The organism is Microbacterium sp. LRZ72 (assembly GCF_033792225.1).
In the GTDB taxonomy this organism is placed as follows: Bacteria; Actinomycetota; Actinomycetes; order Actinomycetales; family Microbacteriaceae; genus Microbacterium.
The window spans coordinates 284,469-511,909 of sequence record NZ_JANGEX010000001.1 but is presented as its reverse complement, the minus strand read 5'-3'; the positions used below and the strand labels follow the sequence as shown (position 1 = coordinate 511,909).

218 protein-coding genes, 9 tRNA genes and 1 pseudogene (1 of these 228 only partly in view) are annotated in these 227,441 nt (G+C 69.2%); 156 read left to right on the top strand and 72 right to left on the bottom strand.

Translation table 11 applies throughout. The annotated features are described in order from the left end of the window. The first annotated feature begins 58 nt into the window (after positions 1-58). Genes M4I32_RS02480 through M4I32_RS02470 form a run of 3 tightly spaced genes read left to right on the top strand, consistent with a single transcriptional unit; the run spans position 59 to position 2,677 of the window. A complete protein-coding gene (locus M4I32_RS02480) occupies positions 59-841 on the top strand; it encodes a CoA transferase subunit A (RefSeq protein WP_319032897.1) in 783 nt (260 codons plus the stop codon). 1 nt (position 842) lies between these two features. After that, a complete protein-coding gene (locus M4I32_RS02475) occupies positions 843-1,499 on the top strand; it encodes a CoA transferase subunit B (protein WP_319032896.1) in 657 nt (218 codons plus the stop codon). Then, positions 1,496-2,677 carry an acetyl-CoA C-acetyltransferase gene (locus M4I32_RS02470; RefSeq protein WP_319032895.1) on the top strand — a complete coding sequence of 394 codons (1,182 nt, stop codon included), beginning with the start codon at positions 1,496-1,498 and terminating at the stop codon, positions 2,675-2,677. Before M4I32_RS02475 ends, M4I32_RS02470 begins: the two co-directional genes overlap by 4 nt. Positions 2,678-2,756: 79 nt before the next feature. Here M4I32_RS02470 and M4I32_RS02465 read toward each other — a convergent pair whose 3' ends face one another. Beyond that, positions 2,757-3,014 (bottom strand): hypothetical protein, encoded by a 258-nt coding sequence (locus M4I32_RS02465; protein WP_319032894.1) that lies wholly within the window; start codon positions 3,012-3,014, stop codon positions 2,757-2,759. Between the two features lie 81 nt (positions 3,015-3,095). Between M4I32_RS02465 and M4I32_RS02460 the strand changes: the two genes are divergently transcribed. From M4I32_RS02460 to serA, 9 genes are all read left to right on the top strand, one after another. Further along, complete coding sequence (locus tag M4I32_RS02460) at positions 3,096-4,619, top strand: alpha,alpha-trehalose-phosphate synthase (UDP-forming) (RefSeq protein WP_413466771.1); 1,524 nt, start codon at positions 3,096-3,098, stop codon at positions 4,617-4,619. After that, complete coding sequence (locus M4I32_RS02455; RefSeq protein WP_319032892.1) at positions 4,616-5,461, top strand: trehalose-phosphatase; 846 nt, start codon at positions 4,616-4,618, stop codon at positions 5,459-5,461. The genes M4I32_RS02460 and M4I32_RS02455 overlap by 4 nt, the downstream gene beginning before the upstream one ends. A gap of 10 nt (positions 5,462-5,471) precedes the next feature. Beyond that, the gene (gene ilvD / locus M4I32_RS02450; protein ID WP_319032891.1) at positions 5,472-7,208 is read left to right on the top strand and encodes a dihydroxy-acid dehydratase; all 1,737 of its coding nucleotides are present in this window, start codon (positions 5,472-5,474) and stop codon (positions 7,206-7,208) included. Positions 7,209-7,300: 92 nt separating this feature from the next. Beyond that, positions 7,301-9,100, top strand: a complete 1,800-nt coding sequence (locus tag M4I32_RS02445; protein ID WP_319032890.1) for an acetolactate synthase large subunit — start codon at positions 7,301-7,303, stop codon at positions 9,098-9,100. A gap of 2 nt (positions 9,101-9,102) precedes the next feature. Further along, positions 9,103-9,612 (top strand): acetolactate synthase small subunit, encoded by a 510-nt coding sequence (gene ilvN / locus M4I32_RS02440; protein WP_319032889.1) that lies wholly within the window; start codon positions 9,103-9,105, stop codon positions 9,610-9,612. Positions 9,613-9,705: 93 nt separating this feature from the next. Next, on the top strand, positions 9,706-10,731 hold the full coding sequence (gene ilvC, locus M4I32_RS02435) for a ketol-acid reductoisomerase (RefSeq protein ID WP_319032888.1): 1,026 nt from the start codon (positions 9,706-9,708) through the stop codon (positions 10,729-10,731). A gap of 132 nt (positions 10,732-10,863) precedes the next feature. Then, the gene (locus tag M4I32_RS02430; RefSeq protein WP_319032887.1) at positions 10,864-11,406 is read left to right on the top strand and encodes a DNA polymerase III subunit gamma/tau; all 543 of its coding nucleotides are present in this window, start codon (positions 10,864-10,866) and stop codon (positions 11,404-11,406) included. Beyond that, the gene (locus tag M4I32_RS02425) at positions 11,403-11,768 is read left to right on the top strand and encodes a bacitracin resistance protein (RefSeq protein ID WP_319032886.1); all 366 of its coding nucleotides are present in this window, start codon (positions 11,403-11,405) and stop codon (positions 11,766-11,768) included. The genes M4I32_RS02430 and M4I32_RS02425 overlap by 4 nt, the downstream gene beginning before the upstream one ends. A 135-nt stretch (positions 11,769-11,903) precedes the next feature. Beyond that, positions 11,904-13,508: a phosphoglycerate dehydrogenase gene (serA, locus tag M4I32_RS02420; protein WP_319032885.1), complete on the top strand. Its 1,605-nt coding sequence runs from the start codon at positions 11,904-11,906 to the stop codon at positions 13,506-13,508. 3 nt (positions 13,509-13,511) lie between these two features. Here serA and M4I32_RS02415 read toward each other — a convergent pair whose 3' ends face one another. After that, positions 13,512-14,057 (bottom strand): TetR/AcrR family transcriptional regulator, encoded by a 546-nt coding sequence (locus tag M4I32_RS02415; protein WP_319032884.1) that lies wholly within the window; start codon positions 14,055-14,057, stop codon positions 13,512-13,514. Positions 14,058-14,143: 86 nt separating this feature from the next. Between M4I32_RS02415 and M4I32_RS02410 the strand changes: the two genes are divergently transcribed. From M4I32_RS02410 to M4I32_RS02380, 7 genes are all read left to right on the top strand, one after another. After that, complete coding sequence (locus M4I32_RS02410) at positions 14,144-15,736, top strand: MFS transporter (protein WP_319032883.1); 1,593 nt, start codon at positions 14,144-14,146, stop codon at positions 15,734-15,736. Continuing rightward, positions 15,699-16,745 carry a 3-isopropylmalate dehydrogenase gene (locus M4I32_RS02405; protein WP_319032882.1) on the top strand — a complete coding sequence of 349 codons (1,047 nt, stop codon included), beginning with the start codon at positions 15,699-15,701 and terminating at the stop codon, positions 16,743-16,745. The genes M4I32_RS02410 and M4I32_RS02405 overlap by 38 nt, the downstream gene beginning before the upstream one ends. A 50-nt stretch (positions 16,746-16,795) precedes the next feature. Continuing rightward, positions 16,796-17,896: a branched-chain amino acid aminotransferase gene (locus tag M4I32_RS02400; RefSeq protein ID WP_319032881.1), complete on the top strand. Its 1,101-nt coding sequence runs from the start codon at positions 16,796-16,798 to the stop codon at positions 17,894-17,896. 9 nt (positions 17,897-17,905) lie between these two features. Then, positions 17,906-18,670 (top strand): fumarylacetoacetate hydrolase family protein, encoded by a 765-nt coding sequence (locus M4I32_RS02395; protein WP_319032880.1) that lies wholly within the window; start codon positions 17,906-17,908, stop codon positions 18,668-18,670. 10 nt (positions 18,671-18,680) lie between these two features. Further along, positions 18,681-19,934 carry an MFS transporter gene (locus M4I32_RS02390; RefSeq protein WP_319032879.1) on the top strand — a complete coding sequence of 418 codons (1,254 nt, stop codon included), beginning with the start codon at positions 18,681-18,683 and terminating at the stop codon, positions 19,932-19,934. Positions 19,935-20,099: 165 nt separating this feature from the next. Continuing rightward, a complete protein-coding gene (gene gltX, locus M4I32_RS02385) occupies positions 20,100-21,623 on the top strand; it encodes a glutamate--tRNA ligase (protein ID WP_319032878.1) in 1,524 nt (507 codons plus the stop codon). A gap of 69 nt (positions 21,624-21,692) precedes the next feature. After that, a tRNA-Gln gene (locus M4I32_RS02380) sits at positions 21,693-21,767 on the top strand. Between the two features lie 652 nt (positions 21,768-22,419). Here the strand turns inward: M4I32_RS02380 and M4I32_RS15185 are convergent. From M4I32_RS15185 to M4I32_RS02350, 6 genes and pseudogenes are all read right to left on the bottom strand, one after another. Continuing rightward, positions 22,420-23,454 (bottom strand): annotated as a pseudogene (locus M4I32_RS15185) (recombinase family protein); the annotation flags it as partial. 266 nt (positions 23,455-23,720) lie between these two features. Next, entirely contained in the window at positions 23,721-23,861 is a 141-nt protein-coding gene (locus tag M4I32_RS02370) for a hypothetical protein (RefSeq protein ID WP_319032876.1), read from the bottom strand. Between the two features lie 55 nt (positions 23,862-23,916). Beyond that, on the bottom strand, positions 23,917-24,729 hold the full coding sequence (locus M4I32_RS02365) for a hypothetical protein (protein WP_319032875.1): 813 nt from the start codon (positions 24,727-24,729) through the stop codon (positions 23,917-23,919). After that, on the bottom strand, positions 24,726-25,028 hold the full coding sequence (locus M4I32_RS02360; RefSeq protein ID WP_319032874.1) for a hypothetical protein: 303 nt from the start codon (positions 25,026-25,028) through the stop codon (positions 24,726-24,728). Before M4I32_RS02360 ends, M4I32_RS02365 begins: the two co-directional genes overlap by 4 nt. Continuing rightward, positions 25,025-25,873, bottom strand: coding sequence for a replication-relaxation family protein (locus tag M4I32_RS02355; RefSeq protein ID WP_319032873.1), 849 nt, complete (start codon positions 25,871-25,873; stop codon positions 25,025-25,027). Before M4I32_RS02355 ends, M4I32_RS02360 begins: the two co-directional genes overlap by 4 nt. Positions 25,874-26,060: 187 nt before the next feature. Continuing rightward, the gene (locus M4I32_RS02350) at positions 26,061-27,476 is read right to left on the bottom strand and encodes a type IV secretory system conjugative DNA transfer family protein (protein ID WP_319032872.1); all 1,416 of its coding nucleotides are present in this window, start codon (positions 27,474-27,476) and stop codon (positions 26,061-26,063) included. Positions 27,477-27,524: 48 nt separating this feature from the next. On the opposite strand from M4I32_RS02350, the gene M4I32_RS02345 reads away from it, so the two are divergent. After that, the gene (locus tag M4I32_RS02345; RefSeq protein ID WP_319032871.1) at positions 27,525-27,968 is read left to right on the top strand and encodes a hypothetical protein; all 444 of its coding nucleotides are present in this window, start codon (positions 27,525-27,527) and stop codon (positions 27,966-27,968) included. Positions 27,969-28,553: 585 nt separating this feature from the next. Here M4I32_RS02345 and M4I32_RS02340 read toward each other — a convergent pair. The 4 genes from M4I32_RS02340 to M4I32_RS02325 all read right to left on the bottom strand — a co-directional run bounded on the left by M4I32_RS02340 (position 28,554) and on the right by M4I32_RS02325 (position 30,260). Beyond that, positions 28,554-28,754, bottom strand: coding sequence for a hypothetical protein (locus tag M4I32_RS02340; RefSeq protein WP_319032870.1), 201 nt, complete (start codon positions 28,752-28,754; stop codon positions 28,554-28,556). A 3-nt stretch (positions 28,755-28,757) separates the two neighbouring features. Beyond that, positions 28,758-29,414, bottom strand: coding sequence for an MT-A70 family methyltransferase (locus tag M4I32_RS02335; protein ID WP_319032869.1), 657 nt, complete (start codon positions 29,412-29,414; stop codon positions 28,758-28,760). A 250-nt stretch (positions 29,415-29,664) separates the two neighbouring features. Next, a complete protein-coding gene (locus tag M4I32_RS02330; RefSeq protein ID WP_319032868.1) occupies positions 29,665-29,949 on the bottom strand; it encodes a hypothetical protein in 285 nt (94 codons plus the stop codon). Further along, positions 29,946-30,260 (bottom strand): hypothetical protein, encoded by a 315-nt coding sequence (locus M4I32_RS02325; protein WP_319032867.1) that lies wholly within the window; start codon positions 30,258-30,260, stop codon positions 29,946-29,948. Before M4I32_RS02325 ends, M4I32_RS02330 begins: the two co-directional genes overlap by 4 nt. Before the next feature lie 15 nt (positions 30,261-30,275). On the opposite strand from M4I32_RS02325, the gene M4I32_RS02320 reads away from it, so the two are divergent. Beyond that, the gene (locus M4I32_RS02320; RefSeq protein ID WP_319032866.1) at positions 30,276-31,505 is read left to right on the top strand and encodes a hypothetical protein; all 1,230 of its coding nucleotides are present in this window, start codon (positions 30,276-30,278) and stop codon (positions 31,503-31,505) included. A 100-nt stretch (positions 31,506-31,605) separates the two neighbouring features. Then, the gene (locus tag M4I32_RS02315) at positions 31,606-32,622 is read left to right on the top strand and encodes a prepilin-type N-terminal cleavage/methylation domain-containing protein (protein WP_319032865.1); all 1,017 of its coding nucleotides are present in this window, start codon (positions 31,606-31,608) and stop codon (positions 32,620-32,622) included. Between the two features lie 295 nt (positions 32,623-32,917). Here the strand turns inward: M4I32_RS02315 and M4I32_RS02310 are convergent, their stop codons facing one another. Continuing rightward, a complete protein-coding gene (locus tag M4I32_RS02310) occupies positions 32,918-33,499 on the bottom strand; it encodes a hypothetical protein (protein ID WP_319032864.1) in 582 nt (193 codons plus the stop codon). Positions 33,500-33,638: 139 nt separating this feature from the next. Here M4I32_RS02310 and M4I32_RS02305 point away from each other — a divergent pair, with 139 nt between their 5' ends. The 7 genes from M4I32_RS02305 to M4I32_RS02275 all read left to right on the top strand — a co-directional run bounded on the left by M4I32_RS02305 (position 33,639) and on the right by M4I32_RS02275 (position 46,306). Next, complete coding sequence (locus tag M4I32_RS02305; protein ID WP_319032863.1) at positions 33,639-34,985, top strand: hypothetical protein; 1,347 nt, start codon at positions 33,639-33,641, stop codon at positions 34,983-34,985. Positions 34,986-35,145: 160 nt separating this feature from the next. Beyond that, a complete protein-coding gene (locus tag M4I32_RS02300; RefSeq protein WP_319032862.1) occupies positions 35,146-35,472 on the top strand; it encodes a hypothetical protein in 327 nt (108 codons plus the stop codon). 492 nt (positions 35,473-35,964) lie between these two features. Beyond that, positions 35,965-37,944 carry a site-specific DNA-methyltransferase gene (locus tag M4I32_RS02295; RefSeq protein WP_319032861.1) on the top strand — a complete coding sequence of 660 codons (1,980 nt, stop codon included), beginning with the start codon at positions 35,965-35,967 and terminating at the stop codon, positions 37,942-37,944. Then, entirely contained in the window at positions 37,928-40,738 is a 2,811-nt protein-coding gene (locus M4I32_RS02290; RefSeq protein WP_319032860.1) for a DEAD/DEAH box helicase family protein, read from the top strand. Before M4I32_RS02295 ends, M4I32_RS02290 begins: the two co-directional genes overlap by 17 nt. Beyond that, complete coding sequence (locus M4I32_RS02285; protein WP_319032859.1) at positions 40,735-42,705, top strand: AAA family ATPase; 1,971 nt, start codon at positions 40,735-40,737, stop codon at positions 42,703-42,705. Before M4I32_RS02290 ends, M4I32_RS02285 begins: the two co-directional genes overlap by 4 nt. Further along, positions 42,702-44,600, top strand: coding sequence for an AAA family ATPase (locus M4I32_RS02280; protein ID WP_319032858.1), 1,899 nt, complete (start codon positions 42,702-42,704; stop codon positions 44,598-44,600). Before M4I32_RS02285 ends, M4I32_RS02280 begins: the two co-directional genes overlap by 4 nt. Beyond that, positions 44,597-46,306, top strand: a complete 1,710-nt coding sequence (locus M4I32_RS02275; RefSeq protein WP_319032857.1) for an ATP-dependent helicase — start codon at positions 44,597-44,599, stop codon at positions 46,304-46,306. The genes M4I32_RS02280 and M4I32_RS02275 overlap by 4 nt, the downstream gene beginning before the upstream one ends. Here M4I32_RS02275 and M4I32_RS02270 read toward each other — a convergent pair. Together M4I32_RS02270 and M4I32_RS02265 are read right to left on the bottom strand one after the other, a co-directional pair. Further along, complete coding sequence (locus M4I32_RS02270) at positions 46,296-46,763, bottom strand: hypothetical protein (protein ID WP_319032856.1); 468 nt, start codon at positions 46,761-46,763, stop codon at positions 46,296-46,298. The genes M4I32_RS02275 and M4I32_RS02270 overlap by 11 nt on opposite strands. An 81-nt stretch (positions 46,764-46,844) precedes the next feature. After that, positions 46,845-48,233, bottom strand: a complete 1,389-nt coding sequence (locus M4I32_RS02265; protein WP_319032855.1) for a phosphatase PAP2 family protein — start codon at positions 48,231-48,233, stop codon at positions 46,845-46,847. Between the two features lie 164 nt (positions 48,234-48,397). Between M4I32_RS02265 and M4I32_RS02260 the strand changes: the two genes are divergently transcribed. From M4I32_RS02260 to M4I32_RS02245, 4 genes are all read left to right on the top strand, one after another. Further along, complete coding sequence (locus M4I32_RS02260; RefSeq protein WP_319032854.1) at positions 48,398-49,198, top strand: hypothetical protein; 801 nt, start codon at positions 48,398-48,400, stop codon at positions 49,196-49,198. 133 nt (positions 49,199-49,331) lie between these two features. Next, on the top strand, positions 49,332-50,114 hold the full coding sequence (locus tag M4I32_RS02255) for a DeoR/GlpR family DNA-binding transcription regulator (RefSeq protein ID WP_319032853.1): 783 nt from the start codon (positions 49,332-49,334) through the stop codon (positions 50,112-50,114). Then, positions 50,111-51,070: a 1-phosphofructokinase gene (locus M4I32_RS02250; protein WP_319032852.1), complete on the top strand. Its 960-nt coding sequence runs from the start codon at positions 50,111-50,113 to the stop codon at positions 51,068-51,070. Before M4I32_RS02255 ends, M4I32_RS02250 begins: the two co-directional genes overlap by 4 nt. 37 nt (positions 51,071-51,107) lie before the next feature. Next, positions 51,108-53,150 carry a fructose-specific PTS transporter subunit EIIC gene (locus M4I32_RS02245; RefSeq protein ID WP_319032851.1) on the top strand — a complete coding sequence of 681 codons (2,043 nt, stop codon included), beginning with the start codon at positions 51,108-51,110 and terminating at the stop codon, positions 53,148-53,150. Between the two features lie 69 nt (positions 53,151-53,219). On the opposite strand, the gene M4I32_RS02240 is transcribed toward M4I32_RS02245, so the two are convergent. Continuing rightward, on the bottom strand, positions 53,220-53,858 hold the full coding sequence (locus M4I32_RS02240) for an MBL fold metallo-hydrolase (RefSeq protein ID WP_319032850.1): 639 nt from the start codon (positions 53,856-53,858) through the stop codon (positions 53,220-53,222). Positions 53,859-53,965: 107 nt separating this feature from the next. On the opposite strand from M4I32_RS02240, the gene M4I32_RS02235 reads away from it, so the two are divergent. The 3 genes from M4I32_RS02235 (at position 53,966) to M4I32_RS02225 (ending at position 54,985) form a co-directional block, all read left to right on the top strand. Further along, positions 53,966-54,038: transfer RNA gene (locus M4I32_RS02235), tRNA-Glu, on the top strand. 149 nt (positions 54,039-54,187) lie between these two features. Continuing rightward, positions 54,188-54,616, top strand: a complete 429-nt coding sequence (locus M4I32_RS02230; protein WP_319032849.1) for a DUF6325 family protein — start codon at positions 54,188-54,190, stop codon at positions 54,614-54,616. 21 nt (positions 54,617-54,637) lie between these two features. Beyond that, a complete protein-coding gene (locus M4I32_RS02225) occupies positions 54,638-54,985 on the top strand; it encodes an SHOCT domain-containing protein (protein WP_319032848.1) in 348 nt (115 codons plus the stop codon). 10 nt (positions 54,986-54,995) lie between these two features. Here the strand turns inward: M4I32_RS02225 and M4I32_RS02220 are convergent, their stop codons facing one another. Both M4I32_RS02220 and M4I32_RS02215 read right to left on the bottom strand, forming a co-directional pair. Further along, complete coding sequence (locus tag M4I32_RS02220) at positions 54,996-56,117, bottom strand: DUF4349 domain-containing protein (protein WP_319032847.1); 1,122 nt, start codon at positions 56,115-56,117, stop codon at positions 54,996-54,998. Then, positions 56,114-56,656, bottom strand: a complete 543-nt coding sequence (locus tag M4I32_RS02215) for an RNA polymerase sigma factor (protein WP_319032846.1) — start codon at positions 56,654-56,656, stop codon at positions 56,114-56,116. The genes M4I32_RS02220 and M4I32_RS02215 overlap by 4 nt, the downstream gene beginning before the upstream one ends. 344 nt (positions 56,657-57,000) lie before the next feature. On the opposite strand from M4I32_RS02215, the gene M4I32_RS02210 reads away from it, so the two are divergent. The 7 genes from M4I32_RS02210 (at position 57,001) to M4I32_RS02180 (ending at position 64,586) form a co-directional block, all read left to right on the top strand. After that, a complete protein-coding gene (locus M4I32_RS02210) occupies positions 57,001-58,086 on the top strand; it encodes a TerC family protein (protein WP_319032845.1) in 1,086 nt (361 codons plus the stop codon). Between the two features lie 175 nt (positions 58,087-58,261). Continuing rightward, positions 58,262-59,719 carry a 3-isopropylmalate dehydratase large subunit gene (gene leuC / locus M4I32_RS02205; protein ID WP_319032844.1) on the top strand — a complete coding sequence of 486 codons (1,458 nt, stop codon included), beginning with the start codon at positions 58,262-58,264 and terminating at the stop codon, positions 59,717-59,719. A 2-nt stretch (positions 59,720-59,721) separates the two neighbouring features. Further along, positions 59,722-60,333: a 3-isopropylmalate dehydratase small subunit gene (gene leuD / locus M4I32_RS02200; RefSeq protein WP_319032843.1), complete on the top strand. Its 612-nt coding sequence runs from the start codon at positions 59,722-59,724 to the stop codon at positions 60,331-60,333. A 10-nt stretch (positions 60,334-60,343) separates the two neighbouring features. Then, complete coding sequence (gene murA / locus M4I32_RS02195; RefSeq protein ID WP_319032842.1) at positions 60,344-61,711, top strand: UDP-N-acetylglucosamine 1-carboxyvinyltransferase; 1,368 nt, start codon at positions 60,344-60,346, stop codon at positions 61,709-61,711. Next, entirely contained in the window at positions 61,708-62,481 is a 774-nt protein-coding gene (locus tag M4I32_RS02190; RefSeq protein WP_319032841.1) for a lysophospholipid acyltransferase family protein, read from the top strand. The genes murA and M4I32_RS02190 overlap by 4 nt, the downstream gene beginning before the upstream one ends. Next, positions 62,471-63,604, top strand: a complete 1,134-nt coding sequence (locus M4I32_RS02185) for an NAD(P)H-dependent glycerol-3-phosphate dehydrogenase (protein WP_319032840.1) — start codon at positions 62,471-62,473, stop codon at positions 63,602-63,604. Before M4I32_RS02190 ends, M4I32_RS02185 begins: the two co-directional genes overlap by 11 nt. Continuing rightward, positions 63,504-64,586, top strand: coding sequence for a D-alanine--D-alanine ligase family protein (locus M4I32_RS02180; RefSeq protein WP_319032839.1), 1,083 nt, complete (start codon positions 63,504-63,506; stop codon positions 64,584-64,586). The genes M4I32_RS02185 and M4I32_RS02180 overlap by 101 nt, the downstream gene beginning before the upstream one ends. Before the next feature lie 7 nt (positions 64,587-64,593). Here the strand turns inward: M4I32_RS02180 and M4I32_RS02175 are convergent, their stop codons facing one another. After that, positions 64,594-65,085: a DUF3515 family protein gene (locus tag M4I32_RS02175; RefSeq protein WP_319032838.1), complete on the bottom strand. Its 492-nt coding sequence runs from the start codon at positions 65,083-65,085 to the stop codon at positions 64,594-64,596. 22 nt (positions 65,086-65,107) lie between these two features. On the opposite strand from M4I32_RS02175, the gene thiL reads away from it, so the two are divergent. Then, positions 65,108-66,127: a thiamine-phosphate kinase gene (gene thiL, locus M4I32_RS02170; protein WP_319032837.1), complete on the top strand. Its 1,020-nt coding sequence runs from the start codon at positions 65,108-65,110 to the stop codon at positions 66,125-66,127. Between the two features lie 3 nt (positions 66,128-66,130). On the opposite strand, the gene rsmD is transcribed toward thiL, so the two are convergent. Then, entirely contained in the window at positions 66,131-66,697 is a 567-nt protein-coding gene (rsmD, locus tag M4I32_RS02165; RefSeq protein ID WP_319032836.1) for a 16S rRNA (guanine(966)-N(2))-methyltransferase RsmD, read from the bottom strand. A 68-nt stretch (positions 66,698-66,765) separates the two neighbouring features. Here rsmD and M4I32_RS02160 point away from each other — a divergent pair, with 68 nt between their 5' ends. From M4I32_RS02160 to mutM, 6 genes are all read left to right on the top strand, one after another. Beyond that, a complete protein-coding gene (locus M4I32_RS02160; protein WP_319032835.1) occupies positions 66,766-68,934 on the top strand; it encodes an ATP-dependent DNA helicase RecG in 2,169 nt (722 codons plus the stop codon). Between the two features lie 53 nt (positions 68,935-68,987). Beyond that, positions 68,988-69,485 (top strand): pantetheine-phosphate adenylyltransferase, encoded by a 498-nt coding sequence (coaD, locus tag M4I32_RS02155; RefSeq protein ID WP_319032834.1) that lies wholly within the window; start codon positions 68,988-68,990, stop codon positions 69,483-69,485. Positions 69,486-69,583: 98 nt separating this feature from the next. Beyond that, positions 69,584-70,057 (top strand): DUF177 domain-containing protein, encoded by a 474-nt coding sequence (locus M4I32_RS02150; protein ID WP_319032915.1) that lies wholly within the window; start codon positions 69,584-69,586, stop codon positions 70,055-70,057. 25 nt (positions 70,058-70,082) lie between these two features. Then, a complete protein-coding gene (gene rpmF, locus M4I32_RS02145) occupies positions 70,083-70,292 on the top strand; it encodes a 50S ribosomal protein L32 (RefSeq protein WP_172989695.1) in 210 nt (69 codons plus the stop codon). A 15-nt stretch (positions 70,293-70,307) separates the two neighbouring features. Then, positions 70,308-71,000 carry a ribonuclease III gene (gene rnc / locus M4I32_RS02140; RefSeq protein WP_319032833.1) on the top strand — a complete coding sequence of 231 codons (693 nt, stop codon included), beginning with the start codon at positions 70,308-70,310 and terminating at the stop codon, positions 70,998-71,000. Then, a complete protein-coding gene (gene mutM, locus M4I32_RS02135; protein WP_319032832.1) occupies positions 70,993-71,916 on the top strand; it encodes a bifunctional DNA-formamidopyrimidine glycosylase/DNA-(apurinic or apyrimidinic site) lyase in 924 nt (307 codons plus the stop codon). Before rnc ends, mutM begins: the two co-directional genes overlap by 8 nt. Positions 71,917-71,923: 7 nt before the next feature. Here the strand turns inward: mutM and mgtE are convergent, their stop codons facing one another. The 3 genes from mgtE to M4I32_RS02120 form a co-directional block, all read right to left on the bottom strand. Next, positions 71,924-73,246: a magnesium transporter gene (gene mgtE / locus M4I32_RS02130; protein ID WP_319032831.1), complete on the bottom strand. Its 1,323-nt coding sequence runs from the start codon at positions 73,244-73,246 to the stop codon at positions 71,924-71,926. Between the two features lie 124 nt (positions 73,247-73,370). Next, the gene (locus tag M4I32_RS02125; RefSeq protein ID WP_319032830.1) at positions 73,371-73,883 is read right to left on the bottom strand and encodes a GNAT family N-acetyltransferase; all 513 of its coding nucleotides are present in this window, start codon (positions 73,881-73,883) and stop codon (positions 73,371-73,373) included. 12 nt (positions 73,884-73,895) lie between these two features. Continuing rightward, complete coding sequence (locus M4I32_RS02120) at positions 73,896-75,008, bottom strand: GNAT family N-acetyltransferase (protein WP_319032829.1); 1,113 nt, start codon at positions 75,006-75,008, stop codon at positions 73,896-73,898. A 166-nt stretch (positions 75,009-75,174) separates the two neighbouring features. On the opposite strand from M4I32_RS02120, the gene smc reads away from it, so the two are divergent. From smc to M4I32_RS02105, 3 genes are all read left to right on the top strand, one after another. Further along, complete coding sequence (smc, locus tag M4I32_RS02115; protein ID WP_319032828.1) at positions 75,175-78,741, top strand: chromosome segregation protein SMC; 3,567 nt, start codon at positions 75,175-75,177, stop codon at positions 78,739-78,741. Positions 78,742-78,751: 10 nt separating this feature from the next. Further along, positions 78,752-79,624: a signal recognition particle-docking protein FtsY gene (ftsY, locus tag M4I32_RS02110; protein ID WP_319032827.1), complete on the top strand. Its 873-nt coding sequence runs from the start codon at positions 78,752-78,754 to the stop codon at positions 79,622-79,624. 96 nt (positions 79,625-79,720) lie between these two features. Beyond that, positions 79,721-80,224, top strand: a complete 504-nt coding sequence (locus M4I32_RS02105; protein WP_319032826.1) for a DUF2004 domain-containing protein — start codon at positions 79,721-79,723, stop codon at positions 80,222-80,224. Positions 80,225-80,286: 62 nt separating this feature from the next. On the opposite strand, the gene lipA is transcribed toward M4I32_RS02105, so the two are convergent. Further along, positions 80,287-81,276, bottom strand: a complete 990-nt coding sequence (lipA, locus tag M4I32_RS02100; RefSeq protein ID WP_319032825.1) for a lipoyl synthase — start codon at positions 81,274-81,276, stop codon at positions 80,287-80,289. 76 nt (positions 81,277-81,352) lie between these two features. Then, on the bottom strand, positions 81,353-82,003 hold the full coding sequence (gene lipB / locus M4I32_RS02095) for a lipoyl(octanoyl) transferase LipB (protein WP_319032824.1): 651 nt from the start codon (positions 82,001-82,003) through the stop codon (positions 81,353-81,355). Positions 82,004-82,101: 98 nt separating this feature from the next. Here lipB and M4I32_RS02090 point away from each other — a divergent pair, with 98 nt between their 5' ends. Further along, complete coding sequence (locus tag M4I32_RS02090) at positions 82,102-82,674, top strand: TetR family transcriptional regulator (protein WP_319032823.1); 573 nt, start codon at positions 82,102-82,104, stop codon at positions 82,672-82,674. Between the two features lie 42 nt (positions 82,675-82,716). Beyond that, a complete protein-coding gene (gene ffh / locus M4I32_RS02085) occupies positions 82,717-84,276 on the top strand; it encodes a signal recognition particle protein (protein WP_319032822.1) in 1,560 nt (519 codons plus the stop codon). 44 nt (positions 84,277-84,320) lie between these two features. Here ffh and M4I32_RS02080 read toward each other — a convergent pair whose 3' ends face one another. Genes M4I32_RS02080 through M4I32_RS02070 form a run of 3 tightly spaced genes read right to left on the bottom strand, consistent with a single transcriptional unit; the run spans position 84,321 to position 86,213 of the window. Further along, positions 84,321-85,511, bottom strand: a complete 1,191-nt coding sequence (locus M4I32_RS02080) for a glutamate--cysteine ligase (RefSeq protein ID WP_319032821.1) — start codon at positions 85,509-85,511, stop codon at positions 84,321-84,323. A 34-nt stretch (positions 85,512-85,545) separates the two neighbouring features. Further along, entirely contained in the window at positions 85,546-85,866 is a 321-nt protein-coding gene (locus tag M4I32_RS02075; RefSeq protein ID WP_319032820.1) for a multidrug efflux SMR transporter, read from the bottom strand. Beyond that, a complete protein-coding gene (locus M4I32_RS02070; RefSeq protein ID WP_319032819.1) occupies positions 85,866-86,213 on the bottom strand; it encodes a DMT family transporter in 348 nt (115 codons plus the stop codon). The genes M4I32_RS02075 and M4I32_RS02070 overlap by 1 nt, the downstream gene beginning before the upstream one ends. Positions 86,214-86,485: 272 nt before the next feature. On the opposite strand from M4I32_RS02070, the gene rpsP reads away from it, so the two are divergent. Genes rpsP through pyk form a run of 5 tightly spaced genes read left to right on the top strand, consistent with a single transcriptional unit; the run spans position 86,486 to position 89,923 of the window. Further along, on the top strand, positions 86,486-86,902 hold the full coding sequence (gene rpsP, locus M4I32_RS02065; protein WP_319032818.1) for a 30S ribosomal protein S16: 417 nt from the start codon (positions 86,486-86,488) through the stop codon (positions 86,900-86,902). Positions 86,903-86,906: 4 nt separating this feature from the next. After that, positions 86,907-87,137, top strand: a complete 231-nt coding sequence (locus M4I32_RS02060) for an RNA-binding protein (RefSeq protein WP_319032817.1) — start codon at positions 86,907-86,909, stop codon at positions 87,135-87,137. After that, the gene (rimM, locus tag M4I32_RS02055; RefSeq protein WP_319032816.1) at positions 87,121-87,735 is read left to right on the top strand and encodes a ribosome maturation factor RimM; all 615 of its coding nucleotides are present in this window, start codon (positions 87,121-87,123) and stop codon (positions 87,733-87,735) included. Before M4I32_RS02060 ends, rimM begins: the two co-directional genes overlap by 17 nt. 30 nt (positions 87,736-87,765) lie before the next feature. After that, entirely contained in the window at positions 87,766-88,443 is a 678-nt protein-coding gene (gene trmD, locus M4I32_RS02050) for a tRNA (guanosine(37)-N1)-methyltransferase TrmD (RefSeq protein ID WP_319032815.1), read from the top strand. 37 nt (positions 88,444-88,480) lie between these two features. Beyond that, the gene (pyk, locus tag M4I32_RS02045) at positions 88,481-89,923 is read left to right on the top strand and encodes a pyruvate kinase (protein ID WP_319032814.1); all 1,443 of its coding nucleotides are present in this window, start codon (positions 88,481-88,483) and stop codon (positions 89,921-89,923) included. 18 nt (positions 89,924-89,941) lie between these two features. On the opposite strand, the gene M4I32_RS02040 is transcribed toward pyk, so the two are convergent. The 3 genes from M4I32_RS02040 to map form a co-directional block, all read right to left on the bottom strand. Next, a complete protein-coding gene (locus M4I32_RS02040; protein ID WP_319032813.1) occupies positions 89,942-90,232 on the bottom strand; it encodes an HNH endonuclease signature motif containing protein in 291 nt (96 codons plus the stop codon). 241 nt (positions 90,233-90,473) lie between these two features. Further along, positions 90,474-91,922 (bottom strand): HNH endonuclease signature motif containing protein, encoded by a 1,449-nt coding sequence (locus tag M4I32_RS02035; RefSeq protein WP_319032812.1) that lies wholly within the window; start codon positions 91,920-91,922, stop codon positions 90,474-90,476. Between the two features lie 201 nt (positions 91,923-92,123). Then, positions 92,124-92,906, bottom strand: a complete 783-nt coding sequence (gene map, locus M4I32_RS02030) for a type I methionyl aminopeptidase (RefSeq protein ID WP_319032811.1) — start codon at positions 92,904-92,906, stop codon at positions 92,124-92,126. A 64-nt stretch (positions 92,907-92,970) separates the two neighbouring features. On the opposite strand from map, the gene M4I32_RS02025 reads away from it, so the two are divergent. From M4I32_RS02025 to M4I32_RS01980, 10 genes are all read left to right on the top strand, one after another. Then, a complete protein-coding gene (locus M4I32_RS02025; protein ID WP_319032810.1) occupies positions 92,971-93,486 on the top strand; it encodes an MFS transporter permease in 516 nt (171 codons plus the stop codon). 168 nt (positions 93,487-93,654) lie between these two features. Continuing rightward, positions 93,655-94,002 carry a 50S ribosomal protein L19 gene (gene rplS, locus M4I32_RS02020; RefSeq protein WP_319032809.1) on the top strand — a complete coding sequence of 116 codons (348 nt, stop codon included), beginning with the start codon at positions 93,655-93,657 and terminating at the stop codon, positions 94,000-94,002. A 146-nt stretch (positions 94,003-94,148) separates the two neighbouring features. Next, positions 94,149-94,892, top strand: a complete 744-nt coding sequence (gene lepB, locus M4I32_RS02015) for a signal peptidase I (protein WP_319032808.1) — start codon at positions 94,149-94,151, stop codon at positions 94,890-94,892. Next, positions 94,889-95,545 carry a ribonuclease HII gene (locus M4I32_RS02010; RefSeq protein ID WP_319032807.1) on the top strand — a complete coding sequence of 219 codons (657 nt, stop codon included), beginning with the start codon at positions 94,889-94,891 and terminating at the stop codon, positions 95,543-95,545. The genes lepB and M4I32_RS02010 overlap by 4 nt, the downstream gene beginning before the upstream one ends. 79 nt (positions 95,546-95,624) lie before the next feature. Then, the gene (locus M4I32_RS02005) at positions 95,625-95,951 is read left to right on the top strand and encodes a DUF2469 family protein (protein WP_319032806.1); all 327 of its coding nucleotides are present in this window, start codon (positions 95,625-95,627) and stop codon (positions 95,949-95,951) included. A gap of 137 nt (positions 95,952-96,088) precedes the next feature. Then, positions 96,089-96,451: a YraN family protein gene (locus M4I32_RS02000; RefSeq protein WP_319032805.1), complete on the top strand. Its 363-nt coding sequence runs from the start codon at positions 96,089-96,091 to the stop codon at positions 96,449-96,451. Beyond that, positions 96,448-97,974, top strand: coding sequence for a YifB family Mg chelatase-like AAA ATPase (locus tag M4I32_RS01995; RefSeq protein ID WP_319032804.1), 1,527 nt, complete (start codon positions 96,448-96,450; stop codon positions 97,972-97,974). The genes M4I32_RS02000 and M4I32_RS01995 overlap by 4 nt, the downstream gene beginning before the upstream one ends. Then, positions 97,971-99,197, top strand: coding sequence for a DNA-processing protein DprA (gene dprA, locus M4I32_RS01990; protein WP_319032803.1), 1,227 nt, complete (start codon positions 97,971-97,973; stop codon positions 99,195-99,197). Before M4I32_RS01995 ends, dprA begins: the two co-directional genes overlap by 4 nt. Positions 99,198-99,212: 15 nt before the next feature. After that, on the top strand, positions 99,213-100,127 hold the full coding sequence (locus tag M4I32_RS01985; RefSeq protein ID WP_319032802.1) for a tyrosine-type recombinase/integrase: 915 nt from the start codon (positions 99,213-99,215) through the stop codon (positions 100,125-100,127). A 20-nt stretch (positions 100,128-100,147) separates the two neighbouring features. Then, on the top strand, positions 100,148-100,729 hold the full coding sequence (locus M4I32_RS01980) for a DUF3060 domain-containing protein (protein WP_319032801.1): 582 nt from the start codon (positions 100,148-100,150) through the stop codon (positions 100,727-100,729). A gap of 4 nt (positions 100,730-100,733) precedes the next feature. Here the strand turns inward: M4I32_RS01980 and M4I32_RS01975 are convergent, their stop codons facing one another. After that, positions 100,734-101,285: a M23 family metallopeptidase gene (locus M4I32_RS01975; protein ID WP_319032800.1), complete on the bottom strand. Its 552-nt coding sequence runs from the start codon at positions 101,283-101,285 to the stop codon at positions 100,734-100,736. 318 nt (positions 101,286-101,603) lie between these two features. Here M4I32_RS01975 and rpsB point away from each other — a divergent pair, with 318 nt between their 5' ends. From rpsB to M4I32_RS01930, 9 genes are all read left to right on the top strand, one after another. Further along, a complete protein-coding gene (gene rpsB, locus M4I32_RS01970) occupies positions 101,604-102,632 on the top strand; it encodes a 30S ribosomal protein S2 (protein WP_319032799.1) in 1,029 nt (342 codons plus the stop codon). A gap of 66 nt (positions 102,633-102,698) precedes the next feature. Beyond that, a complete protein-coding gene (gene tsf / locus M4I32_RS01965; protein WP_319032798.1) occupies positions 102,699-103,526 on the top strand; it encodes a translation elongation factor Ts in 828 nt (275 codons plus the stop codon). A gap of 92 nt (positions 103,527-103,618) precedes the next feature. Beyond that, positions 103,619-104,335, top strand: a complete 717-nt coding sequence (pyrH, locus tag M4I32_RS01960; RefSeq protein WP_319032797.1) for a UMP kinase — start codon at positions 103,619-103,621, stop codon at positions 104,333-104,335. 75 nt (positions 104,336-104,410) lie between these two features. Continuing rightward, entirely contained in the window at positions 104,411-104,965 is a 555-nt protein-coding gene (gene frr / locus M4I32_RS01955; RefSeq protein WP_319032796.1) for a ribosome recycling factor, read from the top strand. 11 nt (positions 104,966-104,976) lie between these two features. Continuing rightward, positions 104,977-106,002 (top strand): phosphatidate cytidylyltransferase, encoded by a 1,026-nt coding sequence (locus M4I32_RS01950; RefSeq protein WP_319032795.1) that lies wholly within the window; start codon positions 104,977-104,979, stop codon positions 106,000-106,002. Then, on the top strand, positions 105,999-106,574 hold the full coding sequence (locus tag M4I32_RS01945; RefSeq protein WP_319032794.1) for a DivIVA domain-containing protein: 576 nt from the start codon (positions 105,999-106,001) through the stop codon (positions 106,572-106,574). The genes M4I32_RS01950 and M4I32_RS01945 overlap by 4 nt, the downstream gene beginning before the upstream one ends. A gap of 140 nt (positions 106,575-106,714) precedes the next feature. After that, a complete protein-coding gene (locus M4I32_RS01940; RefSeq protein ID WP_319032793.1) occupies positions 106,715-107,407 on the top strand; it encodes a lytic transglycosylase domain-containing protein in 693 nt (230 codons plus the stop codon). Between the two features lie 5 nt (positions 107,408-107,412). Next, positions 107,413-107,697, top strand: coding sequence for a hypothetical protein (locus M4I32_RS01935; protein ID WP_319032914.1), 285 nt, complete (start codon positions 107,413-107,415; stop codon positions 107,695-107,697). 2 nt (positions 107,698-107,699) lie between these two features. After that, entirely contained in the window at positions 107,700-108,431 is a 732-nt protein-coding gene (locus tag M4I32_RS01930) for an alpha/beta hydrolase (protein WP_319032913.1), read from the top strand. On the opposite strand, the gene M4I32_RS01925 is transcribed toward M4I32_RS01930, so the two are convergent. Then, complete coding sequence (locus tag M4I32_RS01925; RefSeq protein WP_319032792.1) at positions 108,432-109,481, bottom strand: AI-2E family transporter; 1,050 nt, start codon at positions 109,479-109,481, stop codon at positions 108,432-108,434. 169 nt (positions 109,482-109,650) lie between these two features. On the opposite strand from M4I32_RS01925, the gene M4I32_RS01920 reads away from it, so the two are divergent. Continuing rightward, the gene (locus M4I32_RS01920) at positions 109,651-111,510 is read left to right on the top strand and encodes a glycosyl transferase (RefSeq protein ID WP_319032791.1); all 1,860 of its coding nucleotides are present in this window, start codon (positions 109,651-109,653) and stop codon (positions 111,508-111,510) included. After that, on the top strand, positions 111,507-112,478 hold the full coding sequence (locus M4I32_RS01915) for a tetratricopeptide repeat protein (protein WP_319032790.1): 972 nt from the start codon (positions 111,507-111,509) through the stop codon (positions 112,476-112,478). The genes M4I32_RS01920 and M4I32_RS01915 overlap by 4 nt, the downstream gene beginning before the upstream one ends. 28 nt (positions 112,479-112,506) lie before the next feature. On the opposite strand, the gene glgB is transcribed toward M4I32_RS01915, so the two are convergent. The 3 genes from glgB to glgX form a co-directional block, all read right to left on the bottom strand. Further along, positions 112,507-114,699: a 1,4-alpha-glucan branching protein GlgB gene (gene glgB / locus M4I32_RS01910; protein WP_319032789.1), complete on the bottom strand. Its 2,193-nt coding sequence runs from the start codon at positions 114,697-114,699 to the stop codon at positions 112,507-112,509. After that, the gene (locus tag M4I32_RS01905) at positions 114,696-116,780 is read right to left on the bottom strand and encodes an alpha-1,4-glucan--maltose-1-phosphate maltosyltransferase (RefSeq protein ID WP_319032788.1); all 2,085 of its coding nucleotides are present in this window, start codon (positions 116,778-116,780) and stop codon (positions 114,696-114,698) included. The genes glgB and M4I32_RS01905 overlap by 4 nt, the downstream gene beginning before the upstream one ends. Before the next feature lie 73 nt (positions 116,781-116,853). Then, complete coding sequence (glgX, locus tag M4I32_RS01900; RefSeq protein ID WP_319032787.1) at positions 116,854-118,929, bottom strand: glycogen debranching protein GlgX; 2,076 nt, start codon at positions 118,927-118,929, stop codon at positions 116,854-116,856. Positions 118,930-119,001: 72 nt separating this feature from the next. Here glgX and M4I32_RS01895 point away from each other — a divergent pair, with 72 nt between their 5' ends. The 3 genes from M4I32_RS01895 (at position 119,002) to ligA (ending at position 123,726) form a co-directional block, all read left to right on the top strand. Next, positions 119,002-120,204 (top strand): cysteine desulfurase family protein, encoded by a 1,203-nt coding sequence (locus tag M4I32_RS01895; RefSeq protein ID WP_319032786.1) that lies wholly within the window; start codon positions 119,002-119,004, stop codon positions 120,202-120,204. Between the two features lie 71 nt (positions 120,205-120,275). Next, on the top strand, positions 120,276-121,397 hold the full coding sequence (gene mnmA, locus M4I32_RS01890) for a tRNA 2-thiouridine(34) synthase MnmA (protein ID WP_319032785.1): 1,122 nt from the start codon (positions 120,276-120,278) through the stop codon (positions 121,395-121,397). A gap of 52 nt (positions 121,398-121,449) precedes the next feature. Beyond that, positions 121,450-123,726, top strand: coding sequence for an NAD-dependent DNA ligase LigA (ligA, locus tag M4I32_RS01885; RefSeq protein WP_319032784.1), 2,277 nt, complete (start codon positions 121,450-121,452; stop codon positions 123,724-123,726). On the opposite strand, the gene M4I32_RS01880 is transcribed toward ligA, so the two are convergent. After that, complete coding sequence (locus M4I32_RS01880) at positions 123,710-125,410, bottom strand: long-chain-fatty-acid--CoA ligase (protein WP_319032783.1); 1,701 nt, start codon at positions 125,408-125,410, stop codon at positions 123,710-123,712. The genes ligA and M4I32_RS01880 overlap by 17 nt on opposite strands. A 67-nt stretch (positions 125,411-125,477) precedes the next feature. Here M4I32_RS01880 and gatC point away from each other — a divergent pair, with 67 nt between their 5' ends. From gatC to M4I32_RS01850, 6 genes are read left to right on the top strand one after another with little or no spacing between them, the layout of a single operon-like run. Further along, positions 125,478-125,777: an Asp-tRNA(Asn)/Glu-tRNA(Gln) amidotransferase subunit GatC gene (gene gatC, locus M4I32_RS01875; protein ID WP_319032782.1), complete on the top strand. Its 300-nt coding sequence runs from the start codon at positions 125,478-125,480 to the stop codon at positions 125,775-125,777. Between the two features lie 14 nt (positions 125,778-125,791). Beyond that, entirely contained in the window at positions 125,792-127,294 is a 1,503-nt protein-coding gene (gatA, locus tag M4I32_RS01870; RefSeq protein WP_413466770.1) for an Asp-tRNA(Asn)/Glu-tRNA(Gln) amidotransferase subunit GatA, read from the top strand. Next, positions 127,294-128,793: an Asp-tRNA(Asn)/Glu-tRNA(Gln) amidotransferase subunit GatB gene (gatB, locus tag M4I32_RS01865; RefSeq protein ID WP_319032780.1), complete on the top strand. Its 1,500-nt coding sequence runs from the start codon at positions 127,294-127,296 to the stop codon at positions 128,791-128,793. Before gatA ends, gatB begins: the two co-directional genes overlap by 1 nt. A gap of 47 nt (positions 128,794-128,840) precedes the next feature. After that, on the top strand, positions 128,841-130,103 hold the full coding sequence (gene dinB / locus M4I32_RS01860) for a DNA polymerase IV (protein ID WP_319032779.1): 1,263 nt from the start codon (positions 128,841-128,843) through the stop codon (positions 130,101-130,103). Positions 130,104-130,162: 59 nt separating this feature from the next. Next, positions 130,163-130,483 carry a hypothetical protein gene (locus tag M4I32_RS01855; RefSeq protein ID WP_319032778.1) on the top strand — a complete coding sequence of 107 codons (321 nt, stop codon included), beginning with the start codon at positions 130,163-130,165 and terminating at the stop codon, positions 130,481-130,483. After that, entirely contained in the window at positions 130,458-131,057 is a 600-nt protein-coding gene (locus tag M4I32_RS01850; RefSeq protein WP_319032777.1) for a hypothetical protein, read from the top strand. Before M4I32_RS01855 ends, M4I32_RS01850 begins: the two co-directional genes overlap by 26 nt. Before the next feature lie 13 nt (positions 131,058-131,070). Here the strand turns inward: M4I32_RS01850 and M4I32_RS01845 are convergent, their stop codons facing one another. From M4I32_RS01845 to M4I32_RS01820, 6 genes are all read right to left on the bottom strand, one after another. After that, the gene (locus M4I32_RS01845) at positions 131,071-131,562 is read right to left on the bottom strand and encodes a DUF2017 family protein (protein ID WP_319032776.1); all 492 of its coding nucleotides are present in this window, start codon (positions 131,560-131,562) and stop codon (positions 131,071-131,073) included. Then, a complete protein-coding gene (gene clpS / locus M4I32_RS01840; protein ID WP_319032775.1) occupies positions 131,559-131,858 on the bottom strand; it encodes an ATP-dependent Clp protease adapter ClpS in 300 nt (99 codons plus the stop codon). Before clpS ends, M4I32_RS01845 begins: the two co-directional genes overlap by 4 nt. After that, positions 131,855-132,205 (bottom strand): metallopeptidase family protein, encoded by a 351-nt coding sequence (locus M4I32_RS01835; protein WP_319032774.1) that lies wholly within the window; start codon positions 132,203-132,205, stop codon positions 131,855-131,857. The genes clpS and M4I32_RS01835 overlap by 4 nt, the downstream gene beginning before the upstream one ends. Beyond that, a tRNA-His gene (locus tag M4I32_RS01830) sits at positions 132,206-132,281 on the bottom strand. 35 nt (positions 132,282-132,316) lie between these two features. Then, complete coding sequence (gene orn / locus M4I32_RS01825) at positions 132,317-132,940, bottom strand: oligoribonuclease (RefSeq protein ID WP_319032773.1); 624 nt, start codon at positions 132,938-132,940, stop codon at positions 132,317-132,319. Between the two features lie 63 nt (positions 132,941-133,003). Continuing rightward, positions 133,004-133,076 (bottom strand) — tRNA-Arg (locus M4I32_RS01820). A 92-nt stretch (positions 133,077-133,168) separates the two neighbouring features. Here M4I32_RS01820 and M4I32_RS01815 point away from each other — a divergent pair. After that, positions 133,169-133,381: a methyltransferase gene (locus tag M4I32_RS01815; protein WP_319032772.1), complete on the top strand. Its 213-nt coding sequence runs from the start codon at positions 133,169-133,171 to the stop codon at positions 133,379-133,381. Positions 133,382-133,453: 72 nt separating this feature from the next. On the opposite strand, the gene M4I32_RS01810 is transcribed toward M4I32_RS01815, so the two are convergent. Beyond that, positions 133,454-133,741, bottom strand: a complete 288-nt coding sequence (locus M4I32_RS01810; RefSeq protein WP_319032771.1) for a hypothetical protein — start codon at positions 133,739-133,741, stop codon at positions 133,454-133,456. 159 nt (positions 133,742-133,900) lie between these two features. On the opposite strand from M4I32_RS01810, the gene msrA reads away from it, so the two are divergent. The 5 genes from msrA to M4I32_RS01785 all read left to right on the top strand — a co-directional run bounded on the left by msrA (position 133,901) and on the right by M4I32_RS01785 (position 137,921). Next, entirely contained in the window at positions 133,901-134,425 is a 525-nt protein-coding gene (msrA, locus tag M4I32_RS01805; protein WP_319032770.1) for a peptide-methionine (S)-S-oxide reductase MsrA, read from the top strand. A gap of 160 nt (positions 134,426-134,585) precedes the next feature. Then, a complete protein-coding gene (gene ssb, locus M4I32_RS01800; protein ID WP_319032769.1) occupies positions 134,586-135,095 on the top strand; it encodes a single-stranded DNA-binding protein in 510 nt (169 codons plus the stop codon). Positions 135,096-135,163: 68 nt separating this feature from the next. Continuing rightward, entirely contained in the window at positions 135,164-135,670 is a 507-nt protein-coding gene (locus tag M4I32_RS01795; protein ID WP_319032768.1) for a DUF6993 domain-containing protein, read from the top strand. 63 nt (positions 135,671-135,733) lie between these two features. Then, a complete protein-coding gene (gene ettA / locus M4I32_RS01790; protein ID WP_319032767.1) occupies positions 135,734-137,416 on the top strand; it encodes an energy-dependent translational throttle protein EttA in 1,683 nt (560 codons plus the stop codon). Beyond that, on the top strand, positions 137,409-137,921 hold the full coding sequence (locus M4I32_RS01785; RefSeq protein ID WP_319032766.1) for a thioesterase family protein: 513 nt from the start codon (positions 137,409-137,411) through the stop codon (positions 137,919-137,921). Before ettA ends, M4I32_RS01785 begins: the two co-directional genes overlap by 8 nt. A gap of 24 nt (positions 137,922-137,945) precedes the next feature. Here M4I32_RS01785 and M4I32_RS01780 read toward each other — a convergent pair whose 3' ends face one another. Continuing rightward, on the bottom strand, positions 137,946-138,839 hold the full coding sequence (locus tag M4I32_RS01780; RefSeq protein WP_413466764.1) for an acyl-CoA thioesterase: 894 nt from the start codon (positions 138,837-138,839) through the stop codon (positions 137,946-137,948). Between the two features lie 69 nt (positions 138,840-138,908). Between M4I32_RS01780 and M4I32_RS01775 the strand changes: the two genes are divergently transcribed. After that, on the top strand, positions 138,909-139,556 hold the full coding sequence (locus M4I32_RS01775; protein WP_319032765.1) for a hypothetical protein: 648 nt from the start codon (positions 138,909-138,911) through the stop codon (positions 139,554-139,556). 19 nt (positions 139,557-139,575) lie between these two features. Here M4I32_RS01775 and M4I32_RS01770 read toward each other — a convergent pair whose 3' ends face one another. The 6 genes from M4I32_RS01770 to M4I32_RS01745 all read right to left on the bottom strand — a co-directional run bounded on the left by M4I32_RS01770 (position 139,576) and on the right by M4I32_RS01745 (position 146,673). Then, the gene (locus M4I32_RS01770; RefSeq protein WP_319032764.1) at positions 139,576-140,073 is read right to left on the bottom strand and encodes a globin; all 498 of its coding nucleotides are present in this window, start codon (positions 140,071-140,073) and stop codon (positions 139,576-139,578) included. A 62-nt stretch (positions 140,074-140,135) separates the two neighbouring features. Further along, positions 140,136-141,017, bottom strand: a complete 882-nt coding sequence (locus M4I32_RS01765) for an ABC transporter permease (RefSeq protein WP_319032763.1) — start codon at positions 141,015-141,017, stop codon at positions 140,136-140,138. Continuing rightward, positions 141,014-141,925 (bottom strand): ATP-binding cassette domain-containing protein, encoded by a 912-nt coding sequence (locus tag M4I32_RS01760; protein WP_319032762.1) that lies wholly within the window; start codon positions 141,923-141,925, stop codon positions 141,014-141,016. The genes M4I32_RS01765 and M4I32_RS01760 overlap by 4 nt, the downstream gene beginning before the upstream one ends. An 82-nt stretch (positions 141,926-142,007) precedes the next feature. Further along, the gene (gene pepN, locus M4I32_RS01755) at positions 142,008-144,575 is read right to left on the bottom strand and encodes an aminopeptidase N (protein WP_319032911.1); all 2,568 of its coding nucleotides are present in this window, start codon (positions 144,573-144,575) and stop codon (positions 142,008-142,010) included. A gap of 95 nt (positions 144,576-144,670) precedes the next feature. Beyond that, on the bottom strand, positions 144,671-146,311 hold the full coding sequence (locus tag M4I32_RS01750; protein WP_319032761.1) for a SulP family inorganic anion transporter: 1,641 nt from the start codon (positions 146,309-146,311) through the stop codon (positions 144,671-144,673). Continuing rightward, positions 146,308-146,673, bottom strand: a complete 366-nt coding sequence (locus tag M4I32_RS01745; protein ID WP_319032760.1) for a metalloregulator ArsR/SmtB family transcription factor — start codon at positions 146,671-146,673, stop codon at positions 146,308-146,310. The genes M4I32_RS01750 and M4I32_RS01745 overlap by 4 nt, the downstream gene beginning before the upstream one ends. Before the next feature lie 52 nt (positions 146,674-146,725). On the opposite strand from M4I32_RS01745, the gene M4I32_RS01740 reads away from it, so the two are divergent. The 4 genes from M4I32_RS01740 to M4I32_RS01725 are packed head-to-tail and all read left to right on the top strand — an operon-like array spanning position 146,726 to position 151,094. Beyond that, the gene (locus tag M4I32_RS01740; protein ID WP_319032759.1) at positions 146,726-147,919 is read left to right on the top strand and encodes a ferrochelatase; all 1,194 of its coding nucleotides are present in this window, start codon (positions 146,726-146,728) and stop codon (positions 147,917-147,919) included. A 34-nt stretch (positions 147,920-147,953) separates the two neighbouring features. Continuing rightward, positions 147,954-148,502 (top strand): ribose-5-phosphate isomerase, encoded by a 549-nt coding sequence (locus M4I32_RS01735; protein WP_319032758.1) that lies wholly within the window; start codon positions 147,954-147,956, stop codon positions 148,500-148,502. Next, positions 148,502-149,512 carry an Fpg/Nei family DNA glycosylase gene (locus M4I32_RS01730; RefSeq protein ID WP_319032757.1) on the top strand — a complete coding sequence of 337 codons (1,011 nt, stop codon included), beginning with the start codon at positions 148,502-148,504 and terminating at the stop codon, positions 149,510-149,512. Before M4I32_RS01735 ends, M4I32_RS01730 begins: the two co-directional genes overlap by 1 nt. A 55-nt stretch (positions 149,513-149,567) precedes the next feature. Next, the gene (locus M4I32_RS01725) at positions 149,568-151,094 is read left to right on the top strand and encodes an amidohydrolase (protein WP_319032756.1); all 1,527 of its coding nucleotides are present in this window, start codon (positions 149,568-149,570) and stop codon (positions 151,092-151,094) included. A 12-nt stretch (positions 151,095-151,106) separates the two neighbouring features. On the opposite strand, the gene M4I32_RS01720 is transcribed toward M4I32_RS01725, so the two are convergent. After that, positions 151,107-151,592, bottom strand: coding sequence for a DNA starvation/stationary phase protection protein (locus tag M4I32_RS01720; protein ID WP_319032755.1), 486 nt, complete (start codon positions 151,590-151,592; stop codon positions 151,107-151,109). Between the two features lie 151 nt (positions 151,593-151,743). Between M4I32_RS01720 and M4I32_RS01715 the strand changes: the two genes are divergently transcribed. The 3 genes from M4I32_RS01715 (at position 151,744) to M4I32_RS01705 (ending at position 155,310) form a co-directional block, all read left to right on the top strand. Beyond that, positions 151,744-153,897, top strand: coding sequence for an acyltransferase family protein (locus M4I32_RS01715; protein WP_319032754.1), 2,154 nt, complete (start codon positions 151,744-151,746; stop codon positions 153,895-153,897). A gap of 10 nt (positions 153,898-153,907) precedes the next feature. Next, positions 153,908-154,447, top strand: a complete 540-nt coding sequence (locus M4I32_RS01710) for a gamma carbonic anhydrase family protein (protein WP_319032753.1) — start codon at positions 153,908-153,910, stop codon at positions 154,445-154,447. Positions 154,448-154,521: 74 nt separating this feature from the next. After that, a complete protein-coding gene (locus tag M4I32_RS01705) occupies positions 154,522-155,310 on the top strand; it encodes a formate/nitrite transporter family protein (protein WP_319032752.1) in 789 nt (262 codons plus the stop codon). 50 nt (positions 155,311-155,360) lie between these two features. Here the strand turns inward: M4I32_RS01705 and cls are convergent, their stop codons facing one another. From cls to M4I32_RS01690, 3 genes are all read right to left on the bottom strand, one after another. Beyond that, positions 155,361-156,878 carry a cardiolipin synthase gene (cls, locus tag M4I32_RS01700; RefSeq protein ID WP_319032751.1) on the bottom strand — a complete coding sequence of 506 codons (1,518 nt, stop codon included), beginning with the start codon at positions 156,876-156,878 and terminating at the stop codon, positions 155,361-155,363. 54 nt (positions 156,879-156,932) lie between these two features. Further along, positions 156,933-158,366, bottom strand: a complete 1,434-nt coding sequence (locus M4I32_RS01695) for an aldehyde dehydrogenase family protein (RefSeq protein WP_319032750.1) — start codon at positions 158,364-158,366, stop codon at positions 156,933-156,935. 91 nt (positions 158,367-158,457) lie between these two features. Continuing rightward, positions 158,458-158,531 (bottom strand) — tRNA-Gly (locus M4I32_RS01690). A 172-nt stretch (positions 158,532-158,703) separates the two neighbouring features. On the opposite strand from M4I32_RS01690, the gene M4I32_RS01685 reads away from it, so the two are divergent. The 5 genes from M4I32_RS01685 (at position 158,704) to clpX (ending at position 163,147) form a co-directional block, all read left to right on the top strand. Continuing rightward, positions 158,704-158,777 (top strand) — tRNA-Pro (locus tag M4I32_RS01685). Between the two features lie 88 nt (positions 158,778-158,865). Next, positions 158,866-160,311, top strand: a complete 1,446-nt coding sequence (tig, locus tag M4I32_RS01680) for a trigger factor (RefSeq protein ID WP_319032749.1) — start codon at positions 158,866-158,868, stop codon at positions 160,309-160,311. Positions 160,312-160,458: 147 nt separating this feature from the next. Then, positions 160,459-161,046 (top strand): ATP-dependent Clp protease proteolytic subunit, encoded by a 588-nt coding sequence (locus tag M4I32_RS01675; protein ID WP_319032748.1) that lies wholly within the window; start codon positions 160,459-160,461, stop codon positions 161,044-161,046. A gap of 32 nt (positions 161,047-161,078) precedes the next feature. Further along, positions 161,079-161,765 (top strand): ATP-dependent Clp protease proteolytic subunit, encoded by a 687-nt coding sequence (locus tag M4I32_RS01670; protein ID WP_413466763.1) that lies wholly within the window; start codon positions 161,079-161,081, stop codon positions 161,763-161,765. Between the two features lie 113 nt (positions 161,766-161,878). After that, positions 161,879-163,147 (top strand): ATP-dependent Clp protease ATP-binding subunit ClpX, encoded by a 1,269-nt coding sequence (gene clpX, locus M4I32_RS01665; RefSeq protein ID WP_319032747.1) that lies wholly within the window; start codon positions 161,879-161,881, stop codon positions 163,145-163,147. 51 nt (positions 163,148-163,198) lie between these two features. Here the strand turns inward: clpX and M4I32_RS01660 are convergent, their stop codons facing one another. Continuing rightward, positions 163,199-163,441, bottom strand: a complete 243-nt coding sequence (locus M4I32_RS01660; protein WP_319032746.1) for a hypothetical protein — start codon at positions 163,439-163,441, stop codon at positions 163,199-163,201. A 1-nt stretch (position 163,442) separates the two neighbouring features. Continuing rightward, positions 163,443-166,016: a valine--tRNA ligase gene (gene valS, locus M4I32_RS01655; RefSeq protein WP_319032745.1), complete on the bottom strand. Its 2,574-nt coding sequence runs from the start codon at positions 166,014-166,016 to the stop codon at positions 163,443-163,445. Positions 166,017-166,349: 333 nt separating this feature from the next. On the opposite strand from valS, the gene M4I32_RS01650 reads away from it, so the two are divergent. From M4I32_RS01650 to ndk, 5 genes are all read left to right on the top strand, one after another. Next, positions 166,350-167,222, top strand: coding sequence for an endonuclease domain-containing protein (locus M4I32_RS01650; protein WP_319032744.1), 873 nt, complete (start codon positions 166,350-166,352; stop codon positions 167,220-167,222). Positions 167,223-167,551: 329 nt separating this feature from the next. Further along, on the top strand, positions 167,552-170,986 hold the full coding sequence (gene ileS, locus M4I32_RS01645; RefSeq protein WP_319032743.1) for an isoleucine--tRNA ligase: 3,435 nt from the start codon (positions 167,552-167,554) through the stop codon (positions 170,984-170,986). Further along, a complete protein-coding gene (locus tag M4I32_RS01640; RefSeq protein WP_319032742.1) occupies positions 170,983-172,332 on the top strand; it encodes a folylpolyglutamate synthase/dihydrofolate synthase family protein in 1,350 nt (449 codons plus the stop codon). The genes ileS and M4I32_RS01640 overlap by 4 nt, the downstream gene beginning before the upstream one ends. Next, positions 172,329-172,706: a DUF4233 domain-containing protein gene (locus tag M4I32_RS01635; RefSeq protein ID WP_319032741.1), complete on the top strand. Its 378-nt coding sequence runs from the start codon at positions 172,329-172,331 to the stop codon at positions 172,704-172,706. The genes M4I32_RS01640 and M4I32_RS01635 overlap by 4 nt, the downstream gene beginning before the upstream one ends. Before the next feature lies 1 nt (position 172,707). Next, entirely contained in the window at positions 172,708-173,124 is a 417-nt protein-coding gene (gene ndk, locus M4I32_RS01630; RefSeq protein ID WP_319032740.1) for a nucleoside-diphosphate kinase, read from the top strand. 6 nt (positions 173,125-173,130) lie between these two features. Here the strand turns inward: ndk and M4I32_RS01625 are convergent, their stop codons facing one another. Continuing rightward, the gene (locus M4I32_RS01625; RefSeq protein ID WP_319032739.1) at positions 173,131-173,733 is read right to left on the bottom strand and encodes a vitamin K epoxide reductase family protein; all 603 of its coding nucleotides are present in this window, start codon (positions 173,731-173,733) and stop codon (positions 173,131-173,133) included. A gap of 279 nt (positions 173,734-174,012) precedes the next feature. Here M4I32_RS01625 and M4I32_RS01620 point away from each other — a divergent pair, with 279 nt between their 5' ends. Further along, positions 174,013-176,496, top strand: a complete 2,484-nt coding sequence (locus M4I32_RS01620) for an Rne/Rng family ribonuclease (RefSeq protein ID WP_319032738.1) — start codon at positions 174,013-174,015, stop codon at positions 176,494-176,496. Here M4I32_RS01620 and M4I32_RS01615 read toward each other — a convergent pair whose 3' ends face one another. Beyond that, positions 176,497-176,772: a DUF4031 domain-containing protein gene (locus M4I32_RS01615; protein ID WP_319032737.1), complete on the bottom strand. Its 276-nt coding sequence runs from the start codon at positions 176,770-176,772 to the stop codon at positions 176,497-176,499. A 254-nt stretch (positions 176,773-177,026) separates the two neighbouring features. Between M4I32_RS01615 and rplU the strand changes: the two genes are divergently transcribed. The 10 genes from rplU (at position 177,027) to M4I32_RS01565 (ending at position 183,717) form a co-directional block, all read left to right on the top strand. Next, entirely contained in the window at positions 177,027-177,335 is a 309-nt protein-coding gene (gene rplU / locus M4I32_RS01610) for a 50S ribosomal protein L21 (protein ID WP_319032736.1), read from the top strand. 18 nt (positions 177,336-177,353) lie between these two features. Then, complete coding sequence (gene rpmA / locus M4I32_RS01605) at positions 177,354-177,608, top strand: 50S ribosomal protein L27 (protein WP_319032735.1); 255 nt, start codon at positions 177,354-177,356, stop codon at positions 177,606-177,608. 104 nt (positions 177,609-177,712) lie between these two features. Further along, on the top strand, positions 177,713-179,215 hold the full coding sequence (obgE, locus tag M4I32_RS01600; RefSeq protein ID WP_319032734.1) for a GTPase ObgE: 1,503 nt from the start codon (positions 177,713-177,715) through the stop codon (positions 179,213-179,215). Next, positions 179,212-180,048 carry a glutamate 5-kinase gene (gene proB / locus M4I32_RS01595; RefSeq protein WP_319032733.1) on the top strand — a complete coding sequence of 279 codons (837 nt, stop codon included), beginning with the start codon at positions 179,212-179,214 and terminating at the stop codon, positions 180,046-180,048. The genes obgE and proB overlap by 4 nt, the downstream gene beginning before the upstream one ends. A gap of 9 nt (positions 180,049-180,057) precedes the next feature. Next, positions 180,058-181,317: a glutamate-5-semialdehyde dehydrogenase gene (locus M4I32_RS01590; protein ID WP_319032732.1), complete on the top strand. Its 1,260-nt coding sequence runs from the start codon at positions 180,058-180,060 to the stop codon at positions 181,315-181,317. A gap of 45 nt (positions 181,318-181,362) precedes the next feature. Next, positions 181,363-181,587: a hypothetical protein gene (locus M4I32_RS01585; protein WP_319032731.1), complete on the top strand. Its 225-nt coding sequence runs from the start codon at positions 181,363-181,365 to the stop codon at positions 181,585-181,587. A 7-nt stretch (positions 181,588-181,594) separates the two neighbouring features. Continuing rightward, positions 181,595-182,194 (top strand): nicotinate-nucleotide adenylyltransferase, encoded by a 600-nt coding sequence (gene nadD, locus M4I32_RS01580; protein WP_319032730.1) that lies wholly within the window; start codon positions 181,595-181,597, stop codon positions 182,192-182,194. Next, complete coding sequence (locus M4I32_RS01575; RefSeq protein ID WP_319032729.1) at positions 182,191-183,189, top strand: hypothetical protein; 999 nt, start codon at positions 182,191-182,193, stop codon at positions 183,187-183,189. The genes nadD and M4I32_RS01575 overlap by 4 nt, the downstream gene beginning before the upstream one ends. Beyond that, entirely contained in the window at positions 183,186-183,563 is a 378-nt protein-coding gene (rsfS, locus tag M4I32_RS01570) for a ribosome silencing factor (protein WP_319032728.1), read from the top strand. The genes M4I32_RS01575 and rsfS overlap by 4 nt, the downstream gene beginning before the upstream one ends. Before the next feature lie 81 nt (positions 183,564-183,644). Next, positions 183,645-183,717, top strand: a tRNA-Ala gene (locus M4I32_RS01565). A gap of 194 nt (positions 183,718-183,911) precedes the next feature. On the opposite strand, the gene thpD is transcribed toward M4I32_RS01565, so the two are convergent. The 4 genes from thpD to ectA all read right to left on the bottom strand — a co-directional run bounded on the left by thpD (position 183,912) and on the right by ectA (position 187,176). Continuing rightward, complete coding sequence (thpD, locus tag M4I32_RS01560; RefSeq protein ID WP_319032727.1) at positions 183,912-184,805, bottom strand: ectoine hydroxylase; 894 nt, start codon at positions 184,803-184,805, stop codon at positions 183,912-183,914. A gap of 26 nt (positions 184,806-184,831) precedes the next feature. Beyond that, positions 184,832-185,239 (bottom strand): ectoine synthase, encoded by a 408-nt coding sequence (locus M4I32_RS01555; RefSeq protein ID WP_319032726.1) that lies wholly within the window; start codon positions 185,237-185,239, stop codon positions 184,832-184,834. Further along, positions 185,236-186,528, bottom strand: a complete 1,293-nt coding sequence (gene ectB, locus M4I32_RS01550) for a diaminobutyrate--2-oxoglutarate transaminase (protein ID WP_319032725.1) — start codon at positions 186,526-186,528, stop codon at positions 185,236-185,238. Before ectB ends, M4I32_RS01555 begins: the two co-directional genes overlap by 4 nt. 72 nt (positions 186,529-186,600) lie before the next feature. Continuing rightward, on the bottom strand, positions 186,601-187,176 hold the full coding sequence (gene ectA, locus M4I32_RS01545; protein ID WP_319032724.1) for a diaminobutyrate acetyltransferase: 576 nt from the start codon (positions 187,174-187,176) through the stop codon (positions 186,601-186,603). A 138-nt stretch (positions 187,177-187,314) separates the two neighbouring features. On the opposite strand from ectA, the gene M4I32_RS01540 reads away from it, so the two are divergent. From M4I32_RS01540 to M4I32_RS01525, 4 genes are read left to right on the top strand one after another with little or no spacing between them, the layout of a single operon-like run. Next, entirely contained in the window at positions 187,315-187,851 is a 537-nt protein-coding gene (locus M4I32_RS01540) for a hypothetical protein (RefSeq protein ID WP_319032723.1), read from the top strand. Next, the gene (locus tag M4I32_RS01535) at positions 187,848-189,374 is read left to right on the top strand and encodes a polysaccharide deacetylase family protein (RefSeq protein WP_319032722.1); all 1,527 of its coding nucleotides are present in this window, start codon (positions 187,848-187,850) and stop codon (positions 189,372-189,374) included. The genes M4I32_RS01540 and M4I32_RS01535 overlap by 4 nt, the downstream gene beginning before the upstream one ends. Positions 189,375-189,416: 42 nt before the next feature. Beyond that, positions 189,417-190,541 carry a putative zinc-binding metallopeptidase gene (locus M4I32_RS01530; RefSeq protein WP_319032721.1) on the top strand — a complete coding sequence of 375 codons (1,125 nt, stop codon included), beginning with the start codon at positions 189,417-189,419 and terminating at the stop codon, positions 190,539-190,541. 9 nt (positions 190,542-190,550) lie between these two features. Continuing rightward, positions 190,551-191,780 carry a glycoside hydrolase family 3 N-terminal domain-containing protein gene (locus tag M4I32_RS01525; RefSeq protein ID WP_319032720.1) on the top strand — a complete coding sequence of 410 codons (1,230 nt, stop codon included), beginning with the start codon at positions 190,551-190,553 and terminating at the stop codon, positions 191,778-191,780. 21 nt (positions 191,781-191,801) lie between these two features. Here M4I32_RS01525 and M4I32_RS01520 read toward each other — a convergent pair whose 3' ends face one another. The 3 genes from M4I32_RS01520 to M4I32_RS01510 are packed head-to-tail and all read right to left on the bottom strand — an operon-like array spanning position 191,802 to position 194,266. Continuing rightward, positions 191,802-192,512, bottom strand: coding sequence for an SOS response-associated peptidase (locus M4I32_RS01520; RefSeq protein ID WP_319032719.1), 711 nt, complete (start codon positions 192,510-192,512; stop codon positions 191,802-191,804). Between the two features lie 41 nt (positions 192,513-192,553). After that, positions 192,554-193,588, bottom strand: a complete 1,035-nt coding sequence (locus tag M4I32_RS01515) for an App1 family protein (RefSeq protein WP_319032718.1) — start codon at positions 193,586-193,588, stop codon at positions 192,554-192,556. 6 nt (positions 193,589-193,594) lie between these two features. After that, positions 193,595-194,266, bottom strand: a complete 672-nt coding sequence (locus tag M4I32_RS01510) for a DedA family protein (protein ID WP_319032717.1) — start codon at positions 194,264-194,266, stop codon at positions 193,595-193,597. A gap of 40 nt (positions 194,267-194,306) precedes the next feature. On the opposite strand from M4I32_RS01510, the gene pabB reads away from it, so the two are divergent. The 5 genes from pabB (at position 194,307) to holA (ending at position 202,434) form a co-directional block, all read left to right on the top strand. Beyond that, the gene (gene pabB / locus M4I32_RS01505) at positions 194,307-195,638 is read left to right on the top strand and encodes an aminodeoxychorismate synthase component I (protein WP_319032716.1); all 1,332 of its coding nucleotides are present in this window, start codon (positions 194,307-194,309) and stop codon (positions 195,636-195,638) included. Between the two features lie 73 nt (positions 195,639-195,711). Next, a complete protein-coding gene (gene leuS / locus M4I32_RS01500; protein WP_319032715.1) occupies positions 195,712-198,297 on the top strand; it encodes a leucine--tRNA ligase in 2,586 nt (861 codons plus the stop codon). 97 nt (positions 198,298-198,394) lie between these two features. Then, the gene (locus M4I32_RS01495) at positions 198,395-199,024 is read left to right on the top strand and encodes a ComEA family DNA-binding protein (protein ID WP_319032714.1); all 630 of its coding nucleotides are present in this window, start codon (positions 198,395-198,397) and stop codon (positions 199,022-199,024) included. A 2-nt stretch (positions 199,025-199,026) separates the two neighbouring features. After that, positions 199,027-201,390 (top strand): ComEC/Rec2 family competence protein, encoded by a 2,364-nt coding sequence (locus M4I32_RS01490; protein WP_319032713.1) that lies wholly within the window; start codon positions 199,027-199,029, stop codon positions 201,388-201,390. Between the two features lie 9 nt (positions 201,391-201,399). Further along, on the top strand, positions 201,400-202,434 hold the full coding sequence (gene holA / locus M4I32_RS01485; protein ID WP_319032712.1) for a DNA polymerase III subunit delta: 1,035 nt from the start codon (positions 201,400-201,402) through the stop codon (positions 202,432-202,434). Between the two features lie 57 nt (positions 202,435-202,491). On the opposite strand, the gene rpsT is transcribed toward holA, so the two are convergent. Both rpsT and M4I32_RS01475 read right to left on the bottom strand, forming a co-directional pair. After that, positions 202,492-202,752, bottom strand: coding sequence for a 30S ribosomal protein S20 (rpsT, locus tag M4I32_RS01480; protein ID WP_319032711.1), 261 nt, complete (start codon positions 202,750-202,752; stop codon positions 202,492-202,494). Positions 202,753-202,869: 117 nt separating this feature from the next. Then, a complete protein-coding gene (locus M4I32_RS01475) occupies positions 202,870-203,595 on the bottom strand; it encodes an alpha/beta hydrolase (protein ID WP_319032710.1) in 726 nt (241 codons plus the stop codon). Between the two features lie 276 nt (positions 203,596-203,871). Here M4I32_RS01475 and lepA point away from each other — a divergent pair, with 276 nt between their 5' ends. The 11 genes from lepA (at position 203,872) to era (ending at position 214,785) form a co-directional block, all read left to right on the top strand. Next, positions 203,872-205,719: a translation elongation factor 4 gene (gene lepA, locus M4I32_RS01470; protein WP_319032709.1), complete on the top strand. Its 1,848-nt coding sequence runs from the start codon at positions 203,872-203,874 to the stop codon at positions 205,717-205,719. A 10-nt stretch (positions 205,720-205,729) separates the two neighbouring features. Next, positions 205,730-206,380: a DUF1990 family protein gene (locus M4I32_RS01465; protein WP_319032708.1), complete on the top strand. Its 651-nt coding sequence runs from the start codon at positions 205,730-205,732 to the stop codon at positions 206,378-206,380. 1 nt (position 206,381) lies between these two features. Next, the gene (hemW, locus tag M4I32_RS01460) at positions 206,382-207,599 is read left to right on the top strand and encodes a radical SAM family heme chaperone HemW (protein ID WP_319032707.1); all 1,218 of its coding nucleotides are present in this window, start codon (positions 206,382-206,384) and stop codon (positions 207,597-207,599) included. Positions 207,600-207,696: 97 nt separating this feature from the next. Next, the gene (gene hrcA, locus M4I32_RS01455; RefSeq protein WP_319032706.1) at positions 207,697-208,737 is read left to right on the top strand and encodes a heat-inducible transcriptional repressor HrcA; all 1,041 of its coding nucleotides are present in this window, start codon (positions 207,697-207,699) and stop codon (positions 208,735-208,737) included. Between the two features lie 46 nt (positions 208,738-208,783). Continuing rightward, the gene (gene dnaJ, locus M4I32_RS01450; protein WP_319032909.1) at positions 208,784-209,890 is read left to right on the top strand and encodes a molecular chaperone DnaJ; all 1,107 of its coding nucleotides are present in this window, start codon (positions 208,784-208,786) and stop codon (positions 209,888-209,890) included. Then, positions 209,890-210,621: a 16S rRNA (uracil(1498)-N(3))-methyltransferase gene (locus tag M4I32_RS01445; RefSeq protein ID WP_319032705.1), complete on the top strand. Its 732-nt coding sequence runs from the start codon at positions 209,890-209,892 to the stop codon at positions 210,619-210,621. The genes dnaJ and M4I32_RS01445 overlap by 1 nt, the downstream gene beginning before the upstream one ends. A 24-nt stretch (positions 210,622-210,645) precedes the next feature. Continuing rightward, on the top strand, positions 210,646-210,996 hold the full coding sequence (locus tag M4I32_RS01440) for an HIT domain-containing protein (protein WP_319032704.1): 351 nt from the start codon (positions 210,646-210,648) through the stop codon (positions 210,994-210,996). 61 nt (positions 210,997-211,057) lie between these two features. Further along, positions 211,058-212,086 carry a PhoH family protein gene (locus M4I32_RS01435; RefSeq protein ID WP_319032908.1) on the top strand — a complete coding sequence of 343 codons (1,029 nt, stop codon included), beginning with the start codon at positions 211,058-211,060 and terminating at the stop codon, positions 212,084-212,086. Beyond that, the gene (gene ybeY / locus M4I32_RS01430; RefSeq protein ID WP_319032703.1) at positions 212,083-212,553 is read left to right on the top strand and encodes an rRNA maturation RNase YbeY; all 471 of its coding nucleotides are present in this window, start codon (positions 212,083-212,085) and stop codon (positions 212,551-212,553) included. Before M4I32_RS01435 ends, ybeY begins: the two co-directional genes overlap by 4 nt. Continuing rightward, a complete protein-coding gene (locus M4I32_RS01425; RefSeq protein WP_319032702.1) occupies positions 212,550-213,893 on the top strand; it encodes a hemolysin family protein in 1,344 nt (447 codons plus the stop codon). Before ybeY ends, M4I32_RS01425 begins: the two co-directional genes overlap by 4 nt. Next, entirely contained in the window at positions 213,886-214,785 is a 900-nt protein-coding gene (gene era, locus M4I32_RS01420) for a GTPase Era (protein WP_319032701.1), read from the top strand. Before M4I32_RS01425 ends, era begins: the two co-directional genes overlap by 8 nt. A 6-nt stretch (positions 214,786-214,791) precedes the next feature. On the opposite strand, the gene M4I32_RS01415 is transcribed toward era, so the two are convergent. Further along, positions 214,792-215,430, bottom strand: coding sequence for a hypothetical protein (locus tag M4I32_RS01415; protein ID WP_319032700.1), 639 nt, complete (start codon positions 215,428-215,430; stop codon positions 214,792-214,794). A gap of 192 nt (positions 215,431-215,622) precedes the next feature. Between M4I32_RS01415 and leuA the strand changes: the two genes are divergently transcribed. From leuA to M4I32_RS01370, 9 genes are all read left to right on the top strand, one after another. Then, positions 215,623-217,377, top strand: a complete 1,755-nt coding sequence (leuA, locus tag M4I32_RS01410) for a 2-isopropylmalate synthase (protein ID WP_319032699.1) — start codon at positions 215,623-215,625, stop codon at positions 217,375-217,377. A gap of 94 nt (positions 217,378-217,471) precedes the next feature. Then, on the top strand, positions 217,472-218,200 hold the full coding sequence (recO, locus tag M4I32_RS01405; protein WP_319032698.1) for a DNA repair protein RecO: 729 nt from the start codon (positions 217,472-217,474) through the stop codon (positions 218,198-218,200). Next, entirely contained in the window at positions 218,197-219,006 is an 810-nt protein-coding gene (locus M4I32_RS01400; RefSeq protein ID WP_319032697.1) for an isoprenyl transferase, read from the top strand. The genes recO and M4I32_RS01400 overlap by 4 nt, the downstream gene beginning before the upstream one ends. Before the next feature lie 44 nt (positions 219,007-219,050). Continuing rightward, complete coding sequence (locus tag M4I32_RS01395) at positions 219,051-219,773, top strand: DsbA family oxidoreductase (protein ID WP_319032696.1); 723 nt, start codon at positions 219,051-219,053, stop codon at positions 219,771-219,773. Positions 219,774-219,792: 19 nt separating this feature from the next. Further along, positions 219,793-220,971 (top strand): tRNA dihydrouridine synthase DusB, encoded by a 1,179-nt coding sequence (dusB, locus tag M4I32_RS01390; RefSeq protein WP_319032695.1) that lies wholly within the window; start codon positions 219,793-219,795, stop codon positions 220,969-220,971. After that, positions 220,961-222,295 (top strand): deoxyguanosinetriphosphate triphosphohydrolase, encoded by a 1,335-nt coding sequence (locus M4I32_RS01385; protein WP_319032694.1) that lies wholly within the window; start codon positions 220,961-220,963, stop codon positions 222,293-222,295. Before dusB ends, M4I32_RS01385 begins: the two co-directional genes overlap by 11 nt. Next, positions 222,295-224,169, top strand: coding sequence for a DNA primase (gene dnaG, locus M4I32_RS01380; RefSeq protein ID WP_319032693.1), 1,875 nt, complete (start codon positions 222,295-222,297; stop codon positions 224,167-224,169). The genes M4I32_RS01385 and dnaG overlap by 1 nt, the downstream gene beginning before the upstream one ends. A 38-nt stretch (positions 224,170-224,207) precedes the next feature. Then, complete coding sequence (locus M4I32_RS01375; RefSeq protein WP_319032692.1) at positions 224,208-224,999, top strand: ATP-binding cassette domain-containing protein; 792 nt, start codon at positions 224,208-224,210, stop codon at positions 224,997-224,999. Between the two features lie 71 nt (positions 225,000-225,070). Further along, a tRNA-Asn gene (locus M4I32_RS01370) sits at positions 225,071-225,146 on the top strand. Positions 225,147-225,188: 42 nt separating this feature from the next. Here the strand turns inward: M4I32_RS01370 and M4I32_RS01365 are convergent. Together M4I32_RS01365 and def are read right to left on the bottom strand one after the other, a co-directional pair. Then, positions 225,189-225,512, bottom strand: a complete 324-nt coding sequence (locus M4I32_RS01365; protein ID WP_319032691.1) for a tryptophan synthase subunit alpha — start codon at positions 225,510-225,512, stop codon at positions 225,189-225,191. Positions 225,513-225,546: 34 nt separating this feature from the next. After that, positions 225,547-226,113 (bottom strand): peptide deformylase, encoded by a 567-nt coding sequence (def, locus tag M4I32_RS01360; RefSeq protein ID WP_319032690.1) that lies wholly within the window; start codon positions 226,111-226,113, stop codon positions 225,547-225,549. A gap of 44 nt (positions 226,114-226,157) precedes the next feature. On the opposite strand from def, the gene M4I32_RS01355 reads away from it, so the two are divergent. Both M4I32_RS01355 and M4I32_RS01350 read left to right on the top strand, forming a co-directional pair. Then, positions 226,158-227,153 (top strand): DMT family transporter, encoded by a 996-nt coding sequence (locus M4I32_RS01355; protein WP_319032907.1) that lies wholly within the window; start codon positions 226,158-226,160, stop codon positions 227,151-227,153. Positions 227,154-227,186: 33 nt separating this feature from the next. Then, positions 227,187-227,260 (top strand) — tRNA-Ile (locus tag M4I32_RS01350). 91 nt (positions 227,261-227,351) lie between these two features. Here the strand turns inward: M4I32_RS01350 and M4I32_RS01345 are convergent. Then, positions 227,352-227,441, bottom strand: the end of a protein-coding gene (locus tag M4I32_RS01345; RefSeq protein WP_319032689.1) for a DUF262 domain-containing protein. 1,914 nt of this gene lie beyond the right edge of the window; 90 of the gene's 2,004 nt are visible here — the last part of the coding sequence; its start codon lies beyond the right edge, outside the window — the gene reads right to left on this strand; the stop codon is at positions 227,352-227,354.

The window sequence follows — 227,441 nt, the reverse complement described above, 5'->3', positions numbered from 1 at the left end:
CGAGGGTGGGACACGGCGCCTGCGGGCGCGGGATCGCCCCGGCACGAAGGAGTGGAACGTGATCGACAAGCAGGTCGCCAGCGCCGCGGAGGCGGTCGCCGACATCCCCGACGGGGCCACGCTCGCCGTCGGCGGATTCGGTCTCTCTGGCAATCCCATCGCACTGATCGAGGCGCTGCTCGCACAGGGGACCACCGACCTCAGTATCGTCAGCAACAACTGCGGGGTCGATGACTGGGGGCTGGGCGTGCTGCTGAACGCCAAACGCATCCGCAAGATGACCTCGTCGTACGTGGGCGAGAACAAGGAGTTCGAGCGGCAGTTCCTCTCGGGTGAACTCGAGCTCGAGCTGACCGCGCAGGGGACGCTCGCCGAGAAGCTGCGCGCCGGCGGCTCGGGCATCGCGGCGTTCTACACCCAGACCGGCGTCGGCACCCAGGTTGCCGAGGGCGGCCTGCCGCGGCGCTATGACGGGTCGGGTGGCGTCGCCGTCGCCTCGCCGAAGAAGGACGTGCGCGAGTTCACCTTCGCCGGGCAGCACCGCGAGTTCATGCTCGAAGAGGCGATCACCACCGATTACTCGCTCGTGCACGCGTTGCGCGCCGACCGGCACGGCAACCTGGTGTTCAACAAGACGGCGCGCAACTTCAACCCGCTCGCGGCCATGGCCGGGCGCGTGTGCATCGTGCAGGCCGAGGAGCTGGTCGAACCGGGCGAGATCGACCCGGACGAGGTGCATCTGCCCGGCATCTACGTGCACCGCATCGTCGAGGTGGGCACCGACATCGAGAAGCGGATCGAGCGACGCACGGTGCGCGCCGCCCGCCAAGGAGGGGAGTGAGATGGCGCTCACGAGAGATCAGATGGCCGCCCGCGCCGCCCGCGAGCTGATCGACGGGTCGTACGTCAACCTCGGGATCGGGCTGCCGACGCTCGTGCCCAACCATGTGCCCGACGACATCACCGTCGTGCTGCAGTCCGAGAACGGCATCCTGGGCGTCGGTCCCTACCCGCTCGAGGAGCGCGTCGACCCCGACCTGATCAATGCGGGCAAGGAGACCGTCACGGTGCTGCCGGGCGCGGCCTACTTCGACTCGGCCACGAGCTTCGGGATGATCCGCGGCGGCAAGATCGACGCGGCGATCCTGGGGGCGATGCAGGTCTCGGCCACGGGAGACCTGGCCAACTGGATGATCCCCGGCAAGATGGTCAAGGGCCCCGGCGGGGCGATGGATCTGGTGCACGGGGCGGCGAAGCTCATCATCCTCATGGACCACACCGCCAAGGACGGCTCGCCCAAGATCGTCGACGCGTGCTCGCTGCCGCTCACCGGCAAGGGTGTCGTCGACCGCATCATCACGGACATCGCGGTGATCGACGTCACGCCCCAGGGGCTCGTGCTGATCGAGACGGCGCCCGGGGTGAGCGTCGACGAGGTGATCGCGGCGACCGAGCCGCCGCTGAGGGTCTCCGACACGTTGCGCGAGGTGGCGGCATGACCGACGACATCGTCATCGTCGCGGCGGCCCGCACGCCCCAGGGCCGCCTGAAGGGGCAGCTCGCATCCTTCAGCGCGTCGCAGCTCGGTGCGTTCGCCATCCGGGGTGCGCTCGAGCGCGGGGGCATCGACCCGGGCGCTGTGGATGCCGTCATCCTCGGCCAGGTCCTGCCCGTCGGCAGCGGTCAGAACCCCGCGCGACAGGCGGCGCTCGGCGCCGGACTCGGCTGGAACGTGCACGCCACGGGCGTGAACAAGGTGTGCCTCTCGGGACTCACGGCCGTGATCGACGCTGTGCGCATGATCGCGACGGGCGATGCCACCGTCGTCGTCGCCGGCGGCATGGAATCGATGACCCGTGCCCCGCACCTGCTGAGGGGCTCCCGCGACGGCTGGAGCTACGGCAGCGTCGAGGTTCTCGACCACATGGCGCACGACGGCCTCACCGACGCGTACGACCGCGAGAGCATGGGGGCTTCGACCGAGCGCCACAACGGCCGGCTGGAGGTGACGCGCGAGCAGCAGGACGCTGCCGCCGCACGCTCGCACCAGCGCGCCGCCGCGGCACGCGACGCCGGTGTCTTCGACGCCGAGATCGTGCCCGTCGAGGTGCCGCAGCGCAAGGGCGACCCGGTCGTGCTGACGGCGGACGAGGGCATCCGCTCCGACACCACGCCCGAAGCCCTTGCGCGGCTGCGTCCGGCGTTCGCGCCCGACGGCTCGATCACCGCCGGCAACGCCTCGCAGATCTCCGACGGCGCGTCAGCCCTCGTGGTCACGACGCGGGCGCACGCCGACGAGCGGGGCTGGCCGGTGCTGGCGGTCGTCGGGGCGAGCGGCCAGGTGGCCGGGCCCGACAACACGCTGCACGCGCAGCCCGCCCGCGCGATCGAGCGCGCGCTGACCAAGCAGGGCATCGGCGCCGATCACCTCGACCTGGTCGAGATCAACGAGGCCTTCGCGGCCGTGCTCGTTCGCTCACAGCGGGAACTCGGGCTGAGGGACGAGATCGTGAATCCGCACGGCGGCGGCATCGCCATCGGTCACCCGATCGGAGCTTCGGGCGCGCGCCTTGTCGTGCACGCCGTACATGAGCTGGTCCGCCGCGGCGGTGGCACGGCCGCCGTCGGCCTGTGCGGGGGCGGGGGACAGGGCGAGGCGCTCCTCGTCACTCGCTGACCTTTGATCGAGAACACAGCTGTGCCCCGGTTCCGCGCAGAAACCGGGGCACAAGCTCGTTCTCGGCGGGGAAGGAGGGTCAGGCTTCGCGGCGCACGCGCTGGCGCATCAGCTTCTTCTCCTTGCCGCGCACGGGGGAGTCGTCGGGGATCGGCTTGCCCCGGGAGGCGCGGCGGGTGTCGACGATCGACCCGATCGCCAGCGCGAGGCTGATCCCCCAGCTGAGCCAGGCCAGCGCCGTGCGCCAGGTGAACTCTCCCTCACGCGCCGACCTCAGCAGGGTGACCCCGCCGGTGAACGCAGAGATGATTCCGGTTCCTAAGACGTACTTGCGCATACCAGCCAACGTACCGCGTGTCACCGCCGCGGCATCCACCCCTTGACAACCGTGCGGATGCTGCGCGCGGGGCGACGTGACATGCGGCGGCGACGCGCGCAAGCCCCGGGCGCCGACGGGTGCGCCCGATACCCTGGGGTGACCAGTGCTCCTCCCACGCCCCGAGAGGCCCCCGTGACGCCACCACCGCCGTACCTCGCAGACTTCGTCGTCGTCGCCAATCGCCTGCCCGTCGACCGCGGCGACGGCGATGAGGAGTGGCGTCGTTCGCCCGGGGGGCTGGTGACGGCTCTCGAGCCGGTCATGCGGGGCACCGACGGCGCCTGGGTAGGCTGGCCCGGCAAGCCGGACATGCAGGTGGAGCCGTTCGACTTCGACGGAACGCGGCTGGTTCCGATCACGCTGACGGCCGAAGACGTGGAGCTCTACTACGAGGGTTTCTCGAACGACACGATCTGGCCCCTGTATCACGACGTCATCGCCGCTCCCCGCTACCGCAGGCAGTGGTGGGACGCGTACGTGCGCGTCAACCGCCGCTTTGCCGAGGCGTCGGCGCACGTCGCGGCCGAGGGCGCGACCGTCTGGGTGCAGGACTATCAGCTGCAGCTGGTGCCCAAGATGCTGCGCGACCAGCGCCCCGACCTGACCATCGGCTATTTCCATCACATTCCCTTTCCCGCATACGGCCTGTACTCCCAGCTGCCGTGGCGCCGCCAGGTGCTCGAGGGACTGCTCGGTGCCGACGTGATCGGCTTTCAGCGGGTGGCGGATGCCGGCAACTTCGCCCGTGCGGTCCGGCGGCGGCTGCGGTACGACACGAAGGCATCCGGCATCACGGTGCCCACCGGGGACGGCACGAGCCGGGTGGCCTTGGCCCGGGCGTTCCCGATCTCGATCGATGCGCAGTCGTACGCCGACCTCGCCCGCGACCCCGATGTGCAGGCGCGGGCGAAGGAGATCCGCGAGGGTCTCGGCAACCCGCGCAAGATCCTGCTCGGCGTCGATCGCCTCGACTACACCAAGGGCATCCGCCACCGCATGAAGGCGTTCGGCGAGCTGCTCGAAGACGAGCACATCGACTCGTCCGATGTCACGCTCGTGCAGGTCGCCAGTCCCAGCCGCGAACGCGTCGAGGCGTACTCGCACCTGCGCGACGAGATCGAACTGACGGTCGGCCGTATCAACGGCACCTACGACACCGTCGGGCACACCGCCATCCGCTATCTGCACCACGGGTACCCGCGCGAAGAGATGGTCGCGCTGTTCCTCGCGGCCGACGTCATGCTCGTCACGGCCCTTCGTGACGGTATGAACCTCGTGGCGAAGGAGTACGTGGCCTCGCGGACGGACAATCGCGGTGTGCTGGTGCTGAGCGAGTTCGCGGGAGCGGCGGACGAGCTCGGCAGCGCCCTGCTGATCAACCCGCACGACATCGTCGGCATGAAGGAGACGATCATGCGGGCGATCGACATGCCGGGAGCCGAGCAGGGGCGGCGGATGCGGGCGCTTCGCCGCCGGGTGTTCGAGCACGACGTGAACGCCTGGTCGAAGTCGTTCCTGTCAGCCCTCGCCAAGGCCCGTGAGCGCGCGGGGGACCGCGCGTGAACGCTGAAGAGGCGCTGATGCGGCTCGCGCACACGCCGCGTCTGCTGATCGCGCTCGATTTCGATGGCACGATGGCGCCGCTCGGTGACGAGCCCATGGCGGTGCGGGCGCTCCCTGCCGCCCAGACGGCGGTGGCCGGCCTCGCACGGTTGCCCGAGACGTTCGTCGCGTTCGTGTCGGGTCGCACGCTCGCCGATCTGCGGGTCATCGCCGAGCACGACGATGCCTCGGTCGTGCATCTCGCCGGCTCGCACGGCGCCGAGTACTGGCACCCCGCGGATGCCGCCGGGCAGCACGAGGCGAGGACTTCGGCTCCGGAGGAGGACTCCGCGCCCGGTGCGGTCCTCGCGCCGCGCAATGATCCTCGTGCCGAGCCGGAGGGCGGGGCGGATGCCGCGGCCGTGCTGACCGCGGCCGAAGCGGCCGTGGCGGAGATCGACGGCGCCTGGATCGAAGACAAGGCGTACGGATTCGGGCTGCACACCCGCCTGGCCGCCCCGCAGGACGCCCGCCGCGCCCACGAGCTCGTCGACGAGATGATGAGCGAGACGGCGCCGCAGTGGCGCCGGCGCAGCGGCCGCGACATCCTCGAGTTCTCCTGGCGACACGAGGGCAAGGACGCCGCCGTCGCCGCGCTGCGAGAGAGCCTCGGCGCCACCGCCGTGCTCTTCGCGGGCGACGACGTCACCGACGAGGATGCCCTGGCGTCGCTCGGTCCCGACGATGTCGGCGTGCGGGTGGGTGCGGGCGAGACCGTCGCGTCGGTGCGGGTGGACGATCCCGCCGAGCTCGCCGAGATGCTCGCACGGCTGGCGCGGATGCGGGCCGCCGCACAGGAATAGACTTTGGGGCATGGCTTCCTCCGCTTCATCCCCCGACTCCGACCCCTCGTCCGACTCGACCGTCGACATCAAGCCGCGCAGCCGAGCCGTCACCGATGGGATCGAGGCGACGACGTCGCGTGGGATGCTTCGCGCCGTCGGCATGGGCGACGCGGACTGGGAGAAGCCGCAGATCGGCATCGCCTCGAGCTGGAACGAGATCACGCCCTGCAACCTGAGCCTCGACAGGCTGGCTCAGGGCGCGAAGGAGGGCGTGCACGGCGGCGGCGGCTACCCGCTGCAGTTCGGCACGATCTCGGTCTCGGACGGCATCTCGATGGGCCACGAGGGCATGCACTTCTCGCTCGTGTCGCGCGAGGTGATCGCCGACTCGGTCGAGACGGTCATGATGGCCGAACGGCTCGACGGCTCCGTGCTGCTGGCCGGCTGCGACAAGTCGATCCCCGGGATGCTGATGGCCAGCGCCCGCCTCGACCTCTCGAGCGTGTTCTTGTACGCCGGCTCGATCGCGCCGGGCTGGGTCAAGCTCTCGGACGGCACCGAGAAGGACATCACGATCATCGACTCCTTCGAGGGCGTGGGCGCGTGCCTGTCCGGCCGCATGAGCGAAGCCGACCTCAAGCGCATCGAGTGCTCCTTCGCCCCCGGCGAGGGCGCGTGCGGCGGCATGTACACCGCGAACACGATGGCCTCGGTGGCCGAGGCCCTCGGCCTCAGCCTGCCCGGCTCCGCCGCCCCGCCGTCGGCCGACCGCCGCCGCGACGTCTACGCGCACCGCTCGGGCGAGGCGGTCGTGAATCTGCTGCGCCAGGGCATCACGACCCGCGACATCCTCACCAAGGAGGCGTTCGAGAACGCGATCGCCCTCGCGATGGCGCTCGGCGGCTCGACCAACGTCGTGCTGCACCTGCTCGCGATCGCGCACGAGGCCGAGGTCGAGCTGAGCCTGCAGGACTTCAACCGCATCGGCGACCGCGTGCCGCACGTGGCCGACATGAAGCCGTTCGGCAACTACGTGATGAACGACGTCGACCGCCACGGCGGCATCCCCGTCGTCATGAAGGCGATGCTCGACGAGGGCCTGCTGCACGGCGACGCCCTGACCGTGACGGGCAAGACCCTGGCCGAGAACCTGCGGGATCTCGATCCGGAGCCGGTCGACGGCACCGTCATCCACCGCTTCGACGACCCGATCCACGCCACGGGCGGCCTGACGATCCTGCAGGGATCGCTCGCCCCCGAGGGTGCCGTCGTGAAGACGGCCGGCTTCGACGCGGCGCTGTTCGAGGGACCCGCGCGCGTGTTCGAGCGAGAGCGCGCCGCGATGGACGCCCTCGAGGCCGGGCACATCGGCGCCGGCGACGTGGTGGTGATCCGCTACGAGGGCCCGAAGGGCGGCCCCGGGATGCGCGAGATGCTCGCCATCACCGCCGCCATCAAGGGAGCCGGCCTCGGCAAAGATGTACTACTCTTGACGGACGGTCGATTCTCCGGCGGCACAACCGGCCTCTGCATCGGCCATATAGCACCCGAAGCGGTGGACGCTGGTCCCATCGCCTTCGTGCGCGATGGTGATCTGATACGGGTCGATATCGCGGCTCGCACTCTCGACCTACTCGTCGATGAGGCTGAGCTCAGCTCCCGCCGCTCCGGCTGGGAACCGCTGCCCCCGCGCTATACCCGAGGCGTCCTGGCCAAGTACTCCGCGCTCGTGCATTCCGCAGCCGAGGGCGCTGTCACGGGGTGAGAATCCCGCGCATCGCGCTCCCGGTCGATCCGGTCGCACGTCGACGCACGCGCGGCATCCACACCACACACGAAACATCGAGGAATCCCACCATGCCCGCCGAACCCGCAACGGCCGTGCCACGGCCCCCCGCCCGCACCGCGTCCGCGCCCGTGCTCACGGGTGCGCAAGCGGTCGTCCGCTCCTTGGAGCTGCTCGGCGTCACCGATGTGTTCGGTCTGCCCGGCGGCGCAATCCTGCCCGTCTACGACCCCCTGATGGACACCGCCGACGTGCGCCACATCCTCGTGCGCCACGAACAGGGCGCCGGGCACGCCGCGGAAGGCTACGCCGCGGCATCCGGTCGCACGGGGGTCGCGATCGCGACGTCCGGCCCCGGAGCCACGAACCTCGTCACCGCGATCGCCGACGCCCACATGGACTCGGTGCCGCTGGTCGCGATCACCGGTCAGGTCTTCAGCACGCTGATGGGCACCGACGCGTTCCAGGAGGCCGACATCGTCGGCATCACGATGCCGATCACCAAGCACTCGATCCTGGTGAAGACGGCCGATGAGATCCCCGGGGCCATCGCCGCGGCATTCGAGATCGCCGGCACGGGCCGCCCTGGACCGGTACTGGTCGACATCACGAAGGACGCACAGCAGGGCGAGGCCCCCTTCGTCTGGCCGCCCAAGATCGACCTGCCGGGATATCGCCCGGTGACCAAGGCGCACGGCAAGCAGATCCAGGCCGCAGCCCAGCTGCTCGCCGAGGCCAAGAAGCCGGTGCTCTATGTGGGCGGCGGTGTCGTGCGTGCGCGCGCGGCCGCAGAGCTGCGCCGACTGGCGGAGTCCACGGGCGCGCCCGTGGTGACGACGCTGATGGCCCGCGGCGCCTTTCCCGACTCGCACCCGCAGCACCTCGGCATGCCGGGGATGCACGGTACCGTCCCGGCCGTCCTGGCCTTGCAGGAGGCGGACCTGCTGGTGTCGCTGGGCGCCCGATTCGACGACCGCGTCACCGGCAAGGCCAGCCTTTTCGCGCCGCACGCGAAGGTGGTGCACGTCGACATCGATCCGGCCGAGATCTCCAAGATCCGCACCGCCGACGTGCCGATCGTGGGAGACCTCAAGGACGTGCTCGTCGATCTCGACACCGCGTTCCAGAGCCAGGGCACCGAGGCCGACACCGCCGAATGGTGGTCGTTCCTCGACGGACTGCGCGACGAGTTCCCGCTGGGCTACACCGAGCCCACCGACGGCCTGCTCGCCCCGCAGCACGTGATCCAGCGCATCGGAGAGCTGACCGGCCCCGAGGGCGTGTACGCCGCGGGCGTGGGTCAGCACCAGATGTGGGCGGCGCAGTTCATCAAGTACGAGCGCCCGAACGCGTGGCTCAACTCCGGCGGCGCCGGCACGATGGGATACGCGGTCCCTGCCGCGATGGGGGCCAAGGTCGCGGAGCCCGATCGCCATGTCTGGGCGATCGACGGCGACGGCTGCTTCCAGATGACCAATCAGGAGCTCGCCACCTGCGTGATCAACGAGATCCCCATCAAGGTCGCGATCATCAACAACTCCTCGCTCGGCATGGTGCGCCAGTGGCAGACGCTGTTCTACAACGGCCGCTACTCGCACACCGACCTGAACACGGGGCATGCCACCGCTCGGGTGCCCGACTTCGTCAAGCTCGCGGAGGCCTACGGGTGCCTGGCGATCCGGGTCGAGAAGCCGGAAGAGGTGGATGCCGCCATCACGCTGGCCCTCGAGACCAACGACCGTCCCGTCGTCATCGACTTCGTCGTGAGCGCCGACGCGATGGTGTGGCCGATGGTCCCGCAGGGCGTCAGCAACAGCTACGTGCAGTACGCCCGCGACCACGCCCCGGCATTCGACGAGCAGGAGGACTGAGCATGAGCAGGCACGTTCTGAGCCTCCTGGTGGAGGACAAGCCCGGGCTGCTGACGCGCGTCGCGGGGCTGTTCGCCCGTCGCGGCTTCAACATCGAGTCGCTCGCCGTCGGCGTGACCGAGGTGCCGGGTCTCTCTCGCATCACGGTCGTCGTCGACGTCGACGAGCTGCCGCTCGAACAGGTCACCAAGCAGCTGAACAAGCTGATCAACGTGATCAAGATCGTCGAGCTCGAGTCATCGGCATCCGTGCAGCGCGAACACGTGCTGGTCAAGGTGCGCGCCGACAACTCCACGCGATCCAACGTGATCGAGGTCGTGAACCTCTTCCGCGCCTCGATCGTGGACTACGCCGCCGACGCCCTCGTCATCGAGGTGACGGGCGACCGGGGCAAGGTCGACGCGTTCCTGCGCGCGATCGAGCCGTTCGGCGTTCGTGAGCTCGCGCAGTCCGGGCTTCTGGCGATCGGGCGCGGCGGCAAGAGCATCACGGAACGCGTGCTGCGCGGCTGACCCCCGACCTCGGTCGCTGCGTCTCGACTCGCTTCGCTCGCTCCCCGACCGGTAGACAGCCATCGAATCGACAAACAAGGAGAACCACACAACATGGCAGAGATCTTCTACGACGCCGACGCCGACCTCTCGCTGATCCAGGGCAAGAAGGTCGCGATCGTGGGCTACGGCTCGCAGGGCCACGCGCACGCGCAGAACCTGCGCGACTCGGGCGTCGAGGTCGTCATCGCCCTCAAGGAGGGCTCGAAGTCCATCGCCAAGGCGGAGGAGGACGGCTTCGCCGTCAAGAACGTGGCGGATGCCGCCGAGTGGGCCGACGTGATCATGATCCTCGCGCCCGACCAGCACCAGCGCTCGATCTACACCGACCACATCAAGCCTCAGCTGGCGCCCGGCAAGACCCTCGCGTTCGCGCACGGGTTCAACATCCGCTTCGGGTACATCGAGGCGCCCGAGGGGGTCGACGTGATCCTGATCGCGCCGAAGGCCCCCGGTCACACGGTGCGCCGTGAGTTCGTCGCCGGTCGCGGCATCCCCGACATCATCGCCGTCGAGCAGGACGCCTCGGGCCACGCCTGGGATCTCGCCAAGTCGTACGCCAAGGCCATCGGCGGCACGCGGGCGGGCGTCATCAAGACGACCTTCACCGAGGAGACCGAGACCGACCTCTTCGGCGAGCAGTCGGTGCTGTGCGGTGGTGTCTCCCAGCTCGTCCAGTACGGCTTCGAGACGCTGACCGAGGCCGGCTACCAGCCGCAGATCGCGTACTTCGAGGTGCTGCACGAGCTCAAGCTCATCGTCGATCTCATGTGGGAGGGCGGCATCGCCAAGCAGCGCTGGTCGGTGTCGGACACCGCAGAGTACGGCGACTACGTGTCGGGACCGCGCGTCATCGACGAGAGCGTCAAGGAGAACATGAAGGGCGTGCTCGCCGACATCCAGTCGGGTGCCTTCGCCAAGCGCTTCATCGGCGACCAGGATGCCGGCGGGCCCGAGTTCCTCGCCCTGCGCGAGAAGGCGGCGGGTCACCCCATCGAGGCCACCGGCAAGGAGCTGCGTTCGCTGTTCTCGTGGAAGCAGCAGGACGCCGACTACACCGAGGGCTCAGCCGCGCGCTGACGTCCGCACGAGACCAGCCGTCCGCACCCGGCACGGCTTCGGCCCGGCCGCCGCACCCCCGTACCCAGGGGCGCGGCGGCCGGGTCTTCTGTTTCGGCAGCGCGAGGGCGGCCACCTGGGTACGCTGAGGGAATGGCCGGACGCGATGACGATGCCCTGAGCTGGGGCGGGGACGACGACCCGACGCTGGCGTCGTCGGGGGAGCGCACGCGCGACGCACCGTCGCCCCGTGAGGACCCGGCGCTGGCCGAGGGGTGGACCGCGGTCGGCACCCCTCGCCACGCGGAGCCGCAGGCGGACACCGCCGAAGCCCCGCCCGCGACGGCGGCCGACGGCGACGAGCCCGAGCCCGAGCCCGCGGACGGGGAGGCCGCCTCCTCGGCCGGCAACGCGACGCTCATCGGCGTCGGGGTGCTCGGCGGCATCTATCTGCTCTACGCCATCGGCTGGCTCATCGGCGGGCTGCGCCTGCAGGGCCGCTACCAGGTGCTCGTGACCGACGCGATGTACCAGGGGGCGCTGTGGTTCGCGACGGCCGCGCCGCTGATCTGGTTCGGCGCGGTCCTCGTCCTGGCACGTCGCTCGGCCGGATGGGTGCGGTGGCTCGGGCTCATCGCCGGTGCGCTGCTGCTGATCCCGTGGCCCTTCATCATGATCGGAGCGGTGGGAGCATGAGCGAGACGGACGAGGCGGCGCAGACGAGGCCCGCCACACCGGTGCCGGCACTGGTGGCGATCGGCGGCCTGCTCGGGCTGCTGTACGCATACGCCCTCTGGCAGGCGATCGGCAACCTCGTCGGCGCGGCGCAGCAGGCGTCCGAGGTGGGACTGGCGCTGAACGGCCTGGGCTGGTTCCTCTGGATCTTCGCGATCCTGTTCCCGGTGATCGTCTTCGCCGCCGCCTTCGCGCTCTCGTGGAAGCGAGGCACACTCGCCTACACGCTCGCGCTGCTGATGGGACTCGGGCTCGTGGCGGTGTTCTGGCTGAACGTCGTGGCCTATACGAGCCTGAACACCACCGCCGTCCTGACCACGTGACGTCCGTCGCGACGACGCGATGCCGCGAGGTCGGAGCCGGTAGGCTCGATGAAGTCTCGCCCCCGTCCGTGTGCGGCGAAGCATCCCGCATTCCCGTCGCTCCCTGCGGCGCGCAACCCCGTGGAGGATCCCTTCGTGTCGAAACCCGTCGTCCTCATCGCCGAACAGCTCTCGCCCGCGACGATCGATGCGCTCGGACCTGACTTCGACGTGCGCGACGTCGACGGCACCGACCGTGCGGCCCTGCTGAGCGCGCTGGCCGAGGCGAACGCCGTGCTCGTGCGATCGGCGACCAAGATCGACGCCGAGGCCCTCGCGGCCGCACCGAACCTGAAGGTCGTCGCCCGTGCGGGCGTGGGGCTCGACAACGTCGACATCAAGGCGGCGACCACGGCGGGCGTGATGGTCGTGAACGCCCCCACCTCGAACATCATCTCGGCCGCCGAGCTGACCGTCGGGCACATCCTCAGCCTCGCGCGCCGCATCCCCGCCGCGCACGAATCGCTTGCGGGCGGTGAGTGGAAGCGCAGCTCGTTCACCGGCACGGAGCTGTACGAGAAGACGCTGGGTGTCGTGGGCCTGGGCCGTATCGGCGCCCTCGTGGCGGCCCGCGCGCAGGCGTTCGACATGAAGATCGTCGCGTACGACCCCTACATCACCAGCGCCCGCGCCCAGCAGCTCGGGGTGCAGCTGGTCACGCTGGACGAACTGCTGCAGCAGGCCGACTTCCTCACGATCCACATGCCCAAGACGCCGGAGACCACCGGCATGATCGGCACCGAGCAGCTGCGGTTGATGAAGCCCTCCGCGTGTGTCGTCAACGTCGCCCGGGGCGGGCTCATCGATGAGCAGGCGCTCGTCGAGGCGCTGACCTCGGGCACGATCGCCGGCGCCGGCCTGGACGTGTTCACCGCCGAACCGCCGGCTGAGGGCTCGGCTGCGGCGCAGCTGGTGGGACTGGCCAACGTCGTGGTCACGCCGCACCTGGGTGCGAGCACCGAAGAGGCGCAGGAGAAAGCGGGCGTGTCGGTCGCGCGGTCGGTGCGCCTGGCGCTGGGCGGCGAACTCGTCCCGGATGCCGTGAATGTCGCCGGTGGCGCCATCGACCCGTACGTGCGTCCCGGCATCCCGCTCGTCGAGAAGCTCGGTCAGATCTTCGCCGCACTCGCCCGCTCGCCGCTGACGAGCCTGGATGTCGAGGTGCACGGCGAGCTGCACGCCTACGACGTGAGCGTGCTCAAGCTGGCCGCGCTCAAGGGCCTGTTCACGAACATCGTCAGCGAGAGCGTGTCGTATGTGAACGCGCCGCTGCAGGCGGAGCAGCGCGGAGTCGAGGTGCGACTGCTCACGGACGACCAGTCCGAGGAGTACCGCAACGTCATCACGCTCAACGGCGCCCTCTCCGACGGCTCCCAGCTCTCGGTCTCGGGCACGCTGACGGGCACGAAGCAGATCGAGAAGCTCGTGGGCATCAACGGCTACGCGCTCGAGCTGCCGATCGAGAAGCACCACGTCGTGATGCAGTACACGGACCGGCCCGGCATCGTCGCGGTGTACGGGCAGAAGTTCGGCGAGGCGGGCATCAACATCGCGGGCATGCAGATCGCCCGTGTGGCAGCCGGAGGACAGGCGCTCTCGGTGCTCACGGTCGACTCGCCGGTCTCGGAGGAGCTGCTCGAAGAGATCAGCGCGGCCATCCACGCCGACCTGTTCTGTCAGGTGGCGATCACCGAATCCTGACTCTCAGCGCTGCGCGGCGTTCTCGACGAAGGCGATCAGCGCCGCCAGTTCCTCTCCCTCGGGCACCGGGCCGAGCACCGAGCCGATCGTGAGCGCGGCGTTGAAGTAGAGGCCGTCGCTGACGAGCAGCACCATCTGCAGCGCGGTCTCGTCGCGGGCATGCGGGCGGATCGCGTCCTCCCATGCCGTACGCAGCCCGCGAAGCGCCTCGACGGCGGCCGGGTTACCGCTCTGCGCCAGGCGCGAGACGGCGACGATGGCGCGATCGGCGGGTGAACCGGTCATCGTTGATATGCGCATGAACGCCGCGATGGGGCCCTCGGGAGCCGTGCGGATGGCCTCGGTGTCGGACAGTGCCAGGGCTCGCATGTGCTCGATGAGGGCTTCGTTGAGTGCGTCCTTCGACGCGAAATGGTAGAGCAGTCCGCCTTTGGACACCCCCGCCGTGCGTGCGGTCGCCTCCACGGTGGCGGCGCGTTCGCCGTCGGCGATGAGGAGGGCGGCGTAGGCGTCGAGGACGCTCTCGCGGGCGCGTGGGGGCCGGCTCATGCGGGGGACCGGTCCGTGACGGAATGCGGCATCCTGTTACTATACCGTCTGGACGGTTTTCTCGAACAATCGGAAGGCGGAGCAGGATGACCCGGGTCGAGCAGGGTGCGCGTGCGCACGTCGGCGAACGCGTGGGCTGGCGGGGGTGGGCCGCGCTCGCGGTGCTGATGCTGCCGGTGCTGCTCGTGTCGGTCGACAACACCGTGCTCAGCTTTGCGCTGCCGCAGATCGCCCTGCAGCTGGAGCCCACCAGCGCGCAGCAGCTGTGGATCATCGACGCCTACCCGCTCGTGCTCGCCAGCCTGCTCGTGACGATGGGCTCGCTGGGCGACCGGTTCGGCCGGCGCAGGATGCTGCTGATCGGCGCGTCCGGTTTCGGTGTCGTCTCGATCGCCGCAGCGTTCGCCCCGACCGCCGGCGTGCTGATCGCCGCCCGTGTGGGGCTGGGCCTGTTCGGCGCGATGCTGATGCCATCGACGCTCTCGCTCCTGCGCACGGTGTTCCGCGATCGCGAGCAGCGCCGTCTCGCGATCGCGATCTGGGCGTCGGGCTTCAGCGCCGGCATGGCGCTCGGCCCGATCGTGGGGGGCCTGCTGCTCGAGCACTTTCCCTGGGGTTCGGTCTTCCTGCTCGCCGTTCCGGTGCTCATTCCGCTGCTCGTGTTCGCGCCGATGCTGGTCACCGAGAGCTGCGATCCGAACCCCGGTCGCGTCGACCTGCCGAGCATCGCGCTGTCTCTCGGCACCATGGTCCCGATCGTGTTCGGGATCAAATCGCTCGCCGTCGTCGGCTTCACCGGTCCCGCGCTGCCGCTGTTCGCCGTCGGTCTCGCCGTCGGTGCGCTCTTCGTCCGCCGCCAACGGCGCACTCCCGACCCCCTGCTCGATCTCGCGCTGTTCCGGCAGGGCAACTTCAGCGGTGCCGTCATCGTCAATCTGTTGAGCGTCATCGGCCTGGTCGGGTTCCTCTACTTCGCGGCGCAGCACCTGCAGCTGATCGTGGGGCTCAGCCCCTTCGACGCCGGGCTCGCGCTGGTGCCGGGTCTGATGATGATGATCGTCGCGGGCCTCGCAGTGGTGCCCGTGGCCCGCCGCGTCTCGCCGCGTCTGCTCGTGCCCGCGGCCCTCGCACTCTCGGTCGGCGGCTACCTGCTCGTGGCGACCACGACGAGCGCCGACAGCCTCCTGCCCCTGACGCTGGCCTTCATGGTGCTGGGAACGGGCTTCGGGATCGCGCAGACGGTCTCGAACGAGCTGGTGCTCACCAGCGCGCCCTCCGACAAGACGGGGGCGGCCTCGGCCGTCTCCGAGACCGCCTACGAGCTGGGCGCCGTCCTCGGCACGTCGGTGATGGGCGGCATCCTCACCGCCATGTACCGCTTCGGTCTCGACATGCCGGCCGGGCTGCCGGCGGAGGTGCGCGGGGCGGCGAGAGAGACGCTGGCGGGCGCGATGGCCGCGGCGGACGGGCTCGGGGGACCGCTCGGCGAGGCGCTGCGCACCGCCTCGGCCCACGCCTTCGACACCGGGGTCGTCGTGACGTCGATCATCGGCGCCCTCCTGCTGGTGATCGCCGCCGTGGTCGCGGCCGCTAGCCTGGGGGGAGCAACATTCCCCGCCCCACCCCAGGAGTCGCCCCATCATGTCGCGCGTCGTCAAACTAGCCGTCATCCCGGGTGACGGAATCGGTCCCGAGGTCATCGACGAGGCGCAGAAGGTGCTGGATGCGGCGACCGCCGGCGGCGCTGTCGCCTTCGACACCACGCGGTTCGAACTCGGTGCGGGGCGCTACCTCGACACGGGCGACACGCTCACCGACGACGACCTCGACGCGGTCAAGGCCCACGACGCGATCCTGCTCGGTGCCGTCGGCGGCATGCCGGGCGACCCGCGCCTGAAGAACGCCAATATCGAGCGTGGTCTGCTCCTGAAGCTCCGGTTCGAGCTCGACCACTACGTCAACCTGCGCCCGTCGAAGCTCTACCCGTCGGTCCCGGGTCCGCTCGCGGACGCCGGATCGGTCGACTTCGTCGTCGTGCGCGAAGGAACCGAGGGCCCGTACGTGGGCAATGGTGGTTCGCTCCGCACGGGCACGGCGCACGAGGTCGCCACCGAGGTCTCGGTCAACACGGCATACGGCATCGAACGGGTCGTGCGGCACGCGTTCGACCTGGCCGAGAAGCGCTCCCGCCGGGTGACGTGGGTGCACAAGACGAACGTGCTCGTGCACGCGGGTTCCATCTGGCAGCGGGTCGTCGCCGCTGTCGCCGCCGAACACCCCGACGTCGCCGTAGACTATCTGCACGTCGACGCGGCGACGATCTTCCTGGTCACGAACCCGTCCCGTTTCGACGTCATCGTCACCGACAACCTCTTCGGCGACATCCTGACCGACCTGGCCGGTGCGATCACCGGTGGAATCGGACTCGCGGCCTCCGGGAACATCAACCCCGAGGGCGCGTTCCCGTCGATGTTCGAGCCCGTCCACGGATCGGCGCCCGACATCGCGGGCCAGCAGAAGGCCGATCCGACGGCGGCGATCCTCTCCGTGGCCCTGCTGCTCGATCACCTCGGAATGACCGAGGAGGCCGCGCGCGTGACCCGCGCCGTCGAGGCCGACATCGCGCATCGCGACGGCGGGGTGCGCTCCACGAGCGCCATCGGCGACGCGATCGCGGCCCGCCTGTAGCCTGAAACACAGGGCGCCGCGGCGCCCCACCACCGACCGGCAGGACAGACATGACCCTCATCGACCCCGACACCGGCCTCGACCCCCTCGACTTCGAGGTGACGAAGAACCTGGCCGCCGTGCCCGCGGCGCAACGCGAGGAGATCCTCGCGAATCCGGGGTTCGGGACCCGGTTCACCGACCACATGGTCGATATCTGCTGGTCGGTGCGCGGCGGCTGGCACCGTCCGCGTGTCACGCCGTACGGTCCGCTGAGCCTGGACCCGGCATCCGCGGTGCTGCACTACGGGCAGGAGGTCTTCGAGGGCATCAAGGCGTACCGTCACGCCGACGGCTCCATCCACACGTTCCGTCCCGACCAGAACGGCCGGCGCCTGCAGCGGTCGGCGCGCCGCCTGGCGCTCCCGGAGCTTCCCGTCGAGTACTTCGTGCAGTCGCTGCGCGAACTGGTCACCGTCGACAAGGACTGGGTGCCCTCGGGACCCGACCAGAGCCTGTACCTGCGCCCCTTCATGTTCGCCAAGGAGGCGTTCCTCGGTGTGCGGCCCGCGCACAAGGTGGGCTACTACGTGATCGCCTCGCCCGCCGGCTCGTACTTCACCGGCGGCGTCGACCCCGTCACCATCTGGCTGTCGGAGGACTACGCGCGCGCCGGCAAGGGCGGCACCGGTGCCGCGAAGACGGGCGGCAACTACGCTGCGTCGCTGCTGCCGCAGTCCGAGGCGTACGAGAACGAGTGCGACCAGGTCGTCTTCCTCGACGAGCACCGCAACGTCGAGGAGCTCGGCGGAATGAACATCGTCTTCGTGCACAAGGACGGCACCGTCGTCACGCCGATGTCGCCGTCGATCCTCGAGGGCATCACCCGCAACTCGATCCTGCAGCTGGCGGAGGACCGCGGTCACAAGATCGAAGGCCGGCCGGTCTCGCTCGAGGAGTGGCGCGAGGGTGTGGCCTCGGGCGACATCGTCGAGGTCTTCGCGTGCGGCACCGCCGCGGTGATCACACCCATCGGGGGCCTGAAGGGCCGGGACTTCTATGAGGAGCAGCCCGCCGGCGACCTCGCGCTCTCGCTGCGCGAGGAGCTCACCGACATCCAGTACGGCCGTCGCGAAGACAAGCACGGCTGGCTGGTGCGCCTGGACGCTTAGGCTGATCCGGTGAAGATCGTTCGGTTCAGCCACGAAGAGACCATCCGCTACGGCATCGTCGACGGGCCGGAACTGGTCGTGCTCGAGGGCGACCCGCTGTTCGCGGGCTTCGGCACGACCGGCGAGCGGGTGCGCGTCGGCGACGTGTCGCTGCTCGCGCCCGTCATCCCGCGTTCCAAGGTCGTGTGCGTCGGCAAGAACTATCACGACCACGCCGCCGAGATGGGGGGCGAGGCTCCCGCGGAGCCGCTCCTTTTCCTCAAGCCGAACACGGCCGTGATCGGCCCCGGCGACGCCATCGTGCGGCCGCCACAGTCGGAGCAGACCGACTTCGAGGGTGAGCTCGCCGTGGTGATCGGGCGGATCGCGAGGAATGTGCCCGCGGCATCCGCCCTGGATTACGTGCTCGGGTACACGCTCGGCAACGACGTCACGGCGCGGGACCTGCAGCGCTCGGATGGGCAGTGGACCCGTGCGAAGGGGTTCGACACGTTCTGTCCGCTCGGCCCGGCCATCGAGACCGACTTCGATGCAGCCACGGCGACGATCCAGACCCGCGTGAACGACGAAGTCAAGCAGAGCGCCCCGCTGACCGACATGATCCACTCGGTCGCCGACATCATCGCGTACGCGTCGGCCGTGTTCACCCTGCTGCCGGGCGATGTGATCCTGACCGGCACGCCCGCCGGGGTCGGGCCCGTCGTCGCGGGAGACGTGGTCGAGGTCGAGATCCCGGGGCTCGGCGTACTGCGCAATACCGTGCGAGACGCGTAGGGCTGCGCACATGCCCGCCGCGGTTCCCGCCGGCGCGCTGCCGGCCGACGTGTCCGCCGTGCAGCGCCGCACCGTGCTGGTGCTCGCGTCGGGCCAGGTGCTCGGCGGACTCGCCCTCGGGGCCACGATCTCGCTCGGCGCGCTGCTTGCCGCGGACATCTCGGGCGATGACGCGCTGTCGGGCCTCGCGACCGCATCGCTGACGCTCGGTTCCGCCGCCCTGGCCGTGCCGTTGGCGGCCCTGGCCCGGCGCCGCGGCCGGCGAATCTCGCTGTCTTCGGGCATGCTCATCGCGCTTCTGGGCGTCGCGGTGGTCATCGCGGCGGCATCCGTGCGGGTGTTCCCGCTGCTGCTCGTGGGGTTCGTGCTGGTCGGATCGGGCACGGCCGCCAACCTGCAGTCGCGTTTCGCCGCCGCCGATCTCGCCACGGACGCCACGCGGGGGCGGGACCTCTCTCTCGTGGTGTGGGCCACCACGATCGGCGCCGTGCTCGGCCCCAACCTGGTCGGTCCCGGCGAGGCGATCGGCGCCGCGCTGGGCATGCCCCCGCTGACCGGACCGTACGTGTTCACGATCGTCGCGCAGCTGCTCGCCATCGCGCTGTACCTGCTCGCCCTGCGCCCCGACCCGCTGGTGCTGGCGGCAAAGCTCCGGGCCGCGGTCGCCGACGACGCCGGCACGCGGACCATGACGCATCCCGACCGCCCGGCGCTGGCGCGCTTCGCGATCTTCGCGGTCGCGGCCAGTCACGGCGTCATGGTGGCCGTGATGGCCATGACGCCGGTGCATCTGCTGCATCACGGGGCGACGCTGACGGTGATCGGTCTGACGATCAGCCTGCACATCGCGGGGATGTACGCGCTGAGCCCGGTGTTCGGCGTTCTGGCCGACCGCCTGGGCCGGCAGGCCACCATCGGGATCGGTCAGGCGCTGCTGTTCGCGTCGCTGCTGACGGCCTGGCTGTGGTCGGAGGTGTCCGCCGCGGTCACGGTCTCACTCATCCTGCTCGGACTCGGCTGGAGCGCCGCGACAGTGGCCGGCTCGGCGCTGCTGACCGAGGCGACCACCGAGCCGCTGCGCACCCGCCGCCAGGGACGGAGCGACCTGACGATGAATCTCGTGGGCGCGGCGGGTGCGGTGGGCGCGGGCGTGGTGCTCGGGTGGATCGGCTACAGCGGACTCGCGCTGGTCGCGATGCTCGCGGTCGCGGCGGTGGTCGCCGGGCTCGTGCTGGTGCGGCGCCGGGCGCGGCACGCAGCCTGAGCGCGGCGTCCGTGCGCGCGGTTCCTGTGCGCCGCGGCTGCACTTTTCGGCGGGGGCTACAGGGATAGCTGGCGCCGATGCCGAGAAGTGCAGCCGCCGTGGGGGGATGCGGGAGCGCCGGGAGCGCCGGGCTCGACGGCGCGTCCCGGATAAGATGGGCCCGACATGTCTGACGCCCCCGCATCCGCTTCATACCCGACCACCACCGCCACCGGCACGGACGTGCGCGTGCGGTTCTGCCCCTCGCCCACCGGCCTGCCCCACGTCGGGCTCGTGCGCACGGCGCTGTTCAACTGGGCTTACGCGCGGCACCACGGGGGCGCACTCGTGTTCCGCATCGAAGACACCGACGCGGCCCGCGACTCGGAGGAGAGCTACGCCCAGCTGCTCGACGCTCTGCGGTGGCTGCGGATCGACTGGGACGAGGGTGTCGAGGTCGGTGGCCCGCACGGGCCGTACCGGCAGTCGCAGCGCCACGAGCTCTACCGCGGCGTGCTCGACAAGCTGATCGCTGCCGGAGCAGTGTACGAGAGCTACTCCACGGGCGAGGAGGTCGACGCGCGCAACGAGGCGAACGGCCGGGCGAAGCAGCTGGGCTACGACAACTTCGACCGCGACCTCACGGACGATCAGCGGGCGGCGTTCCGCGCCGAGGGGCGCGAGCCCGCCTGGCGACTGCGGGTCCCCGACGAGGACATGACCTACACCGACCTCGTGCGCGGCGAGGTGACTTTTCCGGCCGGGTCCTTCTCGGACTTCGTCATCGTCCGCGCCGGGGGCGTGCCGCTGTACACGTTCGTGAACCCGGTCGACGACGCGCTCATGGGCATCACCCACGTGCTGCGGGGCGAGGATCTGATGCCCTCGACCGCCCGTCAGCTCGCGCTGTACCGGGCTCTCATCGACGCCGGCGTCACGTCGTTCATCCCGCGGTTCGGGCATCTGCCGCTCGTGCTCGGCGACGGCAACAAGAAGCTGTCCAAGCGCGATCCGCGCGCCGACCTCTTTCTGCAGCGCGAAAAGGGCTTCATCCACGAGGGCCTGCTCAACTACCTCGCGCTGCTCGGCTGGTCGATCGCCCCCGACCGCGATGTGTTCTCGCTCGATGAGTTCACCGCCGCCTTCGATGTGGCAGACGTCAATCCGAACCCGGCGCGCTTCGACCAGAAGAAGGCGGAGGCGCTCAACGGCGACCACATCCGGATGCTGTCGCCCGAGGTGTTCGTCGGGCGCATCACCCCGTACCTTCAGCAGGCGGGACTGGTACAGACACCGCCCACGAGGGAGCAGGAGCGACTCATCGCCGAGGCGGCGCCGCTCATCCAGGAGCGGGTGCAGCTGCTGGGGGAGGTGCCCGGGATGCTGGGCTTTCTGTTCGCCGAGCAGGTCGAGTACGACGAAGCCGCAGTGGCGTCCCTGCCCGACACCGCGGGCGAAGTGCTCGCCGCCTGCGTCGGGGCGCTCGAGCTGGTGCCGGAGTCGGAGTTCCGTGCCGCCGCGATCCAGGACGCCCTCGCGGCTGCCCTGGTCGAGGGGCTCGGCCTCAAGCCGCGTGTCGCCTACGGACCGCCGCGCGTCGCGGTGACGGGGCGTCGTGTCTCGCCGCCGCTGTTCGAATCGATGGAGCTGCTCGGCAAGACCGAGACCATCGCGCGGCTGGGGGCGCTCGCGCGCCGGCCGACGGCCTGACGTCTCGGTTTGGCGGGCGGCTCCGCGTCGCCTAAGATGGACTATTGGCGCGGGTGGTCCTGCGCCCTGTGGGGTATGGTGTAATTGGCAACACGGCGGTTTCTGGTACCGTTGTTCTTGGTTCGAGTCCAGGTACCCCAGCCATTTCATAGTTACTCAAACCACGGACAAAAGAACTAGTTGCTGACGGTTTAGAAGAAGAGCTCCTCGCATTATCGCGAGGAGCTTTTGCTTTGCTCTGCTCGAGAGACGCCTCACTGCTGCCGCACGCCTTGCGCACGCTGGTGCTGACGACGCTACGGTCACCTCTGACGTGAATCTCCTTGTCTTCGACGGTGACGAAGAGGCGCGAGAAGAACGCAGTGAGCAGATCACGCCTGACCGCTTCGGATGCCCGCCGGTATAGCTCGCCGGGATTCTTGAGAAGGTTCAAGAAGGCGACCGCCATCTCAGCGCCATAGCGCAGGCGGTCTGTTGTGACCTCGAGCTTCTCTCCAATCGCAGCCTTCTGCAGTGCTGTCGCCTCGATACGTTCACGGATCTTCGTCATTGCCACCGAGCCTGTCGCTGCAAGCTCGATCAGCCGTTCTTCCTGGGCTTCGAGCTTGTCGTGCTGCGTTCGAAGTTGGGCCTTCACGTCTCGGTCGGCGGCGAGCAGTTCGTCGAGCGACGCCGTGACGCGCTCTTTCATCGTCTCAATGGTGTCGGCTGGGAGGCGTTCGCTGGCCACGACGGGCACGATGTGAGCCTCGATCTGCTCGACTCGGATCGCCGGTGTCGAGCAGAGCCGACGCTGTTTGGCGGCGCAGATGAGGTACTCGTACGTCCCGCCGTTGCCGGTGTTCTGGCTGTAGAGCAGGCGGCTTGTGCGCCCGGCATCGTGGCACTCACCGCAATACAGCATTCCCTTCAGGTAATGGGAGTGGACGATGTCGCGGTCGCCTTGCCGGTTGCGCTGATCCAGCACTTCCTGCACCTTCAGGAAGGTCTCCTTGGAAACGAGCGCATCGTGGCGTCCGACGTAGAGCTTGCCTTTGTACCGATTGACGCCCGTGTAGTACGGATCGCGGAGCAGCGTTGCGAGTCGGCTGTTGCTCACGGGTCGAGCGGGGCGCGACGGCGACGGCCGGGTCGTGAGGCCCTGTTCCTGCATCAGCTCCGTGAGCTGACTGATCGAGTATCGACCGGTCGCGTACTGCTCGAAAGCCCACGCTACGAGCGGCCCTCGTTCGGGGTCGACATCGATCGTGTTGACGAGGCGACCGCTGAAGTCCTTTCGGACGTTGAGGTACCCCAGCTTCGCTCGGCCGACCGAGCCGCCCTGCTCAACCTTGTGAGCCATCTTCACCTTGACGTCCTCACCGTTCATGCGGACCTGGACTTCGTTCATGACGTCGGTGATGGCTTCCATCGCGTCGGCCATGTAGCCGTCGCCGAACTCTTCCTTCGCCGAGATCAGCCGAACACCCTTCTGCAGGAGTTCGCGTTTGGTGATCGCCGCATCTGTGAAGTTTCGAAACACGCGCGAGCGCATGTAGATGACGACGTACTTCACTTCGGGGTGATCGTCGAGGTAGCGCAGCATCTTCCTGAACTCGGCGCGCTTGGAGATCGTCTGCGCGGATTGCCCGGGTTCAACGAACTCGCGGGCAACTGTGGCGTGGAGGTCTCGTACCTTGCGGAGCGTCTCGACGCGTTGCGTCGCGATGCTGTTGCCGTCCTCGTCGATGTCGGCCGCCGTGTGGAGTTGCCGGGGTGTTGAGACCCGCAAGTAGACGACCGCCTGGGCGGCGGCGGTTGCGTCCTCTGCTGGCGTGAGGCTCGGCCCCATGAGGCGTTCCAAGCCGTCAAGCGAGTTCGCACGCGCGACGTCGGTCGCGTTTTCGATGAAAGATGAGCTCATTGGTGAGATACCTCCGTTTAGGTCCTCCGGATTAACGCTCTCTTTGGCCTCGAAGTCCAGCCCTTCTCGCGCGATTGGCGGGTTTTCCTGGGCATTGCCCTGGGGTCGGCTGGAGTTGTAGAAATCTCCTCGGATGTCATCGTCTTGCATGGCGATCTCCGTCTGCGGTCGCGTCGAAAGGTCGGGTCGAAGCGTTAGGGCTCGTCCGGATCGAAATGCTCGGAGCCGCCCTGGTTCGACGTCGCCCTGGGCTCGTGGTCGTACTGCTCCTGCGCCAGCCGAAGGAGCGCCCGAGCAAGGTAGTGGGTGTCGATTTCGTCCCGCCGTTCGGGCACGACCGTGATCCGGCGCTTGCGCTGGACACCTTTCCCGCGTCGATTACCTTTCCTCCTACCTGATGAAGGCATGCAGGCGCTCCTTCCACTCGACGAGGTCGTAGATGCCCCTGAGCCGGTCGGCGAGGGGCTCGAGGTTGAACTTGAGCGCTTCGGGTTCGATGCCGTGGTCGATCGCCCACTCCGCGAGGTCGTCTTCCCACTCGACGAGCGGGCTGAGGGCGCGGAGGGCATCTTCGATGTCGATGAATGTCCCGGCGTGCATCTCGTGGAAGCGTTCCATGATGTTCTCGGCCGCCGCGTTGACGTCGGGGAGCGAGAGGAAGGCCTGGAGCGCGTCGTCACGGTCGACGTCGAGTTCTGCGAGGGTTTCCTCCAGCTCGGCGATCTCCTGGCTGGCGTGGTCGGCTGATACGTGGACGAGGAAGCGTTGCCCGCGCACGGTGAGGGTGGTCGGGACGAGGAGACGGTCGAGCGTGGGCGGCAAGTGCTCGTTCATGAAGCGGCGGTCGGTGCTGGCGTTCTCTCGGTTCACGAGGTAGGTGCCGAGCCAGTCGATGAGCTCTTTGGTGGGCGCGTCGATGTGGTCGCTGGTGTAGAGCTGCAGGTACTCGTCGCGGAGGTCTTCGTAGCGTCCTTCGCCGGTGCGTCCGAAGTCGGCCAGGTGTGAGGTACGACCGTAACCGCGACCGAGAGCGTGCGCGATGGTGCGGGCGGTGAGGTCGTCGATCTCCCGGTGTTCGTCGATGGCGGCGCTGAGGCCTTCGGCGATGTGGTCAGTGAAGCGGCCGAGGGTGACTTCGAGTCGTCGCCAGTCCATGTCGCCGGCTTCTGCGGCTGGACGTGGCTGTGGTTCGTGTTCGGTCATTGTCGGCTTTCTCCGGCGATGATGTAGCGGCCGAGCGCGTCGACCCAGGCTTCTCGTTCCCATGGGACGCGCACGTCGTTGAGTTCGCTGAGGGCGGCTTCAGCGTCGAGGAGGCCGGTGGCGGCGAATCGTTCCAGTGCGCTGCCTGCGCCGTCATGGATCGAAGCGGCGATGAGTCGGGCTAGTGACTCGTCCTGTGCTTCGGGGTCGGCGTCGATCCAGTTGTCCAGCAGGGTCTGTGTGAGCTCAGACTGGTCGATCTGGCTGGGATCGGCTGTGAGTGAGTGTGGCGTGGTCATGGGGTTCCTCCTTTCGAGGTGAGTGATGTGGTGTACGGCGCCAAGTGCTCCAGGGTGTGAGCGACAGGCGCGGTGCTGAAGAGCTCGGCCTCAAGGGCGCGCTCGGCGCGTATCGCGGCGTCGATGTGCTCGGCGCGGCGCTGGTCGGGGGCCAGCCAGACGACGGCGGGAAAGAGGCCGCGGATGCGCTCCTCGGTGCCGTCGGAGAAATACCGCTGGTAGAGCTGGCACTTTCGCACCACGGCCGGTAGGTGCTCGGTGCCGCGGTCGACTTCGACGAAGCAGTGGGTTTCGGTCGTGTTGTCGGCGGTGACGATCAGTAGATCGGGCTTGAGTCTCAGGGTGGTGGCGCCGCTTCCGGAGAAAGTGCGCCAGCAGGTCGGCTCGGTCTCGAGTTCGAGCACTTCGTAGGCACCAGCTCTTGCCTGTTCGAGCACGGTCACGGCGACGTCGGCGACGGCCAGGGTGTGTGAGATGAAGGCGTTGCCGGGTTCAGTGAACTTGCGTCGGTCGGGGTCGCCGCGGCGGGCGCGCAGGTAGCGTTCGCCGGCCGCCGCGAGCTGCCAGACGGTGGACGTCGAGCCTGGCTGGAGTCCACCGATGCGTCGAGCGAGCGAAGTGATGACGCTTCGTTCCTGGAGTCGGGTCAGCACTCTGGTGGTGGCTCGTGTCGCAGCCGAGACGGTGGCGTGGTTGCCGAGCGGGCTGGCAGCGAAGTGGAGCCGCTGAAGCTGCCGAGTCGTCAGGAGACGGAAGCGCTCCAGGTTTTCGAGGATGGCGACGTCTCGTTCGCTGAGGTGCTGCTCCAGGTCGCGGATCCGGTAGGGGTTCCATGGGGCGCTCATAGGTGCCTCCAGGCCGAACCGGCGCCCGGCTGTACCCCTGCAAAGCAGGGGGATTCCCCGGCCAATTCGGGCGGCAGAGGCCGGAAGGTGGCCGTTTGAGGGGGTGCGTGGCAGGGGCGGCTGGACGGGTGGACGGATGAGCGACGGGAATGTCGCCGCTTCTGTGAACTTTGGAGCGCTGCGCTGGTCATGAGCGCCTCGCTCTCTGTCCTCGGCTGCGTTTCGGCGCCTGGTCGACTCGGTCGCTGGCCGGTTCCTTCGGCTCTCGGTCGGTGGTGTCGCGAGCGCCGAAGGCGTCGCGGCTGGCCTGACGGATCAGCTCTGAAGCGCCAAGCGATGGCGGGGGTGGGAGTGTGCGGGCGGAGAACCAGCCGCCGGGAGCACCGTCGACCATGAGCTGGGCGTAGATCTCGTACTTGCCGAGTGACTCGAAGTCTTCCGCTGCGAGCGTGCGCGTCTGGTTGGCGAGGTCGCGGGCGTCGTCTCGGGTGAGGGCGAAGCAGATCTTCGAGCGCGCGTTCACGTCGAAGGCGCTGCGCATTGCCCGGGGGAGCTGCTCGCGAAACTGATGTGCGAGGTGCCAGGCCACGCCGTAAGAACGAGAGGTCGCCAGAGCGTCACCGATGGAGGTTGGTAGATGGAGGTAGTTCTGCACTTCATCGACGATGACTATCCCGGGGCGCGACTTCGGGTCTTTCTCGGCGGCGCGCTCGAGGGTCGCGAGCCAGATCTCGGCCACGACGAGGCTGCCGAGGAACCGGGACGCACCGCTGCCGATCAGCGATTCGTTGAGCGGGACGAGGACGGTTTTGCCCTCGCGGAAGACGTCGCGCAGCCGGAAGCGGGGTTGAGATTGTCCGAGAATCGCGACCAGGTTCTTGCGCAGAACCAGCTTGCGGAGCTTATTGAGGGGCGCGGCGATCATGGCGGCGCGCTGGCCGGGCCGGAGTTCCTCGAACTCGGCCCAGAAGGTCGCCAGCGTCGGGTCGGCGGTGACGTGCTTGGTGACGCTTTGGCGGAAGCGGGCCTCGGTGAGCAGCGTGGGTAGATCGACGAGCGTATACGGCGCACCCCGAGCAACTCCGGCTCGCGCGAGCGAGAGCAGAGACCCTTGGATCAGGTACTCGGTCCTCGGTCCCCACCCGTCCTCGAACACCGCCTGGAGCGCGGCCAGCACTCCGTCCATGGCGATGTCCGGGTCGCGGTCGCCGATGTCGAGCGGATTGAAACCGACCGGCTGCTCGTCCGCGGCGTCCAGCACGACGACGTTGCCTGCCGCGCTGGCTGGCAAGTGGTCCAGGATGGCGTCAACGAGCTGTCGCTTGGGCTCGATGACGACGCACGCTCGTCCGGCCTCGATATCGGACAGCACGAGATGCTCCAGGGCCTGAGACTTCCCCGACCCGGTGGGGCCGAGTACGACGAGGTGCTGCAAACGGTCCCTGGGAGGGAACCCGATCGGGCGGTCGGGCCCGGGCGCCGTTCCGACGGCGAAGACCGAGACATCGCTCGATACGGCCTTGGGGGCGGCGAGCCGACGCGGATGGATCGGATTGACCCCTGCGTAGTTGCGGTCACCCAACGGCCAGCCCAGCAGCGGCACCACCTCGTCGGGAGTCAGGTGCAGCCCGCTTCGCGATGGATGCGCTCGGTGCACGTGAACGGGTGGGATGCGACGGAGCTGGAGGCGGATGCCGACACTTTGAAGCGCCTGAAGGCTTCCGAACACGCTGCGAGCCAGTCGCCCGCGCCGATCCGCGTCTGGCCCCGAGACGCCGATGCGGATCGTGACGCCGATCCGAGTGTCCGCGGCATGCTCGACGAGTCGCCTGCGAGTTTCGGCGGTTGCGCGACGGCTACCGCGCCAGATCCGGTCCGCGACCGGCTGCAGCGGGTCCGCCACGGCCGTCTCGACGGGCTGCGGGTTTCGGGCCGCGCCAAGCACCACTTGAAGCACAACCTCTTCGCCTTTGCCGCGTCCGGTGACGGCCGAGAGCACCGCGGCGACCACGTCCTCCGGGGCTCGGTCCCTGAGCGGAAGCGCACTCTGCTGAGCGCTGACCCGGCCTGCCGCGTCGACGGGCTTTCGGTCTAGCGCGCCGAACGTCGCGTCGGGGAGCACTGCGCGGAGTAGTCGCTTGAAAGTGTGGACGGCTGTGGCTGCGCAGCCGAGGGTGTACTGCACGCCGTCGTCGCCTGCCCGTAGCTCGAAGGCGACTGGACGGGGCACGTCCGACGCGCTGATTCTGGTGAGCAGTTGGCTGACAGCGGTCGGCTCGATGGGCCGCGGCAGGTCGAGACGGGAGAAGACGAACGGTTCAGGCATATCCGTCCTCCCCGCGGGGCGGGCGCATGGCATCGAGCGGGAGCTGAGCCTGCGCTTCGGCTTCTCGCCGAGCGTTCGCCAGACCGTACGCCGTGAGGACACGGCCGACGCGGGGCGGCAGATCGTCGCGTCGATCGCCACGGACACGCACTCGCAATTCTCGGGGCTGCTCACGACGGCTTGGCTTCTTCGGCACGGTGGCCTCCTTTCGCATTTCTCCTTTCGCTTCTCGGCCGTCGGCAGTCGCTGGGTCCATCCCGCAAGTGGGAAGCTCGTTTATGCACGAGCCCTGGGGTTTTGTAAAGGGGTGTTGTCTATTCCGCAACGTCGCGACAGAGGTCATCGCGCTCATGCTCACCACCCCCGATCCCGTCGCCACCTCGCGTACCAGACGACGCTGCCCACCAGCGCGACCACGACTGCGATCAGCAGCAGCCAGCCCCAGAACTGCGCGAGCACCTCGACCGCCAGCCAGAGCGCGAGCACGCTCAGCAGGAGCAACAGGCAGGCGGAGAAGACGCGCATTGCGAAGGACGCTGGCTTGTCGTCGGCCATGGCTCATCCCTCCACCTCTTGAATGACCTCGCCGGTATGCGTCTCGTCTTGTCGAGCGAAATCGGAGGGCACGGGGTAGCCCCATTTCAAGAGCGACGCGTCGCTTTCGATCTCGTTCCCCCACACCCACCAGTTCGGGGCGGGCGGGCGACGTCGGGCAAACAGCTCGAGCTTGGTTGCGTCCCGCCCCGACACTCGATCGATCACCGCATAGGCCTCGTCTGGCTTGACCGAGTGGTCGAGAAGCGGCGCGAACATCCAGGTGGGTTGCGACCGGTACTTGACCGGTGCCGTGCCCCTCGTTCCGAACAGCAGGTGCTCGGTCGCGTTGCGCAGGTAGTTGCCGAGAGTGAAGCGCGGCTTGATCCAGGTCAGGGGCGATCGGACGGTGTAGCCCCATGCCTCCATGACGTCGTACCCGTCGCGGAGGGTTGCGTTGGTGACCCACAGGTAGAGGTGGCTGTTCGGCGCGCCAAGTGCGCGAACCGCGTCGCCGAGGCCCTTGACTTCCTCAAGCGACAAGAGGTCGTAGTGTTTGCCAGCGCCGCGAGCGCCCTTCTGCTGGAGATCCCAGGGCGGATCCGCGTAAATGACATCGAACGCCTCGGGGGCGTCGGTTCGTGCTGGCAGCTCGTTTGGCAGCTGCGGTGGGTTGAACATCAATTGCTCCTTTCTGACCCGACTTGCTCGGGCTGAGGGATGGGTATGAGCGGCTGGCGACGATTCGTCAACCGTCTGGTCGCTCTTTCCCCAGATGCGGCTGGACGGCCGGACGGACAGGATCGGCATCGAGCACATTGGGATGCGAGAGGTTGGTCCTGAACGCCGATGTGGAATCGACAACGGCGACCGCGACCGGACGAGAGAGCGGGGGCAGCGCGCACCCGCGCCGCCCCCACTCGGTGCCTTGCTAGTGGCGTGAGGGGAGGGTTCCGGAGGCTTGGTGTGAGGCGCGGATCATGGCGCGGCGCGCCTCGTGTGCCTCCGTACTCATGGCAGTGGCGAGACGCAGCACGGCGCCGCGAAGCTCCTCCTCCGTCGCATCGAGCTCCGCTTCGATCTGGGCGACGTTCCGGCGCTTGCCCCGCCGTCGTTGCTGCACCAGGTACTCCACTACCTCGGCACCCTTCTCCAACACGGCCGTCAGCAGCAGGAACGGCAGGCCGACCAGCGCCAAGAGTCCGAGCAACATCACGACCACCTCCTCACGGCAGCCGCCGCGCCGAGCGTGTAGCTATCGACGATCTCGCGGTAGCGGGCCTCGCCCAGCGGAGCGACCGTGATGAGGTGCTGTTCCAGCGCGGTCAGCGCCCCAACGTGCTCGAGGGCGAGGTTGGCGATGGCGGCGCGCGCCTCCTCGGTCTGCCCCGCTATGATCGCCCGAGTCTGCACTCGCTCGACCTCCCGGCGCACCTGGCGCTGGGTGCTCAGCGACATCGCCCCCATGCCGGCGCGTGAGTCGAGACGCGAACCGGAAGAGACGAGCTGACTGGATGGGTTCTGCATGTCGAACCTCCTTTCATGAACGGGATCGGCCTGCCCGGTCCCTCTGCTTCCAGCCAATCGGCCCGCCTGTCGCGGAGTCCGGACGCAGTCCGGCCGCGGGTTGGGCAATATGGGGACATGGCGGACGCATCCCGGACACCGAGCTACGACGAGCTCATAAAGGATCTGAACCGCCTCCGGGCGGACGGGCTAGGGTCGCTGCGCCGGTTGCCGGTGCCCGCGTTGACCAACGCCAGCCGTCTGGGGGAGTACTCCGCGTCGCCCGAGACCGATGCGGCCGGTGTTCGCATGCTCTTGAAGGAAGCCGTCGCCACGCTCGGTGGCGGATCCATCCAGGAGTCTGCCGAGTACCTCCTCGGCCTCTACCCCGGCACTGCGCTCTGGCCGCAAGTCGACCGGCGACGGGAAGCCGCGGAGCTCTACGGCGTTGTGCCGGATACGTTCCGCAAGGGCCACGAGCGCCGTCTGCTCGGCGAGGTGGCCGAGGCGATCCTCGTGATCTGCCAGGATGCATCCCTCCGTCGCGCCCGCCTCGAGCTACAAGAAAGGCGCCATCCCGCCGACTCCCGCCTCGCCGTGCAATGGGTCGAGAGATTCGAGGCCTACTACCGGATCTGGACACCGATCTACGCGCTGGCAGCAGACCTTGAAGCGGCGATCGAAACCTGGCGCGAGGAACCCTCAGAGACCGTGCCCTGGGCGCCGGACAGCGAGCAGCCCTACGACCGAGACCAACAAGCGCAGGGCTACGGGCGCTCCGCTCTGTTCCGGCTCGCCGAACAATGGCTCGAGATCAAGAGATTCCAGAGCCGCCACGGCGGACTCTGGCTGCTCTCCGACACCGAGGTGGAAGAGCAAGTCGCGGACGCGGTCTACCGGGTCGGCTGGCACAACGACCTCTCGGACAAAGATGAATCCTTCCTGCGGCGCCACCTCGCCGACTCCCGCCACCAAGAAGCCGGGCACTTCTGGGACGTCATCCAAGCCTTCCCCCAGGCGCGCGAGATCAACGCTCGGTGGCAACAGATGATCCTCGACGGCGTTGACTGCACGTCGGACGAAGACAAGGAACGCTCCCAGGTCTGGCTCACCATCCGCGCCTGCCACGACTACTGCGAGCTCATCGACAACGACTGGCTCCGAATCGCCGACTGGTACCGGCCTCAAACCTCGCCACGCCCACGCGTCTCCGGCGCAAGCCTCTACCAGGAGCTTCTTGACAGACGTTCGAACTCTTCAGGGTGATCGGGTCCGGGACGTCGACTCGTTCGCTGCGACGTTGTGAAAACTACGACGCATGAGCGCTTGCCAGCATCATGCTCATGGTTCATAGTCATGGGCAGTTGTGGCGCGAAGGGCATCACGCACTGGTCTCTGGTCACGTTCTGCCTCACCTCGAGACACCTGTTCAGAGGGCCTCCAGCGCCGCGGTTTCACCATCGTCGAGCTACTCATTGTCATCGTCGTCATCGCCATCCTGGCGGCCATCACGATCGTCGCGTACAACGGCATCCAGAACCAGGCGAAAGCCGCAGCCGCTCAGGCCGCCGCCAAGCAGGCGCTGACGAAGATCCAGACGTACGCCGTCCAGAACGCTGACCAGTACCCCTCCGACCTCACCGCAGCGGGACTCTCCAACTCGGGCGACACGAGCTACCAGTACCGCGTCGACAACTCAGCGAGTCCGAAGACCTTCTGTCTCACGGCTACGACTGAGGACAGAAGCTACTTCGTCTCGACGACGACGGGCCGGCCGATGGCTGGCGCATGCGACGGACACGCGGTAGATGGAGGCGCGCTGATCACGAATCTCGCAACCAATCCAAGCTTCTCCACGGGAAGCACGGGGTGGTCGGCCTACTCCTCATCAATCGGTCGAGTCACGTCGCCATGGTCAGCTGACGGCAATGGTTCGCTGCGTATCACGGCGGTCGGACAAGACTCGTTCGCGAGTACTAGCTTTCCTGCAAACGCGGGCGAGTCCTGCACGGTGACTGGCGTGATCCGAATTGAGGCTCCGCAGACCGGGTCGATGGCAGGAACCACGCAACAGCGGAGCATCTTTCTATCCTTCCTCAACGCATCCAATACCCACCTCGGGACAGGCGGCACGGATCCTGCCACGGCCATGGCGCCCAACAGTGCGGGTGTATACGAGCTACGTGCAACCGGGACCGCCCCTGTCGGCACGGAACGGCTTAGTGTACGGCTCTACAACGGCGCGACGAGTGGTAGCGTGTATTGGGACCAGATCATGGTGGCCGAGGGCGCAACTCATCACTCGTATGCCGATGGGGGCTCTCCAGGCTGGATCTGGAACGGCTCTCCGAATAACTCGACATCGACCGGACCGCTGCTGTAACCCTTCGGTCACTCCGCGTTGTCATGGGGCCGAGGTGGGGCATGCGTGCCTGTGGAGAATGTCCTTCGTGCAAGTGCTGGCCGCCCTAGGATTCCGCCATGGACGAGTTGTGCGAGGTCGTTCAGCCACACTGCCCGAACTGCGGCGTCGTCCTTCGTGACCGAGGCCCAGGCTATGGATGCGGCTCGTGCGCCGTTGCGTTCTTGCCGGTGCCGACCAATCGGTGACCTGGTCGTATCGGGACCAGCTGCGCCATACCGCGTTGATGTTCCGGCGGCGTCAGCCTTCCCGAAGCTCACCAGGCAGGCAGGCTCGTTCTCCAGACATGTTCCTCGGGCAATCCGACTCGTGGTTCTTGGGCAAGATCGCGGTACCGCGACGGGAGAAGGACAGGGACGTCTCCTTCATCGATGAGGAGCAGATCCCATCGATCTTCATATTGTGCGAACGTCGGCAAGGTGACCCGAGCACGCTCCACCGGAGCATTTCTCTTCCCTGCCGGGACGCCGGGTGCAGTGAGCCAATCCATGTGCTCTATCCATGCCGCGGCGGCTACGTGTGAGCGAGGCAAGATGAAGTTGCGCGGTGGTACGGAGAGGTCGTGCGATACCGCCACCATGACGAAGTACTCCCGCTCGTGGAGGCTGGGGCCTTGAGACTTTGGCCCGAGCGGCCAGCTGATTGTCTTCATGTCAGACCCGCGCGCGGTCTTCACCTGGACTTCGACCAAGCGGCGGCTCTCGTCGCCCGGGAGCACCGCAAGGATGTCTGTACGTTCAAGTCCGTCGCGAGTGAGGGCGGGAGCCCACCCTCTCCTTGCGAGTTCCGCGGCGACGTGGTGCTCGCCGATTGTCTTGGTCTGCTTCGTATCTGCCACGGGCTGAGGCTACATCTCACGTCTGACGCCGAATTCGCATCGTGGGATGCGCGTGCTTAGATCCGACCGCTGGCAGTAAGGCCGTGGCCAGCTCCCAAGCAGCCCGTCGTCTGTCGCCCGCGGGCGGTACGCTCCGCGCGTGGCAAAGAATCCGCAGCAGCTCAATCAGAAGCAGTTGGACGTGCTCCGGTGGATCCGGGACGGCTGCCCGGATGGCGTCTATACGGAGGGCTGGGAGCATCGGATCGTGGCTCGTGCACTGGAGCGGCGCGGCCTTTCATCCATCAGCGGGCAGGGACCATCATGGCGAGCGAGCATGACGGCCGCGGGTAGGCAATGGCTCGAAGCTCCTCCTGTTGCCGATGTCATTCCCGACGACACCGAGGGCGCCGCGTTTATCGATCGCGTGCTCGCCGCCGACGGGAAGCTCGTTATCGAGGACCCGCACGAGAGTGACCTCAAGCCTTACGAACGGCTGATTCGGCTGAGCCTGAAGTCGTCCCGACGGCCGCATGGCAAGCAGCTGGCCCTGCGCCGCGAGGGCGGCTGGACCAGTCGGCGGTGGATCATCTGCTTCGAGAACTACGCTCCGGACTACGTCGAGTCGCGTCCGGTCGCGGTGCCTGAGCGCGTCGGCAAGTACCACCCGGTCGCTCGCGCGTACCTGGACGACGTGAGCTGGCAGTACGTCTCGAAAGAGCACGTGAGTCGAGCTGCTCGAGTTCTGCATGCCTTGGCGTCAGAAGCGGAACGACGCGGGGTGAAGATTCAGCTGCCAGCACAGGTCGCTGCCAACAAGGACCGACACAAGCGTCATCCAATGAAGGGGCACCTGTGGTTCGTCACGAGCGACGGCGACTACTCGGTTGAGATCCGCGAGATCCCAGGAACGGGCGGCGCCAAGCGGGACTACTCGTACTCACCGCCCAAGGGCACCCCGACCTGGATATGGCGTCGCAACACGGAGTTCGTCAGCACCGGTCGGCTGGAACTGATCCTCGATGGACGGCGCACGCCCTACCAGGGGCAGCACTTTCGCGACGCGAAGGCGACGCGCGTTGAAGACAAGCTGGGCGACGTCTTCGCCGCTCTCGAACGATACGAGATCGAGGCCGGCTGGGCTGAGGAGCGGCGTGTCCGCGAGGGAGCGGAACGTCGGAGACGTTGGGAGGCAGCGCTCGAAAACGCAAAGCGCGAGTTTGCCTGGCAGGCGCGCTGGGATCACTTCTCACGCATGGTCGCGCAGCAAGACGATCTGAAGCGTCGACGAGTGTTCCTCGACGCCGCAGTGGCTGCTGCCGAAACGCTCGCGGGGGAGGAGCACACGGCTGTGCTCACCTACCTCGACGAGATGCACCGCGCCGTCGACAAGATCGATCCTCTCGCGGAGCCGAAGCTGATCGTTCCGGAGGTACCTACGCCCACGGAAGCGGAGCTGGCGCCGCTGATGAAGGGGTGGAGTCCGTATGGGCCAAGTGCGCGCTGAGAAGGGTGAGCGCGGTGTGGAATTCACAACGCGAGCGATCGGACGATTGACGCTCAGCCGCGATCGTTCATAATTCGGATTCCCTCGTCGTCGGTGAGCGGCTCCACGAGGCGAACCCACTCCGGGTTCGCCGGCCGCTTCCGATGAGGAGGGCTCACCTATGAGTGAGAACAATTCGGCCGAGGTGCCCGCAGTGGCACTCGGCCCGGTGCGACCGCTAGCGGTTCGCATCACAGACGGACTGCGGGCGCAGCTGGACGTTCTTGCCCAGCTGAACGACCGCAGCCTGACCGAAGAGATCCGTCTTGGCCTTGAGGCCTGGGTCGAGACCAGCAAATCCGACCCGAAGGTGCTCGAACGAGCCGAGACGGTGCGCGCCGAGATCGACCGCGAGGCAAAGACCAAGCAGGACGCGATCAAGGCCATCTTCGGCACCAGCGGCGGGACGAAAGCTCAGACGATGCGCAGCAAGGCCGCGCAGGAGTAGAGCGTCCGTCCGTCGCAATTCGCTCCCTCCCCGTTGCTTTCCGGGACGGAGCAGGGCGGTCGTCCCGGGGAGAGTGCCCAGCGCACTCTCCCCGGGCGACTGCCCACGAGCGCATCTCGTTGTCGTCCTGCGGTCTTTTGATTGGACCACCGACCGGGTTCTCGGCCGCTCACGACCACGAGAGCTGAAGTGGTGCTGGCGGAGTCCCTTACTGGTCCGACGAGACCAGTGCGATTGCAGAGGTAGAGGACGCAGTTATAGGGCCGCTGTCTCGGCTTTCCCACGCACGACTTCACGAAAAGACCAGGTTATGAGATAATTCACACACAACGTAGCGTCTGGTTCGAGCGCTTAAGCTCCCGGTCGCACGATTGGTCGTGGCACACGCGCGGCGCGGCACGGTGGCAGTGTCCGCGCCCTCAAGTAGCGTCAAACACGGCTTCGAAGAGAACATTACCCGCGTCCGTCGGGCACGAAGGAGTAACCCACAGCATGACCGCATCAGTACCCGGAGAGACGCCCAACGATAAGGATGAGCTGCTTTCGCAGTTGCGTGATCTTGTCCCCAGCGCCTTCCTTGACGGCGAGCTCAACCGGGACGCTCTGCTCGATGCTCTCGACCTCGGGGGCGGCAGTCGTGCACCGTTCACTTTCACATGGCCGGGTATCGAGACCGCCCGACAGGACGCACGGATGGCTACCTCCGCAACACTCGCTCCCGATGAGGAAGCATCGCTTGAGTGGCCCGAAGCACGCGATGTTCTTATCGAGGGCGACAACTTGCAGGTGCTCAAGCTCTTAAAGAACGGGTACTCGCGTGCAGTCAAGCTGATCTACATTGATCCGCCGTACAACACGGGGGACACGTTCACGTATAACGACGACTTCGCTGTTTCCGAGCGGCAGTACCTCGCTGAGACTGGCCAGGTCGATGAGCAAGGCAGTGCCATGACGAGCCGAATCGAGTCGGGCGGTCGGAAGCACTCTCCGTGGCTGACGATGATGTTTCCTCGGCTTACGCTGGCGCGGCACCTGCTCCGTCGCGACGGCGTGATTCTTGTGTCGATCGGCAATGACGAGGTACACCACCTACGTCTGTTATTGGATGCGGTGTTCGGTGCGGAGAACTTCATCGACCTGATCACTTGGCAGGGCGGGCGCAAGAACGACGCACGTTTCACGTCGCTCGGCCAGGACTACGTTCTCGTTTACGCCCGCGACATCGCCCACCTCCGAACCCAGGACGTTCGATGGATGGAGCGCAAGACTGGCCTGGAAGCGGTCTATTCACAGGTCGAGGCACTCCGGTTGGAATATGGACAGGACTACGTAGCGGCTTCCAAGGCACTGCGAGAGTGGTATCGAGAATTGCCGGACGGCCAGGCCGCGAAGGGCCACGCGCTCTATAAAAACATTGATGAGCGCGGCGTCTTCCGTATCGATAACATCGCCAGCCCCAATTTCCGAGAGAATCTGCTCTACGAGTACAAGGGATATCAACCGCCGAAGACCGGTTGGCGATTCGAACGTTCCACGATGGAGCGGCTTGACGGGGGTGGCTACTTGGCCTTTCCGCGCTCCAAGGACGGGCGTATTCAAGTCAAGCGATATCTGCACGAAAACGAGGAGTGGTCGCCTCCTTCGGTCATCTACCGAGATCGAAGTGCAGCGTCCGGTGCGCTCGAAAAGCTGATGGGTGCGAAAGTATTCGACGACCCGAAGAGCACCGACGTCCTCGCTCGCCTCTTCCACGCCATCACCGACGAAGGCGATCTGATCTTGGACTTTTTCGCCGGATCCGGTTCGACCGGCCAGGCGGTCTGGGAGCAGAACCCGAGGGACGGCAAGACCCGTCACTGGATCCTCGTGCAGGTGCCCGAGAGGCCCGACGCTTCCGAGGAGTCCGGCAAGAATGCACTGGCCGCTGACTACGAGACCATCTTTGAGGTCACGGCCGAACGGTTGCGCCGCGCGGCGGCGACACTGCAGGAGGACGCTCTCGACGCGGCGCAGCTCGGCTTCCGCATTTTCCGCACCCGACCGACCAATCTCATAGTTGAAAAGCCGATCATCGCGACCGCAGATCTGACCGGGCAGAGCTACCTCGCTCAGGTGCTCGACCACACCGCGGGGGAGCCGGTGATCGAGGGTGCACAGCCGATTGATGTTGCGTGGGAGGTCGCGCTCAAGGCCACAGGCACGCGGCTCGACGCCCGCGTGACCATTCACGACTTCGACGGCGTCACGGTCTACGAGTTCTCGGCGCTCGAGAAAGACGCGGCGGATGGGCGTCTGCTCGTCTCGCTTGATGCGTTCACCCTTGCCACCGCTGACACCCTTGGCCTCGCTGACGAGGACACGCTGATCCTGCGCGGCGATAAGGTCGAGGACTCCGTCACTCTGACGCTCGCGCCCCGTTTGCAGTCAAAACTGATTCTTCTGGAGCGGGTGCCTCGTGAAGTTTCGCTTTGATGATCAGCCGCACCAGTCGGCCGCCGTTTCCGCGGTAGTCGATCTCTTCGAGGGTGCGCTCATTCCGCCGAGGGATGCACTCGCAGGGCAAGCGTCGGGTGCGGATGGCCACAGGGGGTACGGCCTCGAGCGCGAGATCCTGATCGACAACTTGCGTGCGGTGACCGCGCGCGAAGCCGTCGCCGACCAGCAGACGCTCGAACTGCTTGCAGAGACTGACCTTCGCGGCACCGCCCGTGACTTCCCGAACTTCTCGGTCGAGATGGAGACCGGCACCGGCAAGACCTACGTCTATATCTCCACGGCACTGCGCCTGGCAGAGCTATACGGGCTCCGCAAGTTCGTCATTCTGGTCCACTCCATCGCCATACGCGCCGGGGTTGTCAAGACGTTTGAACAGACTGCCGAGCACTTCCGCCTCAAGTACCCCGGCGTCACATACTCCTGGGGAGTGCTCGGGGAGAACTCCGCCCTGAACGATTTCGCTGAACCGTCAGGCACCGTGCAGTTCCTGATCGCGAGCATCCAAGCGCTCGACAAGCCTGAGAAGAACACTTTGTACTCCAGCGCCGAGCAGCCGCAGCTCTGGGGAGAGACGCTCAGCGGCGTGCAGCAGATCGCAAAGGCACGCCCCGTCGTGCTGATCGATGAACCGCAGAACATGGCGACGACCCTGCGTCGTCAGGCAATCGCGACGCTTAACCCGCTGGTGGCGCTCCGCTATAGCGCAACCCACAAGGAACCGTTCAACGTCGTGCATCGGCTCGGTCCGAAGCAGGCCGCTGAGGCGGGGCTCGTGAAGCGGGTATCGGTGAAAGGCATCGTCGCCGGCGACGACGGCAAACCGTACGTGCGTATCGATCGTCTGCGCAGCGTGCGCAGGCGCCTCATGGCGGAAGCGGTCATCGACAAGGCAAACGGAACGCGCGGGCCGGTGGTGCTACAAAACGGCACCGACCTCTTCGAGGAGTCCGGGCAGCTCGCGCAGTACCAGGGGCTCGTCGTCGACAGCATCGAGCGCAAACCAGACCGCGTCGTGTTCGAGAACGGTGTCATCGTTAAGGCTGGACAAGAGACGGGCGTCGACGCCGAGGCAGTCTGGCGAGACCAGGTTCGCCACACCATTCGTACCCACCTTGCTCGTCAGGCGCAGATCGACTCGGTTGGCCGCGAAGTCAAGGTGCTCTCGCTGTTCTTTGTCGAGCGGGTCGCAGATTATGCCGGTGATGAGGCGATTCTGCCCGCCATGTTCGACGAACTCTTCCGCGAAGAATGGCGCCGCACCGGTAAGCCAGCGGAGGACATGCCCGACCCTTCCGAGCTGCGTGTCGCCTATTTCCCGTCGACCAAGACGGGGCTCCTGCGTGATACCGCGGGACGGGCCGGCGACGCCGAGTACGAAGCCCGCGCCTACCAGGAGATCATTGCCAATAAGGAACTCATCCTCGATCGCGCCAATCCGCGGGCGTTCATTTTCTCTCACTCGGCGCTGAAGGAAGGGTGGGACAACCCGAACGTCTTCCAGGTCGGCTTCCTCCGGCACACTCGCTCCGAGCTGGAGCGCCGCCAGCAGATTGGGCGCGGACTCCGTCTTCCGGTCGATCAGGAAGGTCGCCGCGTGATGGACCCGGCGATCAACCGGCTCACTCTCATCGTCGACGAGGCTTTCGCCGAGTTCCGCACTGGCCTCAACGCGGAGTACGTCGCGTCGGGCGGCGGTTCCGGGGAACCTGGTCCCGACGTCGAGAACGCAGACAACGAAGTCATTATCCGGCGCCGCCCTGCACTCTTCGATAGCCCTGAGTTCGCCGAGCTATGGAGCCGCATCCGTTACAAAGCGCGCTACCGGGTCTCGGTGGATCCGACCGCCCTCCGCGTGGTGGTCGCCGCGTCCGAGCATCTGGCCGACCTCGAATTCATCGAGCGACGTGCGAACGTGGTGCAGTCGGCTGACCTCATCTACGACGACACCGGCCAGATCGTCACTGCGGACTCCGCGGTGGCGGAAGCACGCGGCGAGCGCATCGTGATCGAAGGGCAGCGCCTCCCCGACATCGTGCAGCTCATCGAAGACCAGCTGCAATACCGCAAGTTGCCGCTGCAGCTGACGCGTCGGACACTGGCCGGCATTGTCCGTGAGATCCTCGATTTCCCTGACCGCGACTACGCGCAGCACGTGCTGGACGATCCGGATCGGTGGGCGCGGATCGTCGCGAACGCCATCCGCATCGTGACGATCGAGCAGATGGTCAGCGGCATCACCTACGAGCCGATGAACGAAGCTGCCTGGTGGGACGCCGAAGTCGTGTTCCTCGAGGCCGAACCGAAGAACCCGCCACAGCCACAGCCCGGCGATCCCGACCCGACGAGGGGTGTCGTTCCTGCGCCAGAAGGCGGCACCAATCTCTACGACCGTCTCGATTACGACAGCCACGTCGAGCGCGCCTTCGGGTCGCAGCTGGAGAACAATCGCGACCACGTCAAACTCTTCACCAAGCTGCCGCGTCGCTTCCATGTTCGGACACCTGTGGGGGAGTACTCACCCGACTGGGCCATCGTCTACGACGAAGACGGCGTCCAGCGTCTTTATCTCGTTCGCGAAACGAAGGACACACGCAATCTAGACGACCTCGAATGGGACGAGGCGATGCGCATCCGATTCGCCAAGCAGCACTTCGATGCCGCGCCGGTTGGGCCGGTCGACTATGAGTTCACGACGGACAAGGCTGGTTTGCTGGTTGAGGACGCCCGTCAAGAACGTTCAGGTACCAGTGACGATGGAGCAAGCGTATGAGACTCGTCAAGGCGATAATTAGCGGGTTTGGCCGCATTGCAGACGGCACGATCAACCTCGACAACAAGGTCATTGCAATCGTGGGCCCCAATGAAGCTGGCAAAACGACGCTGCTCAACGCGCTCGCTTTCCTAGATAACGAGGCCGCCCTTTCGCCGAGCGAGCGGTCGCGAGGTATTGACGTTCCCGACAACTCGACTGTCGTGCGCGTTCAATACATTCTCGACGATGATGACCGCGCAGCCGTCGCGCATTATGGTCTTGAGGAACCTCCGACATCGATCTGGTTGTCGCGCAAAGCCTCAGGCGAGGGGGGAGTGCGCCGTCAGGTGGTCCCAGCGCCTCGTAAGGCAGTCGTACCACTCGAGGCGGCAATCAAGACCCTTCGATCTGCACACACGAAGCGTGCGATCTCACAGTTGGCGTTCGTGCCGCCGGAGGCGGACGAGGAAGGCAACGTGCCTCCCGTAGATCCGGTGCGCGAGGCGCTGCAGCAACGCGTCGATTCCGTGTTGCGCGGCTACGTCGCGGACTCAGAAAGCGATGGCACGGTTGCGGCTACAGACAGGTGGGCGGACGAACTCCGCGCTGTGCTCGAAGAACTCAACCGATTCGGACTGGCCGAGCCGCTCGGCCCTGCGATTGGCGGAGTGTTGACGTGGATCGATCGTGAGGATCCAAGGCAGCTCGTGGCTGAGGCGCTCTACAACCGGGCGCCAAACATCCTGCTCTTCAGCGAAGCTGACCGGAACCTTGGATCGGTGCACATGCTGTCGGACGAACTTTGTGCCGACCCGCCCGCCGCTCTGGCGAACCTGGCCGGAATGGCGGAGCTTGACTTACCCGCCCTGTGGGCGACCTACTCAAGCGGTGATGAAGGTGAACGCGAGACGCTCATCGACGCCGCGAACCGGACGCTCGCGACCAAGTTTGCCAAGGCGTGGAAACAATCCGACATCACCGTCGTTCTGAAGACCGAACGTACCGCTCTTTCCATCCGAATCAAGCAGGACGGTAAGCGCATCACGCAGTTCGACGAGCGTAGCGCCGGACTCAAGATGTTCGTCGCCCTCGTCGCTTTCCTGGCGGTGAGGGATGAACATCTGCCTCCAGTCCTTCTCATCGACGAGGCAGAGACGCATCTGCACATCGATGCGCAGGCGGACTTGGTCAATGCGTTCATGACGCAGCAGCAGGCTGCCAAGATTATCTACACCACTCACTCGCCTGCTTGTCTGCCTCCTGATCTCGGGTCGAACATTCGTGCTGTCGTACCGGACCCGGCGAACGAATACCGCAGCCTGATCCAAGGTTCATTCTGGGCCGCCGCTGCAGGGTTCTCCCCGCTTCTGCTTGCGATGGGCGCGGGTGCCGCGGCCTTCTCGACGGCCCGCTACGTCGTTCTCGGCGAGGGTGCCTCTGAGATGCTCATGCTTCCCAGCCTCGTCAAGCGTGCGGTCGATGTGCCTGACCTCGAGTATCAGGTGGCGCCCGGGCTCTCCGAGGTAGCTCCAGAGATGTACCCAGAATTGGACCTGGCAGGCGCGCGAGTGGCATACCTTGTCGACGGTGACCAGGGAGGAGTCGACCGTCGCGCCGCGCTCATCGCGGGTGGGGTGCCGGAAGAGCGCATCGTGAGTTTGACGGCTCTTACCCTCGAGAACCTCCTTGAGCCTGACTCCTACTTGGGCGTCGTGGGCTTCCTACTCGCAGAGTGCAACCCTGGTGTTGACATTCCCGCGCTTCCTGCTCTTCCGGCCGTGAACGCAGACGTTTGGCCGGCCTTCCTGGACCGCTGGGCGAAACAGAAAGATCTGAAAATGCCTGGGAAACGCATCGTCGCGAGTCGGCTGGTTGAAGAAGGCCACGCAGTCCCGAGCGAGTATGGCCGACCGATTCTGAAGCGTGCGCACAATGAGCTGGAGCGTGTGCTTCGCAGCGCAGGGCGCCGCGGAAAGTCATCATGAGAGTTCGGCACCTGCGCATCCGGAACTTCCGAGGCATCGAAGACAGCGAGATTCATTTCAAGACGCACACGCTGTTGGTGGGCGGCAACAACGCCGGCAAGTCCACTATCTGTGAAGCCCTCGACCTCGTCCTCGGCCCCGAACGGCTGTACCGGCGGCCGGTAGTTGACGAGCATGACTTCTATCTAGGACGCTATGCAGATGATTCGGGCGAGCCGGTCGAGCTCCGTATTGACGTCATCTTGACCCATCTCACCCCGGAGGAACGTCGCCGGTTTGGTGATCAGCATCTTCGGCTCTGGGATGACGTCGCGAGCGACTTCATTGACGAAGACGGCAGCGGCGTCGATCGATCCAGCGAGGACGCTGTCGATTGGGCGCTCCCTGTTTGTTTCATCGGCCGTTACGACCGCGAAGAAGATGACTTCATCGGCGAGACGTTCTTCTGTAACCCCGAGCCGATCATCGATGAGACCGACCTCGACGCGCTGGCCGTGCTCGGGGCTGGCCTCGCCAAGTTCTCCAGAACGCACAAACGCCTCGCCGGCTACGTCTACCTCCGTGCGCTTCGAACCGGCTCACGCGCGCTGAGTCTTCAGCGAGGGTCACTGCTCGATACGATCCTGCAGCTCAGCGGCGATGGGGCCTCAGAAATGTGGCGGGACACCCTCGACAAGCTCACCGATCTGAATCCAGCGGTAGGCGACATTCCGCAGCTCAAGGAAGTTCGTGAGAACCTGCGCGATCGTCTCGGCCGCTTCGTCAACATGGCACCCGGCGACGACTCAGCCGCGTTCTTTGCGTCGGACCTCACGCGTCAGCATCTGCGTGAAGTAGTGCGTCTCTTCGTCGCGACGCAACCGAGCGATCACCTTGTCCCGTACGCGAAACAAGGCACTGGTTCGATCAACCTGCTGGTCTTCGCCTTGCTCACGATCATCGCGGACCTCAAGAGTACGCAGTCCGTCATCTTCGCGATGGAAGAGCCAGAGATCGCCCTACCTCCTCACACCCAGCGCCGGGTCACGCGCTACGTGCTCAAGGAGATGGGTCAGTCCATCGTCACCTCACACTCGGGTCCGGTGATCGAACAGTTCGAGCCCGAAAGTATCGTGATGCTGCACCGCGACGGTGCAAAGCTCATCGGTACGCCTATCGATCCCAACAAGGTCAAGCGGAAAACGTACCTCACCAACAAGCGGCAGTTCGCCGAGGCGGTTCTAGCGCGCGGCGTTCTCGTCGTAGAAGGATCGACAGAGGCCGTCGTGTTTCCGGCGGTCTCCGCGGTGCTTGAGCGAACCCGAACCGACTACACCCATCTCGACTTCTCTGGTATCTCGATGTTCACCGCTCCTGGCGACGGATCCATCGCGAAGTTCGGGCCGATTTTCAAAGCGCTCGGTAAGAAGACTTGGGGTGTTTGCGACAAGCCAAACGGTGCACTACCGCAGGAGGTGCTCGTTGATCGCGCCGAGTTCGACCAGTTTTGGGAGTCCGAAGCGCTGGGCATTGAGGATGTTCTGGTCCATGGCATCCCGATCGCGACGCAGCGCCGCTTCCTCGAGGACGTCTCCACGCGCGGCGACTACCCGACGACTAACCACCCCTACGACTCAACAATCGACGATGACGCAGTAGGTCCGGTCGTTCGCAAGGTGCTCAAGGCGCGCAAGGGAGAGGCCTACGCGTACGCCGCCGTGCTTATCGAGCACTGCGAGACTGAGGGGGAATTGCCCTCAGAACTTGTCGACATCTTGCTCACGATAGACGCTGCGCTCCATGGTGAACCAGAGGTCGGCTTCGACTCGGAGACGGCGGTGCCGTCTGACGATGCTGAAAATAGCGCGGCCGATGCCGACGAGGAAACTACGCCAGAGGAACCTACCGAGGCATGAGCTTCGATCTCTCCAAGCCAGCGCAGCAAGCGTTCGATCACGATGGTCGTATCATGGTGCTAGGCGGCCCGGGCTCCGGTAAGACCACCCTGTCGTTGCTCAAGACGCAGCGGCTCATCCCAACCCTGGAACCGGGGCAAAACGTTCTCTTCTTGAGTTTCTCCCGAGCGGCCGTTCGCCAGGTGCTGAATCGCACCAAAGACGTGCTCACCCGCGAGGAGCGCTCACGCATCACGGTGCAGACCTACCACGCTTTCTGCATGGACATCCTCCGCGCGCATGGTCGGCTTCTGACTGGAAGCCCGGCACGCATCCTCTTCCCTGATCGCGAGAAGGTTACGAAGGCAAACTACGAAGGTGACTGGAATAAAGAACGCGACAGGCTGGCAACCGCAGAGGGCCTGTACGCCTTCGATAACTTCGCGGGAGGCGCTGGAACGCTGCTGACGAAGGTGCCGAAGGTAGCGGAGCTGGTCGCGGATCGCTTCCCCATCATCATCCTCGACGAGTTTCAGGACACGAGCGATGCCCAGTGGCAGCTCGTTCAGGCGCTCTCGGAGCGAAGTGAGTTGGTCATACTTGCTGATCCGGACCAGAGGATCTTCGAGTATGACGACCGCGTCGATCCTGAGCGACTGAATCAAGTGCGTGAGCTACTCGCACCGGTCGAGTTCGATCTCGGCGCCGAGAATCACCGCAGTCCCGACGCCGGCATCTTGCAGTTCGCGGATGCTGTGCTTCGTCACCGTGAACTCCCCGAGACGGACGACGTCAAGGTCTTCAACGTTTGGCCCCGTCAACTGGACACTACGACGCACGTGGCCGCAATCTGGTTGTACTCCCAGCTTCGAAAAGCTGGCATCGTCAAGCCGAGCGTTGTCGTCCTTGCTCGGACCAATGCCATGGTCTCCGAGGTGTCTGGATGGTTCTCGCAGGCACACCAGTTCAAGCGCAAGGAATACGGGCCGCTGACGCACGACGTACTTTGGGATGCCGAGATCTCCGCTGCTGCGGCGCAAGTGATCGCTTCGGTGCTTGAGTGGCCAGAACCGGACTCGACGACCAACGCCGCGTCCACGCTCGACGCCATTGCCGCCTTCTTTGAAGTTAAGAGCGCTGCAGCAAACAACGGGCCAATCGTAAGTGCGATCACACTCCGAGACCGCTATCGAATGAATGCGCAGGCGCTCCGTGATGGGCGCAATGTTCGTCCCAAGGGCGCCAAGCACATCGTCGCCAGCGCAGAGGCGGGTCTCGTGTTGGTCGGCGATCCGAGGGCGGACTGGATTGCCGCGCGGAAGATCATCGAGGGCGCCGACGGACTGGATGAGATCGCGCAGGCCGTCCGGTTCGTCCGACTATTCGGGGCAACAGACGAAATAGGTGGGCGGCTCTCGGAGGAGTGGGATCGCACGGGCAGCTACGGTCGCGCGACGGACATTGTTCGCCGCACCCTAGACCAAGGCCGACTCGCGACGGAACAACGTGAGCCGCAAGGGTTCGTGCTGATGAACATGCACAAGTCGAAGGGCAAGGAGTTTGACGGCGTGGTCATCGTAGAGGGACACCACCGAAGCATGTTCTTCACGGATCGCGAAGAAGCGCCCCACCTGGCTACACGCAGACTGTTGCGAGTGGCCATCACACGAGCACGACACAAAGTCGTGATCGTCAGACCGATGGGTGCCGCGCCTTTCACCGGGTAGTCGACGACGTTGATGTTCGCCGTGGCGCGCTCGCGCGCATCGTGACGCCAGATCGGTGTAACGATCGAAGCACTGCGCCGTGCGACAAGCTGTACATCTTCTCCAGCTCGGCCATGGTTGCACCATCTTCGTACTCCGCCGCCAACGAAGTAGCCTCGTCGTCAGTCACCTGCCGCTTCGATATCTCGACGCCCTGTTCGCGCAGCATCCGCGTGAGAGCCGAGCTCGCAACATCCAGCTCGCGAGCAAGTGATCGAACACTCTCTCCCGTCCGTGCTCGCTGGACGAGCTCCTCTACTTTGGCTGCACCGAATCGCCGCGAAAGCTCATGCGGTTTATACACGGTGGGGACGCTCAAGCCCTCACCTTCGTCGCCTGGAACCGCGAGTTTGCGGAGCTCACCGGCGGTGAAAGGACACTCCCAGTGGTTTGAACAGAGGGCGGCGAGGTCAGCCATTTTCCACCCGTTGAAGCACACCGAATCCGTTGCTTCCGGGCGGGGCCTCCCGTTCCATCGCTCCCCACGGGGAGGGTCGCTCTACCTGTCGGCGGCCTTGTCGGGTATGCCGAAGGGTGCTCCGCGATCCGGCCGGAACGCACCCCAGCATGCGGCGAGCCAAGCGGCGCCGAGCACCACCCCGAACACCGTGTCGGTGGGGTAGTGCATGCCGACGTAGAGACGGGTCAGGGCGACCGCGAGCACGATGCTGACGGCGACGCCCATCCCCGTCCAGCCCGCGGGCTTGCCCGCCCAGACGCGCAGGAGCAGCGCGATCGCGCCGTAGGTGGCGACGGATGCGGCGACGTGACCCGAGGGGAACGACTCCGTGGCGGGGAGGTCCGTCAGATGTTCGACGCTCGGTCGTGCGCGCCCGACGAGTGCCTGGGAGCTCAGGAACATGGCCGTTTCGCCTATCGTCGCCGCGAGGAGGAACGCCGCGGGTGCCCATCGCCGCGTCAGGGCCGAGACGAGCGTGACGGCCGTGAGCAGCACCATGATGATGCCCGGGGTGTTGCCCAGCGGATCGACGGCGTGAGCGATGTCGGTGAGCTGCGGCGTGCGGATGCCGGCGAACCACTCGACGACGGCCGTGTCGAATCGCCGGACGCCGTCGAGCGGTCCGGTGATCAGCAGGCCGGAGGCGACGATCGCCGCACCGATGACGACGAACGCGCCGGCGAGCAGGATCGCGCTGCGCCAGCTCGAGGACAGCGGCGCATCGTGTTCCGGCGCGGGGTGCAGCTGGGCACGTTCGTCAGGGGAGAGGCCCGCCATGAGCCCGCGCCGCTGCGCGCGACGCCCGGGAAGCGGCACGTACACGAGCGTCGCCAGCGCCAGCCAGAGGATGGCGACTGCCCACGCCAACGCAAGGGAGGACAGCGGCTCGCGCCCGAAGGCGACCCCCAGGAAAGCGAGGTTCAGCATGACCGCCGCGACGATGGCCCACACGCGGCCGGCGACAGGCATGGCCGGCAGGAACACCAGCAGCAGCATCCCGAGCGTCACGGTCGCAACGAGCACCGACGCGCCCGGCTCTCCGATGGGCGACTCCGCCGAGGGTGCTGCGTCGCTCAGGGCGACGAGCGATGCACCCCAGCGCGCCACGGCGCCCAGACCCAGGGTGAGGGCGAGCGCGCCTGATCCCACGATGGTCGCGAACAGGGCCAGTCGGCGCAGGCGGCGCAGCACCAGCCACAGCGCCGCGAGGGGAAGCAGGAGCCAACCGACACGGGTGAGGATGTCGAAGAAGAAATCCAGCACCGAGGGAACGGGGAGGTCGGCTCCGAGTGACGCGGAGCCGACCGTGAAGACGTCGCGTCCGCCGACCGCGACGGCGAGCGCGCCGAGCGAGAGGCCGACGCCGAAGACGACCAGCAGCGCAGCGGCCGACCAGGTGACGAGGCGCAACGCCTCCCGCCCGGTCATCGCGGCGGCGCCGTCGTGCGCCCGCCAGTGGTCATCTCGTGATCCTCGGATTGCAGAGCCCTTCCCGACCGTCGTGCCGAGCCGTTCTGAAACTCTGCGAGCAGTGGGGGATCAGGTCAAGTCTGCCCGCCATGCGTGCGGTATGCGGGTCGATAATGGTAAGGATGGAAGATTCTCCCGCCGACGGGCGTGCCCCCGACCGTGAACTGGCGGAGCTGAGGGCGCGCGCCTACGGCCCGCAGGCCGACATCGATGGCGACCCGGACGCCCAGGAGCGTCTCGCCGTGCTGGAGGCACGTTCCCGAGACTCCCGTCGCCCGGATGCCGCTGTGGCGCGCGGTGCGCCGCGCACTTCTGTCCCTGACCACCCCGCCACCCCTCCGCCGGCTGTGCGTGAACCCGCCCCCGAACAGGAGCGCGAGCAGGAGCCCGCGGACGAGCAGGAGCTCGAGGTCGAATCCGCTCCCGACGGGTCGGCGCCGCAGCCGCCGGTCTCCCGTGCGGGGCGCGCCGTCCGCCGAGGGTGGCCGCTCGTCGTCGCGGGCATCGCGCTCCTGGCGCTGGCGGGCGTCGCCGTCAGCGCACTCGTTGCCCCGCGTCCGGACGCAGTCCTGCGGGCGGGCGACACCTCCGGTGTGTCGGTGCCGCGCTGGGAGGGCTCGACCAGCCCGATCCCCGGGCGATCGCTCGAGGATCTGGAACCGTATGGATCGCACCGGGGCATCGGGGTGTGGGGCGCGGAGGCTCAGGACGGTTCGCACTGCATCTTCGCCGCGTGGTCCCGCGAGCAGTGGACGGTCTCGTGCGCGCCGCCCCCGCTGCAGCCGGTGCTCGACCTGCAGATCTATGACGGCATGGCGATGCCCGCGGGCATGCGCGAGCTGCCGCAGGGCAGTGTGTTGAGGTTCACACGCGTCGGCGCGACGATCGAGGTCTGGGAGGCGATTCTCGACGTCGAGGCCTGATCCAACGGGTCGGGTCTGCACCGCGCCCAGCGCCGCACGCTCGCCCGGTGGCGCAGAATTCGTGTGAGATCGGGTGTTGTTTTGTCTGTGTTTACCTTGTACTCTGTGGTTACTCCTTGAGGAAGAGGTGGGCGTGTACGCAACGGAGCGACAAGAGTCGATCGGGCGAGAGCTGTCGCAGAACGGCCGCGTGTCTGTGGTCGCGCTCGCCCGGGCGTTCGGCGTGACGACCGAGACTGTGCGGCGCGACCTCGACGCCCTCGAGCGGGCAGGAGCTCTTCGACGTGTGCACGGCGGCGCGGTCAGTGCCGACCGAGGCAGCACGACCGAAACGGCCGTCGCGGAGCGGGGCGAGGTGCGCGGCGACCAGAAGACGCGCATCGCAGCCCGAGCGCTCGCGGCGATCGGGGAGGGGTTCCGCGGATCCGTGTACATCGACGCGGGCACGACGACCGCCGCACTGGCACGCAGCCTCGCGTTGCATGTCGGCGCGGCCGGCCGGGTCGACGTCGTCACGCACTCCGTGCCGATCGCGTTCGAGCTGGGTTCCCGCGCCGACATTCCGATCACCATCATCGGCGGGCGCGTGCGCGGCCTCACCGCCGCCGCCGTCGGATCCGAGACCGTGCGCGCGATCGAGCATCTGCGTCCGGACGTCGCCTTTCTCGGCACCAACGGCCTTTCCGCCGAGTTCGGCCTGAGCACCCCCGACCCCGACGAGGCCGCGGTAAAGCGGGCCATCGTGGGCGCGGCCCGCCGTGTCGTCGTCCTCGCGGACTCGAGCAAGGTGGACGACGAATTCCTCGTGCGGTTCGCGCGCATCGAAGACGTCGACGTCGTCGTCACGGATGCCGCGCTGCCGGCTGAGCTGGCCGCGGCGCTGCACGCGGCCGAGGTCGAGGTGTGGACCGCATGATCGTCACCCTGACCGCCAACCCCGCGCTGGATCGCACCATCGTGCTCGACGGCGGGCTGCTGCCGGGCGCGGTGCAGACGGCCGTGTCGCAGCGCGAGGACGCCGGGGGCAAGGGCGTCAACGTCTCCCGCGCGTGCGCGGGCGCCGGAGTGCCGACCATCGCCGTCGTGCCGCTGTCGGCCGAGGACCCCTACGCGGCCGCCCTGCGCGCGACCGGCTTGCCGACGCGCGTGGTGCCCGTCCACGGGCAGGTTCGCACGAATCTCGCCCTCACCGACGCGGAGGGCGTGACGACGAAGATCAACCTTCCCGGGGAGGCGCTGGATGTGACCGATCGCGGCGCGCTCATCGCGGCGCTCGTCGAGGCCGCGCGCGGGGCGACCTGGGTGGTCCTGGCAGGGTCGACGCCTCCCGGAGTGGGGGAGGACTTCTATGTCGACGTGATCGCGTCGTTGCGAGGTGATGCCGCGCGCGCCGGAATCGCCCCACCCCGCATCGCCGTGGACACGTCCGGTCCCGCTCTCAGCGCCGTCGTCGAGTCAGCGCATCCAGATCTCATCAAGCCCAACGACGAGGAACTCGCGCAGCTGGCCGGAGCGCGGTTCGACCCCGGTCGAGAGCTGCGCACCGAGGTCGTCCGGGTGGCCCGGGCGCTGGTGCCGGCCAAGGTGGCCGCCGCCCTCGTCACGCTCGGGGAAGACGGCGCGATCCTCGTCACGGGCGACACGCTGCTGCATGCCGCGCCGCCGCCCATCACGGTGCGCAGTACCGTCGGCGCCGGCGACAGCTCGCTCGCCGGCTATCTGCTCGCGGATGCCGCCGGGGCCGAACCCGACGAGCGACTGCGCAACGCCGTGCGGTACGGGGCGGCGGCCGCCTCCCTGCCCGGCACCCAGATCCCCACCCCCCGCGACCTGCCCTCCGGCGAGGTCGCTCTCACCCCGCTCGCCCCCTAGGCGGCGGTAGCGCACCGAAGACCAGAGGAGGTCTACCGTGTCACAGACAATCACCCCGGAGCTCGTCAGCCTCGACGAGTCACTCGGCGCCGACAAGCGTGCGGTGATCCGCGCGCTTGCTGAGCGCGTCGTCGCGCAGGGTCGCGCCGGCGATGCCGAGCAGCTCTTCGCGGATGCATGGGCGCGGGAGGAGAAGGACGAGACCGGCCTGCCGGGCGGCATCGCCATCCCGCATGCCAAGAGCGCGGCCGTCTCGCAGCCCACCCTCGCCTTCGCCCGGCTGGCTCCCGGCGTGCCGTTCGGCGCCGAGGACGGACCGGCCGACCTGGTGTTCCTGATCGCTGCGCCCGACACGGCCGCGGAGGAGCACCTGGCGGTGCTGTCCAAGCTGGCGCGCAACCTGATGGACGAGGACTTCACCGGTGCCCTCCGCGCCGCGCCGACCCCGGACGATGCCGTCGCGATCGTCCGCGCGGCGATCGGGGAGGCCGACGCCACGCCCCCGGCCGCCGAGGCGGCCGCTCCGGTCGCGGAGCCCGGCTCGGCTCCGGTGGCCGAGGAATCCGGGCACCGCCCGCGGATCGTGGCCGTGACCGCGTGCGCGACGGGTATCGCCCACACCTTCATGGCGGCCGACGCCCTGACGGCGGCGGCGAAGAAGAACGACATCGACTTCGCCGTCGAGCCGCAGGGATCGAGCGGCTATCAGGCGCTTCCCGCCGACGTGATCGCCGGCGCCGATGCCGTGATCTTCGCCGTCGACGTCGACGTGCGCGAGCCCGGCCGCTTCTCCGGAAAGCCGGTCGTGCGCACCAGCGTCAAGCGTGGCATCGATCAGCCCGATCGGCTTCTCGCCGAAGCCGTGACCGCGGCATCCGACCCCAAGGCCGAACGCGTCTCGGGTTCGGGCGCCGAGTCCACCGGGACCGCTGCAGCCGAGGAGTCCGTGGGCGCGCGCATCAAGCGATGGCTGCTGACGGGCGTGTCGTACATGATCCCGTTCGTCGCCGGTGGCGGCCTGCTGATCGCCCTCGGGTTCCTGCTCGGCGGCTACAACGTCACCGACAATGCCGGCACGGTCATCATCGAGAACTCGCTCTGGGATCTGCCCGCCGGCGGCCTGGGCCAGTATCTCGGGTCGGTCGCGTTCATGATCGGCTCGACATCGATGGGCTTCCTGGTGCCCGTCTTGGCGGGCTTCATCGCCTTCGCCATGGCCGACCGACCGGGCATCGCCCCCGGCTTCGTCGCCGGCGCGGTCGCCGTGCTCATGAGTGCGGGCTTCATCGGCGGCCTGATCGGCGGCGCGCTGGCCGGCTTCATCGCCTGGTGGCTCGGTCGGCTTCCGGCGCCCCGCTGGCTGCGTGGGCTGATGCCGGTGGTGATCATCCCGCTCGTCGGCTCGATCGTCGCCTCGGGACTGATGGTGCTGTTCCTCGGCCGTCCGATCGCGCAGCTGATGCTCGCACTCACCGATTGGCTGAACAGCCTCACCGGAGCATCGATCATCGGTCTCGGCGTCATCCTCGGCCTGATGATGTGCTTCGACCTCGGCGGCCCGGTCAACAAGGTGGCCTACACCTTCGCCACCACCGGTCTCGCGGCGGCGTCGACCAGCGACATCTTCTCCACGCCCTTCCTGATCATGGCGGCGGTGATGGCGGCCGGCATGGTGCCGCCCCTGGCCATGGCGCTGGCATCGACGGTGATGGCGCGCGGGCTGTTCAACCCGGTCGAGCGGGAGAACGGCAAGGCCGCGTGGCTGCTGGGCGCCGCCTTCATCTCCGAGGGGGCGATTCCGTTCGCCGCCGTCGATCCGCTCCGTGTCATCCCCGCCTCGATGGTGGGGGGAGCCGTGACGGGCGCCCTCAGCATGGCGTTCGGCGTGTCGTCGCTCGCTCCGCACGGGGGCATCTTCGTCTTCTTCGCGATCAACCCCATCTGGGGATTCGTCGTCGCGATCATCGCGGGGGTCGTGGCCGCCGCGCTCGTCGTGGTCGCGCTGAAGAAATGGGTGCACAAGAAGGGCGCGGTCGAAGAGGCATCGATCACGCCGGCGGGCGTCCCCGTCGCCGCCTGACGCTCGCATCTCGCAGAAGAGCGGATGCCGGATCCCGCGGGACCGGCATCCGCTCTTGTGCGTGCGGGGTCAGATGTCGAGCGCGTCCATCGGATCGAGCGGCACGAACTCGCCGCCGCCCTGTTCGGTCGCCCACTTCAGGCGCGCGCGGTGCATGTCGCGCCCGATCACGGAGAGCGTCATGTCGTGCGTGCCGAACGCCCGTCGTGGCTTGACGGCGAGCACGAAGTCCATGGCCTCGCCGATCTTGAGCCACGGGGCCCCGAGCGGGGCGGCGAGCACGGCCACGTCGATGTCCTCGGGCACCGCGTAGGAATCACCCGGGTAGTAGAGGGCGTCGTTGACGAGAACGCCGACGTTCTGGACGCGGGGCAGAGACTCGTGGATGATCTCGTGATCACCGCCGAAGAATCGCAGGGTGAACGGTCCCACGGTGACGGTGTCGCCGGGCTCGACGACGGTGATGTCGTGGTCGGATGCCGCCGCCTGCACGCCCGCGGGACCGTAGATCGGCACGTCCGGCGCAGCCCGGCGGACGCGGTCGAGCTGCTCGGGCGTCCAGTGGTCGGGATGCTCGTGTGTGAGCACCACCGCGACGACGTGCCCCATCTCGGGGAACGGCGTGCTGAAGCTGCCGGGGTCGATGATCAGGCCCTTGCCCTCGTGTTCGAGGAGCAGGGCGGCGTGCTCGTGCTTGGTCAGGCGCATGCCACGAGTCAACCGCCGACGCCGCCCGGGGGCAAGGCGGACGCAATCTGCGGCGCGGATTTGTGAGCGTCGCCGCGGGCGTGGCATACTTTAACGGTTGTCGACTCGGCCCCATCGTATAGAGGCCTAGTACGCCGCCCTCTCACGGCGGTAACGCGGGTTCGAATCCCGCTGGGGTCACAACACACGAAAGCCTCCGGTCCGCCCGGGGGCTTTCGTCGTTCCGCGGCCGCTCATCGTCCCGGAGCAGGGACGGGTGGCGAGTGGCGGCGAGCGCCCGCAGCCGACAGAATGGCCGAGGCGACCCGCGCCGATCGAGAGGATGCCGCATGTCGAGCTTCACCTACGGCCCGGTCGAGATGTATCTCGTGGGACTCGAGGGCGAACGCCCCGACCCGGGTGTTATCGACGCCTTCTCCGACCTGCTGGAGGGCGGGCTGATCCGCCTGCTGGACTTCATCCTCGTCTCGCGCACGCTCGAGGGCGAGGTCGTGGTGACAGAGGTCGAGGACGTCACGGACGAATATGGATTCGGCGACGTCGAACTCGCGGCGGTCGGCATCACGGGAGATGAGGACGTCGCCGAGATGGCCGCCCTCATCGAACCGGGTCGCGCCGCCGCCATCGTCGTCGTCGAGCTCGTCTGGGCCAAGCGTCTCGCCGAGCGGATGTCCGCCGCCGGGGGAGTGGTGCTCAGCTCCGAGCGGATCCCCGCCCCGATCGTCAACGCCCTGGTCGACACGGCCTCGGCCGGCTGACCGCAACGAAAGGATCCGCTCATGCCTATGATGCGACGCGTCGGACGCCCCGGCCTGCTCGGACTGGCGGCTCGAACGGCCGTGGTCGCCGGAACCGCGTCCGCGGTCGGCGGCGCGATGTCCGGTCGACGGGACCGCAAGGCACAGGCCGAGTATGAGCAGCAGCAGTATCAGGCGGCGCAGCAGCAGGCGCAGATCGATGCCGCGGCAGCGCAGGCGGCCGCGCAGGCGACCCCGCCGCCCGCAGCTCCGGCCGCGGCCTCCGGGGTCGACATCGTGGCGGAGCTGCAGAAGCTCGCGGCTCTCAAGGACTCGGGCGCGCTGACCGACGCCGAATTCCAGGCTGCGAAGGCACGGCTGTTGGCCTGAGGCCCGGCTCTCACGCCGGATCAGCCCGATCGGCCGGATCATCCGGCTGCCGGTGGCTTCGCCGCATCCGCCGCAGCCACCAGATCGCGCCGACCGCGATCGTGGGGACGAGCAGCCAGGGCAGGAGGAACCCGAGCCCGATCACGACGCCGTTGACGCTTGCGACCAGGGCGTCCCAGCCCGCGACCAGGCCGTCGCCGAAGCCGGTCGGATCGGCGTCGACGGGTTCGCGGGCGGGTTCCAGGTGCACGGTGAGGCTCGACATCGCCACGCGCCCCTCCAGCGACTCCAGCTGCCCGCGGTACGCCTCGAGCTCAGCCTGGCGCTCGGCGAGGGCGCTCTCGGCGGCGATCAGATCCGAGACCGACCCGCTCTGCGCCATCAGCTCCGTCAGCCGCTCGACGGATGCCTCGGCCGAGGCGACCCGCGCGCGCAGGTCGACGGCCTGATCGGTGACGTCCCGCCGCGCGAGCGTCGATGAGGTCACCTCGCCGATCCTCTCCATCCCGGTGATCGAGCCGGTCAGTGCGTCGGAGGGCACCCGCACCTGCACCCAGGCGCCGTCGGGCGGCAGCACGGTCGTGTCGCCGGTCATCACGTCGCCGGCAGAGGGATCGACGCCCTCCGAGAGGACCTGCGTGCCGTTCGCGCCGACCCGCATGCTTTCGACGTAGCCGCCGGCGCTCTCGGCCAGGGCGGCGACCTGCTCGGCCGCCTCCGAGACGTCGTCGACGCGCAGGCCCACGGTGGCCGAGGTGATCAGCTCACGCCCGCCGTCGGCGTCGGCGTCGGTACCCGGGGCCGGCTCGCCCGCCTCGTCGGGCAGGGATTCCGCGCCCCCGTCGACGGTCCCGGTTTCGCCGTCCGTCCCGTCGAAGCCACCGCTGTCGGTGACGGGCGCGACGGCGGCCTCGTCGCTGGTGCCACCGGCGAGTCCGCCCGTCACGGCGGGCCCGACGACGGCGGCGACGACGACCACACCGGCCGCCGCGGCAGCCGCCAGCCAGGCGCGTCCCCGGCGGGCACGGCGGCGGTCGCGCTCTCGCCGGATTCCCTCGAACAGACCGCGCTCCATGCGGTCGACGGCCCCGTCGGACAGCTCGGGGAGGGCGGAAGGCGTCTCAGTGCTCATGGTGTGGTCTCCGTCAGGGCGGTCCGCAAGCGTGTGCGGATGCGGGAGAGACGATTGCGCACGGCGCCATGGGCGATTCCGAGCGTCTCTGCGGCCGCCGAGTACGACAGCCCCTCGACGGCGCACAGGACGAAGATGTCGCGGTCGGTGGGCGAGAGGCCGTCGACCGCGAACGCGATGCGCTCCGCGAGGTCCGCGTCGATCACCTGCTGCTCGACATCAGAGCTCGCGGCGATCTCGGGGATCGTCGCGTCGGTCGTGTGGTCGCGGTCGCGGCGCCGGGACCGCACCTTGTTCGCGGCCTGGAACCGGCAGATGGTCGTCAGCCACGGCAGCAGCGAGTCCGAGGCGAGTTCGAACCCCCGCAGCTTGCGCCAGGCCGTCACGAAGGTCTCCTGCGCGACATCCTCCGCGTCGCCGGAATCCCCGAGCAGCCCGTATGCGATCCAGTAGACGGGACGGACGTAGGCGCGGTACAGCTCGCGGAAGGCATGCTCGCTGCCCGCCGCAGCCCGTGCCACGAGCGTCCGATCGTCCACGTCCCTCGTCCCGCCCACCGTGTTCCTGTCCGGCTCGCCATGCCACGCGGATGCTGCGCGGGAGGCCCCCGGCATCCGCCGCATCATTGTCTCTCACCCCGTGAGTGTCGGGCTGGCTCGGATCGTCTCAGGATCGCCCTGGCGGTCTCGGCGGCGCCGGACGGCATCCGCGCGGCGCACTGTCTGTGCGGCTGTAGCATTGCCCACGCGAGAGGGAGTATCCCGACAGCGCGTTCTCGTCATCACGGGCGGCGATTCCCGCCCCGGGAGCGCGCCGCGTGGTTCCGCAGGAGCACGCGGGGAGAGACTTTCGGCCGTCGCCGTACCCCTTTCGAAAGGCCTGCATGGACCTCGTCCTTCCGCTCTGGTTCGAGATCGGCTCGCTCGTCGTGCTGACCCTCATCCTCATCGGCGACCTGCTGCTCATCCTCAAGCGCCCCCACATCCCCTCGACGAGGGAATCCACGCTGTGGGTCGTGTTCTACGTCACGCTCGCCCTGATCTTCGCCGGGCTCATGTGGGTCTTCGCGGGCGGCGAGTTCGCCGGGCAGTTCATCGCCGGGTGGTTGACCGAATACAGCCTCTCGATCGACAACCTGTTCGTCTTCGTGCTGATCATGAGCCAGTTCTCGGTGCCGCGCCGGTACCAGCAGGAGGTGCTGATGGTCGGCATCATCATCGCGCTCGTGCTCCGAGGCCTCTTCATCCTCGTCGGTGCGGCCGTCATCGAGAACTTCAGCCCCATCTTCTACGTCTTCGGCGCGTTCCTCGTCTGGACGGCCTATCGCCAGGCATTTCCCGGCGGCGACCACGACTCCGACGTCAAGCAGGAGAACTTCGTCGTGCGCCTGCTGCGCCGCGTGATCGACATCAGTGACCACTACGACGGCAAGAAGATCCGCACGGTGATCGACGGCAAGAAGGTCTGGACGCCGATGGTCATCGTCTTCGTGGCGATCGGCGTGACCGACCTGCTGTTCGCCGTGGACTCGATCCCGGCGATCTTCGGGATCACGCAGAGCGCGTTCATCGTCTTCACCGCCAACATCTTCGCGCTCATGGGGCTGCGGCAGCTGTACTTCCTGCTCGGCGATCTGCTCGATCGCCTGCGCTACCTGCACTACGGCATCGCGTTCATCCTCGGCTTCATCGGGGTCAAGCTCGTGCTGCACGCGATGCACGTCAACGAGCTGCCGTTCATCAACGGGGGTGAGCACATCGAGTGGGCGCCGGAGATCTCGACGTGGATGTCGCTCGGCGTCATCATCGTCTCGATGGCGGTCGCCACGGTCGCGAGCCTCGTCGCCTCGGCCCGTGAGAACCGCGCGCGCACCGACGTCGAGGCCGCCGCGACGGTCGCAGACGAGAAGGGCACGCCGCCCCCGGTCGCGCAGCCCGACGAGTCCGAGGTCAAGCCCGACGCTCGGTGAACCATGTCGACGGGCGGCCGCCCCGCAGCGGGCCGGCGGCCGCGTCGGTGGTAATCTGGGACCGTGCGGATCGCTCGCCTTCTCCTTAGCGGCCGCGACGAGGCCTAGTCCCAGGCCTTCCTCGTCGCGGAGTTCGTTGCGGGCTTGATCCCCCTGTGAAGGAGACCGACTGAGCATGACCACCCCCGACACCGCCGCCGCCGGCGCGGCATTCGACATCCCCGAGCGGCCTCGCACCCTCGCCGAGAAGGTGTGGGAGGACCACCTCGTCGTCAAGGGCGAGGACGGACGCCCCGACCTGATCTACATCGACCTGCACCTCGTGCACGAGGTGACCAGCCCGCAGGCCTTCGACGGTCTCCGGGCCGAGGGCAGGCCGGTGCGCCGCACCGACCTGACGATCGCGACCGAGGACCACAACACCCCGACCCTCGACATCCACAAGCCGATCGCCGATCTGACCAGCCGTACCCAGATCGACACGCTGCGCCGCAACGCGGAGGAGTTCGGCGTGCGCATCCACTCGCTCGGCGACGCCGAGCAGGGGATCGTGCACGTGGTCGGCCCGCAGCTCGGGCTGACGATGCCCGGAGTCACGGTCGTCTGCGGCGACAGTCACACGTCCACGCACGGTGCCTTCGGGGCCATGGCGTTCGGCATCGGCACGAGCGAGGTCGAGCACGTGCTGGCGACCCAGACCCTGCCGCTGACACCCTTCAAGACGATGGCGATCACCGTCGAGGGCGACCTCAAGCCCGGCGTCACCGCCAAGGACATCATCCTCGCGGTGATCGCGAAGATCGGCACGAACGGCGGGCAGGGGTACGTCCTCGAGTACCGCGGCAGCGCCATCCGCGCCCTCTCGATGGAGGGGCGCATGACGATCTGCAACATGTCGATCGAGGCGGGTGCTCGCGCCGGCATGGTCGCGCCCGACGAGACCACCTTCGCCTACCTGCAGGGGCGGCCGCACGCGCCCCAGGGCGCCGATTGGGACGAGGCGGTCGCGTACTGGCGCAGCCTGCCCACCGACGAGGGGGCGGCGTTCGACGCCGAGGTCTACATCGACGCGAACGACCTCGAACCCTTCGTCACGTGGGGCACCAACCCCGGCCAGGGCGTGTCGCTGTCGGAGCGCGTGCCTGATCCGGCCTCCTTCGCCGATGAGAACGACCGCGTCGCCGCCGAGCGGGCGCTGCAGTACATGGACCTGACCCCGGGAACGCCGTTGAAGGACGTCCCCGTCGATGCGGTGTTCATGGGCTCCTGCACCAACAGCCGCATCGAGGACCTGCGCCAGTTCGCCTCGATCATCCGGGGCCGGACGAAAGCCGAGGGTGTGCGGGTCATGGTCGTGCCGGGTTCGGCACGAGTGCGCCTTGAGGCCGAGGCCGAGGGCCTGGACAAGATCATCGAGGAGTTCGGCGCCGAATGGCGCTTCGCCGGATGCTCGATGTGCCTGGGGATGAATCCCGACCAGCTCGCCCCGGGCGAGCGCTGCGCGTCGACGTCGAACCGCAACTTCGAGGGACGGCAGGGCAAGGGCGGGCGCACCCACCTCGTTTCGCCGCTCGTCGCGGCTGCGACGGCCGTGCGGGGCACGCTGTCGAGCCCGAGCGATCTGGAGGCCTGAGCATGGAGAAGTTCATCACCCACACGGGCGTCGCGGCGCCGCTCAAGCGCTCCGCGGTCGACACCGACCAGATCATCCCCGCGGTCTACCTCAAGCGCGTCACGAAGACGGGATTCGAGGACGCGCTGTTCGCCAGCTGGCGGCAGGACCCCGACTTCGTGCTGAACCAGCCGGCCTACGCCGCCGCCAGCGTGCTGGTCGCCGGTCCCGATTTCGGCACCGGATCCAGCCGGGAGCACGCCGTATGGGCACTGCGGGACTACGGTTTCAAAGCCGTGCTGAGCACGCGGTTCGCCGACATCTTCCGTGGCAACGCCGGAAAGCAGGGTCTCGTGACGGGAGTGATCTCGGAGGCGGACCTGGAGCGGATCTGGGCGGCGATCGAGGCTGAGCCGGGAACGTCGATCACGATCGACCTCGACGCGCGCGAGGCGACCGTCGCCGATATCCGGGTTCCTTTCGACATCGACGATTACACTAGGTGGCGGCTCCTGGAAGGGCTCGATGACATCGGGCTCACCCTGCGGAGTGAAGACAGAATCGCCGCCTACGAGGCGCGCCGCGAATCCTGGCGGCCCCGCACCCTTCCGGTGCTGCCCTTTCCCCAACCGTGAGGCCCACCCCATGACGACTCTCCTGAACGACACCATGCCGGCAGGCGGTCGAAAGGGAGGGACGGGGGAGACGCTCGCGATCCGCGGTGGTCGCCCGCTGAGCGGACGCGTCGAGGTGAAGGGTGCGAAGAACCTCGTCACCAAGGCGATGGTGGCGTCGCTGCTGGGTGACACCGCCAGCATCCTGCACGACGTGCCGGTGATCAGCGACGTCGCCGTCGTGCGTTCGCTGCTCGAGGTGCACGGAGTGCGCGTCGACGACGGCCATGACCAGGGCACGCTGGTGCTCGACCCGCGCGACGTCGAGTCAGCCCACATGGAGGAGATCGACGCGCACGCGGGTGCCTCGCGCATCCCGATCCTCTTCTGCGGTCCGCTGCTGCACCGGCTCGGCGAGGCGTTCATCCCCGACCTCGGCGGATGCCGCATCGGCGACCGCCCCATCGACTTCCACCTCGACGCGCTGCGCAAGTTCGGCGCCGTCGTCGAGAAGCTGCCGAGCGGCATCCGGCTGTCCGCGCCGCGGGGACTGCACGGCGCGAACATCACGCTGCCCTACCCGAGTGTCGGTGCGACCGAGCAGGTGCTGCTCACGGCCGTGCGCGCGCGCGGAGTGACGGAGCTGAAAGGCGCCGCCATCGAGCCCGAGATCATGGACCTGATCGCCGTGCTCCAGAAGATGGGCGCGATCATCTCATACGAGCCCAACCGCGTGCTGCTCATCGAGGGGGTCGACAAGCTCAGCGGCTACGAGCACCGCGCCATCTTCGACCGCAACGAGGCGGCGAGCTGGGCCAGCGCTGCGCTGGCCACCGGCGGCGAGATCTTCGTCGGGGGCGCCAAGCAGCAGGAGATGCTCACCTTCTTGAACGTCGTCCGCAAGGTCGGCGGCGACTTCGACATCCGCGAGGACGGCATCCTGTTCCGCCGGGGCGGTGACCTGCGCGCGGTGACGGTCGAGACCGACGTACATCCCGGATTCATGACCGACTGGCAGCAGCCGCTCATCGTCGCGCTCACGCAGGCGACGGGCGAGTCGATCGTGCACGAGACGGTGTACGAGAACCGCTTCGGCTTCACCGACGCGCTGGTCAAGATGGGCGCGGACATCACCGTGCACCCGCAGGGTCTGCAGGACGGTCTGCGGCGCGTGCCGCGACGCTCGCTGGAGCAGGCCGCGATCATCACGGGGCCGACCAAACTGACGGCGGCCGACATCACCGTTCCCGACCTGCGCGGCGGCTACAGCCACGTCATCGCGGCTCTCACGGCCCGCGGCGAGTCGACGGTGCGCAACGTCGGGATCATCAGCCGCGGCTACGAGAAGTTCTTCGACAAGCTCGATTCCCTCGGCGCCGACTTCGACATCGTCGGGTGACGCGCGTGGTCCGAGACAGCCCGCCGGCCAGTGAGCGAGCACGACCGAGTGTCTTCTGGCTGCTCGCGATCTTCGTCGTGCCCGTCGTCGGCCTGTTCGCCAAGATCGAGATCGAGGGGGCCGAGAAGCTCCCGAGGCGCGGCGCCTACGTGCTGGCCCCGAACCACTACACCGAGATCGACCCGCTGATCGTCGCCGTCGCCGTCTGGCGAATGGGCCGCGCGCCCCGCTTCCTCGCCAAAGAGGGCCTCTTCCGCGTGCCCGTTCTCGGCCCCGTGCTGCGTGCATGCGGGATGGTCCCCGTGGCGCGCACCTCCTCGTCCGGCGCGGGTCAGCGAACGCTGTCCGCTGCGCGAGAACTGGTCGAGAACGGCCGCGGCGTGGTCGTCTACCCCGAGGGAACGCTGACGCGGGACCCCGACATGTGGCCGATGCGGGGAAAGACGGGGGCTGTGCGTCTTGCGGCCGCCGGGGGCATTCCGGTCATCCCGATGGCGCATTGGGGCACCCAGCAGATCATGGCGCGCTACGCCAAGCGAATCAGCCTGTGGCCGCCTCGCAAGCGCGTGCGCATCGTGCTGGGCGACCCGATATCGGTGTCGGAGGTGCCGGCGAGCGGTGCGCAGCCGGCGGTGCTCGCCGCGGCAACGACGCGCGTCATGGATGCCGTCACGCACCTGCTCGAGGGTCTGCGCGGGGAGTCCGCACCGCCCCAGCGGTGGAATCCGGCGCAGCACGCGCAGGAGGAGACGGGTCGCTTTGAGTCGTAGGGCTGTCGACGCCCCCCGCGTCGCCGTGATCGGCGCCGGCAGCTGGGGCACGACTTTCGGGAAGATCCTCGCCGACGGCGGCGCGCACGTGACGATGTGGGCGCGCCGGGCCGAACTCGCGCACGAGATCGCGGAGGCCAAGCGCAACAGCCAGTACCTCCCAGGCGTCAACCTGCCGCGTTCGATCGACGCGACCCACCATCTCTCCGAGGCCCTGGACGGGGTCGATCAGGTCTACCTGTCTATCCCGAGCCAGGCGCTTCGCCAGAACCTCAAGGCGCTGCGCCCCCTGGTGACCCGCACATCCGTTCCCCTCGTCAGCCTGATGAAGGGCGTCGAACGGAGAACGGGGCTGCGGATGAGCCAGGTGATCGAGCAGGAGCTCGACTGCGATCCGACCCGCATCGCTGTCGCGTCCGGGCCCAACCTCGCGCTCGAGATCGCGCGCGAGCAGCCCACCGCCGCGGTCATCTCGTCGGTCAGCCTCGACACGGCCGACGCCGTCGCGCGCCGGGCGCGCAATCGCTACTTCCGGTCATTCGTGAACACGGATGTCACCGGCACCGAGTTCGGGGGCGTTCTGAAGAACCTGATCGCCGTCGCCATCGGCATCGTCGACGGGGTCGGCTACGGCGAGAACACCAAGGCCTCGATCATCACGCGGGGGCTCGTCGAGATGACCGACTTCGCCGTGGCCTTCGGCGCGCAGCCCGAGACGCTGCAGGGACTGGCCGGGCTGGGCGACCTGATCGCCACCTGCCAGTCGCCGCTGTCGCGCAACAACACCGCGGGCCGCCTGCTGGGCCAGGGGTACAGCTTTCAGGACGTGGTCAAGCAGATGGAGCAGACCGCCGAGGGCCTGGCCTCCGTCGCGCCGATCCTGTCGTTGGCGAAGGAGGCCGGTGTCGACATGCCGATCGTCGCGCAGGTCAAGCGCGTGCTCGATGGCACGATGGACCCTCGCGACATCGCGCCGCATCTGACGACCGACGACGACACCCCGCAGGGGGAGAGGATCCAGCATGGAGACAACGGCGGTGGCGGTGCTCTTTGGCGGTCGCTCCAGCGAGCACTCGATCAGCTCCGTCACGGCGGGTGGGGTGCTTCGGGCGATCGATCGTGACCGCTTTCGGGTGATCCCCATCGGAATCACCCGTGATGGCGCCTTCGTGCTCGAAGAAGACGACCCCGACCGGTTCGCTCTCGGCGATGATCTGCCCGAGGTGGTCGACAACGGCACCCGCGTGCTGTGGCCGGAGGGCGGCGTGGATCGCGTGCTGCGGGTTCGGCATGTCGATGGCCAGGTGGAGTCTCTGGGCACGATCGACGTCGTCCTGCCGATCCTGCATGGCCTGCACGGCGAGGACGGCACCGTGCAGGGCTTCCTCGACACCCTCGGCATCCCCTACGCGGGCGCAGGCATCATCGATTCCGCGCTGTGCATGGACAAGCACTTCATGAAGATCGCCCTGCAGGCCGCGGGCGTGCCGGTGGCGCCCGGGGTGACCGTGCGCGAGAGGACGTGGCGCACCGCGCCCGAGAGCGTCCTGGAACAGGCGCGCAGCGTCGGACTGCCCGCGTTCGTCAAGCCCGCGCGCGCGGGATCGAGCGTGGGCGTGTCGAAGGTCACCGAGCAGACGCAGCTGCCCGACGCCCTCGCCCTCGCGTTCGCGGAGGACGACAAGGTGCTCGTGGAACAGGCGATCGACGGACGCGAGATCGAGGTGGCGATCCTCGAGGGCAGCGACGGGGTCGTCCGCGCCTCGCTTCCGGGAGAGATCGTTCTCACCACCCGCGATTTCTATGACTTCGAAGGCAAGTACCTGGGCGGAGACGGTGTCGAGATCGTCTGCCCCGCCGACCTGACGCTGGGGGAGCTCAACGACCTGCGTGCTCTCGGCGTGCAGGCGTTCGAAGCCGTCGACGGACGTGGTCTCGCGCGCGTGGACTTCTTTCTCACACCCGAGGGCCTCATCGTCAACGAGCTCAACACGATGCCCGGATTCACGCCGATCTCGATGTTCCCCAAGTGCTGGATCGCCTCGGGCATGACGTACCCGGAACTCATCTCCGAACTCATCGACACCGCCGTCGCGCGGGGATGACGCGCAGTCAGCCTTCCGTCGGCGCGGGCGTCTCGGTGGTGTCGACGGGAGCAGTGCACTCGCCATCCTGAGGCAGGCGCGCCACGGCGGCCGAGAGGGCGTCCAGCACGTCGAGACTCGAGACGATCTCGTTGTCGAGGTAGAGCTCGACGGCGGGGGTCCGCCCGAAGGTCGTGAGCCGGTAGCGCGGTGCCTCGCTGTCGTCGATGATCCAGTCCACGCCACCGACGGTCTGGCACGGCAGCGTCGTCGGCGCCGGCGGTTCGACGCCGCATGCGAGGACGACGGCGACGGGGTCGCCCCACGAGGCGGTGGCCTGCGCGTTTGTCCACACCCGCGGCTGGCCCGCCACCTCCGAGGGCAGTCGCACCGTCACGTCGGCGCATTCCGGTGCATTCGCCGCCGGAGCGGGCTCCATCGACACCGTGGTGCTGCATCCGGTCACCAGCAGTGTCCCCAGCGTGACCGCGGCGGCGAGCATCCGGGGCAGAGAGGGCATCACGTCAGGCTACCGTGGGTTCATGCACCCTGCCCCGCAGCCGCCCACCACCGTCGGTGAGCTCTCGGAGGGTGAGATCCTCGAGCGCATCCTCACCCGGCTGCATCCATCCGAACCGCGGGCAGAGTACTCCGCGGATGAGGTCGGTCCCGGTGACGATGCCGCGGTCATCGACGTGCCGGGAGCGGTCGTCGCCACGACCGACACGCTCGTGCACGGACCCGATTTCCGGCTGGCCTGGTCGAGCGGCTTCGACCTCGGATGGAAGGCGGCGGCGGTCAACCTCGCGGATGTCGCCGCGATGGGGGCTCGGCCCACGGCTCTGCTCGTCGCGCTCGCCATGCCCGACGACACGCGCGTGGCGTTCGTCGAGGAGCTCGCGGATGGGCTGCGTGCGGCGTGCGAGCACCTGTCACCGGGATGCCGGGTGGTCGGGGGCGACCTGACCGTCTCGGCCACGCTGACCATCGCCGTCACGGCCCTCGGTTCGCTCGAGGGGCGGCGGCCCGTGCGCCGCAGCGGGGCGCGGCCGGGCGATGTGCTGGCACTGGCGGGCGCGGCTGGGCAGGCGGCACGTGGGCTGGAGGTGCTGTTCGACCGCTTCTCCGACGCAGAGGGGGCGACACCCATCGACATGGGTCTGCTCGATGCGGTCGACGCCGGGGCTGTGCGGGCGCAGCTGCGTCCCGTGCCGCCGATCGGGCGGGGATCGGCGGCGGCGGATGCAGGGGCGACCGCGATGATGGATGTCTCGGACGGTCTCGCGATCGACGCGGGACGGCTGGCTGCGGCATCCGGCGTGCGTCTTGAGATCGCCGGCGACGCCTTGGGGGAGCATCGCCGATGGGCCATCACGGGGGGCGAAGACCATGGCCTGCTCGCGACATTCCCGGCGGGTGCGGAGCTGCCCGGCGGCTTCCGGATCATCGGGACCGTTCACGCGCGCGATGGCGGCGCGGCGGTGCGGGTCGACGGCGAGGCGGTCAAGGGCGGCTGGGATCCCTACCGCGACTGGGACGGGCGCACCGGCGCCATCGGCTGACGATCATCCACCGGGCCGGCGCCGCACCCACCACAGGATCGTGTCGCCGTATCGCCGGTCGCGGGCGTGCACCAGCGACGACGGAAGACGCGGTGCGCTCGAGCGACGTGCTCGCTCGACGACCACGAGTGCGTCGTCGGCGAGGGTCGGCGCGAGCAGATCCAAGACGTCGGCCAGCGCGTCCTCGGTCACGTCGTACGGCGGGTCGGCGAAGACGAGGTCCCAGGGTCCGCTCGCCGCACGCAGGAAGGACCCGACGCCCATGCGATGCACGCGGGGCACCGGGGCGTGCATCGCCCGCGCGACATGGGCCGCGTTGCGCGCGGCGATGGCAGCGGCGCGCGGCGCCTTCTCGACCAGTTCTGCGCTCGAGGCACCCCGGCTGAGCGCCTCGAGTGCCAGCGCCCCCGATCCCGCATACAGATCGAGAACGCGGGCGCCGTCGACCGCGTCGGCGGCCTCGAGCGCGGCGAACAGCGACTCGCGCGCGCGGTCGCTCGTCGGACGCGTGCCGCTGTCGGGAACCTCGATCCGCAGCGACCCCGCCGCTCCCGCGATGATGCGTGTCACCCGTCCACGATAGCGAGCGATACGGCGGGGACCCTCCGCATGTCGGTGCTGTTGCCTACACTCGAACCGTGCCGTCGCTGCAGCTCGAATCCCGTCTCGACGGGGCCGTGGGGGGCAAGACCGCCGCCGCGTTCGCGCGCGCGTTCGGCATGCGCACCGTCGGCGACCTGCTCATGCACTATCCACGCCGCTACGCGCGCCGGGGCGAGCTGACGCCGATCGATTCGCTTCCGGTCGGTGAGGCGGTGACGATCGTCGCCGAGGTGCGCAGCGTCAATCAGCGCTCGATGCGACAGCGCAAGGGCTCGTTGGTCGAGGTCGTGATCGGCGACGGGCGCGGAGAGGTCGCGCTGACCTTCTTCAACCAGGCCTGGCGACTGCAGGAGCTGAGGCCCGGCCGCCGCGGCATCTTCGCGGGCAAGGTGGGGGAGTACCGGGGCGCGAAGCAGTTCGCGCACCCGCACTACGAGCTCTTCGACGACGACGATTCCGCGGCCTCGGCAGACGCCGCCGCGGCGTTCGCCCGCGCCCTGATCCCCATCTATCCGGCCACGTCCGCCGTGCCCAGCTGGCAGGTCGCCAAGGTCGTCGCGATGGTGCTGGATCTGATCGGCCCGTTCCAGGACCCGCTGCCGGAGGCGTTCCGGCAGCGCCACGGCCTGCTCGACGCGTCGGCGGCGCTGCGCGGCATCCATCGCCCCGATTCCGATGCGGACGTCGAGCGCGCGCGCCACACGCTGCGTCTGCATGAGGCGGTGATCCTGCAGACGGCGCTGCTGCAGCAGCGCGCCGATGTGCGGGCGCTGCCCGCCCGCCCGCGCCCTGCGCACGCGGACGGGCTGCTGGCCCGCTTCGACGCGATGCTGCCGTTCGAGCGCACGGCCGACCAGGTGGAGGTGGGGGAGGCGATCGCCGCGGATCTCGTCGCCGGCTGGCCGATGAACCGCCTCGTGCAGGGCGAGGTGGGTTCGGGCAAGACGCTCGTGGCGCTGCGGGCGATGCTGCAGGTCGCGGAGGGGCAGGGCCAGGCGGTGCTCATCGCGCCCACCGAGGTGCTGGCCGGGCAGCATCTTCGCTCGATCGCGCGGATGCTGGGGCCTCAGCTTGCGCCCGAGTTGATGCCGACGCTGCTGACGGGACAGCTCAGCGCCCCGGAACGCCGCAGAGCGGCCCTGCGGGTCGCTTCCGGGCAGGCGCGCATCGTGATCGGCACGCACGCTCTGCTCAGTGAGTCGACGACGTTCGCCGACCTCGGACTCGTCGTGGTGGACGAACAGCACCGCTTCGGCGTCGAGCAGCGTGAACGGCTGCGCGCCAAGGGTGAGAGCCCCCACGTGCTCGTCCTGACGGCCACGCCCATTCCGCGCACCGTGGCGATGACGGTCTTCGGCGACCTGGACGTGTCGACGATCCGCTCGTTGCCCGCGGGACGATCGCCGATCGAGTCGTTCGTGGCCCCGGTCGCCGAGAAGCCCGGTTGGTTCGCCCGGGTCTGGGACCGCGTGGAGGAGGAGATCGAGAAAGGCCATCAGGCTTTCGTGGTCTGCCCGGCGATCGACGCGGAAGCGGCCCCCGGCAAGGATGACGGCGCGGAGTCGGCACCCGCCGACGACGCCGCTCGCGCGCGATGGGGGGTCGTGCAGGCGGCCGAACTGCTGCGCCGCCACCCTGCGCTGGGCGAGCGCCGCATCCAGACGCTGCACGGCAAGATGCCGAGCGACGAGAAGGACGCCGTGATGCGCGACTTCGCCGAGGGCGGCTCCGACGTGCTCGTCGCGACGACCGTGATCGAGGTGGGCGTGGACGTGCCCAACGCCTCGACGATCGTCGTGCTCGACGCCGACCGTTTCGGCGTTTCGCAGCTGCACCAGCTGCGCGGGCGAGTGGGTCGCGGCGAAGTTCCCGGCCTGTGTCTGCTCGTCACAGAGGCCGCGCCCGGCACCCCGGCCCGTTCTCGCGTCGAGGCGGTGGCCCGCACGCTGGACGGCTTTGAACTGGCCGACGTCGATCTGGAACTGCGCGGTGAGGGGGACGTCCTCGGCGATGCCCAGTCGGGGGCGCGCTCGTCCCTGCGGCTGCTGCGCGTGGTCACCGACGCCGATCTCATCGTGACGGCCCGTGCCGAGGCAGAGGAGATCATCGCCGCGGATCCCGCGCTGCGCTCGCACCCGGGACTCGCAGCCGCGATCGAGCGGCGTCTCGATGTCGCCGAGCGGGCCGCGATGGCGAAGAACTGAGTCCGAGCGCCGGGGCTTCGCCGGCCCTCCCGCTTGAACGATAGGCTCTACGGGTGAGCAACCGGATCGCTGTGGTGCCTGGGTCCTTCGACCCGCCGACTCTCGGCCACCTGGACGTCATCCGACGCTCGGCCGAACTCTACGACACCGTGCACGTGCTCGTGGTGCACAACCCGGGAAAAGAGGCGATGCTGCCGATCGCCGAACGGCAGTCGCTGCTGGAGCAGTCGATCGCCGAGGCGGAGCTCCCCGGTGAGGTGATCGTCGCCGCATGGAGCGTGGGGCTGCTCGTCGACTACGCGCGGGACGTGAACGCGAGCGTGCTCGTGAAGGGCATCCGCTCGCAGATCGACGTCGCCTACGAGACCCCGATGGCCATCGTCAACAGGCACCTCGCGGCCGTCGAGACCGTCTTCCTGCTGCCCGACCCCGCGCACGCGCTCGTGTCCAGTTCGCTTGTGCGTCAGGTCGCCGGACTCGGAGGCGACGTGTCGCCGTACGTGCCGGCCGCGGTCGCGCGCTTTCTCGACACCGGAGCCCGCGACATCTGAGCCGGCACCCGCCGTCGCGGGTAGCATGGTCCCCCGTGAGGAATCGACTGGGACCCCTGAGCATCGGCGTGCGCGACATCGTGCGCCGCCCCGGCGAGATGCGTGAGGCGCAGATCGAGGCCACGCCCGCGGAACGATGGGGAGAGGGACTCGTCGCCGTGCAGGCGGGAGAACCGGTGCGCGTCGCCGCCCGGCTCGAGTCGGTGCACGAGGGGATCCTCGTCACCGCTGAGGTGGACACGCGCTACACGGGCGTCTGCGGTCGGTGTCTCACCGACATCGCCGCGCCGGTGGAAGTCGAGTTCCAAGAACTTTTCGCGTATCCTGGCGAAGAAGAGTCTGACTTCGAAGTTCAAGACAACCACGTGGATCTTGAAACTCCGGTCAGGGACACCATCGTCCTTTCCCTCCCGTTCCAGCCGGTCTGCAGTGAAGACTGCCCCGGACTCGATCCGGAGACGGGGGAACGGAAGGACGAGGGTTCCGGCATCCAGGAAGATGCCGACACAGATCCGCGTTGGGCGGCGCTGAGGGACGTGTCCTTCGGCGCGGACGCGGAGCCCAGAGAATAGACCTCGGAACGAAAGAAGTAGAGCCATGGCAGGTAACCCTCCGAAGCGCAAGGTCTCGCGCTCCAACACCCGCTCGCGTCGTGCGCAGTGGAAGGCCGAGGCGCCCGCGCTGGTCAAGACGGTCGAGAACGGCAAGGTCGTCTACAGCCGTCCCCACCAGGCGAAGGTCGTCACCGATTCGCAGGGCACGGAGCTGTTCCTGGAATACAAGGGCCGCAAGGTCGCGGACGCGTAACCGGACTGACCGTCCGTGACAGACGTCCCCGGGGGGAGACGGTCACTCGCCGAGACGCTCGGGGTCGACATCGATCCCGATCTTCTGTCTCTCGCCCTCACCCATCGCTCGTACGCGTACGAGGACGGCGGCTCGCCGCACAATGAGCGCCTGGAGTTCCTCGGCGACTCGGTGCTGGGGCAGGCCGTGACCGTGACGCTGTTCGCGCGCTATCCCGAGCTCGATGAGGGGGCGCTCGCGAAGCGCCGCGCGAGCCTGGTGTCGACGGTTGCGCTCGCCGAGGTCGCGCGTCGTATCGGGCTCGGTGAGCACGTTCTGCTCGGCCGCGGCGAAGAGCAGACGGGTGGCCGGGACAAGGACTCGATCCTCGCGGACACGACCGAGGCGATCATCGGTGCCGCATACCTCTCCGCGGGCCAGGATGCCGCGACAGGGCTGGTCGTCCGGCTCGTCGAACCGCTCCTCGACGACCCCGACCGCTATGGGGCGGCGACGGACCCCAAGACGAGCCTCCAGGAGCTCGCTGCGGCTCACCAGGAGTCCCCTCCGGCCTACTCCGTCGAGTCCGACGGGCCCGACCACAACCGCGTCTTCACGGCGACCGTGCGCGTCGGCGAGATCGAGGCGCGGGGCGTGGGCACGAGCAAGAAATCCGCCGAGATGGCGGCGGCGCTGAGCGCCTGGCAGGACCTCAACGAGCGTGCCTGAACTGCCCGAGGTCGAGGTCGTCCGAAACGGTCTCGCCCCGGCCGTCACCGGTGCCCTCGTCGCCGCCGTCGAGGTGCGCGACGAACGCGCCATGACCCGTCATCTGCCCGGTGCCGCGGACTTCGTGACGCGACTGCAGGGGCGCCGCATCCTCGGCGCGGCTCGGCGCGGCAAGTTCCTCTGGCTGCCGATCGCGCCCGGCCCCGCTGCGCCCGAAGAAGCGCTGCTGGCGCACCTGGGGATGAGCGGGCAGCTGCTGCTCCGTGCCGCGGGGGCCGAGGCGATGCGCCACGAACGGGTGCGTATCAGCGTGGACCATCCCCTGCACGGCGAGGTCGACGTCGTCTTCGTCGACCAGCGCACGTTCGGATCGCTGGCGGTGGATGCCCTCGTGCCGACCGCCGATGGCGCCGCTGGAGGGTGGGGCGCTCCCGACGCGCTCGTGCCGGCTCAGGCGAGGCACATCGCCCGTGACCCTCTGGATCCCGCGTTCGACGACCGCGCCTTCGCTGCTGCCCTCGCGCGGACCTCGTCCGCGGTGAAACGGGTGCTGCTGGATCAGGGGGTGGTCAGCGGCATCGGCAACATCTATGCCGATGAGGCGCTCTGGGCCGCCCGCATCCATCCGGCCGCTCCCGGCCGCTCTCTGGCGACCCGCGCCGTGGGACGACTGCTCGCCGAGACGCGTGCGGTGCTGCACAAGGCGCTGGCCGAGGGCGGGACCAGCTTCGACGCGCAGTATGTGAACGTCAACGGCCAGGCCGGCTACTTCGCGCACTCCCTGAACGTCTACGGGCGTGGGGGAGAGCCCTGCCCGCGCTGCGGCGGGGCGATCCGGCGAGAGGCGTTCATGAATCGCTCCTCCCACTACTGCCCGCGCTGTCAGCGCCGCCGGTGGAGTGCGGGCTGGGTGTGACCGCCGACTAGGAGATGCCGAGCACGTAGGTCGCGACGACGAAGTAGATGATGAGGCTTGTGGCGTCGCAGAAGGTCGAGATGAACGGCGTGCTGAAAACGGCGGGGTCGGCCCGCAGCAGACGCGCGAGCATCGGCATGCACCCGCCGACGGTCGCCGCCAGCGTGCAGATCAGCAGCAGGGTCGATCCGATGACGATGCCGAATGCCAGCCCGAACACCGCGCCGGCGAGGATGAAGCCCAGCGTGCCGAGCAGGGTGCCGAGGATCGCGCCAACCCGCACCTCGCGCCAGGCGACGGCCAGAACGTCTCGCTTGGTCGCCTCCCCCAACGCGAGCGCGCGTGTGACGGTCGTGGCGGCCTGGGACCCGGTGTTGCCCGCCGTTCCGGTCAAGAGCGGGATGAAGAGTGCAAGGGTGACCACCTGCTCGAGGGTCGCCTCGAACACGTCGAGCACCTGCACGGTCAGCAACGCCGACACGGCCAGCACGAGCAGCCACACGACGCGGGACTTCACGATTCCGAACACGGGGGTGGTCAGGTACGGGCGACCGAGGGGTTCGGATGCGCCCTGACGTGCGGCGTCCTCGTCTTCGGCCTCCTCGACAATTCGTGCGGCGTCGTCGACCGTGACGATGCCGACGATGCGGTCCTGGCTGTCGGTGACGGGCGCGGCGAGCAAGCCTGCATCGACAACCTGGCGCGCAGCCACCTCGGCGTCATCGGTGGCGCGCACCACGCGTGCCGGGACCATGATGTCCTCGACCGTCTGATCGGCAGGGCCCGTGATCAGCTCACGCAGACCGATGACGCCCAGCACCCGTCGGTGCGCGCTTGTGACGGGGAGCATGTAGACCGTTTCGGCGCCGCCGCCGCCGTGGCGTACATGGATGAGCGCGTCGTCGAGTGTGAAATGGGGCAGCAGCCGCACGAACTCCGTGCTCATGTAGCGCCCGATCGCGTTCTTCGGGTACCCGAGGATCGGTGCGGTCAGATCGCGCTCCTGCGGTGACAGACCACGCATGAGCTTTCCCGCGACGCCTGCCGGCAGCTCGTCGACGAGCTGAGCACGATCATCCGGATCGAGGTCCTCGAACACCTGTGCCACGTCTTGGTCGCGCAGGCCCTGGAACAGTTCGGTGCGCATGCCGGTGTCGAGAAGTTCGAACACCGCGAGCGCCTTGTCGCGGTGGAGGAGCCGGTACATCACGGCGCGGTCGGCAGCGTCCTCACGCTCGAGCAGCGCTGCGATCTCGGTCGCGTCACGCTCATCGAGCAGCTCGCGGACCCGTGTCAGGTCCGACTCACGCAGTGCCGCTCTGAGGGCCATGTCTCTTCCCTCGATCCGATCCATGGTGCGCATGATCGCACACCCCCGCGGCACGGAAGTGAACCCCTCCGGAGGACCGACGACGCACTCGGCCTTCCCCTCGGATGAGGGCTGCTCCGCGCACTCACTGACTGTCGACGGCGAAGGCGAGGTGGGGCATCGTGACTCCGCGGAAGCGCTTGTCGAACCTGCCGCGGACGGTCATGCCTAGACGGATCGCGACGTTCATCGATCGGATGTTGGTGTCGCGGACCTGGGCGTAGACGGTGGGGGCGCCGAGAACCCCGAAGGCGTGGTCGCGGCAGGCCGCCGCCGCTTCGGTGGCGTAGCCGCGATGCCAGTGGGCGGGGTTGAACAGATAGCCGACCTCAAGGACGTCCTCGCCGAGAATGCGCTGCCGGGTGAGGCCGCACTGACCGATCATCTCGCCGGATTCCCGCAGGATGACCGCCCACAGCCCGAATCCGTGCGCGCGGTAGCTGTCGTTCATGCGCTGCAGCCAGTCCCGAACCTCTGCGTCGCTGAACGGGCCCTCGTACGCGGCCATCGCGACCGGGTCCTGAAGGATCGCGCGCAGCGGCGCCAGGTCGCCCTCCGTCATCTCACGGAGCGCCAGCCGTGGGGTCTCGATGCGCACGTGATGATCATCTCAGGAGATCGGGAGGGCGCCGTCGGGCGGGGCGAGCCTCTTCTGCCACGCGCCCTCGTACGAGATGGCGACGAACCCGATCGCCTCGTTGATGTCGAGCATGGGGCGGTTCTCCTCGGCGTTGTAGGTGATGACGCGCGGTGAGGCCGGAGCGATCCGGCGCCAGGAGAGCAGTCCCTCGCACTTGACCAGCATCCCGAGCCGGTGTCCGCGGTGCTCCGCGAGCACCAGGGTGTCCTCCTGGAACGTCGCCCCCGTGCCGCCCGGCCCCACCACGAGTTCGTTGAAGGCGCAGAGCTCACCCGTTCGCGTGTGCTGCGCCGCAGTGACGTGCAGGGTCTGAGCGGCTTCGAGGTAGCGGGAGTCGTGACGGGCGACGCGGGCGGCATCCCATGTCTCGTCGTCGTAGTCCATCGCGCCCGACGGGGCGTCGGTGACCATGCGCGACTTCATCCACGCGTACCCGTCGACGTGGTCCGGCGGGGTGGGTGGGAACCACGACACGACGCGGTAGCCCGCGGCCGAAACGCGCGCCTCATCGCGAAGCCGCCGGATGCGCGCCCACGCGCCGTCAAGCTCGAGTGCGCTGCACCGGTCGATCTGCTCGAGTGTGTACCCGCGTCGCAGGAGGAAGCGCACGACATGATCTTCGGCCGGTACCGAGCCGAACCCCGTGCGGGCACCGAGACGGGGACCCGGCCCTTCGCGGTGTTCGGCCCAGGCCTGGAGGATGCGGCGATCGTGTCGGAGGACGACCGTCTCGAGCATCTGCGCCATGGCGTTCCCGATTCCCCGGCCCCACTCCGATCGCCGCAGTTCGACGTACCCCGAGGCGGTCCTCGACGCGGGTTCCATGGGCAGGTCGATGCCCGCGCGGCCGATGGGCATGTCGCCGTCGAGGATCAGCCACATCAGATGGTGCTCGTCCGGGTCGTCGCGCAGATGAGGCAGCAACATTTCGGCCGACATGGCGTGGTCGGCGTGGCCGGCCACCTCTTCGGCGATGAAGTTGCGCACCGCGGCGAAGGTGCGCAGGTTGGCACCGTCGGGATCGTCTGCGCGGCGGGGCAGCCGGAGGGGCCGGGCGAGGATGCCGGCCGGGAACGTGGTCATCGTGTCTCGTTCGGTGGGAGGGCAGCGGCATCATCGTGCGCCCCTGCCGGTCCGGCGTCAAGAGGGCGTGGGGGCCATCGGTCGAACGCGGGCGTTGCCTGCGGGGCGGCGCACGACGTCTCGGGTAACGTGTGCGCGTGGAGAACCGGTCCGGGAGCGTGCGACCATGCACCTGAAGAGCGTGACGCTGAGGGGCTTCAAGTCGTTCGCCCAGGCCACGACTTTCGCGCTCGAGCCCGGTGTGACCGCCATCGTCGGGCCGAACGGCTCCGGCAAATCCAACGTCGTCGACGCGCTCGCCTGGGTGATGGGTGAGCAGGGAGCCAAGACCCTGCGCGGCGGAAAGATGGAGGACGTCATCTTCGCCGGCACGTCCTCGCGCGGGCCACTCGGGCGCGCCGAGGTGCAGCTGACGATCGACAACGCCGACGGTGCGCTGCCGATCGAGTTCTCCGAGGTGGCGATCAGTCGCACGCTCTTCCGCAACGGCGCCAGCGAATACGCGATCAACGGCGAGACCTGCCGACTGCTCGACGTGCAGGAGCTGCTGAGCGACTCCGGGCTGGGGCGCGAGATGCACGTCATCGTGGGGCAGGGACGGCTCGACACGGTGCTGCAGGCCACACCGGAGGAGCGGCGCGGCTTCATCGAGGAGGCCGCCGGCATCCTGAAGCACCGACGACGCAAGGAGAAGACACTCCGCAAGCTCGAAGCGATGGAGACCAATCTGATGAGGCTGAGCGACCTCGCGGGCGAGATCCGGCGGCAGCTGAAGCCGCTCGGGCGCCAGGCCGAGATCGCCCGCGAGGCCGAGGGGATCGCCGCGACCGTGCGCGATGCCAAGGCCCGGCTGTTCGCCGACGAAGTCGTCACGCTGCGCACCGCCCTGGCCGATCATGCGCGATCGGAACAGGAACGGCACACCGAGCGGATGGCATTGCAGGACCGGCTGTCGCAGCTGCGCGAGCGGATCGTGCACCTCGAAGCCGATCGCGGCGGGGATGACGTGGATGCTGCGCGCGCGGTCGTGCATTCGCTCGAGCGGGTGCAGGAGCGTGCCCGGAGTCTGTACACCCTCGCCAACCAGCGGCTGGCGCTGCTGGGCGCCGATGAGGACGACGCACCGGCTGCGGCGGCGGTCGCGGAGACGGACATCGACGAGGCGCGCGCACGGGCCCAGCAGCTCTCGGACGGACTCGGCGAAGCGCAGGATGCGGCGGCCCGCGCTGCCCGCGCGGTGGCGCACGCCCGAGGGGAGCTGGACGCGCTCGACAGCGACATCGCCGCACAGAGCGCGCTCGTCTCCGAGCACGACATGCGGCTGACGGCGCTGCGGGGCGCGGCGGACGCATCGGCATCCGCGGTCGCGGCCATGAGGGGCGCGCTCGACAGGCAGGAGAGCGCCCTGCAGGCGGCACGGGCGCGACGCGCCGAAGCGGATGAGGCGCGCGCCGGCCTCGAGTCGGGTGCCGAGGCGGATGACCCCACCGACCACGCCGCAGAGTACGAGGCGGCGGGGCGCGAAGCATCCCAGGCCGAGGCGGAGCTGCAGCGTCTGCGGGACGAACAGCACCGTGCGGAACGTGAGGTCGAGGCGCTCACCGCGCAGACGGCCGCCCTGACGCGCGCGCTGACCGTGCGCAACGCCGCGGCCGCGCTGCTCGAGGACGACCTCGCGGGCGTGCAGGGGCTGGTCGGCGACCAGATCCAGGTGCGCGCGGGGTTCGAGGCGGCGATCGCCGCCGTGCTCGGGCCCCTCGCCGAGGGGCTCCTGGTGGCGCGCCGCGACGACGCCTACGCCGTGCTCGCGGCCGCCGCCGAGGGAAGCATGGGGTCGGTCGATGTTCTGGTGGCGGATGCCGGGCGCCCGGCCCCGGCTCTCGCCCCGATCGACGGTGTGCGTCGCGCGGTCGACGTCGTCACCGCCCCGGACGGGGTGCAGGGCTACCTCTCCCACGTCGTGGTCGCCGACGACATCGACGTGGCCCGTCGGGCGTGGCCTCAGGTCGAGCAGGCGTTCGGCCCCACCGTCACGCTCGTCACCCTGGCGGGGGAGGTGACCACCGCCCATCTGCTGCGCGGCGGCGACGGGGGCTCCCCGTCGCGGCTGGCACTGCTCGCCGAGCGTGATGCCGCGGCGCGCCGGCTCGATGAGGTACAGACGACGGCCGAGCAGTCGCGTTCGGCGGCGGGCGAGGCGGGAGCGCGGCTGACCGCCGCCCGCCGACGGGCCGAGGAGTCTCTTGCGGCGCTGCGCGAGCACGACGCGGCGCAGGCCGCCCGCGCCGAGACGGCGAACCGCATCACGGTGCGGCACGAAGCCGCCGTCGCCGAGTGCGAGCGGCTCGAGACCGGCGTGGCGCAGGCGAAAGCCGCGCTCGACGAGGCCGAGGTCGCCGACCGGCGGGCGCACGCCGAACTCGAGCACGCGCAGCAGGCGCCACGGCCGATCCTCGACGCCTCGGCGCGCGAGGCGGCCCTGGCCGAGGTCGAAACTGCCCGGGAGGCGGAGATGCGGGCCCGCCTGGACGTGGAGGCGCTGCGTGAGCGCATCCGTTCGCAGGAGGCGCGGGTGGCGGGCCTGGTGCGACAGCGCGAGACCGAGCGCCAGGCGGCGGAGGAGGCGGCGCGCCGCGCGGTGATCCGTCGCGGGCAGCGGGAGGCGGCATCCGGCGTCATCGAGCAGCTGCCACCGCTGCTGGATTCGATCGATCGCTCGCTCTCCCACGCGCGCGTCGCGCTCGGCGAGGCGGAGGCCTCTCGCACCGCCCACAACGCCGAGCTCAAGGAGCTGCGCGCGCAGGAGGGCGGGTTGCGGGAGCGTCTCGCGGCGCTGACGGAAGGGGTGCACGCGCTCGAGCTGCAGATCCATGAGCAGAAGCTGCACGTCAACGCCGTGCTCGAACGGGCCCGATCCGAACTCGGACTCGGCGAAGAGGTGCTGGTGGCGGAGTACGGGCCGGACCAGCCCGTCCCGAACCCGACGGCGGTCGATGGCGACGCGTCGCACCCGGATGCCGAGGGGCGGAGTGAGTCGGGGGAGGAGGACGCTGCCGAACCGGTCGCGTTCGACCGCGAGGGGCAGCGCCGCATTCTGCAGCAGGCGGAGCGCAAGCTCGCGCAGCTCGGGCGGGTCAATCCGCTCGCGCTCGAGGAGTTCGCCGCCCTCGAACAGCGGCATGCCTTCCTGACCGAACAGCTGGCCGATCTCACCGAGACGCGGGCCGACCTGCTCACCATCATCGGAGATCTCGACCAGCGCATGCGGGGCATCTTCGAGGCGGCGTTCGAGGACACGCGCGCGGCGTTCGCCGACGTGTTCCCCCTGCTGTTCCCCGGCGGCACGGGCAGCATCTCGCTGACCCAGCCCGACGATCTGCTGACGACGGGCATCGAGGTCTCGGTCAAACCCGCGGGCAAGAAGATCGAGCGGCTCTCGCTGCTGTCGGGCGGTGAGCGTTCGCTCGCGGCTGTGGCGCTGCTGACCGCGATCTTCAAAGCGCGACCCAGCCCGTTCTACATCCTCGACGAGGTCGAGGCGGCGCTCGACGATGCCAACCTCGGCCGGCTGCTGCGCGTCTTCGAGCAGCTGCGGGAGTCGAGCCAGCTCATCGTGATCACGCACCAGAAGCGCACGATGGAGATCGCCGACGCGCTCTACGGCGTCTCGATGCGCCAGGACGGCGTCTCGGCGGTCGTAGGGCAGCGCATCGTGGACCGCGCAGCCTCGTAGGCTGGGAGCCATGGCAGACAAACCCTGGTCGCTCGGCCGAGCGCTGCGGAACATGTTCGTCGCACCGACGATCGACGAGACCACGTGGGACGACCTCGAGACCGCGCTGATCCAGGCCGACTTCGGCCCCGCCATCACCGAGCGGATCGTCGACGAACTGCGTGAGAAGGTCGACCGGTACCGCACGACCGATCCGAAGGATCTGCAGCGGATGCTGCGCGAGACCCTCGAGGAGCACTTCGCGCGCTTCGACTCGACCCTGCGGCTGACCGAACGGCCCGCGGTGGTGCTCGTGGTCGGCGTCAACGGGGTGGGCAAGACCACGACGATCGGAAAGTTCGCCAAGTTCCTGCAGCGCTACGGGCGCAGCGTGGTGGTCGGAGCGGCCGACACGTTCCGCGCCGCGGCCGTCGAGCAGCTCGCCACGTGGGCCGAGCGAGGCGGCGCCGCCATCGTGCGGCCCCAGCACGAGGGGCAGGATCCGGCATCCGTCGCCTTCCAGACGATCGAGCACGCAAAGGCGACAGGCACCGAGATCGTGCTCGTCGACACCGCGGGGCGCCTGCACACCAAGGGCGGGCTGATGGACGAGCTCGGCAAGATCCGGCGCGTGATCGAGAAGCAGGCGCCGATCAGCGAGGTGCTGCTCGTGCTCGATGCGACGACCGGCCAGAACGGGCTCATGCAGGCGCAGGCGTTCCTCGAGCACGCCGGGGTGACCGGGTTGGTGCTGACCAAACTCGACGGCTCTGCCCGCGGAGGCTTCGTGCTCGCCGTGCAGGAGCGCACCGGCATCCCCGTGAAGCTGATCGGTCAGGGCGAGGGGATCGGCGACCTCACCGGTTTCACGCCGCACGTGTTCGCCGCCGCCCTCGTCGAGTGAGCTATCGGGGCGCTCGCACGGCGATTCCGCGCTTTCAGCGGCGTTGCCCGCGCGCCGGGCTACCCTCGAAGCGCCCGGGGGTGGTTGCATGGGGGTATGGCGATCGAGCACGACTTCTTCGGACTTCTCGAGTCCGGCCCCGACGGGTCGATCTTCTGGTCTGAGCACATCGACTTCGGAGACCAGTCCGTCACCGTCGATCTGACCGCTCCGGATCAGGAGGACGTGACCTCCGACGCGCTCGATGTCGCCGCGGCGATGGTCTCGGCGATCGAGGGCATCGACCGCCGCGCCCGCGACGCCATGCTCACCGAGGTCGACAATCGCGCCAGCGAGGTGACGGAGTACATCCTGCAGCAGCAGGAGTCGCGGGGCGAGGACGCGCTCGAGGAGATCCTCGCCGACGTCTCCGGCGACGTCGCGGTGGATGTCGTGCGGTCGCTGCAGCTGATGAGCATGACGATCCTGGCGGATGAGCTGGGCAGCGGCGACCCGTTCGCCGTGCTCGAGTACGCGCTCGATCCCGATGCGACCGACGACGTGCTGCTGGTCAACCTGGCGAGCGACGGCGCGATCCAGTCCGTCACGAGCGCGGAGTAGCCGACCGGGCGTTTCGTCTCGCTGCGCTCGCTGAACGACCGGCGGAGACGAGACGCGGCAGGTCAGACGGCCTGCGCGAAGCCCTGCTCGACGCCCTCGGCGATGTGCGCGAGGTGCGGGGGAATCTCGCGGCCCTTCGAGATCATCGACTGGGCCCAGAGCCGGCCCGCCCGGTAGGACGAGCGCACGAGGGGTCCGGCGAGCACCCCGAGGAACCCGATCCGCTCGGCTTCCTCCTTGAACTCGACGAACTCCTGCGGCTTGACCCAGCGGGCCACGGGCAGATGCCGTGGCGAAGGCCGCAGGTACTGCGTGATCGTGATGATGTCGGTGCCGGCGTCGTGCAGGTGCTGCAGGGCGTCGACGACCTCCTGGGGCTCCTCGCCCATGCCGAGGATCAGGTTGGACTTGGTGATCAGGCCGGCGGCGCGCGCCTGCGTGAGCACGTCGAGCGAGCGCTCGTAGCGGAACGCGGGACGGATCCTCTTGAAGATGCGCGGGACCGTCTCGACGTTGTGGGCGAACACCTCGGGTCGCGAGTCGAAGACCTCGGCGAGCAGCGAGGGGTTGCCGCTGAAATCGGTGGCGAGGATCTCCACACCCGTGTTCGGGTTCATCGCGTGGATTCGGCGCACCGTCTCGGCGTGCAGCCACGCGCCTTCGTCGGGCAGGTCGTCGCGCGCGACGCCGGTGACCGTGGCGTAGCGCAGGTTCATCTTCACGACGCTCTCGGCGACGCGGCGGGGCTCGTCGGTGTCGTAGTCCGCCGGCTTGCCGGTGTCGATCTGGCAGAAGTCGCAGCGGCGGGTGCACTGCGATCCACCGATCAGGAACGTCGCCTCGCGGTCTTCCCAGCACTCGAAGATGTTGGGGCAGCCGGCCTCCTGGCAGACGGTGTGCAGGTCCTCGGTCTTCACGAGCGAGTGCAGGGCCGTGTACTCGGGGCCCATCTTGGCCTTGGTCTTGATCCATTCGGGCTTTCGCTCGATGGGCGTCTCGGCGTTGCGGATCTCGAGTCGTAGCAGCTTGCGGCCTTCGGGCGCGGCGCTCATTCGTGTCCCACTTCCTGCATTTTCGTGTTGCTCGTGCTCGTGCTCGTGCTCGGCCGGCGGATGCCGCGCGATGTGCTCATGCGGCGAGCCCTGCCGGGGTGCCGGCGTGGTTCGCCGCGAAGGCGGCCGCCACCTCGTCGACGATGTCGGCGGGCGAGATGTCCGCCCCCAGGATCTCACTCAGCGTGGTGACGCCGGCATCCGCGATCCCGCAGGGGATGATCCCGCGGAAGCCCGACAGCGAGTTGTCGCAGTTCAGGGCGAAGCCGTGCATCGTCACGCCCCGCTGCACGCGGACGCCGATCGCCGCCACCTTGTCCTCCGACAGGGGGCGCCGCACCCACACGCCGCTGCGCCCGTCGACGCGATACCCGTCGATGCCTCGCTCGCGCAGCACGTCGATGAGCAGGCCCTCCAGTCGCCGCACATGGGCGACGACGTCCACCGGCTCGGTGAGGCGGAGGATGGGGTATCCGACGAGCTGGCCGGGGCCATGCCAGGTGATCTTCCCGCCGCGATCGACGTCGATCACCGGGGTGCCGTCGGTGGGCCGCTCGTGGGCCTCCGTGCGCTTGCCGGCCGTGTAGACCGCCTCGTGCTCGAGCAGCAGCAGCGTGTCGGGGTGCTCGCCCGCCACGACGTCCGCGTGGATCCGGCGCTGCAGGTCCCATCCGTCGAGGTAGGGGACGTAGTCCGGGGCGAGACCGGTCTTCTGGATCTCGAGCATGCCGCTCCTGGCGTGAGGTGGTTTCTGGATCGCGTCCAACAATACGCCCGAATGGGGCGAGCGGCACGCGCGCACCCACGCCGCTCTAGGGTGTGACCGTGACCTTGCCCCATCGCCCCGGGCGCCCCCGGGCCTCATCGCGAGACATGCTCGCCGAGGCGGCGTGCGAGCTCTTTCTCGAGAACGGATACGAGTCGACGTCCGTCGCGGACATCACGCGGCGGGCGGGAGTGAGCCGGTCCACCTTCTTCAACTACTTCTCGTCGAAGGCGGACGTGGTCTGGGGTGGCCTCGATGAGCGGATCGTCGCCCTCGAGGCGCGGCTGAGCGAGGCACCCCCGGGCGACGCCCCCGAGCACATCCGGGCCGGGATAGCGGAGCTGGCCGCCGGATTCGTGCCTGACACCCTGGCGCTCGCGCTGCTCCACGCGACCACCATGGGCTTCGCCGGCGAGCTCGAGCGCGAGGCATCCGTCCGACGTGCGCGCATCGGTCGAGCCGTGGCGCAGCGGATGCGTCGCGACGGTGCCGAGCGCCTCCGCGCCGACGTGGTGGGTGCCGCGGTGGGCGGTGGAGTGCTCGCCGCGATCGAGGTCTGGGCCCAGGCCGGCCCCGACCGCCCGGACCTGACCGGCCTGGTCGAGAGGGTGCTGGGCTTCGCGGGGCTGTGAGGCGCCGGACGGCTGCGCCGGCTCACGTAAACTTGGCTCATCATGGCTACTTTCGGCACGCTCTCGGACCGGCTCACCGACACCTTCCGCAACCTGCGCACGAAGGGCAAGCTCTCGGCGGCGGACGTCGATGCGACCGTGCGCGAGATCCGGCGAGCGCTCCTCGACGCCGACGTCGCCCTGCCGGTCGTCAAGGACTTCGCCACCACCGTGCGCGAGCGGGCGCTCGGCGATGAGGTCAACCGTGCTCTGAATCCCGCGCAGCAGGTCGTGCAGATCGTCAACGAAGAGCTCGTCGGCATCCTCGGCGGCGCGCAGCGTCGGCTGCAGTTCGCCAAGAACCCCCCGACCGTCATCATGCTCGCCGGCCTGCAGGGCTCGGGTAAGACGACCTTCGCCGGCAAGCTCGCCCGCCTTCTCGAGAAGGACGGCCACACCCCGCTCCTCGTCGCGGCGGACCTGCAGCGGCCCAACGCCGTCAACCAGCTGCAGGTGGTCGCCGAGCGCGCCGGTGCCACGATCTATGCCCCCGAGCCCGGCAACGGTGTCGGCGACCCTGTCCGGGTCGCCCGCGACGGCGTCGAGCATGCCCGCCGTCAGCAGCACGACGTCGTGATCATCGACACCGCGGGACGACTGGGCGTGGATGCCGAGCTGATGAAGCAGGCCGCCGACATCCGCCGGGCAACCCAGCCGGACGAGGTGCTCTTCGTCATCGACGCGATGATCGGTCAGGACGCGGTGAACACCGCCAAGGCGTTCCAGGAGGGCGTGGACTTCACCGGCGTCGTACTGTCGAAGCTCGACGGCGATGCGCGCGGTGGTGCGGCCCTTTCGGTGGCCTCGATCACCGGACGTCCGATCATCTACGCCTCGACCGGCGAGGGCCTCGACGATGTCGAGCCGTTCCACCCCGATCGCATGGCGAGCCGCATCCTCGATCTGGGTGACGTCCTCACCCTGATCGAACAGGCCCAGCAGGCCTTCGACGAGGACGAAGCGCGCAAGGTCGCCGAGAAGCTCTCGAAGGACCAGTTCACGCTCGAGGACTTCCTCGAGCAGATGCAGCAGCTCAAGAAGATGGGCTCCATGAAGAAGATGCTCGGCATGCTGCCGGGCATGGGCGCGATGAAGGACCAGATCGAGAACTTCGACGAGAGCGAGATCGGTCGCACCGAGGCGATCATCCGGTCCATGACGCCGGGGGAGCGGCGCAACCCCAAGTCGCTCAACGGCTCGCGGCGCCTGCGGATCGCCCGCGGCTCGGGCATGACCGTCACCGACGTGAATCAGCTCGTGCAGCGCTTCGATCAGGCCGCGAAGATGATGAAGACCGTGGCGCGGGGTGGGATGCCGCAGATGCCCGGCATGGGACCGGTGCCCGGAAGCCACGGGGGAGGAAAGCGCGGCAAGCAGCAGAAGGCCAAGAGCGGCTCGCGCTCGGGCAATCCTGCCAAGCGCGCGGCGGAGAACGCGGGGCGTGTCGACAAGCCCGCCGCGAACGGGTCGGGATTCGGCCTCGGCGCGGGTGCGGCGGGCGGCGACGCGGCGCCGAGCGAGGCCGATCTCGCCGAGATCCAGAAGATGTTCGGCAAGGGCTGACGCCGCGCCGGCTCTCGAGAGAGATTCCGGCGGCCGGAGCGAGGTCAGGCCCGCGGGTCCTCCGTGCGCGGCGAGGCCGCGAGGTGCGCGAGGTGGTCGCGCAGCGTGGGTCCGTCCCGGAACTCGCGGATGAGGTGCTGGACGACGGCGTGCAGGTCTCCGCCCGCGGCGTCCGCCGCCGCCACCTGACGCTGCGAACTGGCGCCCTGGTCGAGGATCGACGAGATGCCCGAGAACTCCCGTGAGCACTTCAGCTCCTCGGCGATCGGAGCGAGCTCGGCGACGAGGCGGCGCACGTCTCTCGCGACCGGAACCTGCGTGCCCTCGCGGTCGACGATGACGTGCGCATCGAGGCCGTACCGGGCCGCCCGCCACTTGTTCTCACGGATGAACCAGGGCTGGATCGACGGAAGCGGCTCGCCCCGGTCGTAGGCACGTGAGAAGTGCTCGACGAGCGCCTGCACGAGGGCGGCGATGGCCGCGAGCTCCGGCAGCGTCGACATCCCGTCACACGCGCGCACCTCGATCGTGCCCCACCTCGGGGCCGGGCGGATATCCCACCGCACCTCGGTCGCGTCGGCCATGACGCCGGTGCGCGACATGTCGTCGAGATAGTCCTCGAACTCGCTCCAGGTGCGCATCTGCCAGGGCAGGCCTGCGGTGGGGAGCTGCTGGAACACCAGTGCCCGGTTGGAGGCGTAGCCCGTTCGCTCGCCCGCCCAGTAGGGGCTCGATGCCGAGAGCGCCTGCAGGTGCGGCAGGTAGATCGACAGGGCGTTGATGATCGGCAGGACGCGCGTGACATCCTCGACGCCGACATGCACGTGGACGCCCCAGATCATCATGTTGCGGCCCCACCACTGGGTGCGATCGATCAACGCGTGGTACCGCGTCTTGTCGCTGACCCGCTGGTCGTACCACTGGGCGAACGGGTGGGAGCCCGCGCTCAGCAGCTCGATCCCACGCGGGTCGGTGACGCGGCGCACGGCGGCGGTCGCATCGGCGATGTCATCCACCGCCGCGGCCACCGTGTCGCCGACGCCGCTCGTGAGCTCGATCGTGTTGGTGAGCAACTCGCCGGTGACGGTGAAGCGCTCGAGACGGATGTCGTCGCCGAGCCCGTCGATCACCTCGGGGGCACGACCGACGAGGTTGCCGCTGTCGCCGTCGGCGAGCATCAGCTCCCACTCCAACCCGACGCTGGAGCGGGCGGAGGGCGCGAAGGGCACCGTCATCCGCACATCTTCCCACGCGCGCCCGCGTCGGGGGCTAGGGGGCGCCGAGTTCGATCAAGAGCACGCCGCCGACGATGGCGACGATGCCCAGCCCCATCACCCAGGTCAACGGCTCCTTGAACAGCAGGTGGGCAAGCACGGCCGTCAGCGCCACGCCGCAGGCCGCCCAGATGCCGTACGCGATCCCCACCGGCATTCCGCCGTTCAAACACTGGAAGAGCATGACGAACGCGACGACGTACGAGACTGCGACGGGCGCGATCCACACCCGTTTGCGGAACCCTTCGGATGCCCGCAACGACAAGGTCCCCGTCACCTCGAACACGATCGCCCCGGCGAGGAACACCCAGACCATCACGATCGCCCTCGCACCTGCCGGTGGTGGGCGGACGAGCCGATCTCGACGAGCAGCACCCCGCCGATCACCAGGACGATGCCGAGCGACATGACCCACGTCAGCGGGTCGCCGAACAGCACGGCGGCCAGAACAGCCGTCAGAGCGACGCCGCATGCCGCCCACACGCCGTAGACGACGCCGATCGGCGCACCGGCTCGCATGAGCAGCGAGAGACTGACGAAGGCGCCGGCGTACCCCACCACCACGAGGACGAGCCAAGCGATGTGCTCGGTGAGCAGGTGGAGCGACAGCGTCGCAGACACCTCCAGCACGATCGCTGCAGCGAGGTACAGCCAAGTCCGCATGGTCGCCTTCCGGATGACGCGCGCGTGTGAGGGCCGCGGGATGGTGGGGCGCCATTCAAACTAGCGGATGCAGGCCGAAGGGCAGGATGTGTCGTCCCGGGCCGCCACGCGGTGGGTTCGCGGCATCCCGGGGGATCTGGCAGAATAAAGGGTCGGACGTGGCACCCGACCCTCTAATCCGGTGTCGTCGTCCTCCCTCAGAGCTTCCGCCGGGTGTGCACCCCACTCTCCAGGCGATCAGTTCGACCACCTTCCACACATTCAGGAGAATCGTGGCTGTCAAGATCCGTCTCAAGCGCATGGGCAAGATCCGCGCGCCGTACTACCGCATCGTCGTCGCCGATTCGCGCACCAAGCGCGACGGCCGTGTCATCGAAGAGATCGGCAAGTACCACCCGACCGAGGAGCCCTCGTTCATCGAGGTCGACTCGGAGCGGGCGCAGTACTGGCTGAGCGTGGGCGCCCAGCCGAGCGAGCAGGTCGCCGCTCTGCTCAAGCTCACCGGCGACTGGGGCCGCTTCAAGGGTGACAAGGACGCGGTCTCGACCGTGAAGGCCCCCGAGCCGAAGCAGGCCTTCCAGGCCGACGCGGCGAAGAAGCCGGTGCTCGCGCCCAAGTCGGAGAAGAAGGCGGAGAAGCCGGCCGAGTCCGCCGCCGACGCGCCTGCCGAGACCGCAGACGCCGAGTAAGACCTTGCTCGCCGCCGCGCTCGAACACCTGGTGAAGGGCATCGTCGATCACCCCGACGAGGTCCGGATCGGCACGCACACCTCCCCGCGCGGGGAGGTGCTCGAGGTGCGTGTGCACCCCGATGATCGTGGCCGGGTGATCGGGCGCGGTGGCCGCAACGCCAAAGCCCTCCGCACGCTCGTCTCCGCCCTGGCAGACGGCCGGCGCGTGCGCGTCGATGTTGCGGACGACTGACGTGGCCGAGGGGAAGGGTGCTGGAAAGGCCCGCCCCCCGCAGGGGGCGAAGACGCAGTTGCGCGTCGGGCGCCTGGTCAAGGCCCACGGCCTGAAGGGCGCGTTGAAACTCGAGCTGTTCACCGACGACCCCGAGGGGCGCTTCACGCCCGGCGCGACCTTCACCCTGCAGGTTCCCGAGTCTTCGCCGTGGCACGGCAAACCGCTGACGGTGCGCGAGTTTCGCTGGATGAACAGTCACCCGGTCGCGTTCTTCGAGGACGTGGACGACAGGGAGGCCGCCGAGAGCCTGGTGAAGGCGATTCTGTGGATCGACGCGGATGCCGCGGCCGAACCCGCGGAGGCCGATGCCTGGTACGACCACCAACTCGTCGGCCTCGACGTCGTCCGCGACGGAGCGGTCGTGGGTGCCATCGTTCGGGTCGACCATCTGCCCGCGCAGGACCTGCTCATCGTCAACACCGGCGAGCGCGAGGTGATGGTGCCGTTCGTCGGTGCGATCGTGCCCGAGGTCGACGTGCGTGCGGGCCGCGTCACGGTGACGCCGCCGGCCGGGCTGTTCGAGGACCTCGCCGACGAGACCCCCGACGAATCCTGACGCCGGGTCCCTGCGGCCTACACTCGTCAGGTGCGCATCGACATCGTGACGATATTCCCGACGTTCTTCGATGTGCTGGACATCTCGCTGATCGGCAGAGCCCGCGGAAGCGGACTGCTTGATCTGCGGGTCCACGATCTGCGGACATGGACCCACGACCGGCACCGCACCGTCGATGACACGCCGTACGGCGGTGGCGCCGGCATGGTGATGAAGCCCGAGCCCTGGGGCGAGGCGCTCGACGAGATCCTCGCCGACGACGCGCTCCTGATCGTGCCGTCGCCCGCGGGAGAGCGGTTCTCGCAGCCGATCGCCCGAGAACTCGCCCAGGAGCGTCAGCTCGTCTTCGCGTGTGGCCGCTACGAGGGGATCGACCACAGGGTGATCGATCACTACGCCTCGCGGGGGCGGGTGCGCCTCGTGAGCCTCGGAGACTACGTGCTCAACGGCGGGGAGGTCGCCGCGATGGCCATGGTCGAAGCGGTGTCGCGTCTGATTCCGGGGGTCGTGGGCAATCCTGACAGCCTCGTCGAGGAGTCCCACGAGGATGGTCTGCTGGAGTACCCGAGCTACACCAAGCCGCCCCTCTGGCGCGGATATCCGGTGCCGCCGGTGCTTCTCAGCGGAAACCACGGCGCCATCGCGGCGTGGCGGCGCGATCAGAGCATCGAACGCACTCGCGCACATCGACCCGATCTGCTTCCGTAAGCTCGGTACCTCGACGCACACCGATAGAGGAGCCCTCATGCGCCGCGCCAAGATCGTCGCCACACTCGGACCGGCATCCTCGTCGGCCGAGACCATCGAGCAGCTGGTGCGCGCCGGGATGGACGTGGCGCGACTGAACCTCAGCCACGGTTCGCACGAGGTGCACGAGGAGGTGTACCGGCATGTGCGCAACGCCGCGGAGGCCACGGGCTGTGCCGTAGGCGTGCTCGCGGACCTGCAGGGTCCGAAGATCCGCTTCGGCAGGTTCGCGGACGGGCCGCACCTGCTGACGGAGGGGGAACGGTTCACGATCACGACCGAGGACGTGCCCGGTACCGCGCAGATGGTCTCGACGCCGTTCCAGGCGCTGCCGCACGAGGTCGAACCGGGTGACGCCATCCTCGTCGACGACGGCAAGGTGCGTCTTCGTGTCGCCGAGGTGGATGGCCCCCGGGTGCTGACCGATGTCGTCGTGGGCGGAACGGTGTCGGACAACAAGGGCATGAACCTGCCCGACCGTGCGCTGAGCGTGCCGGCGCTGACCGAGAAGGACGAGGAGGATCTGCGCTGGGCGCTGCGCCTGGGCGTCGACATCGTCGCGCTGTCGTTCGTCCGCTCCTCCAAGGACGTGCTGCCGGTGTGGCGCATCATGGCCGAGGAAGGCCGGCGCGTGCCGGTTATCGCGAAGATCGAGAAGCCGCAGGCGGTCGACGACCTGCACCAGATCGTGGACGCCTTCGACGGCGTCATGGTCGCCCGCGGTGACCTCGGGGTCGAGTTGCCGCTCGAGCAGGTGCCGATCGTGCAGAAGCGCGCGATCGAGGATGCGCGCCGCTGGGCCAAGCCGGTGATCGTCGCGACCCAGATGCTCGAGTCGATGATCACCGCCGCCGTGCCCACCCGTGCGGAGACCTCGGATGTCGCGAACGCCGTCCTCGACGGGGCGGACGCGGTGATGCTCTCGGGTGAGACGAGTGTCGGTCACGACCCCGTGGCGGTGGTGGAGACGATGGCGCGGATCGTCGCGTCGACCGAGGAGCACGGCCTGGAACGCATCCCGCCGCTGGGGACGAAACCCCGCACGCAGGGTGGTGCGCTCACGCTTGCGGCAGCGACCATCGCGGACTTCGTCGAAGCGAAGTTCGTGTGCGTCTTCAGCCAGTCCGGTGATTCCGCACGGCGAATGGCTCGCCTGCGCCACATCATCCCGCTCTTGGCATTCACCGACGTGCCGGGCACCCGATCGCGGCTGGCGCTGTCGTGGGGTGTCGAGTCGTTCCTGGTGCCGCGCGCGCCGACGACGGACGAGCTGATGGACCTCGTCGACGAGGTGCTGCTCGGCACAGAACGGGCGAGTGTCGGCGACAAGGTGATCGTGACGGCGGGTGCGCCCCCCGGCATCCCCGGGTCGACCAACAACGTGCGAGTGCATGTCGTCGGCGACGGCGCGCGGCCCGTGCCACGTCGCGGTGCCTCTTGAATCGGCAACCGCCGCCAGCTACTCGTCTTCCGCAGGCAGAAGCGCTGTCGATATCGTTGCGTGACGGACGAGGAAGGCTCGCTCGTCCAGGCTCTTTCGGCGAAGCCACGCAGTGACCTCGCCATTGTGCTTGCTCGCGTTACACGATGCGCAGGCCGGGACCACGTTCTTCAAGGTGTAACGGCCACCGCGAGAAATCGGCATGATGCAATCGCGCTGCACGGCGACATCTGTCGCCTGGCAGTACGCGCAGCCGCCCCACGCTTCGCGGAGGCCGGCCCATTGCTCGGGTGTGAGATCGTTGTCCACGCGTGCCAGCCGCTGCTTTCTGCGCTTGGCATACCGTGCGCGAGCCGCAGTCGACCTCGCAGCAGGAGGGAACTTGCGACCAGCAGGCACATGTTCACCGTACTGCGCAGGGTCGTCCCCGACAGGACCGATGCTGTGGCGTGGCCGCCGAAGTGCGCTCCCATCTCTCCGGCGGTGAGGCAGGAAGAACTCGAGCCCGTTGTCGAGTCAGCGCTGAGGAACGGCGATAACGTGCCCTGTCTCAGTGAGCGGTGATGCGGTCACGGATGCGGATGAGCGAGGACGTTGCGGGCCGCCAGCGGGAGTGGGGGTCCCACCAGGAGGGGCCGCGGATCTCGGGGATGCCGTGGGCCATCCTGATCGCCCAGCCGCTGGTGTCGAGTGTGCGGTGGTGGTGCCAGCAGAGCAGGACACCATTGTCGGTGTGGGTGGGTCCACCGCGTGCGTGTTCGTCGACGTGGTGCACTTCGCACCACGTCGACGGGACGTGGCAGCCCGGGATGAGGCAGCCGCCGTCGCGGAGGGCGATGGCGCGGCGTTGGTGGTGAGTGAAGATGCGCTCGTGACTGGTGATCGAGATGATCCGTCCGGTGTCGTCGTTCACGACCCGGGTGACGGAGCCGGTGCAGGCGGCGTGGCGGGCGGCGGCGATGGAAACGGGTTCGGGGGTGCCGTGTACGTGGGCCCAGCCGCGCCCGGTTGCCAGGTCGCTCTCACGGACGGACACGACGAGCGTGGGTGCGGCGCTGCCGAGGACGGGCAGGGTGCCGGATGCGGCCGCGGCGGTGAGGATCGTCGCAAGGGCGTCGTGCCGGCGTTGCGGGCCCGTGCGGGTTTCGGTGGGCACGGGGGACGGGGCGTCGCCGATTGCGCTCTCGTCTTCGGCGTCCGCTGCGCGGTGATCATCGGCATCGGGTGTGAAACGCGGGCCGTCGTTGCGGGGGTTGAGGATGCTGTCACAGAGCTGCTGGAATTGCCCGGCGACCTCGGGCAGCAGATTCCCGCGAATCGGGATCACCCCGTGGCGGGGACGGCCCACAGTGATTCCGCGTCGGCGGGCGATGGCCGCCTCGCGGGGCTCGGCGCCGTCGGGGTCGAGGACCAGGGACCAGACCTGCGCCATCATCCGCAGGTCCTCGCTCGTCGCCGGCGGTGCGGCGTCGGCTCCCGCACCGCGTGCCGCGTTCGCCAGCTCCTTGTCGGCGGCGGTGATCGCGTCCCGCCCGGCGCGGGGCAGTGCGCTCGCCAGGACGCCGGCGACCGCGAGGATCGCATCGAGGCCGACCGCACCATCGGCGAGTGCGGCACGCATACCCGGAAAGTCGGCCGGCAGCTTCTGCCCAGTCACCGGCGACACGCTGCACCGAGTGCTCGTCGCAGCGCGGAGAAGATCGTTCGCGCGGTGACGGCAGACACGGGTTGCGCGTTCAAGCAGCTCCGGCACCGAACCGCATCCCATGCGGGTGCTCAGCCGCTCGGACCGCATGGGCGAATCGGAGCGAGTCCGGACCTCACCGGCCGCCTCGATCAGAAGCGCCTCGGCGCTGCGGACCAAACCGGCCGCGGTCGCCGCGAGCTCCAGCAGTGCGTCGTCGTCGAGCTCGCCGATCGCACCATCGCGGAGCACCGCCCCGGCGACGTCGCGCGCAGCATCCGAGATACCCTCAAGTGCCGTGCGAGTATCGTTCATACGTTCGATTGAACACGGGGCTACCGACATTCGGGGGCCGGAAAGCGCACAACCTTCAACCTCAGGATGAGGTCATTTTCGCCGCCGCTCGTATCGGGCGTTTCGACTCGCCCCCGGCTCGCTCAACGACCGAAGAGCCTCCGGCTCGCTCAACGACCGAAGAGCCTCCGGCTCGCTCAACGGCCGGCCGCCCGACCGTGATCAGTCCACGCCCAGCCAGGAGCGGTCGGTCAGCACGATCGGGCCGTCTTCGGTGATCGCGATCGTGTGCTCGGAATGCGAGCCGCGTGAGCCGTCGCGGCTGCGCAGCGTCCACCCGTCGGGGTCGGTGACGATCTTGTCGGTCGTCGCAAGGAACCAGGGTTCCAGCGCCACGACGAGTCCCGCTCGCAGCGGGAATCCGCGGCCAGGGCGGCCGTCGTTCGCGATGTGCGGGTCGCCGTGCATTTCTCGGCCGACGCCGTGCCCGCCGAAGTCGGTGTTGATCGCGTAGCCCTCGCCGTGCGCCACCGCGGCGATCGCCGCCGAGATGTCGCCGGTGCGACTGCCCGCCTGCGCGGCGCGGATGGCGGCATCCAGCGCGCGCTCGGTCGTGTCGATCAGGCGAAGGTCCTCGTCGCGGGGAGTGCCGACGATGAACGAGATTGCCGAATCGGCGACCCAGCCGTCGATCGCGACCGCGAAGTCGAGTGTGACGAGGTCGCCATCGCGCAGCACGTAGTCGTGCGGGAGCCCGTGCAGCACAGCGTCGTTGACCGACGTGCAGATGACCTTGCCGAACGGGCTGGCGCCGAACGAGGGGTGGTAGTCGATGTAGCAGGACTCCGCACCGGCGCGGCGGATCAGCTCATGTGCGCGCGCGTCGATCTCGAGCAGGTTCGTGCCCACGGCGGTCTCGTCGCGCAGGGTCGCGAGCGTTTCGGCGACGAACCTGCCTGCCGGGCGCATCTGCTCGATCTCGGTGGGGGTGCGCAGTTCGATCATGGAGTTCCTTTCAACCCGACCCATTCTCTCTGATGCGTCCGCTGTGCGGCGTAGCATCGACGACATGTGGGTACGCAAGGCGTTCTTCGTGTGGCTGGTGCCGTCGGCATTCGTGCTGCCGCTCTGGCTCGTCGTGGGCTGGGCGGTGTTCCAGCCGAGCGCCTGGGTGTTCCTCTGGGTGCTCTTCATCGCCGTCCCGTCGGTGCTGGTCGGCCAGCTCGTCCTGACGCTGCTGATCCGAATGCGACCGGCTGTGCGCTCCGAGCGCGCCGTGTCGTGGTGGGATGCCGCGGGCATCACACTCTGGCACGGCCTCACCATCGCCGTCGGGTTCTATGCGCCGGCCTGGTTCGTGCCGGCTCTCGTCGCGGCGATCGCGGCGGGCCTTGCGCTGTTCTGGGTGAGCATCTGGCAGATTCTGCGCGACGCCCGCACGAGTGGGGAACGAATCATGCTCCGCTACGCCGCCACGAGCGGGCCGGGCGCGGATTCGGGACGGCGCGAAGATCCCGACGCGCGCGCGGCGTCCGACGTCTTCATCGTCACCGAGGGTGAACAGGATCGGCGCGAGCGCGACTGAACCGGCGGTTTGGTAGCCCACGGCTTCCGTGGCAAGATGGACCCTTGTGCCGATACCGGCTCTGCCTCAGGGGAGCCCGCGGAACCTTCTCCGGTCCGCGACGCACATCATTCACGTCATCCCAATACATGCGCGGCCGACCTGCGGCGGCCGCAGGAAGAGCAGATCATGCAGATCCTCGATGCAGTCGATGCGGCCTCGCTTCGCGACGACATTCCCGCCTTCGGGCCCGGCGACACCGTGAAGGTGCACGTCAACATCACGGAGGGCACCCGCTCCCGAATCCAGGTCTTCCAGGGCTTCGTGCTCGGGCGTTCGGGTGACGGCGTGCGCGAGACGTTCACCGTCCGCAAGATCAGCTTCCAGGTCGGCGTCGAGCGGACCTTCCCCGTGCACAGCCCGGTGATCGAACGCATCGAGGTCGTCAGCCGTGGCGACGTGCGTCGCGCGAAGCTGTACTACATGCGTGAACTGCGCGGCAAGAAGGCCAAGATCAAGGAGAAGCGCGACAACTAGCGCCCTTCCAGACGAAGGCCCCGGCACCGAACAGGTCCCGGGGCCTTCGTGCTCCTCCATGCCTGAGCGCGCAGCGCGGCCGGGACGGGGCGAATGTGCGAACCTTGTCAGGAGCGGCGAACGATCCCGGGCCGCGGAGGAAGATCGTGGATACCGCAGTGACACCAGCCGCCGAGACGCCACCCCGAAGCCGGCGGCGCGGCCTCCTCGTGCTCCTGCGCGACGTGGTCGTGATCGTGCTGGTGGCGGTGCTGGTCTCGTTCCTCGTCAAGACGTTCGTGGTCCGCTCGTTCTACATCCCCTCGGGGTCGATGGAGAACACCCTGCTGGTGGACGATCGCATCCTCGTCGACGAGATCACCCCGCGCTTCGGCGGCTACGATCGCGGTGACGTGGTGGTGTTCCGGGATCCGGGCGGGTGGCTGCCGGCGCAGGCCGAGCCGGTGCGAGCACCCCTGGTCGAGGCGGGGGAGTGGCTGCTCTCGCTCGTGGGTCTGGCGGCACCCGACAGCGACGACCATCTCATCAAGCGCATCATCGGGCTCCCGGGCGACCAGGTGGTCTGCTGCAACGCGATCGGGCAGATCACGGTGAACGGCAGCCCGGTCGATGAGTCCGCCTACCTGCGGCTGCCGACGGGTGAGACCGCGGCATCCGCCGATGCCTTCGACGTGGAGGTGCCGGACGGCAGCATCTGGGTGCTGGGTGACAACCGCTACGAGTCCCGTGACTCGCGCTACAACCAGGAACAGCCCGGCCGCGGCTTCGTGCCGTTGGACAACGTCGTCGGGCGCGCGTTCCTCATCACGTACCCCTTCGACCGACTGGGGCTGATCGACGCGCACCATGAGGCGTTCGCCGGCGTGCCGGCCGCGCAGGGGGCCGGATGACGGTGATCGAACCGCGCCTGACGCTGGAGCGCCGCCTGCTCCGCGAGCATCCGGTCGTGATCGCCTGCGACGAGGTCGGGCGCGGCGCGCTGGCGGGACCGGTCGCCGTCGGTGCCACGGTGATGGATGCCGCCCTGGTGCGGCGACACATCCCCGCGGGCTTACGCGATTCCAAGCTGATCCCCGAGGCGCGGCGTGCGGACGTCGCCGCCCGCTCGGCGCGGTGGGTGTGCGCGAGCGCGATCGGCTGGGCGAGCGCGGCCGAGGTCGACGAGCGGGGCATCATCCGGGCGCTCGGGCTCGCGGCGCTGCGCGCCCTCGCCGACCTGCGCGCGCACGGCGTCGATCCGGGGGAGGGCGTCGTCATCCTCGACGGCAACCACGACTACATCACGCCCGCCGGCGGTGAGGGGCTCGACGTGCGACCCGTGATCAAGGGCGATCGCGACTGTGCCAGCGCTGCCGCGGCATCCGTGATCGCGAAGGTCGCACGAGACAGCTTGATGACGGGGCTGCACGACGACGCGCCCGAGTACCGCTGGGCACGCAACAAGGGCTACGCGAGTGCGGAGCACCGGCTTGCGATCGCCGAGCACGGGTTGAGCCCGCACCATCGCGCCTCGTGGGCGATCGGTCCCGCGACCCTGTTCTGACATCTGCCCATGCCGCGGCCGCCCCCGGGCCGGCATCCACGACTCGTCTGCCCGCGCGCGACTCTAGGATGGAGTCACAATGGATGACGAAGTCTTCGATGACTATGACCGCGAGCTCGAGCTGGCTCTGTTCCGCGAGTACCGCGACGTGGTGTCGCAGTTCCAGTACGTGATCGAGACCGAACGACGCTTCTACCTCGCCAACGACGTCAACGTCGTACGCCGCGACACCGAGCACGACTTCTATTTCGAGCTGACGATGTCGGACGTGTGGGTGTGGGACATCTACCGCGCTGACCGGTTCGTCAAGTCGGTACGGGTGATCACGTTCAAGGACGTGAACATCGAAGAGCTCTCCCGGCGCGATTTCGAATTGCCCCAAGAGCTCTCACTCGACGGCGAGTAGCCGCTCCTCACCTTCCCTCCCCACGGCCCCCGGGTCCCTCACCTCCACGGAAGACCGGTCCCCGCCGAGGGCCGATCGTTCGACGCTGACACCGTGGATGCCGCGCGACGACAACGGTCCGCGCGGAGGGAGTCGGCGTGGCAGACAAAGATGAGCGTGGGCGCGCGGGAGAGGCGCGTGCGGCTCGCCACCTGGAGCAGGCAGGCTGGCGCGTGCTGGCACGCAACTGGCGCTGCGTGCACGGCGAGATCGACATCGTGGCCGAGCGTGGCGACGAGATCGCCATCGTCGAGGTCAAGACCCGACGCACTCGCCGGTTCGGTCATCCGCTCGAGGCGATCACGCCCCGCAAGCTGACGCGCCTGCGCTACCTGGCGATCGCCTGGGTGATGGCGAATCCCGAACGGGCATGGGGCCGGCAGGTGGCCCTGCACGCGGTCGCCATCACGGGCGACGACCCCGACACGGGCGCGCTGGAGCACCTGGAGCACCTGCAGTGACGGTCGCGCGCACATGGGGTGTGGCCCTGACGGGAGTGGACGGTGCTCTCGTCGAGATCGAAGCCGACCTCTCGAGCCAGCTCCCCGACTTCCGCCTGATCGGGCTGCCCGACAAGGCGCTGGGCGAGGCGCAGCTGCGGGTGCGCAACGCCGCCAGCAACTGCGGCATGTCGTTGCCGGCGCGGCGGATCACGGTCAACCTGTCGCCGGCGAGCCTGCCCAAGCACGGGTCGGGGTTCGACGTCGGCATCGCGGTCGCGGCACTCGCCACCGCGGGCGGGTTCTCTGCGGCATCGCTGGCGCGCACCGTGCACGTCGGTGAACTCGGCCTCGACGGCCGGCTGCGGCCCGTGCCGGGCGTTCTGCCCGCCGTGCTCGCCGCGGCGCGGGCGGGCAAGTCCTGTGCGGTCGTCCCGCACGCCAACCTCGAGGAGGCTCGTCTGGTCGCGGGCATCGAGATCCTCGGCGCCATCTCCCTCGCGGATGTCGTCCGCCACCACGGCGCAGAAGCACCGGTGCTCGATCTGCAGCCGGTGCCCGCGCCGGAGGAGATGCCCGCGCCCGAGCTGCCGCGCGAGCTCGCTGACGTCATCGGCCAGCGCGACGCCGTCGACGGTCTGATCACGGCGGCTGCCGGCGGCCACCACGTGCTGCTGAGTGGGCCCCCGGGTGCAGGAAAGACCATGCTCGCCGCTCGCCTGCCGGCGATCCTGCCCGATCTGGACGAGGACGCGGCTCTCGAGATCGCCGCTGTGCGCTCGATGTCCGGGCATGCCGTGCGCGCACTCGAGCGCATTCCGCCGTTCGAGGCGCCGCACCACTCCGCGTCGGGCGCGGCCCTGGTCGGCGGGGGCAGTCGCGTCGTACGGCCTGGAGCCATCGCCCGGGCCACGGGCGGCGTCCTCTTCCTCGACGAGGCCGGCGAATTCCCCGGCCACGTGCTGGACGCGCTCCGCCAGCCCCTCGAGCGCGGACGGATCACGATCCACCGCGCGGGGGCGGTCGCCACCTATCCGGCGCGGTTCCAGCTGGTTCTCGCGACGAACCCCTGCCCGTGCGGCGAGTACGGCGTGGCGGGAGGGACGTGCACCTGCCCTCCGCAGGCGGTGCGCCGCTATGCCGCGAAGCTCTCCGGGCCGCTGCTGGATCGCATCGACATCGAACTGCGGATGAACCGTGTCAGCGTGGCGCACCGCAGTGGGGCCTCCGAGACGGTCTCGACCGCCGATGCCCGCGCCCGTGTGCTCTCCGCACGCGCGCGGGCGGCGCAGCGGCTTCGCCACACCCCGTGGTCGCGCAACGCCGAGGTCGACGGCACCTGGCTGAGACAGGGGCCGTCCGCGATCCCTCCCGCGGCCAGACGGCCGCTCGACGCGGCCCTGCAGCGCGGAGCGCTCACCCTGCGCGGATATGACCGCGTGCTGCGTGTGGCATGGACGCTCAGCGACCTCGCCGGGAGCGACTCACCCCAGCTCACGCACATCGGCCGCGCGCTGTTCTTGAAGAAGGGAATCCCCGCATGAGTGTCATGACACGCGCCGATCTGAGCCGCTGGGACGCGCGGGCCCGACGGGATGCGCTCGGGTGGATGTGCACCGGCGATGACGATCACGTGCGGGATGCCTGGGCCCGGGCCGTCTGGACGATGCTCGCGGAACCAGGCGACGGCGTCGCCGGTCGCCTCATCGCTGAGCTCGGGGCCGACAACGCGCTCTCCCTCGTCGCTTCGGCGGCCACCGCCCCGACGCTGCCGGACGGTGACGCCTCGGCGCTGCTGCCCGCCGATATCGCGCAGGGGCTCGCACGCTGGCGACCGCGGCTGAGCGCCGACGCCGTGCGCGCGGTGTTCCACACCGGCAGGGCCGCCGGGCTCACGCTCGTCACGCCGGACGACACGGGCTGGCCGGCACGGCTGGCAGACCTGGCGGAACACGCGCCCCACGCCCTGTGGGTGAAGGGGGATGCCGCTTGGGCATCGAGCGCCGCGGCGATCGCGCTCGTCGGCGCTCGCGCAGCCACGGGCTACGGCGAGAACGTCGCGCTCGAACTGGCCTCGCAGCTGGCCGCCCATGGCGTCACCGTCGTTTCCGGCGCGGCGTTCGGCATCGACGGGGCCGCGCACCGGGCGGCCCTCCTGGCGGGAGGGGGCACCGTGGCCGTGCTGGCGGGCGGAGCGGAGAAGGCCTACCCCTCGGGCCACCGCGAGCTGCTCCGCCGCGTCGCTTCGGCGGGCGCCGTCGTCGCCGAGGTCGCCCCCGGCACCGCGCCCACCAAATGGAGGTTCCTCGCGCGCAACCGGGTGATCGCCGCCCTCTCGGATGCCGTCATCGTGGTCGAAGCCGGGTGGCGCAGCGGGTCGCTCAACACGGCCGGGCATGCCGCGTCGCTCGGGCGGCCGCTCGGCGCCGTGCCCGGTCCCGTGACCAGCGCCGCCTCCGCGGGCTGCCATCGGCTGCTGCGCGACTACGACGCGACCTGTGTCACCGGCATCGACGATGCGCTCGAGCTGATCGGCGCGCGCACGCGGTGGGGCGGCTCGGGGGCTGACGGCGGCACCGACGACCGTACGCGCGCACTCGACGCCCTGTCCGTGCGGCAGGTGCGGGACGTCAGCGAGATCGCGCGGCGCGCGGGCATGTCGGAGACGGACGCCGCGGCCGTGCTGGGTCTGCTCGAGCTGGAGGGACTCGCGGCCCGAGACATCCGCGGCTGGCGGCGCGCCGCCGCCGGCGCGAGGGCGCGGTGAACGCATGCTGGATCCGTGGAATGGCAGCGAGCGATCGACCGGTTCGTCGCGTTCGTCGCCGACGTGCGGCGACTCGCGCCTTCGACATGCCGAGGCTATGCGACCGACCTGCGCGATCTGGCGTCGGTCGCCGATGAGCTGGGCGTGCACGACATCGCGGACGTCGACCTCGAGGTGCTGCGGGAGTGGCTGTGGCGGGGGACGGAGCGGGGCCTCGCCCGCGCGACGCTCGCGCGCCGGGCCGCCTCCGCGCGCGCCTTCTTCGCGTGGGCGCACGAGAACGGACTCGTCGATCCCGACCCGAGCCTGCGGATGACGTCGCCGAAGCGGTCGAGGTCGCTGCCGCAGGTCGCTGCGGCCGCGGGTGTCGCGCGGATGCTGGACGATATGGCGGCAGCCGTCGCGGATGGAGCCGATCCGGCGATCACTCGAGAGTGGGCGGTGCTCGAGATCCTCTACGGCACCGGGATGCGCGTCGCCGAGCTGTGCGGGCTCGACCTCGGCGACCTCGACCGCGGTCGGCGCACCGCCCGCGTGCTCGGCAAGGGCGGCAAGGAGCGGGTCGTGCCCTACGGCGGGCCGACGGCGCTCGCCCTCGACGCCTACCTGGTGCGGGCCCGGCCCGCGCTCGCGGCGCGCGCACCGTCCTCGCCCGCGGCCGTGCTGCTCGGCGCCCGCGGCGCGCGCCTGACGCCGCGCGCGGTGTACGCGATCGTCTCGCGACACCTCGGCCCTGTGCTGGGCGTCGAGCACGTCGGGCCGCACGCGCTGCGCCATTCGGCGGCGACCCATCTGCTCGACGGCGGCGCCGATCTGCGCAGTGTGCAGGAGATCCTCGGCCACGCGAGCCTCGGCACGACCCAGATCTACACCCACGTGTCGACGGAGCGACTCAACGCTGCATACCGCCTCGCCCACCCGCGCGCCTGAGCAGCGCGTACGATCGCAGCATGCGCCTGCCCACCGCGCGCGCCCGAGGCGCCGCCGCCCTCTCGACCCTCGTGGCCACGGCCCTGCTGCTCACCGGGTGCCTCAGCATCGCCATTCCCGATGATGATCCCGACGTGGTCGTCACGCCCGAACCGGGCTCGCCCGCGCCGAGCCCGGACGATGCGTCGACACAGCGCGCCGAGCCCGCCGAACCCACCGACACCGTCGTGTGCGATGCATCCGGAGCCGTGATCACGGGCGAGGGCCACCGCGTGCGCGTCACCGGGACATGCGCCGTGCTCGAAGTGTCCGGAGACCGCAACCACGTCGATGCCGAAGACGCCGACGTGGACGTGCTGCAGATCGCGGGGCAGGACAACGAGATCGAGGTCGGATCGGTGCGCGCGATCACGCTCGCCGGCAACGACAACGAGGTCGATGCGCGAAGCGGCGCGGCGGCGCTGGAGCTGGCGGGCGACAACAACGAGATCGACCTGTCCGGGCGCCTCGAGGGAGGAATCGTCCGTGGCAACGACAACGAGATCGACGCAGATGGCACCGGTCCGGTGATCCAGGAGGGGCAGGACAACGACGTGGGCTGAGCCCTCACTCGAGGGGAAGCAGCACGGCACGCGGGATCCCGCCGAGCAGCGCGAGGGGATCCACGTACTCGCCGTCCAGGCGCGCCCCGAGATGCAGCAGCCCGTGCTCGGTGTGCCCACCCGTGCTGAGTGTCGCCACGACATCGCCGCGCGCGACGCGGTCACCCGCGGCGGCGAGCGGCGAGACGGGTTCCATACTCGAGACGAGGCCGGCGCCGTGGTCGATCGTCACGACGCCTCGATCCACCACCGTCCCCGCGAACGCGACGACCCCGTCGGCCGGTGCCCGCACCGTATCTCCACCGCGCGAGGCGACGTCCACCCCTCGATGCCCTGCGCCGTAGGCGTGGGGTGGCGCCTGGAACGGGCGGGCGAGCCGGTAGGGAGGTTCGACGGGCCACCCCCATCGGCCCTCGTCTGCGGCGACGCCCGACGAGATGCCGTGACTGCCGGACCGTGGGGAGGTCGTGATGGCGGCCGCGGCACCGGGCGGGGTCGCGCCCAGAGCGAGTGCGACGGCGACCGAGGCGGCGGCGACCACTCGGCGCTGTCTCATCGCCCGAGTCTGCCGCCGGCGGTCAGCACGGCCTGCTGCACAAGGCGGTGGTGGGGACGTCCGGCGTGGGCGGCGGCTGGGGGAGGACAGGAGCGTGTGCGTGGTCGCTTCGCGCTGATACACTGGGCGGGCATCCCGAATTCGGGGTGACTTCGCGTGCCCAGAGCGGAACGACATCGATCGTCCGCGGCGCCCCTCCCTTCGGTCCCGTCATGTGCGGGTGGGAACGGCGTCGGGCACCAGGCACATCCGGTCGTTCGTCCGGATGGAAACAACCGCAAACCGGCGCGTCGCGCGCCAGAACAGGAGATGGGGCCCATGGCCGTCGTCACCATTCGCCAGCTGCTCGATTCGGGCGTTCACTTCGGACACCAGACGCGTCGGTGGAATCCGAAAGTCAAGCGTTTCATCCTCACCGAGCGCAGCGGCATCCACATCATCGATCTGCAGCAGTCCCTGTCGTACATCGACAAGGCCTACGAGTTCGTCAAGGAGACCGTCGCCCACGGCGGCACGGTGCTCTTCGTCGGAACCAAGAAGCAGGCCCAGCAGGTCATCGCCGAGCAGGCGACGCGTGTGAACCAGCCCTACGTCAACCAGCGCTGGCTCGGCGGTCTGCTCACCAACTTCCAGACGGTCAGCCGGCGGCTCACCCGCATGAAGGAGCTCGAAGAGCTCGACTACGAGAACCCGGCCGACAGCGGCTTCACCAAGAAGGAGCTGCTGCTCAAGAAGCGCGAGCTCGACAAGCTGCACAAGTCGCTCGGTGGTATCCGCAACCTCACCAAGACGCCCTCGGCGATCTGGGTCGTCGACGCCAAGCGCGAGCACCTGGCCGTCGACGAGGCGAAGAAGCTCGGCATCCCGGTGATCGGGATCCTCGACACGAACGCCGACCCGGACGAGTTCCAGTACCCGATCCCCGGCAACGACGACGCGATCCGCTCGGTGAGCCTGCTCACGCGTATCGTCGCCGACGCTGCGGCCGAGGGCCTGATCCAGCGGCACCAGCCCTCCGAAGAGGCAGAGGCGGCCGAGCCGCTCGCCGACTGGGAGCGCGAACTGCTCGAAGAGGCCGGGCCCGGCCAGGTGGGCGAGTCCGAGGCCAAGCGCATCCCGGATGTCGCCGAGGCCGAGACGGTCGCCGACCAGCTCGTCGCCGACGAGCAGGCCGAAGAGGGCCAGGCCGCCACGGAATCGGAAGCCGACAAGGCCGGTGCCGCCGCGCACGACGCCGCGGTCGCTGCCGAGGAGCCGGCCGCCGAGGAGCCGGCCGCCGAGGAGCCGGCTGCCGAGGAGCCTGCAGCCGACGCCCCCACCGACTCGGACGAGACCGAGACCAAGTAGTTCGCCGGCGGGTTCCGCCGGCATCGCCACAGACAACCTGACCTACCAGAAGGAGAGCCGCGACCCATGGCAAACTTCACGATCGCCGACATCAAGGCGCTGCGCGAGCAGCTCGGTACCGGCATGGTCGACACCAAGAAGGCGCTCGAAGAGGCCGACGGCGACGTCGAGAAGGCCGTCGAGGTCCTGCGCCTGAAGGGCGCGAAGGGCAATGCCAAGCGCGCCGATCGGTCGACGAGCGAAGGCCTCGTCACCGCGCGGGAGCAGAACGGCAAGGTGACGATCATCGAGCTGGCCTGCGAGACGGACTTCGTGGCGAAGAACGACCGTTTCATCGCTCTCGCCGATAAGGTCGTGGACGCCGCGGCAGCGGCCGAAGCGGACTCGGTCGAGGCGGCCCTGGCCGCCCCTGCCGGCAACGGCACCGTCGAAGAGCTCATCTCGGGCGAGGCGGCGATCATCGGCGAGAAGGTCGAGCTGCGTCGTGCCCGCACCCTCACGGGTGATGCGCACGAGGTGTACCTGCACCGCACGAGCAAGGACCTGCCGCCCCAGATCGGTGTCGTGGTCGCCTACACGGGTGACGACGCCGAGACGGCGCGGAGCATCGCGCAGCACATCTCGTTCGCGAACCCCTCGTACCTGAGCCGGGACGATGTGCCCGAGGACGCGGTCGAGAAGGAGCGGGAGATCGTCACCGAGATCTCGCGCAACGAGGGAAAGCCCGACGCCGCGCTGCCGAAGATCGTGGAGGGGCGTGTGAACGCGTACCTCAAGCAGGTCGCCCTGCTCGACCAGGACTACGCGAAGGACAACAAGCAGTCCGTGGCCAAGGTGGCGAAGGACGCCGGCATCGAGCTGACCGACTTCGTCCGGTTCAAGGTCGGCGCCTAGCGCGACGAAGAGCCCGCATCGTTCCGACGGTGCGGGCTTTTCTTCTGCCCACTCGCCCGCCGATAGGTTGTACACGACGAGAGGAACGACACGTGACTGATGGGACTGCACGCCGACGCGTTCTGCTCAAGCTCTCCGGGGAGGCATTCGGCGGGGGGCAGCTGGGCGTCAACCCCGACGTGGTGAGTCAGATGGCTCGCGAGATCGCCGCCGCGGTCGACACCGTCGAGATCGCCGTGGTCGTCGGTGGAGGCAACTTCTTCCGCGGCGCGGAGCTGAGCCAGCGGGGGATGGATCGTGGCCGAGCCGACTACATGGGGATGCTGGGCACGGTCATGAACGCGCTCGCGCTCCAGGACTTCCTCGAACAGGCCGGTGCCGCCACCCGCGTGCAATCTGCGATCGCGATGACTCAGGTCGCTGAGCCCTACATTCCCCGGCGTGCGGAGCGGCACATGGAGAAGGGCCGCGTGGTGATCTTCGGCGCCGGCGCGGGACTGCCCTACTTCTCCACTGACACGGTCGCCGCCCAGCGCGCCCTCGAGACCAAGGCGATCGAGGTGCTGGTCGCCAAGAACGGCGTCGACGGCGTGTACACCGCCGATCCCAAGACCGATCCGACCGCGACCCGTATCGATCGCCTGACCTACAACGAGGCCTTGCTGCGCGGTTTGAAGGTCGTCGACTCCACGGCGTTCAGCCTGTGCATGGACAACAGCATGGACATGCGCGTGTTCGGCATGGAGCCGGCGGGCAACGTGACGCGCGCCCTGCGCGGCGAGCCGATCGGCACCCTGGTGACGGCCTGACCGCGGCGTGCGATCCTCGCTCAGCGCACCCGCGCCCGTAGACTGGTCCCACGCTCTACCCACAAGGAGACACCCGTGATCTCGGACGTCCTGGCGGATACCGCCACTCGCATGGACCGCGCCGTCGACGGCGCCAAAGACGACTTCGCGACCGTTCGCACCGGTCGCGCCAATCCCCAGCTGTTCCAGAAGATCCCGGTCGACTACTACGGCTCGCCGACGCCGCTCGCGCAGCTGGCGTCGCTGAACAACACCGAAGCGCGCACGATCGTGATCACGCCGTACGACAAGTCGGCACTGAAGGCGATCGAGCAGGCGATCCGGGACACGCCGAACCTCGGCGCCAACCCCACCAACGACGGCACGATCGTGCGCGTCTCCATGCCGGAGCTCACCGAGGAACGGCGCAAGGAGTACGTCAAGCTCGTGCGCACCAAGGGCGAGGACGCGAAGGTGCACGTGCGCGGCATCCGGCGCAAGGCCAAGGACGATCTCGACGCGCTGAAGAGTGATGTCGGCGAGGACGAGGTCGCGCGCGCCGAGAAGGAGCTCGATTCGATCACGAAGGCGCATGTCGACCTGATCGACGAGGCGCTCAAGCGCAAAGAAGCCGAGCTGCTCGAGGTCTGAGTGACCCGCCGATGACCGATCCCGCCGACGAAGGCTCGCGCCCGCCCGTCCCTCCGCCGCGTGCGGCGGGGCGCGACGACGACGCGCAGGAGGCCTCTGCGGCTTTTCAAGCCCACGTGCGGGCGGCGCGCGAAGAGTTCGAATCCCACGTCGCGCACGCGCGGGACCAGTTCGGCGAGGCGAACGAGCGCATCAAGCAGCGCATGGGGCGTGATCTGATCGTCGCGATCCTGATCGGCTTGGCGATCGGCGTCGTCGTGCTCGCGTCGTTGCTCTTCGTCAAGTGGGCGTTCGCCATCCTCGCGGTCGCCGTCGCCGCGCTGGGCGTGTTCGAGATGGGACGGGCTCTCGACGCCGCCGGGCGCAGGTTCGACCTCGTCCCGCAGGTCACCCTGGCGGCGGCACTCGTGGCGGGAGGCTTCCTGCTCGACGTGTGGATGCTGTGGGTGCTCGTCTTCGTCGACGTCGCGATCGTGGTGGTCTGGCGGTTGCTGGCGCAGATGATGTCGGCACACGAGCGCACCGTGGACGACATCGTCACCGACGCCCTCGCCGGCGGGTTCGTGCAGCTGTACGTGCCGTTCCTCGCCAGCCTGGCGATGGTGCTCCTCCGCGAAGACGGGGGCGAGTGGTGGGTGTTGGCGTTCCTCATCGTCGCCGTCGCCTCCGATACCGGCGCCTACGCGGCCGGCGTGGCGTTCGGCCGCACGCCGATGGCCCCCCGAATCAGCCCGAAGAAGACGTGGGAGGGCTTCGCCGGGGCCACTCTCGCAGCTCTGTCGGCTGGAGTGCTCCTCGCCTGGCTGATGCTCGGCATGCCCTGGTGGGTCGGCCTCCCGCTCGGGGCGGTCATCCTTCTCACCGCCACCGCGGGCGACCTGGGCGAATCGATGCTCAAGCGCGACCTCGGGATCAAAGACATGAGTTCGTGGCTGCCCGGCCACGGGGGTGTGCTCGATCGCCTCGACTCGATCCTGCCGTCCGCCCCCGCTGCGCTGGCGCTGTTCCTGTTGTTCTCCCCTCTGGCGGTGGCATGAGCGAGACGACCACCGAGACCGCATCCGAACCTGCCTTCCCGCTCGTGCGCGGACGGCGCCGCGGTTATCACCGGGGTGCGGTGGATGCATTCCTCGAGAACGCGCGACGCAGTTTCGAGGGGGAGGACGACGAAGCGGGTGTGACCGCCGCGGCGATCCGGTCGGTCTCGTTCCCGCTGGTCAAATCGGGGTACGAGGTGCGCGCGGTCGACGCCGCACTCGTCCGCATCGAGGATGCGTTCGCGGCCCGGGAGCGGCGGGAGGCGCTCGAGGCACATGGCGCGCAGGCCTGGGTGGAGCGGGCGCGAGACGACGCGCAGGTGATTCTCGAGCGGCTCTCGCGCGCCCGCGGACATCGGTTCGCACGCGTGGGGTGGCTGCGGTTCGGCTACCGGGTGGACGAGGTCGACATCGTGACCGACAAGCTGATCGGCTACTTCGAGCGCGGTGTATCCGTTTCGGTCGAGCAGGTGCGGGGCGTCGCCTTCCGCATGCAACGCGGCGGATACCGCGAGGAGCAGGTGGATGCCGTGCTCGATGCGGTCGTCGACGTGATGCTTGCCGTGCGCTGACAGCGCCGTTGCGGGCGAATCACCCGCGCGGGGCGTGGCGGCCCGGGGCCGCCGCCGGTAGACTCGCGACCATTGTGACTGAGGCCCGGGACATCGCCACACGGCGGACGCGCGATATCGCTGCGAGCACACCCTCTGCCGTGCCCGCCCGCCGCGGCGCGAGGCCTATCGCGTCCCGCGCGCCCCTGCAGCGGTGGTCGCGCCGCCGCAGCGTGTCGGGTGCATTCGGAGCGATCGCCGCCGCCGGCCTGCTTGCGGCCTACGTGGTCGTTCCCACCGGGGCCGCGATCGCGGAATCCGAGCCGTCCGACCAGCCGCTGACCGCGTTCGCTCTGGCGCAGGACGGCGCTCAGTCCCTCGTGGTCGACACCTCGGGCCAGTCCCGCGAAACCGGGTCTTTCGCGCGTGGCAGCTACGAGGTCTACGTCGAACCCGAGCCCGAACCCGAGCCGGTGGCGCAGCCCGTGTCGAGTGAGAGCACCGAACCGGCTGATGCCGGCGGCTGGGCCCCGCCCGCAGTGGTGCCCGATCCAGGGTCGGCACAGGGCATCGCCCAGGAGATGGTCGCTGCGCGGGGGTGGGGTCAGGCGGAATTCGACTGCCTGGTCGCGCTGTGGAACAAGGAATCGGGCTGGCGTGTGAATGCCCACAACGTCTCGAGCGGCGCCTACGGCATCCCCCAGTCGCTGCCGGGAAACAAGATGGCATCCGCCGGCGCCGACTGGCAGACCAACCCCGCGACGCAGATCACCTGGGGCCTCGGCTACATCGAGGGCCGGTACGGCGCCCCCTGCGGGGCGTGGGGGCACTCGCAATCGGTCGGCTGGTACTGAGCGCCGTGCCGCGCTCGAACAGGCGGCGCCCGGAGACGTCCGGCCACGACGGCTTCGAGCGGATGCTCGCTGGATGGAAACGTGCCGAGAGCCGGCGCGGGGTGCAGTGGACGGTGCAGCCGATGCCGGCCGGGCGCGCGGCGAAGGAGTACACCTGCCCGGGGTGCGGTGGCACGATCGGACGCTCCGTGGCGCACGTGGTCGTCTGGCGGGCGGACGGGGTGCTGGGTGACGCCGCGGATCTTGCCGGGCGCAGACATTGGCACTCGGCCTGCTGGAGGGTTGCATGAGCATGGAGATCCGCGGAGCCACCATGCTGCCGGCGCGGCGCGAAGACATCGAGCTGACGACCGTGGACGGTCTCACGCTCGTGGGTGAGCTGGCGCTACCGGCCGACCGCGACCCCGTCGCGACCCTCGTCACGCTGCACCCGCTGCCGACCGCCGGGGGGTTCATGGACTCCCACATTCTGCGCAAGGCCGCGGCGAGGCTGCCCGCGATGGCCGACTTCGCGGTGCTGCGCTTCAACACGCGGGGCACATCGTCGCCGCGCGGCACGAGCGAAGGCTCATTCGACGGTGGCCACGACGAGGCGTTCGATCTGGCGGCGGCGATGGACGTCGTGCAGGCACGACGTCTGCCGCATCCGTGGCTCGTCGGCTGGTCCTTCGGCACCGAGATCGCGCTCAAGTACGGCCGGGACCATGACATCGACGGTGCGATCCTCCTGTCACCGCCGCTTCACCGCGCGACCGAGGACGAGGTCGCCGCGTGGGCGCGCGACCCGCGCCGCCTGATCGCCCTCATCCCCGAGTTCGACGACTTCCTGCGCCCCGATGAAGCGCGTCGGCGCTTCGCCTCCGTACCGCGGATGACGTTGATCGCGGTCGAGGGAGGTCGCCATTTGTGGGTGGGGGAGACGCAGACGCGCCGCGTGCTCACCGAGATCGTGGCGGCCATCCGGCCCGCCGCGCTGCCGCTGCCCACCGCGTGGGACGGCGAGGAGGCGCCGGGGGCGGGTTGATCACCTCTCGTTCTGGCGAGGGATGACGACCTGACGATAGATGATCAGGATGCTCGCGGCGATCGGGATCGCCACGAGCGCGCCGAGCAGACCGAGCAGCGAGCCGCCGGCGAGGGCGGCGATCACCACCACCGCGCCCGGAACGGCGACCGCCCGGCTCATGATGCGCGGTGCCAGCAGGTATGCCTCCAGCTGCATGTAGATCAGATAGTAGATCGCGGCGATGATCGCCGTCGTGGGGGAGCCCAGGCCCCAACACGTGAGCACGATGATCGTGGACCCCGTCAGGGTCCCGACGAGCGGGATGATCGAGAAGAACAGCGCGATCACCGCCAGAACGGCGGTGAACGGCGCCCCGATGATCGAGAGGAAGATGAAGCTCAGGATGCCGTTGGTCAGGCCCAGGCTGAGCTGTCCCATGACGAAGTAGCCCACGGAGTCGGTGATCTGCTCGGACAGGTCGATGAAGCGCGCGCGGCGGCTGGCGGGCACGAGCTGGTAGACGGCCGCCTTGAGGTTCGGAGTCGACGCGGTGAAGTAGATCGTCAGGATCAGGACGATGAAGGCCCCGCCGAATCCGGCGAACACGGCGAGCCCGACGGTCAGGACTCCACCCGTGATCGACCCCCAGTTCTCGAGCAGCCAGTCGGTCACGCCGTCGATGGCGCCGTCGAGGAACTCGGGGCTGAGCGCGGGGAACAGCTCGAGGATGCGCACCTTGACGTCGTCGACCGTGGAGCTCTGCAGGAACTGCGTGATCGCCGTGACGAGCTGTGTGATCTGATCGATCAGGATCGGCAGCACCATCCATACGATGCCGCCGAAGGCAGCCAGGATGACGAGGATCGTGACCACGACGGCGATCCACCGCTTGACCTTGCGACGTTCGAGGAACGAGATCGCGGGCTCGAGCCCGAGCGAGAGGAACAGGGCGGTTCCGATGTAGAGCAGGATCGTCGACAGTGTCTCGACGCTCTGGATGAGGATCACACCGAGGCCGACGCCCAGCGTCGCCACGAATGCGACACGGAACGGATTCTGGAACCGCATCCGAATATTTCCCTTCACCCGCGCTCACCGCGCCCCCGTCAGGATACGGCCCCGGCCGCCTGTTGCGTCGCGCACGCGCGTGAGGCGGACATTCAGGCGTGATTCGGTACGCTGGAATGTCCGAGTTCCATGTCGGCGTCCCGAGTCGGCATGACGAGGAGGAGATCCGTTGCGTTTCGTATGGGCCGTACTGGCGTTCGTCGTCGCCGCCGTTCTGATCGGCTTCGGCATCGCTCAGCGCACCGTCTTCCTCGGGCCCGAGAACGAGCACGTCGAGGTCTCGCTCGGTGCGGATGCACGCTATGTGCTGATCGACGGAGAGGCCCTCACCAGTCGCGCGGGTCCGCAGACCGTGCGCGTCGAGGGCGAGGGTGAGATCTTCGCTGCGTACGGCCGCACCGTCGACATGACGGCATGGCTCGCGCAGACGGAATACGCGCGTGTCGTCGCGGGTGCGAACGACGAGTTGACGACCGAGGTCGTGGCTCCGGCGGAGCCGGCCGTCGATGAAGCGGATGCGGAGAACGATGCCGCAGACGAGGGTGACGCGGACGCGACCGACATCGCAGTGCCGACGTTCACGGTGGATCCGACAGGCTCAGACCTGTGGCTCGAGGAGTTCCACGACACCGACCTGCTCACGACGCGTCTGAACCTTCCGTCGGACATGAGCATGCTGCTCGCCGCTGACGGAGAGCAGGCCGCGCCGAGCGACGTGCGTGTCTCCTGGCCTATCGCCAACTCGACTCCGTGGGCGGGGCCGCTGATCGTCGTCGGCGGTGCCGTTCTGGTCTTCGGCGTCGTGCTCTACATCCTCGCGATCCGTCACGTCCGTCGCTCCCGGGGTCCCCGGCGCAAGGCGCCGCCGCCGCTGCCGCCGACCGAGCCGATCGGCACGCTGCCCGCCGGTGGCGGCACGAACGCAGGGTCCGTCACTTCCAGCTCGAGGATCCGACGCGCGCTCGGGCGCCGACGCGGCTTCGTCGTGGTGCCGGCGGCGGTGGTCACGGGCCTGCTCTTCACCGGGTGCACAGCGGAGGCGTGGCCGCAGCTCGGGGCGACGCCGACGCCGTCGCCCTCGTCGACCATCGTGGATGAGGAGTCCGCGCAGGTGCCGGCCGTCACCGAGACCCAGGCGCAGCGCATCCTGACCCGCGTGGCCGAGACGGTCGCTGAGGCCGACACCGCGGCCGATCCGGATCTCGCCGCCACACGCCTGGCAGGTCCCGCACTCGCCGAACGCGAGGCGAACTACCGCATCCGCGAGTCGGTGTCCGATCATGCGGCGCTCAGCCCGATACCGAGCGAGCCGGTCGAGATCGTGCTGCCCGAGGCGAAAGAGGGATGGCCCCGCACGGTCATGGCCGTCGTGGCCCCCGAGGGCGAGGACGCCGACGCGCCGACGATCACGGTGCTGACGCAGGAGGATCCGTGGTCGCCGTACAAGGTGACCTATCTGGCAAGCCTCGCCGCATCCGCGGAGTTCCCCGGCGGCGTCGCTCCCGCCACGATCGGCGCGGCTCAGGTGCCCCCGGACTCATCCTTCCTCATGATCGCGCCCGAAGACCTCGCCGCTGCCTACACGGACGTCCTCAACAACGGAGAGGACAGCGAGTACCACGACATGTTCGCCGTCGACGGCGACCAGTTCCGCGTGAAGGTTGCGGAGGACCGCGCGAACCGTCTGGAGCAGTTCAACGAGACGGGTGCCGAGACGGGAGAGCTGACGTTCTCGTCGAGCGCCGGCGACTACAGCCCCGTCGCGCTCGCGACCTTGGAGTCCGGCGCCATCGTCGCCGTCAGCGTCACCGAGACCGACACCGTGCGTCCGACCAACGAGGACGCGGTCATCCGGCTGGAGGGGAACCCGACCGTCGAGGCTCTGGCCGGAACCGGGTCTTCACCCGACGGTTTCCGCACGAACTTCTCCGACCAACTCTTCTTCTTCGTGCCCAACCAAGCCGCGGGCGGCCAGATCCAGCTGCTCGGGTACTCATCCAATGTCGTCAGTGCGGGAGAGATCGAATGAGCCAGAACCCCCTACCCCCCACCGCGATGCGCGGCGCCGTGGACCTGTCGTCCCTGCGCAACCGCGCCCAGTCGCCGGCGCCCGGAGGGAGCGCGGCCCCCGACGCGGCTCCGTCCGCGGATCCGGCGGGCACCGTCCCCTCGCTCGTCATGGACGTCACAGACGAGACCTTCAACCAGGTACTCGAGCTTTCGCGCACCGTCCCGGTGGTCGTCGATCTGTGGGCCGAGTGGTGCGGACCCTGCAAGCAGCTCAGCCCCGCGCTGGAGAAGGTCGTCACGGAGCTCGAGGGACGGGTCGTGCTGGCCAAGGTCGACGTCGACGCGAACCCGCAGCTGGCCCAGGCTTTCCGGGCCCAGTCCATCCCGATGGTCGTCGCGCTCGTCGGTGGCCAACCGGTGCCGCTGTTCACGGGTGCCGTCCCCGAGGCACAGGTGCGCGAGGTCTTCGCGCAGCTGCTGCAGGTCGCGGCTCAGAACGGCGTCACCGGAAGCGTCTCGGTGATGGATGCCGACGAGGACCAGGGGGAGCCGGAAGAGCCGGAGGAGCCGCCGATGCCGCCCCTGCACGCCGAGGCCTTCGCGGCGATCGAGGCCGGTGACTTCACACGCGCGATCGCGGCGTACGAGAAGGCCCTCGGCGAGAATCCACGGGATGCCGATGCGCTCACCGGACTCGCGCAGGTGCGTCTGCTCGATCGCGTGCAGGGCCTGGATCTGCAGCAGGCACGCGACGCGGCGGCCGCCGCGCCCCTCGACGCCGAGGCTCAGCTGCGCGTGGCGGATCTCGATCTTTCCGGAGGCCACGTCGACGATGCCTTCACTCGTCTGCTCGGGCTCTTCGCGGCGCTGCCCTCGGACGAGCGAGCGGAAGTGCGGGCGCGGCTGATCGAGTACTTCGGGCTCGTCGGCGACGCCGATCCGCGCGTGGGACGCGCGCGCTCCCAGCTGGCTTCGCTGCTGTTCTGACGCGCAGCGGCGGACTGTTCGGGGCGTCTCAGCTGCGTGTCGCGGAGGGCACGTGCGGGTCGCGCTCGTGCGCGAGCCACAGCACTCCGAGCGGGGGCAGCGCGAGCTGCGCCCGAGCCGGTGCACCGTCTCTCGGCACGGCGGTGACGCTGCCCATATTGCCGACGCCGGACCCGCCGAACTCGGTGGCGTCCGAGTTGAGGATCTCACGCCACGTGCCGTACTCGGGCATGTCCAGTTCGAAGCCATGGACGGGAACGCCCGAGAAGTTGCAGACGACGGCGACCGTCTGGCCGTGCCAATCCCGGCGCACGAAGGCCACGACGTTGGGATTGTGGTGCGGGCTCGAGAGACGCGCGAACGCCGCGTGATCGTGGTCCCGAGCCCAGAGCGCGGAGTGCGTGGCGTAGACGCGGTTCAGGGCGCCGACGAACGACTGCAGCTGCGCGTGGCTCGGCTGGTCCAGCATCCACCAGTCCAGTTCCCGGGCCTCGGACCATTCCGAGATCTGGCCGAACTCCTGCCCCATGAACAGCAGTTGCTTGCCGGGATGTCCCCATTGGAATGCCAGCAGGGCACGGGTGTTCGCGAGCTTCTGCCAGTGGTCTCCCGGCATCCGTGACATCAGGGTGCCCTTGCCGTGCACGACCTCGTCGTGGCTGATCGGCAGCACGAAGTTCTCGCTGAACGCGTACACGAACGTGAACGTGATCTCGCCCTCGTGGTGCGCCCGGTACATCGGGTCGCGTTTCATGTACTCGAGCGTGTCGTTCATCCACCCCATGTTCCACTTGAAGCCGAAACCGAGTCCGGCGTGCGCCGTGGGCGCGGTGACCCCGGGAAAGCTCGTCGACTCCTCGGCGATCATCGCGATGCCGGGGTACCGCTTGTACGCGGTCGCGTTCACCTCCTGAAGGAACGAGATCGCCTCGAGGTTCTCCCGTCCGCCGTGGATGTTCGGCGTCCAGTCCCCGGCCTCGCGGGAGTAGTCCAGGTAGAGCATCGACGCGACGGCATCGACCCGCAGCCCGTCGATGTGGAACTCCTCGAGCCAGTAGAGCGCGTTCGCGACGAGGAAGTTGCGCACCTCGCGGCGGCCGTAGTCGAAGATGTACGTGCCCCAGTCGCGGTGCTCGCCGCGTCGCGGGTCACCGTGCTCATAGAGCGGCTGGCCGTCGAAGCGCGCGAGGGCGAACGCGTCCTTGGGAAAGTGACCCGGCACCCAGTCCATGATCACGCCGATTCCCGCCTGATGCAGGCGGTCGATCAGGTGACGCAGGTCGTCCGGGTCGCCGAAGCGGCTGGTCGGGGCGAAGTATCCCGTCACCTGGTACCCCCAGGAGCCGCCGAAGGGGTGCTCGGCGAGGGGCATGAACTGCACATGGGTGAAACCGAGCCCGCTCACGTGCTCGATCAGCTGGTCGGCTGCCTCGCGGTAACTCAGGCCCGATCGCCATGACCCGAGGTGCACCTCGTAGATCGACATCGGCGTGTCGGTCGGGACCGTGCGGGCCCGCCGCGCCATCCACGCGTCGTCCTGCCAGGTGTGCCGCGCCTTCGTGACGACGGACGCGGTCGCCGGCGGCACCTCGGCCCACCGCGCCATCGGGTCGGCCTTCATGATCCACGTCCCCCCGCGGGTCAGGATCTCGTACTTGTACGAAGAGCCCTCGCCGACGTCGGGGATGAACACCTCCCAGACCCCGGACGACCCGAGCGACCGCATTGGGTGCCCCTGACCGTCCCAGCCGTTGAAGTCGCCCACGACGCGCACGGCCTGGGCATTGGGCGCCCACACCGAGAACGCGGTGCCCGAGACGCCCTGGTGCGTGCGGACGTGAGAGCCGAGGACACGCCAGAGCTCCTCGTGGCGACCTTCGCCGATCAGGTGCAGGTCGATCTCGCCGAGAGTGGGGGAGAAGCGATAGGGGTCGTCTGCGCTCCACGGTGGGGCGTCCTCGTACTCCGCCTCTATGCGGTAGGCGCGTGGCGCACCCGGATGCGTGCCGCGCCAGATGCCGTGCCGCTCGTGCTCCAGGGCGACGCTCGCGCCGTCGTCGAAGACGATGGCCACGGAGGCGGCGAGAGGCCGCCGCACCCGCACGATCGTCTTCGTGGTGCCGTCGGCATCCGTGATCGGATGCGCGCCGAGCACACTGTGGGGCGAGTAGTGCGACCCCGTGGCCACGCGGTCGAGGTCGTCGATCGTCACCGTCGTCATCGGGCGCTCCTCACGTGCAGAATGTGAACGGGTTCCCAGAACGCGTCCAGGCGGACGAAATTGTGGTCGGTCCAGGTCCAGACCTCGCCGGTGACGAGGTCTTCGACCTCGTAGGGCTCGCCGGGGGTCACACCCCAGATGCGGGTGTCGAGGTGCACCGTGGTCTGGCGGGCCGAGTGCGGGTCGACGTTGGCGATCACGATGATCGTGTCGGCGGCCCCGGTCGGGGAGTGGGCCGCGGCGAGGTGCTTGGAATACACGAGGATCGCATCGTCGTCGCTCCAGTGCACCGACAGATTGCGCAGCTGGCCGAGCGCGGGGTGCTTGGCGCGCACGCGGTTGAGCATCCGCAGATACGGCGCGAGCGAGTCGCCGCGTGCCTCGGCGCCGTCGAAGTCCCGGAACTTGTACTCGTACTTCTCGTTGTCGATGTTCTCTTCAGAGCCGGGGCGTGCGACGTTCTCATACAGCTCGTACCCCGCATAGACGCCATAGGTGGGCGCCGCGGTGGCGGCGAGGGCGGCGCGGACCTTGTATGCCGCGCGACCGCCGTACTGCAGGTACTCCGTGAGGATGTCGGGCGTGTTGACGAACAGGTTCGGACGCAGGAAGTCCGCGGTCGTCGACGAGAGCTCGGTGAAGAACTGCTCCAGGTGATGCTTGGTGTTGCGCCACGTGAAGTACGTGTAGCTCTGCTGGAACCCGGCCTTGGCGAGTCCCTGCATGATGGCGGGGCGGGCGAAGGCCTCGGCGAGGAAGACGACGTCCGGGTCGGAGGAGTTGACCGTCGCGATCAGCCATTCCCAGAACTGCAGGGGCTTGGTGTGGGGGTTGTCCACGCGGAAGATGCGCACACCCTGCGCGATCCAGTGCCGCACGATGCGCAGCACTTCGGCGCGGATGCCGTCGGGATCATTGTCGAAGTTGATCGGGTAGATGTCCTGATACTTCTTCGGCGGGTTCTCGGCGTACGCGATCGTGCCGTCCGGCAACGTCGTGAACCATTCCGGGTGTGTCGTGACCCAGGGATGGTCGGGGGAGGCCTGGAGCGCGAGGTCGAGGGCGATCTCGATCCCCTCGGCGCGAGCGGCATCCACGAAAGCGCGGAAGTCGGCGGGCGTGCCCAGGTCGGGATGGATCGCATCGTGGCCGCCGTCGGCAGATCCGATGGCCCAGGGGGAGCCGGGGTCGGAGGGCTGCGCGTCGAGGGTGTTGTTGCGTCCCTTGCGGTGCGTGTGACCGATCGGGTGGATCGGCGGCAGATAGACGACGTCGAATCCCAGAGCCGCCACGTCGGGAAGTCGTGCGGCGGCCGTGGTGAACGTCCCGCTGCGCACGGAGCCGTCCGGGAGAAGCTCGGCGCCCTCGGAGCGCGGGAAGAACTCGTACCAGGCGCCGACGCCCGCGCGGTGACGCTCCACCTCGAGGGCGTGCCGACCGCCGGGCGAGACGAGATCCATCAGCGGCCGGATCCGCAGGAGCGCGGCGATGTCGTCGTCCTCGACGACGTCGAGCGCCGCCTCCTCGTCGGTGTCGTCGCTGCGCAGCGTGCGCGCGGCGGCGGCGAGGGTGGCGCGCTCGGCCTCCGGGCGGGAGCGCTCCGCGTCCGCCCGATCGAACAGGCGCGCGCCGATCTCCCGCATGAGCGCGGCGTCGACCCCCGCTGCGATCTTCAGCCGTGCGGCGTGCCGCCAGCTGGCGTACGGGTCGGCGAAGGCCTCGAAACGAAACGTCCACCTGCCCTGCCGAAGCAGTGCGACCTCGACGCCCCAGTGATCGAGCCCGTCCTCCACAGCGGTGAGGCGATGCAGCGACTCCTCGCCGTCGGGGCTCGTGAGCCGCAGGTGCACGCCGATCAGATCGTGGCCCTCGCGGTAGGCGACGACGCTGAACGGGACGACCTCGCCGACGAAGGCCTTGGGGTCGTACGCGCCCCCCGGTACGCGGGGGCGCTCATCGTCGAGCGGAATGCGCCCCGTGACGGTGTCGAGCCCCGATCTCCAGCGCCGGACAGGGCGGACGGGGATCGAGGCGGCGCTGCGCGCCGCGGTCAGTTCCAGGTTCTCCGACGTGGTGCCCACACCCTGAACCTACCCCGCCTGCCGCAGGAGCGAAACGAGTGGCCGGAGTACCCTCGACTGTGCTATTCGTGTGCTATTCGGCTCGGAACAGCCTCATGGCGGTTCCCGGCAGCGCGATCACCTCACCGGGCGTGTGAAGGGTTCCCTCCGGGCCGGGACGGTCGTCGACCGACGACCAGAGCGATACATAGCGGCTGACGCCGCCGACGTCGGGCAGAGTCACGTCGATCGGATGCTCGGTGCCGTGGATCATCAGCAGGATGCGGTTGAACGGCTCGTTCTCGGGGGTCGACGAGGCCACGTACTGCAGCGTGCGGTGGGCCGGGTCGGTCCACCGCTGTTCCGACATCGTCTGACCGTGCTCGTCGTACCACTCCATGACTGAAGCCGACGGCGTGCGCGCCCCGAGCCGCGCGAACCGGATCGGCCGGAGCGCCGGATTCTCCCGGCGCAGCGCGATGAGCCGCTGCACGTGCGCGAGAAGGTCGCGCTGCCAGGGATCGTGGTCCCACCGCAGCCACGTGAGGGGCGAATCGTGGCAGTACGCGTTGTTGTTGCCGCGCTGGGAGCGGCCGAACTCGTCGCCGGCGGTGAGCATCGGCACGCCCGCCGACATCAGGAGCGTGCCGAGCAGGTTGCGCATGGCTTTGCGCCGCGTCGCGAGGACCGCAGGATCGTCCGTCGGTCCTTCTGCACCATGGTTGTAGGAGCGGTTGGTGTCGGCCCCGTCGCGGTTGCCCTCGCCGTTGGCCAGGTTGTGTTTGACGTCGTACGAGACCAGGTCGTTCAGCGTGAAGCCGTCATGAGACGTGACGAAGTTCACGCTGGCCAGCGGGCCGCGTTCCGGACTGAAGGTGTTCGACGACCCCGCGAGCCGGGTCGCGAAGCCGCCCACGCCCACCGGCGATACCGACGCGCGACGGGCATAATCGATGTCGCTGAGCCAGAAGTTGCGCACCCGGTCGCGATAGCGGTCGTTCCACTCGCTCCAGCCCGGTCCGAATGCTCCCGTCTGCCATCCCCCCATCCCCACGTCCCACGGCTCGGCGATCTTCTTCACGCCCGCCAGCTGCGGGTCGTCGATGATGGCCTGCAGCAGGGGGTGCTCCGGGGTGAACGCATGCGCGTCGTCTCGGCCGAGCGTGACCGCGAGATCGAAGCGGAAGCCGTCGATCTGCACGTCGTTCGCCCAATAGCGCAGCGAATCGAGGACGAGGCGGGCCGCGGCATCCGTGGTCGTGTTGACCGCGTTGCCGCAGCCCGTCTCGTCGACGTAAGTGCCGTCGTCGAGCTGGCGGTAGTACGAGCGGTTGTCGAGTCCCCGGAAGCTGGAGCGCGGACCCCCCAGACCCTCCTCGGCGGTGTGGTTGAACACGACGTCGAGGATCACCTCGAGACCGGCCTCATGCATCGACCTGACCATCTGCTTGACCTCGCGCAGCACCGCTTCTGGTCCCTCGCGCCGGCTCGCCTCGGTGGCGTAGGGCGCGTGCGGTGTGAAGAAGTTCAGGGTGTTGTAGCCCCAGTAGTTCGACAGCCCCAGCTGATGCAGGCGCGGTTCGCTGGCGAACGCGTGCACGGGCAGCAGCTCGACCGCCGTCACGCCGAGCGTGTGCAGGTGATCGATCATGGCAGGATGCGCGAGCCCCGCGTACGTGCCGTGCAGAGCGGGGGGAATGAGCGGATGCCGTTTGGTGAGCCCCTTGACATGCCCTTCGTAGACGACGGTGCGGTCGAGGGGGGTCGCCGGTTTCGTGACCCCGCCCCAGTCGAAGCCGTCGGCGACCACCACGCAGCGGTGATCGCCGACGCCGGCCTCGACGAGGCCTCGGGCGTAGGGATCGTGCAGCAGCGTGCGGGGATTGAACGTGTGGCCCGGGCCCGCAGGGCCGCTGACCCGCAGCGCGTAGCGGGTGCCCGCGGCCAGCTCGGGCCTGGTGACCTGCCAGACGCCCCCGCCGACGGGTGAGAGCGGAGCTTCCGCGATGATCCAGTCCAGATCGATGTCGTCGAAGATGACGAGCTCCACCGCGTCGGCGTGCGCGGACCATACGCGCAGCGTGCCGCCACCGGGTCCGAGGGTCACGCCGAGCGCGTCGAGATTCGGGGGCGCCTGGTCGGCGCCGCCCGTCGGGTTCGGGCTGCTCATGCGGACTACCCTAATGACGCGGCCGGGGCCCGACTTCATCCCGGCGCGGAGCCGAGCGCGGGAGGAGGGGACGTGGGCGTCTATCTGGATCACGCGGCGACGACTCCGCTGCGCCCCGAGGCTCGGGACGCCTGGCTCGAGGCGACCCGCGTCGCGGGCAACGCCTCGTCGATCCACGGCGCGGGGCAGGACGCGCGGCGGCTGCTCGAGGATGCCCGTGAGCAGGTCGCTGCCGCGGTGGGATGCGAGCCGATCGAGGTGGTGTTCACCTCGGGCGGAACGGAATCCGTGAACCTGGCGGTGCGCGGCCTGTGGCGCGCGAGACGGGCGGCGACCGAGGCGAGCGGCATCGTTCTTCCCGACGCCGAACACCACGCCACGCTCGACGCCGTGCGCTGGCTGGAGGCGGCCGAGCAGGCCCCCGTCTTCGCCGTGCCGGTGGATGAGGCGGCGCGGGTGTCGTCGACGGCGTTCTCGCGCGCCGTCGCACAGCCCGGGGTGGCCCTCGCGACCGTCCTCGCCGCCAACAACGAGGTCGGGTCTCTGCAGCCGCTGCCAGAGCTCGCGATGGCGAGCAGTGACGCGCAGGTGCCCCTCCATGTCGACGCGGTGGGGGCGTTCGGACACACGCCGCTGTCGTTCTCCGAGTTGCGGGGCACCGCATCCGGCGCGACCGGCCTCACAGCGATGAGCGTCTCGGCGCACAAGGTAGGTGGACCCGTCGGCGTCGGGGCGCTGGTCGTGTCACGGCACGCGACCCTGGAGCCCCTTCTGCACGGTGGCGGTCAGCAGCGCGGAATCCGGCCCGGCACGCAGGACGTCGCCGGCGCCGCGGCCTTCGCCATCGCCGCGCGACTCGCCGTGGCGGAGCTGGCCGAGGAATCGGACCGGCTGGCCGGGCTGCGCGAGCGCCTGGAGGCCGGAGTGCGCGCGGCGATGCCCGAGGCGATCGTCTCGGGGCACGGGGTGGAGCGTCTCCCGGGACATCTGCACGTCATCCTGCCCGGCGCACAGGGGGACTCCCTGCTGCTGCTGCTCGACATGGCGGGCATCGCCGTGTCGACGGGATCCGCCTGTCAGGCGGGCGTGCCCGAGCCCTCGCACGTGCTGCTCGCGATGGGGGCCGACGAACAGCTGGCGCGCGGCGCGCTGCGCTTCACGCTCGGCCGGACGACGACCGAGGCCGACATCGACGCCGTGCTGCACGCGCTTCCTGCGGCCTATGAGCGCGCGCGCCGTGCCGGCCTGTCCTCACGCCGCGTCACGCACGGGTGAGCATTCTCCGGCGGACACTGCCGGCGGCGCGCTCCAGGCTCGGTCCCGGTCGAGGCTCGTAGACTAGCGGGATGCGTGTTCTGGCGGCGATGAGCGGCGGTGTCGACTCCGCGGTTGCGGCGGCGCGCGCCGTCGATGCGGGCCACGAGGTGACGGGCGTGCACCTTGCGCTCTCGCGCGCCGGCGGCACGCTGCGTGCGGGAAGCCGCGGATGCTGCACCGTCGAGGACGCGATGGACGCCCGGCGCGCGGCCGACCGCCTCGGCATCCCGTTCTACGTCTGGGACTTCTCGGAGCGGTTCCGTGACGACGTGATCGAGGACTTCGTCGCCGAGTACGCTGCGGGGCGCACCCCGAACCCGTGCATGCGCTGCAACGAGCGGATCAAGTTCGCCGCCGTGCTCGAGAAGGCCCTCGATCTCGGATTCGATGCCGTGTGCACGGGGCATTACGCGATCCTCCGGGCGGGGCAGGACGGGCGGCTCGAGCTGCACCGCGCGAGTGATGCGGCCAAGGATCAGTCGTACGTGCTCGGCATGCTCACGGCCGATCAGCTCGTGCACACGATGTTCCCCCTGGGACAGACGCCGTCGAAGGCACTCGTGCGCGCCGAGGCCCAGGAGCGCGGGCTCACGGTGGCGAGCAAGCCCGACAGCCATGACATCTGCTTCATCCCCGATGGTGACACCCGCGGGTGGCTCGCCGAGCGCGTGGGCGCCGAGCCGGGCGAGATCGTGGACCGCGACGGCGAGGTCGTCGGTGCGCACGAAGGGGCGCACGCCTTCACGGTGGGACAGCGCAAGGGACTTCGGCTGGGGATGCCCGCCTCCGACGGCAAGCCGCGGTTCGTCCTCGAGGTCCGGCCGGTGACCAACACCGTCGTCGTCGGGCCGAAGGACGCCCTCGCGATCGCGCAGATCTCGGGTGCGCGGGTCAGCTGGACGAGCCTGGACGCCGTGCCGGCCGGGAGCGAGCTCGACTGTCAGGTCCAGATCCGGGCGCACGCGGACCCCGTCGAGGCGACGGCATGGTGGGACCCGGCGGGGGACGGTCAGCCGCGGCTGACCGTGCGACCCCGCACGCCCCTCGACGGCGTCGCCCCTGGACAGACCGCCGTCCTCTACGACGGAACGCGCGTGCTCGGGCAGTTCACCATCGACGACACGGTCTCGGCGGTCGCCGCCGCGGTGTGAGCGACGGCATCGCGTCCGGCCCCATGTCGCTGCCCGCTCATAGACTGGCGCGGTGAGCACGCCGTCCCCGGAATCAGAGCTTCCCGACGACCTGACCCTCGATCGCGCGCGTGACGAGGCCCGTGACCTCACCGAGCGCATCGTCGAGGCCCGGGACGCGTACTACGGCCGCGACGCCAGCGTGGTCGACGATCAGACGTACGACGGGTGGATGCAGCGGCTCGAGGCGATCGAGCGGGCCTATCCCCAGCTGCAGGGCCAGGATTCCCCGACCCGCTCGGTCGGTGCCGCCGAGGCGACCCTCTTCGACCCGGTGCAGCACGCCGAGCGGATGCTGAGCCTCGACAACGTGTTCAGCGACGAGGAGTTCCTGGCGTGGGCCGCGAGGGTCGAGCGCGACGCCGCACGGCACGTGGCCTTCCTCTGCGAGCTGAAGATCGACGGGCTCGCGCTGGCCCTGCGCTATGAACGGGGCGTGCTCGTCTCGGCGGCGACCCGCGGCGACGGCCGGGTCGGCGAGGACGTCACGCAGAACGTCCGGCAGATCGCCGGCATCCCGGAGCGCCTGCGGGGCACGGGACACCCCGAGCTCGTCGAGGTGCGTGGCGAGGTGTTCTTCACCGTCCGCGATTTCCACGATCTGAACGCCTACCAGGAGCGCATGGGAGAGCGGCTCTTCGCGAATCCCCGCAACGCGGCATCCGGATCGCTGCGGCAGAAGACAGAGGGCAAGAACGCCCGGCAGCTCGCGGCGATGGGCGAGCGCTTCTCGCGCCTGCGCCTGACGGTGCACGGCATCGGGGCCTGGCCCGACCCGCCGGTGCGCACGCAGAGCGGCGTCTACGCGCTCCTGGAGGAGTGGGGTCTGCCCATCAGCTCGCACTTCACCGTCGCCGACACGGCGGCGGCCGCCGACGATTACATCCGTCATTTCGGTGAGCACCGCCACTCGGTCGAGCATGAGATCGACGGGGTCGTGGTCAAGGTCGACGAACTCGCCCTGCACGAGGAGCTGGGCGCGACGAGCCGCGCACCGCGGTGGGCGATCGCGTACAAGTACCCTCCTGAGCAGGTGAACACGAAGCTGCTCGACATCGTTGTCTCGGTGGGCCGCACCGGCCGCGCGACGCCGTTCGCCATCATGCAGCCGGCGCGTGTGGCGGGCTCCGTGGTGCGCCAGGCGACGCTGCACAACCAGGACGTCGTGAGGGCGAAGGGCGTGCTGATCGGGGACACCGTCGTTCTCCGCAAGGCGGGCGACGTCATCCCCGAGGTGCTCGGGCCGGTCGTCGAGCTGCGAGACGGTTCGGAGCGCGCCTTCGTGATGCCGCAGACGTGCCCCGAATGCGGCTGGGTGCTCGCGCCCGCCAAGGAGGGCGACATCGACCTGCGCTGTCCCAACACCCGTGGATGTCCCGCACAGGTGCGGGGACGGGTCGAGCACATCGGATCGCGCGGCGCCCTCGACATCGAAGCGCTCGGAGAGGTGACGGCGGCGGCTCTCACTCAGCCGTCGTCGCCGAGCGTTGCTCCTCTCGAGACTGAGGCCGGGCTGTTCGACCTCACGCTCGAACAGCTCGTGCCGATCGAGGTGATCGTGCGGGATGCCGAGACGGGCGAACCGCGCATCGACGATAAGACGGGGGAGCGGGTTCTCCGCGCGCCCTTCCGGCGCAACCCGTCCCCGGCCGAGAGAAAACAGGGACAGACCGGCCCCCAGCCCTCCGCTCAGGCGATCACGCTGCTCGAGGAACTGCAGAAGGCGAAGACGAAGGAGCTCTGGCGCTTTCTCGTGGCCCTGAACATCCGTCACGTGGGGCCGGTGGCTGCGCGTGCCCTTGCGCAGTGGTTCGGGTCGGTCGACGCGATCCGCGCCGCCACGCGCGAGCAGATCGCCGCGGTCGAGGGCGTGGGCCCCATCATCGCCGACGCGGTCGTCGAGTGGTTCGAGGTCGATTGGCACTGCGACATCGTCCAACGCTGGACAGCGGCGGGAGCGCGTCTGCACGTCCCGGATCATCCCGGCCCCGGCGCCGCCTCGGTGGGAGGCGTGCTCGAGGGCGTCACGGTCGTCGCCACGGGTTCCCTCGAGGGCTACACGCGCGAGGGTGCTCAGGAGGCGATCATGCGCGCGGGTGGAAAGGCGGCGTCCAGCGTGTCCAAGAAGACGGACTTCGTCGCGGCGGGCCCGGGTGCGGGCTCCAAGCTCGGCAAGGCCGAGCAGCTGGGCGTGCGCATCATCGACGCCGCGCAGTTCCACCTCCTGGTCACCGAGGGCCCCGCCGCCCTCGACGATCCGGCGGCTGACTCGTCTACCGGCCCGTCGTGAGCTGGACGAGAGAGTCACGCACCTGGCGTCGCAGCACCTTGCCGATCAGGGACGTGGGCAGCTCGTCGACGACGAAGATGCGTCGTGGCACCTTGTAGGGCGTGAGGATGTCGCGGGCGAATTCCCGGACGGATTCCTCATCGAGCGTCACCCCAGGTACGGGAACGATCGCGGCGACGACCTCCTCGCCGGAGTGCTCGCTCGGCAAGCCGACGACGGCGGCGTCCTCGACCTGCGGATGCTGACGCAGTGCGATCTCGACCTCGGTCGGCGCGACGTTGAAACCCCCGGTGATGATGAGTTCCTTCATCCGATCGACGATGCGCACGAAGCCCGCGTCGTCGATCGTCACGATGTCGCCGGTGCGGAACCATCCATCGACGAACACCTTGTCGGTCTCTTCGGGCTTGCCGTAGTAGCCGCGGAAGACCTGCGGTCCCCGCACGAGCAGCTCGCCCGCGCTCCCGGGCTCGACGTCGCGCGTGGGCTCGTCCGGGTCCACCACGCGACATTCGGTGCCGGGAAGCGGGAGGCCGACGGTTCCGGGAACCCGGTTCGGGGCCACGGGGTTCGCCATCAGGACGGGCGAGCACTCGCTCAGGCCATAACCCTCGACGAGGTACCCGCCCGACGCGTCCTCGAAGGGCACCACGAGGTCGTGGGGGAGTGCCATGGCACCCGAGATCGCGATCTCGGTCCCCGTGAGAGAGATGCCCCGCTCGAGTGTCGCCTTCAGGAGTCGATCGGCGATCGGCGGAACGAGGGGCAGGAAGGTCGCCGGGTGCTTCTTCGTCACGGCAAGCACCATGTCGGGATCGAACCGAGGGAAGAGCACGAGCCGCGCGCCCATCGACATCGCGAAGGTCAGGCAGAGCGTGAGCCCATAGGCGTGGAACATCGGAAGCACGGCGTAGACGACGCATCCCTCGCCGCGACGGATCGATGGCACCCATGCGCGCGCCTGCGCGGCGTTCGAGATCAGATTGCGATGCGTGAGCGCCGCGCCCTTCGGACTGCCGGTGGTACCGCTGGTGTACTGGATGATCGCGAGATCGTCGCCGTCGGGCCTGGGCACAGTGCCGGGCAGACGTTCGGATCGCAACAGCGTCTCCCACGGCACAGCACCGCGCACGCGCTCGGTGAGGGCCACGCGCGCCGCGCGGGCTTTCGCGATCGGCAGGCGGAGCGCCGTGCGGGTGTGCAGCGGCATCGCGCGCGTCACATCCACGGAAACGATCGTGCGAAGCGCCAGGTCGGCGGGAAAATCCTGCACCGTTCGTGCGACCTTGCTCCAGACGATCGCGTGCACGGCGCCGTGATCCTCGAACTGCTTGCGCAGCTCGCGCGCCGTGTAGAGCGGATTGTGCTCGACCACGATGGCGCCGAGGCTCAGCACGGCGTAGAAGGCGACGATGTGCTGGGGGCAGTTGGGGAGCACGATCGCGACCGGGTCGCCGGCCCGGACACCCTGCGCGCGAAGTCCCGCGGCCGCTCGCTCGATCTGCTCCTGCACATCTCGGTATGACGTCGTGCGGCCGAAGAACTGCAGTGCCGGCGCATCCGGGTAGTCCCGCGCGGATGCCTCGACGACGTCGACGAGCGAACCCGATACGGCGTCGAGATCGGCGGGAACACCCGCGGCATAGCTGCGGATCCAGGGCCTGGGCGGATCATACGTCGTCACGTCGTCAGCCTATTGCGCGGCTCGCGCGGGGTGGGGGCCGCGGTCGCGCGACGCCTAGACTCGAGGGGTGTCTGAAATCACCCCCGATCTCGTGCGCCATCTGGGCGTGCTCTCCAGGATTCAGCTTTCCGAAGACGAAGTCGACCGCCTCACCGGCCAGCTCGACCTGATCGTCGACAACATCGCGAAGGTCTCGCGGGTCGCCACACCGGACGTGCCGGCGACCAGTCACCCCGTGCCGCTCCAGAACGTCTTCCGAGACGACGAGGTGCGCGACACCCTCACGCGGGAGCAGGCGCTGCAGAACGCGCCCGATGCCGCCGACGGGCGCTTCCGGGTGACGGCGATCCTGGGGGAGGAGCAGTGAACGAACTGCTCCGGATGTCGGCCGCCGACCTCGCCGGCAAGATCGCCGCGGGCGAGGTCTCGAGCCTCGAGGCGACCAGGGCCCACCTCGAGCGCATCGCGGCCGTCGACACCGACGTCCACGCGTTCCTGCACGTGAGCGAGCACGCGGAACGGGCTGCGTCGGCCATCGATGAGCGGCGCTCCGCGGGGGAGCGCATGGGCCCGTTGGCCGGCGTCCCCCTCGCGATCAAGGACGTGCTGGTCACCACGGACATGCCCTCCACGAGTGGTTCCCGCATCCTCGAGGGCTACATGTCGCCGTTCGATGCGACCGTCGTCGCGCGCGCGCGCGCAGCGGGGATGGTGCCGCTCGGCAAGACCAACATGGACGAGTTCGCGATGGGCTCCTCGACGGAGCACTCGGCGTACGGCCCGACACGCAACCCGTGGGACCTCGACCGGGTCCCCGGAGGGTCGGGGGGCGGCTCCGCCGCCGCCGTCGCCGCGTACGAGGCGCCGATCGCCCTGGGCAGCGACACCGGCGGATCCATCCGGCAGCCGGCGCACCTCACCGGCACCGTCGGGGTGAAGCCGACCTACGGCGGTGTGAGCCGCTACGGCGCGATCGCGCTCGCATCGAGCCTCGACCAGGTCGGTCCGGTCGCCCGGACGGTCCTCGACGCGGGGCTGCTGCACGACGCGATCGGCGGACATGATCCGCGCGATTCGACGTCGCTGACCGACGCCTGGCCCTCGTTCGCCGAGGCGGCTCGACAGGGGGCCCGAGACGGGGCGTTGAAAGGGCTTCGCGTCGGCGTCATCCGCGAGCTGCCCGACACGGGGTTCCAGGCCGGGGTGGCCGGCTCTTTCCGCGCCGCTCTCGAGCTCATGCAGGCACAGGGCGCCGAGATCGTCGAGGTCAGCGCGCCCCACATCGAATACGCCGTGGCGGCCTACTACCTCATCCTCCCCGCCGAGGCCTCGAGCAACCTGGCCAAGTTCGATTCGGTGCGGTTCGGCATGCGGGTGACCCCGCACGCCGGCGCGACCGTCGAAGACGTGATGGCGGCCACGCGCGACGCCGGCTTCGGAGACGAGGTCAAGCGGCGCATCATCCTCGGTACCTACGCCCTCTCGGCGGGCTACTACGACGCCTACTACGGCAGTGCGCAGAAGGTGCGCACGCTCATCCAGCGGGATTTCGACGATGCCTTCGCGCAGGTCGACGTCATCGCGACACCGTCGGCGCCGACCACGGCGTTCCCGTTGGGGGAGAAGATCGACGATCCGCTGCAGATGTACCTGAACGACGTGACCACCATCCCCGCGAACCTCGCCGGCATTCCGGGCATCTCGATCCCGTCCGGACTCGCCGCCGACGACGGGCTGCCGGTCGGCATCCAGTTCCTCGCGCCCGTGCGTGAGGACGCTCGCCTGTATCGGGTCGGCGCGGCGCTGGAGGCACTGCTGGAGGACGGCTGGGGCGCCCCACTGCTGGCGAGGGCACCGCAGCTGAGCGAGAGGGAGAACAGCTGATGGCCGCGGATGCATTGATGGACTTCGACGAGGCGATCGAGCGCTACGAGCCGGTGCTGGGCTTCGAGGTGCACGTCGAGCTGAACACCCGGACCAAGATGTTCTCCTCCGCACCGAACTCGTTCGGCCGGGACGCCAACACCGACCTCGCCCCGGTCGATCTGGGACTGCCCGGTTCGCTGCCCGTCGTGAACGAGCAGGCGGTGGAGTACTCGATCAGCCTCGGTCTGGCGCTCGGCTGCCAGATCGCGGCGTCGAGCCGGTTCGCACGAAAGAACTACTTCTACCCCGACCTGGGCAAGAACTACCAGATCAGCCAGTACGACGAGCCGATCGCGTTCGAGGGCTCCGTGACGGTCGAGATCGGCGACGGCACCGAGGTCGTCGTGCCCATCGAGCGGGCCCACATGGAGGAGGACGCCGGAAAGCTCACCCACGTGGGGGGCGCGACGGGACGCATCCAGGGCGCCGAGTACTCGCTCGTCGACTACAACCGCGCCGGCGTTCCCCTCGTCGAGATCGTCACGAAGCCGATCTACGGCGCGGAGCATCGTGCGCCCGAGATCGCGAAGGCGTACGTGCAGACGATCCGCGACATCGTGCTCTCGCTCGGGGTGTCGGACGCCCGCATGGAGCGCGGCAACCTCCGCTGCGACGCCAACGTCTCGCTGCGACCGCGCGGCCAGCGCGAGCTCGGCACCCGCACCGAGACGAAGAACGTCAACTCGATGCGATCGGTGGAGCGCGCCGTGCGCTACGAGATCCGCCGGCAGGCGGCGATCCTCGCGTCGGGGGGCACCATCACGCAGGAGACGCGTCACTGGCACGAGGACACCGGCGCCACCTCTGCCGGGCGGCCCAAGTCCGATGCCGACGACTACCGCTACTTCCCGGAACCGGACCTTCTGCCGGTCGTGCCCTCCGCCGAGCTCATCGAGTCGCTCCGCGCCCGGCTCCCCGAGCCGCCGGCGGCACGCCGGCGCAGACTGCGCAGCGAGTGGGGCTTCACGGAACTCGAGTTCCAGGACGTGCGCAACGGCGGCCTGCTCGTCGAGGTCGAGCGCACCGTCGCCGCGGGCGCATCCGCGCAGGCGGCGCGCAAGTGGTGGACGGGCGAGATCACCCGTCTCGCCAACGCGCAGGAGCGGGAACCGGCGGACCTGGTCTCACCCGAGCACGTCGCCGCGCTGCAGCAGCTCGTGGATGCGGGCACGCTCAACGACAAGCTCGCGCGCCAGGTGCTCGAAGGTGTCATCGCCGGAGAGGGCACGCCGCAGCAGGTGGTGGACGCCCGAGGTCTGGCCGTCGTCTCGGACGACGGCGCGCTCATCGCGGCGATCGACGACGCGCTGGCGGCGCAGCCCGACGTTCTCGCCAAGATCCGGGACGGCAAGGTGCAGGCGGCAGGCGCGATCATCGGTGCGGTGATGAAGGCGATGAAGGGTCAGGCCGACGCCGCGCGCGTGCGCGAGCTCATCCTCGAGCGCGCCGCCCCGTAGTCTCGCGTGGTCCGCCCGAGCGCGGACAGCGGGGAGAGAATAGCGGCATGGGACGCGGTGACGGCACGGGGCGGATCGTGTCGGCGGAGGGCGCCGATGACACCGGGACCGGCATTCTGCACGTCGACATGGATGCGTTCTACGCGGCGGTCGAGGTGCTCCACGACCCGTCGCTGCGGGGCAAGCCGCTCATCATCGGCTCTCCCGACGGTCGCTCCGTCGTCTCGAGCGCGTCGTACGAGGCACGCCGCTACGGCGTGAGATCCGCGATGCCCGTGTCGCAGGCGGTGCGTCTGTGCCCGACGGCGCTCATCGTGCCGCCCCACTTCGACCGCTACGCTGCGGTCTCGGCCCGCGTCATGCGCATCTTCGAGGAGTTCACCCCACTCGTCGAACCGCTCTCTATCGACGAGGCCTTCCTCGACGTCCGCGGGGCTCGCCGCCTCTGGGGGTCGCCCGCGCAGATCGCCGCGGAGCTGCGTGCCCGCGTGGTGGCGCAGACGGGACTGACCTGCAGCGTCGGTGTCGCGGCGACCAAGCACGTCGCCAAGATCGCCTCGACCCTGTGCAAGCCGGACGGGATGCTGGTCGTGGCCGCGGCAGACACGGAGCGCTTTCTCTCGCCCCGGTCGGTGCGTGCAATGTGGGGTGTCGGGCCGAAGACCGCCGAGGCGCTCGACAGACGCGGCATCCGCACCATCGCCGACCTGCGTGAGACTCCGCCGGAGGTGCTCGAGCGCGCGCTCGGCCGGGCGGGCGCCGTCCGGCTGCAGCAGCTGTCGCAGGGGATCGATCCGCGACCCGTCACGACACGGAGGGTGGAGAAGAGCGTCGGCCACGAAGAGACCTTCGATCACGACATCACCGACCCGGCATTCCTCAACTCCGAGCTCCTGCGCCTGTCCGACCGCGTCGCACGGCGACTGCGCGAGGGCGGGTGGCAGGCCGCGACGGTGGCGATCAAGGTGCGTTTCGACGACTTCTCGACGGTGTCGCGCACCCGGACGCTGTCGGAGCCGACCGCCGTGGGCCAGCGGATCGGCGAGGCGGCACGCGACCTCTTCGCCGGCCTCGAACGGCGGGACCCCGTACGTCTGATCGGGGTGCGTGGAGAGAACCTGACCGCCGCCGATGGCGGGCTCTCGCTCTGGGACGACGATGAGGACCTGCGGCGACTGGAAGGGATGCTGGACCGCGCGAGCGAACGCTTCGGCGACGCCGCGGTCACCCGGGCGAGCGCCGTCGGGCAGAACCCGCGGCGGGGACCGGCTCGCGGGCGGCCACCGGGCTCCGACCCGGCGCGCGACTGATGCGCGAGCCGCATGCTCCAGACCTCGTCACCTGTGCGCGGGAGGGGTAGCGTGGGGTCATGCCCAACATCGCACTTGAACTCGGCAAGCAGGCTGCGCACTTCGGTGTCGACAGCGCCTACGGCGAACAGCAGGACGTCGACGGCATCCGCCTCATCCCCGTTGCCGCGACCTGGCACGGTTTCGGTGGCGGCTCCGACGAGAGCGGCAACGGCGGCGGGGGCGGAGGCGGGTACTCGATCCCGGTCGGCGCCTACATCCGCCATGGCGACGAACTGCGGTTCGAGCCGAACATCGTCGCGCTGCTGGCCGTGGCAGTTCCCTTCATCTGGGTCACGGGGCGCGCGCTCGGCCGTGTCATCCGCATCCTCAAGAAGTAGCCGGCCGGACCCGCTCGCTCAGGCGATCGCGGATGCCGCGCGGAGCGTACTCCTGGCCGCGAGCGCCCTCGGTACCGAGCAGGCTCCGGTCGTGCTGATCGATGGGCGAAGCGGTGCCGGCAAGTCGAGTCTCGCGAACGTGCTGGTGCGCACGTGGCCGGGAGCTGATGCGCCACAGCTCCTCGCCCTCGACTCGGTCTACCCGGGCTGGGAGGGTCTCCGCGAAGGCGTCGACCTCGTCCTCCGCGATGTGCTCGTGCCCCGTGCGCGGGGCGACGACGCGCAGTGGCGCCGGTACGACTGGGAGATCGGCGCCTACGCCGAGGCTCACACCGTCGAGGCCGACCGTCCGCTGATCGTCGAAGGCGTCGGCATCCTCACGAGTGAATCCGCCCGGCTGAGCGATATCCGGCTGTGGCTCGAGGCGCCCGACGACAGTCGACGCAATCGCGCACTGGACCGCGACGGCGATCTCTTCCGCCCGCATTGGGAGCGCTGGGCGCGCCAGGAAGAGCGGCACATCGCTCGGCACGATCCGCGCGCGCTGGCGACCATCGAGCAGCGGATGCCGTGATGTGCGTGGGGCGTCAGTCGCTCAGCGCGCGGACAAGGCCCTCGAGGCGGAAGCCCAGCCAGTCGAAGACGGCGAAGCGTTCGTCCTCGGGGTGCGCGTCGCGCTCGTCGTGGATGCCGAGCCGCTCCGCGATGACGAGCCGGATGGACGTGAGCGTGCGCATCCAGGCCCATCCAGTGTCACGGTCGAGGGAGATCGTGATCTCCTCGTCATCGCTCGTACCTCCGGACGGATTCTCGTCGCCGCTCCCGAAGGCAGGTGCCAGGTCGGCGAGAACGCGGAGCGCGTCATGCTGCCGGCGCTCCAGCAGGTCGCCCTGGGTCGCGCGGCGGAACTCAGCGGCGGCGTCGGTGTCGTCGGAATAGGCATCCGGCACCAGGCGCCGCACGGCCGGGTCGCTCGACTCGGCGGTCTCCTCGAGTAGCTCGGAGAACTGGGCCACCAGATCTGCGAGGTTGCGCGCCTCGATCCGCGTGAGCACGAGCACGATCGTCTCGGCGGTCATTCGGGTCTCTCCCTCACGGTGGCCCAGAGGCCGTAGTCGTGCATCGCCTGCGCGTGCATCTCCATCTGTTCCCGCGGGCCCTCGGCGACGACCGCGTGCCCGCGCTCGTGCACATCGAGCATCAGCCCCGTCGCCGTGTCACGTGAGAAGCCGAAGTAGGTGCGGAAGACATGCACGACGTAGCTCATCAGGTTGACGGGATCGTTCCAGACCACGGTCTGCCACGTGGACGGGCGCGTGGGGTCACGTGCGTGCAGCGTCTCCTCATCGAGGCTCGGATGCGCGATGGTCGTCATGCCCAGCCCAGTTCGTGCAGGCGGCGGTCGTCGATTCCGTAGTAGTGCGCGATCTCGTGCACGAGGGTCGTGTGGACCTCGGAGCGGAGCGCATCCTCATCGTCGCAGACGGACAGGTGCGGTTCGCGGTACAGGATGATGCGGTCAGGGAGTTCCCCGACGCCGTATGTGTCGCGCTCGGTCACGGCGACCCCGTCGTAGAGGCCGAGCAGGTCGAGACTTCCGTCCTCGGGTCGGTCCTCCACGACGAAGACCACGTTGTCGAGTCCCTCGACCATGTCGTCGGGCAGCAGGTCGAGTTCGGCGACCACGACGGCCTCGAACGTCTCGTCATCCATCTCGATCATTGGGGTGAGTAACGGGACTTGAACCCGCGACCCCCTGGACCACAACCAGGTGCTCTACCGACTGAGCTATACCCACCATGCGCCCGCACCGCGGGCAACCAGGAAAGTCTATTACACGCCGGGAGAGAACGACGACACCGCCGCCGCAGCAGCCGCGCGGGCGCCATCGCTGGTCGGGCCGGGCTGAGGCACGAAGACCGCCTGGCGGTAATACGCGAGTTCGCGGATGGACTCCCGGATGTCGGCGAGCGCGCGATGTCCGCCGTGCTTGGCGGGGGCATGGATGTACGAACGCGGGTACCAGCGGCGGGCCAGCTCCTTGATGCTCGACACGTCGACGTTCCGATAGTGCAGATACCGGTCCAGACGCGGCATGTACTTCGCCAGGAACATGCGGTCGGTTCCGATCGTGTTGCCGGCGAGCGGGGCCTTGCCCTCTTGAGGGGCGAACCGCTGCACGTACTCGAGCGCCAGGAACTCCGCCTCGGCAACGCTCACTCCGTCGGGGATCTCGTCGAGAAGACCGGACGAGCGGTGCATCTCGGTCACGAAGTCGTTCATGTTCTCGAGGGCCGACGCGTCGGGCTTGATCACGATCTGAAAGCCGGGATCGAGGATCTTCAGCTCGAAATCCGTGACGACGACGGCGATCTCGACGAGCTCGTCCACCGCCAGCTCCAGGCCCGTCATCTCGCAGTCGATCCAGACGAGGCGGTCGTTCTCGCTCCCTGCCATTCCGTCATCCTAGCGGCGCGGCGTCCTCTGCCCCGTACGCGCGGCGGCGGTGACCCGCCACGGTGCCCCCGGCAGGATTCGAACCTGCGACCGACGGATTAGAAGGCCGTTGCTCTATCCACTGAGCTACGGGGGCGTGATCCTGACAAGATTACCGTCCGATCCGCCGGGGGCCTGGTGTTCCCGAAACGTCCGGCGTACCGTCGTGCGTGTCGGAAGGAGATGACGATGACTGCCACATCGACGCATCACGCTCTCTGGGTCGCCTACGGCGCCACCGGAGTGGTCGGCACGATCCGCAAGGACGACGACGAGTACACCGTCACGATGGCGGATGCCGACGCGCCGGCGGGGACGTATCCGAGCATGGAGGTGGCGAAGAGCGCGCTGCACTCGCACATGCGACCCGGAAGCGACTGGCCGGAGTTCCGTCAGCACTGACCCGGGGGACTCCATCGCCGCCAGGCTCGACGGTCCTCACCCGGTGCCGCCGCGGTGGTCGCGGGCGGGCGTTCAGCCGGCCTGCAGCGCGACCACCGCGTCGCCGGGCTCCCAGAACTCGCCCACGTCGCCGAAAGTGCGGTGCAGCGGCTGGAACCGGCGCGCTCGCCACCGGCGCCCCCGTGGATCGTCGATCGCCTCGAGATGGCCGATGATGATGCCGGCACGGTCCCGCACGCGGAACAGCGCGGGCGCGGCGGGCTCAAGCGTCGCGTGCAGCCGGGCGGGGAGCGCAGGTGGCTCCTCTCGGATCGACAGAGTGGGGAGCGCTGCGGAGCGCTCCGGTGTGGACGTCGTCATGGTGGCCTCCTCGTATGCCCATCACGGTAGGACCCGCCTCCGACACCCGCCGTGGAGGTCAGGACCGCGACGCCGACGGAACACTCCGCACGTCGCGGGTGTTGGATGGAACGGATGCCTCGTGAGCAGCGCGGCGTCCACGATCCGAGAGGACTCTTGATGCAGACCTATGTGCTGGCCGGCGGTTGTTTCTGGTGCCTGGACGCGGCGTATCGCGCCCTGCGGGGCGTGCACGACGTGGTGTCGGGGTATACGGGTGGCAGCGACCCGGCCCCGACGTATGAGCGCGTGTGCACGGGGGCGACGGGACACGCGGAGGCGGTGGCGGTGAAGTTCGATCCCGGTGTGCTTCCGGCCGACGTCGTGCTCGACGCGTTCTTCACGATGCACGATCCCCGCCAGCTCAACCGGCAGGGAGCGGATGTCGGCACCCAGTACCGCAGCGCCATGTTCCCCGCGGACGATGCGCAGCGGGAGGCTTTCGAGGCGGCCCGTGAGCGCGCCGCCGAGTGGTGGGACGGCGAGATCGTCACGACGATCGAACCGCTCGGCGAGTTCTTCGAGGCGGAGGACTACCACCAGGACTTCTTCGCGAAGAACCCGACGCAGGGGTACTGCATGGCGGTCGCCGTGCCGAAGGTCAGCAAGGTGCGTGCCCGGTTCGCGGAGTACACGCGGTCGTGACCCCGACTCGGCGCATCCCTTCTCCCCATCGGCCCTGAGCGCGGCGTTCTCCCCGAGAGCGCGACGGCGCCCCCACCGCGCCTGCGGCGTGCGGCGATGCTGGTGCGACCGGCAGGGCCGGACACGGCGGAGCCGCCGCCGCAGGAAGGGGTGCACCAGGATGACCGATCACATCACGATCACCGGCAATGTGGCGAGCGACGTCGCCCACAAGATGACGCCGGCCGGCCTCGAGATCACGACGTTCCGGCTCGCCAGTGGCAGCCGCCGGTTCGACCGCGCGACGTCGTCGTGGATCGACGGGCCCACCAACTGGTACTCGGTGTCGGCCTATCGCTCGCTCGCCGTCAATGCGCACCGCTCTCTGGAAAAGGGCCAGCGCGTGATCGTCTCGGGCCGCCTGCGACTGCGGGCATGGGAGAACGGCGACAAGCGCGGCACCGCGGTCGAGATCGACGCGGACGCCCTCGGACACGATCTTCTGTGGGGGACGAGCCGTTTCGAGCGCTCGCATCGCCCGCCCGGTTCGGACGCGGACACCCCCGACGAGGCGGAGTGGCACGCATCTGTCCCCGGCGAGGGGAGCACAGGGGGCCCGGATGGGCAGATGCAGGAGGCGGGCGTCGTGACGAGTGAGGGGCCTGTCGCCGCCGCGTCCACTCCGTTCTGAACGCCGAGCGCGCGCCGTCTCGAACCGCGCGCGAATCACGGTCGAGCGGGGGCGCATAGACTCTCGTGGTGCCCTCGCTCGCCCCCAGAAGAACCTCCGGTGCTCGCGCCCTGCTCACCGCCGGGGCCGCCGTCGTCGTTCTCGGCATCGCCGGGTGCGCCGGCACTGATCCGGAGCCGACGCCGACCGAGACGCTCACGCCGGTCGTGGTGACGCCGAGCCCGACGCCGACGCCGGAGGTGCCCGAACTGCAGCCGGAGGGAACGGCGAGCGAGAATCTCGACTTCTTCTCCCTCGTCGTCGACACGGTGTGGGAGGGGTCCGAGGCCGTCAGCGGACGTGCCTACGTCGATGCGCTCGACGAAGCGGGCTTCGACCGCGGCGCGATGCAGGTCTCGGAGGATGAGACGACGTTGGGCGCGGCTGTCGAATCGCTGCAGTTCTCGGTCCGATGGGGCGATGAATGCCTCGTCGGACAGGTGGGGCCAGAGACGGGGGACCCTGTCACGGTCGTCCTTCCCGTCATCGAGGGCGATAGGTGCCTCATCGGCAACACTCAGCCGATCGACTGGTGATCGCTCCGCGGTGATCGCTCCGCGGTGATCGCGCGGTCGCGCCCCGCGTAGACTGGAGGGTCTATGGCTGAGTACATCTATCAGATGGTCCGTGCCCGCAAAGCGGTCGGTGAGAAGCTGATCCTCGACGACGTGACCATGTCGTTCCTCCCGGGCGCCAAGATCGGCATGCTCGGTCCGAACGGTGCGGGAAAGTCGACGATCCTCAAGATCATGGCGGGCCTCGACCAGCCGTCCAACGGCGAGGCCAAGCTCTCGCCGGGCTTCACCGTCGGCATCCTCATGCAGGAGCCCGAGCTCGCCGAGGACAAGACGGTGCTCGAGAACGTGCAGGAGGGCGTCGGCGAGATCAAGGCGAAGGTCGATCGCTTCAACGAGATCTCGGCCGAGATGGCCGACCCGGACGCGGACTTCGACACGCTGCTGGCCGAGATGGGCACGCTGCAGGAGGACATCGACGCGGCCGACGCCTGGGACCTGAGCTCGCAGCTCGAGCAGGCGATGGATGCGCTCCGGACTCCGCCGGGCGACGCGACGGTCGCCCACCTCTCCGGTGGTGAGAAGCGTCGCGTGGCGCTGACCAAGCTGCTGCTGCAGAAGCCCGACCTGCTTCTGCTCGACGAGCCGACGAACCACCTCGACGCCGAGAGCGTGCTGTGGCTCGAGCAGCACCTGCAGAAGTATCCCGGTGCGGTGATCGCGGTGACCCACGATCGGTACTTCCTCGACAACGTGGCGGAGTGGATCGCCGAGGTCGATCGCGGGCGTCTGATCGGCTACGAGGGCAACTACTCGACCTATCTCGAGAAGAAGGCCGAGCGGATGGACGTGCAGGGCAAGAAGGACGCGAAGCTCGCCCGGCGTCTCAAGGAAGAGCTCGAGTGGGTGCGCTCGAACACCAAGGGGCGGCAGGCGAAGTCCAAAGCCCGCCTGACGCGCTACGAGGAGATGGCCGCCGAGGCGGAGCGCACGCGCAAGATGGACTTCGAGGAGATCCAGATCCCCGCCGGGCCGCGTCTGGGCAGCGTCGTGATCGAGGCGAAGAACCTGCAGAAGGGATTCGACGATCGCCCCCTGATCGACGGCCTCGGCTTCAGCCTGCCGCCGAACGGCATCGTCGGCGTGATCGGTCCCAACGGGGTCGGCAAGACGACGCTGTTCAAGACGATCGTGGGCCTCGAGCCGCTCGACGGCGGCGACCTCAAGATCGGCGAGAGCGTGGAGATCAGCTACGTCGATCAGACCCGCGGTGGGATCGATCCGAACAAGTCGCTGTGGGAGGTGGTCTCGGATGGCCTCGACATCATCACGGTGGGAAAGACCGAGATCCCCTCACGCGCCTACGTGTCCAAGTTCGGCTTCAAGGGACCCGACCAGCAGAAGAAGGCCGGCGTCCTCTCCGGCGGCGAGCGCAACCGGCTCAACCTCGCGCTGACGCTCAAGCAGGGGGGAAACCTGCTGCTGCTCGACGAGCCCACCAACGACCTCGACGTCGAGACCCTGCAGTCGCTCGAGAACGCGCTGCTCGAGTTCCCCGGATGCGCCGTGGTCATCACGCACGACCGCTGGTTCCTCGACCGCATCGCCACCCACATCCTCGCCTACGAGGGCACCGAGGAGAATCCCGCGGCGTGGCACTGGTTCGAGGGCAACTTCGAGGCGTACGAGCAGAACAAGATCGAGCGCCTCGGCCCGGATGCCGCGAAGCCGAGCCGATCGACGTACCGCAAGCTCACGCGTGACTGACTCCGACGACGACGACGGCCGCCGCCCGGCCGCGGGACGCCTGCACGTGCCCATCCATCTGCGATGGGGCGATCTCGACGCGTTCAACCACGTCAACAACACGTCGATGCTGAAACTGCTCGAAGAGGCCCGGGTGCGAGCGTTCTGGCGCGCGGAGGACGCGGCGCAGGCGCCGCCGACGGCCGTCCTCGACGCGGGCGTCGATGGCGGAGTGCTCACCCTCATCGCCCGCCAGGAGATCGAGTACGTGCGTCCCGTGCCGTACCTGCGCGAACCACTCGACGTGCAGATGTGGTTCGGCAACCTCGGCGGTTCGAGCATCGAGGTCTGCTACGAGGTCCATTCCCCGGCCGGGCTCGAACCCCGTGCGGTCTACGCCCGGTCCACCGCCGTCATCGTGCTGGTGGATGCGGGCACCGGCCGTCCTCGTCGACTCAGCGACGAGCAGCGGCAGGCGTGGGAGCCCTACCTCGGTTCGCCGATCGACTACGCACGCAAGCGCTGACCCGCCGACACGCGGGAGTGCCTGTCAGGGCATCCTGACGACGACTTCCTGTGCGACGCTCGCGATGAGCGTGCCATCCGGCGTGTACAGCCGTCCGGTCGCCAGCCCGCGTCCGCCGCCGGCGCTCGGGGACTCCTGCACGTACAGCATCCATTCGTCCACCCGGGCGGCGCGATGCCACCAGACGACCGAGTCGAGGCTGGCCAGCTTCAGACCGGGGCTCGACCACGCCACCCCGTGCGCACGCAGGATCGACTCCTGGATCGTGATGTCCGAGATATAGGCGATGGCGGCGCGGTGCAGCGCGGGATCGTCGGGAAAACGGCGACGGGCGCGGATCCAGGCGGCGTTCTCCGGCCGGGGCCGGGGGTCGGGGTCGGCGTACAACTCGGGGAGCACGTGACGGATCTCGACCGGGCGGGCATCGCGCATCGCCCTCGAGAACGGGTTTCCGGGCGCGCTCGCATTCTCGTCGGGAGCCACGTCGTCGGGGCCCGGCACATCCGGCGGCATCGGCGCGGCGTGTTCGAAACCGGCGCCCTCGTTCTGGAACGACGCGATCATCGAGAAGATCGGCACGCCGTCTTGGAAGGCCTGTGTGCGACGCGCCGAGAACGACCGGCCGTCATGGATGCGGTCGACGGCGAAGGTGATGTCCTGCGATGCGTCACCGGGGCGCAGGAAGTAGCCATGCATCGAGTGCACGACACGATCCTCGTCCACCGTCCGGCCCGCGGCGACGACCGCCTGGCCGAGAACCTGTCCGCCGAACACCCTGCCGTGCGGCATCGGCTCGCTGCGTCCGACGAAGATGTCCTCGGTGGTGCGGGCGGCTCCGCCCTGCAGCTCGAGCGTGTCGAGCAGGCGGCCGACGGCATCCGGGGTCGGTGATTCGAGTTCGTCGGCAGCGGGACCCACGAGGCTCCTCTCGTCCAGGCGGGCGGAAGGACGTCTGGCGATGTCTCCGCGCTTGGTAGCTTAGGGGGGATGTCACAGGCCCTCCGCTTTCCCGATTCGCACGCCCGTGACGACCTGCTGACGTTCGCGTCCCGCTCGGCGCGCCTCGCCGATGCCGACGTGCGCTTGGTCGCGGCCCGCGGCACGCTGGCGATGTGGGCGCCCGTCCTGACCCCACGCGGGCTGCTTGACAGCACCCCGACGGTACTCGCGCTGCGGGCGCTCCCGGTCGACCCGGAGCTCGAGTGCGACCTCACTGTGGCGGCGGGCTCGGTCGTGGCGGGAGACGACGAGCGTTCCGTTCGCCTTCCGCCCACCGCCACGCGTCCCGCGTGGGCGGGTGTGACACCCCCGCGTGCGGGATGGCAGGCCTCCCATGAGATCGCCGCGTCGGATCTGGCGGCGCGCGCGCACGACGGTGTCTCGAGGGTGGCCGCCGGCCTGCCTCGGGACGCGGGGGCGGACCTGGTGCACCGCGTGCGCGCCGAGGTCTGGGCGGCGCCGGTCGAGCCGTGGCGGGGCCTGCCGCTCGGCGCGGCCTTCGCCGCGCTGTCGCTCGGATTCATCGTGGGATCGGAACAGGCACGCGTCTTCGTCTGCGGATCGTGGACGCGGCTGAGCCTCGAGCGCGGTCACGTTCTCGTCCGCGGCGCGACGATGGCAGGCCCGGGGTCCTGACCCCGGGCCGGTGCTCACCTCACCCGGCCCCCGGCGGTGTGCGCCCGGGTGGATGCGCTGCGGTTCCCCCTTCGGCGGGACCCGCGGCATCCGACCTCGCCGGCGTGGCGTCGAACGTGTTCACCATCGCCATCGCTGCGCGCTGCAGGTAGTCCCAGAGGGTGGCCTCGAGCAGCGGGGGCAGTTCGAGCTCGTCGACGGCGGCACGCATGTGTGCGAGCCAGCGGTCGCGCGCGTCGGGGTTGACGTGGAACGCCGCGTGGCGCATCCGCAGGCGCGGGTGCCCGCGGTTGTCGCTGTAGGTGGTCGGCCCGCCCCAGTACTGTTCCAGGAACAGGGTGAGGCGCTCCTCGGCGGGCCCCAGGTCGTCCTCCGGGTACATCGGCCTGAGCACCTCGTCGTCAGCGACTCCGCGGTAGAAGGCGTGCACCAATCGCACGAACGTCTCGTGCCCGCCCACCTGCTCGTAGAACGAGATCGGGTACGCCCCGTTGTGCTCGTCGTGCCCGTCGCTCATGCCCGTGCAGCCTCCCTGCGCGTCTCGTCGGGCGCGTGATCCGACGCACCCCGGCAACGACCTTACGCGTCGCGGGAGGCGAGCACGGCCGAGCCGCCGATGACAGCGGCGACGGCCCACAGCACGATGGTGATCAGGGCCGGCACCGTGTCGAGAGGGTTGCCGGACATCCCGCCGGAGAGGAAGAGGGACTGGCCCGCATTGGACGGCAGGAAGCTCGCCAGGTCGTGGATCCACGCGAAATCGTCGACGCGCGGAAAGAACCCCACGAGGATCGGGGCCACGAAGACGATGCCGATGCCGACTGCGAGGGTGCCGGGGCCGTTGCGGATGGCGAATCCCAGGCCCACACCCATGACCGACATCAGTGCCAGATACAGGGCGGCGCCGAGCAGAGGCGGCAGGGCGCTGCCCGGGTCACCCAGATCGAGCCCGTTCGCGCCGAGGATCGGCGTCGTCACCATCGCGGCCAAGGCGAACACGACCACGCTGATGACGAACATGGCGGCGCCGACCACGAGCGCCTTGGCCAGCAGGGCGGCGATGCGCCGGGGCGCGGCCGTGAGAGTGGAACGGATCATGCCCGTCGAGTACTCGCCGGTGACCGCGATGGCACCGAGGATGACAGCGAGCAGCTGAGTGAGCACAGTGCTGAAGGTGATCACCTGGATCGCGATGCCGCCGCTGTCCGGCTGCTGCCCCGCGGGAGCGCCGCCGGCGAAGCTGGCGTAAGACGCGGCCATCAGGAGGCTGAGTCCCAGCGAGAGCGCGGCGACCAGGCCGATCGACCACCACGTCGACCTGACGGTCGTGAACTTGATCCACTCCGACCGCACGAGTCGCGCGAAGGACAGGTGAACACGCCCGTTCGCGCGGGGAGGAGAAGAGATCGCCGGGGCGGGGGATGCGGTGGCGGTGGTGGTGGTGGTGGGTGCGGTGCTCATGCGAGGTCCTTCGTCTTGTACTCGACGTCGTCGCCGGTCAGCTGCAGGTAGGCGTCTTCGAGGGTGCCGGATGCGGGAGTCAGCTCGTGCAGAGTGAGGCCCCGCGATGCGGCGACCTCTCCGACCGTGCGTGCATCGATCCCGACGATGTCGAGCGCATCGGTCTCCGCTCTGGCGACCGTCACACCCTCCGCCGCCACGGCCTCGACGAGCTCCGCGGCGTGGGGGCTGCGCACGCGGACCGATTGCCGTGTCCACTGCGCGACGAGCGTGTCCACGGAGGCGTCGGCGAGTACGCGCCCGCGACCGAGGACGATGATGTGATCGGCGGTGACGGCCATCTCGCTCATCAGATGACTCGAGAGCAGCACGGTGCGTCCTTCGCGAGCGGCATGCTGCACGAACCGGCGCACCCACATCACCCCCTCCGGATCGAGGCCGTTCACGGGTTCGTCGAGGATGAGGGTGTGCGGATCGCCCAGCAGCGCGGCCGCGATGCCGAGGCGCTGGCCCATCCCCAGCGAGAAGCCGCCGGCACGCTTGCGCGCCACCGACGCGAGACCGGTGATCTCGATGACCTCGTCCACGCGCGAACGCGGGATGCCGTGGGTGGCGGCCATCGCCCGCAGGTGGCTGCGCGCGGTCCGGCCCGTGTGTACAGCCTTGGCATCGAGCAGCACACCCACTTCGGTGAGGGGAGAGCGCAGCCCGGAATACGACCGGCCGTTCACCGTCACGGTTCCGCGCGTCGGACGATCGAGACCGACGATCATCCGCATGGTCGTCGATTTTCCGGCCCCATTCGGGCCGAGGAAGCCCGTGACCCTTCCCGGGTGCACCGAGAAGCTCACATCCGATACCGCGTGTCTGCTCCCGAAGTCCTTGCTGAGATTCTCTGCGACGATCATGGCCTCAACGCTAGGGGGAGCCCCGAACAGCGCGCATCAGCCGGCAGGAGGGTGTTGCGCCCGCCGGCATCCCCCGGGGGGACTACGCGTCGTCGTGTGCGGAGGTCTCGCCGTCCCGCTGCTGGGCGGCGAGGGCACGCTCGGTGCCGGCGAGGTTCTCGTTCACCAGCCGCCGCAGCGCCGCGGGCGCATCTTGGTTCGCGGCGAGCCACGCGCGCGTCGCGTCACGCAGGCGCGCGTCGGCGAGCGCGGCCGGGTAGAGCCCGACGATCAGGTACTGCGCGATCTGATACGTGCGTGACGACCACACGGGGAGCAGCATCCCGAAGTACGCGTCGACGAACTGCTCCAGGTCATCGACCGTGGCCGGGTGCACGATGCCCGCGGCGGTCGCGCGCAGGATCGTGTTCGGCGCGTCCGTCCGCTGCACGATCGAGTCCCACGCCGCCTGTTTGGCCTCCCGACCGGGCAGCGCCCCCCGCGCCTGCGCGGCGAACTCCGCACCCTTCGCCGTATTGTCGGCGGTGCGGGCCGCGTTGATCTCTTCCGCCGTGGCCGCTCCCCCCGCCGCCAGCGAGACGAGGAGCTGCCACGAGAGGTCGGCATCGATCTCGAGACCGGGCAGCGTGGTGCCGCCCTCGCGCAGGGACCGCACGGTCTCGCGGTGCGCCGGCGTGGCCGCCGCCTGGGCGAAGGCCGTCACGAACTGCAGCTGACTGTCGCTGCCCGCCTCGGCACGCTGCGCCAGCTGCCACAGCGCATCGGCGACCCGCTCGCGCGACTGGCCCCGGCGAAGCGGCGCCACATAGGAGTTCGCCGCAAGCTGCAGCTGCGCCAGGGTCGTGCGCACCGTGGTGGACTCGGTCTCGGTTCCGATGTTGCGCAGGACGAGATCGATGTAGTCAACGGCGGGCGTCTCGGCGTCGCGCGTCTGGTCCCATGCCGCACCCCAGACGAGCGAGCGTGCGAGCGGGTCCGCGATGTCGCCCAGGTGGGCTATCGCGGTGGCGAGCGACCGGTCATCCAGGCGGATCTTCGCGTAGGCGAGGTCGTCGTCGTTCAGCAGAACCAGGTCGGGACGCGTGCGTCCCTTCAGCTCGGGCACGTCGGTGCGGTCGCCGTCGACGTCGAGCTCGATCCGATGCGTTCGTTCGAGCACGCCGTCTCGAAGGGAGTAGAAGCCGACGGCGAGCCGGTGCGGACGGATGGTCGGGTAGTCGGCCGGCGCGGTCTGCACGATCGCAAAGCGCGAGATGGTGCCATCGGAGGACTCCTCGATGAGCGGCGAGAGCGTGTTGACGCCCGCCGTCTCGAGCCACTTCTTCGACCACTGCGACAGGTCGCGGCCGCTCGTGGCCTCGAGTTCGCGCATCAGATCGGGCAACTCGGTGTTGCTCCACTCGTGCGACGCGAAGTACGCGGAGACGCCCGCGAAGAACTGCTCGATGCCCACCCACGCGGCGAGCTGTTTGAGCACCGAGCCGCCCTTGGCATAGGTGATGCCGTCGAAATTGACCTGCACGTCCTCGAGATCGTTGATCTGGGCGACGACGGGATGGGTCGAGGGCAGCTGGTCCTGACGGTATGCCCAAGTCTTCTCCATGGCGTTGAAGGTCGTCCAGGCGGCGGTCCACTCGGTGGCCTCTGCTGTGGCGATCGTCGAGGCCCACTCGGCGAAGGACTCGTTCAGCCAGAGGTCGTTCCACCACTTCATGGTCACCAGGTCGCCGAACCACATGTGCGCCAGCTCGTGCAGGATCGTGACGACGCGGCGCTCCTTCACGGCATCCGTGACCTTGCTGCGGAAGACGTACGTCTCGGTGAACGTCACGGCACCGGCGTTCTCCATGGCGCCCGCGTTGAACTCGGGCACGAAGAGCTGGTCGTACTTGGCGAAGGGGTACGGGTAGTCGAACTTCTCCTCGTAGTACGCGAATCCCTGCCGGGTCTTCTCGAAGACGTACTCCGCGTCGAGGTGCTGCCAGAGGCTCCGTCGGGCGTAGACCCCGAGGGGGATGACACGGCCCGAGGCGCTCGTCAGCTCGGAGAACACCGACTCGTAGGGGCCGGCGATCAGGGCGGTGATGTACGAGGAGATGCGCGGAGTGGGCTCGAAGGTCCACGTGGCAGTGCCGTCGCCGTGCGGCACCGGATCAGGGGTGGGGGAGTTGGAGACGACGCGCCACGCGGCGGGAGCCGTCACGGTGAACTGGAACGACGCCTTGAGATCGGGCTGCTCGAACACGGTGTAGACACGCCGCGAGTCGGGGACCTCGAACTGCGAGTAGAGGTAGACCTCGCCGTCTGCGGGGTCGACGAAGCGATGCAGACCCTCGCCGGTGTTCGTGTAAAGGCAGTCCGCCTCGACAACGAGTTCGTTCTCCGTCTCGAGGCCGGCCAGTTCGATCCGCGAATCCGCGAACACCGCGGCCGGATCGAGCGTGCGCCCGTTCAGGGTCACCGCCCGCACCTCGCGCGCGATCAGGTCGATGAACGTCGTCGCGCCGGCCTCGGCGCTGAAGCGCACACGCGTGCGGGAGGCGAAGACGTCCGGTCCGCGCGTCAGATCGAGTTCGATCTCGTAGGCGTGGGCGTCGACGACGGCCCGGCGCTGCTGCGCCTCGAGGCGGGTGAGGTTCTCTCCAGGCACAGCGGTGCTCCCGTAGATCGTGGGCGGATCGGCCACGCGGCTGCGGTCGGCGCGGCGTCCTCCCCAGCCTACTGATGCGAAACCCATGGAGCGGGTCAGCGTTCGCGGGCGATGTGGCTGCGGGCGTGCGCTACCGCGGCGGGCAGGTCGGTGAACAGATGATTCTGGTGGCGCAGCGCCCCGAGTGCCCCGACCGTGCGGAAAAGCTCGACGTGCCCCTCGCGAACGCCCTTGATCAGCACGGTGACGCCGCGCCGCTCGAGCTGCTGCACGATCTCGCTGAGCACGTGGGCGCCCGTCGCATCGACCAGTTCGAGCTGAGACATCCGCAGCACCACCACAGAGACGCCCTCGATCGCGGTAACCTCCGCCAGCACGCGGTCGGCGGCCGCGAAGAAGAGTGGGCCGTCGACCCGGACGACGGCGATCCGTTCGTCACCGCGTTGCGCTTCACCCCGGATGGCTTCGCGGTGCACGCCCGTCGCGCGCGAGAGCGCGCGCAGCGCGAAGACCGCGGCCACCGCCATGCCTATCGCAACCGCGAAGATGAGGTCGACCGATACGGTGACGAGCGCCGTGATGACGAATGCCGCGGCATCCGCTCGGGGGGAGCGCAGAATGGATCGCGCCGTCGCAACGTGCACCATCCGCACCGCCGTGACCATCAGCACGCCCGACAGCGCCGCGAGCGGGATGGCGCCGACGGGTCCTGCGAGCGCGACCACGACGATGAGCAACACGGCGGCGTGGGTGATGGCGGCGAGCCGGGTGCGGGCTCCGGAGCGCACGTTCACAGCGGTGCGTGCGATTGCGCCCGTCGCCGGCATCCCGCCGAACAGACCGGCCCCGAGTGATGCCAAGCCCTGGCCCACGAGTTCACGATCGGGATCGTACGGTCCGGTGTCGGCCATAGATGCTGCGACACGGGCCGAGAGCAACGACTCGATCGCCGCGAGCGCGGCCACTGTGACGGCGGGGAAGGTGAGGGCTGCAAGCGTGTCCCAATCGGCTGAAGGGACGGTCGGGGCGGGCAGCGTCGCTGGCAGAGCACCGATCACAGCGAGCGGATCCGCGAGGACCAGCGTGAGTAGCGTGACGGCGACGACGCCCACGAGCGAGCCGGGGATGCCGGGGTGCAGCCGCGGCAGTGCGAGCATGCAGGCCGCGACGATCGCGACGGTCCCCAGTGCCCACGCGAGGTAGGTCGGATCGGCTGCCAGCATCGAGTCGATTGCCACGAGCGCGACGTTGTTGTGCGCGTCGGCGTGGCGGACAGGACTCGTCAGCGCAGGTACCTGCTGCAAGAAGATGATGACGGCGATTCCGAGCGTGAACCCTTCGATCACCGGCCAGGGGATGAATGATACGGCGCGCCCGAGGCGGGCGGCGCCCGCTACGACGACGATGATGCCGGCCATGATGCTGACGAGCGCCACAGCGGCCATGCCGTGCGACGCCACGATCGGCGCAAGTACGACGACCATCGCGCCCGTCGGTCCGGAGACCTGCACGTTGGAGCCCCCGAAGACGGCGGCGATCACGCCCGCGACGATCGCTGTGACGAGGCCGGCCGACGCACCGGCGCCCGATGACATCCCAAAACCGAGCGCGAGCGGGAGTGCGACGATGCCGACCGTCACCCCGGCGATCAGGTCACGTCGCCAGCTCGACGGCGCATCGCGGTAGTCGCTCGATGCCGGCAGAAGCACCCGACTCGCGCGCAGGACGCGCTTCACCGCTGTGCACCGATGCGAGGAAGGGACGCCATGCCGTCGGCGCGGGCGCTGTCCTCGGCGACGAGCGTGGTGAGCAGATTCCGTGCTGCGGCGAGCATCTCGGCGACGTCGGGGTGCGCGAGGCGGTAGTAGACGTGGCTCGCGCGACGCTCCGCGGTGACGAGGCGGTGCCGGCGGAGCACCGCGAGATGCTGAGAGAGATGAGACGCCTCGAGGTCCGTGCACTCCTGCAGGTGGGCGACGGTGTGCTCCTCCTGATCGGCGAGGAGCTCGAGTATCCGGATCCGGAGCGGGTGCGACAGCCCCTTGAACAGGCCGGCTTTGACCTCGTAGAGCGGGCGTTGGTGCGGGGATAGTGGCATGATCATTCCATCATATCGCCACCATCTCCCCGTCAGTGCGAGGATGAAGAGCGTGAACGCCGCATCTGCCGATCGTCCTCCCGCCGTTGCCTTCGCATCGTCCGCCGCGGCGGACGGACCGCCGCACGTCACGACGCCGGTGCCCTACGACGGCATCCTGCTCGCGAGTTTCGGGGGACCGGAGGGGCAGGACGACGTCATCCCCTTCCTGCGCAACGTGACCCGCGGCCGCGGCATCCCCGATGAGCGGCTCGAAGAGGTCGCGCACCACTATCGGCACTTCGGCGGGGTCAGCCCCATCAACGCGCAGAACCGACGACTCAAGGCCGCGATCGAGGTCGAGCTCGAGCGCCGCGGTATCGATCTGCCCGTCTACTGGGGAAACCGGAACTGGGCGCCCTACCTCGATGAGGCCGTCCGCGAGGCCGCGAATGCGGGTGACACCACACTGATCGCCGTCGCAACGAGCGCATACAGCTCGTTCTCGAGCTGTCGGCAGTATCGCGAGGACTTCGCCCGCGTACTGGAGCAGACCGAGCTGGCCGGCACCGTCACGATCGACAAGGTGCGCCAGTTCTTCGATCACCCGGGCTTCATCGAGCCTTTCCGCACGGGTGTGCGCGAAGCGATCGCCGGGCTGCTCGCCGACGGCGTGAGCGGCGAGCGGATCCAGGTGCTGTTCTCGACCCACAGCGTGCCGATGGACGACGCCCGTCGGTCGGGTCCGCGCGATCGGGAGTGGGGCGACGGCGGCGCCTACGAGGCGCAGCATCTCGCGGTCGCCCGTGTGGTGATGGAGCACGTCGCCGAACAGATCCCGGATGCCGCGGCGGTGGGCTCGCAGCTGGTCTACCAGTCGCGTTCCGGCCCGCCGAGCCAGCCCTGGCTCGAACCCGACGTCTGCGACGTGATCGCGGGGCTGCCCGAGCGCGGGATCGAGGCCGTGGTGATCGTGCCGCTCGGCTTCGTCAGCGACCACATGGAGGTGCTCTGGGACCTCGACACCGAGGCGATGGAGGCCGCCGCGGAGGCGGGTCTGCGGGCCGTGCGCACGCCCACGCCCGGCGTCGACCCCGCCTACGTGGCGGGTCTGGTCGACCTCGTCGTCGAACGGCTCTCCGGCGCGCCGCGGGAGACGCGACCGCACGCGACCGAGCTCGGCCCCTGGTTCGACGTGTGCCGGCCCGGGTGCTGCGAGAACATCCGCGCGGGCTTCAAGCCCGCCGCGGCCGGCGTCGCCCCGTGAGGGAGCGATGCCCGGCATCCGTAAAATGACTGGCATGCGCATCCACATCGCGACCGACCATGCCGGCCTCGAGTTCTCGACCCGCCTGCAGCACCACCTCTCCGATCAGGGCCACGACGTCGTCGATCACGGCCCGGTCGACTACGACCCGGTCGATGACTACCCGTCGTTCTGCATCCGCGCGGGCCAGGCCGTCGTCCGCGATCAAGCCGCGGGCGTCGAGGCCCTCGGGGTGGTGTTCGGCGGCTCGGGCAACGGCGAGCAGATCGCCGCGAACAAGGTGCGGGGCGTGCGGGCGGCGCTGGTCTGGAACGCCGCGACCGCCGAACTGGCACGCGAGCACAACGACGCCAACGTGATCGCGATCGGCGCACGCCAGCATGCGTTCGACGAGGTCGCCGCATTCATCGACAGGTTCATCCGCACGCCGTTCTCGGGCGAAGAGCGGCACGTGCGACGCATCGCGCAGATCGCCGCCTTCGAGATCGACGGCTCGCTGGAGCCGGACCCCCGTGGCGCCGCGCAAGACCTCGCCCCTCGGGGCGGCGAGTCGGCCGATCGGCTCGACCCCGAGGCGGGCTGATGCCCGAGGGCCATTCCGTACACCGGATAGCCCGGCAGTTCGCGCGCAACTTCGTCGGCCGGACCGTCTTGGCCTCGAGCCCGCAGGGACGCTTCGTCGAGGGCGCCGCGGTGATCGACGGCCGCGAGGTCACCGACGTGCGCGCGGTGGGCAAGCAGATGTTCCTCGCATTCGGTGACCTCTGGCTGCGCGTGCATCTGGGTATGTACGGCGCATGGGACTTCGCCGGCGAGATCCTCGTCGATCCGACCATCGCGTCGGCCAACGGCCGCATGGGCCACACCAACCAGCGCGGCACGGATCTGGCCGGGCCGGTCTCGGGTGCGGCTGTCTTCGACCAGGCGGGCGAGAACTCCCTGGCGTCGATCGGCGCCCCGCGGCGGGCACGCGGGCATGTGCGCATGTCGGAGCAGACGACGGGTCTGGACGACGATCTCGACGAATGGCCCCCGCCCGTGGTCGGGCAGGTGCGGCTGCGCCTGCTCACGGCCGTGACGTGCGCAGATCTGCGCGGGCCGACCGCCTGCGAGCTTCAGACGCCCGGCGAGATGATGCAGACCGTCGAGAAGCTCGGGCCGGACCCGCTCGTGGATGATTTCGACGAGGGGGAGCAGGCCTTCGTCTCGGTCGTGCGGCGCAAGCGCACGCCCATCGGGCTGCTGCTGATGGATCAGAGCGTCGTGAGCGGCATCGGGAACGTCTACCGCGCGGAGCTGCTCTATCGGTCGCGCCTGGATCCGCATACGCCGGGCCGAGACATCCCGGAGGATGTCGTGCGGGGTCTGTGGCGTGACTGGGTGCGTCTGCTCTCGATCGGCGTCGAGACCGGCCAGATGATGACGATGGACGACCTTGCACCGGACGACTACCGACGCGCGATGGCCCATCGCGATGACCGGCATTGGGTCTATCACCGGGCGGGGCTGCCGTGCCGCGTGTGCGGCACGCAGATCGCGCTCGAAGAGATGGCCGCCCGAAAACTGTACTGGTGCCTGTCCTGTCAACGATGACCTGTGCGGACCCGCGCTCCTACCCTGGTCACATGAGCGAATCCGGCGGGTCGGTGTGAACGTCGGCGAGGACGTCGACGTCATCGCCGACGCGCGCGTCGTGCTGCCGGCCACTCCGCTGCCACTCGGTGACGAACCGCACGACGTGCACCTGCGCGGGGGAGTCGTGGCCGACATCGCTCCCGCGGGTGCGCTGCCGCGACGAGGCCGGGTACTCGATGCCGCCGGCGGATGGCTCATCCCCGGGCTCTGGGATCATCACGTGCACGTCATGCAATGGGCACTGGTCGCCGAGCGGATGCCGTTGCGACATGCAGAGAGCGCCATGCATGCCGCGGCGCTCATGTCGTCGGTGCCGGTGCGCTCCGACGGCCGCCGCATCGGCACCGGATACCGCGACGCCCTCTGGAACGACGCTCCCGATCTCGCCACGCTCGATGCCGCCACGGGCGAGGTGCCCACGTACCTCATCAACGCCGATGTGCACAGTGTGTGGCTCAATTCGGCGGCCCTGCGACGTGAGGGGATCGGCGACCCCGGCGACGGGGTGCTGCGGGAGGAACCGGCGTTCGCGATCTCCCGCCGCCTCAACGCCGTCGATCCCACGGGAGTCGACAGATCCGTGGCGTCGGCTGCGCGGGATGCCGCGGCGCGCGGGCTCGTCGGCGTGGTCGATCTGGACATGGCCTGGAACGAGCAGTCGTGGCAACGGCGCACCGCATCCGGCTTCGATCTGCTGCGGGTGGACTTCGGCATCTATCCTGCCGACCTGGAACGCGCGATCGAGGCGGGGCTGCGCACGGGCGCCCCGCTGCGCGGCGCGAACACCGATCTGGTGCGCGTCGGTCCGGTGAAGGTGATCAGCGACGGCTCCCTCGGCACCCGCACCGCGGCCTGCTCCCATCCCTACACGGGCGCGACGGGTGTCGGCATCAGCGCGGGCGGTGCCCGCGGCGGAGGCGCCATGACCGTGGAGCCCGCCGACGTCGAACGCATCATGGCTGCGGCCACCGCGGGCGGCCTGACGTGCGCCATCCACGCGATCGGCGACGTCGCGGTCTCGCATGCGCTCGACGCATTCACGCGAACCGGTGCCGCGGGCTCGATCGAGCACGCACAGCTTGTGGCCCATGCGGATCTGCCCCGCTTCGCGCGGGTGGGCGTTGCGGCCAGCGTGCAGCCCGAGCATGCGCTCGACGACCGCGACATCAGCGATCGCGAATGGGCGGCGCAGACCGCGCTGGCCTACCCGCTCAGGTCGCTGGCCGATGCGGGGGCGACGGTGCTGTTCGGCTCCGACGCGCCCGTCGCCGATCTCGACCCGTGGGCCGGGATCGCTGCCGCGGTGTACCGGGCGCGCGCCGGAGGACCGGCGTGGCACCCGGAGGAGACGGTGTCCGTCGCCACGGCGCTACAGGCATCGACGCGCAGCGGAACGCCGGGGGCCGATCGCACGGCACCCGGCGTGCGGGCCGACTTCGCGCTGTGCGCCACGGATCCGCGTGCCGCGGACGAGCAGCACCTGCGCGACATGCAGGTGGCGGCGACGCTCTTGGGCGGACGCCTCACCCACCTGGTCTAAGGCGTCTCGAGGCTATTCCGCGACGTGTGCGACGAGGAACCAGCGGTCCTTCTCGAGGCCGCGCTTGATCTCGATCGCGACGTCCTGGCTTGTCAGGTCCATCTCGTCCAGACCTGCGACCGCCGCGTCGAGATCGGCGAGGATCGCGTCGATGTCCGCGATGACGGCTCGCACGATCTCGTCGGACTTCGTGAAGCCGGCGGCGACCTGGGTGGCCTCCACCTTGCTCGCGATCGTCGTGAGACGCGCGTCGATCGGAAGCCCCAGTGCGACGATGCGCTCCGCGGCGGTGTCGGCCCAGTCCCGCGCGTGGTCGACCACGACGTCGAGGAACTCGTGGACGCCGACGAAGTTCGCCCCGCGCACGTGCCAGTGGGCCTGCTTGCCGTTGACGCTGAGAGCCTGCAGGCCGAAGACGACGGGGGAGAGGAACTGTGCGGCCGCCGACGCGACGTTCGGGTCAGCTGCAGTCGTGGAAACCGTGTGCGTGTTGGTCATGATGTTTCCCTCCGGCCGCGGGTCTCGCGGCTCATCTGAACCCAACGCTACTCACGCCCACGCATTCCGCAAGCAAGCTGAGCCTGGGCTTACCGCCCCGGAACGGCGCGGAAATACGGGCCTTCGGCGCTCCACCGAGTAGCGTCATCTGGTGCCCTCCGCAGATCATCGTTTCGGTCCCCAGAACTTGGGTGCGCCCGCGCGTCCGGTGCAGCGTCAGCCGCCGGGGCGCTCGCCCGAACACGCGGAGCCCGCGCGGTTCATCCCGCACGTGCAGGGGCTGCGCGCGATCGCCGTGCTGATGGTCGTGCTCTACCACTTCTGGCCCGGGCGCCTCTCGGGCGGGTATGTCGGCGTCGACGTCTTCTTCGTCATCTCGGGGTTTCTGATCACCGCGCACCTGATGCGCGAGCTTCAACAGACCGGAGGCGTGCGGCTGGCCCAGTTCTGGGCGCGACGCGCCCGCCGCCTGCTTCCGGCGGCGCTCCTGGTTCTGCTGTTCAGCGCGATCGTGGTCTCGATCCCCGCGCTGTTCCCGCTCTCGGGGCTGCCCGCCGAGATTCGCGAGATACTGGCGGCCACCTTCTACGTCGAGAACTGGTACCTCGCGCTCAGCTCGGCGGACTACCTCGCACTCACCGGTGAACCCACGACCGTTCAGCACTACTGGTCGCTGTCGCTCGAGGAGCAGTTCTATCTGATGTGGCCGCTGATCCTGCTCGCGGCGGCCTGGGCCGGTGTGCGCTGGTTCTCCGGCGATCGTCGCCGCGCGGCAGTGCTCGCGATCGCCGTCGTGACGGCGGCATCCCTCGTCTTCAACATCGTCTTCACGATCACCGACCCCGCGCCGGCGTACTTCGTCACCTTCGGCCGGATGTGGCAGTTCGGTGTCGGGGCGCTGATCGCCCTCGTCCCGATGCTGCGCGTGCGCCACGCGGTGGGCAGCTTCGTCCTCGGCTGGGGGGGAATCGGCGCGCTGCTGTACGCGGCGTTCGCCTTCGACGGTCAGACCCCGTTCCCGGGCTACATGGCGCTCATTCCCACACTGGGTGCCGCAGCGGTCATCGCCGCCTCGCGCACAGAACACTGGTGGTACCCGACGCGGGTGCTGTCGGTGCGCCCGGCGCAGTTCGTCGGCGACATCTCGTACAGCCTCTACCTCTGGCACTGGCCCCTGATCGTGATCGCGCCATCGGTGCCGTTCTGGGGTCTGACGATCTATCACCGCGTCGCGCTGCTCGCGCTCTGCTTCGTGCTCGCCTGGCTCACCAAGCGGTTCGTCGAGGACCCGGTGCGCGCCTGGAAGACCCTGACGTCACGTCCGCCGCGCGTCACGTTGTGGGCCTCGCTCGCCGCGATGCTGCTGGTGGCGTCCGTCGCCGGAGGGGGCTGGGTGGCCAATGCGTCGTCGTACCGGGCCGGAGTGGAGGCGATCGAGCAGACACGCGAGAACCCGCCGGAGTGCTTCGGTGCCGCCAGCGTGCTCGATCCGGCCTGTGCGGGGGTGGAGTTCGGCGACGTGGTGCTGCCCTCGCCCGGCTTCGCCGCGGCGGACCGACCCGCCGCCGAGGAGTGCTTCGTGCAGCTGAACGACACGCGAGCCGTGACGTGCGAATTCGGGGTGGACGACCCGGACGCGCCCCACATCGTGCTGATCGGCGACAGTCACGCCTATCAGCTGCTCACGAGCGTCGACGCGATGGCGCAGCGCAACGGATGGCGCGTGACCACGCTGTTCAAGGGTGCGTGTCCGTGGAGCACCGCACCGCTGTCGAGCACCGGTACGTTCGGCGCGGCCTGCGAGCAATGGCGGCAGAACGCGCAGCGCGAACTCGAAGCGCTGGAGCCCGACGCCGTTCTCACGGCCGGTCTGGCGACGACCCCGTTCGCCGCGACGGATGGAGAGTCGTCCTACGAGACCGCGGTTGCGGGCTACCGCGAGGCGTGGCGCACGATGACCGACCGCGGTGTGCCTGTCGTGACCGTCGTCGACAACCCCACCTGGGAGGACGACCCGAACACGTGCCTGCGCATCCGCGCCATCGCGGAATGCGCCGGTGACCGCGACGAGGTGCTGGCGGCATCCGATCCCATCAGGGAGGCCGCGGAGGGGATGCCGGGCGTCACGCTGCTCGATTTCACCGAGGTGTACTGCGACGAGGAGATCTGCTCCCCGGTTGTCGGGGGCGCGAACGTGTATCGCGATCGCGACCACCTGACGGTCACGTTCGTGGACACCCTCGCGCCGGAATACGAGCGGGCCCTGCGCGTCGCGCTCGGGCGGGACGGCTCGCTGACGCAATAGTCTCGAGGACATGACGATCGCCGCCGATTCCACCGTCCTCGCGCTCGACTCCGCCGCGCCGCTGATCCATGAGACCGCCTTCGTCGCACCGGGAGCGCGCATCGTGGGAGCCGTCACGCTCTCTCCGGGCGCGAGCGTCTGGTACAACGCGGTCCTGCGGGGCGACTCCGCGTCGATCACCGTCGGGGAGGGCAGCAACCTGCAGGACAACGTGTCGGTGCACGTGGATGCCGGGTCGCCCGTCGTCATCGGCGCGAACGTCTCGGTCGGTCACAATGCCGTCGTGCACGGATGCCGGATCGGCGACGGCTCGCTCATCGGGATGGGCAGCGTCGTGCTCTCAGGCGCGGTCATCGGCGAGGGATGCCTCGTCGCCGGCGGAGCCGTGGTGCTCGGCGGCACGGAGGTGCCGGACGGTTCGCTGGTGGCCGGTGTGCCCGCGAAGGTCCGCCGCGAGCTGACGGACGAGGAGCGCGCGGACATCCAGCGCAATGCCGAGGTCTACCGCGCGCACACGTCGCGTCACGCCGCCGCCATCACTGCGTCGTAGGCGGGGGGAGGCCTGCTTGCTGCGAAAAGGCAAGCCCCTGGCGCCCAGCACGCCCCGGGTGGTTGATGGTCGGCATGACTGGAATTCCCGACCCCGTGCAGATCTACGAGCGAGCGACGTCGGAAGGGGAGCGCCGCCTCGGCATGCCTCCACTCGAGAAGATGTCGAGTGGGTTCATCGCGGGGATCACGATCGTCTTCGGTGTCGTCGCCCTCGGCATGGCGGAGGCCGACGTTGCACCCGCCTTCGGCGGGGGCCCGGCGGCGCTCGCCGGGGCGCTGGCGTTCGGGACGGGCTTGGTCTTCGTGGTGGTGGGACGGACCGAGCTGTTCTCGGAGAACTTCTTCGATCCGGTCGCGTCGGCGATCTCGGCGCGGCGCGCGAGACGGTGGCTCGCGCTGCTTCAGCTCTGGGTGCTCGTCCTGATCTTCAATCTGCTCGGTGGCGCCGTCATGGCGGCGGTGTTCATCGTGCCGGGGGCGCTGCCCGAAGGAGCGCCCGAGGCTCTCGTGAGCGTTGCGGAGGACGTCGCCGCCAAGAGCGGATGGGCGACACTGGCCAGGGGTGTCGCCGCGGGCACGCTGATCACGCTGCTGTCGTACCTGCTCAATGCGACCAGGACGGTGGGGACGCGCGCGATGCTCGCCTACATCGTCGGGGTCTTCCTCGCGCTCGGTCCGTTCGACCACGTCGTCGTCTCCGCCCTCCACCTGCAGATCGGCCTGTGGTTCGGGGGCGACGTCGACTACGGAGACATCGTGTCGAACATCGCGATCGCGGGATCTGGAAACGTCCTCGGCGGTGTGCTGCTCATGACGCTGACGCACCTCGCTCAGAAGATCGGCGCGACGCGAGGGGGCTGAGCGTCCGCCATCCGCCCCGGCCACGCGGATCCGCACAGCGCGCAGCATCCCTACTGAAGACTTGCCGTGAGACGGCACACGTTGTCGATGTACTTCTGCCGTAGGGGCCGCGACATCCATTCGTCAAGCCCGAGCGTCGAGCTGTCGTCCTCGTAGGCCGCGACGACGGTGTCCATGCGCCGCACGAAATCCCGATCGCACACCATCAGATCGAGCTCGAGGTTCAGCGCGAACGAGCGCATGTCGACGTTCGACGAGGCGATGATGGCGACGTCTTCGTCGATGAGCAGGAACTTGGAATGGAGGATGTACGGCGGTCTGTGGCGGTGGATCGTCACTCCCGCCCGCAGCAGCATCTCGTAGTAGGAGCGCTGGGCCCGATGCGTCAAGGGGTGGTCCGAGGCCTCGCCCACGTACAGTCGCACGTCGACCCCCCGCTGCGCGGCCGTGGTGAGGGCGACGAGCGTGGACTCCTCGGGCACAAAGTACGGAGAGGTCATGATGATCCGCGTCCGCGCGCTGTAGAACAGCTGGCTGAACAGACGCAGGTTGGCCTCCTCGTCCTTGCCGGGATTGTCCCCGGCCCCGCTCGGCAGCACCTGACACAGGATGCGCCCTGGCCCAGTCATCGGAGCGGGGGCTGCAGGCGGGGCCGGTGGAACGGCGTCGCCGCTCTCGGATGACCAATCGGCGAGGAAGACGGCATCCACATGCGCGACGACGGGACCCTCGACGCGCAGCATGAGGTCTCGCCACTGCAGATGTTTGCGCAGGTTCTTCTTCTTGTTGTAGCTCGCGTCGATGAGGTTCTGGGAGCCGACGAATGCGACTTCGTCGTCGATGACGGCGATCTTGCGATGATTGCGGATGTCGGGACGTTGGTACTCGCCCCGCCAGGGGCGGACCGGCAGCATGCGATGCCACGGGATGCCGCCGCGGTCGAGCCGGCGCACGAGCTGCGCGTAGCCCGGGAAGCCGAGGCTGCCGATGTGGTCCATGAGAACCTTCACCTCCACCCCGCGCGCGTGGGCCTTCTCGACGGCGCGTATCAGGGGCTCCGTGCTCGCGTCCGCCGCGAAGATGTAGAACTGCAGGTGCACCGCACGGCGCGCCCCCTCCACCGCCCGGGTGATGCGCTCGAGCGAGGCGGTGTAGTCGATCAGCACCTCGGCTGCGTATGCCGGGACCAGCGGCAGCCCGGTGAGACGGCGGTTGAGCCGCACCGCATCACGCACCCACTCCGGCAGCGCCGCCGAATGGTCGGCCGCGCCGGACGGAGCCGACCAGTCCGCGCGGCCCCCGGCATCATCGACGCCTGCGATGGTCGGCACGGCGGCCTGACGGCGCCGGCGCGGCTCCGGCAGCGCGAGTCTTCCGATCACGAGGTAGAGCACGACGCCGACGATCGGGACGAAGAAGATCGCCAGCAGCCATCCCCAGGCGGCGGAGGGTCGACGGTTGTGCGGCACGACGCCGAGCGCGACCACGCGGATGATCATGTCGATGGTGAGCGCGAGGGCGCTGAACCACAGGGGAGGGCTCCAGGAGAGAAAAGAGGGACTGAGCATCCGCCGGTTCGCTTCACCTCGCGGCCGCACGGAGGACCGGGAGGCGCGTGGGTCTCATCGTCCCGGCTCGACGTGCACGACCTTGGTCCGGGTCATCTCATCGAGCAGGCCAGGCCCGTAGCCGAAGCCGGTTCCGCTCGCGCCGCGTGGCTGCGCGGAACCGCCCGGCGCCCCACCGAAGACCGCGTTGACCTTGACGGTGCCGACATCGAGGCGTGCGATGGCCGCGTGGATGTGGTCGGGGTCGCGAGAGAGCACGGCGGCCGCCAGCCCGTAGCGATCGTCCGCCGCGAGCTCGAGCGCTTCATCGAAGCTCTGCACGATGCGCACGGCGGCGACGGGCCCGAACGTCTCCTCGCGCATGACCGCCATGGACGGTGAATACCCGGAGAGCACTGTGGCGGGGTAGTACGCGCCGGGGCCGTCGGGCTTCTCTCCTCCCGTCAGGGCACGCGCGCCGGCTTCGACCGCATCCGAGACCTGCGCGTGCACCGATTCGCGCAGCACCTCGTCGACGAGTGGCCCGAACGATGCCGAACCGGTGAGTGCGTCCGCCTCGGCCACGAGCGCGTCGAGGAACGACTCGGCGATCTCGGCATGCACGAAGACGCGCTCGACCGACGTGCAGATCTGCCCGACGTTGGCGAACGCCCCGAGCGCGGCCTGCTCCGCCGCCCAGGCGACATCCACCCCGGCGTCGACGATCAGCGCGTCGTTGCCGCCGTTCTCGCGGATCACGTGCGCACCGGTCAGCGCCGCCGCGCGGGCGATCCGCTCCCCGGCGCGCGTCGAGCCCACGTGAGCGATCATCGCCACGCCGGGCTCGGCGACCAGTCGGGCGCCCGTCTCGGCGTCGCCGTCCACCGTGACCATCGTGCCGGCGGGGAGCGCGTCCGCGATGAGATCCGCCAGCATCCGGCCGACGTGGGGGCATCTCTCACTGGGCTTGTGGACGACCGTGTTGCCCGTGACGAGCGCTGCGCCTATCAGGCCGGCGGGCACCGCGACCGGATCATTCCACGGCGTGATCACGGCGACGACTCCGCGTGGCTCGGCGACCGTGTAGTCGATCGCGGTCGGCGCACCGCGCAGCGCGCGTCCCGTGTGCAGGGGGCCGAGCTCGGCGTACTGCGTGAAGGTCGCGATCGCTGCGCGAACTCCCTCCAGCGCCTGCTCGAACGGCTTGCCGGTCTCGCGCTCGTTCATCTCGGCCAGCTCGCGCTCTTGCCGGCGCAGGGTGTCCGCGATGACGTGCAGCGCCGCCCCTCGGTCGGCCGGCGGCGAGGCAGACCAGGCGGGCAACGCCGCGGAGGCCGCGGACACGGCACGCGCCACCTCGGCGTCGTCTGACCGCCGGACCGAGCCGACGGCACCCCCGTTGCGAGGATCGGTGATCGTCATCCAGGCCTCCTCGGCCGGACCGGATGACGCCATGCGGCCGGTCGGCAGGGTGCGGTCGCGGGAAGCGCGCGCGAAATCGATCGTCATACCTCCCCGCTACCCACCTGGTGGGTCATTCACACGTGGCGGCGGAAGCGTCAGACTCCGTCGGGGGAGCGGATCGAAGAACAATGCGAAGTGGAGGGGATGACGGGAATCGAACCCGCACCATCAGTTTGGAAGACTGAGGCTCTACCATTGAGCTACATCCCCGCGCGCGGCGTGCCGCAGCATCCGCCACTCTACCGGAAGCCGAGCCGAGGCCGCGTCACCGCGTGACACAGCACGCGGATGGGGCGCCCGCCACGCCGGAATGAGGCGCCGCGGCGCACGTCGGCTAGACTTCTCGGGGCCGTTCGTGTCCGCGCGGCAGCGTGGTCCCGCCCGGGGCGTAGCTCAGCTTGGTAGAGCGCCCGCTTTGGGAGCGGGAGGCCGCAGGTTCAAATCCTGTCGCCCCGACACACGCGCCCGAATGGACACCACTCTCACAGACCTGCACCCGCCGCGCTTTTCGCGTGTGCGATCCATCACGAGGAGAACAACCAGCATGGTGAACAGCACCGTCGAGCAGCTCAGCCCCACCCGCGTGAAGCTGCGCATCACGGTCACGCCCGACGAACTCAAGCCGAGCATCACGCACGCGTACGAGCACATCGGCAAGGACGTCCAGGTGCCCGGCTTCCGCAAGGGCAAGGTGCCCGCCCCCATCATCGACCAGCGCGTCGGTCGAGGCGCGGTCATCGAGCACGCCGTCAACGAGGGACTCGACGGGTTCTTCCGCGAGGCCGTCACGGAGCACAACATCCGCATGGTGGGCCGCCCGGCCGCCGACATCGTCGAGTGGCCCAACGAGAAGGACTTCACCGGCGACCTGCTCGTCGACGTCGAGGTCGACGTGCGCCCCGAGGTCACCGTCCCGGACCTGTCGGAGATCACTCTCACGGTCGACGCCGTCGAGGTCGACGAGGCCGCGGTCGACAAGGAGCTCGACGAGCTGCGCGCTCGCTTCGGCACCCTCGCCACCGTCGACCGCCCGGCGAAGACGGGTGATTTCGTCGAGCTCGACCTCGTCGCCACCATCGAGGGCAACGAGATCGACCGTGCCGGCGGCGTGTCGTACGAGCTCGGCTCGGGCGAACTGCTCGAAGGCATCGACGACGCCATCGAGTCCCTGACCGCGGGGGAGGAGACGACGTTCCGCTCGAAGCTCGTCGGCGGCGAGCACGCCGGCGAAGAGGCCGAGGTCACCGTGAACGTCAAGGCCGTGAAGGAGCGGGAGCTTCCCGAGGCCGACGACGACTTCGCGCAGATGGCGAGCGAGTTCGACACGATCGCAGAGCTGCGCGACAGCCTGCGCGAGCGCGCGGGTGAGCAGTCACTGTTCACCCAGGGCTCCGCAGCCCGCGACAAGCTCATCGAGACGCTGCTCGAGCAGATCGAGATCCCCGTTCCCCCGAAGGTCGTCGAGGACGAGGTGCACGCCCACCTCGAGAACGAGGGCCGTCTCGAAGACGACGAGCACCGCGCCGAGGTCACGGAGGCCAGCGAGAAGCAGTTCCGCACGCAGGTGCTGCTCGACACCATCGCCGAGCAGTCCGACGTGCAGGTCTCGCAAGAGGAGCTGTCGCAGTACATCATCCAGTCGGCAGCCCAGTACAACATGGCGCCGCAGGAGTTCATGCAGGCGCTGCAGCAGGGCAACCAGCTGCCGGCCCTGGTCGGCGAGGTCGCGCGCAACAAGGCACTCGCGATCGCCCTCGGCAAGGTGTCCGTCGTCGACACCGCCGGAAAGACCGTCGACCTGTCGGCTTTCGCCGCCGTCGAGGACGACGAACAGGCCGACGACGAGGCCGAGACGGACGATGCTGACGTCAGCGAGGGCACGGACGAGACCGCCCCCGCCGCAGACGCCGAGGATGCCGAACCGGCTGAGCCGGCCGAGAAGCCGGCCACGCGCAAGGAAGCCAAGAAGAAGGCCGAGTCGGCCGAGTAGTTCACGGGCGAAGGGGGTGGGTGCCACGGCATCCACCCCCTTCGTCGTCTGCCCCCAACCCGCCGTGATCTGCCCAGGGCGAACACGACCGTCCGGCCGAAGGCGCCCCGGTAGGGTCATAACGACGCACCATCGAATGGAGTGAGAATGGCCGCTGAACCCCTGGTCGCCACGAGTGTCTTCGACAGACTGCTGAGAGATCGCATCATCTGGCTGGGCTCGGAGGTGCGCGACGAGAACGCCAACGAGATCTGCGCGAAGATCCTCCTGCTCGCCGCCGAGGACTCGCACAAGGACATCTACCTGTACATCAATTCGCCCGGCGGCTCGATCACCGCCGGTATGGCGATCTACGACACGATGCAGTTCGTCCCGAACGACATCGTCACCGTCGGCATCGGCATGGCCGCCTCGATGGGCCAGCTGCTGCTGACCAGCGGCACCAAGGGCAAGCGCTACATCACGCCCAACGCCCGAGTGCTGCTGCACCAGCCGCACGGCGGCTTCGGTGGTACCGCCAGCGACATCCAGACCCAGGCCCAGCTGATCGTGTCGATGAAGAATCGGCTCGCCGAGATCACGGCCGAGCAGACCGGCAAGTCCGTCGAGCAGATCAACGAGGACGGGGACCGGGACCGCTGGTTCACGGCCGACGAGGCGCTCGAGTACGGCTTCGTCGACCACATCCGCGAGCACGCCATGGACGTCACCGGCGGCGGCGGCACGGCGGCGTGAGGCCCGAGGCGAGAGAGAAGGACGAACAAGCGATGCACACCCCCACCTTCGAGCAGCCCTCGAGCGGACGCATGGGCCCCCAGGGCCTGCAGACGCCGGGATCGCGCTACATCCTCCCGCAGTTCGAGGAGCGCACGGCCTACGGCTACAAGCGACAGGACCCCTACAACAAGCTCTTCGAGGACCGCGTCATCTTCCTGGGAGTCCAGGTCGACGACGCATCCGCCGACGACGTGATGGCGCAGCTCCTGGTGCTCGAGAGCCAGGACCCCGACCGCGACATCATCATGTACATCAACTCGCCCGGCGGCTCCTTCACCGCGATGACGGCGATCTACGACACGATGCAGTACGTCTCGCCGCAGATCCAGACGGTCGTGCTCGGCCAGGCGGCCTCGGCGGCCGCCGTGCTGCTGGCTGCGGGAGCGCCCGGCAAGCGCCTGGCCCTCCCCAACGCCCGCATCCTGATCCACCAGCCCGCCATGGGCGAGGCGGGACACGGTCAGGCGTCCGACATCGAGATCCAGGCGCAGGAGATCCTGCGCATGCGCACCTGGCTCGAGCAGACGCTCTCGGACCACTCCAAGCGCACTGTCGCAGAGGTCAACAAGGACATCGACCGTGACAAGATCCTGGGCGCGCACGAGGCGATGGAGTACGGACTCGTCGACCAGGTGCTCAGCACGCGCAAGCGCACGCCTGCCGCGATCACCAAGTAGGCAACGACAGTGAAGCCCCGGCATCCTCGTCTCAATGCGACCGGATGTCGGGGCTTCCTATTAGGCTCGACACACAGCATCTGTCCAGGCGGGCACGCACGAGGAGGAGCCTGATGGCACGCATCGGAGAGAGCGCCGACCTGTTCAAGTGCTCGTTCTGTGGAAAGAGTCAGAAGCAGGTCGTGCAACTCATCGCCGGTCCCGGCGTGTACATCTGCGACGAATGCGTCGAGTTGTGCAACGAGATCATCGAAGAGCGGATGGCGGAGTCCGAGTCGGGCGTCGTCACCGACTTCGATCTGCCGAAGCCGCGCGAGATCTTCGCTTTCCTCGACGAGTACGTCGTCGGCCAGAACGACGCCAAGCGCGCACTGTCGGTCGCGGTCTACAACCACTACAAGCGCGTCCGCGCCCACGGCGAGATCACCTCGGCAGAGCAGCGCGCCGAAGAGGTCGAGGTCGCCAAGAGCAACATCCTGCTGCTCGGTCCGACCGGCTGCGGCAAGACCTACCTCGCCCAGACCCTGGCGAAGCGACTGAACGTGCCGTTCGCGGTCGCGGACGCCACCGCCCTCACCGAAGCGGGATACGTCGGCGAAGACGTCGAGAACATCCTGCTCAAGCTGCTGCAGGCGGCCGATTTCGACACGAAGCGGGCCGAGACCGGCATCATCTACATCGACGAGGTCGACAAGGTGGCCCGCAAGGCCGAGAACCCGTCCATCACCCGCGACGTCTCGGGCGAGGGCGTGCAGCAGGCCCTCCTGAAGATCCTCGAGGGCACGGTGGCGTCGGTGCCGCCGCAGGGCGGGCGCAAGCATCCGCATCAGGAGTTCATCCAGATCGACACGACGAACGTGCTGTTCATCGTGGCGGGGGCTTTCGCCGGGCTCGAGGACATCATCTCGTCGCGCGTGGGCAAGCACGGCGTGGGGTTCGGTGCACCGCTGCAAGAGAAGGATGCCGTGTCAGACCTCTTCGGCGAGGTGCTGCCCGAGGACCTGCACAAGTTCGGCCTGATCCCGGAGTTCATCGGTCGTCTGCCGGTCGTGGCTTCAGTTGCGCCCCTCGATCGCGAGGCCCTCGTCGAGATTCTCACCGAGCCGCGCAACGCCCTCGCCAAGCAGTATCAGCGCATGTTCGAACTCGACGACGTCGACCTCGAGTTCGAGCGGGAGGCGCTCGAGGCGATCGCCGAGCTCGCCGTCCGGCGCAAGACGGGTGCTCGCGGGCTTCGAGCCATCCTCGAGGACGTGCTGGGGCCCATCATGTTCGAGATTCCCTCGACCGAGAATGTGGCGAAGGTGGTCGTCACGCGCGCTGCCGTCGACGACGGTGCGCCGCCCACCCTGGTGCTCCGCGAGAAGCGCAAGAGCGCGTAGCCGCGTCACCCCAGAAGCGCGAGCGGATGCCGGGTCCTCAGGGTCGGGCCCTCAGGCGAAGGTGTCGTCCGGGTCGTGCTGCACCACGACGGCCCCGGTGCGGTCCTTCGTCACGATGACGCCCGTGTCGAGTTCGGCCACGGGGCGTCCCTCCAGCCACGTGAGCGTCCAGCGCGGCGCGGGCCCTGCCGTGCCGACCGAGAGGGCCTCGACGTGCGCGATCGGTCCCCATAAGTCTTCGGGCACCGATGCGGGCGGCTGAGCTCCAGCCGTCCATCGCGTTCCCATCTGCATGTCAAACCTCCCCAGGCGTATCGAGGTCGATCACCACGACCTGGGTCGTGGGCGCCTCCGTGAACTCGATGCTACGCACCCGGCCGACCGCGCGCAGGTCGTTCTCCGCCGCCTTCAGCGCCGTGAGCACCGGCCCGGGGGCGCCGAGCACGAGGCGTGAGACGGGCGTCTTCTGCGAGACCTTCGCCTCGGTCTTCGCACGTCTGACCACGATGAGCGCTTCGCCGGCGGCTTCGAGCACCGCGGCGTCACCGGGCACGCCCGACGACTGGGGCCAGCCGGCTTCGTGCACCGAGCCTTCGGCGAACCACGACCACGCCTCTTCGGCGGCGAACACGAGCACAGGCGCCAGCAGTCGCAGCAGCGTCGAGAGCGCGGTCCGCAGTGCGAGGGCGGCCGACGCCTGCCCGGGGTCGGCCGGATCGTACGCGCGTTCCTTGACCATCTCGAGGTAGTCATCGCAGAAGGTCCAGAAGAACGACTCCGTGACCTCCAGTGCGCGCGCATGGTCGTAGCCCTCGAGGGCGGTGGTCGCCTGCGCGATCACGCGATCCAGCGCGGCCAGCATCGAGGCATCGAGCGGTTCGGTGATCCGGGCTTCGTCGGGAACCGGGAAGGTCAGCACGAACTTCGCCGCGTTGAGCACCTTGATCGCCAGGCGCCGGCCGATCTTGATCTGCGTCGGGTTCTGCGGGTCGAAGGCGGCGTCGGTTCCGAGCCTGCTGGATGCCGCCCAGTAGCGCACGGCGTCCGAGCCATGCTTTGCGAGGATGTCGGCGGGGGTGACGACATTGCCCTTGGACTTGGACATCTTCTTGCGGTCGGGGTCGACGATGAAGCCCGAGATGGCGGCATCCGTCCACGGGGCACGGTCATCTTCGAGGGCGCTGCGCAGCAGCGTCGAGAACAGCCAGGTGCGGATGATGTCCTGGCCCTGGGGACGCAGGTCGAACGGTGCGACGAGCTGCCAGAGGTCGTCATCGCGCTGCCATCCGCCCGCCAGCTGCGGGGTGAGGCTCGACGTCGCCCAGGTGTCGAGCACGTCGGTCTCGGCCTCGAATCCGCCGGGTCGCCCGCGCTGCGCCTCGGTGTAGCTCGCGGGAGCATCGGCGGTGGGGTCGATCGGCAGGCTCGCGGCATCCGGCGTCAGCACGCGGCTGTAGTCGCGCTGGCCCGCGTCGTCGAGGCCATACCAGACCGGGATCGGCACGCCGAAGAACCGCTGCCGCGATACGAGCCAGTCGCCCGTGAGGCCGTTCACCCAGTTCTCGTAGCGCACGCGCATGAAGTCGGGGTGCCACTGGATCTGCCTGCCCAGTTCGATCAGCCGTTCGCGCAGCTGCTCGTCCCGTGCGCCGTTGCGGATGTACCACTGTCGTGTCGAGACGATCTCGAGGGGGCGGTCGCCCTTCTCGAAGAACTTGACCGCGTGGGTGAAGGGCTTCGGCTCGCCCACGAGCTCGCCGGATTCCGCGAGCAGCTCGACCATGCGCTTCTTGGCGCTGAAGACGGTCTTGCCGGCGATCTCCGCGTAGGCCGTGCGGGCCGCATCCGTCGCGAGGGCTTCGGGCGGATCGGCGAGCACGCGGCCGTCGCGCCCGATGATCGTGCGGTTCGGCAGGTCGAGCTCGCGCCACCAGATGATGTCGGTCACATCGCCGAACGTGCAGATCATGGCGATGCCCGAGCCCTTGTCCTGCTGCGCGAGCGGATGGGGGAGCACCGGCACCTCGACGTCGAAGAGGGGTGTGCGAACGGTGGTGCCGAACAGCGGCTGGTAGCGCTCGTCGTCGGGATGGGCCACCAGCGCCACGCATGCCGCGAGCAGCTCCGGGCGCGTGGTCTCGATGTGCACGTCGCCGCTGCCGTCGCTCTTGTGGAAGGCCAGGCGGTGATAGGCCGCGGGCTGATCGCGGTCCTCGAGCTCGGCCTGCGCGATCGCCGAGCGGAAGTCGACGTCCCACAGGGTCGGGGCGAGCGCCTGATAGGCCTCGCCACGCTCGATGCCGCGCAGGAACGCCAGCTGGCTCGTGCGGATCGTCTCGTCGGAGATCGTGCGGTAGGTCTGCGTCCAGTCCACGCTCAGGCCCAGGTCGCGCCAGAGCGACTCGAAGTGCTTCTCGTCCTCGACGGTGAGGCGCTCACACAGCTCGATGAAGTTGCGGCGGCTGATCGGCACCTGGTCCGCGGCCTTCGTGCTCTTGGTGTCGCCCTCGAAGGGCGGAGTGAAGTCCGGGTCATGGGGCAGCGACGGGTCGCAGCGCACGCCGTAGTAGTTCTGCACGCGCCGCTCGGTCGGCAGCCCGTTGTCGTCCCAGCCCATCGGATAGAACACCGACTTGCCGCGCATCCGCTCGAAGCGCACCTTGACGTCGGTGTGGGTGTAGCTGAAGACGTGCCCGATGTGCAGGCTGCCGCTTGCCGTCGGCGGGGGAGTGTCGACGCTGAAGACGCCGGGGCGACCGGATGCCGCGGCGGCCGCACGGTCGAATCGGTAGGTGCCGGCGGCATCCCACTTCTCGTCCCACTTGGCTTCCAGCCCCTCGAGGACGGGCTTGTCGGGGATCTCGGCCATGGTGCTCCTTGCGCGCTATGGACGGCACGGTGTGTGCGTGCCTGAGTGTGGGAATCCGCCGGACAGTCTACGCGGGGTGCACGGGTGGGCCGTGTGCCCCGGGGTGGCGCGGGGGCATGCGCCTCTGCTCGGCCGAGGGCCGTTGCCCGGCAGAGGGTCGACCTGCGCAGGCACGCCCTCTGCTCGGCACACCTCCTCGGCTGGGCAGAGGTGGGGAGACGTCCTCGGCGGCACGGGGCGACGCAGGGGCGGCATCGGCCTGTGGAGAGCCGGCTGTCCACCACTCGCCCCCGTGCGGCGTCATCCCCGATGCATCCGGGCGAGCATCGCTACATGACACAGGCGCGTGAACGGGCGGCGGCAGCAGCGGTGGGGGTCGTGCGGGCGCAGGGCGGCGTTGCACGAAGCGCGCGCCTCATCGAAGCGGGAACACCGAAGTGGGCGATCACGGATGCGGTGGCGCTCGGCCTGTTGGTCCGACTCCGTCGGGTCTGGGTGGCCACACCCGACGCCGACCGCGAACTCGTGGCCGCAGCGCGTGCGGGCGTCGTGCTCTCGTGCGTGACGGCTGCGAAACGCCGCGGCCTGTGGGTGCTCGACGCAGAGCACCTCCACGTCGCCGTGCACGCTCATTCCGGCGCCGTGCATGCCTCTGGGGCGACGGTGCACTGGAAAGCGCCCATCGTGCCACGACCTCCCGGCATCCTCGAGGATGCGCTCGAGAACGTGCTCGTGCTCGTCGCAGGGTGTCAGCCGCGCGAGGCCGCGCTGGCCGTGTGGGAGTCTGCGCTGCGTCAGCAGCTCGTCGACCCGTTGTCCCTCGAGCGGATGCCGCTGCCCGCCGCTGCGCGAGAACTGCTCGCATCGGCCTCGCCCTGGTCCGATTCCGGGGTCGAGACCTTCGTGGTGCCGCGTCTGCGGTGGATGCGCCTGCCGCTGCGGCGCCAGGTCTGGCTGGCCGGACACCGGGTGGACCTGCTGATCGGCGATCGGCTGGTGCTGCAGATCGACGGCGGCCACCACGTCGGAGCACAGCGCGAACGCGACATCGCCCACGACGCCGAGCTGCGACTGCGCGGCTACCACGTGATCCGGATCGGGTACTGGCAGGTGATCGAGCGCTGGCACGAGGTGCAGGACGTGCTGATGCGCGCGGTTGCCCAGGGACTCCACCGCGCGCCGGCCTCGTCCGGCCACCTCGGCTGAGCAGAGGGCCGTTGCCGAGGTGAGGGCGAGAACCGACGCTCCGGTCCTCGTCCGGGCAGAAGACCTCGGCCGAGCAGCGGCGGATGCCGCGGCATCCACAGCCGCACCGGGCCGCTAGAATCGAAAGCAACAGCGTCGATCCGGCCATCACCGGGGAGCCTTCGGAAGAACGGGGCCACGGCCCTCACTAGAACCGAGCGGGGCAGGCCCGTCACAGCCGCAGAGCAGAGGGGATGCCCCCGCCGGTCGGGTGCGCATCAAGCGGGGTGGTACCGCGGTCCGTGAGGATCGTCCCCGCCAGAGACCACCGACAGCATCTGCGAGCGAACATGACCTACCCCCGCCCCTCGGCCTTCGGGCCCGCCGCCGAGAGCGATGCGGATGCCGCAGCCCCGGCATCCGTGACGCCCTCCCCGCGCTTCCCCGAGATCGAGCGCGACGTGCTGGCCTTCTGGGAGCGCGATGACACGTTCCGCACGAGCATCGCCCAGCGCGAGGGCGCCGAGGAGTGGGTCTTCTACGACGGCCCGCCGTTCGCGAACGGCCTGCCCCACTACGGCCACCTGCTCACGGGCTACGCGAAGGACCTGTTCCCCCGCTTCCAGACGATGCGCGGCAAGAAGGTCGATCGGGTGTTCGGATGGGATACCCACGGCCTGCCCGCCGAGCTCGAGGCCATGAAGCAGCTCGGGATCACCGAGAAGGCCGAGATCGAGACGATGGGCGTCGACACCTTCAACGCGAAGGCGCGCGAGTCGGTGCTGGCCTACACCCGCGAGTGGGAGGACTACGTCACCCGTCAGGCGCGCTGGGTCGACTTCGAGCGGGGATACAAGACGCTCGACACGTCGTACATGGAGAGCGTGCTCTGGGCGTTCAAGACCCTCTACGACAAGGGCCTGGCCTACGAGGGCTACCGCGTGCTGCCCTACTGCTGGCGTGACGAGACGCCGCTGTCGACCCACGAGCTGCGCATGGACGACGACGTCTACAAGACGCGTCAGGACCCGTCCGTGACCGTCACGTTCCCCCTCGTCGGCGCAAAGGCCGAAGCCCTGGGGCTCACCGCCGTGCGGGCGCTGGCGTGGACGACGACGCCGTGGACGCTGCCCACGAACATGGCGCTGGCGGTGGGTCCCGACATCCGCTACGTCGTGCTGCCCGCCGGACCCGCCGGCGCCGCCGACGTGCACCACGCTCCCGACGGCACGGCCGATGACGCCGTCGAGGCCAGCGCGCACCGCTACCTGCTGGCTGAGGATCTGCTCGCCGGCTATGCGAAGGATCTGGGCTACGCCTCGGCCGACGAGGCGCGCGCCGCGGTCGACGCGACGATCGCAGGCGCGGAGCTCGAGAACGTCTCGTACGACCGGCTCTTCGACTACTACGCGGATGCCGAGACCTACGGCACCGAGAACGCCTGGCGCATCCTCGTCGACGACTACGTCACGACGACCGACGGCACCGGGATCGTGCACCAGGCCCCGGCCTACGGCGAGGACGACAAGCGCGTGAGCGAGGCGGCCGGCATCCCGACGATCCTGAGCCTCGACGACGGCGGACGTTTCCTCCCGGCCGTGACGGATGTCGCCGGCGAGCTGTGGATGGAGGCGAACACGCCGCTCATCCGGCTGCTGCGCCAGGGCGGCCGACTCCTGCGCATGGCGAGCTACGAGCACGCGTACCCGCACTGCTGGCGGTGCCGCAATCCGCTCATCTACAAGGCCGTGTCGAGCTGGTTCGTGCGGGTGACCGACTTTCGCGAACGGCTCGTCGAGCTGAACGAGCAGATCACGTGGGTGCCCGACAACGTCAAGCACGGCCAGTTCGGCAAGTGGGTCGAGGGCGCACGGGACTGGTCGATCAGCCGCAACCGCTACTGGGGCTCGCCCATCCCGGTCTGGAAGAGCGACGACCCCGAGCACCCCCGCGTCGATGCGTACGGATCGCTCGCGGACATCGAGCGCGACTTCGGGCGTCTGCCGCAGAACGAGTCGGGCGAGGTCGATCTGCATCGTCCCTACATCGACGAGCTGACCCGGCCCAACCCCGACGACCCCACGGGGCGGAGCACGATGCGACGCATCGAGGACGTGCTCGACGTCTGGTTCGACTCGGGTTCGATGCCGTTCGCGCAGGTGCACTACCCGTTCGAGAACCGCGAGTGGTTCGACACGCACGCCCCGGCCGACTTCATCGTCGAGTACATCGGGCAGACCCGCGGGTGGTTCTACGTGATGCACGTGCTCTCGGGCGCCCTGTTCGATCGGCCCGCCTACACCGGTGTGTCGTGCCACGGCATCGTGCTCGGCAGCGACGGCCAGAAGATGTCGAAGTCGCTGCAGAACTACCCCGACGTCAGCGAAGTGTTCGACCGCGACGGATCCGACGCGATGCGCTGGTTCCTGATGTCGAGTTCCGTGCTGCGCGGCGGCAACCTGGTCGTCACCGAGGAGGGCATCCGCGCCGGTGTGCGCGAGTTCCTCCTGCCGCTGTGGAACTCGTGGTACTTCTTCGCGACGTATTCGAACGCCGCTCGCGCCGGCGGCGACGACGCCGGGTCCGGCTATGAAGCCTCGTGGCGCACCGATTCGACCGACGTGCTCGACCGCTACATCCTCGCGCTCACGGGCGACCTCGTGCGCGAGGTGGCCCGCGACCTCGACGCGCTCGACTCGACGATGGCAGCGGCCAAGCTGCGCGACTTCGCCGAGGCGCTGACGAACTGGTACATCCGCCGCTCCCGCGACCGCTTCTGGCGCGGGGTCGACGACGACCCGCGCAGCCGCGAGGCCTTCGACACGCTCTACACGGTGCTCGAGACTCTCGCTCGCGTGGCCGCGCCCCTCATCCCGATCGTGTCCGAGCGGGTGTGGCAGGGGCTCACGGGCGGCCGCAGCGTGCACCTGCAGGACTGGCCCGACGCCGACGCGTTCCCGTCGGCCTCCGACATCCGCAGCGCGATGGACACGGTGCGCGAGGTCACGAACGTCGCCAACGCTCTGCGCAAGAAGGAGGGCAGGCGGGTGCGGCTGCCTCTTCCCGCGCTGACCATCGTGGTGTCGGATGCCGCCGGCCTGGCCCAGTTCGACGGCATCATCCGCGACGAGCTGAACGTCAAGCGCGTCGATCTGGTCGAGCTGCGTGAGGGAGCGGCCGCCGACTACGGCATCAGCCATCGCCTGAGCGTCAACGCCCGCGCCGCAGGACCGCGGCTCGGCAAGCAGGTGCAGCAGGTGATCGCAGCCGCCCGGTCCGGCGAGTGGACGCAGGAGGACGGTGTCGTGACGGCCGGCGGCATCGAGCTGCAGCCGGGGGAGTACGAGCTCGTTCTCGAGACCACCGGTCGGCCCGAGGGTGAGGCGCTCGCGCTTCTGCCGGGCGGCGGGTTCGTGCTGCTCGACACGGTCACCTCCGCCGAGCTCGAGGCCGAGGGGATCGCGCGCGATGTCATCCGCGCCGTACAGGACACGCGCAAGGCGGCGGGCTTCGACGTCAGCGACCGCATCGAGCTGCGGATCGTGTTCGACGACCAGCAAGACGCGGATGCCGTGGCCGCGGCGTTCGACGTCGCGGATGTCGCCGGCGAGACGCTCGCCGTCGAGTACCGACTCGGTACGGTCGGCGACACCCTGCGAGCATCGAGCCGATCGCACCTGGCCGGTGCCGCGGCATCCGAGCACGAGGCCGGATTCGCCGCCGGCATGTATGCCAACCGCGGTGCGTTCACCGTGGCCGTGGCGAGAACGGAGGAGGCGTCGTGAGCAGCGATCAGCAACGGGCAGACGCGGTCTACGACGCGCTGCTGCAGCGCCAGGGGGAGCAGTGGGTGCAGCCGCGGGTCGATCGCACCCGCCGCGTGCTCGACCTGCTGGGCGATCCACAGCGCGCATACCGCGTCGTGCATATAACGGGCACGAACGGCAAGACGTCGACCAGTCGCATCATCGAGAGCCTGCTTCGGTCGTTCGGGCTGAGCACGGGCACGTTCACGAGTCCGCACCTGGAGCGGTTCACCGAGCGCATCCTGCTCGACGGCGAACCGGTCTCGGATGCGGCCATCGCAGATGCGTGGGACGAGGTGGCTCCCATCGTCGAGATCGTCGATGCCGAGCTCGCCGAGCGGGGCGACGCCGCACTGACCTTCTTCGAACTGCTCACGGTGCTGGCCTTCGTCGTCTGCGCGGACGCCCCCGTGGACATCCTCGTGCTCGAGGTCGGCATGGGGGGATCGTGGGACTCCACCAATGCCGCGGACGGCGACGTGGCGGTGTTCACGCCGATCGACCTCGATCACGCCGATCGTCTCGGTTCGACGATTCGCGAGATCGCCGGCGTGAAGTCGGGCATCATCAAGGAGGGTGCCGCGGTCGTCTCGGCGGCGCAGCACCCGGATGCCGCGGCGGTGCTCGCCAAGGCCGCAGCGGAACACGGGGCGACGATCGCATTCGAAGGCGAGCAGTTCGCCCTGGCCTCCGACCGACTGGCGATCGGCGGTCAGCTCATCTCGGTGCGGGGACTCGCCGGAACCTACACCGACGAGTACCTGCCGCTCTACGGGGCGCACCAGGGACGCAACGCCGCCCTCGCGATCGCCGCCGTGGAGTCGCTCATCGGCGGGGCCACCCAGAAGATCGCGGGCGAGGTGCTCAGCGAAGGTCTCGCGGCGGTCGCGTCCCCGGGGCGCCTGCAGCTGATCGGCACCCACCCGACCGTGCTCGTGGATGCCGCGCACAACCCCCACGGCGCCCGGGCACTCGCCGAGGCGCTCGGCTCGGCATTCGCATTCGACGAATGGGCGCTCGTGCTCGGCGTCCTGGGCGACAAGGACGCCGCCGGCATCGTGCAGCAGATCGCCCCCATCGCGAGCGAGATCTTCGTGACGTCGCCCGATTCCGACCGCGCGGACGACCCGGAGCACCTCGCCGATCTGATCGAGGCGACCGGGGCTCGCGCGAGCGTGCACCGCGACCTCGAGGACGCGGTGGAATCCGCGCGCGCCTGGGCGGCGGCATCCGATTCGCGTGCGGTGATCGTGACCGGTTCGGTCGTGCTCGCCGGCGAGGCGATCGTGCTGGCGCAGCGCGCGGGATGGAAGGACCAGGCGTGAGCGCGCCGCGCACGCGTCGCTCCCTGACGGCGCAGCTCGCCGCCATCGTGCTCGTCTTCGAATCCGTCGTCGTGTTCCTCGGCGGCCTCGTCGCCTACGGCCTGCGCGTGCTTCCCGAGTCCGTCGCTCCCTGGTGGGGCATCGTCGGCGGTGCCGTCCTGGGCGTCGTGATGATCGCCACGGGCGGCGTGGCACACACCCGCGCCGGTATCGTCATCGGATGGGCGCTGCAGGGGCTCGTCGCACTCTCGGCCTTCCTTGTACCGGGGATGCTGCTGGTGGCCCTCGTCTTCGGGGGCATGTGGGCGTACGCCACGATTCAAGGACCCCGTATCGAAAGGCGTGCGCGTGACGCGGCGCCGGAAGGAGAATGACATGGCCACCGAAGAGACCCTGATCCTCATCAAGCCCGACGGCGTCGCGCGCGGGCTGACCGGCGAGATCCTCGGGCGCATCGAGCGCAAGGGGTACGTCCTCGCGGATATGAAGCTCGTCCAGCCCGATCGTGCGCTTCTGGAGCGGCACTACGCCGAGCACGCCGGCAAGCCGTTCTTCGAGCCGCTGATCGAGTTCATGCTGTCGGGCCCGTCCGTCGCCGTGCGTGCCACGGGGAACCGCGTGATCGAGGGGTTCCGCTCGCTCGCGGGAACGACCGAGCCGACCACGGCAGCGCCGGGGACCATCCGTGGCGATCTGGGACGTGACTGGGGCCTGAAGGTGCAGCAGAACCTGGTGCATGGCTCCGACAGCCCCGAGTCGGCCGCGCAGGAGCTGGAGATCTGGTTCGGCTAGCGGGAGTCAGAACAGGTTCGCGAGCACGTCGAGCCGCACCTGGGCGATCACGGCGACGATCGCGTAGCTGACGACGGCCAGCAGCGGCAACCAGCCCATCAACGACCCCGCCGCACGACGGACGGGGGCGGGGGCGGGCAGGATGCCGGAGCGCAGCACGTGCAGCGACACGGCGTAGAAGCTGGGAATCGTGACGACCCAGGTCACCATGCACCACGGACACAGCGTGCCGAGGACGAAGATGCTCTGGGTGATGAGCCAGACGACGAACACGAAGGCGCCCAGCATCCCGGCGGCGAATGCGATCCAGAACCAGCGCGCGAAACGGGCGCCGGCGAGGATCGCGGTGCCGACGACGAGCGGCGCGACCCACGCCGCGAGACCGACGAGCGGGTTGGGGAACCCGAAGACGCTGCCCTGCCACGACTCCAGGTTGGCCCGGCACTGCACGAGGATGCTGAAGTCGCACGAGAGCGATGCACCCGGATCGGCGAGCAGGGCGAACCGCTCGATCGTCAGCGAGAAAGCCGCCGACCAGCCCACGATGGCAGCGAGAATCAACCAGATGGCGAGTCCCGTCGGACGGGTATGGGTGCGCGATGAGGGCATTCCCGGATTATCGCATCGGCGCCTGCGCACGGCCTTCGGGCCCGGCTCGAATCGCGCGTGTTCCCACGCGAAGGCGCGTATGGTGCGATAATGACTGGCGATGCTCCGCGCGGCCGCGCCGCGCCCGGCATCGACTGAAGACTTCGGGCGATGATCGCCCACTGCAGCATGAGCCACGAGCCTGCTGCCGACCGAGTGGATGAGCGGGACCGCAACGCGGCACCGCACGAGATTTCGCCGGGCGACGCGCGGCTGTCGCCCGCAGGGAGTGCGCCAGCGATGGCTGATGGAAACAATGACAACGACCGAAACGACCTGCACGACACGGCACCGGTGACGGTGCCCGACGGCGGTGGGAGCGACCCGCACGCCGAACAGCCCGATCACTCGCCGAACGCGGGTGACGAGCGGTCCGGCGAGCAGATGACTCCGCCGGCCTCGCCTGCCGGCGACGAGCAGGCGTCCGCCTCCGGTGCCCCGGACGCCTCGAGCGACCGGCCCGCCGCGGGCGAGAAGCCCGACCCGGCCGACCAGGGGGATGCGGCTGATCAGCCCCAGGACAGCCAGACGCCCGCGACCGAAGACGGGCCCGCGGGAACGGGCGGCGGACCGCTGACCGCTGCGGCGCTGGGACTGATCCCCGAGAACTTCGTCTCACAGGTCTCGACGCAGCTGCACTTCTACGCCCCCGAGCTGCCCCCGCTCCCCGCGCGCCAGGACGACGACGATCAGGACGACCGGGCCGAGGGCACTCGGCGCCGCGACGGCGCGAGCGAGCAGGGCTCGTCCGGTCGCTCTCGGCGGCGCAACCGCCGCCGGTCGGGCGACAGCGCCGGCGGTGACGCGGATTCCGCCGACGACAACGCCGGCTCGCGCAAGGCGCGTGCCGTCGAGGCCATCACCGAGCCCCAGCGTGTCAAGGGCTCCACTCGCCTCGAAGCCAAGAAGCAGCGCCGCAGGGACGGGCGCGAGGCCGGCCGGCGTCGCACCGTCGTGACCGAGGCCGAGTTCCTCGCCCGTCGCGAGGGGGTCGACCGGCTGATGGTCGTGCGCTCCAAGGGTGGGCGCACCCAGATCGCGGTGCTCGAGGACGACGTGCTCGTCGAGCACTACGTGGCCCGCAACCAGGACGCCTCGCTGATCGGCAACGTCTACGTCGGGCGGGTGCAGAACGTGCTCCCGAGCATGGAGGCGGCGTTCGTCGACATCGGTCGCGGCCGCAACGCGGTGCTCTACTCGGGTGAGGTCGACTGGGACGGCGTCGAGACGGGCAACCAACCGCGCCGTATCGAGCTGGCGCTGAAATCCGGCGACAGGGTGCTGGTGCAGGTGACGAAGGACCCGGTCGGCCACAAGGGCGCGCGCCTCACGAGCCAGATCTCCCTGCCCGGCCGCTACCTCGTGTACGTGCCCGGCGGCGCCATGAACGGCATCTCCCGCAAACTGCCCGACACGGAGCGCACACGCCTGAAGCGCATCCTCAAGGAGGTGCTGCCGGAATCGTCCGGCGTCATCGTCCGGACCGCCGCCGAGGGGGCTACCGAGGATCAGCTCACGCGGGACGTCAACCGGCTCACCACCCAGTGGGATCACATCAGCTCGCAGGTCGACAAGGTGCAGGCCCCGTCGATGCTGCACTCCGAGCCCGACCTGCTCGTCAAGATCGTTCGTGACGTCTTCAACGAGGACTTCACGAAGATGCTCATCCAGGGCGACGACGCCTACGGAACCATTCAGGGATATCTCGAGGCGGTCGCACCGGATCTGCTCGAGCGCGTCGAGCGCTTCGAGGGCGAGCACGACCCGTTCGACGAGTACCGCATCACCGAGCAGATCGAGAAGGCGCTCGATCGCAAGGTCTGGCTTCCCTCGGGCGGCTCCCTCGTCATCGACCGCACCGAGGCCATGACCGTCGTCGACGTGAACACCGGCAAGTTCGTCGGGTCGGGCGGAAACCTCGAAGAGACGGTCACGAAGAACAACCTCGAGGCCGCCGAAGAGATCGTGCGCCAGCTGCGCCTTCGCGACATCGGGGGCATCATCGTCGTCGACTTCATCGACATGGTGCTCGAGACCAACCGTGATCTCGTGCTGCGCCGTCTCGTCGAATGCCTGAGTCGTGACCGCACGAAGCACCAGGTCGCCGAGGTCACCTCGCTGGGCCTGGTGCAGATGACGCGCAAGAAGCTCGGCTTGGGCCTGCTCGAGACGTTCAGCGAGGCGTGTGAGACGTGCGCCGGCCGGGGCCTCATCGTCCATCACGACCCGGTCGTCAAGCACCGCTCCTCCGGATCGAACTCTGGCTCGGGGCGCCGCTCGCGCGGATCCTCCGGGTCGAACCAGCAGCCGGCCGCGGCCCCGTCCGGGGGCACCCACGTGATCACCGAGGGGGTCAAGACAGCGCTGGCTCAGATCGCCGCGTCCACACTCGGCTCCGGGCAGGATGCGCCGGCGGAACAGGCTCAGGCGGCGCCCGCACCAGCGGCGACGGTCGACGAGCTCATCACGCTTCCTGAGGGACCGCGCACCAGCCCCCCGGAGAACGATGAAGAGCGCCCCAAGAAGCGGCGCAAGCGCGGCGAACAGCGGACCGAGTCACGCCCGTCGACGCCCAAGAGCGAGAAGGAGCAGCTGCTCGACTCGGTTCTCCAGGCGCTTCCCGAGCCGAAGGCTCCGGGGGAGGGGCGTGCCACCCGGCGTCGTGTCTCGACCGGCGTCGTGACGGGCACGCCCGTCGTCATGTCGACCTCGACCGAGGACTGATCAGGCCGGCGCGCGCCGCTCCCGTGCCGAGATGCGCAACCCGGATCGCCGCAGTGCGAGCACGAGTTCCCGCCCCGACACGGGGTGGGCACCCGCTGCCGTCAGCCGGGACACGGCATCCTCCGGCACGTCGTAGTGGTCCAGATCGAAGGCCCGTGCCGGGATGTCGTTGGCTGCGGCGAACCGATGCAGCTCGACCAGCGATTCGTCGCTGATCAGGTGCGCCCACAGCCTGCCGTGTGCGGGCCAGCGCGGGGTGTCGATCAGGATGGCCATGGGTGGCCAGTCTATGACCGGGCTCATCCCGGCGCCCGATGAGCGCAGCGACGTCGACGGAGGTCGACACGCGCCGGTCGCTTTGCCGAAGAATCGATTGATCCGGTACAGTAGACCCTTGGTGCGTCGATTGCCACTCCGCGTGGCACGCTGACCGTCACAGGTCCGCACCGATCCTTCGAGTCCAGGCTCAAGAAGGCGAAGTCTTTCCGTGACATCCGGAGCGTCCAGCTCCCCAGAGAAACAGGTGTGAAGTGGTTTACGCAGTAGTGCGCGCCGGAGGCCGCCAGGAGAAGGTCGAGGTGGGTTCGATCGTCGTGCTCGACCGCCTGAAGGCCGCCGCGGGCGAGAAGGTCCAGCTGCCCGCCGTGCTGCTCGTCGATGGCGACACCGTCACGACCGACGCCGACAAGCTCGCCAAGGTGAGCGTGACGGCCGAGGTCGTCGGCAACTCGCGCGGCCCCAAGATCGTCATCCAGAAGTTCAAGAACAAGACCGGCTACAAGAAGCGCCAGGGGCACCGCCAGGACCTCACGCGCGTCAAGGTCACCGGAATCAAGTAGGCGCAGGGAGATCCAGAGATGGCACATAAGAAGGGCGCAAGCTCCACCCGGAACGGCCGCGATTCCAACGCACAGAGGCTCGGCGTCAAGCGCTTCGGCGGCCAGGTCGTCAGCGCCGGCGAGATCATCGTGCGCCAGCGCGGCACGCACTTCCACCCGGGCTCGAACGTGGGGCGCGGGGGAGACGACACGCTGTTCGCTCTCGAGGCGGGCTCCGTCGAATTCGGCCGCAAGGGTGGCCGCAAGGTCGTCAACATCGTCGCCGCCTCCTGAGGCGCGACGTCGTCACGACGACGACCATCCGCGCAGGCGGACATGCTTTCGTGAGGGGGCGGGCTTCGGCTCGCCCCCTCACGCTTACGTAGGAGGGGTGCACAATGGTCACCTTCGTGGACCGGGTGACGCTTCATCTGACCGGCGGCAGGGGCGGCAACGGGTGCGTCTCGGTGCGGCGTGAGAAGTTCAAGCCCCTCGCGGGCCCCGATGGCGCCAACGGCGGCAACGGAGGCGACGTCGTGCTTGTCGCGGACCCGCAGGTGACGACCCTGCTGTCCTTCCACCATTCCCCGCACCGGTCCGGCGGCAACGGCGGATTCGGCATGGGGGACATGCGCCAGGGTGCAGCGGGCGAGAGCCTCGAGCTGCCGGTGCCCCTCGGCACGGTGGTGAAGGATCCCGGTGGCGCTGTGCTCGCCGATCTCATCGAGCCGGGCATGCGCTTCATCGCCGCGCCCGGGGGGCAGGGCGGACTCGGCAATGCTGCCCTGTCCTCGCCCAAGCGCAAGGCTCCCGGGTTCGCGCTGCTCGGCACGCCCGGCTGGGAAGGCGACGTCGTCCTCGAACTGAAGACGGTTGCCGACGTGGCGCTCGTCGGCTTTCCGTCGGCGGGCAAGTCGAGTCTCATCGCGGCCATCTCGGCCGCACGGCCCAAGATCGCCGAGTATCCGTTCACGACACTGCATCCCAATCTGGGCGTCGTCGAGGCCGGGGACGCACGCTACACGGTCGCTGATGTACCCGGACTGATCGAGGGAGCGAGCGAAGGGCGCGGTCTCGGGCTCGAATTCCTGCGGCATGTGGAACGGTGCAGCGCACTCGTGCACGTTCTGGACTGCGCGACACTCGATCCCGGCCGCGATCCGCTGAGCGACCTCGAGACGATCGAGGCGGAGCTGCGGGCGTATCCGGTCCCAGAGGGCCAGACACCGCTGTTGGAACGGCCCGCGCTGGTTGCGCTGAACAAGCTGGACGTGCCTGAGGCGCGGGAGCTCGCCGACATGATCCGCCCCGATCTCGAAGCGCGTGGCTACCGCGTCTTCGACATCTCGGCCGTGAGCCGCGATGGGCTGCGTCCACTGACGTTCGCTCTGGGCGAGATCGTCTTGGCGCATCGTGCCGAGGTCGCCGCCCGCGTTCCCGAAGAGAAGATCGTCATCCGTCCCAAGTCGGCGGACCGCGACTTCATCGTGCGCGTCGAGGGCGGCACGTACGGCAACATCTACCGGATCATCGGGCAGAAGCCCGAGCGCTGGGTGATGCAGACCGACTTCCAGAACGAGGAGGCCGTGGGGTACCTGGCCGATCGCCTCGACCGGATCGGCATCGAGGACGAGCTCTTCCGGATGGGAGCGACGCCGGGCGCCACCGTCGTGATCGGCGAGGGCGATGGCGTGGTGTTCGACTGGCAGCCGTCCCTTTCGTCCGCCGCCGAGCTGATGACCGCTCCCCGCGGCACCGACCCGCGTCTGGCGCAGAACCCCCGGCGCACGACGTCGGAGCGACGCGAGGGCTACCGAGATCGCATGGACGCGAAGGCCGCGGCACGGGCGGAGCTCGAGGAGGCCCGGCTCGCTCGCCGCACCGACGAGGAGGACGAGTGACAGTCACCGAGCGCGGTCAGCTCGCGTCGGCGCGGCGCGTCGTCGTGAAGATCGGCTCGTCCTCGATCAGCGGGGACGGGGCAGCCCGCATCGACGCGCTCGTCGAGGCCCTGGCCGAAGCGCACGCGCGTGGCACCGAAGTCGTGCTGGTCTCGTCCGGTGCAATCGCGACGGCGCTGCCGTTCCTCGACCTCGACGGTCGTCCGGACGACCTGGCGACCCAGCAGGCAGCAGCGGCGGTCGGGCAGAACGTGCTGATGTGGCGCTATCAGACGAGCCTCGACCGGTTCCACCTCCTCGCCGGGCAAGTGCTCCTCACCGCGGGCGACCTCGAGAACCCCACCCACCGCTCCAACGCCCGCCGAGCCATGGAGCGTCTGCTGGGCCTGCGGATCCTGCCGATCGTCAACGAGAACGACACCGTGGCCACCCACGAGATCCGCTTCGGCGACAACGACCGCCTCGCCGCGCTCGTCGCCGGCCTGATCGGCGCGGACGCCCTCGTGCTGCTGAGCGACATCGAGAGCCTGTACACCCGCCCGCCGGGGGATCCGCAGGCGCGCCCGATCGACCGCGTCGAATTCGGTGACGACCTCTCGGGGTACACGTTCGGATCCGTGGTGGTCAACAGTGTCGGTACCGGCGGCGCCGCCACAAAGGCGTCCGCGGCGCGTCTGGCCGCCGATTCCGGCGTCGGCGTTCTCGTCACCAGCGCCGATCTCGTCTCCCAAGCCCTGTCCGGAGCCGAGATCGGCACCTGGTTCGCGCCCAACCCCGATTCGACGGGACGGTGGCCGCAGACGGGGCCGATCCGCTCGCGACCCCGCGGCTAGACTGAGCCGATGAGCACCACCGTGGCCACCGCGCGCGACAAGATGGCCGCCGCGAAGGACGCTTCGCGGCGCATAGCGCTGCTGAACGATGCGGAGAAGTCCTCGCTGCTCGAGGCGATCGCCGTCGCCCTCGAGAGCGCGGCATCCGTCATCGTGCAGGCGAACGCCGACGACCTCGAACGCGGCCGGCTGAGCGGCCTGTCCGAGGCACTGCAGGATCGGCTCCGTCTCGATGAGACCCGCGTGGCCGGGCTGGCCGCCGCAGTGCGCGAGATCGCGCAGCTGCCCGATCCCGTCGGACGCGTGCTCGATGAGCGCATCCTGCCCAGCGGAGTGCGGCTGCAGCAGGTGAGCGTGCCGTTCGGAGTCGTCGGCGCGATCTACGAGGCGCGGCCCAACGTGACGGTCGACATCGCCGCTCTCGCGCTGCGCTCGGGCAATGCGGTGGTCCTGCGCGGCGGCTCGGCCGCTGAGCGGACGAACGCCGCGCTCGTCGACGCGATGCGTCATGCGCTGTCGCAAGCGGGAACGGACCCCGAGGCGATCCAGACGATCGACGAGTTCGGACGGGAGGGGGCCCGCGAGCTCATGAACGCGCGCGGGCTGATCGATGTGCTCGTGCCGCGCGGCAGCGCACAGCTCATCGAGACGGTGGTGACCCAGTCGACCGTGCCCGTCATCGAGACCGGCGCCGGCGTCGTGCACATCGTGCTCGACGAGACCGCCCCGCTCGAGTGGTCGCGCGAGATCGTGGTGAACGCCAAGGTGCAGCGGCCGAGCGTGTGCAATGCCGTCGAGACCGTGCTGGTGGTCCGCTCCGCGGCGGAGCGCCTTCTTCCCGACGTCGCTGCGGCGCTCACCGAATCGGGCGTCACGATCCACGGTGACGAGAGCGTGCGTTCCCTGGTCCCCGGTGCGCAGCCGGCCACCGAGGACGACTGGGGGCACGAGTACCTCAGCCTCGACATCGCGGTCCGTGTCGTTGACGACCTGGATGCCGCGCTCGCCCACATCCGCCACTACTCGACAAAGCACACCGAGTCGATCATCACGAGAGACGCCGTGAACGCAGAGCGGTTCCTCGCCGAGGTCGATGCGGCTGTCGTGATGGCCAACGCCTCCACGCGCTTCACCGACGGCGGTGAGTTCGGCTTCGGTGCAGAGGTGGGCATCTCGACGCAGAAGCTGCACGCGCGCGGTCCGATGGGGCTGTCGGCGCTGACGAGCACCAAATGGCTTGCGCGCGGCGACGGGCAGACCCGTGCCTGACTGCCTAGACTGGAACCGCGTACCACCCGAGAAACGGAGCCTTTGATGAGTCTTGCCACGACCCTGCTTGCCGCCGCCGAAGAGGCGCACCACGGCAACGTCGCGTTGGAGACCGTCATCTTCGGCATCATCGCCGTCGCCGTCTTCGCGGTGCTCGGCCTGATCACGTTCTCGTATCGCGACGTCGCCAACCGCCACGCCGGCAAGGCGGATGCGTTCTCGCAGAGGCACGGGTCGGACCTCGAGCATCGGGCGGGTCACGGCCACTAGGTCGCGCATGGCGGACGCAGGAGAACGGCCCCGCATCGGGGTGATGGGTGGGACCTTCGATCCCATTCATCACGGACACCTGGTCGCCGCCAGCGAAGTCGCCCAGCACCTCGGTCTCGACGAGGTGGTCTTCGTGCCGACCGGCAGGCCATGGCAGAAGTCCGAGGTCACCGACAGCGAGCATCGTTACCTCATGACGGTGATCGCGACCGCATCCAATCCACGATTCACCGTCAGCCGCGTCGACATCGATCGGGACGGCCCGACCTACACGATAGACACCCTGCGGGATCTGCAGCGTCAGCGCCCCGGCTCCGACCTCGTCTTCATCTCGGGTGCGGATGCCGTGGCGCAGATTCTCAGCTGGCGTGACCATGATGAGCTGTGGCGCCTGGCCCATTTCGTCGCGGTCAGCAGACCGGGGCACGTGCTCGACATCGCCGGACTGCCGAGCGAGAACGTGAGCCGCCTCGAGATCCCCGCCCTGGCGATCTCGTCGACCGACTGCCGCGAACGGGTCGAGCGCGGACATCCGGTGTGGTACCTCGTCCCCGACGGCGTCGTGCAGTACATCAACAAGCATCACCTCTATCGGAGCCACGCATGAGCACACCCGAGCAGCCGCTGACCAGAAAGCAGCTCCGCGAGATGCAGCGCACCGGACAGGTGCCTGTCTCGGAGCCACCCGCCGACGACCCGAACGTCGCCGACGCCTCACGCGATCGCGCAGATGCCGTCAAGGCGCCCCGCGAGGCGCCCGTCGCGGACGAGCAGGTCGATCTCGACTCCGCGCCCCTGACCCGGCGCCGCGCGCGTGAACAGGAGCGCATCCGCACCGCATCCGTGCCGGTCATCGGTGCCGACACTTACACCGCATTCGTCGCGCCCGCGGAACGGGCAGAAGAACGGGCGCAAGAAGAACGCGCCGAAGAGCGCCGCGACCCCGCGGGGGAGGAGCCTTCGCCGGCACGCGCCGATGAGGCGGAAGACCGCGGCGAGGACGACTCGACCGAGCCCGGCCGCGGCACGCGCCCGAAAGAGGCGGAGGCGGCATCCGGCTCGGCACAGGACGCCGAGTCGGGCACGCAAGAACCGGTCGTCACCGTGGGACCGCAGTTCGGCGCGGCGCTCCTCGCCGGCGACAAGGCCGGCGCCCCGCTGCCCCCGTCCTTCGACGAGCTGATCGCCCGCAACGCGACCACGACCGGCGCGATGGCCGCACCCAGTGCGCTGATCCTGTCGCAGACGCCGAACGTGCCGCCCCTGTCGGGGCCGATCAGCGCGACCGGCGAAGTCCTCATCACCGGTTCATACAACCTTCCCGCCGGGCTCGGCTCGGCCGGCGGCGACCCGCGGGCCACCGATGGCGGCGAGATCGACGCGGTGCTGATCGACGGCGAGCTGCCCGCGGCATCCTCACCCACGCCCATCGCCGCGAGCGCGGCGGTGAGCACCGTGCGCGGCAGTGGCGACATCATCCGTCCCCCCGCACCGGAGAAGGGCAGCAAGCTGCTCTTCACCCTCGCGATCACGGCCGGTGCGCTGGCCGTCGCCCTCGTCGGCGTGCTCATTGTGGCCGTCGTGAACGGAGTCTTCTGGTGACCGACGCATTGACGCCCCGCGAGCTGGTGGACATCGCCGCCGCGGCTGCCGATTCCAAGGGCGGCGAGGACTTTGTCGCCCTCGACGTATCGGGCCCATTGCCCCTCGTCGACGCCTTCCTGCTTGTCACCGGTCGCAACGAGCGCAACGTGGGCGCGATCTCGGACGAGATCGAGACGCGCATGCACGAGGCGGGCATCAAGCGGATTCGCCGTGAGGGCCGCGCAGAGGGCCGCTGGGTGCTGCTGGACTTCGGCGACCTCGTCGTTCACGTCTTCCATGAGCAGGAGCGCATCTTCTACGGTCTTGAGCGCCTGTGGAAGGACTGTCCGGTCATTCCCATCGACCTGCCTCAGCACTCGGCACCCGAGTGAACGCCGCGCCCGCGTTCGTCGGCGCGGTGCTCATGTAGTAGGCTGGGGGAGTTGTTTCGGCGAAGCCGCAGCAATAAATCTGGGCCTGTGGCGCAGCTGGTAGCGCACCTGCATGGCATGCAGGGGGTCAGGGGTTCGAGTCCCCTCAGGTCCACCGATTTTTCCTCTTCACCGCGATGTACCGTCGCGCAGGATGTCTCGCGTCGGGTGCGCATCCGCTCGTCGCTCGCCCCTCTTCGGCACTCGGGAGAGGGCAGGCCAGGCCGGTCAGCGGTGCATCCCCGGGACGCGAAAGAGCCCCCGGCATCCGCGGGAACGGATGGCGGGGGCCCTCGCCGAACGTTCGCCTCAGGAAAGCGGCGTGAAGTCGCGGTTCGCGATATACGTCGGGCGTGGCTCACGCGCGGCGAACGGCTCCACCAGCGCGTTCTCGACGCTGTTGAACACCATGAAGACGTTCGACCGCGGGTACGGCGTGATGTTGTTGCCTGAACCGTGCATGATGTTCGAGTCGAACCACAGCGCAGAACCGGCCTTGCCGGTGAACTGCTCGATGCCGTGGCGCTCGGCCATGACGGTCACGGCGGCCTGCGACGGGACCCCGACCTCCTGCTCCTTGAGCGAGGACTCGTGGTTGTTGTCGGGCGTCTCGCCGACGCTCGGCACGTAGGTGCGATGCGAGCCCGGCATCACCATCAGCCCCCCGTTGAACGGGTAGTTGTCGGTGAGCGCAATGGAGCAGCTGACGGCTCGGGGAGCGGGCATGCCGTCCTCGGCGTGCCACGTCTCGAAGTCCGAGTGCCAGTAGAAGCCCGACCCCTTGAACCCGGGCATGTAGTTCACCCGGGTCTGGTGCAGGTAGACGTCCGAGCCGAGCAGCTGACGCGCACGGTCGAGCAGTCGGGGATCACGCGCCAGCGCAGCGAGCTGCTCGCTGAACGCCTGCACCTCGAACACCGAACGCACCTCGCCGGTCTTCTTCTCGGTGATCAGGCGGGGATCGGACTGCAGGGCCGGATCACTCGACATCCGAGTCAGTTCCGCGTTGTACGCGGCGACCTCGTCGGCCGAGATGAAGTCGTCGAGGATGCTGAATCCCCGCTCCTCGTGCGCCTGCAGATCGACGGCGTCGAAGGGTCCGTCACCCGCTGAGCCCCACACCGTGGGATGCGGACGCTGCACGGGGTCGTGGGCCGTCGCGAGCCGCGTGGGGTATTGGTCGGTCACCTGTTCCATGGTCATGACTGTGTCCTTCCTTGGGGCGTGCTCTAGGCAGCACCCTCCTCTTCTTCTTCAACGACGAGCGGGTAGACCCCGTTCTCGTCGTGCACCTCTCGGCCCGTCACGGGCGGGTTGAACACGCATACCGTCTTCATGCGGGTCCGAGGGCGCAGCTGGTGGCGGTCATGGTCGTTGAGCAGGTAGAGCGAACCCGGCGCGAGGGCGTGGACGTCGCCCGTCGCCAGGTCCGTGATCTCGCCCTCGCCCTCGACGATGAAGACCGCTTCGATGTGGTTGGCGTACCAGAAGTCGTTGATCGTGCCGGGCTCGAGAATCGTCTCGTGCACCGAGAAGCCCACCTTGTCGCGGGCCAGGACGATCCGACGGCTGCGCCAGTTCTCCGTGACGATGTCGGCATCGGTGCCGGTGATCTCATCGATCGTGCGAACGATCATGATGCCACCAGCTCCGTCTCCTGCGCGCTCGGCGTCGGCGCGCCGAGAACGGCCGCCACGGACTCTTCGATGATCGCCAGGCCGCGCTCGAGGTCGGCCTGCTCGATGGTGAGCGGGGGCAGGATCTTCAGCACCTCGCTCTCGGGACCCGACGTCTCGACGAGCAGCCCGCGCGAGAACGCCTCGCCGGCGATCTTGTCGGCGACACCGTCTGCCGGGATGTAGAGGCCGCGCGCAAGGCCACGTCCCCGGGCGACCAGCTCGTGGTCGGGGTAGCCGGCCGCGATGCGGTCGAAGCACTCGCCCGCGATCTCGCCCTTGGCCAGAACGGCCTTCTCGAGCGTGTCATCGCTCCAGTACTCACGGAACGCCGCGGAGGCCGTGACGAACGCGGGGCTGATCCCGCGGAACGTGCCGTTGTGCTCGCCGGGCTCCCAGATGTCGAGATCGGGGCGCACGAGCGTCAGCGCCATCGGGATGCCGTAGCCGCTGATCGACTTCGACAGGCAGATGATGTCGGGCTTGATACCCGCCTCTTCGAAGCTGAAGAACGTACCGGTGCGGCCGCAGCCCATCTGGATGTCGTCGACGATGAGCAGAATGTCGTGCCGGCGGCAGAGGTCCTGCAGGGCGCGCAGCCAGTCGACGCGGGCGGAGTTGATGCCGCCCTCGCCCTGGAGCGTCTCGACGATCACCGCGGCGGGGCGGTTGAGGCCGCTGCCGCTGTCGCCGAGCAGCCGCTCCAGGTACTGGAAGTCGGGGTTGGTGCCGTCGAAGTAGCCGTCGTAGGGCATGGGCGTCGCGTGCACCAGGGGGATCCCGGCGCCGCCGCGCTTCATCGAGTTGCCCGTGACCGACAGCGCACCGAGCGTCATGCCGTGGAAGGCATTCGTGAAGCTGACGATCGCCTCGCGGCCGGTCACCTTGCGGGCGAGCTTGAGCGCGGCCTCGACGGAGTTGGCTCCACCCGGGCCGGGGAATACGACGCGGTAGTCGAGGTCACGCGGTTCGAGGATGTGCGACGAGAACGTCTCGAGGAACTCCCGGCGTGCCGTCGTGAACATGTCCAGCGAGTGCACGATGCGATCGCTGGCGAGGTAGTCGATGAGCTTCTCTTTGAGTACGGGGTTGTTGTGCCCGTAGTTGAGTGCGCCGGCGCCGGCGAAGAAGTCGAGGTACTCCCGGTCTTGTTCGTCCCACACGCGGCTTCCGGATGCCCGGTCGAACACGACCGGCCAGGAGCGCGAATAGCTGCGGACTTGGGATTCGAGTTTGTCGAAGATAGACATGCGATCCTCTGGTGGTGAGGCGGCGCTGGACGCCGCGGCGGACACGTCGTTCGGGTGACGTGATGAAGGTGGTCAGGAATCAGCCGGACGCGCGCTGGTCGGGCTGTCGCGGGCATGGAGCGGGCCGATCGTGTAGAGCGGCTCGGCATCGTGCCCGTCGGGAAAGTGCTCGGCCTCGAAGAGGGGGCTCTTCGAGATGGGCGTGTTGCCCCAGCGCTCCGCGAAGGAGTGGAAGAGACGCAGGGACGCCGCGTTGTCATCGGTCACAGTGGTCTCGACGGTGTCGATCTCACCCGCTTCGACGAGGTCGGCGACCACGTCGTCGAGCATGCGGGCAGCCAGGCCGTGCCCGCGGAAAGCTGTGTCCACGGCAATCTGCCAGACGAACAGCGTCGAGGGACGCAGCGGCACGATCATGCCCAGGAGGAATCCTGCGGGCTCGGAATCGATGGTGGCGATCCGGCATGCCCGGGCGTGGTCCCTGCAGTGGAGCAGGTACGCATACGACGAATTCAGGTCGAGCGACCCGGAGTCGCGGGCGATCTTCCACATGGCCGCACCGTCGGTCATGCGCGGTGCGGTGATCAGTGTTTTGTTGCGCGGTCGTGCGTTGTCGGAATGGTCGGCGGTCTCGGCGACATACGGCATCGTGGGTCAAATGTTACCCGGAGGTTTCGATCAGGGCCAGGTGAGTTCTCAGCTGATTCCCAGACAACGGCGTGTCGACCGCCCGCGGATGCGGCGTGGGGGACCGGCTGCGGGGCCCGGATCTGAGACGATTCCGGGGTGAATCGGGGGAGATCTCTGCGTGTGCTGGGAATCATCCTGCTCATCTGCGTCTGCTCGTCGATCGTCGGCGCCGTCGTCGTGCTCGTGGTGCCGCAGGTGTGGGCGTCGGCGTCGACGACGGTCTCGGACCACGAGACGATCGTCTCGCTCGACAGCGGGCAGACCACGGTCGAGGTGCCGGTGCCCGCCGGCTGGGCGCTGCGTCCGGAAGGCAGCACACGCGCCGTGCTCACGATGCCCGACGGTGAACATCGCGTCACGTTCGCGCTGCAGGGCGACGCGGGGGCAGTGGAGACCGTCCGCGACGTCGCCTCCGGAGCGCCGGGGACATGGAGCGAAGAAGCGCTGGGCTCCGGCGTGGTGCTGCACCACACGCGCACGGATGCGGGGGAGCGTGCGGGCGTCGTCATCGGTCCGCGGGGCGCGGTCGCCTTCGTGCTCGCGCGTCTCGCTCCCGATGGAAGGCTCATCGCGGGCGTCGAGGCGGATGCCGAGCTGGCGAAGCTTCTCGCGGCGATCGAGATGGCTCAGTGAGCTCGCGCGCGCGGATTCTGCCGCTTCTGGTCGTCGCGGCGATGCTCGCACTGACGGCGTGCGCCCCCGATACCGATCCCGACTGGGAACCGGAGGGCTGGGACGTCACCGGACGCGTCGTCACGGAGCTGCCCGCCCCCACCGCCGCGTCGATGCCCACGCTGACGGGGGAGCGACTGCGCAACGACGAGGTCGGCGTGAGTGCGCGGTGGGCCACGCTGCCGCGGCATCCGGAATTCAACGACGCGGTCGAAAGCGAGGTGCGCGCCGCGATCGCCCGGCAGGAGGAGACCTCGGGCGTGGCCTACCAGCCCGTCGCGCAGGCGGTGGGCGCCGGGCTCGATGAGCGAGGGTGTGCGCCGGAGGCGACCACCCAGCCGGCGAGCGCGCTGCTCGGAGAGGGACTCAGAGAGCGCACCGTGGTCGTCTGCGAGATCGTCTTCGCCGCGGGTGATGTGCTCGGCGAACGGCTGCGGATCGTGCAGGGCAGGGCGGATGAGGTCACGGGCGACGAGGTCGTCACCGTGTACGCCGACACCGCGACCGGACGGATCGCGCGCAGCGCCGACCTCGTCGGCGACGCCCCCGCATTGTGGAACGACATCGTCGAGGTCCTGCGACGCGAGGCCGGTGCCCTCGGCACGGGCCCCATCGAAGCTCCCTCCGAGACCGACCTCGCGGCACTCCACGCTGCTCTCGCGGACGCGGTCTTCGCGGGCGAGGAGCTGGTGCTCCCACTGCCCGCCGGCTTCACCGCCGTGGAACTGGAGGGACTTGCCGCGTGGCGACCGCCGGGCCCTGACAATCCGGTCGGAGTCGCCCTTCCGCGTGCGGTCTACGAGCCGCTGCTGACCGACAGTGGCCGCCTGATCGCCGCAGCCCACGGCTCCTACACCGGACCGCAGGCATCCGGCCCCGCCCCGGCGCCCTGCGATCTGGTTCCGTGCATGGCGATGACCCTCGACGACGGTCCCGGCTCGCTGACGCCGGCCATCCTCGATGCGCTGCACGCCCGGTCTTCGTCGGCGACCTTCTACATGCTGGGCGAGAACGCGAGGCGCAACCCCGACCTCGTGCGGAGGGTCGCGGACGAGGGGCACGAGATCGGCAACCACACCTGGAACCACCCGACGCTGACGAAGATGACCGATGACGAGATCCTCGCCGAAGTGCGCGACACGGGCGCGCTGCTGCGTGGGCTGTCGGGGCAGCCGGTTGCAACGTTCCGGCCGCCCTACGGCGAGGTCGACGACCGCGTGCTCGACCTTGTCGCCATGCCGGCCGTGCTCTGGAGCGTCGACACCCGCGACTGGGCCGGCCCGGGCGACGCGGAGCTCATCGCGGCCACGGTGCAGGCGCCGCGAGCCGGCAGCATCGTGCTGATGCACGACATCCAGGCCGCCACCGCCCGAGCATTCCCCGCGATACTCGACGGACTGCGCGACCGCGGCTTCAGCCTGGTCACCGTCGACGCCCTGTTCGACGGCCGGGTGCCTGCGGGGATCGTGCGAAGCGCGCCCTGAGGCCGCGTCTCGTGGCATCGGAACGCCAGTACGGTGAGCAGTATGAGCTCCACCCCCCGCTGTCCGCACTGCCGACACTTCGTGTACCTGAGCCTGCTGCAGTGCCCGCACTGCGGTGCAGAGCTGGGATTCAACCTGATCGACCGCGAGTTCTACGGGCTGCGCGACGGTCACACGAGCATCGAGGGGGTCACCTGGTACGCGTGCTCGAACCGCACGTGGGGCTGCAACTGGCTGGTGCGCGGCGAGACGCCCGCCGGGCAGTGCTTCTCCTGCCGTCTGACTCGTCGTCGCCCCGCGGTCGACGACACGATCGCACTCGAGAAGTGGGGCAAGACCGAGGAGGCCAAGCGCCGGCTGCTGCTTCAGCTCGGTGAGCTGGGACTGCCGATCGTGCCCTGGTCGGTCCGCAAGGGCGGACTCGGGTTCGACCTGCTGTCGAGCCTGTCGGGCGGTGAACGTGTCGTGATCGGCCACGTCAACGGCATCATCACGATCGATCTGGCCGAGAGCCTCGACGACCGCCGCGAGGCGCTCCGAGTCAGACTCGGCGAGCCGTACCGCACGATCCTCGGTCACCTGCGGCACGAGGTGGGCCACTACTTTCAGAACGTGCTGCTGACCGACGATGTGGCGTGGTCGAAATGCCGTGAGATCTTCGGCGACGAACGCGCCAGCTACAAGGACGCGCTCGCCCGCCACTACTCCCAGGGAGCCCCCGCGGAGTGGCCCGAGTCGTTCATCTCGGAGTACGCCACGATGCATCCCTGGGAGGACTTCGCCGAGACGTTCGCCCATTACCTGCACATCACGGGCACACTCGCGACGGCGGCGGCCATCGGCATCCATCTGGATGCGGGTGTCACCAACATGCGCGACACCGACGTCGTGCCGCTGCAGAGTTACCGGGACGAGCCGATCCAGCGCCTGCTCGCCGACTGGGACTGGATGAGCCAGGGCTTCAACCGCATCAATCGCTCGATGGGATTCGGCGATCTCTACCCGTTCACGCTGGTCGGCCCGGTGCGCCGCAAACTCGGCTTCGTGCACGACATGGTCACACGGGCTCCGCTCACGCTCGACGAGCAGGTGGCGCAGGCTCAGGAACAGTCACGGGACCCCGCGCTGGCGGCGGCGCCCGACGAGCCCGGCACCGGCGCGGCGTAGCCTGGGCGCATGCCACGCCGACGTCGGATGCCGCGGGCACGCCGCGCTGCCGTGCTGGGGGCGGCGATCTGCGCCCTCGTACTCCCGGCCGCCGCCTCCGACGCAGCGCGCGCCGTCGCACACGCCGACGTGGCTGATACCCACGACGGTGGCGCGGTGCGGGTCGTCGCCGGCGAGGATGCCGATCGCGTCGCCCACGCCCGACGCCTCGTCGCCGCGATGACGGTGCCCGAGCGAGCCGCCAGCGTCGTGATGGCGCACACGCCCACCGCCTCGCCCCAGACGGCGCGCGCCTTCATGGCCGAAACCGGCGTGGGCGGCTTCATCGTGATGGGGGCCAACGTCGGGGGATCGGCGCAAGAGCTGCGCAGCTTCGCCGAGGCGCTCACGGTGGATGCCGCGCTGCCGCCGTTGGTCGCGGTCGACCAGGAGGGCGGCGATGTCAGCCGCCTGCCGTGGGACGAGTTCCCGTCGGCGCGCACGCTCAAGAGCGCTCCGCCGGGCGCCGCGGACGAGGCGTTCACCGGTCGCGGTGCGCTCGTCGAGGGATCGGGCATCGGCATCAACTTCGGCGTCGTGGCCGACTACACCGACGACCCCGGTTCGTTCATCTACCACCGCGCGCTCGGCACCGATCCGGCCGGTTCCGCGGAGCGCGTGAGCGCGGCGGTCGCAGGCGAGGCGCGCTTCGCCGCATCCACCCTCAAGCACTTTCCCGGCCATGGAGCCGCGCCCGGCGATTCGCACGTCCGCATCCCGAGCTCCGACATGACCCTGGCCCAGTGGCGCGCGAGCGAAGCGCTCCCGTTCGCGGCGGGGATCGACGCCGGCGCACCCCTGGTCATGTTCGGTCACCTCGCCTACACCGCCGTCGATGACGCCCCCGCATCCCTCTCCGCCGCCTGGCACGACATCCTGCGCGGCGAGCTCGGCTTCACGGGCGTCGCCATCACCGACGACATGGCGATGCTCGAGGCGTCCGGGCTGCCGCGCTACCAGGATCCGGTGGCCAACGCCGTGCGCGCGCTGGCGGCGGGAAACGATGTCGTGCTCGGCGTCGCATACTCGACGCCCCAGCAGGCGCGGACGGTGGTCACCGGAATCGCCGACGCGGTCGAGGCGGATGAGCTCGACGCCGCCAGGCTGCACGAGGCCGCCGCGCGGGCGGCCGATCTTCGACTGGCGCTCGGTGGCGCCGGCGGTGCGGCGCTGTGCGCCGGCTGCGAACCGGTCGGCTGACCGCGCGATCGCCGACGCCCGTCAGGCGGCCGGCTCGATCAGGTGCGGACCCTGCGAACGCACATTGCCGACCGCACGGTCCACCACATGCTCGTCGAGAGTCCCGGCGACGAGCGGGGCCGCGTCGATGGCCGCATCCAGCACGTCCCCCACGTTCTCGGTCTCGGGATCGAGCCACGCCTCGGCGTGGGCGCCGTCGACGAACAGCGGCATGCGGTCGTGGATCGAGCCGAGCCGACCGGATGCCGCGCATGTCAGGATCGTGCAGCTGAGCAGCCACCGCGCGGGGTCGTCGTCGGCGGCATCCGGACGCCGCCACCACTCATAGAGGCCTGCGAAGAACACGGCCGTCCCGTCGGCCGGATGGATGTAGTGCGGCACCTTGCCGTCGTCGCTCACGCGCCATTCGTAGTAGCCCGTGGCGGGAACGATCGCGCGGCGGCGCTCCAGGGCGGCGCGGAACATCGGTTTGGTCTCGACATCCTCGGCGCGCGCGTTGATCGCGCGTGCGCCGATCGAGACGTCCTTCGACCAGCCCGGGATGAGGCCCCAGCGGGCGGACTCGATGCGCCGCGTCGGCGGCTCGGTCTTGACCGAGTCCAACACGATCGCGACGCGGTCCGTCGGCGCGACGTTGAACGACGGCTCGGGGAGATCGTCCGCGACGGTGTCGACGTCGAGGAACCCGACCAGGTCTGCGGCGGGTCGGGCCACCACGAATCGTCCGCACATGTCCGTCACCCTACCGGCGGGCGACGCGCGCAGCAGTGCCGTCAGACCAGCCCGACGTCCTCGAGACGCTCGAGCAGGCGCGCGCCGTCGGAGGCGGTGACCCACGGCACATCTGCGCCCGTATGGTCGTCCACCGCCGTACGGCCGCCCGCGAGCACGGCTTCGGCGGCCGAGAGGCGGCGGATCGCCACGCCCGCCACCTGCGAGGGGTGTTCCCGGGTGAATGCGGTGTAGATGGCGTCGTCGTGCTGACCGTCGTCGCCGATCAGCAGCCAGCGCACGTCCGGGAACTCGCGCGCGAGTCGGCGCAGGTTCTCCTCCTTGTGCGCCTGACCGCTGCGGAACCATCTCTCGTGCGTGGGTCCCCAGTCGGTCAGCAGCATCGCGCCGGCGGGAAAGAGATGCCGCGAGAGGAACCGCGTGAGAGTGGGCGCCACGTTCCATGCGCCCGTCGAGAGGTAGATCATCGGTGTTCCCTGCCGCGCCCGCACCAGCCGCTCGAGGAGGACCGCCATTCCGGGCACGGGCACGCGGGCGTGCTCGGCGACGACGAACGAGTTCCATGCGGCAAGGAGCGGGCGGGGGAGAGCTGTCACCATCACGGTGTCGTCGATGTCGCAGACGACACCGGTCGTGACATCGGATGCGACGATGAAGACGCGGGCCTCGACCGGCTCACCGCCCTCGACCGAGAGCAGCACGCTCTGCCAGCCGGGTTCGAGCTGCTCTCGGATGACGGTGTCCACGACCCCGCCGCGATCGGCGACGACCGTGTGCTCTCGCCCATCGACGGTGATCGTGACCGGCGCGAATCCCACCGGGATGCCGAGGAAGCTGCGCCATCCGCGCACGCTTGCCAGCTCGCCCGACTGCGTGCGCTGCGGCGCGCGGACGATGAGCACCCGTCCGACGATGCGCAGCCACCCCTCGCCGCCATACCCGGGGAATGCGGCGATGGTCGCGCTCAGGCCGCGTCGGCGGGCGCGACGCTCTCGCCAGGCGTGGAATCGACGCTCCAGTCGGGCGAGCCAGAGGATCTTGCGCGGCTCGAGAGGTGGCTCAGACGTGGTGCGCATCACCGTTCAGTCTTCCATGTCGGCGGGGTGCGAGCCGTCGCCGTCGTGCAGGTGCCGACGTTCGAGCCGCTCGATGACCTTCTTGCCCACGAAGGCGAGCGCGAGGAAGACCACGATCACCGCGACGAAGATGTAGCCGGCGAAGTGCACGGTCTCGGACAGCTCGCGGAACGTGCCGGCAGCGGCGGCGGCGACCGAGACGTACAGGGCCGCCCAGAGGATGCATGCGGGGGTCGTCCACGCGAGAAACCGACGGTAGCCGAACCCGCTCATGCCGACGGTGAGCGGCACCAGCGAATGCAGAACAGGCAGGAACCTCGAGAGGAAGATCGCGGGACCGCCGCGTCGGCGCAGGTAGCGCTCGGATCTCACCCAGTTCTTCTCGCCGATCCGCCGGCCCAGCGCCGACGCCCGCAGCCAGGGGCCCAGCCACCGTCCGATCGCGAATCCCACGCTTTCGCCGACCAGTGCGCCCACGACGACCGCGACCCCCAGCAGCACCCCCTCGCCGACCGACGACACGGCGGTCGCCGCGACGATGACGACGCTGTCGCCCGGCACCACGAGACCGATGAGGACGCTGGTCTCCAGCATGATCGCGACCCCGGCGAGCACGGTGCGCAGCGCGGGGTCGACGTTCTGCACGGCGTCCAGCAGCCAGGTCAGCGCGTCGTTCACGTGACGAGCCTAGGGGGCGGCGCGGGCCTAATCTGGGGGGATGCCGAACCACCCCGTCGCCGTGGCGGTGCCGTCGGTGGATGCCGCAGCGGTGTTCGCTGCGCTCGAGCCCAACAGCACCGATGTCTTCTGGCTCGATGCCGGGCCGCGTGCGCGGGAAGGGTGGAGCTACGTCGGTGTGGGCGCCGCGTCTCCGGCGGCCACCGCGCTCGCTCAGGTCTCACTGCGCCCGGACTCCGACAGCGCGGGGTCCGGCGTCGAGCCGCAGACCTGGCCCGCCGGCCCCTTCCGTGGCGGCTGGATCGGCTGGTTCGCCTATGACGGGGGAGCGGAACGCGCGGGCGCCCCCGTCTTCCGATCCCGCGCGGCCGCCGAGAACGATGCGTGGATGCGGGCCGTGCGGTGGGTCGCCATCGACCATGAATCTGGCCGCGCGTGGGCGGTCAGCGCGGACGGCGATCCCGCGGCGTGGGCCGCGGCGGTCACCGGGATGGGGCACGCGGACGCGGGCGAGGATGCCTCCGCGTCGCCTGCCGGGTCCGCGCGCGCGAGGCACACCCCGGGCGAGTACGCCGAGCTGATCGCGGCGTGCCGCGAGGCCATCCGCGCGGGCGACGCCTACCAGCTGTGCCTCACGACGCGCTTCGACGTCGACGTCGACGATGCGCCGGCATCCGTCTACGCCCGCTTGCGCCGAAGCAGCCCCGCGCCTTATGGCGGGTTCCTTCGAATCGGCGACGTCACGCTGCTCAGCGCGAGCCCCGAGCGCTTTCTCGCCGTACGGGCCGGGCGGGTCGAGACCAAGCCGATCAAGGGAACCCGTCCCCGTGCACAGGAAAGCACCCGCGACGCCGCGCTGGCCGCGGAGCTCGTGGACAGCGCGAAAGAGCGCGCCGAGAACGTCATGATCGTCGATCTGATGCGCAATGACCTGGCGCGAGTCTGCGAACCCGGCAGTGTCCGGGTGGACGCGCTGCTGGCGGTGGAGAGCTACCCCCACGTGCACCAGCTCGTCAGTACCGTCTCGGGGCGGCTGCGCTCGGCGGTGACGCTCGGTGAGCTGACGGCGCGCGCCTTTCCCGCCGGATCGATGACGGGTGCCCCCAAGCTGTCGGCGATGACCATCCTGCACCGTCTCGAGGGCGCGGGGCGGGGCATCTATTCCGGATGCTTCGGATGGGTCGGCGACGACGGCGATCTCGACGTCGCGATGGTCATACGGTCCATCGTGATGCAGGGGTCGCGCGCGAGCGTGGGTGCCGGAGGGGGCATCACGTGGTCGTCGGTGGTCGAGGACGAAGTGCTCGAGGTGGGCATCAAGGCCCGCGCCCCCCTGGCCGCGCTGGGCGCGCAACTGCCGCCCGGCTGGTGATCCGGGCAGTCGGGTAACCTGGGTTCCTGCGCCTTCGCGCATCGCCCCCCGGCATTCTTCGATTGGGTCACCCGTGTCACAAACCGCATCCACCGGCTCGCACGCCACCACCTCGGCCTCCGCGTACGACGTCGCGGCGATCCAGGCCAAGTGGCAGCAGCGCTGGTCGCAGCGGGATGCGTTCCGTGCGGGCGACGAGGGCGACACCCGCCCTCGCAAGTACGTGCTCGCGATGTTCCCCTACCCCTCGGGCGACCTGCACATGGGACATGCGGAGAACTACCTCTACTCCGACATCGTGGCCCGATTCTGGCGGCACCGCGGGTACAACGTGCTGCACCCGATCGGGTGGGACTCCTTCGGCCTGCCCGCCGAGAATGCCGCGATCCAGCGCAGCGTGGACCCCCGCGAGTGGACCTATGCGAACATCGCCCAGCAGCGCGAGAGCCTCAAGGCCTATGGAGTGTCGTTCGACTGGAACCGTGTGCTGCACACGAGCGACCCCGACTACTACCACTGGAACCAATGGCTGTTCCTCAAGATGCACGAGCGGGGCCTGGCGTACCGCAAGGAGAGCCCGGTCAACTGGTGCCCCAACGACCAGACGGTGCTGGCCAACGAGCAGGTCGTCGACGGCCACTGCGAGCGCTGCGGGCACGAGGTCGTCAAGAAGAAGCTCACGCAGTGGTACCTGCGCATCACCGATTACGCCGACCGCCTGCTCGACGACCTGAATCAGCTCGAGGGATCGTGGCCCCACAAGGTGCTCCAGATGCAGCGCAACTGGATCGGGCGCTCGGTGGGCGCGGACATCGACTTCGAGATCGAAGGACACCCCGACAAGGTGACGGTGTTCTCGACCCGTCCGGACACCCTGCACGGGGCCACTTTCTTCGTCGTCGCCCCGGATTCGGACCTCGCCGCCGAGCTCGCGGCGGGTGCGGACGAGCAGGTGCGGCAGCGCTTCCGCGCCTACCTGGAGCAGGTGCAGAAGACGACCGACATCGATCGGCAGAACGCCGAACGCCCCAAGACGGGCGTCTTCCTCGGACGGTACGCCGTCAACCCGGTGAACGGCGAGCGGATGCCGATCTGGGCCGCCGACTACGTGCTGGCCGACTACGGACACGGCGCGGTGATGGCCGTGCCCGCCCACGACCAGCGCGACCTCGACTTCGCGCGGGCCTTCGACCTGCCGATCAAGGTCGTCGTCGACACGACGGCACCGATCACCGGGGCCATGCCCGTGATCGAACTGGACGAGCACGGCGAGCCGATCGACCCCGGCTCGCTGCACGAGCTCGATCCCGCCCGCACCGGCGTCGCCCTCACCGAGGAGGGGCGCATGATCAACTCCGGCGCCCTGGACGGGCTGTCCAAGCGCAACGCGATCGTCCGCATCGTCGAACAGCTCGAAGCAGCGGGCACCGGCCGGGCCGCCAAGTCGTATCGGCTTCGCGACTGGCTGATCTCACGCCAGCGGTACTGGGGCACGCCGATCCCGATGGTCCACACCGAGGATGGGCGCATCGTCCCCGTCCCGGAGTCGGAGCTTCCGGTGCGTCTGCCACAGGCGGAGGGTCTGGACCTCAAGCCCAAGGGCACGTCACCCCTCGGCGGTGCGGCGGAGTGGGTCGCGACGACGGACCCCGAGACGGGAACTGCCGCGCGGCGCGACCCCGACACGATGGACACGTTCGTCGACAGCTCCTGGTACTTTCTGCGCTTCCTCTCGCCCGGCGAGCATTCGGCGCCCTTCTCCCGATCCGAGGCCGACAAGTGGGGCCCCGTCGACGCGTACATCGGCGGCGTGGAGCACGCGATCCTGCACCTGCTCTACGCACGGTTCGTGACGAAGGTGCTCTTCGACATGGGCCAGGTGGAGTTCACCGAGCCGTTCGCGACGCTGATCAATCAGGGCATGATCATCCTGGGCGGCGCGAAGATGTCCAAGAGCAAGGGCAACCTGGTGCTCTTCGAAGAGGAACTGGCGGCCCACGGTGCCGATGCGCTCCGCGTCGCACTCGCGTTCGCCGGTCCGGTGGAGGACGACAAGGACTGGGACGACGTCTCGACGACGGGGGCCCATAAGTTCCTCGCGCGCGCGTGGCGCATCGCCCACGACGTCGACAGCGACCCCGACGTGATCTGGGCCGAAGGCGATCAGGCTCTGCGCCGCGTCACCCACCGGCTGTGGGCGGATGCTCCTCAGCTGATCGAGCAGACGAAGTTCAACGTCGTCGTCGCCCGTCTGATGGAACTGGTCAACGCCACCCGCAAGGCCATCGACCAGGGCCCTGGCGCGTCCGATCCCGCCGTGCGGGAGGCTGCCGAGGCCGTCGCGATGGTGCTCGATCTGTTCGCACCCCACGTGGCCGAGGAGATGTGGGAGATGCTCGGGCGGGAGCCGTTCGTCGGTCTGGTCTCGTGGCGTCAGCCCGACGCGACCCTGCTGGTCGAAGAGAACGTGAGCGCGGTCGTGCAGGTCGACGGCAAGGTGCGGGCGACGCTGGATGTCGCGGCCCGGATCGGGTCGGAGGACCTCGAGGAGCTGGCGCGCGCGGACGCCCGCGTGCAGCGCTCCGTCGGCGAGCGCGAGATCGTCAAGGTCATCGTGCGCGCGCCGAAGGTCGTGTCGATCTCGACGCGCCCGGCCTAGCGGGACTCTTCCTCCACCACCTCGCTCGGGGCGTCGCCGTCCGCGGGTGACCGACCACGCCGCGGGGGCCGCGTTCCGGCTTTCCTAACGTGGGTGCGTGCCCAATCCCGAGCCCGGCGGCGACGCGCGTTCCGACGCACTCGAGGCGTACGGCGGCCCCCGACGCCGGGCCCGCTGGAGCGTCGGCGCCGCGATCGTGGTGATCCTCGTCGCGCTCGGGGTGACCGTGGTCTCGGCGATGGCCTCGTCAGGGGGCGAACCGGCCGAGCTCGTCGCGGTCGACGCGCCCGACGGCGAGGGCGGCGGGAGCACATCGGCGACGGTCTTCGTGCACGTCTCTGGCGAGGTGCGCGAGCCGGGCCTGTACCGGCTCGGCGACGCCGCGCGCGTCGTGGACGCCATCGCGGCGGCATCCGGATTCACCGAAGAGGCGGACCGCGGCGGTGTGAACCTCGCCCGGCCGGTGACGGACGGCGAGCAGCTGATCGTGCCGGGCATCGGCGACGCCGCGAATGCGGGTGGGGCGACGGTCGACGGCACCGTCCGTCTGAACAGCGCCACGATCGATGAGCTCGAGACGCTCCCGCGCATCGGACCGGAGATGGCGCGGCGGATCATCTCGTGGCGTGACGAGAACGGTCCCTTCGTGGCGGTCGAGGACCTTCTCGCCGTGCCGGGCATCGGCGAGAAGACGCTCGAGGCTCTCCGGGACGCGGTGAGGCTCTGACCGTGCCGGCGCTGCTGGCGCCCGCCGCGCTGCTGTGGGCGCTCGTGCTCGCCGCCGTCGCGGTACCGGAAGCGGCCGTGTGGATGGCGGTGGTGACGGGCGGCACGGCGGCTGCGTGCCCGCTCATCCTGCGGCGGCGGGGCGGCGCGCTGCCCATCCTCGTGGTTCTCGTGCTCGCCTCCTGCGGCGCTGCGCATGTGGCCGTCCTGTTTCCTGCGCGCGAGAGCGTCGCGACGCAGATGACCGGCGCCGCGACCGTGAGCGTGCAGGGCGTGATCGTGTCGAAGGCCGAGTCGACCGCGGCGGGTGGACACGGCGTCGATGTGCGCGCCGACGACATCCTCGCAGATGGCACCGCCGCCATCGGAGCCGACTCGCCAGGGCGCGATGCGGATCGCGCGCCCTGGCGCCCCGGGAGCGTGCCGGTTCGGCTCATCCTTCCTCCGGACCTGGATGCACCGCCGCTCGGTCCCGGCGTCCGCGTCACTGCAGAAGGGCAGGCGGTGCCGGCGCGCGCGGCCGACCGTTCCGTGGCGGTGGTCTTCGTGCGGGAGATCGCCGTCGCGACTCCCGCACAGGGCGCCGCCGCGCTGGCGATGGATCTGCGCCGCGGCTTCGTCGCCCTGGCCGCCGCGCTGCCGGGCCCCGGCGCGGGCCTCCTCCCCGGGCTGGCGATCGGCGACACGTCGGCGGTAGACGATGATCTGCGCACGGCGATGCAGGACTCCTCGCTGACGCATCTGACGGCCGTCTCCGGGGCCAACTGCGCGCTCGTCGTGGCACTCACCTTCGGCGCGCTCTCGCTTCTGCGCGCGCCTCGGTGGGCGCGCATCCTCGTCTCCCTCGCGACGCTCGGGGGGTTCGTCATCCTCGTCACGCCCGAACCGAGCGTCGTCCGAGCCGCGACGATGGCGGCGATCGCGCTCCTCGCGCTCGTGCTGAACCGACCGGTCGCGGGACTCGGCGTGCTCGCGTGCGCCGTCGCGGGGTCGTTGCTCGCGGACCCGTGGCTCGCGTCCTCGCTCGGCTTCGCGCTCTCGGCATCGGCGACGGCCGGCCTGCTGGTCCTGGCGCGCCCGCTCGCCGCGGGGCTCGCGCGGTTCATGCCGCGCCCGCTCTCGGCAGCGCTCGCCGTGCCGCTCGCCGCGCAGCTCGCGTGCGGTCCGCTGCTGATCCTGATCGACCCGCAGGTGCCGGTGTACGGAGTCGTAGCCAACCTGCTCGCCGCGCCCGCCGCGCCACTGGCCACGATCGTCGGCCTCGCGGCGTGCATCGTCCAGCCGATCGCGCCGGTCGCGCAGGTGCTCACCGCGATCGCGTGGGTGCCGAGCGCGTGGATCGCCGCGACCGCCCAGGTGGTGTCGTCATGGCCGGGAGCCCGACTGCCGTGGCTGTCCGGGCTGGGCGGTGCCCTCGCCCTCGCTCTCGTGAGCGCAGCGATCGTCCTGGCGCTCATGCGCCCCGGCCGGTGGGGCAGGATGCGCCTGCTCGGGTTGGTCGTCACGGCGGCGGTCGCGGGATCGGGCATCGGCGGCATCCTCCTCGCGCGTCCGCTCGCTCCCCTGACGACGCCGGACGAGTGGAGCGTCGCCCAGTGCGACGTCGGCCAAGGGGACGCTCTCGTGCTGCGCGACGCCGGACGCATCGCCACGATCGACACCGGCCCCGATGCCGACCTCTTCGGCCGGTGCCTGGACCGACTGGGCGTGACACGGATCGACGTCGCCTTCCTGACCCACTTCGACCACGACCACGTCGGCGGCTCCTCGGTGCTCGCCGGTCGCACGGGCACGATCGTGCATGGCCCGCCGGGGGAGCCCGCCGACCGTGCGCTCCTATCCGGGCTCGCCGAGGCCGGTGCGCGCCTCATGCCCGCATCAGAGGGGGCCACCGGCTCGCTCGGAAACGCGCAGTGGCGCGTGCTCTGGCCTCCCCGCTCGACGTCCGGCGTCGAACCCGGCAACGACGCCAGCCTCGTCGTCGACGTGCGAGCATCGACCGTCGCCTCCGAGATGCCGACGGGTCTCTACCTCGGGGATCTGTCCGCATCGGCGCAGCGCCTCGCATTGCGCGACCTCCACACTGTTTCGTACGACGTGGTCAAGGTGGCGCATCACGGCAGCGCCGACCAGGATGCCGCGGTGTACGACCGCGTCGGAGCCGCCGTGGCGATGATCGGCGTGGGCGAGAACGACTATGGACACCCGCGTGCAGAAGCGCTCGACCTCCTGCACGCGGCGGGCTCCGCGGTGGTGCGCAGCGACCTGCACGGCCTGGTCGTGCTGCGACGGGAGGACGACGCGGTGCACGTGTGGCGTGAACGGGGGCCGGCGACGGGTGGTTCGGACGTCGGCGGCGATGGCTAGGCTGGGGGAGTGGCAGCATCCCGCACGCGCCGTCCCGCCGCTCGTTCGTCGGCCATTCCCCAGCTGTCCTGGCGCGCCCCGCAACCTGCTCCGATCGTGCTGGTGTCGGGGCCGGAGGAGATCTGCGCCGAACGCGCCGGCGCAGCACTGCGCGACTATCTGAAGGCCGAGGACCCCTCCGTCGAGGTCTCGGATGTGCGTGCCGACGCCTACGCCCCCGGGACGCTGCTCGCGGTGACGTCGCCGTCCCTGTTCGGCGAACCGCGGCTCGTGCGCGTCGCCGGTGTCGAGCGGTGCACCGACGAGTTCCTCTCGGAAGCGCTGGCGTACCTCGAGCATCCGCAGGAGGGCGCGACGGTGGTGCTGCGCCACACCGGCGCGAGCGTGCGCGGCAAGAAGCTCCTCGAAGCCATCCGGGCCGGAACCGGTGGCGGGGTCGAGGTCGCCTGTCCCGCCGTGCGGCGCGACGCCGAGCGGTACGACTTCGCGGCCGGCGAGTTCGCCGCCGCCCGTCGGCGCGCCGCGCCTGCCGCCCTTCGCGCGCTCACCGCCGCCTTCGCAGACGATCTCACCGAGCTCGCCGCCGCGTGCCAGCAGCTGATCGCCGATGTCGACGGAGACATCACCGAGCAGATCGTGCAGCGCTACTACGGCGGCCGCGTCGAGACCTCGGCGTTCACGGTCGCCGATACGGCCATCGCCGGGCGCTACGGCGACGCTCTCGCTGCCCTGCGGCATGCCCTCGACACCGGCGCGGACCCCGTGCCGATGGTCGCGGCGATCGCCTCGAAGCTGCGCACGATGGCCAAGGTGGGGGGCACGCGCGAGTCGACCGGCGCGCTGGCCGCGCGGCTGGGCATGAAGGACTGGCAGGTCGAACGCGCCCGCCGCGACCTGGCGGGCTGGAACGGCGATCAGCTCGGCATCGCGATCCAGGCGGCGGCCCGGGCCGACGCCGAGGTGAAGGGCGCGTCGCGGGACCCGGTCTTCGCCCTCGAGCGCCTCGTCACGGTGATCGCCACCCGCTCGCCCTACGGCGCCTGAATCACGACGAAGGCCCACCCCCGGCGGGGAGCGGGCCTTCGTCGTGCCGATGTCGCGTCAGAGCGCGGCGACCTGCTTCGCGATCGCCGACTTGCGGTTCGCGGCCTGGTTGCTGTGGATGACGCCCTTGCTGACGGCCTTGTCGAGCTTCTTGGTCGCCACAGTGAGGGCAGACTGGGCGGCCGACTTGTCGCCGGTCGCGACCGCCTGGCGCGCACGACGCACGACGGTGCGAAGTTCGCTCTTGACGGCGCGGTTGCGTGCCCGAGCCTTGTCGTTGGTCTTGTTGCGCTTGATCTGCGACTTGATGTTCGCCACGGTGTGTCAGGTTCTTTCGTTCGAGGAAGGTATGGACGTGTTGTCGCCGGACGGCGAGAGAGGGCGCCGAGCGGCGGGCGTGAAGGTTTTCCACACGCAAGCCAATCAGAAACTCTATCAGGTCCCGGTCGACTCCACCGTAGCCACCGCGAGGTCGAGCACGGCGTTGAAGACCCGCGGTCGCATCGCCGTCACCAGATGCGTCGTGCGTGGCACGACGATCAGTTCGGCGTGCGACACCAGCCGGGTGAAGAGCCGTTCGTTCACGCGCAGCTGGTCGTACTGCCCGTTGACGAACCACACCGGCCCCCGCAACCGGCGCAGGGCGCTCATGACCTGCAGCGACGACAGGCTCGCCAGGGCGACGTCCTGCGCATCCAGCGCATAGCCGCCGGCCCCGAAATCCTCTCGGGTGTCGTCGGGCAGCGTCAGCGCCAGCATCCGCTTCGTCAGCCACATGCCCCGGTCGGGTAGACGATCGAACCCGCGCGCCAGCATCCGGTATGCCGCGAGCCCCGCGCCCCGGGGCAGGGCTGTGCAGCCCGCTCCGATGAATGCGTCGACGGGCGGCGGGTCGGCGGACCCCATCACATCGATGCCGAGCAGACCGCCCATCGAATGCGCGACCAGCACCACCGGGCCTCGCACGGCGGCCTCGCGAAGCGCCCGGTCGATGGTGTGCCGAGCCTCCGCGAGGGTGAACTCCTCCGCCATGCGCGTGCCGTGCCCGGGCAGATCGAGCACGTGGCAGTCGACGCCGCGCTCTTCGAGATGGGCCCGCTGCACCCGCCACATCGACGCGGACGTGCGGATGCCGTGCACGAACACGGCCTGCGTCGCCATGACGCGAGTCTATTCGTCGCGCGAGTCGCCCTGGCAGCCGCGGCTCACGGGCCACGCGATCCGCGCGGCGCGAGGACTCCGGCTCGGCGCGAGGACGATCTGCGCCTCCCGACCCTCCTGTCGCGCGATCGTCCTCCTCTCGCGCGCCTCGAGCAGGTCTCCAGCCCCTGACGTGTGAGGGAGGGAGACCGAACGGCACGCGAGACGACGGTGCACGACGTGTTTCATGGGGGTCGGCGTTCGCAGATCGGCCCGCGCCCGTAGAATCGAGCGGACATGTCTCCCCGCGCCGCTTCGCCCCTTCAGCCTGCCGCCACGCCGCCCGAGCGGCTGCGCAACTTCTGCATCATCGCCCACATCGACCATGGCAAGTCCACGCTCGCCGACCGCATGCTGCAGATCACCGGCGTCGTCTCGGACCGCGACATGCGCGCGCAGTATCTCGACCGCATGGACATCGAGCGCGAGCGCGGCATCACGATCAAGAGCCAGGCGGTACGGATGCCGTGGGAGTTCGACGGCGACACCTTCGCTCTGAACATGATCGACACGCCCGGCCACGTCGACTTCACGTATGAGGTGTCGCGGTCCCTCGCAGCCTGCGAAGGCGCCATCCTGCTCGTGGATGCCGCGCAGGGGATCGAGGCGCAGACGCTGGCCAACCTCTACCTGGCCCTTGAGAACGACCTGCACATCATCCCCGTGCTCAACAAGATCGACCTGCCCGCGGCGGACCCCGACAAGTTCGCCCTCGAGCTGGCCAACCTCATCGGCGGCGACCCCGACGACGTGCTCCGCGTGAGCGGCAAGACCGGCGTGGGCGTCGAGGAACTGCTGGACCGACTGGTGCGTGACATCCCCGGCCCCAAGGGCGACGCCGATGCCCCGCCCCGCGCCATGATCTTCGACTCGGTCTACGACGCCTACCGGGGTGTGGTCACCTACGTGCGCATGATCGACGGTTCGCTCGTGCCCCGCGACCGCATCCAGATGATGTCGACGCGCGCGACGCACGAGCTGCTCGAGATCGGCGTCTCCAGCCCCGAGCCGACGCCGACGAAGGGCCTCGGAGTCGGAGAGGTGGGATACCTGATCACCGGGGTGAAAGACGTGCGCCAGTCGAAGGTGGGCGACACCGTCACCCACGCCCGCCGGCCCGCAGAAGACGCGCTGCCCGGCTACACCGATCCGAAGCCGATGGTCTACTCCGGCCTGTACCCGATCGACGGCGGCGACTACCCGGATCTTCGTGAGGCCCTCGACAAGCTGAAACTGTCGGATGCCGCACTCGTCTACGAGCCCGAGACCTCGGTCGCGCTGGGCTTCGGCTTCCGCTGCGGCTTCCTCGGGCTGCTGCACCTCGAGATCGTCAGTGAGCGCCTCTCCCGCGAGTTCGGCCTCGACCTCATCACCACCGCCCCCAGCGTCGTCTACCAGGTCACGACCGACAGCGGTGAGACCGTCATGGTCACCAACCCGAGCGAGTACCCCGATGGCCGCGTCGCATCCGTCACCGAGCCGGTGGTGAAGGCGGCCCTGCTGACGCCCAAGGACTACGTCGGCGCCGTGATGGAGCTGTGCCAGTCGCGCCGCGGGAACCTGCTCGGCATGGACTACCTCAGCGAAGACCGGGTGGAGCTTCGCTACACGGTTCCCCTCGGCGAGATCGTCTTCGACTTCTTCGACCAGTTGAAGTCCAAGACGCAGGGCTACGCGAGCCTGGATTACGAACCGGCCGGTGAGCAGGAGGCGGATCTGGTGAAGGTCGATGTGCTTCTGCAGGGCGAGAAAGTGGATGCCTTCAGCTCGATCGTGCACCGCGACAAGGCCTACGCGTATGGCCTGCTGATGACCGAGCGGCTGAAGAAGCTGATCCCGCGACAGCAGTACGAGGTGCCGATCCAGGCCGCCATCGGCGCGCGGATCATCGCGCGGGAGAACATTCGCGCCATCCGCAAGGACGTGCTCGCCAAGTGCTACGGCGGCGACATCACCCGAAAGCGCAAGCTGCTCGAGAAGCAGAAGGAGGGCAAGAAGCGCATGAAGATGGTGGGTCGGGTCGAAGTGCCGCAAGAGGCGTTCATCGCGGCCCTGTCCGGCGACGTCGAGACCAAGTCGAAGTAGGCTGACACGCATGCGGCGCGGAACATTCCGGGATGAGACCGTCGACTACGCGGCCGTCGGTGCGACCCAGGCGGCCGATCTGATGCAGTATCCGCCCGAGCGCAGTATCCCGGCGGAGCAGTCGATCCGCGTGGGGTCGGGAGCCGAGCGTTTTCGGGCGACGAGCGAGGCGCTGCTGGCGTGGAGCGCGCAGCGCGGAGCCGGCCTGCGCCTGAGTGACGTGCGACCCGCCGCGGGGCCGATGTACTCCGGCGTGAACTTCGACGACGAGGGCAACCCCGTGGGGCCCTCTCGCACCGAAGCCGACCAGCGCTACGACACCGACGGCACGCCGCTCGTGGCTGCGGGCACCACCGTGCAGGTGCACGGCCGCATCGGCGGAGCCAAGGCGGATGCCGAGCTCAGGGTCATCTTCGTGATCGAGGAGCCGCGCCGGGTGGGGTTCGCCCTCGGCACCGTCGGCGGCTCGGTCGTCAGCGGTGAAGAGTCCTTCGTCGCGGAGTGGCGCCGCGACGACGAGGTGTGGTTCACCGTGCGTGCGTTCGACGCGCCCGTCGCGCTGATGTACCGCGTGTTCGGCGGCCTGGTCCGCCGCCGCCGCCGGGCACTGACCACCGGATATCTGCGAGCGATCTCGCCGATGTTCGCCACCTCCGGCTGACGTGGCCGGAGCGCTTCCGCCGGGGGACCCGGCGCCTCACGACGGCCATCTGCCGCACGACCTTCTCGTCGATCCGTCGCATCCGCTGGGGGTCTACATCCATGTGCCCTTCTGCCGGGTGAGGTGCGGGTACTGCGATTTCAACACGTACACGGCGACGGAGTTGCGCGGCGCCGGCCGCGACACGTACGCAGACGACGTCGTCGCCGAGGTCGAACTCGCCGCCGAGGTGCTCGGCCGTGCGGCCGCTGCGCGCCCTGCGGCCACCGTGTTCTTCGGCGGTGGCACGCCGACGCTGCTGCCCCCCGGCGACCTGGTGCGCATGCTCGACAGAGTGCGTGAGCGCATCGGCGTGCACGCGGATGCCGAGATCACGGTCGAGGCGAACCCCGACACCGTGAACGTCGAGGTGGCCGGCGCCCTCGCGGCGGCCGGCGTCACGCGCCTTTCGATCGGCATGCAGTCGGCGGTGCCGCGGGTGCTCGGCACCCTCGACCGCACGCACGATCCCGCGAACGTGGGAACGGCGGTGGCGGCCGCACGTGCCGCCGGTCTCGGGGTCAGCGTGGATCTGATCTACGGCACCCCGGGAGAGACCCTCGACGACTGGCGGCTCTCGCTCGATTCCGCCGTAGCGCTCGAGCCGGACCACGTCTCGGCGTATGCGCTCATCATCGAGGACGGCACGCAACTGGCACGCCGCATCCGGCGCGGTGAGCTGCCCGCCCCCGAGGACGACCTGCAGGCCGACATGTACGAGCTGGCCGACGGTCTGCTCGGCGATGCCGGCTTCGAATGGTACGAGGTGAGCAACTGGTCGCGCGGGGACGCCCACCGGTCACGGCACAACCGGGGCTACTGGGCGGGCGGCGACTGGTGGGGGTTCGGCCCGGGCGCCCACAGCCACGTCGCGGGTCTGCGGTGGTGGAACGTCAAGCATCCCGCAGCCTATGCGCAGAGGCTCGCCGGCGGGCGATCGCCAGCCGCGGCACGCGAACGACCGGACGAGGATGCCGCCGACCTCGAGCGGGTCCTGCTCACCTCGCGGCTGCGCGAGGGGATCGCCGTCGACACGCTGCCACCAGGGGGGCGGACGGCGGTGGCGGGCCTCATCGCGGACGGCCTGGTCGTTGCCGCCGATGCGCTGCGGGGCCGGGTCGTCCTCACCCTTCGCGGCCGCCTGCTGGCCGACGCCGTCGTGCGCGCGCTCGTTCCGTAGCGGCCGAAGGACTGACCGGCCCAGACCCCGGGTAGAATTGGCACTCGCTGCGCGGGAGTGCCAGTGTCGTCTGTGACAGATTCGGAAGGGAGGAACCATGGTCAGCGAACGAGGACTGCAGGTGCTGCGCGCGATCGTGCAGGACTACGTCGAGACCCACGAGCCCGTGGGCAGCAAGTCGATCGTGGATCGTCATCCCTTCGGAGTATCGGCCGCGACGATCCGCAACGACATGGCGGCGCTCGAAGACGAAGAGCTCATCGCGGCCCCCCACACGTCTTCCGGACGGGTGCCGACGGACAAGGGCTACCGGGTCTTCGTCGATCATCTCGCCGATGTGCGTCCGCTGACGTCGGCGCAGCGCAACGCGATCACGACGTTCCTGGGCGAGCCGGGCGATCTCGACGATCTGCTGGCGCGGACCGTGCGCGTGCTGTCGCAGCTGACGGGGCAGGTGGCGATCGTGCAGTACCCCTCGTTCGCCCGCGCCGCCGTGACCCACGTGGAGCTCGTGGCGATCTCACCGACGCGCATGCTCATCGTGATCGTCACCGACACGGGACGGGTCTCGCAGCGCATCGCACCGTTGCCCGTCTCGCTCGACGAGACCGAGATCTCGCTCCTGCGCGCCCGGCTCGTCGACCTCGTGGTCGGAAGCTCGGCCCAGGACGCCGCAGAGCGCGTCGAGGGCATCCGCATCGCCGAGCCGGCCGCCGGCGACCGGCTGTCGGCCGCCCTCGGTTCGCTGGCGCACGTGATCGCGGAAGAGCTCGAGGAGTTCCGTCAGGACCGGCTCGTGCTCGCGGGGACGGCGAACCTGGCCCGGCGCGAGGGTGACTTCCGCGGCAGCATCTACCCGCTCCTCGAGGCGATCGAAGAGCAGGTGACGCTCCTGCGGCTGATGGGAGAGATGGTCGCCGACGGGCAGGGTCTCGCGGCGAGCATCGGGCGGGAGAACGAGCCGTGGGGGCTCACCGAGGCCTCGGTCGTGACGAGCGACTACGCGACATCCGGGTCGCTCGCGCGCATCGGCATCATGGGCCCGACCCGAATGGACTACCCGAGCAACCTCGCGGCCGCCCGTGCCGTGGCGCGGTACCTGTCGCGCGTGCTCGAAGAAGACGACAACCGGCGCTGAGACGCCAACCGCGACCGACCGGTCGCGGATCCTGCGAGAGGTGAATGTGGCTGACCACTACGAAGTCCTGGGTGTCGCCCGGGACGCGAGTCCTGAAGAGATAAAGAAGGCCTACCGCCGCCTGGCGCGGGAGCTGCACCCCGACGTCAACCCCGGGGCGGATGCCTCCGACCGGTTCAAGGCCGTCACGCACGCGTACGACGTGCTGTCGGACCCCGACCAGCGCCGTCGCTACGACATGGGCGGCGACGAGTTCGGCGGCGCCGCGGGCTTCGGCGGGTTCAGCGACATCTTCGAGACGTTCTTCGGAGGCGGCGGCGGCGGTCGTGGCACCCGGCCTCGGTCGCGGCGCGAACGCGGGCAGGACGCGCTCGTGCGCGTCACACTCGACCTCGGCGACGTCGTCTTCGGCGTGCACCGGGATCTCGAGGTCGACACGGCCATCGTGTGCGAGACGTGCGAGGGGTCCTGCTGCCAGCCCGGCACGCAGCCCGTGACCTGCGACATCTGCCGTGGTTCGGGACACATCCAGCGCACGGTGCGCAGCCTGCTCGGCAATGTGGTCACCGCGCAGCCGTGCGCCACCTGCCAGGGATACGGCACCACCATCCCGTACCCGTGCTCCACGTGCCAGGGCCAGGGGCGCGTCCGCTCCCGGCGCACCGTGTCGCTCGACATCCCCGCGGGCGTCGAGACGGGCCTGCGGCTGCAGCTGCCCGGCTCCGGCGAGGTGGGGCCGGCCGGCGGCCCCCACGGCGACCTGTACGTCGAGATCTCGGTCTCGCCCCACGAGGTCTTCAGTCGCGACGGTGACGACCTGCTCGCGACGCTCGACGTCTCGATGCCGGACGCGGTTCTCGGAGCGACGACCACGATCGAGAGCCTTGACGGCCCGGTCGACCTCGAACTGCGCCCGGGAGTGCAGTCGGGCGACGTCCTCACGATCAAGGGTCGTGGCGTGACACCGCTGCGCGGCTCGCAGCGGGGCGACCTGCGGGTCGGCGTGCAGGTCGTCACGCCGTCGCGCCTCGATGCGAAGGAGCGCGCACTGATCGAGGAGCTGCGACGGCGCACCAAGGCCCCGGCGCCCAAGCTGGCGCAGTTCCATCAGGGTGTGTTCTCGAAGCTGCGCGACCGCTTCCGCGCGAGCTGATGGCCCTGCACTTCGTCACGGCGGATGCGGGTGCGGCCTCGGACGTGGTGCGCATCTCCGGTGATGAGGCGCGCCACGCCGCGACCGTGCGTCGGGTGCGTCCCGGTGAACACGTCACGGTCGGCGACGGCCGCGGCGCGTGGATCGAGGGCGAGTGCGTGTCGGTCTCACCCGCCCTCGTCGAGGTGCGCGTGCACTCCACGCGGACCATCCCCGCCGCCTCTCCGCGACTCGTGCTCGTCCAGGCACTGGCCAAGGGGGACCACGACGAGCGGGCTGCGCAGGCGGCCTGTGAGCTCGGCGCGGACGTGATCGAGCCGTGGCAGGCGGCGCGCAGCGTCTCGCGCTGGGAGGGCGCCAAGCGTGACAAGGGCAGAAGCCGGTGGGCGTCGATCGTGCGGGAGGCCGCCAAGCAGTCCCACCGCGCGTGGATTCCGGATGTCGCGGACGTCAGCACGACGGCGGGGCTGGTCGACCGGTGCAGCGATGCGCGCGTCTACCTGCTGGAGCCCACCGCACTGCTCAGGCTGTCCGCGCAGGCGCCGTCCGCGGACGACCCCCGGGACGTCGTGCTGATCGTCGGCCCCGAGGGCGGCGTCGCGCCCGACGAGATCGCGGCGCTGACGGATGCCGGAGCCCTGCCGGTGCGGTTGGGCGAGACCGTCCTGCGCACCTCCACGGCGGGACCCGCGGCCATCGCGCTGCTCAACGTCGCGCTCGGGCGCTGGTGACGGCCGGATCGATAGACTTGTGCCGTGTCCGACGAACCATCGATCTTCACGCGCATCCTTCACGGCGAGCTCCCGGGCGAGATCATCGCCGAGACCGAGCATGTCTTCGCCCTGCGCGACATCGCGCCGAAGGCACCGGTGCACCTGCTGATCATCCCGAAGACGCCGGACTATCGCGACGTCACCGAGCTGGCCGCGGCCGATCCTGCGCTGATGGCCGACATGATCGCGCTCGCCGGCCGCCTCGCCCACGAGCACGCGGACGGCGAGTTCCGCCTGGTCTTCAACACGGGGGCGTCTGCGGGCCAGACCGTCTTCCACGTGCATGCGCACGTGCTGGCGGGCGAACTGAGCGAGAAGAGTCTCGGTGGCTGAGCCCGGACCATCCGTCGGCGACGATGCCGTCACTGCGCGCATCCTTGCGGACGGCGTCGCCATGGTGCAGCTACTCGGGCCGCAGGACCGACTCCTGCGCGTTCTCGAGAAGGAGCACCCCGAAGTCGATGTGCACGTGCGCGGCAACGAGATCACACTCAGCGGCGATGCGCCCCGCGTCGCTGCCGCACGCTCGCTCGTGGAAGAGCTGCTGCAGATGACGCGGGACGGGCACGCCCTCGCCCCCTCCGACGTCTCGTCGTCCGCCCGAATGCTCGATGCGGACCCCCGCGCGCGCCCCTCCGAAGTGCTCGGCGAAGCGGTGCTCTCGTCACGGGGACGCGTCATCCGTCCGAAGACGCGGGGGCAGAAGCAGTATGTCGACGCGATCGACGACCACACGATCGTGTTCGGCATCGGCCCCGCCGGCACCGGCAAGACCTACCTGGCCATGGCGAAGGCGGTGCAGGCACTGCAGCGCAAGGAGGTCTCGCGCATCATCCTCACGCGGCCTGCCGTCGAGGCGGGGGAGCGGCTCGGGTTCCTGCCCGGCACGCTGACCGACAAGATCGACCCCTACCTGCGCCCGCTCTACGACGCGCTCAACGAGATGATGGACCCCGAGGTCGTGCCCAAGCTCATCGCCACCGGCACCATCGAGGTCGCGCCGCTGGCCTACATGCGCGGCCGCACCCTGAACGACTCCTTCGTCGTGCTCGACGAAGCGCAGAACACCACCCCCGAGCAGATGAAGATGTTCCTCACCCGGCTCGGGTTCAACACGAAGATGGTCGTCACGGGCGACGTCACCCAGGTCGACCTGCCGGGCGGCTCCTCCGGGCTGCGTGTCGTCACCCGCATCCTCGGCGCCGTCGACGACATCCACTTCTCCCATCTGAGCAGCGAGGACGTCGTGCGGCACTCGCTCGTCGGGCGCATCGTCGACGCGTACAGCGCCTACGAGGAGACGCGGACCGCCGCCCGCGCGGAGCGCGAGCAGGCGGCCGAGTTCGCCAACCGCGCAGAGCGGCGCTCCTCCACCCGACCGATCGGTCCTCGCGACCACCAGGCGAAACGAGGGCGTTCGTGACGATCGAGATCAGCAACGAATCGGGCTTCGACGCCGACGAGGCGAAGCTGCTGCGGCTCATGGAGCACCACCTCGCCGAGCTCAACGTGAGCCCCGAGGCCGACGTCGCGATCATCCTGGTCGACGAGGGCGCCATGGAGGCGCTCCACGTGCAGTGGATGGACGAGCCCGGGCCGACGGATGTGCTGAGCTTTCCCATGGACGAGCTGCGACCCGGCACCGAGGACGCGCCGACACCGCCCGGCCTGCTCGGCGACATCGTGGTGTGTCCGCAGGTAGCCGAAACGCAGGCGCGTGAGAACGGCGTGTCGACCGAGGACGAGATCCTGATGCTGACGACGCACGGGCTGCTGCACCTGCTCGGCTTCGATCACGCCGAGCGCGAGGAGGAGCGCCAGATGTTCGGCCTGCAGCGCGAGCTGCTCCTCGACTTCGCCCTGCGCGAGCGCCGCCGGCGGCGCGCGTGACCGCGATCCTGCTCCTGGTGGCGTCGGGGGCGCTCGTCGCCTTCGCGGGCCTCATGGCCGCTCTCGAAGCGGCGCTGAGCGTCACCTCCCGCGGCGATCTGCAGGAATGGTCGACCACAGCGCGTGCCAGACGTTCCCTGCGCGCGATCGCCGCGCATCCCGACGCCCATGCCAACGCGGTCGTCTTCATCCGCATCCTCACCGAGACAGCCGCGGCCGTGCTCGTGACGGTGGCCCTGACGATCCTGTTCGACTCCATCTGGTGGGCGATGCTCGCGGCGGTCGTGCTGATGACCGGGGCCTCGTTCGTGCTCGTCGGCGCCAGCCCCCGCACCGTCGGACGCCAGCATGCCACCGCCCTGCTGCGCATCTGCGCGCCCATCATCCGCTTCGTGCGCGTGCTGCTCGGACCGATCGCGAACGCGCTCGTGGCGGCGGTGTCGCGCTCGACACCCGACGGGCGTCGCCCGGCCCCGTTCGCCTCGGAGCAGCAGCTGCTCTCGATGGTCGACGAGGCTGTCGAGGCCGACCTGATCGAGGACGAGGACCGCGAGCTGATCCACTCGGTGTTCTCGTTCACCGACACCTATGTGCGGGCCGTCATGGTGCCTCGGACCGACGTCGTGACCCTCGATTCGTCGGCCACCACCGCCAATGCCATGGACCTGTTCCTGCGCACGGGTGTATCGCGCCTGCCCGTCGTCGAAGGCGACGACGACGACGTCGTGGGGATGCTGTATCTCAAGGACCTGGTGCAGTTCAGCTTCGGGGCACGTGATCGCTGGCGCACGCAGAGCACCCGCGGCATCCTTCGCCCCGCCGTCTACATCCCCGAATCGATGATGGCGTCCACGCTGCTGGCGCAGATGAAGAAGGACGCCGTGCACGTGTGCATGGTGGTCGACGAGTACGGCGGCGTCTCGGGGCTCGTGACCCTCGAAGACCTGATCGAGGAGCTGGTCGGCGAGATCGCCGACGAGTACGATCCGCCCCAGGACGAGGTGTCCGAGCTCGAGCCGGGGCGCTACCGGGTCAGCGCGAGGATGACCCTCGGCGACCTGGGCGAGCTGTTCGACATCGAGATCGACGACGACGACGTCGAATCCGTCGGCGGCCTGCTCGGCAAGGCGCTCGGGCGCATTCCGCAGCCCGGCGCGCAGGCCGAAGCGGCGGGGATCATCATGACGGGCGGGGCCTCTCGCGGCCGCGGCCGTGGGATCTCGACGGTCTTCGTGGAGCGTTCCCCCGAACTGCAGGCCGCCGCCGATGAGCTCGCCGCATCCACGGGCGAGATCGCGACCATCGGCGAGCGGGGAAGGCGAGGCGAGGCCCGTGACTGATCCGGTGTTCCGATGCGGGTTCGCGACGTTCGTGGGGCGTCCCAACGTCGGCAAGTCGACCCTGACCAACGCACTCGTCGGCGAGAAGGTCGCCATCACGAGCGCCAAGCCGCAGACGACGCGCCGCGCGATCCGCGGCATCCGCAACCGCCCCGACGGGCAGCTGATCCTCGTCGACACGCCCGGCATCCACAAGCCGCGCACGCTGCTGGGGCAGCGCCTCAACGACCTCGTCGAGCAGGTGCTGGGAGACGTCGACGTGATCGGCTTCTGCGTGCCGGCCGATGAGAAGGTGGGCCCCGGCGACCGCCGCATCGCGGAGTCGCTGTCGGGCTACCGGTCGGCGAAGAAGGTCGCGATCGTCACGAAGACCGACGCCGCCACGCGGGACCAGGTGATGGAGCGTCTGCTCGAGGTGGATGCGCTGCGCGAGGACTGGGCCGCCGTCATCCCGCTCTCGTCGCACACCGAGGACCAGCTGGACGTGCTCGCGGGGGAGCTGCTGGCGCTGATGCCCGAGAGCCCGCCGCTCTACGAGGAGGGCACGGTCACCGACGAGAGCATCGCCGACCGCGTGGCCGAGATCATCCGCGAGGCCGCGCTCGAGGGCGTGCGCGACGAGCTGCCCCACTCGATCGCGGTGACCATCAGCGAGATGGGCCCGCGGGAGGACAGCGATCTCACCGATGTCTTCGCCGACATCGTCGTCGAGCGCGACAGCCAGAAGGCGATCATCATCGGGCACCGCGGCTCGCGCCTGAGCGATGTCGGCGCCCGCGCCCGTGCGCAGATCGAGCCGCTGCTGGGCGGCCGGGTGTTCCTGAGCCTGCACGTGCGCGTCGCCAAGGAGTGGCAGCGCGACGCGAAGCACCTGCGTCGCCTCGGCTTCTGACCCGCGTCACGACCCTGCGAGCTGGAGCGCGGAGAGCATCACCACGACGTTCTCGCCGAACTCGGCATCCGCCGCCTGCTGCAGCGTGCCGTCGTCCCAGACCACCTGGGTCCAGACGCGCCCTTCGCGCACGGAGGACGACAGGACCTGCTCGCCGAGCAGGCCCGGCAGCTCATCCTGGATGCTGTCGAGCGTCTGCACGTCGGTGTCGCCCGGTTCCAGAGCCAGCTGCTCCGGCGCCATCGGGTCGTACAGCGCCAGCAGCGTGACAGGACCGGTCACGGTGAACCGTTCGCCGTCGTACCGTCCCTGCACCGCGTAGGAGCCCCACCGCGTGCCCGCGGCCTGTTCACTGCCGTCGACGCCCGACCAGTCCCACCCATCGAGCGGGATCCCGGAGCACTGGGGAGGATAGGACTCGGCGACGCCGCCGAGGCACAGCTCGGGTTCACCCGCATCCAGCACGGTTCCCGTCGCGATGACCTCGCCCGAGGGAGGCGCGGGGGATGCCGCGGCCAGCGCCGGCGGGTCGCCGCCGACAGGCGATCCGCTGGGAACCGGGTCGCCCGCGGGGGTCGCGCAGCCGGTGAGCAGGACGAGGGCGGCGGCCGCGAGGATCGCGACGCCCGTGCCGGGGAGTCTCATACCCTGACAGTGTGCCGCACGAGCGGATCGTCTCATCCCTCGCGCACGATGCGACACGCACTGCTAACATGGGTGCATGCGCCAGGGCGGTCTTCTCCTTCTTCCTTGCCGCGACGAGGCCTCGATCTAGGGCCTTCCTCGTCGCGGAGCTGATCGTGTGCCCGCCCCTCACGACGAGAGAAGAACGAGATCATGGAGAACAACCAGCGCACTTCCGGGATGCCGGTGCAGAAGTACCGCCCCTTCCACGAGCAGATCCGCGTCGATCTTCCCGACCGCACCTGGCCGAGCACCCGCATCACTCAGGCTCCGCGGTGGTGTGCCGTCGACCTGCGTGACGGCAACCAGGCACTCATCGACCCGATGAGCCCCGAGCGCAAGCGCATCATGTTCGACCTGCTGGTCGGCATGGGCTACAAGGAGATCGAGGTCGGCTTCCCCTCGGCCAGCCAGACGGACTTCGACTTCGTGCGGCACCTGATCGAGGACGACGTCATTCCCGAAGACGTGACGATCCAGGTGCTCACCCAGTGCCGCGAGCACCTGATCGAGCGCACGTACGAGTCGATCGCCGGCGCCAAACGTGCGATCGTGCACCTGTACAACTCGACCAGCATCGTCCAGCGCGAGGTCGTCTTCCGCACCGGCCGCCAGGGCATCATCGACATCGCGCTCGAGGGCGCGCGCCTGTGTCGCGAGTTCGAGAAGCGCATTCCCGAGACGCAGGTGTTCTACGAGTACTCGCCCGAGAGCTACACGGGGACCGAACTCGAGTTCGCCGCGGACATCTGCAACCGGGTGCTCGAGGTGCTCGAGCCCACGCCGGAGCGCAAGGTGATCATCAACCTGCCCGCGACCGTCGAGATGGCGACTCCCAACGTGTACGCCGACTCGATCGAGTGGATGAGCCGGCACCTGCACCCCCGCGAGAGCGTCATCCTCTCGCTGCACCCGCACAACGACCGCGGCACCGCCGTCGCCGCCGCCGAGCTGGGCTACATGGCCGGAGCAGACCGCATCGAGGGATGCCTGTTCGGCAATGGCGAGCGCACCGGCAACGTCGATCTGGTGGCGCTCGGAATCAACCTGCTGACGCAGGGCATCGACCCGCAGATCGACTTCAGCGACATCGACCAGGTCAAGCGCACCGCGGAGTACTGCAATCAGCTGGCGGTTCACGAGCGCAGCCCCTGGGCCGGCGACCTCGTCTACACGGCGTTCAGCGGCTCCCACCAGGACGCCATCAAGAAGGGCCTGGAGTCGCTGCAGGCGAAGGCGGACGCCGCGGGTGTCACGGTGGACGAGATCGAGTGGGCGGTGCCGTACCTGCCGATCGACCCCAAGGACCTGGGTCGCTCGTACGAGGCCGTCATCCGCGTCAACTCACAGTCCGGCAAGGGCGGCGTGGCATATCTGCTGCGCACGGACCACGCCCTCGACCTGCCGCGTCGCCTGCAGATCGAGTTCTCGGGCGTCGTGCAGGCCAAGACGGATGCCGACGGTGGCGAGGTCACGAGCGCGCAGATCTGGTCGATCTTCACCGACGAGTATCTGCCCGCCGATGACGACGAGAAGCGGTGGGGCCGATTCGAGCTGCTCGGCACGCGCACGTCGAGCGACATGACGGGTGACGTCGAACTGCACGTGCGCCTGCGCGACGGAGACGGCGTCGAAGACACCGTCGGACACGGCAACGGACCGATCGCCGCGTTCCTCGATGTGCTGAAGCAGCGCGGCCTCGACGTGACGGTGTTCGACTACGTCGAGCACACGCTGGGAGCCGGAGGCGACGCGCAGGCCGCGTCGTACGTCGAGATGCAGGTCGAGGACGAGCGCCTGTGGGGCGTCGGGATCGACGGCGACATCTCGACTGCCAGCCTCAAGGCGGTCGTCTCGGGCGTCAACCGCGCCATCCGCGTCCGCCGTCCCGAACTGGTCGCGGTCTAGTCTCCCCGGATCGAGGACGCGCGGATGCCGCCGGTTCCGCGCAGTGGAGTGCGCATCCGCGCGTTCTCGACGCGCCGGCGGCGATAATGGACCGGTGCCCACCTATCGCGATGAGGTCGTCGTCCTCCGCACCCACAAGCTGGGCGAGGCCGACCGCATCGTGACGATGCTCAGTCGGGCGCACGGCAAGGTACGGGCCGTCGCCAAGGGGGTGCGTCGCACCTCGTCGAGATTCGGGGCGCGCCTGGAGCCGTTCATGGTCGTGGACGTGCAGCTGTACGCCGGCCGCTCTCTCGACATCATCCAGCAGGCCGAGAGCCTCGGGGCGTACGGAGCGGAGATCGTCGCCGACTACGACCGCTACACGACCGCCAACGCGATGGTCGAGACTGCGGACCGCCTGAACGAGGCCGAGGCGACGCCCCAGCAATACCTGCTGCTGGTCGGCGGTCTGCGTGCTCTGTCTCGGGGCGAGCACGCTCCGCGCAGCATCCTCGGCTCCTACCTGCTGCGCGTGATGGCGCTGTCGGGGTGGGCTCCGAGTCTGGTCGACTGCGCCCGCTGCGGTGCCGTCGGCCCGCACCGCACCTTCGTGCCGCAGGCCGGCGGTGTCGTCTGCGACGCCTGCGCCCCCGCGGGCTCGGCCCGCATCGGCACCGCGGCGATCGAGGTGCTGCGCGCGCAGATGGCGGGGGAGTGGGACGTCGTCGATGCCGCCGCCCCCGCCGCCGCAGCCGGCGCGGCGGGGGCCGTTGCCGCGTACGCGCAGTGGCACCTCGAACGCGGCATCCGCTCTCTGTCCCATCTGGAGGCGCTTCGGTGACACCCAAGCCATATACCCACCGCGACGCGGTGCCCTACCGTCCGCTCGACTGGACGGGGGTGCAGCCGCCGGTCTTCGCACCGGGCAGCGTTCCTGCGCACGTCGCCATCGTGATGGACGGGAACGGCCGGTGGGCGAATCGCCGCGGACTCTCGCGCGTGGAAGGGCACAAGGCCGGGGAGTCGGCGTTGCTCGACGTCGTCGCCGGCGCGATACAGGCCGGCGTCACCCACCTCAGCGTCTACGCCTTCTCGACGGAGAACTGGTCGCGCTCTCCCGACGAGGTGCGGTTTCTGATGGGCTTCAATCGCGACGTGCTGCACCGTCGTCGCGACCAGCTCAACGAGTGGGACGTGCGCGTGCGGTGGGCGGGCCGGCGGCCGCGCCTGTGGGGGTCGGTCGTGAAGGAGCTGCAGCACGCCGAGCGCCTGACCCAGCACAACCGCACGCTGACGCTGACGATGTGCGTGAACTACGGCGGCCGGGTCGAGCTCGTCGACGCGATGCGTGGGATCGCCGACGATGTCGCCGCGGGTCGGCTCAAGCCGTCGGCGGTCACCGAGAAGCTGATCGGACGGCGCCTGTACGTGCCCGACATGCCGGATGTCGACCTCTTCGTGCGTTCCAGCGGCGAGCAGCGCACGTCGAACTTCCTGCTGTGGGAATCGGCGTACGCGGAGTATGTGTTCCTCGACACGCTGTGGCCGGATTTCAGCCGCGAGCATCTCTGGCGCGCGATCGATCTGTACCAGAGCAGGGACCGGCGTTTCGGCGGAGCCGTCGACAAACCCGGCCCCACCGCATAGCGGATGGGGAATACCCGCACCGCCCGCGGTGGTTGGACCTGCGTGTGAGCAACGCCATCAAGATCGACGTGTGGAGTGACATCGCCTGCCCCTGGTGCTACATCGGCAAGCGCAATCTCGAGAACGGGCTGGCGCAGCTGGCCCGCGACGGCGACATCCCCGCCGTCGAAGTGACCCTGCACTCGTACGAGCTCTCGCCCGACACCCCCGTGGACTTCGAGGGCGACGAGATCGACTACCTCGCCGGCCACAAGGGGATGCCGCGCGAGCAGGTCTCCGAGATGCTGACGCGGGTGACGCAGGTTGCGCACGAGGCCGGGCTCGACTACCGCTTCGACCGGCTGCAGCACACCAACACCGTGATCGCGCACGAGCTGCTGCACGCGGCGAAGGCCGCCGGCCGGCAGGCCGACATGGCGGAGCGCCTCATGTCGGCCTACTTCACGGAGGGACGCCACGTGGGGCGGATCGACGAGCTGGTCGAACTGGCCGCCGAGGTCGGCTTGGACGAGACCGAGGTGCGCGAGGCGCTGGGCTCACGCCGGTACCTTCCCGATGTCCACGCCGACGAGGAGCAGGCTCGCGCCTACGGCATCACCGGCGTGCCGTTCTTCGTGTTCGACGGCACCTACGGAGTCAGCGGCGCTCAGCCGCCTGAGGCCTTCGTGCAGGTCATTCGGCAGGTGGTCACCGAACGCACCACGGTCGCATCCGCGAACGACGACCACGACGGCGGGGATGAGACGCCCCACACGTCGTCCGCCTGACCGGCGGGCATCTGGGACAATGGCGAGTATGTCCACCGCCACCACCGCGCCCGTGCGGGGAGCCGTCGCGCCCCTGCGGATCGGTGCGATGCGCCTGGACGTCCCCGTGGTGCTCGCACCGATGGCGGGCATCACGAACACCGCGTTCCGCCGGCTCTGCCGCGAGTACGGGGCGGGCCTGTACGTCAGCGAGATGATCACCTCGCGCGCTCTGGTCGAGCGAAACGAGACGACGATGCGACTCGTCCGCCACCACGAGTCCGAGACGCCGAGATCGATCCAGCTCTACGGCGTCGACCCGACGACCGTGGCCGAGGCCGTGCGCATCATCGTCGCCGAGGACCTCGCCGACCACGTCGATCTCAACTTCGGCTGTCCGGTGCCCAAGGTCACGCGCAAGGGCGGGGGAGCGGCGCTGCCATGGAAGCTCGGCCTGTTCCGAAGCATCGTCGAGGACGCCGCCCGTGCGGCGGGCGATCTGCCGCTCACCGTCAAGATGCGCAAGGGAATCGACGAGGACCACCTCACGTATGTGGACGCCGGACGCATCGCCCAGGATGCGGGAGCCGCGGCGGTCGCGCTGCACGCGCGCACGGCGGCCGAGTTCTACTCGGGTGCCGCGGATTGGGAGGCGATCGCGCGTCTGAAGGAGGCGGTCACCGAGGTCCCGGTGCTCGGCAACGGCGACATCTGGTCGGCGGACGACGCCGTCACCATGATGCGCCGCACCGGGTGCGACGGGGTCGTCGTCGGACGCGGATGTCTCGGCCGGCCCTGGCTCTTCGGCGATCTCGCCGCCGCGTTCGGGCAGGATGCGCCCGCGGTGGATGCCACCCTCGGTTTCGTCGCGGCGGCTTTCCGCCGTCATGCCGAGCTGCTCGTGGAGTTCTTCGAGGACGAGCAGCGGGGATGCCGCGACATCCGCAAGCACGTCGCGTGGTATTTCAAGGGGTACCCGGTGGGCGGTGACACCCGTGCCGCTCTGGCGACCGTCTCGAGCCTCGCACAGATCGACGAGCTGCTCGCGACCCTCGACCACGATGAGCCGTATCCCGGCGCAGCTGCAGAAGGCCAGCGGGGCCGGGCCGGCAGCCCGAAGCGCCCGGCGCTGCCGGACGGGTGGCTCGCGGATCGCGGTCTCGACCAGGCGGCATCCCGCGATCTCGCGACGGCGGAGCTGAGCCACAGTGGCGGCTGACGCCCGCTCCGGCTCGCGACGGGTGCGCGCCGACGGCTATGACGCGCATGACGTCGAGCGCTTCCACCGCGAAAGGCACCGCTCCGAGCGCGACGACTTCGCCCGTGATCGCGCCCGCGTGCTGCACTCCGCGGCGCTGAGGCGGCTGGCTGCGAAGACCCAGGTGCTCTCGCCGGCAAGCCCGGCGGATTTCGCGCGCAACCGGCTGACGCACTCCCTCGAGGTCGCGCAGGTCGGCCGCGAACTCGCGACCCAGCTGGCTCTCGCCGCCGACGTCGTCGACACCGCCTGCCTCGGACACGACCTCGGGCACCCTCCGTTCGGGCACAACGGCGAGCGCGCACTCAACGACTGGGCCGCCGACATCGGCGGCTTCGAAGGCAACGCCCAGACGCTGCGCATCCTCAGCAGGCTCGAGCCGAAGGTGCTGGATGCCGAGGGTCGCTCGCACGGCGTCAACCTCACCCGCGCGAGCCTCGACGCGAGCTGCAAGTACCCGTGGACCTCCGAGCATCCCGTGCCCGACCCGGGAGGGCGGCTCAAGTACGGCGTCTATCGCGAGGACGAGGACGTCTTCCGCTGGATGCGGGAGGGGGCGCCCGGTCGCGTCCGCTGCATCGAAGCCGAGGTGATGGACCTCGCCGACGACATCGCCTACTCCGTGCACGACTTCGAGGACGCGGTGACGAACGGCTACCTCGATCCCCGCCGGCTGGCCTCGCCGCGCGAGCACGACGCGATCGTGACCGCCATCCAGGCGTGGGTGGGGTACGACTTCGCCCGGGACGAGCTCGACGACGCCCTGTATCGGCTGACCAGCATGTCGGAGTGGATCCCGACCTTCGACGGCTCACGCGCCGACCTGGGGCGACTCAAGAACCTGACGAGCGATCTGATCGGCCGCTTCGCGAGGGCGGCCACCACCGCCACCCGCGAGGCGTATCCCGATCGCGCGCTGACACGCTATTCCGCGCACGTCGTCGTGCCGCGCGTCGTCGAGGCCGAGGTCGCGGCGCTCAAGGGCATGATCGGTGCGTTCGTCGTCTCGATCGAGGGCCGCCGGGCGCTCTACAAGGAGCAGCGGCGCATGCTCAAGCGACTCGCGGACGCGCTCTGGGCAGCCGGACCGGCCATCCTCACGCCGGTTCTGCGCGCCGATTTCGACGAGGCGCCCGATGACGCGGCCCGGCGCCGGGTCGTGGTCGACCAGGTCGCGAGCCTGACCGACCAGGACGCGATCGCGTGGCACATGCGCCACGCCGGCGACCTCGACGTCGCCTCCCTCGGGATCTGGACGCCCCGCGCGGGCGCGACGGAGTCCTGATGGCCGGCCGCATCCGGCAGGCGGACGTCGAGGAGGTCAAGGCGCGCACCAACCTCGGCGACGTCGTGGGCGAGCGGGTCGCGCTCAAGTCGGCGGGGGTGGGCTCGCTCAAGGGTCTGTGCCCCTTCCACGACGAGCGCAGCCCCAGCTTCCACGTTCGCCCGCAGGTCGGCTTCTACCACTGCTTCGGATGCGGGGAGTCCGGCGACGCCTACACCTTCTTGCAGAAGATGGATCACATGACCTTCGCCGAGGCGGTCGAACGACTCGCGGCGCGCATCGGCTTCCCCCTCCACTACGAAGAGGGGGGTCCGGCCGCGCCCGCGACGAGCGGGCGTTCGCGTCTCTACGAGGCGAACCAGGCCGCCTCCGCCTGGTTCCAGCGCCAGCTCTCGTCGCCCGAGGCGGAGGCCGGTCGCCGGTTCCTGGGGGAGCGCGGATTCGACGCCGGCGCCGCAGCCCACTTCGGGGTGGGCTATGCCCCGCGCGGGTGGGAAGGGCTCGCGAAGGCGCTCGGGGCCGAGGGCTTCTCGCGCGCGGAGCTGACGACGGCGGGCCTGCTCTCGCAGGGTCAGCGAGGCGCCTACGACCGCTTCCGAGGGCGCTTGATCTGGCCGATCCGCGACGTGACGGGCCAAACCGTCGGGTTCGGCGCCCGGCGGCTGTACGACGACGACAAGGGCCCCAAGTACCTCAACACGCCCGAGACCCCGATCTATCACAAGGCCCAGGTGCTCTACGGACTCGACCTGGCCAAGCGCGACATCTCGCGAAGCGACCGCGTGGTGATCGTCGAGGGGTACACCGACGTCATGGCGTGTCATGTGGCCGGCGTCACGACGGCGATCGCCACCTGCGGCACGTCCTTCGGCTCGGACCACATCAGCGTGCTGCGCCGCGTCATGGGAGACGACTCCGCCGCCGGCGAGGTGGTCTTCACCTTCGACCCGGATGCCGCGGGCGAGAAGGCGGCGCTGCGCGCCTTCGCGGACGAGCGGCGGTTCTCGGCGCAGACCTACGTCGCCGTGGCCCCCGAGGGCCTGGACCCGTGCGATCTGCGCCTGCGCCGGGGCGACGCGGCCGTCCGCGCGCTGATGAGCGCCAAACAGCCCATGTTCGAGTACGTGATCGACCGCAGGATCGAGAAGTTCGATCTGGGCTCGGTCGAGGGCCAGGTCGGTGCGCTGCGCGCCGCGGCGCCGATCGTCGCCGACATCCGCGACCCCGCCCTGCGACCCGGGTACACCCGGGTGCTGGCCCGCCGACTGGGAATGGACCAGTCCGAGGTGCGGCGCGCGATCGAAGCGGCTGCACGACGCGCGGCGCAGCCCCCGGACGCGCGCAGGAGCGGACCCGGGGCGGCCGACCCGCGCGTCGCCGAAGACGCAGGGGAGAGGGCCGCTCAGAGCGTGACGATCACGACGCTGCCGCGAACACCGGAGGCAGCCCTCGAGCGCGACGCGATGATGGGGTTCTTGCAGTACGGCCACACGATCCCCGAGGCGGTCCGCGATTCGGCCCTGGAGCATCCACTCACCCACCCCGCGCTCGAGGCGGTGCGATCGGCCGTACAGGCCGCCGACCTGCAGCGCCCGGGATGGGCCGTCGCCGCGGTCGATTCGGTGCGCGAGCCCTACCGCTCGCTCGCCGCGGAGCTTCTCGCCGCCCCGTTCCCCGCCCGGGACGAGCAGGGGGCGCAGGCCTCGGCGCTGTCGCTCGCCCGTCGTCTCGTGCTGCGCGCCTACGATCGCCAGAAGCGGGAACTGGTGAGCGCCGTTCAGCGAGTACCGGCGCACTCGGAGGAGGGTCGGGCGCTGCGGGTGCGGCTGCGTGATCTCGACGCGGCCCGACACGCGTTCGCATCGGAGGACTGAGGCTGGCCCGGGTAGCGTGCACGGGGCATGATGAAGGGATGACCGCGAAGCACGAGACATCCGAGGCGATCCTGTGCGCCGATCTTTCGGTCGAGCACACCTCGGGGTCGCGACCGGGCGGCGGCCGGGCGGTCGACGGCGTCACGTTCTCGACCCCGAGCGCCGGCACGACCGTGGTGCACGGTGCGACGGGCTCGGGAAAGTCGAGCCTGCTCAGCTTTCTGGCGGGGCGCGGCGGCGAGGACCTCAGCATCGTCGGCGGCGACGCGTTCGTCGCCGGGGTGAGCGTGCGCAAGCGAGGTCGTGCGCGCCGCCAGCTCACCTACCACGCGGGCTACCTCGCCCAGCGCGCCGGTGCGGATCTGCCCTCCCGGCTGACGGTGCGCGACATCGTCGCCGCGCCGATCACCGACCGGGACCGCAAGGTCAACCCCCGAGCCCTCGACCTGCGCGTCGCGTCCCTGCTCGACGAGCTGCATCTGGCGCTGGGCACCGCGGGCCGCTATCCCTACGAGCTCAGCGCCGGAATGCGACAGCGCGTCGCGATCGCGCGCGCCCTGGTGCTGGACCCGCGTGTGCTGATCGCCGACGAACCGCTTGCGAATCTCGACGTCGATGCACGGGCGGCGGTGCTGCGCGCGCTGACGCGCCGACGCGACGAGGGCGGGATGGCCGCGCTGCTCGCCACCAACGACGAGGACATCGTGGGGGCGCTCTCGGCCGAGGTCCTGGTGCTGCAGCACGGTCACCTGGTCGCGCAGGGACGCGAAGACGAGATCCGATGGTCGCCCGCCCTGCTCAGCGACGAGTCGTCGCTGCCGCTGCCGTGAACGCCGCCGTGTCGTGAGCATGCCCGCACCTTTGCTAAACTGTTCGGGTTGCCCGACGCGATCGGGCGCATTCCTCCATAGCTCAATTGGCAGAGCAATCGGCTGTTAACCGGTAGGTTCTTGGTTCGAGTCCAAGTGGGGGAGCCACACTCCTCACGCGCACCGCATCGCCGGGCGCGCAGGGATGCTTCAGCGGGAAACCGGCTCTTCGGGCGCCTCGTCGTCGCCGATCAGGCGCCACACGGTGCGTGTCAGATCCGGGTGCTCGAGGGCGATCTGGCGAAGGATCCGGTACTCCTGAACGTGCGGCGGCATGGACCCCGGGTCGTCCACGACGGCCTCGGCACGCAGGAAGCGAATCACGAGCTCATCCACGCTCGGAAGCTCCTGCATGAACGACCAGGGGTCCTCGCCGTGCCGCAGTCGCTCCTCGATGACGACGGCGAGCTCCTCCGACGCCTCGGCCCGGAGTATCTCGAGGCTCGCGCGCCGGGCGATCCGGATCCGAGTCATCCCTCGAGCCTACGACGCGCAGCGGGTGGCGGCATCACGCCTCGAGATCATCTTCACCCGGCATCCATGAGCAGCCGGGGCGGCCCCAGCCGCGCTTCCGCGCGATCTTCTGGGCGGTCTTCCAGTCGGCATCGTCAACACGGTCGATGTAGATGATGCCGTCGAGATGGTCGAATTCGTGCTGCAGGATGCGGGCCCGCCAGCCCTCCACCTGCACCCACACGTGCTCGCCCTCCAAGTCGGTGCCCGTCAGCATCGCCCGCTCCGCGCGGCGCAGCGGGAACCGCTCGCCGGGGAACGACAGGCATCCCTCGCTTTCGAGGTCGGGATCGGGCTCTCCCGGAACCGAGGGCGAGACCCACAGCTCGGGATTGATGACGACGCCGCGCCACGGGTGCTCGTCATCGTCCAGATGGCTGTACACGAATATCCGGAGCGCGACTCCCACCTGCGGCGCCGCGAGACCGACGCCGGGCGCGGCATCCATCGTCTCGAACATGTCGGCCACGAGCACGCGGATGTCGTCGGTCACCTCGTCCACGGGTGCCGCGGGGGAGTGCAGGACGGGATCTCCCATGATCTTGATCGGTCGCACGGCCACGTATCGAGCTTATCCGGCCCGCTCCCGGTAATCTCGATGCCGTGATGTGGACGGGCTCGGTGGAGGATGTCGGCGAACAGCTCGTCGGGGCGTTCCAGAACCCCGGCCTGCTGCTCGGAATCCCCCTGGCGCTGGCGGGCGCGGTCTTCATGTCGTTCGGCGCTCAGTTCCAGCACCGGGGCGTCGTGAAGGTCGAGCGTCTGAGCGGCACCGTCGGCACGAGCGGCCTGAGCATGCAGCAGCTGCGGCGACTGTTCACGCGCCCCTCCTGGGTGGTCGGAACACTCATGCTGGGTATGGCGATCGTGTGCCAGCTGGGGGCGCTGACCGTCGCCCCGCTGATCGTGGTGCAGCCGCTCGGCGCCATCGCGCTCGTCGTCACGACGCTGCTCAACTGGCGGGTGAGCGGACACGCACCCACCCGGCGTTCCGTCATGGCCATCGTGGCGTGCGTGGGCGGGATCTTCGTCTTCGTGCTGATCGCCGCGCTGTTCGCCACCGAGAGCCCCCTCGACGAGAGTCAGCTGATCACCGTGCTGGCCATCCTCGGCGTCGTGACGTTGATCCTGCTCGTGCTCTGGTTGCTGCTTCGCCGCCGCATGCGCGCTCTGTTCTACATCCTCAGCGCGGGCGTGGTGTACGGCTTCGTCGCGACGCTCGCGAAGGTGGTCATCAAGCGCATCCAGGCCGGAGACTTCGAATGGCTGACGCTCCTGTGCCTGATCGCCTTGCTGCTTGCCACGGCGATCGGCGCGTACTTCGTGCAGACGGCGTACTCGGCCGGCCCGCCCGACCTCGTGATCGCGGGGCTCACGGTGATCGACCCGATGGTCGCGGTGCTCATCGGGCTGCTCGTGCTGGGGGAGGGCGCGGCCGCCCCGCTCTGGGCGCTCATCGGGTTCGGCATCGCCGGCGCGATCGCCACGTGGGGCGTCATCTCGCTGGCCCGCTACCACCCTCAGGTTCTGAGCGACAGCGGGGAGCTGCCCCTGCTGCGGGGACGGGACACCCACAATCCGGGTCGCGGGGCGCTCGGCTGATCCGCGGGTCGAGATAGGCTCGACGAGCGACATGGGGCGGTGGCCAAGCTGGTGAAGGCAGCGGGCTCATAACCCGACGATCGTGGGTTCAAGTCCCACCCGCCCCACAAAAGAACGCACTGCCCGCAGGGCGGTGCGTTCTCTCGTGTGATGGCAGCACGCGAACCCGCCCAAGGGTTCGCATGCGAACCGCAGCGGCTACATGTGGGCGGCGACGTACGAGTACTTCACGAACACCTCGGGCGCATGGCCGGCGTGCTCGAGCACGCCCTGGACCGCACTCAGCAT

What these genes read in the sequence shown, in the direction of transcription:
- M4I32_RS02475 (WP_319032896.1), top strand. Translation starts at nt 843, where the DNA reads ATGGCGCTCACGAGAGATCAGATGGCCGCCCGCGCCGCCCGCGAGCTG.
- M4I32_RS02470 (WP_319032895.1), top strand. Translation starts at nt 1,496, where the DNA reads ATGACCGACGACATCGTCATCGTCGCGGCGGCCCGCACGCCCCAGGGC.
- M4I32_RS02465 (WP_319032894.1), bottom strand. Translation starts at nt 3,014, where the DNA reads ATGCGCAAGTACGTCTTAGGAACCGGAATCATCTCTGCGTTCACCGGC.
- M4I32_RS02460 (WP_413466771.1), top strand. Translation starts at nt 3,096, where the DNA reads ATGCGGCGGCGACGCGCGCAAGCCCCGGGCGCCGACGGGTGCGCCCGA.
- ilvD (WP_319032891.1), top strand. Translation starts at nt 5,472, where the DNA reads ATGGCTTCCTCCGCTTCATCCCCCGACTCCGACCCCTCGTCCGACTCG.
- M4I32_RS02445 (WP_319032890.1), top strand. Translation starts at nt 7,301, where the DNA reads ATGCCCGCCGAACCCGCAACGGCCGTGCCACGGCCCCCCGCCCGCACC.
- ilvN (WP_319032889.1), top strand. Translation starts at nt 9,103, where the DNA reads ATGAGCAGGCACGTTCTGAGCCTCCTGGTGGAGGACAAGCCCGGGCTG.
- ilvC (WP_319032888.1), top strand. Translation starts at nt 9,706, where the DNA reads ATGGCAGAGATCTTCTACGACGCCGACGCCGACCTCTCGCTGATCCAG.
- M4I32_RS02430 (WP_319032887.1), top strand. Translation starts at nt 10,864, where the DNA reads ATGGCCGGACGCGATGACGATGCCCTGAGCTGGGGCGGGGACGACGAC.
- M4I32_RS02425 (WP_319032886.1), top strand. Translation starts at nt 11,403, where the DNA reads ATGAGCGAGACGGACGAGGCGGCGCAGACGAGGCCCGCCACACCGGTG.
- M4I32_RS02415 (WP_319032884.1), bottom strand. Translation starts at nt 14,057, where the DNA reads ATGAGCCGGCCCCCACGCGCCCGCGAGAGCGTCCTCGACGCCTACGCC.
- M4I32_RS02410 (WP_319032883.1), top strand. Translation starts at nt 14,144, where the DNA reads ATGACCCGGGTCGAGCAGGGTGCGCGTGCGCACGTCGGCGAACGCGTG.
- M4I32_RS02405 (WP_319032882.1), top strand. Translation starts at nt 15,699, where the DNA reads ATGTCGCGCGTCGTCAAACTAGCCGTCATCCCGGGTGACGGAATCGGT.
- M4I32_RS02400 (WP_319032881.1), top strand. Translation starts at nt 16,796, where the DNA reads ATGACCCTCATCGACCCCGACACCGGCCTCGACCCCCTCGACTTCGAG.
- M4I32_RS02390 (WP_319032879.1), top strand. Translation starts at nt 18,681, where the DNA reads ATGCCCGCCGCGGTTCCCGCCGGCGCGCTGCCGGCCGACGTGTCCGCC.
- gltX (WP_319032878.1), top strand. Translation starts at nt 20,100, where the DNA reads ATGTCTGACGCCCCCGCATCCGCTTCATACCCGACCACCACCGCCACC.
- M4I32_RS02365 (WP_319032875.1), bottom strand. Translation starts at nt 24,729, where the DNA reads ATGACCGAACACGAACCACAGCCACGTCCAGCCGCAGAAGCCGGCGAC.
- M4I32_RS02360 (WP_319032874.1), bottom strand. Translation starts at nt 25,028, where the DNA reads ATGACCACGCCACACTCACTCACAGCCGATCCCAGCCAGATCGACCAG.
- M4I32_RS02355 (WP_319032873.1), bottom strand. Translation starts at nt 25,873, where the DNA reads ATGAGCGCCCCATGGAACCCCTACCGGATCCGCGACCTGGAGCAGCAC.
- M4I32_RS02340 (WP_319032870.1), bottom strand. Translation starts at nt 28,754, where the DNA reads ATGGCCGACGACAAGCCAGCGTCCTTCGCAATGCGCGTCTTCTCCGCC.
- M4I32_RS02335 (WP_319032869.1), bottom strand. Translation starts at nt 29,414, where the DNA reads ATGTTCAACCCACCGCAGCTGCCAAACGAGCTGCCAGCACGAACCGAC.
- M4I32_RS02325 (WP_319032867.1), bottom strand. Translation starts at nt 30,260, where the DNA reads ATGCAGAACCCATCCAGTCAGCTCGTCTCTTCCGGTTCGCGTCTCGAC.
- M4I32_RS02320 (WP_319032866.1), top strand. Translation starts at nt 30,276, where the DNA reads ATGAACGGGATCGGCCTGCCCGGTCCCTCTGCTTCCAGCCAATCGGCC.
- M4I32_RS02300 (WP_319032862.1), top strand. Translation starts at nt 35,146, where the DNA reads ATGAGTGAGAACAATTCGGCCGAGGTGCCCGCAGTGGCACTCGGCCCG.
- M4I32_RS02295 (WP_319032861.1), top strand. Translation starts at nt 35,965, where the DNA reads ATGACCGCATCAGTACCCGGAGAGACGCCCAACGATAAGGATGAGCTG.
- M4I32_RS02285 (WP_319032859.1), top strand. Translation starts at nt 40,735, where the DNA reads ATGAGACTCGTCAAGGCGATAATTAGCGGGTTTGGCCGCATTGCAGAC.
- M4I32_RS02280 (WP_319032858.1), top strand. Translation starts at nt 42,702, where the DNA reads ATGAGAGTTCGGCACCTGCGCATCCGGAACTTCCGAGGCATCGAAGAC.
- M4I32_RS02275 (WP_319032857.1), top strand. Translation starts at nt 44,597, where the DNA reads ATGAGCTTCGATCTCTCCAAGCCAGCGCAGCAAGCGTTCGATCACGAT.
- M4I32_RS02270 (WP_319032856.1), bottom strand. Translation starts at nt 46,763, where the DNA reads ATGGCTGACCTCGCCGCCCTCTGTTCAAACCACTGGGAGTGTCCTTTC.
- M4I32_RS02265 (WP_319032855.1), bottom strand. Translation starts at nt 48,233, where the DNA reads ATGACCGGGCGGGAGGCGTTGCGCCTCGTCACCTGGTCGGCCGCTGCG.
- M4I32_RS02260 (WP_319032854.1), top strand. Translation starts at nt 48,398, where the DNA reads ATGGAAGATTCTCCCGCCGACGGGCGTGCCCCCGACCGTGAACTGGCG.
- M4I32_RS02250 (WP_319032852.1), top strand. Translation starts at nt 50,111, where the DNA reads ATGATCGTCACCCTGACCGCCAACCCCGCGCTGGATCGCACCATCGTG.
- M4I32_RS02240 (WP_319032850.1), bottom strand. Translation starts at nt 53,858, where the DNA reads ATGCGCCTGACCAAGCACGAGCACGCCGCCCTGCTCCTCGAACACGAG.
- M4I32_RS02230 (WP_319032849.1), top strand. Translation starts at nt 54,188, where the DNA reads ATGTCGAGCTTCACCTACGGCCCGGTCGAGATGTATCTCGTGGGACTC.
- M4I32_RS02225 (WP_319032848.1), top strand. Translation starts at nt 54,638, where the DNA reads ATGCCTATGATGCGACGCGTCGGACGCCCCGGCCTGCTCGGACTGGCG.
- M4I32_RS02220 (WP_319032847.1), bottom strand. Translation starts at nt 56,117, where the DNA reads ATGAGCACTGAGACGCCTTCCGCCCTCCCCGAGCTGTCCGACGGGGCC.
- M4I32_RS02210 (WP_319032845.1), top strand. Translation starts at nt 57,001, where the DNA reads ATGGACCTCGTCCTTCCGCTCTGGTTCGAGATCGGCTCGCTCGTCGTG.
- leuC (WP_319032844.1), top strand. Translation starts at nt 58,262, where the DNA reads ATGACCACCCCCGACACCGCCGCCGCCGGCGCGGCATTCGACATCCCC.
- leuD (WP_319032843.1), top strand. Translation starts at nt 59,722, where the DNA reads ATGGAGAAGTTCATCACCCACACGGGCGTCGCGGCGCCGCTCAAGCGC.
- murA (WP_319032842.1), top strand. Translation starts at nt 60,344, where the DNA reads ATGACGACTCTCCTGAACGACACCATGCCGGCAGGCGGTCGAAAGGGA.
- M4I32_RS02180 (WP_319032839.1), top strand. Translation starts at nt 63,504, where the DNA reads ATGGAGACAACGGCGGTGGCGGTGCTCTTTGGCGGTCGCTCCAGCGAG.
- M4I32_RS02175 (WP_319032838.1), bottom strand. Translation starts at nt 65,085, where the DNA reads ATGCCCTCTCTGCCCCGGATGCTCGCCGCCGCGGTCACGCTGGGGACA.
- thiL (WP_319032837.1), top strand. Translation starts at nt 65,108, where the DNA reads ATGCACCCTGCCCCGCAGCCGCCCACCACCGTCGGTGAGCTCTCGGAG.
- M4I32_RS02150 (WP_319032915.1), top strand. Translation starts at nt 69,584, where the DNA reads ATGCGTGAGGCGCAGATCGAGGCCACGCCCGCGGAACGATGGGGAGAG.
- rpmF (WP_172989695.1), top strand. Translation starts at nt 70,083, where the DNA reads ATGGCAGGTAACCCTCCGAAGCGCAAGGTCTCGCGCTCCAACACCCGC.
- mgtE (WP_319032831.1), bottom strand. Translation starts at nt 73,246, where the DNA reads ATGGCCCTCAGAGCGGCACTGCGTGAGTCGGACCTGACACGGGTCCGC.
- M4I32_RS02120 (WP_319032829.1), bottom strand. Translation starts at nt 75,008, where the DNA reads ATGACCACGTTCCCGGCCGGCATCCTCGCCCGGCCCCTCCGGCTGCCC.
- smc (WP_319032828.1), top strand. Translation starts at nt 75,175, where the DNA reads ATGCACCTGAAGAGCGTGACGCTGAGGGGCTTCAAGTCGTTCGCCCAG.
- ftsY (WP_319032827.1), top strand. Translation starts at nt 78,752, where the DNA reads ATGGCAGACAAACCCTGGTCGCTCGGCCGAGCGCTGCGGAACATGTTC.
- M4I32_RS02105 (WP_319032826.1), top strand. Translation starts at nt 79,721, where the DNA reads ATGGCGATCGAGCACGACTTCTTCGGACTTCTCGAGTCCGGCCCCGAC.
- lipA (WP_319032825.1), bottom strand. Translation starts at nt 81,276, where the DNA reads ATGAGCGCCGCGCCCGAAGGCCGCAAGCTGCTACGACTCGAGATCCGC.
- lipB (WP_319032824.1), bottom strand. Translation starts at nt 82,003, where the DNA reads ATGCTCGAGATCCAGAAGACCGGTCTCGCCCCGGACTACGTCCCCTAC.
- ffh (WP_319032822.1), top strand. Translation starts at nt 82,717, where the DNA reads ATGGCTACTTTCGGCACGCTCTCGGACCGGCTCACCGACACCTTCCGC.
- M4I32_RS02080 (WP_319032821.1), bottom strand. Translation starts at nt 85,511, where the DNA reads ATGACGGTGCCCTTCGCGCCCTCCGCCCGCTCCAGCGTCGGGTTGGAG.
- M4I32_RS02075 (WP_319032820.1), bottom strand. Translation starts at nt 85,866, where the DNA reads ATGGTCTGGGTGTTCCTCGCCGGGGCGATCGTGTTCGAGGTGACGGGG.
- M4I32_RS02070 (WP_319032819.1), bottom strand. Translation starts at nt 86,213, where the DNA reads ATGCGGACTTGGCTGTACCTCGCTGCAGCGATCGTGCTGGAGGTGTCT.
- rimM (WP_319032816.1), top strand. Translation starts at nt 87,121, where the DNA reads ATGTTGCGGACGACTGACGTGGCCGAGGGGAAGGGTGCTGGAAAGGCC.
- pyk (WP_319032814.1), top strand. Translation starts at nt 88,481, where the DNA reads ATGCGCCGCGCCAAGATCGTCGCCACACTCGGACCGGCATCCTCGTCG.
- M4I32_RS02035 (WP_319032812.1), bottom strand. Translation starts at nt 91,922, where the DNA reads ATGAACGATACTCGCACGGCACTTGAGGGTATCTCGGATGCTGCGCGC.
- map (WP_319032811.1), bottom strand. Translation starts at nt 92,906, where the DNA reads ATGATCGAACTGCGCACCCCCACCGAGATCGAGCAGATGCGCCCGGCA.
- M4I32_RS02025 (WP_319032810.1), top strand. Translation starts at nt 92,971, where the DNA reads ATGTGGGTACGCAAGGCGTTCTTCGTGTGGCTGGTGCCGTCGGCATTC.
- rplS (WP_319032809.1), top strand. Translation starts at nt 93,655, where the DNA reads ATGCAGATCCTCGATGCAGTCGATGCGGCCTCGCTTCGCGACGACATT.
- M4I32_RS02010 (WP_319032807.1), top strand. Translation starts at nt 94,889, where the DNA reads ATGACGGTGATCGAACCGCGCCTGACGCTGGAGCGCCGCCTGCTCCGC.
- M4I32_RS02005 (WP_319032806.1), top strand. Translation starts at nt 95,625, where the DNA reads ATGGATGACGAAGTCTTCGATGACTATGACCGCGAGCTCGAGCTGGCT.
- dprA (WP_319032803.1), top strand. Translation starts at nt 97,971, where the DNA reads ATGAGTGTCATGACACGCGCCGATCTGAGCCGCTGGGACGCGCGGGCC.
- M4I32_RS01980 (WP_319032801.1), top strand. Translation starts at nt 100,148, where the DNA reads ATGCGCCTGCCCACCGCGCGCGCCCGAGGCGCCGCCGCCCTCTCGACC.
- M4I32_RS01975 (WP_319032800.1), bottom strand. Translation starts at nt 101,285, where the DNA reads ATGAGACAGCGCCGAGTGGTCGCCGCCGCCTCGGTCGCCGTCGCACTC.
- rpsB (WP_319032799.1), top strand. Translation starts at nt 101,604, where the DNA reads ATGGCCGTCGTCACCATTCGCCAGCTGCTCGATTCGGGCGTTCACTTC.
- tsf (WP_319032798.1), top strand. Translation starts at nt 102,699, where the DNA reads ATGGCAAACTTCACGATCGCCGACATCAAGGCGCTGCGCGAGCAGCTC.
- M4I32_RS01950 (WP_319032795.1), top strand. Translation starts at nt 104,977, where the DNA reads ATGACCGATCCCGCCGACGAAGGCTCGCGCCCGCCCGTCCCTCCGCCG.
- M4I32_RS01945 (WP_319032794.1), top strand. Translation starts at nt 105,999, where the DNA reads ATGAGCGAGACGACCACCGAGACCGCATCCGAACCTGCCTTCCCGCTC.
- M4I32_RS01930 (WP_319032913.1), top strand. Translation starts at nt 107,700, where the DNA reads ATGGAGATCCGCGGAGCCACCATGCTGCCGGCGCGGCGCGAAGACATC.
- M4I32_RS01925 (WP_319032792.1), bottom strand. Translation starts at nt 109,481, where the DNA reads ATGCGGTTCCAGAATCCGTTCCGTGTCGCATTCGTGGCGACGCTGGGC.
- M4I32_RS01915 (WP_319032790.1), top strand. Translation starts at nt 111,507, where the DNA reads ATGAGCCAGAACCCCCTACCCCCCACCGCGATGCGCGGCGCCGTGGAC.
- glgB (WP_319032789.1), bottom strand. Translation starts at nt 114,699, where the DNA reads ATGACGACGGTGACGATCGACGACCTCGACCGCGTGGCCACGGGGTCG.
- glgX (WP_319032787.1), bottom strand. Translation starts at nt 118,929, where the DNA reads ATGAGCAGCCCGAACCCGACGGGCGGCGCCGACCAGGCGCCCCCGAAT.
- mnmA (WP_319032785.1), top strand. Translation starts at nt 120,276, where the DNA reads ATGCGTGTTCTGGCGGCGATGAGCGGCGGTGTCGACTCCGCGGTTGCG.
- gatA (WP_413466770.1), top strand. Translation starts at nt 125,792, where the DNA reads ATGTCGGCCGCCGACCTCGCCGGCAAGATCGCCGCGGGCGAGGTCTCG.
- gatB (WP_319032780.1), top strand. Translation starts at nt 127,294, where the DNA reads ATGGCCGCGGATGCATTGATGGACTTCGACGAGGCGATCGAGCGCTAC.
- dinB (WP_319032779.1), top strand. Translation starts at nt 128,841, where the DNA reads ATGGGACGCGGTGACGGCACGGGGCGGATCGTGTCGGCGGAGGGCGCC.
- M4I32_RS01855 (WP_319032778.1), top strand. Translation starts at nt 130,163, where the DNA reads ATGCCCAACATCGCACTTGAACTCGGCAAGCAGGCTGCGCACTTCGGT.
- M4I32_RS01845 (WP_319032776.1), bottom strand. Translation starts at nt 131,562, where the DNA reads ATGACCGCCGAGACGATCGTGCTCGTGCTCACGCGGATCGAGGCGCGC.
- clpS (WP_319032775.1), bottom strand. Translation starts at nt 131,858, where the DNA reads ATGACGACCATCGCGCATCCGAGCCTCGATGAGGAGACGCTGCACGCA.
- M4I32_RS01835 (WP_319032774.1), bottom strand. Translation starts at nt 132,205, where the DNA reads ATGATCGAGATGGATGACGAGACGTTCGAGGCCGTCGTGGTCGCCGAA.
- orn (WP_319032773.1), bottom strand. Translation starts at nt 132,940, where the DNA reads ATGGCAGGGAGCGAGAACGACCGCCTCGTCTGGATCGACTGCGAGATG.
- M4I32_RS01815 (WP_319032772.1), top strand. Translation starts at nt 133,169, where the DNA reads ATGACTGCCACATCGACGCATCACGCTCTCTGGGTCGCCTACGGCGCC.
- M4I32_RS01810 (WP_319032771.1), bottom strand. Translation starts at nt 133,741, where the DNA reads ATGACGACGTCCACACCGGAGCGCTCCGCAGCGCTCCCCACTCTGTCG.
- msrA (WP_319032770.1), top strand. Translation starts at nt 133,901, where the DNA reads ATGCAGACCTATGTGCTGGCCGGCGGTTGTTTCTGGTGCCTGGACGCG.
- ssb (WP_319032769.1), top strand. Translation starts at nt 134,586, where the DNA reads ATGACCGATCACATCACGATCACCGGCAATGTGGCGAGCGACGTCGCC.
- ettA (WP_319032767.1), top strand. Translation starts at nt 135,734, where the DNA reads ATGGCTGAGTACATCTATCAGATGGTCCGTGCCCGCAAAGCGGTCGGT.
- M4I32_RS01775 (WP_319032765.1), top strand. Translation starts at nt 138,909, where the DNA reads ATGTCACAGGCCCTCCGCTTTCCCGATTCGCACGCCCGTGACGACCTG.
- M4I32_RS01770 (WP_319032764.1), bottom strand. Translation starts at nt 140,073, where the DNA reads ATGAGCGACGGGCACGACGAGCACAACGGGGCGTACCCGATCTCGTTC.
- M4I32_RS01765 (WP_319032763.1), bottom strand. Translation starts at nt 141,017, where the DNA reads ATGAGCACCGCACCCACCACCACCACCACCGCCACCGCATCCCCCGCC.
- M4I32_RS01760 (WP_319032762.1), bottom strand. Translation starts at nt 141,925, where the DNA reads ATGATCGTCGCAGAGAATCTCAGCAAGGACTTCGGGAGCAGACACGCG.
- M4I32_RS01745 (WP_319032760.1), bottom strand. Translation starts at nt 146,673, where the DNA reads ATGCCACTATCCCCGCACCAACGCCCGCTCTACGAGGTCAAAGCCGGC.
- M4I32_RS01735 (WP_319032758.1), top strand. Translation starts at nt 147,954, where the DNA reads ATGCGCATCCACATCGCGACCGACCATGCCGGCCTCGAGTTCTCGACC.
- M4I32_RS01730 (WP_319032757.1), top strand. Translation starts at nt 148,502, where the DNA reads ATGCCCGAGGGCCATTCCGTACACCGGATAGCCCGGCAGTTCGCGCGC.
- M4I32_RS01720 (WP_319032755.1), bottom strand. Translation starts at nt 151,592, where the DNA reads ATGACCAACACGCACACGGTTTCCACGACTGCAGCTGACCCGAACGTC.
- M4I32_RS01710 (WP_319032753.1), top strand. Translation starts at nt 153,908, where the DNA reads ATGACGATCGCCGCCGATTCCACCGTCCTCGCGCTCGACTCCGCCGCG.
- M4I32_RS01705 (WP_319032752.1), top strand. Translation starts at nt 154,522, where the DNA reads ATGACTGGAATTCCCGACCCCGTGCAGATCTACGAGCGAGCGACGTCG.
- cls (WP_319032751.1), bottom strand. Translation starts at nt 156,878, where the DNA reads ATGCTCAGTCCCTCTTTTCTCTCCTGGAGCCCTCCCCTGTGGTTCAGC.
- M4I32_RS01695 (WP_319032750.1), bottom strand. Translation starts at nt 158,366, where the DNA reads ATGACGATCGATTTCGCGCGCGCTTCCCGCGACCGCACCCTGCCGACC.
- tig (WP_319032749.1), top strand. Translation starts at nt 158,866, where the DNA reads ATGGTGAACAGCACCGTCGAGCAGCTCAGCCCCACCCGCGTGAAGCTG.
- M4I32_RS01675 (WP_319032748.1), top strand. Translation starts at nt 160,459, where the DNA reads ATGGCCGCTGAACCCCTGGTCGCCACGAGTGTCTTCGACAGACTGCTG.
- M4I32_RS01670 (WP_413466763.1), top strand. Translation starts at nt 161,079, where the DNA reads ATGCACACCCCCACCTTCGAGCAGCCCTCGAGCGGACGCATGGGCCCC.
- clpX (WP_319032747.1), top strand. Translation starts at nt 161,879, where the DNA reads ATGGCACGCATCGGAGAGAGCGCCGACCTGTTCAAGTGCTCGTTCTGT.
- M4I32_RS01660 (WP_319032746.1), bottom strand. Translation starts at nt 163,441, where the DNA reads ATGCAGATGGGAACGCGATGGACGGCTGGAGCTCAGCCGCCCGCATCG.
- valS (WP_319032745.1), bottom strand. Translation starts at nt 166,016, where the DNA reads ATGGCCGAGATCCCCGACAAGCCCGTCCTCGAGGGGCTGGAAGCCAAG.
- M4I32_RS01650 (WP_319032744.1), top strand. Translation starts at nt 166,350, where the DNA reads ATGACACAGGCGCGTGAACGGGCGGCGGCAGCAGCGGTGGGGGTCGTG.
- ileS (WP_319032743.1), top strand. Translation starts at nt 167,552, where the DNA reads ATGACCTACCCCCGCCCCTCGGCCTTCGGGCCCGCCGCCGAGAGCGAT.
- ndk (WP_319032740.1), top strand. Translation starts at nt 172,708, where the DNA reads ATGGCCACCGAAGAGACCCTGATCCTCATCAAGCCCGACGGCGTCGCG.
- M4I32_RS01625 (WP_319032739.1), bottom strand. Translation starts at nt 173,733, where the DNA reads ATGCCCTCATCGCGCACCCATACCCGTCCGACGGGACTCGCCATCTGG.
- M4I32_RS01620 (WP_319032738.1), top strand. Translation starts at nt 174,013, where the DNA reads ATGGCTGATGGAAACAATGACAACGACCGAAACGACCTGCACGACACG.
- M4I32_RS01615 (WP_319032737.1), bottom strand. Translation starts at nt 176,772, where the DNA reads ATGGCCATCCTGATCGACACCCCGCGCTGGCCCGCACACGGCAGGCTG.
- rpmA (WP_319032735.1), top strand. Translation starts at nt 177,354, where the DNA reads ATGGCACATAAGAAGGGCGCAAGCTCCACCCGGAACGGCCGCGATTCC.
- obgE (WP_319032734.1), top strand. Translation starts at nt 177,713, where the DNA reads ATGGTCACCTTCGTGGACCGGGTGACGCTTCATCTGACCGGCGGCAGG.
- M4I32_RS01590 (WP_319032732.1), top strand. Translation starts at nt 180,058, where the DNA reads ATGAGCACCACCGTGGCCACCGCGCGCGACAAGATGGCCGCCGCGAAG.
- M4I32_RS01585 (WP_319032731.1), top strand. Translation starts at nt 181,363, where the DNA reads ATGAGTCTTGCCACGACCCTGCTTGCCGCCGCCGAAGAGGCGCACCAC.
- nadD (WP_319032730.1), top strand. Translation starts at nt 181,595, where the DNA reads ATGGCGGACGCAGGAGAACGGCCCCGCATCGGGGTGATGGGTGGGACC.
- M4I32_RS01575 (WP_319032729.1), top strand. Translation starts at nt 182,191, where the DNA reads ATGAGCACACCCGAGCAGCCGCTGACCAGAAAGCAGCTCCGCGAGATG.
- thpD (WP_319032727.1), bottom strand. Translation starts at nt 184,805, where the DNA reads ATGACCATGGAACAGGTGACCGACCAATACCCCACGCGGCTCGCGACG.
- M4I32_RS01555 (WP_319032726.1), bottom strand. Translation starts at nt 185,239, where the DNA reads ATGATCGTTCGCACGATCGATGAGATCACCGGCACCGATGCCGACATC.
- ectB (WP_319032725.1), bottom strand. Translation starts at nt 186,528, where the DNA reads ATGTCTATCTTCGACAAACTCGAATCCCAAGTCCGCAGCTATTCGCGC.
- ectA (WP_319032724.1), bottom strand. Translation starts at nt 187,176, where the DNA reads ATGCCGTATGTCGCCGAGACCGCCGACCATTCCGACAACGCACGACCG.
- M4I32_RS01530 (WP_319032721.1), top strand. Translation starts at nt 189,417, where the DNA reads ATGAGCTCCACCCCCCGCTGTCCGCACTGCCGACACTTCGTGTACCTG.
- M4I32_RS01525 (WP_319032720.1), top strand. Translation starts at nt 190,551, where the DNA reads ATGCCACGCCGACGTCGGATGCCGCGGGCACGCCGCGCTGCCGTGCTG.
- M4I32_RS01520 (WP_319032719.1), bottom strand. Translation starts at nt 192,512, where the DNA reads ATGTGCGGACGATTCGTGGTGGCCCGACCCGCCGCAGACCTGGTCGGG.
- M4I32_RS01515 (WP_319032718.1), bottom strand. Translation starts at nt 193,588, where the DNA reads ATGCGCACCACGTCTGAGCCACCTCTCGAGCCGCGCAAGATCCTCTGG.
- pabB (WP_319032716.1), top strand. Translation starts at nt 194,307, where the DNA reads ATGCCGAACCACCCCGTCGCCGTGGCGGTGCCGTCGGTGGATGCCGCA.
- M4I32_RS01475 (WP_319032710.1), bottom strand. Translation starts at nt 203,595, where the DNA reads ATGGCGACGCAGGCCGTGTTCGTGCACGGCATCCGCACGTCCGCGTCG.
- lepA (WP_319032709.1), top strand. Translation starts at nt 203,872, where the DNA reads ATGTCTCCCCGCGCCGCTTCGCCCCTTCAGCCTGCCGCCACGCCGCCC.
- M4I32_RS01465 (WP_319032708.1), top strand. Translation starts at nt 205,730, where the DNA reads ATGCGGCGCGGAACATTCCGGGATGAGACCGTCGACTACGCGGCCGTC.
- hrcA (WP_319032706.1), top strand. Translation starts at nt 207,697, where the DNA reads ATGGTCAGCGAACGAGGACTGCAGGTGCTGCGCGCGATCGTGCAGGAC.
- M4I32_RS01445 (WP_319032705.1), top strand. Translation starts at nt 209,890, where the DNA reads ATGGCCCTGCACTTCGTCACGGCGGATGCGGGTGCGGCCTCGGACGTG.
- M4I32_RS01435 (WP_319032908.1), top strand. Translation starts at nt 211,058, where the DNA reads ATGGTGCAGCTACTCGGGCCGCAGGACCGACTCCTGCGCGTTCTCGAG.
- M4I32_RS01415 (WP_319032700.1), bottom strand. Translation starts at nt 215,430, where the DNA reads ATGAGACTCCCCGGCACGGGCGTCGCGATCCTCGCGGCCGCCGCCCTC.
- leuA (WP_319032699.1), top strand. Translation starts at nt 215,623, where the DNA reads ATGGAGAACAACCAGCGCACTTCCGGGATGCCGGTGCAGAAGTACCGC.
- dusB (WP_319032695.1), top strand. Translation starts at nt 219,793, where the DNA reads ATGGCGAGTATGTCCACCGCCACCACCGCGCCCGTGCGGGGAGCCGTC.
- dnaG (WP_319032693.1), top strand. Translation starts at nt 222,295, where the DNA reads ATGGCCGGCCGCATCCGGCAGGCGGACGTCGAGGAGGTCAAGGCGCGC.
- M4I32_RS01375 (WP_319032692.1), top strand. Translation starts at nt 224,208, where the DNA reads ATGACCGCGAAGCACGAGACATCCGAGGCGATCCTGTGCGCCGATCTT.
- M4I32_RS01365 (WP_319032691.1), bottom strand. Translation starts at nt 225,512, where the DNA reads ATGACTCGGATCCGGATCGCCCGGCGCGCGAGCCTCGAGATACTCCGG.
- M4I32_RS01355 (WP_319032907.1), top strand. Translation starts at nt 226,158, where the DNA reads ATGTGGACGGGCTCGGTGGAGGATGTCGGCGAACAGCTCGTCGGGGCG.